Origin of the sequence: Bacillus sp. 41-22 (assembly GCF_025809295.1) — a bacterium.
In the GTDB taxonomy this organism is placed as follows: Bacteria; Bacillota; Bacilli; order Bacillales; family Bacillaceae_G; genus Bacillus_A; species Bacillus_A mycoides.
In genome coordinates this window covers 1,877,817-2,108,502 of sequence record NZ_CP084035.1, presented here as the reverse complement: position 1 = coordinate 2,108,502, position 230,686 = coordinate 1,877,817, and the positions used below count along the sequence as shown (strand labels likewise).

At 34.4% G+C, this 230,686-nt stretch carries 224 protein-coding genes, 11 pseudogenes and 6 other annotated features; of the genes and pseudogenes, 60 read left to right on the top strand and 175 right to left on the bottom strand.

Annotated elements, in window-relative coordinates; all coding sequences use genetic code 11:
- Window positions 1–182: 182 nt before the first annotated feature.
- Complete coding sequence (locus LCF45_RS10800) at window positions 183–848, bottom strand: HAD family hydrolase (protein ID WP_016126864.1); 666 nt, start codon at window positions 846–848, stop codon at window positions 183–185.
- A gap of 191 nt (window positions 849–1,039) precedes the next feature.
- Between LCF45_RS10800 and LCF45_RS10795 the strand changes: the two genes are divergently transcribed.
- Window positions 1,040–1,837, top strand: coding sequence for a lipid II flippase family protein (locus tag LCF45_RS10795; protein ID WP_078203237.1), 798 nt, complete (start codon window positions 1,040–1,042; stop codon window positions 1,835–1,837).
- Window positions 1,838–1,861: 24 nt separating this feature from the next.
- Complete coding sequence (locus LCF45_RS10790) at window positions 1,862–2,437, top strand: nucleotidyltransferase family protein (RefSeq protein WP_002127181.1); 576 nt, start codon at window positions 1,862–1,864, stop codon at window positions 2,435–2,437.
- A 39-nt stretch (window positions 2,438–2,476) separates the two neighbouring features.
- On the opposite strand, the pseudogene LCF45_RS10785 reads toward LCF45_RS10790, so the two are convergent.
- The 3 genes and pseudogenes from LCF45_RS10785 to aspS form a co-directional block, all read right to left on the bottom strand.
- A pseudogene (locus LCF45_RS10785) lies at window positions 2,477–3,391 on the bottom strand (alpha/beta fold hydrolase).
- Window positions 3,392–3,427: 36 nt separating this feature from the next.
- The gene (locus LCF45_RS10780; RefSeq protein ID WP_263894801.1) at window positions 3,428–4,768 is read right to left on the bottom strand and encodes a sodium-dependent transporter; all 1,341 of its coding nucleotides are present in this window, start codon (window positions 4,766–4,768) and stop codon (window positions 3,428–3,430) included.
- A gap of 116 nt (window positions 4,769–4,884) precedes the next feature.
- Window positions 4,885–5,133 (bottom strand) — a binding site (T-box leader).
- A gap of 168 nt (window positions 5,134–5,301) precedes the next feature.
- Window positions 5,302–6,600 carry an aspartate--tRNA(Asn) ligase gene (aspS, locus tag LCF45_RS10775; protein ID WP_263894800.1) on the bottom strand — a complete coding sequence of 433 codons (1,299 nt, stop codon included), beginning with the start codon at window positions 6,598–6,600 and terminating at the stop codon, window positions 5,302–5,304.
- A gap of 105 nt (window positions 6,601–6,705) precedes the next feature.
- Window positions 6,706–6,917, bottom strand: a binding site (T-box leader).
- A gap of 251 nt (window positions 6,918–7,168) precedes the next feature.
- Here aspS and LCF45_RS10770 point away from each other — a divergent pair.
- Complete coding sequence (locus LCF45_RS10770) at window positions 7,169–7,648, top strand: hypothetical protein (protein WP_002065155.1); 480 nt, start codon at window positions 7,169–7,171, stop codon at window positions 7,646–7,648.
- A 106-nt stretch (window positions 7,649–7,754) separates the two neighbouring features.
- On the opposite strand, the gene LCF45_RS10765 is transcribed toward LCF45_RS10770, so the two are convergent.
- Complete coding sequence (locus LCF45_RS10765; protein WP_002127175.1) at window positions 7,755–9,266, bottom strand: M36 family metallopeptidase; 1,512 nt, start codon at window positions 9,264–9,266, stop codon at window positions 7,755–7,757.
- A 327-nt stretch (window positions 9,267–9,593) separates the two neighbouring features.
- Between LCF45_RS10765 and LCF45_RS10760 the strand changes: the two genes are divergently transcribed.
- A complete protein-coding gene (locus LCF45_RS10760) occupies window positions 9,594–10,190 on the top strand; it encodes a TetR/AcrR family transcriptional regulator (protein ID WP_002127173.1) in 597 nt (198 codons plus the stop codon).
- Complete coding sequence (locus tag LCF45_RS10755; RefSeq protein ID WP_263894799.1) at window positions 10,180–11,265, top strand: DUF418 domain-containing protein; 1,086 nt, start codon at window positions 10,180–10,182, stop codon at window positions 11,263–11,265. The genes LCF45_RS10760 and LCF45_RS10755 overlap by 11 nt, the downstream gene beginning before the upstream one ends.
- A 52-nt stretch (window positions 11,266–11,317) precedes the next feature.
- On the opposite strand, the gene ileS is transcribed toward LCF45_RS10755, so the two are convergent.
- The 15 genes from ileS to LCF45_RS10675 form a co-directional block, all read right to left on the bottom strand.
- On the bottom strand, window positions 11,318–14,419 hold the full coding sequence (gene ileS / locus LCF45_RS10750) for an isoleucine--tRNA ligase (RefSeq protein WP_002127171.1): 3,102 nt from the start codon (window positions 14,417–14,419) through the stop codon (window positions 11,318–11,320).
- Between the two features lie 54 nt (window positions 14,420–14,473).
- Window positions 14,474–14,712 (bottom strand) — a binding site (T-box leader).
- Between the two features lie 98 nt (window positions 14,713–14,810).
- Complete coding sequence (locus LCF45_RS10745; RefSeq protein WP_078422326.1) at window positions 14,811–19,013, bottom strand: bacteriocin-processing peptidase family protein; 4,203 nt, start codon at window positions 19,011–19,013, stop codon at window positions 14,811–14,813.
- 367 nt (window positions 19,014–19,380) lie between these two features.
- Complete coding sequence (locus LCF45_RS10740; RefSeq protein ID WP_002127169.1) at window positions 19,381–20,175, bottom strand: endonuclease/exonuclease/phosphatase family protein; 795 nt, start codon at window positions 20,173–20,175, stop codon at window positions 19,381–19,383.
- Window positions 20,169–21,053: a class I SAM-dependent methyltransferase gene (locus LCF45_RS10735; RefSeq protein ID WP_002127168.1), complete on the bottom strand. Its 885-nt coding sequence runs from the start codon at window positions 21,051–21,053 to the stop codon at window positions 20,169–20,171. Before LCF45_RS10735 ends, LCF45_RS10740 begins: the two co-directional genes overlap by 7 nt.
- Before the next feature lie 345 nt (window positions 21,054–21,398).
- A complete protein-coding gene (locus LCF45_RS10725) occupies window positions 21,399–21,740 on the bottom strand; it encodes a DUF2085 domain-containing protein (RefSeq protein WP_002127167.1) in 342 nt (113 codons plus the stop codon).
- Between the two features lie 134 nt (window positions 21,741–21,874).
- A complete protein-coding gene (gene argS / locus LCF45_RS10720) occupies window positions 21,875–23,563 on the bottom strand; it encodes an arginine--tRNA ligase (RefSeq protein WP_003188971.1) in 1,689 nt (562 codons plus the stop codon).
- A gap of 45 nt (window positions 23,564–23,608) precedes the next feature.
- Window positions 23,609–23,823: a binding site (T-box leader), on the bottom strand.
- 40 nt (window positions 23,824–23,863) lie between these two features.
- The gene (locus LCF45_RS10715; RefSeq protein ID WP_002127165.1) at window positions 23,864–24,640 is read right to left on the bottom strand and encodes a class I SAM-dependent methyltransferase; all 777 of its coding nucleotides are present in this window, start codon (window positions 24,638–24,640) and stop codon (window positions 23,864–23,866) included.
- Between the two features lie 49 nt (window positions 24,641–24,689).
- A complete protein-coding gene (locus LCF45_RS10710; RefSeq protein WP_002012568.1) occupies window positions 24,690–25,124 on the bottom strand; it encodes a BrxA/BrxB family bacilliredoxin in 435 nt (144 codons plus the stop codon).
- Window positions 25,125–25,206: 82 nt separating this feature from the next.
- Window positions 25,207–25,590 (bottom strand): thiol-disulfide oxidoreductase DCC family protein, encoded by a 384-nt coding sequence (locus LCF45_RS10705; RefSeq protein WP_002085930.1) that lies wholly within the window; start codon window positions 25,588–25,590, stop codon window positions 25,207–25,209.
- A gap of 3 nt (window positions 25,591–25,593) precedes the next feature.
- A complete protein-coding gene (locus LCF45_RS10700; RefSeq protein WP_002012566.1) occupies window positions 25,594–26,721 on the bottom strand; it encodes a conserved virulence factor C family protein in 1,128 nt (375 codons plus the stop codon).
- 149 nt (window positions 26,722–26,870) lie between these two features.
- On the bottom strand, window positions 26,871–27,215 hold the full coding sequence (locus tag LCF45_RS10695; RefSeq protein WP_016120134.1) for a single-stranded DNA-binding protein: 345 nt from the start codon (window positions 27,213–27,215) through the stop codon (window positions 26,871–26,873).
- 161 nt (window positions 27,216–27,376) lie between these two features.
- Complete coding sequence (locus LCF45_RS10690) at window positions 27,377–27,631, bottom strand: DUF4318 domain-containing protein (protein WP_002127142.1); 255 nt, start codon at window positions 27,629–27,631, stop codon at window positions 27,377–27,379.
- Window positions 27,632–27,725: 94 nt separating this feature from the next.
- The gene (locus LCF45_RS10685) at window positions 27,726–28,457 is read right to left on the bottom strand and encodes a Bax inhibitor-1/YccA family protein (protein WP_016126856.1); all 732 of its coding nucleotides are present in this window, start codon (window positions 28,455–28,457) and stop codon (window positions 27,726–27,728) included.
- 75 nt (window positions 28,458–28,532) lie between these two features.
- Window positions 28,533–30,428 carry an ABC-F family ATP-binding cassette domain-containing protein gene (locus tag LCF45_RS10680; protein ID WP_002127139.1) on the bottom strand — a complete coding sequence of 632 codons (1,896 nt, stop codon included), beginning with the start codon at window positions 30,426–30,428 and terminating at the stop codon, window positions 28,533–28,535.
- The gene (locus LCF45_RS10675) at window positions 30,425–31,072 is read right to left on the bottom strand and encodes an HD domain-containing protein (protein ID WP_263894798.1); all 648 of its coding nucleotides are present in this window, start codon (window positions 31,070–31,072) and stop codon (window positions 30,425–30,427) included. The genes LCF45_RS10680 and LCF45_RS10675 overlap by 4 nt, the downstream gene beginning before the upstream one ends.
- Window positions 31,073–31,181: 109 nt before the next feature.
- On the opposite strand from LCF45_RS10675, the gene LCF45_RS10670 reads away from it, so the two are divergent.
- Complete coding sequence (locus LCF45_RS10670; protein ID WP_059038030.1) at window positions 31,182–31,919, top strand: hypothetical protein; 738 nt, start codon at window positions 31,182–31,184, stop codon at window positions 31,917–31,919.
- A gap of 620 nt (window positions 31,920–32,539) precedes the next feature.
- Here LCF45_RS10670 and LCF45_RS10665 read toward each other — a convergent pair.
- Complete coding sequence (locus LCF45_RS10665) at window positions 32,540–32,662, bottom strand: DUF3983 domain-containing protein (protein WP_087944756.1); 123 nt, start codon at window positions 32,660–32,662, stop codon at window positions 32,540–32,542.
- 153 nt (window positions 32,663–32,815) lie between these two features.
- On the bottom strand, window positions 32,816–33,418 hold the full coding sequence (locus LCF45_RS10660) for a DUF6944 family repetitive protein (protein WP_050000690.1): 603 nt from the start codon (window positions 33,416–33,418) through the stop codon (window positions 32,816–32,818).
- A 469-nt stretch (window positions 33,419–33,887) separates the two neighbouring features.
- On the opposite strand from LCF45_RS10660, the pseudogene LCF45_RS10655 reads away from it, so the two are divergent.
- The 4 genes and pseudogenes from LCF45_RS10655 to LCF45_RS10640 form a co-directional block, all read left to right on the top strand.
- A pseudogene (locus LCF45_RS10655) lies at window positions 33,888–34,019 on the top strand (DUF4183 domain-containing protein); the annotation flags it as partial.
- Window positions 34,020–34,326: 307 nt separating this feature from the next.
- Window positions 34,327–35,478: a BclA C-terminal domain-containing protein gene (locus tag LCF45_RS10650; RefSeq protein ID WP_263894797.1), complete on the top strand. Its 1,152-nt coding sequence runs from the start codon at window positions 34,327–34,329 to the stop codon at window positions 35,476–35,478.
- 476 nt (window positions 35,479–35,954) lie between these two features.
- A pseudogene (locus LCF45_RS10645) lies at window positions 35,955–36,326 on the top strand (exosporium leader peptide-containing protein); the annotation flags it as partial.
- Window positions 36,317–37,114, top strand: a pseudogene (locus LCF45_RS10640) (tyrosine-type recombinase/integrase); the annotation flags it as partial. The pseudogenes LCF45_RS10645 and LCF45_RS10640, both read left to right, overlap by 10 nt.
- Window positions 37,115–37,474: 360 nt before the next feature.
- Here LCF45_RS10640 and LCF45_RS10635 read toward each other — a convergent pair.
- Window positions 37,475–37,750 carry a stage V sporulation protein S gene (locus LCF45_RS10635; protein ID WP_002035358.1) on the bottom strand — a complete coding sequence of 92 codons (276 nt, stop codon included), beginning with the start codon at window positions 37,748–37,750 and terminating at the stop codon, window positions 37,475–37,477.
- 531 nt (window positions 37,751–38,281) lie between these two features.
- On the opposite strand from LCF45_RS10635, the gene LCF45_RS10630 reads away from it, so the two are divergent.
- Window positions 38,282–38,866: a hypothetical protein gene (locus LCF45_RS10630; RefSeq protein WP_002165905.1), complete on the top strand. Its 585-nt coding sequence runs from the start codon at window positions 38,282–38,284 to the stop codon at window positions 38,864–38,866.
- Window positions 38,867–39,061: 195 nt separating this feature from the next.
- Here the strand turns inward: LCF45_RS10630 and LCF45_RS10625 are convergent, their stop codons facing one another.
- The 3 genes from LCF45_RS10625 to exsG all read right to left on the bottom strand — a co-directional run bounded on the left by LCF45_RS10625 (window position 39,062) and on the right by exsG (window position 41,547).
- Window positions 39,062–40,672 carry a lipase family alpha/beta hydrolase gene (locus LCF45_RS10625; RefSeq protein ID WP_412838326.1) on the bottom strand — a complete coding sequence of 537 codons (1,611 nt, stop codon included), beginning with the start codon at window positions 40,670–40,672 and terminating at the stop codon, window positions 39,062–39,064.
- Window positions 40,673–40,935: 263 nt separating this feature from the next.
- A complete protein-coding gene (locus LCF45_RS10620) occupies window positions 40,936–41,145 on the bottom strand; it encodes a hypothetical protein (RefSeq protein ID WP_002085943.1) in 210 nt (69 codons plus the stop codon).
- A 249-nt stretch (window positions 41,146–41,394) separates the two neighbouring features.
- Window positions 41,395–41,547, bottom strand: a complete 153-nt coding sequence (gene exsG, locus LCF45_RS10615; RefSeq protein WP_263894795.1) for an exosporium protein ExsG — start codon at window positions 41,545–41,547, stop codon at window positions 41,395–41,397.
- Between the two features lie 208 nt (window positions 41,548–41,755).
- Here exsG and LCF45_RS10610 point away from each other — a divergent pair, with 208 nt between their 5' ends.
- The 7 genes from LCF45_RS10610 (at window position 41,756) to LCF45_RS10580 (ending at window position 49,370) form a co-directional block, all read left to right on the top strand.
- Complete coding sequence (locus LCF45_RS10610) at window positions 41,756–42,670, top strand: excalibur calcium-binding domain-containing protein (RefSeq protein WP_088291381.1); 915 nt, start codon at window positions 41,756–41,758, stop codon at window positions 42,668–42,670.
- A gap of 203 nt (window positions 42,671–42,873) precedes the next feature.
- Window positions 42,874–43,581: an iron-sulfur cluster repair di-iron protein gene (ric, locus tag LCF45_RS10605; protein WP_059038059.1), complete on the top strand. Its 708-nt coding sequence runs from the start codon at window positions 42,874–42,876 to the stop codon at window positions 43,579–43,581.
- Window positions 43,582–43,826: 245 nt separating this feature from the next.
- Entirely contained in the window at window positions 43,827–46,232 is a 2,406-nt protein-coding gene (gene nirB, locus LCF45_RS10600) for an NADPH-nitrite reductase large subunit (RefSeq protein WP_263894794.1), read from the top strand.
- A gap of 15 nt (window positions 46,233–46,247) precedes the next feature.
- Window positions 46,248–46,562, top strand: coding sequence for a nitrite reductase small subunit NirD (nirD, locus tag LCF45_RS10595; RefSeq protein WP_002168518.1), 315 nt, complete (start codon window positions 46,248–46,250; stop codon window positions 46,560–46,562).
- Between the two features lie 213 nt (window positions 46,563–46,775).
- Window positions 46,776–48,200, top strand: coding sequence for a uroporphyrin-III C-methyltransferase (locus LCF45_RS10590; protein WP_263894793.1), 1,425 nt, complete (start codon window positions 46,776–46,778; stop codon window positions 48,198–48,200).
- A complete protein-coding gene (locus LCF45_RS10585; RefSeq protein WP_263894792.1) occupies window positions 48,197–48,907 on the top strand; it encodes a sirohydrochlorin chelatase in 711 nt (236 codons plus the stop codon). Before LCF45_RS10590 ends, LCF45_RS10585 begins: the two co-directional genes overlap by 4 nt.
- Window positions 48,900–49,370 carry a precorrin-2 dehydrogenase gene (locus LCF45_RS10580; RefSeq protein WP_002127104.1) on the top strand — a complete coding sequence of 157 codons (471 nt, stop codon included), beginning with the start codon at window positions 48,900–48,902 and terminating at the stop codon, window positions 49,368–49,370. The genes LCF45_RS10585 and LCF45_RS10580 overlap by 8 nt, the downstream gene beginning before the upstream one ends.
- A 223-nt stretch (window positions 49,371–49,593) precedes the next feature.
- On the opposite strand, the gene LCF45_RS10575 is transcribed toward LCF45_RS10580, so the two are convergent.
- The 9 genes from LCF45_RS10575 to moaA form a co-directional block, all read right to left on the bottom strand.
- Window positions 49,594–50,511, bottom strand: coding sequence for an AEC family transporter (locus tag LCF45_RS10575; protein ID WP_088045634.1), 918 nt, complete (start codon window positions 50,509–50,511; stop codon window positions 49,594–49,596).
- 85 nt (window positions 50,512–50,596) lie between these two features.
- Window positions 50,597–51,340 (bottom strand): amidohydrolase family protein, encoded by a 744-nt coding sequence (locus LCF45_RS10570; RefSeq protein ID WP_002127101.1) that lies wholly within the window; start codon window positions 51,338–51,340, stop codon window positions 50,597–50,599.
- Between the two features lie 476 nt (window positions 51,341–51,816).
- A complete protein-coding gene (locus LCF45_RS10565) occupies window positions 51,817–52,014 on the bottom strand; it encodes a PspC domain-containing protein (protein ID WP_000737853.1) in 198 nt (65 codons plus the stop codon).
- 267 nt (window positions 52,015–52,281) lie between these two features.
- On the bottom strand, window positions 52,282–53,451 hold the full coding sequence (gene narK / locus LCF45_RS10560; protein WP_033730203.1) for a nitrate transporter NarK: 1,170 nt from the start codon (window positions 53,449–53,451) through the stop codon (window positions 52,282–52,284).
- An 80-nt stretch (window positions 53,452–53,531) separates the two neighbouring features.
- Window positions 53,532–53,765, bottom strand: a complete 234-nt coding sequence (gene moaD / locus LCF45_RS10555; protein WP_002127098.1) for a molybdopterin converting factor subunit 1 — start codon at window positions 53,763–53,765, stop codon at window positions 53,532–53,534.
- Entirely contained in the window at window positions 53,762–54,232 is a 471-nt protein-coding gene (locus tag LCF45_RS10550) for a molybdenum cofactor biosynthesis protein MoaE (RefSeq protein ID WP_002127097.1), read from the bottom strand. The genes moaD and LCF45_RS10550 overlap by 4 nt, the downstream gene beginning before the upstream one ends.
- A gap of 44 nt (window positions 54,233–54,276) precedes the next feature.
- Window positions 54,277–55,566: a molybdopterin molybdotransferase MoeA gene (gene glp / locus LCF45_RS10545; protein ID WP_002127096.1), complete on the bottom strand. Its 1,290-nt coding sequence runs from the start codon at window positions 55,564–55,566 to the stop codon at window positions 54,277–54,279.
- Between the two features lie 43 nt (window positions 55,567–55,609).
- Complete coding sequence (locus LCF45_RS10540) at window positions 55,610–56,623, bottom strand: molybdopterin-synthase adenylyltransferase MoeB (RefSeq protein WP_033730207.1); 1,014 nt, start codon at window positions 56,621–56,623, stop codon at window positions 55,610–55,612.
- Window positions 56,624–56,640: 17 nt separating this feature from the next.
- A complete protein-coding gene (moaA, locus tag LCF45_RS10535) occupies window positions 56,641–57,654 on the bottom strand; it encodes a GTP 3',8-cyclase MoaA (RefSeq protein WP_033730209.1) in 1,014 nt (337 codons plus the stop codon).
- A gap of 375 nt (window positions 57,655–58,029) precedes the next feature.
- On the opposite strand from moaA, the gene LCF45_RS10530 reads away from it, so the two are divergent.
- On the top strand, window positions 58,030–58,722 hold the full coding sequence (locus LCF45_RS10530) for a Crp/Fnr family transcriptional regulator (RefSeq protein ID WP_016120121.1): 693 nt from the start codon (window positions 58,030–58,032) through the stop codon (window positions 58,720–58,722).
- 118 nt (window positions 58,723–58,840) lie between these two features.
- Here LCF45_RS10530 and narI read toward each other — a convergent pair whose 3' ends face one another.
- From narI to LCF45_RS10510, 4 genes are read right to left on the bottom strand one after another with little or no spacing between them, the layout of a single operon-like run.
- Complete coding sequence (narI, locus tag LCF45_RS10525; protein WP_263894791.1) at window positions 58,841–59,530, bottom strand: respiratory nitrate reductase subunit gamma; 690 nt, start codon at window positions 59,528–59,530, stop codon at window positions 58,841–58,843.
- Window positions 59,531–59,547: 17 nt separating this feature from the next.
- Window positions 59,548–60,078 carry a nitrate reductase molybdenum cofactor assembly chaperone gene (narJ, locus tag LCF45_RS10520; RefSeq protein WP_002031591.1) on the bottom strand — a complete coding sequence of 177 codons (531 nt, stop codon included), beginning with the start codon at window positions 60,076–60,078 and terminating at the stop codon, window positions 59,548–59,550.
- A 19-nt stretch (window positions 60,079–60,097) separates the two neighbouring features.
- Window positions 60,098–61,573: a nitrate reductase subunit beta gene (gene narH / locus LCF45_RS10515; RefSeq protein WP_002127089.1), complete on the bottom strand. Its 1,476-nt coding sequence runs from the start codon at window positions 61,571–61,573 to the stop codon at window positions 60,098–60,100.
- A complete protein-coding gene (locus LCF45_RS10510; protein ID WP_263894790.1) occupies window positions 61,563–65,246 on the bottom strand; it encodes a nitrate reductase subunit alpha in 3,684 nt (1,227 codons plus the stop codon). The genes narH and LCF45_RS10510 overlap by 11 nt, the downstream gene beginning before the upstream one ends.
- Before the next feature lie 710 nt (window positions 65,247–65,956).
- Here LCF45_RS10510 and LCF45_RS10505 point away from each other — a divergent pair.
- Genes LCF45_RS10505 through LCF45_RS10495 form a run of 3 tightly spaced genes read left to right on the top strand, consistent with a single transcriptional unit; the run spans window position 65,957 to window position 70,358 of the window.
- The gene (locus tag LCF45_RS10505) at window positions 65,957–66,919 is read left to right on the top strand and encodes an AAA family ATPase (protein ID WP_088265730.1); all 963 of its coding nucleotides are present in this window, start codon (window positions 65,957–65,959) and stop codon (window positions 66,917–66,919) included.
- Entirely contained in the window at window positions 66,919–68,133 is a 1,215-nt protein-coding gene (locus tag LCF45_RS10500) for a DUF58 domain-containing protein (protein ID WP_263894789.1), read from the top strand. Before LCF45_RS10505 ends, LCF45_RS10500 begins: the two co-directional genes overlap by 1 nt.
- Window positions 68,130–70,358, top strand: coding sequence for a transglutaminase TgpA family protein (locus LCF45_RS10495; protein ID WP_263894788.1), 2,229 nt, complete (start codon window positions 68,130–68,132; stop codon window positions 70,356–70,358). The genes LCF45_RS10500 and LCF45_RS10495 overlap by 4 nt, the downstream gene beginning before the upstream one ends.
- A gap of 83 nt (window positions 70,359–70,441) precedes the next feature.
- On the opposite strand, the gene bsaA is transcribed toward LCF45_RS10495, so the two are convergent.
- Window positions 70,442–70,924, bottom strand: coding sequence for a glutathione peroxidase (gene bsaA, locus LCF45_RS10490; RefSeq protein ID WP_033730214.1), 483 nt, complete (start codon window positions 70,922–70,924; stop codon window positions 70,442–70,444).
- 225 nt (window positions 70,925–71,149) lie between these two features.
- On the opposite strand from bsaA, the gene LCF45_RS10485 reads away from it, so the two are divergent.
- From LCF45_RS10485 to LCF45_RS10470, 4 genes are all read left to right on the top strand, one after another.
- Window positions 71,150–71,359, top strand: a complete 210-nt coding sequence (locus LCF45_RS10485) for a DUF3925 family protein (protein ID WP_002127081.1) — start codon at window positions 71,150–71,152, stop codon at window positions 71,357–71,359.
- Window positions 71,360–71,455: 96 nt separating this feature from the next.
- The gene (locus LCF45_RS10480) at window positions 71,456–72,427 is read left to right on the top strand and encodes an MBL fold metallo-hydrolase (RefSeq protein ID WP_002127079.1); all 972 of its coding nucleotides are present in this window, start codon (window positions 71,456–71,458) and stop codon (window positions 72,425–72,427) included.
- An 86-nt stretch (window positions 72,428–72,513) separates the two neighbouring features.
- Window positions 72,514–72,948 carry a hypothetical protein gene (locus LCF45_RS10475; protein WP_002012503.1) on the top strand — a complete coding sequence of 145 codons (435 nt, stop codon included), beginning with the start codon at window positions 72,514–72,516 and terminating at the stop codon, window positions 72,946–72,948.
- Between the two features lie 311 nt (window positions 72,949–73,259).
- The gene (locus tag LCF45_RS10470; RefSeq protein ID WP_003188879.1) at window positions 73,260–73,502 is read left to right on the top strand and encodes a hypothetical protein; all 243 of its coding nucleotides are present in this window, start codon (window positions 73,260–73,262) and stop codon (window positions 73,500–73,502) included.
- A 54-nt stretch (window positions 73,503–73,556) separates the two neighbouring features.
- Here LCF45_RS10470 and LCF45_RS10465 read toward each other — a convergent pair whose 3' ends face one another.
- Both LCF45_RS10465 and LCF45_RS10460 read right to left on the bottom strand, forming a co-directional pair.
- Window positions 73,557–74,237 carry a DUF3600 domain-containing protein gene (locus tag LCF45_RS10465; protein WP_002127077.1) on the bottom strand — a complete coding sequence of 227 codons (681 nt, stop codon included), beginning with the start codon at window positions 74,235–74,237 and terminating at the stop codon, window positions 73,557–73,559.
- Window positions 74,234–74,812, bottom strand: coding sequence for a sigma-70 family RNA polymerase sigma factor (locus LCF45_RS10460; RefSeq protein WP_002165914.1), 579 nt, complete (start codon window positions 74,810–74,812; stop codon window positions 74,234–74,236). The genes LCF45_RS10465 and LCF45_RS10460 overlap by 4 nt, the downstream gene beginning before the upstream one ends.
- Before the next feature lie 206 nt (window positions 74,813–75,018).
- Between LCF45_RS10460 and LCF45_RS10455 the strand changes: the two genes are divergently transcribed.
- Entirely contained in the window at window positions 75,019–76,005 is a 987-nt protein-coding gene (locus tag LCF45_RS10455) for a quinone oxidoreductase family protein (protein WP_002127072.1), read from the top strand.
- A 29-nt stretch (window positions 76,006–76,034) separates the two neighbouring features.
- Window positions 76,035–76,673, top strand: a complete 639-nt coding sequence (locus tag LCF45_RS10450) for a zinc dependent phospholipase C family protein (RefSeq protein WP_002135913.1) — start codon at window positions 76,035–76,037, stop codon at window positions 76,671–76,673.
- Between the two features lie 44 nt (window positions 76,674–76,717).
- On the opposite strand, the pseudogene LCF45_RS10445 reads toward LCF45_RS10450, so the two are convergent.
- The 5 genes and pseudogenes from LCF45_RS10445 to LCF45_RS10425 all read right to left on the bottom strand — a co-directional run.
- Window positions 76,718–76,798: pseudogene (locus LCF45_RS10445) on the bottom strand (VOC family protein); the annotation flags it as partial.
- Window positions 76,799–76,812: 14 nt separating this feature from the next.
- On the bottom strand, window positions 76,813–77,982 hold the full coding sequence (locus LCF45_RS10440) for a DEAD/DEAH box helicase (RefSeq protein ID WP_002012513.1): 1,170 nt from the start codon (window positions 77,980–77,982) through the stop codon (window positions 76,813–76,815).
- A 19-nt stretch (window positions 77,983–78,001) separates the two neighbouring features.
- The gene (locus LCF45_RS10435) at window positions 78,002–78,529 is read right to left on the bottom strand and encodes a hypothetical protein (RefSeq protein WP_002065080.1); all 528 of its coding nucleotides are present in this window, start codon (window positions 78,527–78,529) and stop codon (window positions 78,002–78,004) included.
- 90 nt (window positions 78,530–78,619) lie between these two features.
- Window positions 78,620–80,308 carry a formate--tetrahydrofolate ligase gene (locus LCF45_RS10430; RefSeq protein ID WP_002031556.1) on the bottom strand — a complete coding sequence of 563 codons (1,689 nt, stop codon included), beginning with the start codon at window positions 80,306–80,308 and terminating at the stop codon, window positions 78,620–78,622.
- A gap of 93 nt (window positions 80,309–80,401) precedes the next feature.
- Window positions 80,402–81,082 carry a class I SAM-dependent methyltransferase gene (locus LCF45_RS10425; protein WP_002186017.1) on the bottom strand — a complete coding sequence of 227 codons (681 nt, stop codon included), beginning with the start codon at window positions 81,080–81,082 and terminating at the stop codon, window positions 80,402–80,404.
- 357 nt (window positions 81,083–81,439) lie between these two features.
- Between LCF45_RS10425 and LCF45_RS10420 the strand changes: the two genes are divergently transcribed.
- Complete coding sequence (locus LCF45_RS10420) at window positions 81,440–81,778, top strand: hypothetical protein (RefSeq protein WP_001253195.1); 339 nt, start codon at window positions 81,440–81,442, stop codon at window positions 81,776–81,778.
- Window positions 81,779–81,808: 30 nt separating this feature from the next.
- On the opposite strand, the gene LCF45_RS10415 is transcribed toward LCF45_RS10420, so the two are convergent.
- The 4 genes from LCF45_RS10415 to ytfJ all read right to left on the bottom strand — a co-directional run bounded on the left by LCF45_RS10415 (window position 81,809) and on the right by ytfJ (window position 83,825).
- Window positions 81,809–82,021 carry a hypothetical protein gene (locus LCF45_RS10415; RefSeq protein ID WP_002012518.1) on the bottom strand — a complete coding sequence of 71 codons (213 nt, stop codon included), beginning with the start codon at window positions 82,019–82,021 and terminating at the stop codon, window positions 81,809–81,811.
- A 69-nt stretch (window positions 82,022–82,090) separates the two neighbouring features.
- Complete coding sequence (locus LCF45_RS10410; RefSeq protein ID WP_002165916.1) at window positions 82,091–82,411, bottom strand: hypothetical protein; 321 nt, start codon at window positions 82,409–82,411, stop codon at window positions 82,091–82,093.
- Window positions 82,412–82,462: 51 nt separating this feature from the next.
- Window positions 82,463–83,239, bottom strand: a complete 777-nt coding sequence (locus tag LCF45_RS10405) for a hypothetical protein (protein ID WP_002085994.1) — start codon at window positions 83,237–83,239, stop codon at window positions 82,463–82,465.
- Window positions 83,240–83,399: 160 nt separating this feature from the next.
- A complete protein-coding gene (gene ytfJ / locus LCF45_RS10400; protein ID WP_002127061.1) occupies window positions 83,400–83,825 on the bottom strand; it encodes a GerW family sporulation protein in 426 nt (141 codons plus the stop codon).
- A gap of 131 nt (window positions 83,826–83,956) precedes the next feature.
- On the opposite strand from ytfJ, the gene LCF45_RS10395 reads away from it, so the two are divergent.
- Window positions 83,957–84,742 carry a GNAT family N-acetyltransferase gene (locus LCF45_RS10395; protein ID WP_078422405.1) on the top strand — a complete coding sequence of 262 codons (786 nt, stop codon included), beginning with the start codon at window positions 83,957–83,959 and terminating at the stop codon, window positions 84,740–84,742.
- Window positions 84,743–84,846: 104 nt separating this feature from the next.
- Here LCF45_RS10395 and LCF45_RS10390 read toward each other — a convergent pair whose 3' ends face one another.
- From LCF45_RS10390 to LCF45_RS10265, 26 genes and pseudogenes are all read right to left on the bottom strand, one after another.
- Window positions 84,847–85,665 (bottom strand): DUF3952 domain-containing protein, encoded by an 819-nt coding sequence (locus LCF45_RS10390; RefSeq protein ID WP_404484351.1) that lies wholly within the window; start codon window positions 85,663–85,665, stop codon window positions 84,847–84,849.
- 232 nt (window positions 85,666–85,897) lie between these two features.
- On the bottom strand, window positions 85,898–86,731 hold the full coding sequence (locus LCF45_RS10385; protein WP_263894787.1) for a DUF3952 domain-containing protein: 834 nt from the start codon (window positions 86,729–86,731) through the stop codon (window positions 85,898–85,900).
- Window positions 86,732–86,930: 199 nt separating this feature from the next.
- On the bottom strand, window positions 86,931–87,725 hold the full coding sequence (locus LCF45_RS10380) for a hypothetical protein (RefSeq protein WP_263894786.1): 795 nt from the start codon (window positions 87,723–87,725) through the stop codon (window positions 86,931–86,933).
- 100 nt (window positions 87,726–87,825) lie between these two features.
- On the bottom strand, window positions 87,826–88,650 hold the full coding sequence (locus LCF45_RS10375) for a DUF3952 domain-containing protein (protein ID WP_263894785.1): 825 nt from the start codon (window positions 88,648–88,650) through the stop codon (window positions 87,826–87,828).
- 156 nt (window positions 88,651–88,806) lie between these two features.
- A pseudogene (locus LCF45_RS10370) lies at window positions 88,807–89,644 on the bottom strand (hypothetical protein).
- Window positions 89,645–89,801: 157 nt separating this feature from the next.
- Window positions 89,802–90,047: a hypothetical protein gene (locus LCF45_RS10365; RefSeq protein ID WP_071151205.1), complete on the bottom strand. Its 246-nt coding sequence runs from the start codon at window positions 90,045–90,047 to the stop codon at window positions 89,802–89,804.
- Window positions 90,048–90,277: 230 nt separating this feature from the next.
- The gene (locus tag LCF45_RS10360; RefSeq protein ID WP_002186031.1) at window positions 90,278–90,811 is read right to left on the bottom strand and encodes a hypothetical protein; all 534 of its coding nucleotides are present in this window, start codon (window positions 90,809–90,811) and stop codon (window positions 90,278–90,280) included.
- Between the two features lie 116 nt (window positions 90,812–90,927).
- A complete protein-coding gene (locus LCF45_RS10355) occupies window positions 90,928–91,374 on the bottom strand; it encodes a DUF5085 family protein (protein ID WP_002186033.1) in 447 nt (148 codons plus the stop codon).
- Window positions 91,371–91,832, bottom strand: a complete 462-nt coding sequence (locus LCF45_RS10350; RefSeq protein WP_002186034.1) for a DUF5085 family protein — start codon at window positions 91,830–91,832, stop codon at window positions 91,371–91,373. Before LCF45_RS10350 ends, LCF45_RS10355 begins: the two co-directional genes overlap by 4 nt.
- 135 nt (window positions 91,833–91,967) lie before the next feature.
- Window positions 91,968–92,750, bottom strand: coding sequence for a hypothetical protein (locus tag LCF45_RS10345; RefSeq protein ID WP_033732157.1), 783 nt, complete (start codon window positions 92,748–92,750; stop codon window positions 91,968–91,970).
- A 29-nt stretch (window positions 92,751–92,779) separates the two neighbouring features.
- A complete protein-coding gene (locus LCF45_RS10340; protein WP_197218874.1) occupies window positions 92,780–94,282 on the bottom strand; it encodes a T7SS effector LXG polymorphic toxin in 1,503 nt (500 codons plus the stop codon).
- 20 nt (window positions 94,283–94,302) lie between these two features.
- A complete protein-coding gene (locus LCF45_RS10335) occupies window positions 94,303–94,599 on the bottom strand; it encodes a TIGR04197 family type VII secretion effector (RefSeq protein ID WP_000503886.1) in 297 nt (98 codons plus the stop codon).
- 3 nt (window positions 94,600–94,602) lie between these two features.
- Window positions 94,603–95,025, bottom strand: coding sequence for a YwqH-like family protein (locus LCF45_RS10330; protein ID WP_002127046.1), 423 nt, complete (start codon window positions 95,023–95,025; stop codon window positions 94,603–94,605).
- A 12-nt stretch (window positions 95,026–95,037) separates the two neighbouring features.
- Window positions 95,038–99,549 (bottom strand): type VII secretion protein EssC, encoded by a 4,512-nt coding sequence (essC, locus tag LCF45_RS10325; protein ID WP_215566658.1) that lies wholly within the window; start codon window positions 99,547–99,549, stop codon window positions 95,038–95,040.
- Between the two features lie 43 nt (window positions 99,550–99,592).
- Window positions 99,593–100,792, bottom strand: coding sequence for a type VII secretion protein EssB (gene essB / locus LCF45_RS10320; protein ID WP_002127042.1), 1,200 nt, complete (start codon window positions 100,790–100,792; stop codon window positions 99,593–99,595).
- Window positions 100,793–100,864: 72 nt separating this feature from the next.
- Window positions 100,865–101,116 (bottom strand): EsaB/YukD family protein, encoded by a 252-nt coding sequence (locus tag LCF45_RS10315; RefSeq protein WP_016120098.1) that lies wholly within the window; start codon window positions 101,114–101,116, stop codon window positions 100,865–100,867.
- A gap of 4 nt (window positions 101,117–101,120) precedes the next feature.
- Complete coding sequence (essA, locus tag LCF45_RS10310) at window positions 101,121–101,624, bottom strand: type VII secretion protein EssA (RefSeq protein ID WP_033730233.1); 504 nt, start codon at window positions 101,622–101,624, stop codon at window positions 101,121–101,123.
- Window positions 101,596–105,363 (bottom strand): type VII secretion protein EsaA, encoded by a 3,768-nt coding sequence (esaA, locus tag LCF45_RS10305; protein WP_263894784.1) that lies wholly within the window; start codon window positions 105,361–105,363, stop codon window positions 101,596–101,598. The genes essA and esaA overlap by 29 nt, the downstream gene beginning before the upstream one ends.
- A 125-nt stretch (window positions 105,364–105,488) precedes the next feature.
- Complete coding sequence (locus tag LCF45_RS10300) at window positions 105,489–105,785, bottom strand: WXG100 family type VII secretion target (protein ID WP_000918598.1); 297 nt, start codon at window positions 105,783–105,785, stop codon at window positions 105,489–105,491.
- A 308-nt stretch (window positions 105,786–106,093) separates the two neighbouring features.
- Window positions 106,094–106,522, bottom strand: coding sequence for a GNAT family N-acetyltransferase (locus LCF45_RS10295; RefSeq protein ID WP_002127034.1), 429 nt, complete (start codon window positions 106,520–106,522; stop codon window positions 106,094–106,096).
- Window positions 106,503–106,892, bottom strand: coding sequence for a cupin domain-containing protein (locus LCF45_RS10290; protein ID WP_002012492.1), 390 nt, complete (start codon window positions 106,890–106,892; stop codon window positions 106,503–106,505). The genes LCF45_RS10295 and LCF45_RS10290 overlap by 20 nt, the downstream gene beginning before the upstream one ends.
- Before the next feature lie 12 nt (window positions 106,893–106,904).
- Window positions 106,905–107,390, bottom strand: a complete 486-nt coding sequence (locus LCF45_RS10285; protein ID WP_002127033.1) for a GNAT family N-acetyltransferase — start codon at window positions 107,388–107,390, stop codon at window positions 106,905–106,907.
- Window positions 107,387–107,947 carry a 2'-5' RNA ligase family protein gene (locus LCF45_RS10280; protein WP_033730235.1) on the bottom strand — a complete coding sequence of 187 codons (561 nt, stop codon included), beginning with the start codon at window positions 107,945–107,947 and terminating at the stop codon, window positions 107,387–107,389. The genes LCF45_RS10285 and LCF45_RS10280 overlap by 4 nt, the downstream gene beginning before the upstream one ends.
- A gap of 6 nt (window positions 107,948–107,953) precedes the next feature.
- Entirely contained in the window at window positions 107,954–108,520 is a 567-nt protein-coding gene (locus LCF45_RS10275) for a GNAT family N-acetyltransferase (protein ID WP_002012489.1), read from the bottom strand.
- Between the two features lie 231 nt (window positions 108,521–108,751).
- On the bottom strand, window positions 108,752–109,879 hold the full coding sequence (locus LCF45_RS10270) for a metallophosphoesterase (protein ID WP_033730237.1): 1,128 nt from the start codon (window positions 109,877–109,879) through the stop codon (window positions 108,752–108,754).
- A 150-nt stretch (window positions 109,880–110,029) separates the two neighbouring features.
- Window positions 110,030–110,452, bottom strand: coding sequence for a GNAT family N-acetyltransferase (locus tag LCF45_RS10265; protein WP_215566654.1), 423 nt, complete (start codon window positions 110,450–110,452; stop codon window positions 110,030–110,032).
- A gap of 131 nt (window positions 110,453–110,583) precedes the next feature.
- Here LCF45_RS10265 and LCF45_RS10260 point away from each other — a divergent pair, with 131 nt between their 5' ends.
- Window positions 110,584–111,984, top strand: coding sequence for a MocR-like pyridoxine biosynthesis transcription factor PdxR (locus tag LCF45_RS10260; protein ID WP_263894783.1), 1,401 nt, complete (start codon window positions 110,584–110,586; stop codon window positions 111,982–111,984).
- A gap of 44 nt (window positions 111,985–112,028) precedes the next feature.
- On the opposite strand, the gene LCF45_RS10255 is transcribed toward LCF45_RS10260, so the two are convergent.
- Window positions 112,029–112,886 (bottom strand): YitT family protein, encoded by an 858-nt coding sequence (locus tag LCF45_RS10255; RefSeq protein ID WP_088291370.1) that lies wholly within the window; start codon window positions 112,884–112,886, stop codon window positions 112,029–112,031.
- A 167-nt stretch (window positions 112,887–113,053) separates the two neighbouring features.
- Window positions 113,054–114,262, bottom strand: coding sequence for a macrolide family glycosyltransferase (locus tag LCF45_RS10250; RefSeq protein WP_002141425.1), 1,209 nt, complete (start codon window positions 114,260–114,262; stop codon window positions 113,054–113,056).
- Window positions 114,263–114,644: 382 nt separating this feature from the next.
- Here LCF45_RS10250 and LCF45_RS10245 point away from each other — a divergent pair, with 382 nt between their 5' ends.
- The 3 genes and pseudogenes from LCF45_RS10245 to LCF45_RS27140 form a co-directional block, all read left to right on the top strand.
- Window positions 114,645–115,523 (top strand): phosphotransferase, encoded by an 879-nt coding sequence (locus tag LCF45_RS10245; protein WP_002127026.1) that lies wholly within the window; start codon window positions 114,645–114,647, stop codon window positions 115,521–115,523.
- Between the two features lie 23 nt (window positions 115,524–115,546).
- Window positions 115,547–116,413 (top strand): GNAT family N-acetyltransferase, encoded by an 867-nt coding sequence (locus LCF45_RS10240; protein ID WP_002168563.1) that lies wholly within the window; start codon window positions 115,547–115,549, stop codon window positions 116,411–116,413.
- A pseudogene (locus LCF45_RS27140) lies at window positions 116,406–116,540 on the top strand (class I SAM-dependent methyltransferase); the annotation flags it as partial. The gene LCF45_RS10240 and the pseudogene LCF45_RS27140, both read left to right, overlap by 8 nt.
- A gap of 31 nt (window positions 116,541–116,571) precedes the next feature.
- Here LCF45_RS27140 and alr read toward each other — a convergent pair.
- Window positions 116,572–117,747 carry an alanine racemase gene (gene alr / locus LCF45_RS10235; protein ID WP_002186049.1) on the bottom strand — a complete coding sequence of 392 codons (1,176 nt, stop codon included), beginning with the start codon at window positions 117,745–117,747 and terminating at the stop codon, window positions 116,572–116,574.
- 171 nt (window positions 117,748–117,918) lie between these two features.
- On the opposite strand from alr, the gene LCF45_RS10230 reads away from it, so the two are divergent.
- The gene (locus tag LCF45_RS10230; protein WP_016126811.1) at window positions 117,919–118,380 is read left to right on the top strand and encodes a DinB family protein; all 462 of its coding nucleotides are present in this window, start codon (window positions 117,919–117,921) and stop codon (window positions 118,378–118,380) included.
- Here the strand turns inward: LCF45_RS10230 and LCF45_RS10225 are convergent.
- From LCF45_RS10225 to LCF45_RS10195, 7 genes are all read right to left on the bottom strand, one after another.
- On the bottom strand, window positions 118,349–119,545 hold the full coding sequence (locus tag LCF45_RS10225; RefSeq protein WP_002186051.1) for an MFS transporter: 1,197 nt from the start codon (window positions 119,543–119,545) through the stop codon (window positions 118,349–118,351). The genes LCF45_RS10230 and LCF45_RS10225 overlap by 32 nt on opposite strands.
- Before the next feature lie 204 nt (window positions 119,546–119,749).
- The gene (locus LCF45_RS10220) at window positions 119,750–120,295 is read right to left on the bottom strand and encodes a MarR family winged helix-turn-helix transcriptional regulator (protein ID WP_002141418.1); all 546 of its coding nucleotides are present in this window, start codon (window positions 120,293–120,295) and stop codon (window positions 119,750–119,752) included.
- 147 nt (window positions 120,296–120,442) lie between these two features.
- The gene (locus tag LCF45_RS10215) at window positions 120,443–121,219 is read right to left on the bottom strand and encodes a Cof-type HAD-IIB family hydrolase (RefSeq protein ID WP_263894782.1); all 777 of its coding nucleotides are present in this window, start codon (window positions 121,217–121,219) and stop codon (window positions 120,443–120,445) included.
- Window positions 121,220–121,225: 6 nt separating this feature from the next.
- Window positions 121,226–121,816 carry a histidine phosphatase family protein gene (locus tag LCF45_RS10210; protein WP_050000249.1) on the bottom strand — a complete coding sequence of 197 codons (591 nt, stop codon included), beginning with the start codon at window positions 121,814–121,816 and terminating at the stop codon, window positions 121,226–121,228.
- A 92-nt stretch (window positions 121,817–121,908) separates the two neighbouring features.
- Complete coding sequence (gene spoIIP, locus LCF45_RS10205) at window positions 121,909–123,120, bottom strand: stage II sporulation protein P (protein ID WP_318670395.1); 1,212 nt, start codon at window positions 123,118–123,120, stop codon at window positions 121,909–121,911.
- 15 nt (window positions 123,121–123,135) lie between these two features.
- Window positions 123,136–124,107, bottom strand: coding sequence for an SPFH domain-containing protein (locus LCF45_RS10200; RefSeq protein ID WP_002012471.1), 972 nt, complete (start codon window positions 124,105–124,107; stop codon window positions 123,136–123,138).
- Between the two features lie 2 nt (window positions 124,108–124,109).
- Entirely contained in the window at window positions 124,110–124,538 is a 429-nt protein-coding gene (locus LCF45_RS10195; protein WP_002012470.1) for an NfeD family protein, read from the bottom strand.
- Window positions 124,539–124,812: 274 nt separating this feature from the next.
- Between LCF45_RS10195 and LCF45_RS10190 the strand changes: the two genes are divergently transcribed.
- Complete coding sequence (locus LCF45_RS10190) at window positions 124,813–126,030, top strand: MFS transporter (protein WP_002168568.1); 1,218 nt, start codon at window positions 124,813–124,815, stop codon at window positions 126,028–126,030.
- A gap of 49 nt (window positions 126,031–126,079) precedes the next feature.
- Here the strand turns inward: LCF45_RS10190 and LCF45_RS10185 are convergent, their stop codons facing one another.
- The 5 genes from LCF45_RS10185 to spoIIP (LCF45_RS10165) form a co-directional block, all read right to left on the bottom strand.
- On the bottom strand, window positions 126,080–127,555 hold the full coding sequence (locus LCF45_RS10185) for an amidase family protein (RefSeq protein ID WP_033730245.1): 1,476 nt from the start codon (window positions 127,553–127,555) through the stop codon (window positions 126,080–126,082).
- 187 nt (window positions 127,556–127,742) lie between these two features.
- Window positions 127,743–128,189 carry an NUDIX hydrolase gene (locus tag LCF45_RS10180; protein ID WP_078206902.1) on the bottom strand — a complete coding sequence of 149 codons (447 nt, stop codon included), beginning with the start codon at window positions 128,187–128,189 and terminating at the stop codon, window positions 127,743–127,745.
- 23 nt (window positions 128,190–128,212) lie between these two features.
- Complete coding sequence (locus LCF45_RS10175) at window positions 128,213–128,953, bottom strand: M15 family metallopeptidase (RefSeq protein WP_002031537.1); 741 nt, start codon at window positions 128,951–128,953, stop codon at window positions 128,213–128,215.
- Window positions 128,954–128,964: 11 nt separating this feature from the next.
- Window positions 128,965–129,462 carry a GNAT family N-acetyltransferase gene (locus LCF45_RS10170; RefSeq protein ID WP_002127012.1) on the bottom strand — a complete coding sequence of 166 codons (498 nt, stop codon included), beginning with the start codon at window positions 129,460–129,462 and terminating at the stop codon, window positions 128,965–128,967.
- 266 nt (window positions 129,463–129,728) lie between these two features.
- Window positions 129,729–130,883 carry a stage II sporulation protein SpoIIP gene (gene spoIIP, locus LCF45_RS10165; RefSeq protein ID WP_002127011.1) on the bottom strand — a complete coding sequence of 385 codons (1,155 nt, stop codon included), beginning with the start codon at window positions 130,881–130,883 and terminating at the stop codon, window positions 129,729–129,731.
- 89 nt (window positions 130,884–130,972) lie between these two features.
- Here spoIIP (LCF45_RS10165) and LCF45_RS10160 point away from each other — a divergent pair, with 89 nt between their 5' ends.
- Together LCF45_RS10160 and LCF45_RS10155 are read left to right on the top strand one after the other, a co-directional pair.
- Window positions 130,973–131,278: a hypothetical protein gene (locus LCF45_RS10160; protein WP_002127010.1), complete on the top strand. Its 306-nt coding sequence runs from the start codon at window positions 130,973–130,975 to the stop codon at window positions 131,276–131,278.
- A gap of 4 nt (window positions 131,279–131,282) precedes the next feature.
- Window positions 131,283–131,588 (top strand): permease, encoded by a 306-nt coding sequence (locus LCF45_RS10155; RefSeq protein WP_078178819.1) that lies wholly within the window; start codon window positions 131,283–131,285, stop codon window positions 131,586–131,588.
- On the opposite strand, the gene LCF45_RS10150 is transcribed toward LCF45_RS10155, so the two are convergent.
- From LCF45_RS10150 to cbpA, 4 genes are all read right to left on the bottom strand, one after another.
- The gene (locus LCF45_RS10150; RefSeq protein WP_002168571.1) at window positions 131,561–132,127 is read right to left on the bottom strand and encodes a DUF1572 domain-containing protein; all 567 of its coding nucleotides are present in this window, start codon (window positions 132,125–132,127) and stop codon (window positions 131,561–131,563) included. The genes LCF45_RS10155 and LCF45_RS10150 overlap by 28 nt on opposite strands.
- Window positions 132,108–132,437 carry a chaperone CsaA gene (csaA, locus tag LCF45_RS10145; protein WP_001263027.1) on the bottom strand — a complete coding sequence of 110 codons (330 nt, stop codon included), beginning with the start codon at window positions 132,435–132,437 and terminating at the stop codon, window positions 132,108–132,110. The genes LCF45_RS10150 and csaA overlap by 20 nt, the downstream gene beginning before the upstream one ends.
- Window positions 132,438–132,503: 66 nt before the next feature.
- A complete protein-coding gene (gene brnQ4 / locus LCF45_RS10140; RefSeq protein ID WP_400517919.1) occupies window positions 132,504–133,841 on the bottom strand; it encodes a branched-chain amino acid transport system II carrier protein BrnQ4 in 1,338 nt (445 codons plus the stop codon).
- A gap of 450 nt (window positions 133,842–134,291) precedes the next feature.
- On the bottom strand, window positions 134,292–134,939 hold the full coding sequence (gene cbpA / locus LCF45_RS10135) for a cyclic di-AMP binding protein CbpA (protein WP_002186059.1): 648 nt from the start codon (window positions 134,937–134,939) through the stop codon (window positions 134,292–134,294).
- A gap of 387 nt (window positions 134,940–135,326) precedes the next feature.
- Here cbpA and LCF45_RS10130 point away from each other — a divergent pair, with 387 nt between their 5' ends.
- The 3 genes from LCF45_RS10130 (at window position 135,327) to LCF45_RS10120 (ending at window position 138,216) form a co-directional block, all read left to right on the top strand.
- Window positions 135,327–136,214, top strand: a complete 888-nt coding sequence (locus LCF45_RS10130) for a hypothetical protein (RefSeq protein ID WP_263894780.1) — start codon at window positions 135,327–135,329, stop codon at window positions 136,212–136,214.
- Between the two features lie 210 nt (window positions 136,215–136,424).
- A complete protein-coding gene (locus LCF45_RS10125; protein ID WP_002086044.1) occupies window positions 136,425–137,732 on the top strand; it encodes a hemolysin family protein in 1,308 nt (435 codons plus the stop codon).
- A gap of 1 nt (window position 137,733) precedes the next feature.
- Complete coding sequence (locus tag LCF45_RS10120; protein WP_000217328.1) at window positions 137,734–138,216, top strand: DUF456 domain-containing protein; 483 nt, start codon at window positions 137,734–137,736, stop codon at window positions 138,214–138,216.
- A gap of 24 nt (window positions 138,217–138,240) precedes the next feature.
- Here the strand turns inward: LCF45_RS10120 and LCF45_RS10115 are convergent, their stop codons facing one another.
- The 4 genes from LCF45_RS10115 to cls form a co-directional block, all read right to left on the bottom strand.
- A complete protein-coding gene (locus LCF45_RS10115) occupies window positions 138,241–138,861 on the bottom strand; it encodes an NAD(P)-dependent oxidoreductase (protein ID WP_002168577.1) in 621 nt (206 codons plus the stop codon).
- Window positions 138,862–139,099: 238 nt separating this feature from the next.
- Window positions 139,100–139,279 carry a hypothetical protein gene (locus LCF45_RS10110; RefSeq protein ID WP_002012451.1) on the bottom strand — a complete coding sequence of 60 codons (180 nt, stop codon included), beginning with the start codon at window positions 139,277–139,279 and terminating at the stop codon, window positions 139,100–139,102.
- Between the two features lie 197 nt (window positions 139,280–139,476).
- Window positions 139,477–139,941, bottom strand: a complete 465-nt coding sequence (locus tag LCF45_RS10105) for a spore coat protein (protein WP_002012450.1) — start codon at window positions 139,939–139,941, stop codon at window positions 139,477–139,479.
- Window positions 139,942–139,973: 32 nt separating this feature from the next.
- Window positions 139,974–141,158, bottom strand: coding sequence for a cardiolipin synthase (cls, locus tag LCF45_RS10100; RefSeq protein ID WP_002127002.1), 1,185 nt, complete (start codon window positions 141,156–141,158; stop codon window positions 139,974–139,976).
- A gap of 159 nt (window positions 141,159–141,317) precedes the next feature.
- Between cls and LCF45_RS10095 the strand changes: the two genes are divergently transcribed.
- Entirely contained in the window at window positions 141,318–141,404 is an 87-nt protein-coding gene (locus LCF45_RS10095) for a YjcZ family sporulation protein (RefSeq protein WP_000505094.1), read from the top strand.
- 129 nt (window positions 141,405–141,533) lie between these two features.
- Here the strand turns inward: LCF45_RS10095 and LCF45_RS10090 are convergent, their stop codons facing one another.
- The 8 genes from LCF45_RS10090 to cotH form a co-directional block, all read right to left on the bottom strand.
- Window positions 141,534–142,040, bottom strand: a complete 507-nt coding sequence (locus LCF45_RS10090; RefSeq protein WP_002012448.1) for an acyl-CoA thioesterase — start codon at window positions 142,038–142,040, stop codon at window positions 141,534–141,536.
- Window positions 142,041–142,159: 119 nt separating this feature from the next.
- Window positions 142,160–143,029 (bottom strand): TIGR03943 family putative permease subunit, encoded by an 870-nt coding sequence (locus tag LCF45_RS10085; RefSeq protein ID WP_002012447.1) that lies wholly within the window; start codon window positions 143,027–143,029, stop codon window positions 142,160–142,162.
- Between the two features lie 3 nt (window positions 143,030–143,032).
- A complete protein-coding gene (locus tag LCF45_RS10080) occupies window positions 143,033–143,929 on the bottom strand; it encodes a permease (protein ID WP_000418719.1) in 897 nt (298 codons plus the stop codon).
- Window positions 143,930–144,128: 199 nt separating this feature from the next.
- On the bottom strand, window positions 144,129–145,070 hold the full coding sequence (locus LCF45_RS10075) for a magnesium transporter CorA family protein (protein ID WP_000932386.1): 942 nt from the start codon (window positions 145,068–145,070) through the stop codon (window positions 144,129–144,131).
- A gap of 186 nt (window positions 145,071–145,256) precedes the next feature.
- Window positions 145,257–146,636: a putative polysaccharide biosynthesis protein gene (locus LCF45_RS10070; RefSeq protein WP_002031482.1), complete on the bottom strand. Its 1,380-nt coding sequence runs from the start codon at window positions 146,634–146,636 to the stop codon at window positions 145,257–145,259.
- Between the two features lie 96 nt (window positions 146,637–146,732).
- A complete protein-coding gene (locus LCF45_RS10065; RefSeq protein ID WP_002031481.1) occupies window positions 146,733–147,335 on the bottom strand; it encodes an undecaprenyl phosphate transporter UptA in 603 nt (200 codons plus the stop codon).
- Window positions 147,336–147,439: 104 nt separating this feature from the next.
- Complete coding sequence (locus LCF45_RS10060; RefSeq protein ID WP_002031477.1) at window positions 147,440–148,057, bottom strand: NUDIX hydrolase N-terminal domain-containing protein; 618 nt, start codon at window positions 148,055–148,057, stop codon at window positions 147,440–147,442.
- 105 nt (window positions 148,058–148,162) lie between these two features.
- Window positions 148,163–149,239: a spore coat protein CotH gene (gene cotH / locus LCF45_RS10055; RefSeq protein WP_050000246.1), complete on the bottom strand. Its 1,077-nt coding sequence runs from the start codon at window positions 149,237–149,239 to the stop codon at window positions 148,163–148,165.
- A gap of 181 nt (window positions 149,240–149,420) precedes the next feature.
- Between cotH and exsB the strand changes: the two genes are divergently transcribed.
- Window positions 149,421–150,029: an exosporium protein ExsB gene (gene exsB, locus LCF45_RS10050; RefSeq protein ID WP_002031474.1), complete on the top strand. Its 609-nt coding sequence runs from the start codon at window positions 149,421–149,423 to the stop codon at window positions 150,027–150,029.
- A gap of 46 nt (window positions 150,030–150,075) precedes the next feature.
- Here exsB and LCF45_RS10045 read toward each other — a convergent pair whose 3' ends face one another.
- The 6 genes from LCF45_RS10045 to LCF45_RS10020 form a co-directional block, all read right to left on the bottom strand.
- On the bottom strand, window positions 150,076–150,687 hold the full coding sequence (locus tag LCF45_RS10045; protein WP_002012438.1) for a phosphoserine phosphatase 1: 612 nt from the start codon (window positions 150,685–150,687) through the stop codon (window positions 150,076–150,078).
- Between the two features lie 13 nt (window positions 150,688–150,700).
- Window positions 150,701–151,246: a short-chain dehydrogenase gene (locus LCF45_RS10040; protein WP_016126797.1), complete on the bottom strand. Its 546-nt coding sequence runs from the start codon at window positions 151,244–151,246 to the stop codon at window positions 150,701–150,703.
- 12 nt (window positions 151,247–151,258) lie between these two features.
- Window positions 151,259–151,675, bottom strand: coding sequence for a FosBx1 family fosfomycin resistance bacillithiol transferase (gene fosB, locus LCF45_RS10035; protein ID WP_002148565.1), 417 nt, complete (start codon window positions 151,673–151,675; stop codon window positions 151,259–151,261).
- A gap of 59 nt (window positions 151,676–151,734) precedes the next feature.
- Window positions 151,735–153,396 (bottom strand): peptide ABC transporter substrate-binding protein, encoded by a 1,662-nt coding sequence (locus LCF45_RS10030; protein ID WP_002126994.1) that lies wholly within the window; start codon window positions 153,394–153,396, stop codon window positions 151,735–151,737.
- Between the two features lie 71 nt (window positions 153,397–153,467).
- The gene (locus tag LCF45_RS10025; RefSeq protein ID WP_002126993.1) at window positions 153,468–154,466 is read right to left on the bottom strand and encodes a DUF2628 domain-containing protein; all 999 of its coding nucleotides are present in this window, start codon (window positions 154,464–154,466) and stop codon (window positions 153,468–153,470) included.
- A gap of 165 nt (window positions 154,467–154,631) precedes the next feature.
- On the bottom strand, window positions 154,632–155,090 hold the full coding sequence (locus tag LCF45_RS10020; RefSeq protein ID WP_002126991.1) for a methylated-DNA--[protein]-cysteine S-methyltransferase: 459 nt from the start codon (window positions 155,088–155,090) through the stop codon (window positions 154,632–154,634).
- A gap of 134 nt (window positions 155,091–155,224) precedes the next feature.
- Between LCF45_RS10020 and namA the strand changes: the two genes are divergently transcribed.
- Window positions 155,225–156,262, top strand: a complete 1,038-nt coding sequence (namA, locus tag LCF45_RS10015; RefSeq protein WP_078203198.1) for an NADPH dehydrogenase NamA — start codon at window positions 155,225–155,227, stop codon at window positions 156,260–156,262.
- Between the two features lie 824 nt (window positions 156,263–157,086).
- On the opposite strand, the gene LCF45_RS10010 is transcribed toward namA, so the two are convergent.
- From LCF45_RS10010 to LCF45_RS09980, 7 genes are all read right to left on the bottom strand, one after another.
- Window positions 157,087–158,109: a sensor histidine kinase gene (locus LCF45_RS10010; protein WP_078203197.1), complete on the bottom strand. Its 1,023-nt coding sequence runs from the start codon at window positions 158,107–158,109 to the stop codon at window positions 157,087–157,089.
- Entirely contained in the window at window positions 158,106–158,777 is a 672-nt protein-coding gene (locus LCF45_RS10005) for a response regulator transcription factor (RefSeq protein ID WP_000720522.1), read from the bottom strand. The genes LCF45_RS10010 and LCF45_RS10005 overlap by 4 nt, the downstream gene beginning before the upstream one ends.
- 81 nt (window positions 158,778–158,858) lie before the next feature.
- Window positions 158,859–160,847, bottom strand: a complete 1,989-nt coding sequence (locus LCF45_RS10000) for an FtsX-like permease family protein (protein ID WP_078203196.1) — start codon at window positions 160,845–160,847, stop codon at window positions 158,859–158,861.
- Window positions 160,837–161,604, bottom strand: a complete 768-nt coding sequence (locus LCF45_RS09995; RefSeq protein WP_001244390.1) for an ABC transporter ATP-binding protein — start codon at window positions 161,602–161,604, stop codon at window positions 160,837–160,839. Before LCF45_RS09995 ends, LCF45_RS10000 begins: the two co-directional genes overlap by 11 nt.
- A 552-nt stretch (window positions 161,605–162,156) precedes the next feature.
- Window positions 162,157–162,879: an MFS transporter gene (locus tag LCF45_RS09990; protein ID WP_231348501.1), complete on the bottom strand. Its 723-nt coding sequence runs from the start codon at window positions 162,877–162,879 to the stop codon at window positions 162,157–162,159.
- Window positions 162,880–163,627: 748 nt separating this feature from the next.
- Complete coding sequence (locus LCF45_RS09985; RefSeq protein WP_003188777.1) at window positions 163,628–164,287, bottom strand: oxidoreductase; 660 nt, start codon at window positions 164,285–164,287, stop codon at window positions 163,628–163,630.
- 116 nt (window positions 164,288–164,403) lie between these two features.
- Window positions 164,404–164,628 (bottom strand): hypothetical protein, encoded by a 225-nt coding sequence (locus LCF45_RS09980; protein WP_002012427.1) that lies wholly within the window; start codon window positions 164,626–164,628, stop codon window positions 164,404–164,406.
- A gap of 197 nt (window positions 164,629–164,825) precedes the next feature.
- Between LCF45_RS09980 and LCF45_RS09975 the strand changes: the two genes are divergently transcribed.
- Complete coding sequence (locus LCF45_RS09975; RefSeq protein ID WP_002031461.1) at window positions 164,826–165,776, top strand: metal ABC transporter substrate-binding protein; 951 nt, start codon at window positions 164,826–164,828, stop codon at window positions 165,774–165,776.
- Between the two features lie 138 nt (window positions 165,777–165,914).
- Entirely contained in the window at window positions 165,915–166,385 is a 471-nt protein-coding gene (locus LCF45_RS09970; RefSeq protein ID WP_078203192.1) for a GNAT family N-acetyltransferase, read from the top strand.
- Between the two features lie 136 nt (window positions 166,386–166,521).
- Here the strand turns inward: LCF45_RS09970 and LCF45_RS09965 are convergent, their stop codons facing one another.
- Entirely contained in the window at window positions 166,522–167,472 is a 951-nt protein-coding gene (locus tag LCF45_RS09965; protein WP_078203191.1) for a CobW family GTP-binding protein, read from the bottom strand.
- 166 nt (window positions 167,473–167,638) lie between these two features.
- Here LCF45_RS09965 and LCF45_RS09960 point away from each other — a divergent pair, with 166 nt between their 5' ends.
- Complete coding sequence (locus LCF45_RS09960) at window positions 167,639–168,541, top strand: aldo/keto reductase (RefSeq protein WP_002126983.1); 903 nt, start codon at window positions 167,639–167,641, stop codon at window positions 168,539–168,541.
- 24 nt (window positions 168,542–168,565) lie between these two features.
- Here LCF45_RS09960 and LCF45_RS09955 read toward each other — a convergent pair whose 3' ends face one another.
- The gene (locus LCF45_RS09955; protein WP_002126982.1) at window positions 168,566–169,150 is read right to left on the bottom strand and encodes a GNAT family N-acetyltransferase; all 585 of its coding nucleotides are present in this window, start codon (window positions 169,148–169,150) and stop codon (window positions 168,566–168,568) included.
- Window positions 169,151–169,234: 84 nt separating this feature from the next.
- Window positions 169,235–170,698 carry a flavin monoamine oxidase family protein gene (locus tag LCF45_RS09950; RefSeq protein ID WP_002126981.1) on the bottom strand — a complete coding sequence of 488 codons (1,464 nt, stop codon included), beginning with the start codon at window positions 170,696–170,698 and terminating at the stop codon, window positions 169,235–169,237.
- Window positions 170,699–170,885: 187 nt separating this feature from the next.
- Here LCF45_RS09950 and LCF45_RS09945 point away from each other — a divergent pair, with 187 nt between their 5' ends.
- Both LCF45_RS09945 and LCF45_RS09940 read left to right on the top strand, forming a co-directional pair.
- On the top strand, window positions 170,886–171,077 hold the full coding sequence (locus LCF45_RS09945; protein ID WP_002012420.1) for a DUF3896 family protein: 192 nt from the start codon (window positions 170,886–170,888) through the stop codon (window positions 171,075–171,077).
- A gap of 104 nt (window positions 171,078–171,181) precedes the next feature.
- On the top strand, window positions 171,182–172,183 hold the full coding sequence (locus LCF45_RS09940; RefSeq protein ID WP_078206768.1) for an LLM class flavin-dependent oxidoreductase: 1,002 nt from the start codon (window positions 171,182–171,184) through the stop codon (window positions 172,181–172,183).
- 52 nt (window positions 172,184–172,235) lie between these two features.
- On the opposite strand, the gene LCF45_RS09935 is transcribed toward LCF45_RS09940, so the two are convergent.
- From LCF45_RS09935 to LCF45_RS09925, 3 genes are all read right to left on the bottom strand, one after another.
- Window positions 172,236–173,177 (bottom strand): alpha/beta hydrolase, encoded by a 942-nt coding sequence (locus tag LCF45_RS09935; protein WP_002031449.1) that lies wholly within the window; start codon window positions 173,175–173,177, stop codon window positions 172,236–172,238.
- 257 nt (window positions 173,178–173,434) lie between these two features.
- A complete protein-coding gene (locus LCF45_RS09930) occupies window positions 173,435–173,899 on the bottom strand; it encodes a DUF3939 domain-containing protein (protein ID WP_002012417.1) in 465 nt (154 codons plus the stop codon).
- 108 nt (window positions 173,900–174,007) lie between these two features.
- Complete coding sequence (locus tag LCF45_RS09925; protein WP_002012416.1) at window positions 174,008–174,451, bottom strand: Dps family protein; 444 nt, start codon at window positions 174,449–174,451, stop codon at window positions 174,008–174,010.
- Window positions 174,452–174,692: 241 nt separating this feature from the next.
- Between LCF45_RS09925 and LCF45_RS09920 the strand changes: the two genes are divergently transcribed.
- Window positions 174,693–175,733 (top strand): YkvI family membrane protein, encoded by a 1,041-nt coding sequence (locus LCF45_RS09920; protein ID WP_002064968.1) that lies wholly within the window; start codon window positions 174,693–174,695, stop codon window positions 175,731–175,733.
- Between the two features lie 33 nt (window positions 175,734–175,766).
- Here LCF45_RS09920 and LCF45_RS09915 read toward each other — a convergent pair whose 3' ends face one another.
- From LCF45_RS09915 to LCF45_RS09895, 5 genes and pseudogenes are all read right to left on the bottom strand, one after another.
- Window positions 175,767–176,135: a DUF3979 family protein gene (locus LCF45_RS09915; protein ID WP_002165937.1), complete on the bottom strand. Its 369-nt coding sequence runs from the start codon at window positions 176,133–176,135 to the stop codon at window positions 175,767–175,769.
- Between the two features lie 266 nt (window positions 176,136–176,401).
- Complete coding sequence (locus tag LCF45_RS09910; protein WP_002012413.1) at window positions 176,402–176,707, bottom strand: hypothetical protein; 306 nt, start codon at window positions 176,705–176,707, stop codon at window positions 176,402–176,404.
- A 164-nt stretch (window positions 176,708–176,871) separates the two neighbouring features.
- The gene (locus LCF45_RS09905; protein WP_078203189.1) at window positions 176,872–178,854 is read right to left on the bottom strand and encodes a methyl-accepting chemotaxis protein; all 1,983 of its coding nucleotides are present in this window, start codon (window positions 178,852–178,854) and stop codon (window positions 176,872–176,874) included.
- Window positions 178,855–179,062: 208 nt separating this feature from the next.
- Window positions 179,063–180,112 carry a ribosome small subunit-dependent GTPase A gene (rsgA, locus tag LCF45_RS09900; protein ID WP_002165939.1) on the bottom strand — a complete coding sequence of 350 codons (1,050 nt, stop codon included), beginning with the start codon at window positions 180,110–180,112 and terminating at the stop codon, window positions 179,063–179,065.
- Window positions 180,113–180,294: 182 nt separating this feature from the next.
- A pseudogene (locus tag LCF45_RS09895) lies at window positions 180,295–180,806 on the bottom strand (DinB family protein).
- 196 nt (window positions 180,807–181,002) lie between these two features.
- Between LCF45_RS09895 and LCF45_RS09890 the strand changes: the two are divergent.
- Entirely contained in the window at window positions 181,003–181,350 is a 348-nt protein-coding gene (locus LCF45_RS09890) for a DUF4257 domain-containing protein (protein WP_000426320.1), read from the top strand.
- An 84-nt stretch (window positions 181,351–181,434) separates the two neighbouring features.
- Window positions 181,435–181,659: a hypothetical protein gene (locus LCF45_RS09885; protein WP_002012407.1), complete on the top strand. Its 225-nt coding sequence runs from the start codon at window positions 181,435–181,437 to the stop codon at window positions 181,657–181,659.
- 30 nt (window positions 181,660–181,689) lie between these two features.
- Here LCF45_RS09885 and LCF45_RS09880 read toward each other — a convergent pair whose 3' ends face one another.
- Both LCF45_RS09880 and LCF45_RS09875 read right to left on the bottom strand, forming a co-directional pair.
- A complete protein-coding gene (locus tag LCF45_RS09880) occupies window positions 181,690–181,893 on the bottom strand; it encodes a hypothetical protein (protein ID WP_002012406.1) in 204 nt (67 codons plus the stop codon).
- A 48-nt stretch (window positions 181,894–181,941) separates the two neighbouring features.
- Window positions 181,942–182,876 (bottom strand): annotated as a pseudogene (locus LCF45_RS09875) (aldo/keto reductase).
- 107 nt (window positions 182,877–182,983) lie between these two features.
- Between LCF45_RS09875 and LCF45_RS09870 the strand changes: the two are divergent.
- On the top strand, window positions 182,984–183,292 hold the full coding sequence (locus LCF45_RS09870) for an ArsR/SmtB family transcription factor (RefSeq protein ID WP_002012403.1): 309 nt from the start codon (window positions 182,984–182,986) through the stop codon (window positions 183,290–183,292).
- A gap of 40 nt (window positions 183,293–183,332) precedes the next feature.
- On the opposite strand, the gene LCF45_RS09865 is transcribed toward LCF45_RS09870, so the two are convergent.
- The 3 genes from LCF45_RS09865 to LCF45_RS09855 form a co-directional block, all read right to left on the bottom strand.
- Window positions 183,333–184,283, bottom strand: coding sequence for a serine protease (locus LCF45_RS09865; RefSeq protein WP_002012402.1), 951 nt, complete (start codon window positions 184,281–184,283; stop codon window positions 183,333–183,335).
- Window positions 184,284–184,617: 334 nt separating this feature from the next.
- Complete coding sequence (locus LCF45_RS09860; RefSeq protein ID WP_002012401.1) at window positions 184,618–184,905, bottom strand: AbrB/MazE/SpoVT family DNA-binding domain-containing protein; 288 nt, start codon at window positions 184,903–184,905, stop codon at window positions 184,618–184,620.
- A gap of 119 nt (window positions 184,906–185,024) precedes the next feature.
- Entirely contained in the window at window positions 185,025–186,905 is a 1,881-nt protein-coding gene (locus LCF45_RS09855) for an FtsX-like permease family protein (RefSeq protein ID WP_263894778.1), read from the bottom strand.
- A 270-nt stretch (window positions 186,906–187,175) separates the two neighbouring features.
- On the opposite strand from LCF45_RS09855, the gene nadE reads away from it, so the two are divergent.
- Window positions 187,176–187,994, top strand: a complete 819-nt coding sequence (gene nadE, locus LCF45_RS09850) for an ammonia-dependent NAD(+) synthetase (RefSeq protein ID WP_002012398.1) — start codon at window positions 187,176–187,178, stop codon at window positions 187,992–187,994.
- 44 nt (window positions 187,995–188,038) lie between these two features.
- Here the strand turns inward: nadE and LCF45_RS09845 are convergent, their stop codons facing one another.
- The 4 genes from LCF45_RS09845 to LCF45_RS09830 form a co-directional block, all read right to left on the bottom strand.
- Entirely contained in the window at window positions 188,039–188,500 is a 462-nt protein-coding gene (locus tag LCF45_RS09845; protein ID WP_002130989.1) for an NUDIX hydrolase, read from the bottom strand.
- Window positions 188,501–188,527: 27 nt separating this feature from the next.
- On the bottom strand, window positions 188,528–188,728 hold the full coding sequence (locus LCF45_RS09840; protein WP_002064945.1) for a DUF4083 domain-containing protein: 201 nt from the start codon (window positions 188,726–188,728) through the stop codon (window positions 188,528–188,530).
- 109 nt (window positions 188,729–188,837) lie between these two features.
- Complete coding sequence (locus tag LCF45_RS09835; protein ID WP_263894777.1) at window positions 188,838–189,998, bottom strand: transglutaminase domain-containing protein; 1,161 nt, start codon at window positions 189,996–189,998, stop codon at window positions 188,838–188,840.
- Window positions 189,999–190,145: 147 nt separating this feature from the next.
- Complete coding sequence (locus LCF45_RS09830; RefSeq protein ID WP_002126958.1) at window positions 190,146–190,898, bottom strand: YwqG family protein; 753 nt, start codon at window positions 190,896–190,898, stop codon at window positions 190,146–190,148.
- 224 nt (window positions 190,899–191,122) lie between these two features.
- On the opposite strand from LCF45_RS09830, the gene LCF45_RS09825 reads away from it, so the two are divergent.
- The gene (locus tag LCF45_RS09825) at window positions 191,123–191,281 is read left to right on the top strand and encodes a YjcZ family sporulation protein (RefSeq protein ID WP_263894776.1); all 159 of its coding nucleotides are present in this window, start codon (window positions 191,123–191,125) and stop codon (window positions 191,279–191,281) included.
- 82 nt (window positions 191,282–191,363) lie between these two features.
- Complete coding sequence (locus tag LCF45_RS09820; RefSeq protein WP_263894775.1) at window positions 191,364–192,329, top strand: patatin-like phospholipase family protein; 966 nt, start codon at window positions 191,364–191,366, stop codon at window positions 192,327–192,329.
- Between the two features lie 105 nt (window positions 192,330–192,434).
- On the opposite strand, the gene LCF45_RS09815 is transcribed toward LCF45_RS09820, so the two are convergent.
- Complete coding sequence (locus LCF45_RS09815; RefSeq protein WP_000816387.1) at window positions 192,435–192,602, bottom strand: DUF3933 family protein; 168 nt, start codon at window positions 192,600–192,602, stop codon at window positions 192,435–192,437.
- A gap of 12 nt (window positions 192,603–192,614) precedes the next feature.
- On the bottom strand, window positions 192,615–194,057 hold the full coding sequence (locus LCF45_RS09810; RefSeq protein ID WP_263894774.1) for an aminotransferase-like domain-containing protein: 1,443 nt from the start codon (window positions 194,055–194,057) through the stop codon (window positions 192,615–192,617).
- Between the two features lie 122 nt (window positions 194,058–194,179).
- Between LCF45_RS09810 and LCF45_RS09805 the strand changes: the two genes are divergently transcribed.
- Window positions 194,180–194,797 carry a LysE/ArgO family amino acid transporter gene (locus LCF45_RS09805; RefSeq protein ID WP_087962724.1) on the top strand — a complete coding sequence of 206 codons (618 nt, stop codon included), beginning with the start codon at window positions 194,180–194,182 and terminating at the stop codon, window positions 194,795–194,797.
- Window positions 194,798–194,845: 48 nt separating this feature from the next.
- Here LCF45_RS09805 and LCF45_RS09800 read toward each other — a convergent pair whose 3' ends face one another.
- The 22 genes and pseudogenes from LCF45_RS09800 to LCF45_RS09700 form a co-directional block, all read right to left on the bottom strand.
- Window positions 194,846–196,096: an MFS transporter gene (locus LCF45_RS09800; protein ID WP_080684102.1), complete on the bottom strand. Its 1,251-nt coding sequence runs from the start codon at window positions 196,094–196,096 to the stop codon at window positions 194,846–194,848.
- 217 nt (window positions 196,097–196,313) lie between these two features.
- Window positions 196,314–196,520: an alpha/beta-type small acid-soluble spore protein gene (locus LCF45_RS09795; protein WP_000113539.1), complete on the bottom strand. Its 207-nt coding sequence runs from the start codon at window positions 196,518–196,520 to the stop codon at window positions 196,314–196,316.
- Window positions 196,521–196,642: 122 nt separating this feature from the next.
- On the bottom strand, window positions 196,643–197,485 hold the full coding sequence (locus tag LCF45_RS09790; RefSeq protein ID WP_002126948.1) for a sugar phosphate isomerase/epimerase family protein: 843 nt from the start codon (window positions 197,483–197,485) through the stop codon (window positions 196,643–196,645).
- Between the two features lie 14 nt (window positions 197,486–197,499).
- Window positions 197,500–198,504 (bottom strand): DUF6005 family protein, encoded by a 1,005-nt coding sequence (locus tag LCF45_RS09785; RefSeq protein ID WP_002126945.1) that lies wholly within the window; start codon window positions 198,502–198,504, stop codon window positions 197,500–197,502.
- A gap of 24 nt (window positions 198,505–198,528) precedes the next feature.
- Window positions 198,529–198,804, bottom strand: coding sequence for a petrobactin biosynthesis protein AsbD (gene asbD / locus LCF45_RS09780; RefSeq protein WP_002064932.1), 276 nt, complete (start codon window positions 198,802–198,804; stop codon window positions 198,529–198,531).
- Window positions 198,801–200,039 (bottom strand): AMP-binding protein, encoded by a 1,239-nt coding sequence (locus tag LCF45_RS09775; RefSeq protein WP_002126944.1) that lies wholly within the window; start codon window positions 200,037–200,039, stop codon window positions 198,801–198,803. Before LCF45_RS09775 ends, asbD begins: the two co-directional genes overlap by 4 nt.
- On the bottom strand, window positions 200,026–201,867 hold the full coding sequence (locus tag LCF45_RS09770; protein WP_002012378.1) for an IucA/IucC family protein: 1,842 nt from the start codon (window positions 201,865–201,867) through the stop codon (window positions 200,026–200,028). The genes LCF45_RS09775 and LCF45_RS09770 overlap by 14 nt, the downstream gene beginning before the upstream one ends.
- 67 nt (window positions 201,868–201,934) lie before the next feature.
- Window positions 201,935–203,743 (bottom strand): IucA/IucC family protein, encoded by a 1,809-nt coding sequence (locus LCF45_RS09765; protein ID WP_002012377.1) that lies wholly within the window; start codon window positions 203,741–203,743, stop codon window positions 201,935–201,937.
- 251 nt (window positions 203,744–203,994) lie between these two features.
- On the bottom strand, window positions 203,995–204,531 hold the full coding sequence (locus tag LCF45_RS09760; protein WP_002012376.1) for a GNAT family N-acetyltransferase: 537 nt from the start codon (window positions 204,529–204,531) through the stop codon (window positions 203,995–203,997).
- A 77-nt stretch (window positions 204,532–204,608) separates the two neighbouring features.
- Window positions 204,609–205,289, bottom strand: coding sequence for an MgtC/SapB family protein (locus LCF45_RS09755; RefSeq protein ID WP_002012374.1), 681 nt, complete (start codon window positions 205,287–205,289; stop codon window positions 204,609–204,611).
- Between the two features lie 157 nt (window positions 205,290–205,446).
- Complete coding sequence (locus LCF45_RS09750; RefSeq protein ID WP_002126938.1) at window positions 205,447–206,604, bottom strand: RNA-guided endonuclease InsQ/TnpB family protein; 1,158 nt, start codon at window positions 206,602–206,604, stop codon at window positions 205,447–205,449.
- Window positions 206,605–206,636: 32 nt separating this feature from the next.
- A pseudogene (locus tag LCF45_RS09745) lies at window positions 206,637–206,789 on the bottom strand (MerR family transcriptional regulator); the annotation flags it as partial.
- Between the two features lie 207 nt (window positions 206,790–206,996).
- Window positions 206,997–207,653 carry a YkyA family protein gene (locus LCF45_RS09740; RefSeq protein WP_002086134.1) on the bottom strand — a complete coding sequence of 219 codons (657 nt, stop codon included), beginning with the start codon at window positions 207,651–207,653 and terminating at the stop codon, window positions 206,997–206,999.
- A 14-nt stretch (window positions 207,654–207,667) separates the two neighbouring features.
- Window positions 207,668–208,489, bottom strand: coding sequence for a peptidoglycan-N-acetylglucosamine deacetylase (locus LCF45_RS09735; RefSeq protein ID WP_002126936.1), 822 nt, complete (start codon window positions 208,487–208,489; stop codon window positions 207,668–207,670).
- Window positions 208,490–208,623: 134 nt separating this feature from the next.
- Window positions 208,624–208,890: pseudogene (locus LCF45_RS27135) on the bottom strand (sensor histidine kinase); the annotation flags it as partial.
- Window positions 208,891–208,952: 62 nt separating this feature from the next.
- On the bottom strand, window positions 208,953–209,960 hold the full coding sequence (locus LCF45_RS09730) for an LCP family protein (protein WP_170935224.1): 1,008 nt from the start codon (window positions 209,958–209,960) through the stop codon (window positions 208,953–208,955).
- Window positions 209,961–210,313: 353 nt separating this feature from the next.
- Entirely contained in the window at window positions 210,314–212,617 is a 2,304-nt protein-coding gene (locus LCF45_RS09725; protein WP_263894772.1) for a glycoside hydrolase, read from the bottom strand.
- 221 nt (window positions 212,618–212,838) lie between these two features.
- Window positions 212,839–213,051, bottom strand: coding sequence for a DUF6366 family protein (locus tag LCF45_RS09720; RefSeq protein ID WP_003188727.1), 213 nt, complete (start codon window positions 213,049–213,051; stop codon window positions 212,839–212,841).
- A gap of 92 nt (window positions 213,052–213,143) precedes the next feature.
- Window positions 213,144–214,037 (bottom strand): homoserine kinase, encoded by an 894-nt coding sequence (gene thrB / locus LCF45_RS09715; protein WP_078203183.1) that lies wholly within the window; start codon window positions 214,035–214,037, stop codon window positions 213,144–213,146.
- The gene (gene thrC / locus LCF45_RS09710; RefSeq protein WP_002126930.1) at window positions 214,034–215,092 is read right to left on the bottom strand and encodes a threonine synthase; all 1,059 of its coding nucleotides are present in this window, start codon (window positions 215,090–215,092) and stop codon (window positions 214,034–214,036) included. Before thrC ends, thrB begins: the two co-directional genes overlap by 4 nt.
- The gene (locus tag LCF45_RS09705) at window positions 215,085–216,380 is read right to left on the bottom strand and encodes a homoserine dehydrogenase (RefSeq protein WP_002126929.1); all 1,296 of its coding nucleotides are present in this window, start codon (window positions 216,378–216,380) and stop codon (window positions 215,085–215,087) included. Before LCF45_RS09705 ends, thrC begins: the two co-directional genes overlap by 8 nt.
- Window positions 216,381–216,535: 155 nt before the next feature.
- Window positions 216,536–216,767: a binding site (T-box leader), on the bottom strand.
- Window positions 216,768–216,883: 116 nt separating this feature from the next.
- Window positions 216,884–217,115: a binding site (T-box leader), on the bottom strand.
- Between the two features lie 236 nt (window positions 217,116–217,351).
- On the bottom strand, window positions 217,352–217,990 hold the full coding sequence (locus LCF45_RS09700; protein WP_002012360.1) for a pyridoxamine 5'-phosphate oxidase family protein: 639 nt from the start codon (window positions 217,988–217,990) through the stop codon (window positions 217,352–217,354).
- An 81-nt stretch (window positions 217,991–218,071) separates the two neighbouring features.
- Here LCF45_RS09700 and LCF45_RS09695 point away from each other — a divergent pair, with 81 nt between their 5' ends.
- Window positions 218,072–218,680 (top strand): NUDIX hydrolase, encoded by a 609-nt coding sequence (locus tag LCF45_RS09695; protein WP_002126927.1) that lies wholly within the window; start codon window positions 218,072–218,074, stop codon window positions 218,678–218,680.
- Window positions 218,681–218,724: 44 nt separating this feature from the next.
- Here LCF45_RS09695 and LCF45_RS09690 read toward each other — a convergent pair whose 3' ends face one another.
- The 8 genes from LCF45_RS09690 to LCF45_RS09655 all read right to left on the bottom strand — a co-directional run bounded on the left by LCF45_RS09690 (window position 218,725) and on the right by LCF45_RS09655 (window position 226,440).
- Window positions 218,725–219,063 (bottom strand): SdpI family protein, encoded by a 339-nt coding sequence (locus LCF45_RS09690; RefSeq protein WP_002012358.1) that lies wholly within the window; start codon window positions 219,061–219,063, stop codon window positions 218,725–218,727.
- A gap of 70 nt (window positions 219,064–219,133) precedes the next feature.
- A complete protein-coding gene (locus LCF45_RS09685; RefSeq protein ID WP_002031366.1) occupies window positions 219,134–219,964 on the bottom strand; it encodes a peptidoglycan-N-acetylglucosamine deacetylase in 831 nt (276 codons plus the stop codon).
- 160 nt (window positions 219,965–220,124) lie between these two features.
- Window positions 220,125–221,003, bottom strand: coding sequence for an aminoglycoside 6-adenylyltransferase (locus tag LCF45_RS09680; RefSeq protein ID WP_263894771.1), 879 nt, complete (start codon window positions 221,001–221,003; stop codon window positions 220,125–220,127).
- A gap of 133 nt (window positions 221,004–221,136) precedes the next feature.
- A complete protein-coding gene (locus tag LCF45_RS09675; RefSeq protein WP_002168605.1) occupies window positions 221,137–221,808 on the bottom strand; it encodes an O-methyltransferase in 672 nt (223 codons plus the stop codon).
- 149 nt (window positions 221,809–221,957) lie between these two features.
- Window positions 221,958–222,677 carry a 3-ketoacyl-ACP reductase gene (locus tag LCF45_RS09670; protein WP_000818985.1) on the bottom strand — a complete coding sequence of 240 codons (720 nt, stop codon included), beginning with the start codon at window positions 222,675–222,677 and terminating at the stop codon, window positions 221,958–221,960.
- Window positions 222,678–222,845: 168 nt separating this feature from the next.
- The gene (gene hitS, locus LCF45_RS09665) at window positions 222,846–223,919 is read right to left on the bottom strand and encodes an envelope stress sensor histidine kinase HitS (protein WP_263894767.1); all 1,074 of its coding nucleotides are present in this window, start codon (window positions 223,917–223,919) and stop codon (window positions 222,846–222,848) included.
- Window positions 223,916–224,593 carry an envelope stress response regulator transcription factor HitR gene (gene hitR, locus LCF45_RS09660; protein ID WP_002126920.1) on the bottom strand — a complete coding sequence of 226 codons (678 nt, stop codon included), beginning with the start codon at window positions 224,591–224,593 and terminating at the stop codon, window positions 223,916–223,918. Before hitR ends, hitS begins: the two co-directional genes overlap by 4 nt.
- A gap of 86 nt (window positions 224,594–224,679) precedes the next feature.
- Window positions 224,680–226,440: an ABC transporter ATP-binding protein gene (locus LCF45_RS09655; protein ID WP_002031356.1), complete on the bottom strand. Its 1,761-nt coding sequence runs from the start codon at window positions 226,438–226,440 to the stop codon at window positions 224,680–224,682.
- 275 nt (window positions 226,441–226,715) lie between these two features.
- Between LCF45_RS09655 and LCF45_RS09650 the strand changes: the two genes are divergently transcribed.
- Window positions 226,716–227,480 carry an alpha/beta fold hydrolase gene (locus LCF45_RS09650; protein WP_002086164.1) on the top strand — a complete coding sequence of 255 codons (765 nt, stop codon included), beginning with the start codon at window positions 226,716–226,718 and terminating at the stop codon, window positions 227,478–227,480.
- A 167-nt stretch (window positions 227,481–227,647) separates the two neighbouring features.
- Here the strand turns inward: LCF45_RS09650 and entFM are convergent, their stop codons facing one another.
- Entirely contained in the window at window positions 227,648–228,973 is a 1,326-nt protein-coding gene (gene entFM / locus LCF45_RS09645; protein ID WP_263894766.1) for an enterotoxin EntFM, read from the bottom strand.
- Window positions 228,974–229,690: 717 nt separating this feature from the next.
- Between entFM and LCF45_RS09640 the strand changes: the two genes are divergently transcribed.
- Window positions 229,691–229,861, top strand: a complete 171-nt coding sequence (locus tag LCF45_RS09640; RefSeq protein WP_002086168.1) for a hypothetical protein — start codon at window positions 229,691–229,693, stop codon at window positions 229,859–229,861.
- Window positions 229,862–229,904: 43 nt separating this feature from the next.
- On the opposite strand, the gene LCF45_RS09635 is transcribed toward LCF45_RS09640, so the two are convergent.
- Window positions 229,905–230,504 carry a nitroreductase family protein gene (locus tag LCF45_RS09635; RefSeq protein ID WP_002086169.1) on the bottom strand — a complete coding sequence of 200 codons (600 nt, stop codon included), beginning with the start codon at window positions 230,502–230,504 and terminating at the stop codon, window positions 229,905–229,907.
- Window positions 230,505–230,686: the final 182 nt, after the last annotated feature.

Genomic DNA, 230,686 nt, shown 5'->3' with positions numbered 1-230,686 from the left:
AAATTCAATCTTTTATTGATAAACTTCTACTAATCTTTCATTTCTGACATCCCTCCTCTAATTCATACAAATTTTTCATACTAAAATGTCTAATTATACATATTCGATTACATATGAAAAATCCCTTTAAACAAAAACGATTTCATCGTCATACGTTATAAAGGGATTGTTAGTCTCTATTTTTATTTTTTTATTAAACCATTTTCTATACAAAAATGGTGTAGTTCTTCTATATCCTTCGCTATATGAGTCACACTAACTTCAATCAACTCATTTTCACTACCATAGCCATATAAAACACCAATTGAAGCAATTCCATTATGATTTGCACCTATTATATCGTGCTTTCTATCTCCAATCATGACAACTTCCTCTTTATTAAGTCCTTCATTTTGTTGTAAAATATGAGCAATTATTTCTTCTTTTTTTATTCTCGTTCCATTTAAATTACTTCCAATGATATCTTCAAAATAATTCGTTAGTTGAAAATGCTCTATTACTTGTCTAGCAAAAATAGTAGGCTTTGAAGTAGCTATAAATAAACGATTTCCGGTATCTTTTAATTGTTTTAGGAGATTTGGAATACCCTCGTATACACTATTCTCCAACAACCCACGTTGCTTTAAATACTCCCTGAAATAAAAAACAGCTCGTTCAACTTCTCCTTCATTCATATTATATCTCTCTACGAATGATTGCTGAATAGGAGGACCAATAAATGAATCTAACTCACTTACATGTAATTCTTCAATTCCAACCTTTTCTAACGCGTACAAAACTGAATTTACAATCCCCTTTTTAGGATCCGTTACTGTTCCATCTAAATCAAATAAAAATGTTGTATACATATTTAATCCCCCACTCATCCTACTTTACATGTAATACTGAAGGTTTTTTACTACTCTACCTCTACTATACTATCATTATTTATTTTTCGAAAAATTACTTTTTCTATGTTACATAGTTTCAGTTACAAAATACGGATAGATATGATAAAGTAAAAAAGTTACAATTAATTCAATAGAAACTGGTGAAACAAATGTCAATTACATTAATTTTTATAATGGCTTTCACAATTGTCATCCACGCAGTCGAAACTAGTTCTTATAGTATTCGATTAGCTGGTGTTCGTTTAAAAAAGATTGTCGTTGCCTTATCTGTCGTAGGAATGGTATTACTTATTTCAAGAACGTCAAATTTACTACAAGCCTTTTTAATTGGCGGGATTGTCGATGACGCAAAACAAGATGTTTCTATTAATTTAGAGTATACTATACGACTTGTACTATTATCAGCTTCCATCGGTACATTACTTGCGATTATTCTTTATCCAACTTTGACAAAACTATTTGGATATGTCATTCAAAACTTTGAAACAGATGGTTCTTTCATTCGAATGATGAAAACAAATAACATTCAAAAATTAAAGTACACAAAAAAATATGTGCGCTTTCCAAGATTTGAAATGATTCATAGATTGCGTATCGGTGGTATCCCAAAGCGTATTATGCTTATTAACATGTTTGCTACTGCAATTTATACAGCAGGTGTTCTTTCTGCCCTTTATGCTTCTTTTCTAAATCCAGATTACGCAACAAATGCAAGTACAGCTTCTGGCCTTGTGAATGGTTTTGCTACAATTTTATTAACAGTGTTACTCGATCCACGTATAGCACTTTTGACAGAACGTGCTTTACAATCAGAAAATGGCGCTGAATCTATGAGTAAAATGTATGGTTGGCTAATGATTTCTAGACTTCTCGGCACCTTATTAGCACAACTTTTATTTGTACCAGGTGCTCACTGGATTTTATGGATTATTGAGCTGATGCATTAATCTACTAGGAAGGTGTATTTATCAATGAATATAAAAACAGAGCAAGATTTAATTCACTTAATAGAAAACGACGAATGGATGATGAATGTATTACAATTGGCAAAATCACTAGAGCTACCTGATTGGTGGATTTGCGCTGGGTTTGTCCGTTCTAAAATTTGGGATACTTTACATAACTACGAAGTAAGAACGGCTACGCCAGATGTCGATGTCATTTATTATGATCCATTACATAAAGATGAGGCGTACGAACAATCATTAAAACAGAAGCTGGCGAATATGGATGCCTCTATCCCTTGGTCAGTAAAAAATCAAACTCGCATGCATGTAGTGAATGGAATGCCACCATACTCTTCTTCTGTTGATGCTATTTCTAAATTTCCTGAAACAGCAACCGCTTTAGGAGTTACGCTTGACGAGCAAAACAATGTCATATTAACAGCTCCATGTGGAATTGAAGATGTACTTTCATTACAAGTGAAACCTACACTTCATTTTCTTGAAACGAAAGAACGAATACATATGTACAACAAAAGAGTTAATCAAAAGAAATGGCAAAGTAAATGGCCTAATATTACAATCACTTATCCAGAAATTTAAAATAGAGCGCTTCGCATTATACGAAGCGCTCTTTCTTTTTTAGTTCAAAAAATGAATGACTGTTTCAGCAAATCGATCAGCTTCCTCATAATGTGGTGTATGGCCACTCTCTTCGAATATGATATGCTTCCCATTTCGAGCATCTTTATTAAATGTTTCAATTTGTTTTTCACACGTTACTACATCATATTTTCCTACAATTAATAACATTGGATTTTCTACATCTTTTATTTTTGATAATAATGACGTATGAAATGATCTTTCTGCTTTTAATCTATCAAAATGGATTTCGGAACGCTTTGAAAATTATTCCCACTCTTCATCACTATATAAACTATAGTCAGTTTTAAACTCCTTATTTTCATAAATCTCCATTCTTTTTTCTTCTAATTCATCGCTTAATCTTATGTAGGTTTCTAGCAACTCCTCTGAACTAGTATTGCTAGATGAATAAGCGAGGCACTCTTCTGCTACTTCTTCTTTTCCATACTTTGTTAATAACGTTCCTGTCCTTTGTAATAGAGCCCTACTTGTTAATGCAAAATCGAAAGTCGGACCTTCAAATATTATTTTCTCTATTGAATTTGGATACGCCCTTGCATATAACAATGCTACATATCCACCGAAAGAGTGCCCGATTACAGACCATTTCTCAATTTGTAGTAGTTTTCTTATTTCCTCACAGTCTTCAACTAAATCATTTAATCCAAAAGATTCTTCCTCAGTAATTCCTTCTGATCGACAAACTCCTCTTTGATCTATCATAATTACATATAAGGAATCTTTTAATCGTTCCGCTTGATGAAATGAAAAATCATAACAGCTTTCACCTGGACCACCGTGTAAAAATAATACTGGTTTATTTTTAGGACTTCCATGTGTTTCAACGTATAGCTTTTTCCCTCTAATGTTCATGTATTTCCCTGTTTCCATCAAATTCGCCTTTATAATCATCACCTTCTTTTTTACTGAATATCTTAACATTTATTGTTAAATAATTCCTATTACATTTAAAAAGACAATAATTATTGCAAGTGGTGCTACAAACCGAAGTAAAAATGCCCAGCAAGTAAATACTTTCTTTCCGTAATTTCCACCTACAAAAAATTCAGCTTCTAGCACTTTCTTTTCCATCTTGAATGATACGAAAATACTAATGAATAGCGCTCCAAGCGGCATTAATATATTACTAGATAAGAAGTCTACTGCATCAAAAATATTCTTCCCAAAAATCGTAATATCACTCCATACTCCAAATGATAAGGCCGATGGTATACCTACTAGGAAAATGCAGAAACCGATGATCCATGAAAGTTTAACTCTTCTTTCTTGTTCACCATTTGCTAATGCTGAAACTACCGTCTCTAGTAGAGAAAATGCCGATGTTAATGTCGCAAATGTAAATAGCGCAAGAAATACCGTTAAGAACAATCCTCCTAATGGAATTTGACTAAATACAGATGGTAATACGATAAATAGTAAGCCTGGCCCTTCTGTCGGCTCCATGCCTAACGAAAATACTGCTGGAAAAATGGCAAGACCTGCAAATAAAGAGACGAATAAATTCAATCCAACAATTGTTATTGCTGATTTTGGTAAACTTTCTTTTTTATTTAAATACGAGCTATACGTAACCATAATCGAAATCCCTATACTAATCGCAAAGAATGATTGGCCCATTGCGAATAAAATACTTTCTGAAGTAATCTTCGAGAAATCTGGTTGTAAGAAAAACTTCACGCCTTGCATCGCATTATCCAGTGTTAATGAACGAATAATAAGAGCGACAAATAAAACGAACAATGCTGGTAGCATATATTTACTTGCTTTTTCAATTCCATTTTGTACACCTTTTGATACAACCCATATCGTAATGAACATAAAAGCGAAATGTCCAGTAATAGCCCAAAGCGGATTTCCAATTGTTTCAGTAAATAACGAACCGTAATTTTGTCCCGGAGTAATAAGTTGTCCAGTTACTCCTCTGAATAAATAAATTAGTACCCATCCACCTACAACACTATAAAATGAAAGTAATATAAAACAAGTTCCAACGCCAAGACGTCCAATCCAGTGCCATCCTGTATTTGGTGCGATACTTTTAAATGCTCCAACTGCTTGTTTCTGTGTACTGCGTCCAATCATAAATTCAGCTATAAGTAGCGGTAGTCCAATTAATACAGTAAATAATATAAAAATTAAAAAGAATGCTCCTCCCCCGCTCTTCCCAGCGATATAAGGAAATTTCCATATTGCGCCAAGTCCAATTGCTGATCCTGCTGCTGCCATTATAAAACCTAATTTCGAAGTCCATTGCTCCGTCTGTTTCATCCTATTTTCCTCCTGTTAAAATCATTTTATATTAATAAATAAATATTATTGATCAATCTGAATAAAACCTCCATTTCTTTTTCTATAAAATAAAAAAATGGCCCAACGTCTCTATATAAAGAGACGCTAAGCCATTTACTTAACGCGGTACCACCCTTATTGATTCCATTATGAATCCACCTTAGTAGTAATCGTTTGATTACAAACCTAATATCGAAGGTTAACCGTTAAGATTTACTAAGAATGTGATTCCGTTCCACCTTACTGCTCCTAGGCGAGTTCAGGATGTCATTTGACTATGTCGCACCAACCCATAGCTCTCTGCACAAATACATGACCTTACTACTCCTATTCAACACATTTTAATATTTAGAATATATTTTCTTTTGAAATTAATATGAAGTATATCGGTTATATTTATAACTGTCAAGGGATATATTATTTTTTTGTCGAAAAGGATTTTTATAAACTTTCAATGTAAAAATGAAAGAACAGTAAAAAAGCATCTTCGCGATAATCGCGAAGATGCTTTTTTATGGTATAAGACGTGTACAATCTCTCGGAAAAGCACTCGCCTCTCGGACATTTGTTAACTCTAAAAGTTTATATACAACCCTTTCTAATCCTATCCCAAAACCACCATGTGGTGGACAACCGTATCGGAATGTATTTAAATAAGATTGAAATTTCTCTGGATGTAATCCTTTTTCTTTAAAAGAAGCAAGTAACATATCATAGTTATGAATTCGCTGTGCACCTGATGTAATTTCTAATCCTCTATATAATAAATCGAATGAATCAGTAATAGTTGGATTTTCTTTATTCGGTATCGTATACATCGGTCTCGCTTCTTTCGGATAATGTGTAATGAATACAAATTCACTATTATATGTTTCTTTCACATATTTCCCTAGTAACTTTTCACCTTCTGTATCTAAATCCCCTTCAGGAGATTCTTTCCGATACTTCATTTTCAAAATTTCTTGCGCTTCTGCCAATGTGATTTTAGGAATTTCTGTAATGACAGGTACTTCTATTTGTAGTAGTTGTAATTCTTTTTCACAGTTTTTTGCTACTTGTTGAAACATATATCGTAAAACATCCGTTTCTAATTGCATTACTTCATGAAAATCATGAATAAATCCAAGTTCTACGTCTAACGATATATATTCATTTAAATGTCGTGACGAGTTATGATGTTCAGCCCGGTACACAGGAGCAATTTCAAAAACACGTTCGAGTCCTCCCGCTACCATCATTTGTTTATAAAACTGTGGTGATTGAGCTAAATACGCTTCTTTTTGGAAATATGGAAGCTTAAAAACATTCGCTCCTCCTTCTGCCCCTTGCGAGACAATTTTCGGAGTAAATATACGTGTGAAATCGTTCTCTATTAGGAATTCACTAAAACTTTGAACGAGTGTAGATTTCACTTTAAAAACCGCCGCGATTCGCTCATGCCTTAATGATAATACCCGCTCATTCAACAGTTGATCTAAGCCAACTTGTAGCTTCTTTTTATTTATCTCAAATGGAAGTGGCTCTGCACCATTTAATACTTTCACTTCACGCGCAAGTATTTCAACACCTAATTCTGTTTTCGGTGTCTCTACTATTTCTCCAATTATTTGGACCACACTTTCAACATCAACTTTGTATCCGGCTAACTCGTTTTCTAATACACATTGAATAACTCCCGTTCGGTCTCTTAATAATAAAAAACTAACATTCCCTAGATGACGAATCTTTTTTACCCATCCTTGTAGTAATACAACCTTCCCGCCATGTTCCGTACATTCTCGTGTGAGTGAACGCTTCATTATTTGATCCATTACATTTCCCTCCAATAGTTTTATTTTTATTTACATTATTGTTGTCATCGTCGTCATCCACGGTCACTCACCTCCTTTCAAAGAATACAAAAATCCGCCCCTATAAATAGGGACGGATTTTTCCGCGGTACCACCCAAATTGTCATAATGACCATCTTAGCCCTGATAACGGTAGGTACCGTTTGCTTTTACTAATTATCACGTTCAAAGCAACACTCACAGGTGTCTTTCCATCATGCGGTATCGCAATCTTCCCAGCAATCGATTGCTCTCTGTAGACCCTTGCATCATGTACTTTTCCTAATCATCACTTTTTGTATTTACAGAGTATTCTATCTTTTTATTTTATAAAACGCAAGCCTTTTTAGAAAAATATTGCGATTTCTCACTAAACAGACCCCTTCTAAAGGTATGTAATATGAACATTGAACTCTATACAATTATCATTTGACAGCTTAGAAATGTTTTATCCTTCTCAAATTCTTTCAATTGAAGTTTTCCTATTTTATTACATATTTTACGCATTTCCCACGCATATTATTATTAAAGTTTTATCGGAGGTGTACATATGAAAAAAACAATTAGTTTCTTTCTCCTATTATTATGCTTAGTTGTAGTTAATGAAGCATATGCCTATTCACCAAAATCTTTACCAATCTCTCAAAATTCTGATCAATGGCAAGTAAATATTGATGAAGTAAAAAGAACGAGTGAAAAATTGTTACAACCAAAAAAAGGTGTATTTCAAACATATCATTTCTCTGTAAAAAATCTTGGAAAAAGTGAAGTGTATAATGTACAAGTTGAAGTTTTTCGGAATGAACCAAATACGAAAACAAAATATGAACTCTTTTCCCTAAAAGAAAGTCGTCTAGCGGGCGGTAAAACTGGATTTGAACACGCTAATTTTCCAGTTTCTACAAAAGCGGATAAGGTTGACGTGATCATTACGTGGCAAGAACATCCTTTCCGCTCCATGAGAAACGGTCAAAAAGTTGAATCTAGAAAATTTAAAGAGCATTTTGTTTTTAAAGAAGCAGTAAAGTGAACTTATCGGTATATATACATTATTACCGCTACCAATAAATTTTCTAGTACCAGTTTTCTTAAGCAAATAAAAAAGTCGTGGCTTTTAAACGCCACGACTTTTTATATTAATTCGTACTAATCCCTCTCGCTGCCCAAATGCGATCAATTTCAGTCGCGTGTTGTCCGCCGTATAAAAGAGCATCCGCTTGCTTAATTGCTTTCGCTCCATCACGGAATTTCGCATTTGGCGTTAATGACCAATGTGATTGTAAAATAATTTTTGTTGCTACATCACGTCCAAAAGATTGCGCCATTTCGTATTGACCTTGAGCCCAAATTTCCCCATCATTATGCACTTCATTCGTTATATCTTTCGGGTATACTTTATTCGTATCTAATCGGCGTAAGCACGTCGGATCTGAACTAGAATAAGCAGCCGCATCCCATTCTCCAATGCATGCTTTCCCGTATCCTGTTGTCGAAACTGCATCTTCATAAGTAGCACCTAAGAAATCTCCAAATCCTTCTCCCATCGCTCCACCTTCTGGTGAACTTCCGAAGCCTGGCACTTGATTATCTTGAATAGAATGACCATATTCATGCGCAATAATGCCAGCATCTTCTGCATCATCTACTCCGCCAGTACCGAAGGTTAAAGCTTTCGTTGATGGAGAATAGAATGAATTATCGTCAGTTGTACCATTTACATTCACTTTAATCGAACGTTTATTAATATTTTGAAAGCCTAATCCTTGAATGTAACGCTGTAATGTATCAATATGATAATATGACATAACATCTTCAAAACTATCATTTGCACGTGTATAGTTAAATTGTAAGTTTGTAGATTTCGTCTTCGCTTTTGAAGAAATCGTAACATACTCACCAATTAAAAATCCTGTACCATCTAAACCTTTTAACGTAACAGTTTTCAATTGATTCGTTAATGCTGTTGAATCTGCATCATTATTATCTTTTAACCCTGCTAAACTTCCACTAGATACGACAGGGTTAGGTAAAAATACTTTTCCTGTTCCTTCTGCTTTTCGGTTTATATCAACTTTTTTAATTAACTTTCCATTTTCCGCATCAATGAATGTTTCCCATGCACCGAATGGATTATTAGAATGGACTACCACTTTATATACAGGAATAGCGACTCCCTCTTCAACAATATATCCGAATTCTTTTTCTGTAGGAGCCCATAAGTTTTGCTCACTTTCTCCTCCAACATACGCCATCGATTTTTGTTCTGCATCTTTTTCACTAATTTTTTTCGTAACTTCCTTCACACCTGTAACAGGCTGATAATCAGAAACCGCAAGTAAGCCTTTTCCCTCTCCGTTAAGAGTAACTGTAATTTGTTTTGAAAATACAGGCGCACCATTGACCACTTGTTGGAACCTAACATATGAAGCTACTGATGTTTCTGTTGTAGAAATATATTGCAAGTCTGAAAGGTCTGCCTTCAATCCATATTCCGTAGCATGTCCTTTTAAATATTCAATTGCTTTTTTCTGTGGTGAATAAGCTTCTAGCTTTACTTGCTGTTGTTTTTCCAATGCCGAAACCGTAGAAATCGTCCCCATTACTAATGGCACAGTCATTGCCATTGCCACCATTTTTTTGTTTAACATAAAACCACTCCCCCTAATAAATTGAATCCTTTACCCCATTCCTATAAAGCTATTACTGTCCACAAGTAACGAGATAAATTGAATCTACGAGTAATTCTATACGAGCAATTCTATTACCTTCACATTTATGGTGAGTGAAATTTTCTCAATAATTATGTATAAAATGAGAACAATACTTTAGAAATATATTTATTTCCCACTTCGATTAACTATATTTCACCAAAATAATGTATTGAAAAATAGGTTATTTTTTACCTAACGGTAGGTTGAAAAAGACCTTAATGAATGATACACTTTAATTAACCTTTTTTATTGGGAGGATTTATTATGAGTAAAAGTGAAGAAACACTCTCTTCCATAGTCGAAGCAAGTTATCGACTATTTGCCGGTCACGGCATTGCCAAAACGACCTATACAATGATTGCTGAAGAAGTTGGTATTGCCAAGCCATCTATTTATTATTACTTTAAATCTAAAGATGCATTAATTGAAAGTATTTTTAATGAATTATGTGCAGCGATGCAGTTCTCCTCATTCTTTCATACAGAAGAGTTTACGAAAGAGAATTTCATTGAGAAATGTGTTGAAATTGGCTTTAAAATGATAAACGAACAACAGAAAGATCCTTATTTTAATCGTGTATTACAAGAATATGTATTACTATCTTCAAGAAACGATATGTACAAAGATCGATTACTAACTGTGCAAACAGAATATTTAAACGGATTTGAATCACTCCTAACAAAAGCAAATGAACTTCAACTCATTCAAAATAAAAATCTAGTTTCAAAAGCTCATATGTTAGCATTAGTACTTGATAATATCGGAAACTTCATGATGTTTGATGTAAATATGAATTATAAACAAATATGGATTGAAGCTGTCCACAGCATATTCGAAAGAAGTGATTCGTATGAAAACTAAAAAACGAATTTTCGGCTTAGATTTTGCTAGAGCGTGGGCAATGTTTGGAATGTTACTAGTTAATTTCATGGTGATAACAGGGGCGGAAGGAAATGGGCCTCCTCTGTTAAAAACCTTTATGACGCTTTTTGAAGGTAGAGCTTCTGCCTTGTTTGTTATACTTGCTGGGATTGGCATAACTTTAATGACTAAATCATCTGTTGCTAGCCAAGAGAAAATAAAAATCAATACCAGCCGAATATTGATTTGGAAACGATCACTATTCTTATTTATTTTAGGATTATTATTGTATGTAATGGAATGGACGGGTGATATTTTACACTACTACGGCGTTTACCTTTTCATCGCTGCATTACTAATTACTGTACGAAGAACTATACTAATATGGCTTTCTATCATTATTTTACTTGCTGCACAATATCTCCAACTTACTTTCAACGCCTTCGAAGGATGGGGAGGCACAATCCCATTTATAAACTATATAGACTTTTGGACCTTAACAGGTTTTCTTCGCAACTTATTTTTTAATGGCTATCACCCTATTTTCCCATGGTTTTCTTTCTTCTTAATCGGTATGATAATTGGCAGGTTAGATCTTCATAATAGGAAAATTAGACATTGGTTGTTCTTACTGGGTTTAACAGTAACCGTAATTATAGAGCTATTATCAAAAGGGTTAACACACCTTTTTATCCCATACATTGGTGAAGCAGCCTCTACATTTTTGTTTAACACAGGACCCATTTTACCCAATATATTATACGTCGCATCCGCTACAGGATCTGCTATTGCTATATTAATAATTTGCCTCTACATTGCTGAAAAATATGAAAATAATTGGTTTGTTACTTCCATTATACAAACAGGACAATTAACATTAACGCATTATGTAAGTCATGTATTTATCGGTATTGGCGCATTGATTGTATTAAATCGTATGGAACATCAAACACTACTTTTCGTTTTATTATTTGCTACTGCATTTTTCATTTTCAGTATTTTATTTAGCGTATTATGGCGAAGGAACTTTTCTAGAGGACCTATCGAATGGATTATGCGGAAAATAACTGATTAATTTATCTTCATACAAAAAAGGAAGTTGGAATGATTCCAACTTCCTTTTTTCTTTAATTAGCCGCGTTTAATTTAATTCGGATCTTTGTCTCACCTAAAGAAAGTTCATCGTCCTCATTCGTTAAGTGACCAAATGTAAATTGCTTGACGAGTAAGTTTTCTTCCAATAAATCTTTATGATTCGTTAACGTTTGCTGTAGTTCTTCTTCTGTATCAAGTATTACATCCACTCGTAAATTAACTGGTAAATTCAACTGCTTACGATATTCTTGAACTGCACGAATAAATTCACGTGCTACTCCTTCTTGTAACAATTCTTCCGTTACATTCGTATCTAACATTACCGTATATTGACCGTTAGTCGTATTTGAAAATCCTGATTTCGCAACTTTCTCTACTAATACATCTTCAGCTGTTACAACTACTTCTTCTCCTGGTGCTACTTCGTAAACTGCTCTTTCTGTAGATACAAAGTGTTGTACTTCTTCTTTTGATAATTGTTTTAGCCAGCCATTTACTGCATTCACACTTTTACCAAACTTCGGCCCAGCCGTTTTAAAATTCAGCTTTAATTGATAGGACGTGTATTTCGTTTCATCGAGTTCAACATGGAACGCTTTTACATTTAGCTCATCCATGATGATATCACGATAAGATTCCCAATCCATATCATTTTCATTATGCGCTAGTAATACAAGTTCTGCTAACGGCTGTTTTACTTTTAATGAATGTTGATTACGATTACTTCTTCCAAGTTCAACAACTTGTAAAACAGCATCCATTTCTGCTTCTAACTCAGGCTGGATAAGTGATTCGTTTACAACCGGATAATCTGCTAAATGAACGCTGCTTCCTTCTAAATTCAGATGAATATCCTCAGCTACAAACGGTGTAAATGGTGCGATTAATTTACTAATTGTTACAAGCACTTCATGAAGCGTTTCATACGCAGCTGCTTTTTCAGGATTCATACCAGATTCCCAGAAACGATTACGTGATCGTCTTACGTACCAGTTACTCACTTCATCTACAAGCGCCGCGATTTCACGAGCTGCATTCGTAAATTGATAATCATCAAGTGCTGTTCTCACTTTTTTCGTTGTGCTATGCAATCTTGATAATACCCATTCATCTAATTTCGTACGTTTAACTTCATACTTTTCTTCCGGATTATACTCATCTAAATTTGCATATAAAACGTAGAAGCTATATACATTGACTAACGTATCTACAAATTTAGATTTTGCTTCCAGTACTGTTCTTTCAGAAAAACGCTTTGCATTCCACGGAGCACTGTCAACAAGTAGAGCCCATCTTAAAGCATCTGCACCAAACTGATTTACTAAATCAACTGGATCTAGTGCATTTCCTTTACTTTTAGACATTTTCTGTCCTTCCTCGTCTAGAACATGCCCTAGTGATAACACTCGTTTATAAGGTACTTTTCCTGTATATAGTGCTGATACTGCTAATAAACTATAAAACCAGCCGCGTGTTTGATCAATTCCCTCTGCAATTACATCTGCTGGAAACTGTTCTTCAAATAACTCTTTATTTTCAAATGGATAATGATATTGTGCAAACGGCATGGAACCACTATCAAACCAAACATCGATTACTTCTGGTGTACGATTCATTGTACTTCCGCATTTTTCGCAGCAAACTTGCACTTCATCTACATACGGCTTATGCAATTCTAAATCTTCAGGTGTTTCTTTCGTACTATGCTTTCTTAATTCGGCGATGCTTTTCGGTGAGAATTGATGATCGCAGCTTTCACATTCCCATACGTTTAACGGTGTTCCCCAATATCTATTCCGGCTAATATTCCAGTCCACCATGTTTTCTAAAAACTTACCAAACCGTCCATGCTTCATATGGTCTGGATACCACTTAACAGAATCATTATTTCGTAAAAATGTTTCTTTAATCTCAGTTGTTCGGATTAACCAGCTTTCTCCTGCATAATAAAGTAATGGTGAATCACAGCGCCAGCAATGCGGATAGCTATGTTCATATTTTTCTTTATGATATAGCAAACCTTCTTTAGCTAAATAACGAACGATATCAACGTCACATTCTTTTACAAACTTACCTTTAAGAAATGGTACTGCATCCGTATACTCACCTTTCTCATCTACAACATGTAAGAACGACAATCCTTCACTTTGAACGACTTTATAATCGTCCTCCCCATATGCTGGAGCGATATGAACGAGTCCTGTACCACTATCTGCAGTTACAAAATCTGCTGCAATTACGTGGTACCCATTTGTAACTTCCTTCATCGGAAACGGTGCTGTATAAGATGTGTTTACTAATTCTTCGCCTTTATGAACGGATAATACTTCATAGTTTTCTTTTAGTACTTCTTGTACACGCTCTTTCGCAACAATGTATACATACCCTTCTTGTTTCGCTTTAACGTATTCCATATTTGGATGTACGGCAAGTGCAACATTCGCTGGAAGTGTCCACGGCGTTGTCGTCCATCCAAGGAAATATTCATTTTCACTATCTTTTACTTTAAACTTAACCGTTGCGCTTAAATCTTTCACTGTTTTATATCCTTGTGCAACTTCATGTGAACTAAGCGATGTTTGACAGCTTGGACAGTACGGTGAAACTCTATGCCCTTTATATAACAAGCCTTTTTCATGAATCGTCCCTAAAATATTCCATACACTTTCGATATATGGATTCTCTAGAGTAACGTATGGATCATCCATATCTACCCAATATCCAATGCTCTCCGTAAATTCACGCCACTGCTTCTCATATGTGAATACACTCTCTTTACACTTTTGAATAAATGGCTCAATGCCGTACTCTTCAATCTCATGCTTACCTGAAATACCAAGTTGTTTTTCAACGCCTAATTCTACAGGTAATCCATGTGTATCCCAGCCAGCTTTTCTTAACACTTTATATCCAGCCATCGTTTTATATCTTGCTACTAAATCTTTAATTGCCCGACCAAGTGCATGGCCGACGTGTGGTAAACCGTTCGCCGTTGGTGGTCCTTCATAAAACACAAACGATTGTGCGCCTTCTCTATTCTGAATTGATTGTTCAAAAATGCCCTGTTCGTTCCACTGCTTACGAATACGTGTTTCTCTCCCTACAGCTGACTCTTTTACATCTACTTTCTTCATGTACAATCACTCCTTTGAATGTTTTAAAAGCACACAAAAAACCCGCCCCTATGAAGTAGGGACGGGTTTACCCGCGTTACCACCCTAATTCTATTAGCTTTTCACTAATAGCACTTAGCAACGTACTAATATACGCGTTCTTTGTAACGGTAGACATCCGTCCGAGCTTACTTTATTCAGCCACGGCTCCTCGGAGATGATTTTCAAATAACGTCTGCACACCGGCTTTCAGCAATACACCGGCTCTCTGGAGAACAGCTCACTATTTTACTCTTTCTCGTCTTCAGATTTGTATACTTTATTAAAAGTTATTTTATGCCATTAAACAATTAATTGTCAACTAATTCGAAATATATTTTTATTTATACCCTTTTTCTCTATTCTTATACAATCACTTTTCAAATTCTCGCAATCCTGCTAAATCTTCATCTTCCTCTGCAAGTTCAGCGAAAAATCCTGTTTCATCTTCACGAAGCACAATTTCAAGTTCATCTCTTGCCTCTTCATTTCTGTTTAATGATGTTAAATAACAAGCATGATCGTATCTTGCTAGCAAGTCAGTAGCATCAATTGCTAATATTTCACTTGTTATTTTTTCTGCCTTTGTCGTTTGCCCAGCTCTATGATACGAAGATGCTAAAGCAAGAAGAATTGCTGTTTCATTTGGATGATGTACAGAAGCGTCTTCTAATAACTGAATCGAGTCCTCAATTCTCTCTTGACTTTGATATATTTCTGCTAAAGCAAGGAATCCTCTACTTACAAATGGCGTTTTCTCAATTAATTGCAAGTGAATTTTTTCGGCTTTTCTTTCTTCGCCTAGCTTACATAATACATTCGCTTGTAGAAGAAGTGTATCATAATCATCCGGTAGCTCGCGAACCATTTGTTTCGTTAATTCAAAAGCATCTCGTAACATATCTTCTTCTTCACACTCAATGAAAAGATTTACAAGTTGCTTCGCTACATCATAATCCCACTTATTTTCTAACGATGTTTGTAAAACCTCTATAGCTTCTTTATTCATCGCCGCATTCTCATAAAATATTGCGAAACGCTGCGCTGCCATACTATTTTTCGGATTTAACTTTAAGGAGATTTCAAATAAATCGATAACAACTGTAATCATTGAAATTTCCTTCGCACGATTTTTCATGCGATAAAATGCTCTTGTAAATATAGATTTTTTCGGTTGCTCATTTTGCTGTCTTTCTACTAATCTTTCGGCAACCGCAGTAGCTGCATACATAAACGCTATACTTCTTTCTGCTTTTTTCACCTTTAGCGTATGAAGTACGTCTCGTATCTGGGATAATTTTTTATGTTGTTCCATTGCTTTTACGTACACACCAAAAATACGTTCACTTTCCAAATCTTTATGCATTACTTTCAGCGCAACTTCGATTGCTTCTGCACTCTGCTTTTTAACTAGCAATTTCGCATAATGATATAGTACTTCCACATGCGCTTCATCTATTTTCATTGCGCATTCGATATATTCTTTTTCTTTATCTATGTCATTCATCGCGCCAAACACGTATGCAATCGCATCTAAACGCCATGTTTCAGGAACTTCTTCCTCCAATTTTTCTAGTTCAACTAGCAATTCTTCCTGAAGATTCATTTCTACTGAAAGCTGCGCTAAATATTCCATATTTATATGCATTGGTTCTTCTTTCATCGCCTGGACCATATGCTTTTGTTCTTTGGAACGATTCTCTTCTTTTTCGTATATTTCAGCAAGCTGCAAATGTACACCTAAGAAGTTCTTATCCCTTTCTAAACATGTTTCATACGCATGCTTTGCTTCTTGAAATTGCCCTAACGCCATGAATGTTTCACCGATACGGAAATACGGCAATGAATCTTGTTTTTTCTTAAGTGCATCATTATACCGTTTTATCGCCTGATCATACTGTCCAATAGATTCATATAAAACACCTGCGTAACAACCGTATTCAATTACATCCTCTTTTTCTTTTTCTAACGTTCTTAAAAATGCTATGCCTCGTTGCACAAAAGCTGTGTCTTTTATTCGATTTACATACTCATCCAACACGCTCGCTATATTAGCGTATACGCTTCGTATACCGTTCTCTAATTTAGAAAGTGCAAGTTTTAACTCTTTTTCATCCTCACCTAATGCCATTTCAGCATCCCATAACACCATACCAGCATTCATAAGGAAATCTTGATTGTCTTCAAATTGCTTATTAATACTGACAATATAGTTTTTTGCATCCTTATATTGTTCCTTTGCCATATAAACTTGAATTAAACCGAAATGAGAATATACATCTTCATTATTTTCTTCTAAAGAACGCTTATATATAGTTTCCGCTTCTTCAAGTTCATCATTTTGAAAATGAAAATCTCCTAAACGAACATATAAAGACGCCTGATCTTCACAATTTTGAATTCCTTGTAATAGAATTTCCTTCGTATTTTTCTCATCATCCAAATCCGATTCATAGATTTCCGAAAGCTTCGTATATAAATAGGCTGCTGTTTTATCTAATTGAATCGCCACTTTAAGTCCTTTTACCGCCAAATACACTTTCCCTAAATACTGAGCACATCTTGCACGTTCATACCATATGTGCGCTTCATATTTATATTCTTTTAATAAACCATTAAAGAATCCATATGCTTCTTCATATCGTTCTAAATCTATTAAAATTAAACCGTGATTTACAAGTGTAAACCTTTCTGGACTACGTTCTATAGCTGTTAGAGAATACTCTAGCCCCTTTTCGGATTGATCCATATACATGTATGATAATGCTAAGAAACTCCACGCAACTGGTTGATCTGCATCCAATTGTAATGATGAACGAAAACTAGCAATCGATTCTGCATAATTATCTTGCTCAAAAGAATAACGTCCATTTATAAAATGATACAACGCTTGATTGCTTTTCTTCTCCACACTTTGAAGCATCTGTCCTGCTTTTTCCATATCCTGCAGACGAATAAAACACTGTGCACTATGCAATTTCACAAAGTCAGAGCTCGGAAACTTTTTCATTAATTTTTCTATACAAAACTGAATAAAATCTTTATCTACTTCAGCATCTAAATGTTTAATCGTATATAACCAAGTGTTTGGGTTTTCACTTGTTTCTTTTAAAAATAGTACTAACTTTTCAATTCCCTCTTTATCTTGCTCACCTAAATGATCTGTAAGAGAAAAGATTGTTTTATAATAAGTGTGTTCTTTCTCATTTAAAAATGAAAGTTGTTCCATTCTATCTTTTGGTATAAACGTAATAGCTAAACAATCTGTATAACGATATTTTTCTTGCAACTTATCATATTCCACAAGAATCGGTTCCAAGAAATTCGGATCTTGAATATAAAAAGCTTGCAGTACATCGTCATAACCAGAAAGCACTTGTACATGGGAAGCGTGCTCAATATCTATACTTAATAAAACGGGAATACCTTGATTGAGTAATCTCTTATAATTTTCCTCATTCCCTTGAAAATAACGATATTCGTAACCTTGCTCTTCTATATATGTAACTGTATCTGAAAACTTAGAACCTGTTACATCAAAAATATGTTGTGCAATTTCATCTTGCGTACGTTTTTCTCCCCATACCCCTAACATCATTTCCAAACTTGTCGGAACGCAATAGTTATCCTTTTGTACAACCGGAACTATCGGTAAACGAACCTTTTTTCCATCAGGATTTTTTTCTATATGATGATATAGAGAATTTTTTAAACTCTTTTCACTTTTCAATAGTGCTTGCAAATCGTGAATATTATTCATTTTATAAAATGCTTCTGCACGTAAATGTATAAAATAAGTTGTATATGCATGATGCGGAAGCATATGATTGATTTTATCTATTACCGCTAACATTTCTTCATAGCGCTCTAAATCTAATAAATATTTTACTTTTTCAAAATAGAAATATGGTACTTGAGGGAACTTTGCAATCGCATCATTAATGAGTTGTAACGCTCGCTGCTGTTCACCTTTATATGCATATAATTGCGCCAATAAGTACGTAGCTAACTCTTCACAATCTTTATGCTGCTGACCGGATAAAAGTTGTTCCTCTGCCTTCTCCCACTCACCAGTCTGTATATATAAGTAACCCCATTTATCAAAAACTGCACGCGTACTATGCTTTTCCGCCTTTTGCATATAGGCATAGGCCTCTTCATTTCGCTTCATATCTAGCAAACATCTAACTAACGTAAAGTATGTTTTCGTTAAAACATCCGCATCAGTTTCCTCTTCATTTACCTTTTCCAAAGAATCTTTTAACAATTGTTCAGCATCAAGGATTTTACGCTCATCAATTAATTCATCACAATATAAAGAGAGCGTTCTCATATTTGGGAATTTTTTATAAGTATAACGAATTAAAAAGGAGCTATATTGATGCATCAAACCTTCATCAGCAAGACGAATTAATGTATCAAACTCCTTAGGTGACGAGACGTTAGAAAGCCAGTTCTTCACGTATGATAACTTATTCGTTTCTTTTATATGCGCAATTTCATTATTTATCTCATGTAATCCATCTAGGAATCTCTTTTCTTTCAAACAAATCTCTAATTGCTTAAAATCTAGCATGCATTCACCTCAAATTATTATTTATACTGCCATTTGCAAGCAGTATTCTAACCTACTTGCTTAGATTTTACACATCATATAGTATGCATTCAACTAAAACCTCATATAATGAACGATATTATTTAATATTATTCAAGTTTATAACTAAATATCTTAAAAACGATACTTTTTCTCGTTATTTTGTTTAATTTGATGAAATAACATATATTATTCGAAGATGGGTTTTATCTTCTTTTTTGAGGCTTCATTCAGTGGATGAAATTATATTAACGATTTCCTGAATATCTATTGTAACTTACAATAGATCAACGATTTGATAAGATATATCGATTTACCTAAAAAAATGACAATCATCCTATCTTTTATTTCACTTATCAAATTTTAAATCTATAAAAACACCGTAATGATCACTTGGAAATACGTGTGATGAAGTTAATGCTAAATCTCCAAATACAGATACATTTTCTATATTTAGAGATTCAAACGAATCCTTCTCTTGTATCAAAATCCAATCATATCGTTCTTCTTGCTTTTCATCCCCTATTAAATTTGTATTCTTTCCATAATCTAAAGTTGGCTGAGCAAGAATGTTATCTTGATTTTCTTTAAGCTGAGCCACGTCTATCCATTGATTACTTATTAAGTATTGATGCACCCCTGAATGTGGTTCATCATTAAAATCACCACATAATAATTCGTAGCCACTACCTCTGTTTTTAATCCAATTATTCACCGTATCCAATTGCTCTTTTCTTACCTTACTAGATTTCCAATTTAAATGAACATTCGTTATCCCGAGCTTATACTCTTTATATTTTAACATAATTCGAATGGCACAATAATTCGATTCCTCTATATCTGTTTCCCAAATAGCTTCTTCAGCTAAAATAGGAACTTTACTTAAAAAAGCTAGGCCTTCATCTGGAGAATCTGGATACTCTTTAAATACACAGACCGGATATCCAGATTGATCCGCTATATACTGCGCAACATTTTTCTTCAATTCATACTTAGCACAACTTCCCACTTCCTGTAGAGCAAGAATATGCGGGGAAATATTGCGAACCTCCTCACAAATGGCTTCTAATCTCTCAAACCAAAAACTCTCGTGATTCCATATATTGAAAGTAGCAATTCGAATTACATCACTACAATTTAACATTTTATTTCACCAAATGTAATTTTCATATTCGGAGCATAAACTAAAGATGCATGTATATGAAACACTTCAAAAAATCGTAGTTCTGCTTCATATTGAGCGAGCGCTTCAGCAAATGTTAATCCCCGACTCATTAAACGTTCTATAAATTGCTGTTTATCACCCGGATTGCCTGCAATCCCCTCTTCTTTTAGAGAATTATATAATCCTTGCTTATCATTTTGATTTAAATTAGAATCTAAAAAATTCACTTTATCACTTACTCTACATTCAATATTTTTAACACCCAATTCACTTAAATACATAGGTATTTTCATACCGATATTTCCATCTTTACCGTTTCTCTGTGTATCTCTTTCAAATAATCTCTGCAAAACACCTAGCTGGATAATTTCCGATTGATTCTCTCCATCTAATACGTATGAAGACATATTTGACATCCAATGTGGTTCAAAACAGATTATTTTACCACCTTGTTTAATTGAATGTATCATCTTCTCTAGCATCGTTTTTGGGGAACTCATATGTAATAAGAAAGCATGACTGACAGCTATATCATATTTATTTTTCAATTCAATTTCTGTCGCATCCCCCTCAATAAATTCTGTTTCATATGGGAGTGCACGAAACAACTCTCTCGCTTCAGCTATTAATGTTTCTCCCCTATCAATCCCTGTATACTTTGATCCAATTGGAAGTAAAGGCAACAAAATTAAACCTAAATAACCATATCCACAACCATAATCAACAATATGTATAGGATCAGTAATCTTCCAAACTGAATTGACTAAAAAACTTAAATAATCATCGTTATAATATAAATCTCTCGTATTTCTTAAATATGCTAGCTTACTATTCCAATCATACTCTTCCAGGTCCAACACCTCCTTTTATATACAAAACTAAAGTTCTCCATTTAATAGTCACATTCCTACACTTCTAATAAAAAAAGCTAGTATACCTTAAACGATACACTAACTTTCCCACTCACATAATTTAACAATTACAATCAGTATAATCAGTACAAGCTAATGTACTGCAATCACAGTTTCTATGTTCGTCATTTCTTTTTAGGTGAAAATAGAGTAACACAATAAATATTGTACAAATAACAAAAGCAATTACTGCTTCTATATTTCTTTCATGAATGAGAAAACTAATCCCGCTTCCTCCTGAAATAAGAATTAGAACTGAGTAAATTCAAAACATGTAAAGTTCTCCTTCCATTAATATATGCTTTTAGATGTTATCCATATAATGCTAGAGGCAATAAATAGCCCCATACCATTACCGCTTAATAAACCGGTCGTTACTCTTAGTAAATTTGTGCTGCTTCTCCATTTCCATTTTTGGGTGAATCCATCAATAAGTAACGGAATTTGAGCGGAAAATGATAGTATTATTGCAAGTAGAAACGAAGGTGTCATATAAAAATAAATTGGAAACATTAAAATACCGATAAGCATGCCTGTACAACGCGCACATAAAGGTATGTATTTTTGTAGTTTAAGGAAACTTCTTTCCGATCTTCTATGACAAGGAATTTGTAAAATAAAAGTTCGAATCAATATGAATCACCCTCTCTAAATAGATTTTAATTGATTTTGCAAAAAAATTATATATCCAATAAAAAAACAAACCAGGTTCATACTAGACCCGGTTTGTCAGTTTATTACTAAGTTCATAATAATTCTTTTCATATTTACATCTCCTCAGGTGCCCCTACCCCAAGTAAACGTAATCCCTCTTTTAATACAACCGTCACAGCGTAAGCTAATGCGAGTCTACTCTCTTTCTCTTCGTTCTCTTCTAATATACGAACATTTCCATAATATTTATTGAACGCTTGTGCTACATCTAATACGTATTTTGAAATAGTAGATGGCTCATTTTTGTTGAAGGCCGCTTCAATTACTTGCGGGAATTTATTAAGTAATTTTACGACACTCCAGCTATAATCATCTTTTAATGCAAACGTACAAGTTTCAAATTCTACACTTTCTTTTCTTAAAATTGAACAAGCACGCGCATGTGTGTACTGTACATATGGTCCTGTTTCTCCTTCAAATTTCAACATATTTTCTAATGAGAATTCGATATTATGCATACGCTCATTTTTTAAATCGTGGAAGATAACCGCTCCAACACCGACTTGTTTTGCCACGTCTTCTTTTTGTTTTAAATTCGGATTTTTCTCTTCAATATTTTGTTCCGCAAGCGCAACAGCTTCTTCTAACACTTCTTCTAATAAAATAATTCTGCCCTTACGTGTCGACATTTTCTTACCATCTTTTAATATGAACCCGAACGGTACATGTTCCATTCCATCAACCCAAGTATAGCCTAGCTTTTTTAATACAGTGAAAAATTGATTAAAATGTAAACTTTGTTCTGGTCCAACTACATAAAGTGCTTTATCAAATCCATATGTGTTTTGGCGATATAAAGCCGCCGTTAAATCACGTGTTGCGTAAATAGTTGCACCATCTGATTTTCTAATTAAGCATGGCGGCATACCTTCTTTTTCTAAATTAACGACTAATGCGCCTTCTGATTCTTCAAGTAAATCGTGCTCTTCTAAAATCCCAATAAAGTCTTCCATTTTATCGTTATAGAAAGCTTCTCCTTGAAAGTTTGTAAATTCCACACCGAGAAGTTCATAAATACGAGAAAATTCTTTTAAAGACTCATAACGGAACCAATTCCAAAGTTCGACTGCTTCTTCATTTCCTTCTTCTAGTTTTTTAAACCATGATCGTCCTTCTTCTTCTAGTTCTTTGTTCTCTTTTGCTTCTTCATGAAACTGAACATATAACTTAAATAACTCACGTATCGGATCCTCTTTAACTAACTCTTCATTTCCCCATTTTTTATATGCGGTAATTAACTTTCCAAACTGCGTGCCCCAATCGCCAATATAATTGATTCCGACAACTTCATACCCACATTTTTCGGCGATATGTTTCAGCGAATTACCAATCATTGTAGAACGTAAATGCCCCATTGAAAAAGGTTTCGCGATATTAGGAGAGGAATAATCGATAACTACCGTTTTTTCACATCCAAAGTGATTTTGACCGTACTCTTCTTTCTCCGCTAAAATTATTTTTAATACTTCATCACTTACTGTTTCACGATTAAAAAATACATTTACATAAGGACCAACAGCCTCTACTTTCGTAAAGAACGGATCATTTAATTTCTCCGCCAATTCCTTCGCTATAATAGCTGGTGATTTTTTATATTGCTTCGCTAGTGAAAAGCATGGGAACGCTGCATCTCCGAATTCATCTTGTTTTGGTGTTTCGATTAAATCTAAAATTTGATTTTGTGTTAATTCATTCGTAAAAATATTCGATAAACTTTTCGCAAACTGCGTTTTATAATTCATACTATAACCTCCTTATTTTTTAAAACACAAAAAACTCGTCTCTAAAAAAGAGACGAGTTTTAACCCGTGGTACCACCCTTGTTGTTCATTTCGAACCACTTTCCCGTTTATAACGAGGACAGGGGGCCTCGGCTTACTCTACTATTCGTTCAAGAAGCATCTCCGAAGTGCGCTTCATCTTTTTCTTCTGCACTAGGCTCACACCATCCCTAGCTCGCTTTCCTTCTGAAAAAGACTACTCTCTTCATCACAGACAGTATATTTAATTAATTATTGCTTATTATACATCTTTTCAAACAATTAGCAAGGATCAATTACACCAAAGTGAAACTTAGCACTTTTTCTTTTGTATACGTGAAAATTATGTTTTTCAAATCTAGAACTACGGAAATGATCTTTCAGAACGACACGCTTTCTCGCCACACGCTTCGCTTCCGCAATTGTTTCGTCAGTAATATCATGATACAAAGCGAAGTGTTTTAATCCTTTAATTCCATCTGATTCTATGACAGTTTCTTCGAACATTGGATCAAGGTAAACGACATCATAACTATTATCTTCACATTGTTTTAAAAATGAGTAATGCTCCGTTTGCTTCACATCGATTCGTTGCATTGCCTCATCAATTTCAGAAACAGATGAAGACCATGTTTTTAAACCATTTCCCATAATATAAGCCATATATTCATTGCCTTCAAGTCCCGTTACTTTTCCGCTTTCACCAACAATATAACTAGCTACAATACTATCTGATGCCATACCGAGCGTACAATCTAATACTGTCATTCCGCTCTCTAATTTAGCAGCTTGTACAAACGGATCGTGCTCTCCGCGCATTAACCTTTTCACACGAAACATCGCTGAGTTTGGATGAAAGAAAAACGACTCTTCCGTACCTTTTGGATAAATGGCTAATCGATTTTTCCCTACGACAAGTACATCTTGTTCATACTGCTCATGCAGTTTATGTACTGGTATGTCATTACGTTTAACGAAAGAAAGATTTAATTCTGCTGCTACCTTGTTTGCATAATCTTTCATTTCTTTATTTGTTCTTCCTGCTGTTGTTACTATCATTTTTTCACCTCTATATAAAGAAAAGAGGGAGATTCACTCTCCCCCTACTTTAGCAATTCTTTTCGAAAGCTTGTTCTAAGTTTGTAATAATTTCGTCCATTGTTGCGCCTTCAATTTCATGACGGTGAATGAAGTGAACAACTTCTTTTCCTTTTAGTAATGCCATAGATGGTGAAGATGGAGGAATTTCTCCGAAGTATTCACGCATTTTTACAGTAGCATCTTTATCTTGACCTGCAAATACAGTTACAAGATGATCAGGTTGTTTTTCAGCACGTACAACCGCTTGACCTGCTGATGGACGTGCTAAACCAGCTGCACAACCACAAACAGAGTTTACAACTACTAAAGTTGTACCTGATGCATTCTCCATAAATTCTGTTACAGCTTCTTCTGTAGTTAACTCTTCAAATCCAGAACGCACTAACTCTTGGCGCATTGGAATTACCATTTGACGCATGTATTCTTCATATGCATTTGACATCTTGTATCTCTCCTTCAACTTTCATTCCAAATTTATCATATCACGCTCTATTAATAGGTGCAAAAGAAAGATAACGATGATTTCATTTTTTTGTAGGGATTTCACAAACCCCTTCACGACAGTGTCCAACTGGGACAAGTTTTCTATTGTTGGCAATATAATCGTATACTTTACTTCCAAATCCAAGTACGATAGATAGTTTTATAAAAGGTACTGCAAACCAATAAGATGGAACGGCCTTTGCTAATACGTTAATGCTATGAATTCCGTCATACCACTTATTATTTTTTAAAATATACAATCTTTGTTCCATCTTACTTTGTAATTCTTGAGAAAGTTCATACTTCTCAACTACATCTTCATCTCGAAATGAAACAAATTTCATCTTACCCTTTTTATCTAATCTTTTCGTACGTTCTGCAACCGCCGTACACATCGGGCACCAACTATCATAGAAAACAATCATAAACTATTCCCCTTTACGAGACTCCGTCATTTGCTTCCATACTGATCCTTTTGCTTCTTCGCCGCCTTCAATACGTTCTAAAGCTAAACGTGCTTGCATCGCCACTTCAAACTCCGGATCATCTTCTGCTGCTTTTAGTGCCGGAATTGCACTTTCATCACCAAGTTCAAATAAGAACATTGCTGCACGCCAGCGTACTAATTTACTTGAATCTTTCAAAGATTTAATCATAACGAACATCGCTGCTGGATCACCTACGTCTGATAAGCAATCTCCTGCTGTACGACGAACGCTTACTGAACGATCTAATAACGCTTTATATAATAACGGCAATACTCCTTCACCTTTTACCATACCTAAATAAGCTGTTGCTAAACGGCGGATAGATACTTTCTCATCATCTAATGCCATTTTCAATACCATCATATCTTCTTCCGTTGGATCCATTTGTTCTAAAGCTGCAAAACGGTTTTTCCAGTCAGAATCTTTCATCATCTCTTCTGTTACTTTATATGGCTCACGCTTTTGAATCGTTACTTCAACAGCACCTGCTTGATCTAATAATTCTTTAACCGTTTCATTTACACGTTCTTCTGAATAAGCAGCAATAATTTCTTCTACTACTTCTTTCCCGATTTCTTCAAAATTACCGTAACGTGTACTTTGCTCTACCCACTTACGCTCTTTCACAACGTTAGGTGCAGACATTTGCACTTTCATAATTGATTCTTTAAAACGATCAGGTAAACCAACACGCTCTTCTGAGGTTCCATCTGTTAACTTCACTTGCATCGGAATTGTAAAGAACATTTGAACAAACACTTTCACTTCTCCAAAATGAGAAAGTTGTTGTTCTTCGCTTTCTTCCACTATTTCTTCACCGAAAACAGCACGAACTTGTTGTAATAAAACTTTCCAGTCATACTTCGCATTTCGCTCTACTGCTAAAAAGTCTGCAACATGATACACACCTTTAATGCCTTCAATCTTCAAAATTTCTTGCACTTGCACTGGTGCTTGTTCTTTATTTTCATTTGTATAATTATTACGCGCTCCTGATGGTAATACTTCATTCAAAATAACTTTCATTGTATTTGGACTTGGCGTCGGTTCAATTGCTTTAATCTTCACGTAAAAAACTCTCCTTTATTGCGTGTTCTTAGCTGTATTGTAACATGTTACCCCTTTATACTCCTACTCGGATGCTTAATTTTATTGATTTCTTCCCATCATCATACTTTCTCTTTCCACCTAATTAATCCGAAACTATCATTAAAATTCTAATATTTTTGCGATGCACTCTCCCGCCTTCTCTCTAAAAATGTAATATTCTCAATCAGAACTTCAGTTCTATATACTCTCTTTCCTTGTTCATCATCGTAATTACTCGTATGAATACGCCCTGTAATCCCAACAAGTGAGCCTTTCGTACAATATTCTGTTACATTTTCAGCCGACCTTCTCCATACAACACAATTAATAAAATCTACTTGTTGCTCACCTAAACTATTTCGAAAACCTCTATTCACCGCAACACATATTCGTGCATAAGCGACACCTTGTTTTGTGTAGTATAATTCTGGCTCCTTTGTCAATCTACCGATTAATACAACTCGATTCATCATAAGTTATACCACCTCACATATTTTTCTTCATTGTAAAGAAAAATGTTGGAAGGGTAAAAAGTACAAAACGGCATGTTTGTAAATAAAAAGTATTACTTTATATCTTACAAAACTAAAAAAGAAACCCTACATAGTTTAAACATGTAAGGTTTCCAAAAACATTATACTTTACTGCAAGATATGTAATATCCTCCGCGGGCCATCTTTATTTCAGCGCGGTACATTACATTTTCTAAGTAGAAAGTAATCGGTTTAACTTTACTCTCAATTTTTAATTGTTCATTACATTTAGTCGCATAGCTTTCAATAGCTGAACGAATAACTTCTGCTGATGGATATGTTAAAGCGTCATCTAGTTCTATGAAAAAACTTTTAGAAAATAGTTTTTTCATAATCCCTTTTTTCTCTTTCATCATATTCCATCCCCCTTCAATTTAAGTCGCCAACATCCATATTTTCAATTTATCTTTAAAAATAAAAAAACCTGCACATTTCATGCAGGATTTTTTATTAGTCATTTTTCGTAAAGTAAGAAACGAAACGAAGAATTTCTAAGTATAACCATACTAGCGTCATCATTAGACCCATTGCACTGTACCACTCCATATATTTTGGAGCTTGGCTACGTGCACCATTTTCGATTAAATCGAAATCTAGTAATAAATTTAATGCAGCAACTACAATAATAACTGCACTAATGATCATACCAATTGTCCCACCTTGGTGAATATATGGAACAGAAACACCGAACATGTTTAGTAAGAATACGATTAAATACATAACCATAATTCCCATTGTTGCTGCCATAACACCTGTGCGGAATTTATCAGTTACCTTCACTACGCGTGTTGCATATAAAACTAACATCGCAAATAGAATTGAGATTGTTAGTAATACAGCGTTTAAAACGATAGAATCCTGAAATTTCATTGCATAAACTGCTGAAATACTTCCTAACACTACCCCTTCTACTGCCGCATAAATCGGTGCACCAATTGGTGATATGCGCGGGAAGAAGATAGATGCAAACGCAACGATTGCCGCAATAACTAAAGCACCAATTAATACTGGCATTTTCATCGTACCATTTGACATCTGTATGTATGAATAGACAGACGTTGCAAGCAGCAAGATAAGCATAATAAACGTTTTGCCTACTGTTCCGCCAATAGTCATCGCAGAAGTATTTGCTCCCTCTTTACGGAATGCCTCTTTTTTCAACATTGGATTAGATGTTCTCATTTTTTCCCTCCTAAAATAGGTTCTACCAATAGTGTAAAGTTTTTCTCTTTACTTTTCAATATATGCAGCTTGTTTTTATTTTAATCCTTCAACGATGTCGGATAGTTCACTCCATCGTTCCATCGTTTTTTCTAGCTCTTCTTCTATCTTCTGCCCTGCTTCAGATAATTCTTGGGCCTTTGTGAAGTCAGATCCAACATTCGTAAGTTCTTCTCCAATTGATTCAAGTTTCTCTTCTAGTTGTGCAATTGTATCTTCAATTGTTTCCCATTCACGCTGCTCATTGTAAGAAAGTTTACGTTTACGTTGTTGTTTCGGAGCCTCTTCTACTACTTTTTTCTCCTTTTGAACTTCTGCTTTCTCAATGAGTTCTCTCGTTTTTTCCATTTCTAAATACTCTGTATAACTACCTAGGAATTCACGCACTTCGCCTTCGCCAGTAAAGATGAACAATTCATCTACTACTTTATCTAAGAAGTAACGGTCATGCGATACAGTTAAAACGACACCTGGGAAATCTTCTAAATAATCTTCTAGCACTGTTAATGTTTGTGTGTCTAAATCATTCGTAGGCTCATCAAGTAATAGTACGTTTGGTTCTCCCATTAAAATACGCAATAAATATAACCGTCTTCTTTCGCCACCAGATAGTTTACCAAGCGTTGTTCCATGTGAATGCGGTAGGAATAAGAAACGTTCTAACATTTGAGATGCGCCAATTACTTTTCCATCTGTCGTATGAATAACTTCCGCAATTTCTTTAATGTATTCAATCATACGCTGGTTTAAATTCATCTCTTCATTTTCTTGCGTATAATAGGCAACTTTTACAGTTTGTCCTACTTCAATTTCACCACTATCAGGAGAGAATTTTCCTGCAAGCATATTTAATAGTGATGATTTTCCGCTTCCATTTGCTCCGATGATTCCGATACGATCACCAGGCTTCACAATATGATTAAAGTTATGTAATACTGTTTTATCACCAAATTTTTTCGTTACATCTTTTAATTCAAGTACTTTCTTTCCTAAACGACTTCCACTTAGTGCAATATCAACTGATTGCTTCGCTGCTGGTCCTTCTTGTCCCTTCAGCTCATCAAAACGCTGAATACGCGCCTTTTGTTTCGTAGAACGGGCTTTTGCACCACGGCGAATCCAAGCAAGTTCACGACGATATAAATTTTGGCGTTTTGATTCTTGTGCCGATTCCTGCTCTTCACGAAGTGCTTTCGCTTCTAAAAATGTACTGTAGTTTCCTTCGTAGCTATACAGTTTACCGTTATCTAATTCAAAAATACGGTTTGTCACACGATCTAAGAAATAACGATCATGGGTTACAAGTAATACCGCACCTGTATATCTTGCTAAATATTCTTCTAACCATTCAACTGTCTCATGGTCAAGGTGGTTCGTAGGCTCATCCAAAATTAATAAATCAGGTGTTTCAATAAAACATTGCGCCATTGCAATACGCTTTTTTTGTCCACCAGATAGGTTTCCAACAGTTGCTGTAAAATCAGTAATTCCTAATTTCGTTAATAACGATTTTGCATTCGCATTTGCTTCCCATGCACTCATCGCATCCATACGTTGCTGCACTGCAAATAATTGTTCCTGTACTTTTTCATTACTTGGATCTTTTTCGATATTTAATAACGATTGTTCATAATCACGAAGAAGACGAATTAAAGGTGTATCACCATGGAACACTTGCTCTAATACTGTTAGTTTTTCATCAAACTCTGGTTGCTGTGATAAATAACTAATTGTATATCCACGTGAATGCGTCATATCACCTGTATCAGGAGTTTCTAATCCTGCAATAATTTTTAATAACGTTGATTTACCAGTACCGTTTACACCGATAATTCCGACACGTTGTCCTTCTGTAATACTACATGATAATCCATCAAATAACGGTTTTTCTCCGTATGATTTCGATAAGTTCTCCACAGTTAACATTTTCATATTTGTGCATTCCACTCTTTCATAAATTGTTCAATAAACTGTTCCATATAACGATGACGAACTTCAGCCTCTTGTTTTGCTGCGTTCGTGTTCATTAAATCTTTTAGTTTTAAAAGCTTTTCATAAAAATGATTTAAAGATGGATCATTATTTTTTCTATATTCATCTTTCGTCATCACTTCTCGAGGAGGGATAGTTGGATCATACATTAATCTCCCTTTCGCTCCTCCGTATGCAAACGTTCGAGCTATTCCAATTGCACCAAGAGCATCTAAACGATCCGCATCTTGAACAATTCTACCTTCAAATGACTCAACTGTGCCACCATGACCGCCCTTATAAGACATATTGGCGATGATATGAAGAACATGCTTACTTTCATCTTCTTCAACACGTAACTCTTCTAACCAATCAGAAACTTTTTTCATTCCTGCTTCTTCACTCTCATTTAACTTCTCATCTGCTACATCGTGAAGTAATGCTGCCATTTCAATTATAAAACGATTTCCCCCTTCTTGCTCGGATAAAGAAATCGCCAATTTATGTACGCGTTCAATATGATACCAATCATGCCCACTCGCATCTTTTTCTAAAATATGCTTTACGAAAGTTATTGTTTTTTGTATTTTTTCTTGTTTTATCATTTTATCTTCACCCAGTTACTTATTGTAACACGCCCGCATTTTTTCATCACATATTTTCTTGTCCGCCCATACACTAGGTGGTAGGCATCATTATGAAGGAGGAATAAAAATGTTCTATAATAACCAACCGCCTTACCCACAACAACCATTTTCCCCTCAACATCAGGAACAAAGATATGCCGAACAATATGAGGAGCAAGAGACACAACATCAAGAGCCACAATACGAACAAAATCCATACGCAACACCGCAAACTCAAGGAGCTGAATATCAACAAAATCCATATGACACACGTCCAAATTATGAATATCCTCAAAACCCATATGCAGCATCACCAACTCAAGAACAACAATATCAGCAAAATCCATACACAACTCAGTACACTCAAGAACAACAAAATCCATATGTACCGCAGCGCACCCAAGAACAACAATATCAGCAAAATCCATATGCAAATCAGCCACAACAGCCAATGTATCAACCAAACTCCGAACAACGTGTCTCACCACCTGCACCACCAACTATCGATCCGACGCAACCACAAATTTTACCGCCTGGTCCAACATTCGATATTACACAGCCACAAATTTTACCACCAGGACCTATTACAGAACCAACACAACAACAAATTCAACAAGTTGTCGGTACACAGTTTTTACCTTTAAAGAAACCTGTACTAGATTTCGTAAAACCTTGGGTAGATTACGGTTTAAATGAAGCAAAACATACATCACATCAACACGCTTTAACTGAGGTTGCTGCAATTATGTTCTTAGTTGGTAAAGGATTCAACCCAACGATTGCTCATTATATTGTTGAATCTTGGGAGAAGAATGAGCAGTTTTAAGGTGGTTCATTTTATATTATATAAAACTAGAAAAGTGTCACAAATGCCTGTTATACAAGCATTTGTGACACTTTTTATTTGTTATATTATATTCTATTGCAAAAGGGGATTTCATATTTTTTCACGTGTTTTTATATTATTTGTGAGCAATGTTTTCCCCTACTACTCACAATACAACTATAACATGCTAATTCCAAAACAATCGGCACATATACTGCCAAAAAGCGGTCACGACTCTGCCAATTATTTTAAATTCCTCCTGTGTTGCTGATCTATCGATTTTTGGTAAGAAAGATAATTGTTTAGTCATGTAGAACCACTCCTTTGTATTTTTTTACTTTTATCTTAACGCTCCACGTCTACGTTCATAACGTGGTCCACGAACTCCCATTAACTCTTCAATTTCACAAGTACTAAATTTCTCTTTTCGTTTTTTCTTATTTTTCTTCTTTGCTTGTTTTGATTGCTTTTTCCACTCACGTAACTAATCCTTTAGCACCTTCATTTCCCCATCTCCTTTTTCAAAATAAAAAGGACACCTATTCTTAAAACAGCTTTAACTGCTACTTTAATGAATTGGTGTCCTCTAGTTTTCTAGCCGGACTGTATTCTGTTTTCATTTATTTGATAATACCAGCCTGCACAAAGATACTTCTCCAAGCTTTGTTAACTTGATATTTATCAACGGCTATCGCACGACGAGCAATAGCTCTTCTTATTTTCTTTTTCTTTGCATTTGCCATTCTCCTCATCCCTTTCATGCAAACGTCTCTCATTTTCATTTTGGAGCGTTTTGCTCCTTTTGATACCTATTACATTCAAAAATAATCTAAACGTGAATTGTACCTATTTTATAAATTCCTTTTCCCCACAAAAGGATTATTTTATTAAGTTCTCTATGAAATACTTTCTTCTATCTCTTGGCTTTCTTCTCTTATTTGACCGATTAATGAAACTACTGAACCGACCGCTTGGACCCAACTCCCCGTAATCACTATAAGCTGTCCATCCTCCTCATCGCCTTCCGAAATTCCCTCCACTTTATCCCGACTAGCTTTCAATTCATCTATTCCACCTATTGCCTGTAATGAATTGCCAGTTGCTTGTAACACATTCCCGACAATGTTATACGATTCATCTATATTGGAACTATCCTCTATTTCCCCACCTATTGATGTAACACCACCTAATGCTTGTATCCAATTTCCTGCAATCACTAATTTTTTTTGTGTTTCATCTTCAAATTCTATAATGAGTCCTGTTAGAACCGTTACATTACCAATTGATTGGATTTCGTTCCCAATCAATTCAAGGGATATTTCTCCTTGTCCATCAGCCTCCAGACCATTCCCCGTTGCCTGTAATACATTCCTCCATACGTTCAAGTCTTTTCTTAATTCGCTGTTCAATCTTTTTAAAGGTGTACTCCCAATCGCAGCAATAATTGTCCCTACTGCAACAAACCAAGCGCCAACTATCTCCTTAATCGGATCATCCATTCTCAATCTACCCCGTCATTAATTTAGTACTTACAGGATATGAATTGGCACATCTTCATGTTAATGGCCTACTCCTCTTCCTCCTGAATAAAACTCAATATTTCGTCAATACTATACATACATCTAGAGTTAAATCCCTGTTTGGAGCAGTTAGCTTTTGCTAGCTGCTCTTTGTTTTTAAAAATGCACGTAATTGACTGGACACACATAAAATATTTTGTGTTCCTTTTTATATAAAATAAGTTAGTCGTTACAAATGGATAATCTCGTCACGAGAGCACTTTATTAAGTGCTCTATTTATGTTTTAAACTACTACAAAATGAAATTTTTATAAAAAGCTTTCTCAACACCTAATTGGCGGAAATCATTTTCCTTTTATGGTAATCTATTGGTAATTACATGAAGGTTTAGTGTTTCCTTAAAAGGACCCGTCCCCTAATCGGGTCCTTTTAAATGTTCTCTACTTTTACGCATTATATTAATGGCATTATTCAAACAGGCGATACTATTACTGGTGTGACTACTACAGCTGCTACTATTGTAGGCGGAGCCGTCCTAGATGGAGATACTCCTATTGCAATTGAATTTACTATAACGTAACTTTAGTTGTCTTTTTAGAGGTTTCATTAAAAGAAACCTCTAATTTTAAAAACTAACATTAACTTTAGTAGCAACTACATAATACAGTGCATATACTAGTATAGAATGATAGGAATTTATACTCACTCTCGAAAAGAGCACTTATATATAGTGCTCTTTTTGGTATGGAATGTGAAATAAAGGCTTGCTCTTAAAACCTTTTATGTAATTATTGTAGGTTTTTTCCTTACACCCGTGTGTCTGTTTACTCATAAGTTGTTAAAGTATAAATATACATTGGTAGTTAATTTATAAGGGAGGTGTAAAAATGAGTAAATTTAAAAAGAATTGTCACATACCCTTTCCATGTTCCTTTCCTTTGCCTCAAATAGGGCCTACTGGAATAACTGGACCTACCGGAATAACTGGAATAACTGGAATAACTGGAGTAACTGGAGTAACTGGACCTTCTGGTGGACCTCCGGGGCCTACTGGACCTTCCGGCATAACCGGAGCAACTGGACCTTCTGGACCTACCGGAATAACTGGAGCAACCGGGCCTTCTGGTGGACCTCCAGGACCTACTGGACCTACCGGAGCAACCGGGCCTTCTGGTGGACCTCCGGGGCCTACTGGACCTACCGGAATAACAGGAGCAACCGGACCTTCTGGTGGACCTCCGGGGCCTACTGGTCCTACCGGCATAACCGGAGTAACTGGACCTTCTGGTGGACCTCCAGGGCCTACTGGTCCTACCGGATTGCCAGGAACTGGTGGACCTCCGGGGCCTACTGGTCCTACTGGCATAACCGGAGCAACTGGACCTTCTGGTGGACCTACTGGACCTACCGGATTGCCAGGAACTGGTGGACCTCCGGGGCCTACTGGTCCTACCGGCATAACCGGAGCAACCGGGCCTTCTGGTGGACCTCCGGGGCCTACTGGACCTACCGGAATAACAGGAGCAACCGGACCTTCTGGTGGACCTCCGGGGCCTACCGGACCTACCGGATTGCCAGGAACTGCTGGAGCTGCTGGAGCTACTGGGCCTACCGGACTTACAGTATCTGGGTTATCTCATTATGCTTATGTTTTCAATACATCAGCTCAAGTTGTTGCCTTAGAAGCACCTATTCTTTTTAATTCACATGGTAGAATGACATCTGGTTTTACTCATACGCTGGGAACTTCTCAATTAATGGTTCTTAATGCAGGAGATTATAAAATTTCTTTTTCTGTATCAGGAGTTGAGCCTAATCAATTCACACTTTTTTTAAATGGTGCTCCGGTTACCAGCGCAGTTTATGGATCAGGTGCAGGAACTCAACCAAACAACGGCCAAACAATCCTCGCTTTAGCTGCAGGTGATATTATTACCCTTAATAATCATACTTCCGCTGCTGCAGTTACTTTGCAGACTTTGGCAGGTGGAACACAAACAAATATAAATGCTTCGATTGTAATTGAAAAATTAAATTAATTTAATCATTTATTTCTTGAAACTCTGGCAGTAAATAACCTAGAGTGGATTCTTTTTTAACAAGCAGTTAGCTTTTGCTAGCTGCTCTTTTAATTAAAATAACGATTTTATTTGAACCCATTCACCAATTTCATACTTTTACATACTATAAATACTACCTTTCTATATAATGCGCGCTCGTCATTTTCATTATGATTAGGCATAAAGAGTGCTCTCAATCAGCGCTCTTTTTTATTACTTTGAATACATTATTACCAATCCATGGAATACACAGGTTTCTCTGGACCAGTTACCTTGTATTCCTTGTATTCCTTGTACACAGAACCCGCTATAACTAGCGGGTTCTGTTTATTTTTATCTATACAATAACTATTTTGTTTAATTTATAAAATACAAGCGCTTGTCCATTTCATTTTGTTCTACCCCTACATTTACTATTAGTAATAAGAACTGAACTTTCCAGAGGTGAAAATATAATGGACGAGTTTTTATCTTCTACTTCAATAAACCCTAATTTAGTTGGACCTACTTTACCACCCGTTCCACCATTCACACTACCGACTGGACCAACTGGACCCACTGGATCACTATCAGTAGCTTACGGAACTTTTTGGCAAACGGAAATCATTACAGTCCCTTTCGAATCCCCTTTTTCTTTTAATCAGGCTGACCCTATGGTGGGGGGAATTTCTCTGTTAAATCCAACCACAATTAATATCACACAAGCTGGGGATTATCGAATTTCTTTCATTTCCTCGATTAACTTGACTGTAGCCCTTTCATTTCCTTATTCGCCTACCATTTCTATACTATTAAATAACAGTCTGATTCCAAATTTCAAAGCTACTATGCTGAACTTAAGGAAAAAGGACTATCAAATGGTACAATCAGCAATATCCATCGCTGCCTAAGATGCATTTTCAAACATGCTGTAGAATGGGAAATCATACATGATAATATAATGAATAAAGTAAAAAAACCACGTGAAGAGCAAGGTGAGATGAAAACATGGTCGAGCGAAGAATGTAATCGATTCCTCCAGTATCTAAAAGAAAAAAATATTAAGTACCATATGTTCTTCTTACTTGCAATCTATACAGGTATGAGACGTGGAGAATTACTTGCACTAACATGGAAAGATATTGACTTTGATAATAAACGTATCCTGGTTAATAAATCACTTGTAAAAACAGAAAAAGGACTATTTAAAGCTGCTACAAAAACTAAATCTTCAAATAGAAGCATTAGTATCTCTTCTTTTGTTATAGGGAAGTTACAATCCTACTACTCTTATAAAAAGAAAGAATTTTTCCGCTGGGGTATACACTTGAATGAAGAAGCCTTTATTTTCACCGGCAATACGATACATTCACCCTTACATATAGATGCTCCTCATCGCTTTTTGAATGATCACTATAAAAAAGCTGGTGTTCCTCGAATTCGTATACACGACTTACGACATACTCACGCTACACTCATGCTTCAGGCTGGAGAACACCCTAAAATCGTACAAGATCGCTTAGGGCATTCCTCTATTCAAATGACTTTAGACAAGTATAGTCACATCACACAGAACATGCAGCAACAAGCAGCAGAAAACTTCGAGAGTATAATAAAATCTAATGAAAACACCTGATAAAAAATGAAAATATTTAATGTGAGCAAAATGTGAGCATCCAGGAAAATCACCACTTAGAAACCCTGATATAATAAGGTTTTCCATACTATCTCGTTGAATCTTGGGAGAAGAATGAGCAGTTTTAGAATTGTTGATTTTAAAAAACATAAAAACCTCAAAAATGCCAAATCCCTTATGTCACAAAGGATTTGGCATTTTTAAGTTTCTAGAAAAACCCGCTAAATATAAAGAGGAATTAAAAGTCATAAATCCGGTACAATACTGTATCCACGCCCAAGGAACTGTCAAATGAAATGACGTGTCTAACTTTTTGGAGTCTATTGACCTTTTCAAATCCCCTTATATTAATGCTCGCTATTAAGACCTTCTCCTTCTAGGACCTACAATTAATTTGATTGCTGTTCTTTCTTGATTATCGATAGTAACCTCTTGAAAAGCTGGAACAAGAACCAAGTCAATGCCACTTGGAGCTACAAAACCTCTTGCAATCGCAATTGCTTTAATCGCTTGATTTAAAGAACCAGCTCCAATCACTTGGATTTCTACTTTTCCACTTGCTCTTAGTACGCCCGCTATTGCACCTGCCACTGAATTCGGACTTGATTTTGAGGATACCTTTAATATATTTTCCATGTAAGTTGCTCCCTCTATTATTTAATCTCTCTTTTCTTACTGTTTGAAATATAACTAACGTATCTTTAACTACTATTCGAAATAAATACAAACAATTCTGTATAATTACATTCATTCGATATTTTTTGCCTTCTTCCTGCACAACTACATAAATAAAAAGCGACGACTAAGTTAAAAACTTAATCATCGCTTTATCCATTTCTCTGTTTCACTAAAATGCTGTCCTTTAAATACTTCTCTTCTTTACTTTGGCGATATACTATCTTAAAGTTTAAATACTTCAACATTTTAAAACCTTGGATAGAGTTATCTGCTAAATATTCATCCTTTTTCTTCTCCAAAATTCATTACATAGAATATTCTAACTCCATTTTTTTGAAAACTATATTTCCTCATTAGAGCACTTTATATTATGCCAGCTTTTTATCCCAAATCTATTACCTTATATATGGACAAGTATACACGCCAATTGCTTTTCGATTTCATAAACTACTATGTGTTATACATTTATTAATAATAGGAGGTAATATATTGGGTTCATACTATCATTCTTCAAGTTCATATAAAAGATCTTCATGCCACTCTTCTTCTAGTTCATATAAAAAATGTTCGTGCCATCAATCTTCCAGTTCGTATAAAAAATGTTCATGCGACCATTCACATAAATCATCTAAGCCTGCTTACGGCACTTTTTGGCAAACTGAGTTTATAACTGTTCCTTTTGGCGGTTCTTTTCCGTTTAATCACGTTGGCCCTTTCGCAGGAGGAGTTTCCTTATTAAATCCGACTACTATACAATTTAGTAAAGCTGGTGATTATAGAATTTCTTTCATTTCAAGTATTAACACTACGTTAAATCCTGTATTTCCCCATATTCCAGTCATAACTATATTTTTAAATAATAATCCACTTGCTAATAGTCAAGGTGATTTCGCTTTTCAAATGAATACTTCATCAAATAACGAATGCCTTCAACTAGTTGGCGAAACTATTGTTACGGTGCCTGCTAATTCAACTCTTCAACTTAGAAATAATAGTGGTTTCAATCATCAAAGTATTGTAACTTGTGATAATGGTATAAATTCAGTTGAATTAACAGTTACAAAACTAAGTTAATACTATTCCCTCACATTCAGATACTAATTTAGTATCTTTTTTTATTGCATAACGTTTTTTTGATTCCTATCGTCCTCTTATAGAACATAAACTCCCATTTCACTTTTCTATTCATCTAATAAACATGAAAAAGTGCCGAAATCCTTCTGCCACAAGAATTCGGCACTTTTTTTATTAAAACCGATTCATTCTTTCCTACTTCTCCACATAAACCGATTTAACTATCGTACGATTATAAGGTCGTCCTTCCTTATTCATTCCTTTCATATCAATTGTAACGTTATATACACCTGGCTGTTCTATATTTTTCAAAGCACCTGTAAATGTAGTTGTATTAATGTTTTTCGATTCATTTGATTCAGAAACTAATTTTCCATCTTTATTAATTACTCGTACTGTTACTGAAAGATCGCCTTTCATTTCTGGAGCTACAGGTGATTTTTTGAGTTTATACTCTGCTTTATTTACTTTAACCTTTGCCGGCATTTGAAGGACGAACGGAGCATCTTTTTTGTAATCGGTCACGATTAAATATGCATCTTTCGGCTGCTTCGCCATCATTTTAACTTGCCATTCTCCTGCTTCCATTTTATCAAATTTAAATGTTCTTATAGTGGCTCCTTTAAAGAGAGATTCACCTTCACCAGTAGATACAGCACTATCTTTATTTGTATAAACTTTTCCTTTTGGAGATATTAGTTGTATTTCTACATCTGAAGAAGCTGTTAAAATAGAAACTACCCCTTCTGCTTTTTTATCAACTGCGACAGTTTGTCCTACCCACTCATTTTGTGACAACTCTCCTCCTAAAATAGCTTGATTAGAAGTTGTGTTTAATTGTTCTACCTTATCCTCTGAACTATTACTCGGGGCTAATAAAGCTGGTACTGGCACATTTACTGTCCGTAAATATGGTTCAATTCGTGCGAAAACGGCTGAACCTTTTCGTATATTATCATGATCAAATCGTGAATCTGTAAATAAATGTGTTCCATATGGTAACTTAGCACTCCATTCGTTCACCAATCCATCATTAGAACCGTATGATGACAAATACAACCCGCCCATAGATAGTGCTGAAAAAACAGGTCCCCAGCTTGTCCCAGTAGCCGTATAGTAACGGTTTAATTTAGCTGCAGGATTATTATCTATTGTAGAACGAAACTTTGCCATTTCACCTATTTGCAATGAATATGTCCCATCATCTTTTTGACCTAATATAGAGGCAAGCCATCCTGCCCACCAACTATATGATAAATCCGCTAAATTGGATCCGTAATGCGGAGTGGCAAGAGTAATAACATTTCCAACAAATCGATTCGCTCCATATCCAACTAACGCAGCTTGTGTATCAATACCACCTTTACTGTGAGCTACAATATTTACTTTTTTGCCAAAATGATTATAAATCTCTTCAAGCTTTTGTGCTAACAATTTTCCATTGTCCCATTGGCTAGCTGATCCTTTGCCCGCGGCATCATATAATTGAATAAATACAGTTTGATAGCCTGCTTTCAAAGCATAATCGTACATATCATTCATCTCATGATATACTGTCTTTCCATACCAACTATCCGCATTACCATTTCTTCCTTGTACAAAGAGAATTGGTGTTTTATTCTCATCATAATTAGCAGGTTTCTGACCTAAAAACCATTCTCCAGGAGTAAATACTTCTTGATCTGGAAAGCCAGTCTTAAGCTCTGTTACAACCTCCGCGTGTACATTTGCACTAAAAACCAGCGGACTCATAAAACAAAGTACAATAAATAATGCGATACTCCTTTTCATAATTCCCATTAACATCCCCCTTTTTCTCCTGAAAGAAAACGCTGCCATTCCGTTGAACACCAATTGTTTTAAATTCCATTTAATCAATTACTTTTACGTTACAATATAATAAGAAATTAATAGCCGCATTCCTTTCTTATCAAACGTTATTCTCTCAACATTTCTTCATTCCTTTTTACAATAAGCGTTTTGAATATTTCTCAATAAAGCTTTCTCTTTACAAAAAAAACTGCGTATAAAAGGTCTCTTTAATAACCTTTTATACGCAGCTTCTTTGTTTAAAACTCGATGATGTACTCATCATCATATTTATCGTATTGCAAACCCGCTCCTATTTTGAATTCTGTAACTTGATCTCTTAGAAATGGTGCATCTTCTATTTTACTAGTTGCTATTTCAATCCCATATTTTTTTGTTAAATGCGCTAATTCTATTAAAAACCATTCTCTTCGTAATACGACTGGAATATCATACGTTCGTCTTTTCATATATACTAGCACCTCTTCTATTTTCATTATTGAAAAGAATATCAATTCTACTTTCGATACACTTTTTAAAACTATCGTTCATCATCAAAGGCCAATGAAACATTATAGTATATGCATGTCCGTTTTAAACGTGCTATGGCAAAAATAATATTAAAAAACTTAAAAAGTCTTATTTAGTTTACATAAAAAAATTATGTAATAGTAAAAGGGGAAGGCTTGTCCCTCATCCTTTTACTATCAAAAGCTAAATTAAGAACATCTTGGTACACCTAAAGCTAAGAATACACCTGCTACTCCTGCTGTAATTGGCACTTTCAACGTAATAACATCGTCTACTTTTGTTACTAAAAAGTAAGCATTCCCTTCTTGTAACACGCAATTCACTAATAATTGAAATTCCATTCAAATCTCCTCCTTTCAATCGATATACTATAATCTATGAAATCTCTTTTAAAATGTAATAGTAAATATATTTATTTTTCCTTATATACGAAATAAACGTTTATACATCTATTAAAAATATTAATTTTCTAAATTAATATAAAACGTGTAATATCCAATAAGTCCCTATATAATCAATAGAGAAAATCTTACAAATGGAGGTATGAAAATGGCAGTTTTGAGTAATATTGGTGTAGCTTTATTTTTTATAGCTTTTATTCTTTTAATCTTATGTATCATTTCATTCTTTAAGAAAAATGGAAAAGCAAAACAATATGGTCGTCCTACTGTTATTCTTTTTATGATTTCAATTATATTAATAATGACTGGCTCAACAAAATCTGAACACCCAGTCGTAGAATTTTTTTCTACTTTAAGTTTCATTCTATTTATATTTTTCCTTGTTCTAGCAATCTTATCTGTAATTAAGAAAACCGGTGTAGCAAAAAAGCAATTTATAATTACAGCTGTTTTATTTGTCATTTTTGTTGCGCTATCAGGTATTTCAAGTCCTTCTTCTGAAAAAACGACAGTAACGAATAAACAAGTCGCTTCTAATAGTGAAGAGAAAAAAGATGACAAAAAGAAAAAGGAAGTAGAAAAGAAAGAAGCGGACGAAAAAACTCGTAAACAACAAGAAGATGAAAAACGCCAAGCCGAAGAGCAAGCTCTTAAGCAAGAAGATGAAAAGCGTCTAGCTGATGAACAAGCTCGTAAACAACAAGAAGAGCAAAAACGTCTAGCTGATGAACAGGCTCGTAAACAACAAGAAGAGCAAAAACGCCAGGCTGATGAACAAGCTCGTAAACAACAAGAAGAGCAAAAACGCCAGGCTGATGAACAAGCTCGCAAACAACAAGAAGAGCAAAAACGCCAGGCTGATGAACAAGCTCGCAAACAACAAGAGGATCAGCAAAAAGTACAGCAAGCTCAAACACAACCAGCTGCAAGTAACAATAGTAATGTAACTTACAAAAATTGTACTGAAGTTAAAAACGCTGGAAAAGCTCCATTATATAGAGATCAACCAGGTTATAGCTCTAAACTTGATCGTGATGGCGATGGAGTTGCATGTGAAAAATAGTAGTAAAAAAGAAGCTTCTAGTAAGCTTCTTTTTTTATTATCAGAAACTATTGCGACGAATTACCCTCCCTCTCCCTTTTATAAAACTCATTTTATTATTCTCAAAAATGACACATAATAAGTGATTTAAATCACCACATTGATTTTAATTTAACGCTATTCTTAATTTAGATATTACATTTAAACTTTATGGAGGCATTCATATGAAACATACATTTACTGAAACTTCAATTATCGGTAAGATTGTTACACAATTTCCGAAAGCTAGTGATCTTTTTAAATCATATAGAATAGATTTTTGTTGTGGTGGTAGTAGACCACTTATTGATGCAATTAATGAAAGAAATTTATCGGCAACAGAGGTAATTACAGAGTTAAATACGCTTTATCATAAAACAAAACTATTAAACGAATCTGAAATTGATTGGAAAAATGCTTCTTATCAAGAATTGATTGATTATGTTGTAAATAAGCATCATCGCTATTTAAATGAAGAGTTGCCACAGTTAAGTCCATATGTGACGAAAGTATTACGCGTTCATGGGGTAAGTCAGCCTCATTTAGCTCAAATTCATAAACTATTTCATGAACTTAAAATGGAATTAGAACAACATTTAATTAAAGAAGAAACGGAAGATTTCCCATTAATTTTAGAATTCGAACAAAATCCAACTGATGAAAACTATGCAAAGTTACGTAAAGTAGTAGATGCGCTCGAAAATGAACATAACCACGCTGGCAATATTATTAAAGAACTTCGTAAGGTGACAAATGACTTTACTCCACCAGAAGGAGCTTGCGGCACTTATCGCCTTGTTTACCAGCGCCTTGAAGCCATTGAATCTGATTTATTTGAGCATATTCATTTAGAAAATAATATTTTATTTCCGCGTGCAATTTCAAGAGCATAAATAAAGTGCAGGACATGAGTATAAATGCTCCTGTCCTGCTTTTTCATTGTGTAAAAAATATTTACACTTCCCCTCTACCCATATAACCATATTCCCTTTCGCTTCTCCCTTCACATAAATCCGAATTTTAACAATTTGTGAATCATTATAAAAATGTGATAAATATCACATCTCCCCCTTTTTTAATTTTCTATAATGGAAATATAATTCTTTGTTCAACTTTTCACATAGAAAGGGAAATGAATATGAAAAAACGTTTAGTTATGATCGGGAATGGTATGGCTGGCATACGCTGTATGGAAGAAATATTAAAACATGATAGTGATTCATATGAGATTACTATTTTTGGAGATGAACCACATCCAAACTACAATCGCATTATGCTCTCTCATGTTCTACAAGGCAAAACAAATATGCAAGATATCATTATGAATAAATATAGTTGGTACGAAGAAAACGAAATAACTTTATATACAAACGAGAGAGTTCAAAGTATTAACCGAGAAGAAAAAATCATTATTACAGAAAAGAATCGTACTCTTACATACGACAAACTCATTATCGCAACAGGTTCTAGTGCTTTTATTTTACCAGTTGAAGGTTCCACCCTTCCTGGTGTAACAGGATTTCGAACAATTGAAGATACACAATTTATGATGGATACCGCTAAAGAAAAGAAAAAGGCCGTTGTCATTGGTGGTGGATTACTCGGTTTAGAAGCCGCAAGAGGTCTTATTGACTTAGGAATGGACGTACATGTTGTTCATTTAATGCCTAGCTTAATGGAGCAACAACTAGATACGAAAGCAGCTTCCCTATTGCGTGAAGATTTAGAAGCGCAAGGCATGAAGTTTCTAATGGAAAAGAAAACTGTAAAGATTCTTGGTACAGACCATGTTGAGGGCATTCAATTTGAAGATGGTGAAGTTGTAGATTGTAATTTAATCGTAATGGCTGTCGGAATACGCCCAAATACTCAAATAGCAAAAGATGCTAGTTTACTTGTAAATCGCGGCATTGTAGTCAATGACTATATGCTAACAAATGATGAATCCATTTATGCAGTTGGAGAATGTGCAGAACATGACGGTATCGCATATGGACTTGTTGCCCCTCTTTATGAACAAGGCGCAATATTAGCAAAACATATAACGAATTTACAAACTAATGGATATACGGGCAGCATCGTCGGTACACAGTTAAAAGTTGCAGGTTGTGATTTATTCTCTGCTGGTCAAATTTATGAAGATGATCAAACGAAAGCAATTTCAATCTTTGATGAATGTAAACGTTCCTATAAAAAAGTATTAATTCGTGACAATAAAGTCGTCGGTATCGTTTTATATGGTGATGCAACTGATGGTACACGCCTCTTTAGCATGTTAAAGAAAGAAGAAGATATACAAGAATATACAGCCGCTTCCCTTCTTCACAAAGCTGGTGAAGAAAGTGAACTTGACGTTGCTACAATGAGTGCGGATGACACAATTTGTGGATGTAATGGCGTTACGAAAGGTACAATCGTTCATGCCATTTTAGAACAAGAGTTAACTACTTTTGAAGAAGTTAAAGGATGCACGAAAGCCGCAGGGTCTTGTGGTAAATGTCGTCCGCTTGTGGAACAAGTTCTAGCTCATACACTCGGAGATGCTTTTGATGCTTCTGCGCAGTCTGCTGGTATGTGCGGATGTACAACTTTATCACGTGACGAAGTCGTCGCCGCCATTCACGAGAAAGGTTTAAAATCGCCAAAAGAAGTACGAAATGTACTCGGTTTTGCACATGAAGACGGCTGTTCGAAATGTCGTCCTGCTTTAAATTACTATTTACGTATGGCGATTCCGGAAGAATATGTAGATGATAAATCATCCCGTTACGTTAATGAAAGAATGAATGGTAACATCCAGCATGATGGTACATTCTCTGTTATTCCACGTATGTACGGAGGCGTTACAACCGCAGATGATTTAATGAAAATTGCTGAAGTCGCAAAAAAATATGACGTTCCTCTTGTGAAAATTACAGGTGCGAGCCGAATCGGCTTATATGGTGTTAAGAAACAAGATTTACCTAACGTATGGGCTGACTTAAATATGACTTCTGGATATGCGTACTCAAAATCGCTTCGTAATGTAAAATCATGTGTTGGTTCTCGCTTCTGTCGTTTCGGTACGAAAGATTCTTTAGGACTTGGTATGTTCCTTGAACAGTCATTAGAAATGGTAGATACACCTCATAAAATGAAAATGGGTGTAACAGGTTGTCCACGTAACTGTGCGGAAGTACTTACGAAAGATTTCGGCGTTGTGTGTGTTGAAAATGGATTCCAACTGTATATCGGTGGAAATGGTGGTACGGAAGTACGCGAGGCTGATTTTGTAATGATCGTCCCTACTGAAGACGATGTCCTTCGCATCGCTACAGCTTACATGCAATATTATCGTGAAACTGGTATTTACGGAGAGCGTACTGCCTACTGGACAGAACGTTTAGGCTTCGATCACATAAAAGAAATACTACAAGATGCAAGTATGGTTACTACGCTAAATGATCGTTTCCAAACAGCTCGTAGCACATATACGGAAGCTTGGGGACAAGCACTAGAAACGAAGTCTTTAAAAGCGATGTATGAAGTAGAAACTGTGAAATAAGGAGCTGTGATCTATATGATACAAACGAAAGAAAAAATAAAAGTTATGCGTGCGGAAGACCTTCCTATTCAAATCGGTAAAGAGGTGCAAATAAAAGGTATGTCTATCGCCCTATTCCGCCTTTCAAATGGTGATATTCGAGCTGTAGAAAATCGGTGCCCTCATAAAAATGGACCGTTAGCGGAAGGAATTGTATCTGGGGAATTCGTCTTTTGCCCACTACATGATTGGAAAATTTCATTACTAACAGGTGAAGTCCAAAAACCTGATGACGGCTGTATTCAAACGTACGAAGTAGAAGTTATTGATGGTGACATTTATATAAAGTGAAACTTTAATCAGCGGGGATTGGTTCATCCCCCGCTGATTATTAGCCCTCACCAATCGGGCTTTTACGGGCAGTTGATCCCCACCTAACTACTTTGCTTTCGCTGAATTTTGAGGTGGGGGTCTTACTGCCCGGCAAATAGCGGGAGAAACATGTAATTTACGAAAGGAAGCCTCCCTGGCTTCCTTTTAAATAAAAATAAACGAGGTGCGAATATGAACGGATATGTATATTTAGTTGGTGCAGGACCAGGTGATGAAGGGCTTATTACAAAAAAAGCGATAGATTGCTTAAAGCGTGCCGATATTGTCTTATATGACCGCTTATTGAACCCTAACTTTCTTAGCTATACAAAGCCAACTTGTGAACTTATTTATTGCGGTAAAATGCCAAAGAATCATACTATGCGTCAAGAAATGATTAACGCCCACCTCCTTCAATTTGCGAAAGAAGGAAAAATCGTTGTCCGCTTAAAGGGCGGAGATCCATCTATTTTTGGCCGTGTTGGTGAAGAAGCAGAAACTTTAGCAGCAGCGGACATTCCATATGAAATTGTACCAGGTATTACAGCTAGCATCGCCGCTAGTAGTTATGCAGGTATCCCCCTCACCCACCGTGACTATAGTAATAGTGTAACTTTACTAACTGGGCATGCAAAAGGTCCTTTAACCGATCATGGAAAATACAATTCATCCCACAATAGCGACACGATCGCCTACTACATGGGTATAAAAAACTTACCTACAATTTGTGAAAGCTTACTACAAGCAGGAAAGAAAACAGATACGCCAGTAGCAGTCATTGAGTGGGGTACAACTGGAAAGCAGCGCGTTGTCACAGGAACTCTTTCAACCATTGTTCCTATCATCAAAAACGAAAATATTTCTAATCCATCAATGACAATTGTTGGTGATGTCGTTTCCTTACGGGATCAAATCGCTTGGAAAGAACGTAAACCACTGCATGGTAAAAAAGTTTTATTTGCATCCGCAACAAATAAAACAAGTTTCATAAAGCAAAAGTTACAAGAATGCGGTGCAGAAATACATCAAATTCCAACTTTCAAAAGGGAAGAATACACATTAACATCTAAACAAATCAATGAAATTTTTAACGTTGATCGCCTTGTATTTTGTTCAGCTGAAAGTGTAGAAATCTTGATGCGATCATGCAGTAAGCATCATAAAGATATTCGTTCCTTACAGGCGAAACTGCAGTATATTAACGTTGCCACTAAAGAAAAACTGATGCAATATGGGCTACTAAGTAAACAAGCAGAGTTCTCTTCGGATACTACTGTTTATTTAGGCAGAAATATTAATCGAATTGGTTTTATTCAAGAAAAAATTGGTGCTGGGTCTTATATGATGACTCATGAGTATACAATTGATCATCGCTTCGATGAAATTCATTCTCGTATGCTTTCTGAATTCTCATGGGATAGCATTGTATTTGAAGGACGTGCTTCTATTGATACGTTTCTAGCAGAAATAAAACGCCTTAACTTTATCAATATTCTTACTCTACCATTCTCGTATACCGATATTCCAACTTTACACTATGCAAATAAAGTCGGATTTCATAACGTAGATCATCCATTACAAGACATTATTATGAAGAAAGACATGGTGGCACAATGAAAGGAATCGTATATGTTGGACACGGTAGCCGACTGCAAGAAGGTAACGAACAATTCATTCACTTTATTCAATCAGTTATGAAAGAACGTAACGAAAGAATTCAAAAAATAGCTTTTCTTGAACTAACAACTCCTACCATTCAGGATGCAGTTACAGAAGCAATAATACAGGGAGCAACTGAAATAATGATTGTACCTGTTTTATTATTTGCAGCAGCTCACTATAAACGTGATATTCCTTTTGAAATAGAGCAACTACAAAAGAAATATCCTCAAATAACATTTTCAATTGTACCACCTTTTAGTACGCATCCACATATGGTTGAACTTGTAGTGAAAAGAATACGTGAAACTATGCCAAAGCAAGATAGTAGCGTTTTACTCGTAGGACGAGGCAGTAGTGATCCACAGCCAATACATGAGTTACAACAAATCGGAGCAGCGGTCGAACGAAAACTCGGTATGCCAGTATCGTGCTCCTTTTTAACGAAAGGAGCGCCCTCTTTTACTGCTGAGCTCAAGACGATAACATCGACTGCGTCCCATGTATATGTCATGCCCTACCTTCTCTTTACCGGTTTGTTGCTTCAAAAAATTAAGTTGCATACAAAAAAATATGATCACATCACGACTTGCAACTGTCTTCAGTTTGATACATATATGAAGTTAACATTATTAGAACGAATGGAGGAATGTGTGTATGTATAACATGTGCCCTCTTATGTTTAATTTAGATAAAAAAGTAGTTGTTATAGTTGGTGGTGGTAAAATCGCATATCGGAAAGCGTCTGGATTAAAAGATACAGGCGCTTTTGTCACCGTTATCAGCCCAGAGATTTGCGAGGAAATGAAGGAACTTCCTTATATTACTTGGAAGCAAAAAACTTTTAGTAATGATGATATTAAAGATGCTCACCTTATTTATGCAGCTACAAATCAACATGATGTCAATATGATGGTCAAACAAGCCGCACATGATTTCCAATGGGTTAACGTTGTAAGTGATGGCACAGCATCATCCTTTCACACACCTGGTGTCATCCGAAATAATGAATATATTGTAACGATTTCAACTTCCGGTAAGGATCCATCGTTTACAAAGCGTTTGAAGCAGGAACTAACATCTATATTTCCTAAACTTATAAAAAAGCTTTCTCGTACTCACAAATAATAATCTATTTCCTAGCTAAAATAGTAATTACCTTTGGACAAACGTTTTTTAGAAGCGTTTGTTCTTTTTGTTTTGGTTCCTTTTTTGAATTAAGCCGCTTGATTATCAGACATGGTACAATTGTAAACGACACCCAATATATCAAAGACTGTTTTCTTCTCATATCGATGGGATTTCCGTCCATCATTTACCGCCTCAAGTCTATCCGTTTTTGCACGTATATTCAAAACAAAATATATGACAAATAAATAACGACAGTTACTGTAATAATGCTGAAAAGTGTTGAAAATAAAACGATTTGTGCATGTAGTTCAGGCTCTATTTGATACTCCATAGCAATAGTTGCTGTATTTCTTGAAGTAGGAAAAGAACTTGCAATAAATAATGATTGTGCAACAATACCATCAATGTTTAGTAGGTATATCATGGCAAGTGCTAATAATGGTCCCATCAATAATCTTCCAATTAAAGCCCATGTTATGACTCGATGGAAAAAATTAAGCTTAATGTTGGATAATTGCGCTCCTAGCAATATGAGTGCTATTGCAACAAAACTATTCGCAAGCTGATTAAGAGGTAGAAAGATAGAATTAGGTATTTGAATTGTAAAAGATTGAAAGAGAACCCCTAATATGAGTGCATGAAATACAGGCAGTCTTAGAAATGATTGAATAATACTTCCGATTGTTTTTGTTGCTGATAGTAAGTTATATATCCCGTATGAATAAGTTAAAAGATTCTGGAAAATCACAATGAAAATCTGAATGGAAACCCCCACTGGATTGTGACTGAAAATCAATTGACTTACTGGTAATCCATAATTACCGGAATTCATTAACGAAATGCTATTTTTTAGAGCTACACTTTCTCCTTTTTCTAACTTTAATGTTTTTGAAATGAAATGACTTACTATCATCACACTCAGACTGTAAAGTATTAAATAGTATATTATCTGGAGCAACAAACCTGTTTCTATACTAATATCATATATATTCACAAATACAGCCGCTGGCATCAAGCAATAAGTAATAAGTGTAGATAGCTGCTTTAAGTTAAATTGGAACTTTCTTTGTAAGATTGCACCAATTAGAATCAATATTAATATTGGTAATATCACGTCTAATATAATAAAAACAAACATTTAATACCCCATTCTAAATACATTATAGTTGGATTAAACTCTTTACTAAATATGGATACAGTTAATTCAAATGTAGCCCCTGACGCTACCCAAAATACCATTTGAAAGCATTTGTATACAGGATTTTATCGGTAGCTTGTTCATCAAATAGCTGTTGAATCAATTTGATATCTCCATACTCAAAAGGTCTTTTTGCTCTTGTAGATGGTAAATCTGTTCCAAACATAAGTGCATCTGGGTTAACTTCATAAATCGACTTTAAGGCATTCTCAACATCTAATTCGACACGACCAAAACCAGTAGCTTTCACATGTACCCCTTTATCAACTAGTTTTAATAAATGTGGTAAACCTTCTTCTGATAACCCTAAATGGTCAATTGATATAGCTGGTAACTTTTCTATAGTGGATGCAATTTCGGGCAACTCTATTGCATCCATATAAAGCTCACTATGCCATCCTACTAAATCATGAACTCTTCTAGCAAAGTAATCCAGCTTCGATAAATCTTCTGAACCACCTCTTTTAATATTAAAGCGTAATGCTTTTACCCCATTTTCATTTAAATTTAGTATTTCTTCATCCGTCACTGTAAAAGGTAATTGTGTTACGCCACAAAATGTTGAACCCAACTGTTTTAGTGCCTTTAATAAATATTCTTGATCAAACCCTTGGAAAGAACCAGATACGATCGCTCCACCAATTACATTCAAATTAGGAGTTTCATTCTGATAATCTTCTACAACAAAGTTGGGTGGAAAATACCCTTGGTTCTCAATAATCGGAAAATTAAAATCAACAATATGAAAATGTGCATCAAAAATTCTCATTTCATTTCCCTCCCCTCTCTTTTCTTTAACATATCAAATATGACTCATAAAGAAAATTATGGATTATTTATACAAATTCATAATTTTATCTTATCGACCTAAACTTTATTCTTTATTTTAAGTGGACTTTTTCACAATATCCATTAGCCTTACCAAAAAATCTGGCCCTAAAAAATATGAAGTTTTTTCTTGTTATAAATACCTTCATATATTTTTAAAATTTCTGTATATTTCTATATATTTATATATAGTTTCTTAGAAAATGGCGACTATTTATCGATTCGTTAGCGATCAATAGTCATCGTTTAATTCAAAAGTTATTATTTTCGTTCTCGATATATTCCGAATGTTTTATGAGGATTTTTCGTTTGTTCATTTCAGTCTTATAACAATCGTACTGTTGCTTTTACTTTGGAAACTTTCAATAGACAAAAAACAGAGTTCTCGATTGTGGAATTAGATTTAAGTTCATACATTTATCTCTTAATATCTTTATCTGTAGGCAAAACAATTGCAGCTATTATATAAAGTAACACCGTAAATCCACTAGTAAAAAAGGCTGATAATGCAGTTACTATTCGAAGGATACTTACATCAATTCCATACTTATCGCTTAAGCCACCTAATACACCTGATACTTGTTTATCTTGAGTGGACTTATATAATTTTTTCATCTAAACACCCCGATCCAATTAAATATTTGTATGCTAAAAATTAGTTCTATCTTCGGAAGAGATTTAAACTTTCTTTAACTAACCCTTTAATTGAATAACATCTGATATCTATATTTTAACATAAAATTCCATAAAACTTCTGTTTTTCATTTTTAAACCACATTATTTTAGAATACAAGTGTTTGTTAAGTTAGCAATAAAAAACATATCGAAGCCTATTACTAAAAGAACCCTCCTAGATTACTTTAGGAGGGTTCTTTTTCTTTATTAATGATTCTTTAACATCACTAACAGCTTCTCTTGGCTATACATCCATACTGTAATGATTAAACAAGCAAGAGCGACTTCTGATAACGCCATAAATCCAATTGCATAATGACCTGTTAGTTGGAATAGTAACGTTAAAATTAATGGTGGGAAGAACCCTCCTAATCCACCTAAAGCTGACACAACCCCATTTACAATCCCTGCTTGCTCAGAGAAGTACATTGGAACAAGCTTAAAAATTGTACCATTTCCAATACCTGCACAGAATGCGACTAGTAAGCAACCAAATGTATACACGTTCATACTAGGCATGAATGATAAAACAATACCAGATAGTGTTAAGCCGATAAATACGAAGATTAATATTTTAAATGGATTAAATTTATCACCGAGCCAACCACCAATCGGGCGCATCATTGTTGCTAATACGATGAATCCAGCTGTCCGCATGCCTGCATCTACTTTCTCTAATCCGAAGTGAGATACTAAAAAGTTTGGTAAATATACTGTAAATGCAACAAATGATCCAAATGTTAAAAAGTAAAAGATACATAGAAACCAAAGTTTTTCATTTTTATATACACCTTTTATTTGTTCCATTAATGGTGTATTCACCTTTTTTTCCTTACGATCGCCTAATAAAAAGTTCATAAGTGCAAATGCTGCAAGTAAAACTAAATAACACTGTACTGTTGTTCTCCAGCCAACTGATGTCGCAATTACAGGTGCTAAAAATGAAGTAATTGCTGTTCCAGCGTTACCCACACCGTAAATACCATTTACAAAACCGTGACTCTCTTTCGGGAAGTATTTCGGTAGAGAAGTTACTCCTACAGAGAATACAGCACCACCAATCCCTACAAATAATCCACCAATAATTAAATCCCTCATAGAATTGGCAACACTAATGTAAAAGACAGGGAATAATAAAAGTATAAAACTAATAAAGAACAATTTTCTTGCTCCGTAACGATTTGTCCAATAACCAATTGGAATGCGAAGAATAGAACCTAAAATAACCGGTACTGCTGTGACCATAGAAATTTGTCCCGCAGTTAATGGAATATCCGCTTTAATATATGGCATTAATGATGATAAGATAACCCATACCATAAAACCGATAACTAGATTAGAAGTTTGTAAACTTAATTGAAAATTAGGACTTTTCATCCTGTTCCCTCCTATGTATGCATAGTTATATTCATTCTCTCCAGCCTAATCACGTCCTAACATGATTAGGCTGAAAAGAATCAACCACCACTTACTGGCGGAATCATTGCTACTACATCGCCAGTTTGAATAATGTCATCCTCATTTGCATACTCTTCATTTACGGCGACCATTATCTCGTTTGAAATCGCTACGCTGTATTTCTTAATGAGAACTTCCTTTAGTTCAGCAACCGTAATATTTTCACAATCTATGTACAAGGCCGGCTTACTTGCTTCTTCTTGCAAATGTGCAAATAATAGTACTTCAATCATGTTCTCATCTCCCTTTCAGGCTCACCATTTGCATATGCTATTTTCTCTAACTGATCACCTATCCATGACTCACCATCTTCCCAAAACTCTTTCTTCCAAATCGGAACAATTTGTTTTATACGCTCCATAATATATTCGTTCGCCTCATAGGCTGCTTTCCGGTGTGGTGTTGAAACGGCGACAACAACAGCAAAATCAGAAATTTCCAATGTACCAATGCGATGTGTAATTGCTACATATGTCCCAGGCCACTTCTCTTCTACTTCATTACCAATTTTCTCAAGCTGTTTTTCCGCCATTGTTTTATATGCTACATACTCTAAATATAGCGTACGACGTCCTTTCGTAAATTCTCTGACGGTACCAATGAAAGTAGTAACCGCACCACACTCACACCGAATTACTTTGTTTGTAACTTCTTCAATTGAAATAGGTGTATCAATTACTTCATAATACGTATGTGTCATTTTGCACCTCTTACCTTCGTATAAGTTAGCAATCTATTTTTCTATTACTTATATGATCGAAGTGGTTCTTTCCACGGCCACTCACTTCCTATGTTCGATTCCAATAATAATACCGAAACAATTATTCCTGCTTCAAATCCTTTCGTTCCTCCCGGCAGGACGATAAATGCATTCGCCTCTGCAAGTGAAGAAATTGCACTAGATTTATCTAAACCAACTGGTGTAGCTTGCAATTTTCCATCTACACTTTCCACTTTCCCTCGTACAAAACGAGTAAATGGGTTTGCTTTTGGAAAGTCTTTCTGTAAAATTGCTTCTGCTCGATATACGTGCGGATCTTTTCTATGCAAATATGTTCCAATGACTGGCCGAACATATAATTCACATCCGACATAACAAGCTGAAGGATTACCAGATAGACCGAATAATAGTTTTCCTTCTAGCTCAGCTACAGTTGTCACACTTCCTGGTCGCATCGCTATTTTGTTGAAAAGTACATTAGCTCGTAATCTCTCATAAATAGCAGGTAAATAGTCATAGTCTCCTACTGAAACGCCACCAGTTGTAATTAAAATATCGACTTCTTTTATTGCTCTTTTTACGGTCTCATAACACGTCTCTAAATCGTCAGCAAATTGTCCATAATAGCGTACAATTCCACCTGCTCGCTCAATTTGAGCAGCAATCATATAGGAATTACTATTTCGAATCCTCCCCGATTTAAGCTGTTCATGTACTTCTAAAAGTTCACTTCCTGTCGCTAAAATTCCAATAACCGGCTGTTTTACAACATGTACGGAACTATAACCAAACGTAGCAAGAAGCGCTGCTACTCCAGGGTTAATAGAAGTCCCTTTTTTCACAAGTATGGCATTTTGTTTTACATCTTCTCCTTTAAAAGAAATGTTATCACCAGCAGCGAAAGAGCGTTTTAATTTCATATAAGTCTTTTCTTTTTCTTCAAATCCTTCCGTTAGCTCTAACATAACAACCGCATTACATCCTGCTGGAATTGCAGCTCCTGTCATAATACGTACAGCTTGAAATGCTTTCACCTCTTCTCTAAAAACAGAACCTGCCCCGATCTCACCAATCACTTCAAACTGAATCGGGTTACTGCTATTTGCTTCTTTTGTATCTTCCGCGCGAATCGCAAACCCGTCGTACGGAGAGCGATCGAAATGCGGGACATCATGATCTACAATAACATCTTCTCCAAGCATTCTACCGTAGCTGTCTATAAGAGAAACCTTTTCTATTTCACCTTGATGAGCATACTCCATTATGCGTGCAACTGCTTCTGCTACTGGAATTGGTTTACGTTTTTCTAGCATTCTTTTTTCACCTCGTTTTGATAAGGATAAACTCTCTTTCAGTTCATCCTATATATTTTGCGTATAATCGTTTTGCCATTTTCATATCATTAGTCCCATGAATAAACGCTCTGCCGTCTGTAAATAAAACAAAACGATATTCATCTACTAGAAACGATAGTAAATATGGAGTTTTTTTGACACTCACGCTTTTTTGTAAGCGCTTTTGAATTTCTTCTAAATTAAGAATTCTCTTTATTCCTGGACGGATTTGAACTGTATTCCGCCCGCATAGCACTTCAGTTTTCATCTGTGATCCAAATGTTAAACTTGGGTACGTGCGTACATTCCCACAAGATGGACATGTACTTTTTTTCTGCCTATTTACTTTTAATGAGATACATTGATTGTTCCAAATATCAAATGATAACATCGTTCCCCTTAGCGCCTTATAATCGTCCACCAATATTTTCATCGCTTCTGTTACTTGGTGAGCAACTACCATTTGTACAGCTGGCTGAATAATTCCTGCTGTATCGCATGTTGCACCGCCCATAGGATGATCCATTAGGCAGCGAAAACATGGTGTTTCCCCCGGAAGAGTTGTATACGTTACACCGTAACTCCCAATACATCCACCATATATCCAAGGTATATTTTCTTTTTGTGACATGTCATTTATAAGTAGGCGCGTATCGAAATTATCAGTCGCATCTAAAATGAGATCCACTTCTTTTACTAACTCTTCCATTTCTTGCATTGTAACATCCGTTACAACTGGTACAATTTCCACTTCAGAATTAATCTTTCTTAAATGTTCTGCCGCTGCAATTGCTTTTGGTTTACACTGCTGTGCATCTTCTTCTGTATATAACTGTTGCCGCTGTAAATTACTCCATTCGACGTAGTCACGGTCAGCAATTGTCAATTTCCCAATCCCCATCCTAACGAGCGCTTCCGCATTTGCAGCTCCTAGTGCACCCGCACCGATTAGGAGCACATGTTTTTTTCTTATTTTTCTTTGTCCCATTTCACCAATTCCAGAAAACAATACTTGCCTTGAATATCGCTCTTGCATAGGGAATCCTCCTTTCGCTATCCACCAATATAAGACATTTCAACTTTTGGACGTTTATTTGTACTTTCAGCCGTTCTTTCATCCGAATACCGATCTGTTCTGCACTCCCATGTATGTTGGAGAATTTTTAATAATGAAGCATCAGAAATATTTTCTCGAAGAAGCGTTCGCAAATCCGTTCCTTTCGTTCCAAATAAGCACGTAAAAAACTTACCGTCTGCCGAAATACGAGCTCTCGTACAAGAGGAACAAAAAGATTCAGAAACAGAAGTAATAAATCCAACTTCTGCATCGCTCCCTACATATCGATACAATTTCGCAACTTCTCCAAAGTAACGAGGTTTAACAGGCTCAATCGGATATACACGATTAATTTTCTCTATTAATTGTTCCTTCGTAATGACTTGTTCAAAGTTCCATCCGTTCGTACTGCCCACATCCATAAATTCGATAAAACGAAGCTGAATTTCTTGTTCTTTAAAATAACGAGCCATAAGAAGAATTTGACTATCATTCATCCCTTTTTTTACGACCATATTTACTTTTACTTCTAATCCAGCTGCTTTTGCTGCTTCAATTCCTTTTAATACAGGTTTTGTACTTACATTTCTTCCATTAATATTTTGGAAGACGTGATCCTCTATCGCATCTAAACTAATATTTACACGTTTTAATCCTGCGTCTTTTAACGCCTTAGCTTGTTTTGCTAAATGAATACCGTTTGTTGTGAGCCCAATGTCTTTTAAACCTTCTAACTTAGCAAGCCTTGCGATTAACTTCGGTAAGTCTTTACGCAATAACGGTTCGCCGCCAGTAAGCCTAATTTTATTGACTCCCATACTTATAAATAATCTCGCTAATCTTTCAATTTCATCGAACGTTAATAAAAACTCTTCCTGTAAAAAAGCATAATCAGGTCCGAACACTTCAGCTGGCATACAGTATGTGCACCTAAAATTACAACGATCAATAACTGAAATACGTAAATCTTGAAGTGGCCGCTTTAACGAATCCCTCATCTTCTCGTGCATCTATATCCCTTCTTTTCTACTGCAATCCTTAGTAGGTTTCATATTTTTTATTTGCCTTTATTATAAAAAAGAAGCTACACATTCAATGTGACTTTTCTCACATTACTTTCCCCATTCAAAAATTCTTCACAAATCCGTTCGAATTTTGTTCACATCTCTAGTCCCATTCTCTTTACATACTAAAATTTCTTAAACTAAAAAACTTATATTCGCATAATATAAACCCTTACTATAAGTAGCTTTTTAGACATTTAGGGTCGTTTTTCCTTACGGTCATTGAAATTTTACTTTATTTTCAAAAATATCTCTTGCAATTTCATCATGATTACATCCAGAATAAGAAATATACTGCTTATAAGAAGAAAGGTGATTGCTGTGGCAAACAGTACGGCATTATCCAAAGATTTAAAGGAGTTACTTTCATCTGTTGAATATAAAATGCAAATCAATAAGGGGAGTTTTATTTTTCAAGAAGGTATGGAAGCAACAGAAATTTATATCATTCACTCTGGAAAAGTGCAAATCAGTAAACTTAGTGCTGACGGACAAGAATTAACACTTCGCATTTGTTCACAAAATGATATTATTGGGGAATTAACATTGTTCACGGAAAATGCAAGGTATTTATTAAATTCAAAATGCCTTGAAGATGTTGAAGTAGGCGTTATAAAGCGTGAAGCCTTAGAAAAAGCATTACTCCAAAAACCCGCTCTTGTATTTGAATTTATGAAATGGATTAGTGAACATTTAAGAAGAATGCAAACGAAGTTCCGAGATCTAGTATTACACGGCAAAAAAGGTGCCCTATATTCTACTCTCATTCGAATGACAAATAGTTATGGTGTGTTAAAAGAAAATGGGATTCTCATCGATTTACCATTAACGAATCAAGAACTTGCAAACTTCTGTGCAACTTCGCGTGAAAGCGTAAATCGAATGTTAAATGATTTGAAAAAAAAAGGTACGATTTCTATTCATAAAGGAAAGATTACAATCCATGATTTACAATTTTTAAAATGTGAAATTGCTTGTGAAGATTGCTCTGCCTCTGTTTGTAGCATAGAGTAGCATCTTATTTAGATGCTACTCTTTTTTTCTTTCATACAGTTATTTCCTAAAAAAGACGAGGCCTTCCATTAGACCTCGTTTCATGTTAGTTGCTAACTTCTATTCGTTTACTGTGGCATTATTTTTTCAATTCATTAGGAATACGTCTTCTGTAAATTACATAACTACGGCTTAAGTATTTAATTGGGGCACTAAATACATGGACAAGTCTAGTAAATGGCCATACTGCGAATAGACCCATACCTGCAATTATATGAATTTTAAACCATACTGGTACTTCCATCATATATTCAACTTTCGGTTGGAAAATAAAGAGACTTCGGAACCACGGACCGATTGTTGTACGATAATCAAACCCTTTTGAGTCGATATTTAAAAAGGTTGAAGAAAGTCCCGCTAGCATTACGATTAGTAATAAAATAAGCGCAATATAATCTCCCCTTGTACTCGTTGCAATGATGCGTTTTACTGTTACACGGCGGTACGTTAATATAATTAAACCGATGATAGAAGCAACACCTGCCGGAAGCCCGAAACTAATTGCTACTACATGATACATATGCTCAGAAATACCTATTGAACGGTATACAGAATCTGGAATTAAAATCCCCATAACATGACCACCAATGACGAACATGATCCCAAAGTGGAATAATAGACTTCCGATTCGGAGCATTTTCTTTTCTAATAGTTCACTAGATTTTGACGTCCATCCAAATTGATCATAGTTGTATCTGAAAATATGTCCACCGATAAAGATTGCAAAAATGATATAGGGAAACAATACCCATAGAAATTGATCCATCATTTTGACAACTCTCCTTTCTAATTTGCCTGTACACCCCATGTATTGATAGCGAGTAGAACAGCGGCGAGAATTGGTTCATACATACAGTTTGCTTCTTTTAATTGCCCGTGCAACGCTTGTATATTTTCCGTGTATTTACTCATAATTGGCTCGCTATCTTTTTCATTCGCGTTTGCAAGAAACTCAAGTAGAAGCGGTAAATAATCAGGTAGTTCTTTATCTGTTACGTTAAAACCAGATTTTTGATAATGCTGTTTTAACTCTAATAATTCAATTCCACGCTCTCTTTGTTCACCTGTTTTCATGTAGGTAAGATACATATTTGTCTTCTTTCCAAAGTCGAATGTATAGACGTAAGAATCAATAAGTTGATTGTCTGTTTTATTTAGCGCTTCTTTTATAAATGTTGTAAGTGATGCTCTGATTTCTTCCTGTTCAATTTCTTGAATCTCTTCCTGTAATTCTAGTAACGCTTCCCTCCAACCTAGTTCAGGATAGGAGAGAAGAAAAGAAGAACAAGAAAAAGCTGTTTGTAAACTTTGTTTCATAGTTTTCTGCCCCCTTTTTTTAAGAAATTGTCGTACAAGAGCCTGGCCCACCTGCGAAAGATAAACCACAACTTCCTTGCTCGCTATATAAATCTGCAACTTGTTCGCGGTGAGACGTCGGGATAACAAAGCGATCTTTATATTTCGCAATAGCAAGAAGACGATACATATCTTCTACATCTTCTTTCGTTAAACCGAGTTCTTTTAATACAGCTTCATTTGGTTCTTTATTAATTTGCAATGCTCTCATATGTGTTCGCATGACAGCCAATTTTTTCAATGTAAGACGAATATGTGATTCATCTCCTGCAGTGAGTAAATTCGCTAAATATTGAATTGGAATACGCATATTATCAATAGCAGGGAAAATCTCTTCTGCTTGCCAGTTACTACCTTTCCCCTCCACCATGTTCATAATTGGGCTAAGCGGCGGGATATACCAAACCATTGGCATTGTACGATACTCTGGATGAAGAGGTAGAGCGATTTTCCAATCGATAATCATTTTATAGATTGGTGACTGTTGTGCTGCTTTAATCCACTCTTCAGGAATGCCTTGTTTTTTCGCTTCAGCTGCTACTTCTGGATCATTTGGATCTAGGAAAACAGTAAGCTGAGATTCATATAAATCTTTTTCATTTTCAACAGAAGCCGCTTCTTTTACTTTGTCAGCGTCATATAGCATTACCCCAATATATCGAATACGTCCTACACATGTTTCAGAACAAATTGTTGGCATACCAGCTTCAATACGAGGGAAACACATTGTACATTTTTCAGCTTTATTTGTTTGCCAGTTAAAATATACTTTTTTATACGGACAAGACGATACACAAAATCTCCATGCACGACATGCATTTTGATCCACAAGAACAATCCCATCTTCTTCACGTTTATACATCGCACCCGATGGACAAGAAGAAACGCAAGATGGATTCATACAATGTTCGCAAATACGTGGTAAATACATCATAAAGACATTTTCAAAATCCGTTTTAATTCCTTCTTCCATTTTCTTGACGTTCGGATCTTGTAACCCTGTTATATGTCCGCCTGCTAAATCATCTTCCCAGTTTGGACCCCATTCAATTTTGTCGATAAATTCACCCGTAATTGCTGATTTCGGACGAGCAACTGGTTGATGCTTACGCTGCGGGCTATTTGTTAATGTTTCATAATCATAATTCCAAGGTTCAAAGTAATCATCAATTGTTGGTTGATCTGGATTGTGAAAAATATTCATAAGACGCTTTATTTTCGAACCGGATTTCAGCTGAATTTCACCATTTTTCAATTCCCAGCCGCCTTTGTATTTCTCCTGATTTTCCCATTGTTTCGGATAACCAATTCCAGGTTTCGTTTCTACGTTATTGAAGTACATATATTCAGCACCTGGACGATTCGTCCAGGTGTTTTTGCATGTTACGCTACAAGTATGGCAGCCGATGCATTTATCTAAGTTCATTACCATTCCGACTTGCGCTTTAATCTTCAAGCCAATCTACCTCCTTCAGTTTACGGATTACAACGTTTAAGTCACGCTGGTTCCCAGTCGGACCATAATAGTTAAATCCATAGCTTAATTGGCCATATCCACCAATCATATGTGTTGGTTTAACGTGAATACGGGTTGGACTATTATGTGTTCCCCCGCGGGTGCTTGTTAATTTCGTACCAGGCACGTTAATGTGACGATCTTGCGCATGATGCATAAATGCCATCCCCCTCGGTATACGGTGCGTTACAACAGCACGTGCTACGACTACGCCGTTACGGTTAAAGCATTCAATCCAATCATTATCAGCAACACCAGCTTCATTCGCATCATCTTTATTCATCCAAACAGTTGGACCACCTCTAAACAGCGTTAACATTGGTAATGAATCGAAGTACATACTATGAATCGACCACTTATTATGCGGTGTTAAATAGTTTAGTGTAATTTCTTTCCCTTCTACTTCAGGGCGTGATTTACGGAATGGTTTATGTTGCAGTATTGGTTTAAATGTTGCCATCGTTTCGCCAAATTCTTTCATCATGTCGTGATCTAAGTAGAAAGATTGTCGACCAGTTATCGTTCTCCAAGGGATGAGACGTTCAACATTTGTTGTAAATGGTGAGTAACGGCGTCCACCTTTTTCAGAACCCGTAAAGGCCGGAGAAGTAATTACTGTTTTAGGCTGCGCTGTAATTTGTTCAAATGTGAAGCATTCTTCTTCACGTTCTTCTGCTAAGTCACGTAGTTTTAAATCGGTTTGTTTTTCAAGCGCTTCCCATGCTTTTACCGCCATATGACCGTTTGTTGTAGAAGAAAGTGTTAATACCGCCTCAGCAGCATTAATTGCTTCTTTTATGTCTGGGCACCCCTTCGCAATAGAATCCGTTCGAACAACTCCTAATCGACTCTTTAATTGCTCATATTCTTTTTCTGCCGACCAAGAAATCCCTTTCGTACCAATCGGTTGTTTTCCGGTATTTGGTCCAAGCGCTGTCATCTTGTCATAAATCGTTTTATAATCCCTTTCGACAACATGAATTTGCGGCATTGTTTTACCTGGGATCGGTTCACACTCACCTTTGCTCCAGTCTTTAATCTTGCCAAGTGGTTGCGCTAATTCTTGCGGTGTATCGTGAAGAAGTGGTGTTGCAACGACTTCTTTCATTGGTTCAAGATCGATTTTCTTCGCTAAATCTGACACAGCTTTAGAAAGAGAGGTGAAAATATCCCAGTCAGAGCGTGCTTCCCACGGTGAACCGATTGCTGGATTAAATGGATGCACAAATGGATGCATATCCGTACTGCTTAAATCATGCTTTTCATACCAAGTTGAAGCAGGTAAGACGATATCAGAATAAAGCGCCGTTCCAGCCATACGGAAATCTAAATTAATGAGTAAATCTAACTTCCCTTCAGGTGCATCTTCATGCCACTTAATTTCTTCTGGTCTTAATGAGTCACTATCGTCATTCATTAATCCGTTTGTTGTACCTAATAAATGTTTTAAGAAATATTCGTGTCCTTTACCGGAACTTGAAATTAAGTTTGCACGCCATACGAATAAGTTACGCGGGAAGTTGTTTTTATTATCTGGGTCTTCAATCGCAAATTTCAGTTCTTTTTCTTTTAGTTTTTGTGCAACGTATTTTCCGATTTCTTCTTGTGTTGTTGCACCAGCAGCAACAGCTTCTTTATATAATTCAATTCCATTCTTCTCGAATGTTGGATAAGAAGGTAACCAGCCAAGTCGTGCTGCTAATACGTTGTAATCACCGTGATGTTGATAACGAGAGTTGCCCTCAACTGGTGATGCTAAATGTCCAACAGGTGTATCTTCATAACGCCATTGATCTGTTACGAAATAGAAGAAAGATGTACCGTTTTGTAATTTCGGTGGCCCTTGCCAATCTTTCGCCATCGCGATTGTTTGCCATCCTTCTGCTGGTCGTAATTTTTCTTGACCAACATAATGTGCCCAACCGCCGCCGTTTACACCTTGTGCTCCAACAAGAAGAACAAGATTTAAAACTGCGCGATAAATCGTATCAGAGTTAAACCAATGGTTAATACCAGCTCCCATAATAATCATCGAGCGGCCATTCGTATCAACTGCATTTTGCGCGAACTCACGAGCAATTTGAATAATAAGCGCTCGCTTTACTCCGGTCATTTTCTCTTGCCATGCAGGTGTAAACGGTACATCATCATTGAAATCTTTCGGTTCTTGCCCGCCGAGCCCTCGGTTCACACCGTAATTTGCTAACGTTAAGTCATATACAGTTGTAACGCACACTTCGCCTTCTTCTGTCATAACTTTTTTCACTGGAATTGTACGTTCTAATATTGTATTTCCATCATCAGAGAAGTACGGAATTTGCACTGTTTCAACACTATCTTCCATTCCAAGTAAAGAAAGACGTGGATCAATCGTTGCACCTGTCTGTTCATCTTCTAAACGTAAGTTCCATTTCTTTTCGTTATCCCAACGTGATCCCATTGTGCCGTGAGGTGTTGCAAAATCATTCGTATTCTCGTTCCAAATTACAGGTTTCCATTCCCCTAACTTCGTTTCACGTCCAATATCAGAAGCATTTAAGAAACGATCAGCAACGAATTGATCTCCTTTTTCTTTCAATGTGACAAAGAAAGGAAAATCAGTATATTGCTTCGCATACTTTGTGAAGTATTCCACTTGATTATCTACGTAAAATTCTTGTAAGATCACATGCCCCATTGCCATCGCAAGTGCACCATCTGTACCTTGTTTCACACTAATCCAATCATCAGCAAACTTTGTAGACTCGGCAAAGTCAGGACTTACAGAAACGACTTTCGTTCCTTTATATCGAACCTCTGCTAAAAAGTGAGCATCTGGTGTTCTCGTCATCGGTACATTTGAACCCCATGTCATAATGTAACCAGAGTTATACCAGTCACTACTTTCTGGTACATCAGTTTGATCACCCCAAATTTGCGGAGAAGCTGGTGGTAAATCTGCGTACCAATCATAGAAACTAAGCATTGGTCCACCCATAAGTTGCATAAAGCGGCTACCTGCTGCATGACTTAACATCGACATTGCTGGAATTGGTGAAAAACCAACATTTCGGTCTGGACCGTATTTAATTACTGTGTATAGTAATGAAGCAGAAACGAGTTGTAATACTTCATCCCAATTCGCACGAATGAATCCCCCTTTACCACGCGCCTGCTTATACGTACGTGCCTTTTCAGGGTTTTCCACAATGCTTTTCCAAGCATCTAATGGTGACTCGTTATTTTGTAGTTCTTCTTGCCACATTTCCCAAAGCACACCACGTACATATGGATATTTCACACGAAGCGGACTATAAATGTACCAAGAAAAGCTCGCTCCACGCGGACATCCTCGTGGTTCAAAATCAGGCATATCAGGACCTGTTGTTGGATAGTTAAGCTCTTGACCCTCCCATGTTACAATTCCATCTTTCACATAAATGTTCCAGCTACAAGAACCAGTACAGTTCACACCGTGTGTAGAACGGATTACTTTATCATGCTGCCAACGCTTTCTGTACACATTTTCCCATTCACGATCTTCATATGTTTCTTGTGTATGATTATCGTTATAACGATCTATTGGTGAAAAATATTTTAAACGTCTCATTAGTGCTGAAGGTTTCTTCTTCATACTGTTCACTCCTTTAGTACGTCTCTCTTACATACCCTTACTATAAAAGAGGTTGTAAAATACAGATGTGACATTTCGCACAGTTCAAGAGATTGTCATAAATTCATTTGGAAATCGGTTTAAGGGGAAACATTTATAAGTAAAGATTACTTTGTTTTGTTGTGAAGATTTCGGTCAGCGGTGGGCTTATTAGGAGAATAGTATTTGGAGGATTCACCTTTTTTTGCATAAGAAAAAACGCAGGAGAAATTCCTACGTTTTTATATAAATATATTAAAAAGAGTTTTGATACTACTTCAATAATGCTATAAGGAATTTACTTTTCTGCAACGATACTATTATCAAGACATATTTTATATAAAGTGAAACTTTAATCAGCCCGCAAATAGAGAGATAAAACTACAAATCATTATTTACTGTATTGCCCTTAATTACGGAAACAATTATACTAGATGTTATCTGCATATATAATCTGAATATTCATAAAATTAAGAGTAGGATTTCCTTTGGGGACATAGAAATTATAAAGTATATCACCATGATTTTTTAACATTTAAGTTTTTCCTATTTATATAAGTTCTCAATATGAACTTATATAAACCATTCCTACTTACCTCTTAGATTACTATTATACTGCATTAAAATGAAGGAACTCCTTTTCTTTAACATAAAAATGAATTAGAAACGATAATAAAATTAGGAGGATTACGATGCCCCAGCTTGATTCATTACATCCCATAGTAGAAAAAATAATCACCAATATTGAAAAATTAATGGTCGGAAAACGAAAAGAAACGATCTTAGCTTTGACAGCTCTCTTAGCTGAAGGTCACGTACTATTAGAAGATGTTCCTGGCGTTGGGAAAACAATGCTAGTACGTGCTCTTTCTAAATCAATTGATGCTGATTACAAGCGTATTCAATTCACACCTGATTTACTGCCGTCAGATGTAACAGGTGTTTCTATTTATAATCCAAAAGAACTCCAATTTGAGTTCAAGCCTGGACCGATTATGGGGAATTTTGTACTTGCTGATGAAATTAATCGTACATCTCCAAAGACACAATCTGCCTTACTTGAAAGTATGGAAGAAGGCACTATCACAATAGATGGCATTACAAGATCGTTACCAAAACCTTTCTTTGTAATGGCTACACAAAATCCGGTCGAATATGAGGGAACATATCCTTTACCAGAAGCTCAGCTCGATCGTTTCTTGTTGAAGCTAAAAATGGGATATCCTACACCAGAAGAAGAATTTGAAATTTTAAACCGGATGGAAAAAACAAATCCACTCTCTCATTTACAAGCTATTACTACAATAAAAGAATTACTTTATTTACAACAAAGCGTACGGGAAGTAAGCATGGACAAAGCAATCAAGCATTACATTGTAAAGCTTGTTACTCAGACGCGTTCTTATAGTTCTATACAGCTAGGTGCAAGTCCACGCGGCTCAATCGCTTTAATGAAAGCTTCACAAGCTTATGCATTCATCCATGGCAGAAATTATGTTATTCCAGACGATGTTAAATTTTTAGCTCCTTACGTTTTAGCTCACAGACTGATTCTAAAAATGGAAGCAAGATTTGAAGGAATAACAGGAGAACAAGTTATCGCCAAAATCGTTGCACGAACTACTGTGCCGACTCAAAGGACGAAAAAACTTTGATGAAACGACTACTACGAGCACTATATCACGTTACGAAGTTATTGCTAATCCCTTTATGCCTAGTCTTAACATTTGTGTACGCTATGCTTCAAGGAGGATTTGTAAGTTGGTTTTTGTTTTACAGTACGATTCCTATTGGTCTTTATTCACTACTACTTCCCTTCTACGCTTTACGAGACGCTGAAGTAAAACGAATAACAAACCAAAATGAATATGCAGCAGGAGAACAATTTTTAAGCACTATTACAATAAAAAGAAAATTTCCTTTTCCCTTACTTTATTTAGTTATAGAAGATGAACTACCTTCACAATTTACAAGTTGTATACAAACGAAGGTGAATAAGGTAATACTCTTTCCAGGATTCAAACGGAATATTTCGTTTCAATATGTTATTGACACAATCCCTAGAGGAGAGCACACTTTTTCAAGCGTATGTGTCAAAACTGGTGATCTATTCGGAATGATGGAGAAAGAAGTAACTTTTTCAGTTCCAGATACATTTTTAATCTATCCCCAGTACGTAGATATAACGTATCGACAATTGGAAAATCATTTCGAACAAGGAGCGCTTTCAGCAAATATAAATTTAGCAAAAGACTCTACAATCTCTGTCGGTGTCAGAGACTATAAACCTGGTGACCGCTTTTCATGGATTGATTGGAAAGCAACTGCACGAACAAACAACATTATGACGAAAGAGTTTGAACAACAGCGCAGCCATAATATTATGATATTTATGGACAGAACTGAGTCCCCTCTATTCGAATCAGTCGTAACGTTTACTGCCTCTATTGTGAGGGCTGTCTTGAAGCAAAATTCACCAGCGTCATTCGTGTCTGTCGGAAAAGAACGAACTTTTTTCCCTTTAGACAATGGAGATAGTCAGTTACAACAAATCTTTTGTCATTTAGCGAAAGTACAAGCAGACAGTGTATTCCCGCTCTCTCGAAGTGTAGAAATGGAATTAAGAAAAATTTATGAGCCCGTAACGATTATACTCGTGACAAGCGATCTTTCTCCCGATATTCAAAAGGCGGCTGACTATGCCGCTATAAAAAACAGAAAATTAATGGTGTTTGTCGTGAAAGAAAAAGCAAATCAACTCTCACATCGAGAACTAAGTATTCTAGAAACTCTACAAAAACGAAAAATATTTGTAAATGTGGTTTATGGGAACCGGTATACAAACGTGTTTTTTGAGGTGAGCAAATGATAACATTACAAACAAAATACAAATGGGATATGAGCAGATTCTTCATGCATGCATGCGCATTTTTACTTTTACTAGAATGGCTAAGACCCCTTATAGGTATTACAAACGTAGGTAGATTAGATATTTTTGTAATATTTATAGGAATTTGCTTCACTCTCTCTTTTTTTCAAACAAGGTGGCAGATTCCAATAAAGATCGTCACGATCTTATTCATCATTCATTTCCTGTATTATAAAAATGCTTTTATAAATCCATCTTGGCTAACAAAATTTTTTGCTGATATTTCTCGAAATTCCTCTCTGTTTTTCCAGGGGGATTTGCTAGATATTTCTCCAGTTTTTCCAACATTATTATTTTTTCTATCATTTTGGTTTTTGAGTTCTTTCAGCTCTTTTTGGGTTATTCATAAAAAACGTGGGTTGTTATTTCTTGCATTGACTATTATTTATATCACAACTTTTCATAACTTACATTTATACAATGCAAACTACGCTATTATTCGTACTGTTGTCATCGGCTTTTTTATACTTAGTCTTCTTCAAATAGAACGAATAAAAAAGATGGAACACTTACAAAATTATGCTAGAGCAATCTCAAAATTACTTAGACCTCTTACAATATTTATTGTATTGTCAGCAACCATCGCATACTTTGCTCCAAAATTTGACCCTCAATGGCCAAACCCAATGGATTTTTTGAAATTCAACACATCTGAAGCAAGTAAAGAACAAGAAGTTTCTAAAATTGGATATGGTCTAGATGACTCGCAATTAGGCGGTCCTTTTAAGCCGGATAATACAATTATTTTTACAGCACAAACGCAAAACAAACAATATTGGAGAGTAGAAACAAAAGATTTTTATACAGGAAAAGGTTGGGATGTTTCTGAAAATCGAAAAAAAGTTTCTTTTAAAAATAAAAACGACGTCGTGAGCTGGTACGAACCAAATACAAAAACGGAGATAACTGAGGCAACAATCACCATGCAAAAAAGTTATCCTCACCTTACCTATCCAGCAGGATTAGTATCAGTTGAGGCTTCTTCTGATGTATCATACAGCGTTGACCCATTTTCAGAAAAAATCTATACGATGCACGGAGACTCTTCTACTACTTTAAATTCGTATAAAGTAACATATGAGGTTCCGGAGTTTTCCATAGAAAATTTGAAATCTGTAAAAACGAATGAAGGTCATGAAACAAGTCCTTATTTCATGACAAAGTACACACAACTTCCCGAATCATTACCGCAGCGAGTAAAAGACTTGGCTGTCAATCTTACAAATGATAAAGACAACCGATATGATAAAGTATTAGCTATTGAAAATTACTTTACAGACAATTCTTTTGTATACGAAACAATGAATGTCTTATACCCTGCCAAAAACCAAGACTATGTAGATCAATTCCTTTTCGATACAAAAAGCGGTTACTGCAATAATTTTTCGACATCTATGAGCGTGTTACTTCGTTCTGCTGGGATTCCTGCTCGCTGGGTAAAAGGATTTACAGAAGGAACTCTGGAGAATACACTTGCCTCTGCAGAAGGTGAGAATGTTTATACAATCGCGAACAATAACGCACACTCTTGGGTCGAAGTATATTTCCCAGGATACGGATGGATTCCATTCGAACCAACAAAAGGATTTACCAATCCCTATAATTTTACAAATAATACTCCTGCTTCTACTTCACAAAATAACGAAGTAAATAATTCTAATAACGAGCCAATACACCAACGGAACAATGAAGCAAAGCTCAAAAGTTTAATAGAAAATACAGAAGAAGCCTCTACTAAAAAGATTACAAATTCCAAAAATGATTTTTCTTGGTGGTACGTATTCCTCTCTACGATACCGATTAGTATCATCGGATACATTCTCTTCACCACTAGAATGAAATGGATTACATTTTTTATTATTCTTTTCTATAAATACCGAAAAGATGATGCTGTTTATCAAAAAGCTTACGGTGCACTTTTAAAACAATTTGCGAGAATCGGCATACCACGGGGTGAAAGTCAAACATTCCGAGAATACGCTCTCCACATCGATACACTTTACAATTCGGCCGATATGCAACAACTTACTTTCAGTTATGAGAACGCTATGTTTCAAAAGGAACAGGCCGCAGCCGAATGGAAGACATCCGTACACTTATGGGAAGTGCTTATGAAAAAAGCAGCTTCTCTGCCTAAATCAAACGACTACGATAGAGTGATTTAATCTTGATAATGTGAGTTTAAAGAAAACACCTCAAAGAACTACATTGTTCTTTGAGGCGTTTTTTAATAAAGTGAAACTCCTAATTATTCCCCAAGCACCTTCTCAATCTCAACCTCTAAATCCATCGGCTTCGTCTGTGGTGCAAAACGTCCTACTACTTTCCCGTCTTTTCCAATTAGAAACTTAGTAAAGTTCCATTTCACTGCTTTCATACCGAGTAAACCTGGCGCTTGTTCTGTCATGTATGTATAAAGAGGATGAGCCTTATCACCTTTCACATCAATCTTCGCAAACATCGGGAAGTTCACACCGTAGTTCAATTCACAAAAACTAGTAATATCAGCTTCCGTTCCCGGTTCTTGTCCTCCAAATTGATTACAAGGGAAACCGAGTATTTCTAGTCCTTGGTCTTTATATTTATCATATACTTCCTGTAACCCTTTATATTGTGGTGTAAATCCACATTTACTAGCTACATTTACAATAAGCAGTACTTTTCCTTCGTAATCTTTTAACGATTTATCTTCTCCTGTTATTGTTTTAGCTGAAAAATCATAAACTGTCATTGTTCATACCCCTCTCTTCACTATCATTCTATGTTTATACTATACTACATTCGTGAATATACAGCTCTTATTACGTACTCACATACCGGAATGATAGCGCTTTATTTCCGTTCGAAAATTCGACACAATATACTAGACTTTTATGATGGAAAGTTTTACAATTAATTTGTGAACAAAATGTGACAGTTTATATTTCCATTATAATAGAAAAGGATGGTGTTCATTATGAAAACTGCACAACATGAAACGATTTCAAATCGCGAGTTTTATTTCGTACTATATATGATGTTATTGTATGTTATTGGCTGGGTAATCGATGTAAATGGTTTATTTTTAAGCTCCTACTTTAATTTAGCAGGAGAAATTATGCTTCCGATCGTTGGCGGCATTGTTGGACTGTTCGTTATGTCTATCAATAAAGAACAAACGAAATAACTACATTACAAAAGGGCAGAAGACGAGCTTTCGTTTTCTGTCTTTTTGTATTTTTAGCGTATAATAGATACATACCGTATATAAGGAGTGGTAAGTATGAAAAAAGTAGAACAACTATCTTCTCATCTATATCTTATTGATGATTATGACTTACAACATGATGAACGCACCGGTACATACGTTTTATTAGGTGACGATATTACTTTAATTGAAACTTGTGCGGCCCCTTCTCTTCCCTATATTTTAGACGGCTTACAGCAATTACATATTAATTTAAATGATGTAAAAAACATTATCGTTACACATGTTCATTTAGATCACGCAGGCGCAGCAGGGTTAATGATGGAAAAGTGCCCAAATGCTACTCTATTTGTGCATCCGCGCGGGGCTCGTCATATGATTGATCCAACAAAACTAATTCTTGGCGCAAAAGCTGTGTACAAAGAAGATTTTGATAAACTTTTTGATCCAATTCTTCCAATTGAAGAAGAACGTGTTCATATTGTACAAAATGGTGATACATTAAAAATTGCAGAAGACCGTACACTTTCATTTTATAATACACCGGGACATGCGAAGCACCATATTAGCATTCACGATTCATTAACAAACGGCATTTTTACTGGCGATACAATAGGAATTTATTATAGAGAACTCGCAGACCTTGATGTAGAACTATATCTACCATCAACGTCTCCTTCACAATTCCAGCCAGATGCGATGATTGCTTCTAAAAATCATATTCAAAGTATGAATGTAGATACTATTTATTTCGGTCATTACGGCGCATCATCCAATGTTACAGAAGTATATAACCAACTTGAACATTGGTTACCTATTTTCGTTGGTACTGGTAAAGAAGTCTTTGAAAAGTATAATGATTTCGATGAAGCGACTAAAGCTTTACAAACTTTATTAATGGATAAAATCTCTTCTCATCTTACAAAGTTAAACGTTCCATCAAATCATTCCGTTTATAACATTTTACATCTAGATATAGAAATTAGTGCAATGGGCATTATTGATTATTTCACGAAGCAAGAGAAATCCAAATCCACTATCAACTAACAGTAAAAGAAGAGATATATAACAGTAGTTATTGTATATCTCTTCTTTTTTTGAATATATTTTTTAATAAAGGATGGTGGAATGGAATGCAAAAATTGATACTTTACCTCTGCTTTACATTATTTATCATCTTATTATTATTTGTAGGAGTAAAAATTCAATTTTATTTAGAAACAGACGCGCAAGTGAACTTTAACTTTTATCCAAGGTTATTCTACTTTACACTCTTCCCTCTTTTGTTCGGCATTTTATTACGATTCCTACAATCCATTAATCGCGAAACGAGCAAACAAAACTGGAGCTTTCAGCCGGATAAATTTATCGCTATTACGTTGCCAACACTATTCATTTCCTTTTCTCCAGCCCTACTCTTTTCACCAGTTGGCAAATACCTACCTTATTTAACTAATATTATTCTTGTGAATACAACTTTCGTTACCATTATTAGTTTAATAGCTGGTTACTCACTTTTAGATTGTTTGATACAAAAAGACAAGGAGAATAGTAAGGAATATAACTAAGTGATTTCCCACTTTCACTTTATTAAGCAAATCAAGATAATTCTGCCCCTAACTTGTATGCAAAAGAACCTAATGTTCAATTTTTAAGTTTCGTTGGTTATGGTGGTTTATTTATAAGTGCAATACTCCTTGTAAGAGTTGCTATACATGCGGTAAGGAAATTTAAGTAATAACAAAACGAGTATGAAATCGCATAGATTTTATACTCGTTTTTTATTGTTCATATATTTAATTGGTAATAGGAAATTTATGTTAAACTAAAGAAAGTCGCGCACTAAATCAAAATACATTTCAAACAAGGGAGACTTATTATGAAATTAGGGACTTTCTCGTTTCTAACGTTTATCACAAGTATATGTTCTTTCTTTATTTTAAGAGGACCTAATGCAAATTTAACATTAATTATTGTGCTTCTAAGTATTCTTTCATTACTCGGTATTATTTTTGCGATCGCATCAAAGAATTGGCTATTTAAAATAGTTGGTACGACATTAAATGGAGTCATACTAATATTTGTATATTTCTTATTGCTAGCAAAAGGAATAGGTGGTTAATATATTTACGTTTCAATAAGAAAAGCTCACAGCTTAAGCTATGAGCTTTTTTACTTATCTCACCTTTTCATCTACATACTCCATAAACTGTTCTGCTTTAATAAATCTTTCTTTATACGCTTCAGGTACTTCTTCTACTGTTATCCCACCACTCGATTTCGCTTTTACTAATACAGTTTGATATGACATTAACGCTTCCATATATTGTTCATACTCTTCTGAAGTTAATACTTCTTTACTAGATTTATGGCCATTTAATTTATCAAAATACGGCTGAAGTTCCATTTCTACCTTTTTCATTTCCTCTTTTTTGGCTGGTGATAATTGATCATAATCAATATTACCGTTCGAATCCCCGTACTCAAGCTTTGCATTCGTTAATTTCTTTAGTTCTTTTGTAAACTCTTCATATTCCTTCGCACCCATTTCGTCTTTCGCTTGTGATAACTTTGCATTAAAACGCATGTATCCTTCTAATGTTATAGCTCCGGCATGTTTTTTTAAGTTCTCAAAAGATCCGTATATACCATCCGCCATAATAGATTGGTAAGCAAAACCAGTCGTTGGGATTAAAAATGCGGCTGCAAGCACTCCTGCGATAAGGCGCTTCTTCCTTTTACTTCCCCCGCTCTTCATTTTTATTTGAACAATTACTTTTTCTTTTAACTCCGGCGGGGCAATAATCCCCTTCGCTTCTTCTTGTATAGATTCTCTAACTCTACAATCTAAGCTCATTTCACATTCCCTACCTCTCCTAAAAAGATTTCTTCTACTTGCTCTTTTTGACGTAGTTTCTTTAATGCCGCATGAATTCTAGACTTCACTGTACCGATTGGAATATGTAATATTTGTGCTACTTCTTCTTGAGAGTAATCGTGTAAGTATCTTAAGATAATAACTTGTTTCAATTTATACGGTAACTTATGAATGAGTTCGATTAATTTTTGATTTGATATTTTACTTACAACATCGCTAGAAAAATCAATTTGTACTGGTTTTCTTTGCTCTTCTGCTTTTTTTACAATTCGTAGTCGCATCCACCTCTTTCTTCTATAAGAATGAATTTGTTTAATCGCAAGTCCAATTAGCCAAGGTCTAAATGGCTTCTCGCTATCATATTTACGAAGCGATTCATATAGCTGTATGTATATTTCTTGAACGACATCATCTACATCTGCTTTGTCTTCTATTAAAAAATGTGCTGTCTTATATATTTCTTGAATCGTTTTATCATACAATTCGCTATATGCTTCTTTATTGCCTGATAAAGTTAATTGGATTAAATCTGAATACACTGTTTCACCCTTCATGTACCATCCCTCCTTTGTCCTACACTATATATTGGCAAGAAAACGATATTTCGTTCGATTTCTTTCAAAGTTTTTTCAAATAAATTAATATAATGATGCAATGACTTCATAAGCTTCACTTATAACCCTGCATAACAATTATATAATTTTCCAATTTCTAATAAAGATTTAAAATAATATATATATTCAAATTTAGGAGGATGTATATGAAAGCTATCGTTGTAACTTCGTTCGGTGGTCCTGAAGTGATGAAATATACAGATGTGGAGATGCCGGCTATTTCAGACAATCAAGTTTTAATTCGTGTTGTTGCTACTAGTGTTAATTTCGCCGATATTAAATCACGCTATGGCAAAAAAGGAAACAAAGCATTACCTTTTATTCCAGGTATAGATGTAGCTGGTATTGTAGAACACGTAGGTTCTCAAGTGAAAAATATTCATTCTGGACAACGTGTCATCGCTTTCCCTCAAAACGGATCTTACGCAGAATACGTTGTCGCAAACGAAAATCTTACTTTCGTTTTACCTGATGAAGTCGATTTTCAAGCTGCAGCTGCCTGCCCTATCGTATCTTTTACAAGCTACAATTTACTTGCAAATGTTGCAAGACTACAAAAAGATGAAACAGTTCTAATCCATGCAGCTGCTGGTGGAATTGGTACTACAGCGATTCAACTTGCAAAACTATTAGGGGCTAAAAAAGTTATCGGTACTGTTGGAAATGAAGCAAAAAGAAAAATTGCTTTAGATGCTGGCGCTGATTATGTTATTTGTCATCAAGATGAAGATTTTGTAGAGAGGATAAATCAACTTACAAACGGAGAAGGCGTTAATATTATTTTAGATTCTATTTCTGGTACTGTGTCCGAAAGAAGTTTAGAATGCCTTGCTTATTACGGTCGTCTCGTCCATTTCGGCAATGCTAGCGGAGAAGTTGGTAGTTTTCAAACGAAAGATTTACACGCAAGTTGCCGTTCTATACTCGGTTTCAGCTTTGGCACTACACGGAAAAAACGTCCTGAATTGCTTCAAGAAACTGCGAATCAAGTTTTCCGTTATTTACGCGATGGAAGTTTACAAATTAAAGCTACGAAATCTTTTCCTCTTCAAGATGCAGGGAAAGCACATGAATGGGTCGAAAGTAGACAAAGTACAGGGAAAGTAATACTCCACGTTCAGACAGCTCCCTAAAATGAATACATGAAATAGAGGTGTTATTCATGGGATCACGAATTATGCATATCATTATCGCGAGCGGTATTGCAGAGAAACTATCTATTCAAGATAAAACTTCTTTCTTACTTGGTGGTGTAGCTCCTGATGCTGTTCATTCAAAAAAAGAAAAAGGAACTTCACATTTTTACGCTGGTACAACGAAGAACTATACGAGAAGAATAGATTATGATTCATTTATTCATAAATACGAAGATCATCTGGATTCCCCTTATATTTTAGGTTATTATACCCACCTCATTGCCGATGATAATTGGCTAAGCGGCTTTTTTCTACCTTGGCTTAAAAACAGAATAGAAAACGACGAAACTATCGCACCTATGTACTATAACGATTTTAAATTATTGAACGCACAATTGTTGCATCATTACGATAAAGAACAGCAGCTCTTCGCCCTACTTAATCAAGAGGCTAACATTGTGAATATAGAGGAGATTTCTAGAAAGAATGTTTTAGCTTTTCGGCAATATATTTTTGAAGATATGCTATATCCTGAGCAACACTTGCACGAAAACTTACAAGTGTTTTCATTTGATCAAATCGTTGGTTATATTGAGACTGCAATTGAAAAAGGAACATTTTTTATAGAACAACTCGTTAATAAAAAATTGACTTCAAATATTTAATCCCCCTCATTATTTACGAGGGGGATTTTCACATAACTATATAATTATTTATTTTTTCCCATTACTGCAAAGTAATTCCCTTCACTATCAGCAAAGTTAAACAATTTACCAGTAGGCATAGTTACGTCTTTCTCATTATTTATCTAGGCTTTTTCTTACCAGTAAAAGCTGGTTTCTTTTTCTTTGGTGCTGGTGGTTTCGATTCTACAAATGTTCCTTTGAACATTTCTTGTTTCGTAAACACGATACCTAATTTTTTCGCAAATTGAAGTAATTTACGCTCTTCTTGTTCTGTTACAAGAGAAACAACTGTTCCTTCTTTGCCCATACGTCCAGTACGTCCTGAGCGGTGAATATATTGGTCTACTGTGTCTGGTAACTCTAAGTGGATTACGTGTGTTAAATCATCGATATCTAATCCACGTGCTGCAATATCAGTAGCAAGTAATATTTCTAATTTCCCGCTACGGAACGCGCGCATCGTTACTTCACGCTCTTGTTTGCTTGCCTCTGCATGAAGTGCTGCTGCTTTCATTTTACGGAACTTCAGTTTTTGAGTAATTTCATCTAAACGGAATGGATCATTTAAGAAGGCAACTGCTTTTACATTTCCCATATGCATAACTCTTCTAATATAATCATTTTTTTCACGACGCTCACAAACGATATACGTATGTTCAACTAGGCTCTGTGCCTCTGAACGTGTTACACGTACTAATTGTGGTTCAACTGTCAAATCACGTGCCGCATCTTCTGCAGCTTTTGTTATTGTCGCCGAGCAGAATACTAATTGACGATCGCGCATCGTTGATTTAATTACATCAAGTACAGCACCCATCATCTTTTGTTTTACAATTTGATCAAACTCATCAAATACAATCGTTTTCACTTCATGCATCTTTAATTTTTTCATGCGAATCAACTCTAAAATACGTCCTGGTGAACCGACAATAACTCTCGGATGTTTCTTTAATTTTTCAACTTGGCGCTTAATATCCGCACCACCAATTAAAGACGCACCTGAAATGTCCGTTCCTGCTGTAAACTTTTGAACCTCTTCATGAATTTGCATAACAAGTTCACGAGTTGGCGCTAAAATTACAACTTGAGGTTGTTTAACTTCAGGATTAATTTTATGTAAAAGTGGTAATAAGTACGCTAATGTTTTTCCTGTTCCAGTTGGAGATTCAGCAATAACGTCTTGTCCTTCTAAAATAGTTGGAATCGCTTGTTTTTGAATTTCAGTAAATTCTTTAAAACCAGCCTTTTCCCAAGCTTGTTGTAAAAATGGTTGCATATCTTTTATCATTTGTTTTTCTCCTTTATCTCTATTTTTGAAGAAAATGTTGTATTGTTCGCACCGTTTCTATCATGTGTGAAATAACAGCTATTAAATCATCAACATGGTCTTCTGTAATCGATTTTTGAAATAGAACCTCTACCTTATTATGATATGAAATCGCTTGCTTATTATATTCGTATGAAATTTTTTGCGTAATCATTCGCTCTTTTCCCCATATAGAATGCAATAAAGTTTCAATTTCTTCGCATCCTATCTCTGGTTGCTCCATTTCGAACGAGAATTCCAGCTTCATTTCACAACCTGGTATAAACTGAGGTACTTCTAATATTTCACCTGATAAATTCTTTGCATCAACAGATAGTGAAAATGTCGCCTCTACCATCGTTTTAAATGTTTCTGTTAGTTGAAATGAAATACTATACATACGACTTAATGAAGCAAGGTCCATCACATCTTTTCGATCCGTTACGAGAATATCACCGTGTAAATCGAAATCATAGACAGCTCCTTCCACAATTACCTTTAAATTTTCAAAAGCAGTTGGATCAAACATAATTTCCTCCAAAAAACAGGCGCCTTTCGATGGAAAGGCGCCACTTGATGTATATATAGTTTACAGATAAACGAGATGAATTACAACCTTTTAGAATAAACCTACTGCTTTTCCATCTTCATTTACATCCATTTGTAGTGCTGCTGGTTGTTTAGGAAGGCCTGGCATTGTTAACATTGTTCCTGTTAACGCAACGATAAACCCTGCACCGATAGATGGTTTTAATTCACGAATTGTAACGATAAAGTCAGATGGGCGACCTAATTTTGTTGCATCATCTGAAAGAGAGTATTGTGTTTTCGCCATACAAATCGGTAGGTTACTCCAACCTTCTCCCTCATATTGAGCTAATTGCTTACGTGCTTTCGGAGCAAATTCAATATCTTTTGCGCCGTAAACTTTTTGAGCAATTGTACGAATTTTTTCTTCTAATGGTAATTCTAATTCATAAAGTGGTGCGTAGTTGTTTTCACCTTTTTCAATTTCTTTTAACACTTTCTCAGCAAGGTCAACTCCGCCTTGGCCACCTTTCTCCCAAACTTCTGTTAAGGATACTGCATAGCCACGCTCATTGCACCATTCTTGTAAGTATGCAACTTCTGCATCTGTATCAGTAATGAATTTGTTAATGGCAATTACGAAAGGAACACCGAAGCTTTGAATTGTTTCAACATGCTTCTGTAAGTTCTCCATACCTTTTGCTAACGCATCTACATTTTCTTCTTTTAATTGATCTCTCGCCACACCACCGTGCATTTTAAGCGCACGAATAGTCGCAACAATAACTACCGCTTCTGGTTTAATACCAGCTGCACGTGCTTTAATATCTAAAAACTTCTCGGCACCTAAATCTGCACCGAATCCAGCTTCTGTAATAACATAATCACCTAATTTTGCTGCCATTGTCGTAGCGATAACACTGTTACAACCGTGAGCGATATTCGCAAATGGTCCGCCATGAATGATAGCTGGTGTATTTTCTAATGTTTGTACTAAGTTCGGTTTTAATGCATCTTTTAATAGAAGTGTTAACGCTCCTTCTACTCCTAAATCTTTAACTGTTACAGGTTGATTTGAAAAATTATAAGCGACAACAATGCGAGATAGACGTGATTTTAAATCTTGAATATCTGTTGCAAGGCAGAATACGGCCATAATTTCAGATGCTACTGTAATATCAAAACCGTCTTCACGTGGTACACCTTGAACCGGTCCACCAAGGCCAATTACTACGTTACGAAGGGCACGATCATTTAAGTCAACACAGCGTTTCCAAACGATTTTACGCGTATCAATTCCAAGTGTGTTTCCTTGTTGGATATGATTATCAATAAACGCCGCTAATGCGTTATTGGCAGTTGTAATCGCATGAATATCTCCAGTAAAGTGAAGGTTAATGTCTTCCATTGGTACTACTTGAGAATAACCGCCACCTGCTGCTCCGCCTTTTAATCCCATTGTTGGTCCAAGAGATGGTTCGCGAAGTGCAATTACTGTTTTCTTACCAATTTTATTAAAAGCTTGGCCTAAACCAACTGTTACTGTTGATTTACCTTCTCCTGCTGGAGTTGGGTTAATCGCTGTTACTAAAACAACTTTACCGTCTTTCTCATCTTGTAAACGCTTAAAAATATCAAGAGATAACTTGCCTTTATAATGTCCGTATGGCTCTAGTTCTTCTTCTAAAATATTTAAATTAGCTGCAATTTCTTGAATCTTCTTCATACTTGCTTCTTGTGCGATTTCAATATCAGATTTAACTGTTGTAGTAGTTGTCATATACCCTAGTCCCCCTTTAATTGATTCTGATGATATTGTATCAGTTTTTTGTATTTTCTGCACTTATTTACCTCCTAAAACCCTTCAATTTTGTTATACGTTTTTTAACATAAATACCCATAAAAATGTTAACGCTTGTTGTAACTCTGTAGGTAGCTGACCTAACATCTTCTCATTTACTCCGCGCTTATATACGCCGGTACCATCTACAACTTCAAATCCTTGTTCTTTTGCTAACTGTTCAAATTCCCAAGGCATCATCGTATTGCAAACAACGTCTTTGCCATATAGGCGCGGATAACTGTTCTCTCTCGGTTTTGCTGTCGGTCCTAAAATTGCAATACATGCGTATCCATCTTTCTTTAAAACACGCTTTATTTCATTTAATGCTCGCAACGGCTCCTCGGTCCATTCTAAAGAATTAATTGCCATAATTGCTTCAAATTTCTCATTTTCAAATGGTAATGAAGAAAGATCACCTTTTATAAAAGATAAGTTTGGGTCTTCTCCGCGCTCCTTACCCTTTTGAATCATAACTTCCGATAAGTCCACCCCAACCGCTTTGTAGCCAGTAAGACTTAATTTATATGTACCATACCCATCACCACAGCCAACATCTAACACTTGTACTTCCTTTTCCACGTACTGCTCAAAAAATGGAATGATTGTACTCCTGCTCCCGCTATCCCACATTTCTTGACTATTTTGATTCCAAAACTCTGCATCGTTATCCCATTTTTTCTCTGCCGATTCATGCCAATTAAACTTCGCCATACATTCCCCTACCTTCACGTATTATCATTCATTTCATTCTACATCATGTTCCAAAATCCCTGTTTATCTTCATAAGGAGATAAAGTGAAACTTTAATCAGTGGGGTGTTTGTTCGCCCCCACTGATTATTATTTGAACCAATCGGGCTTTTACTGGCAGCCCGACTCCCATCTAACTTCTTTGCTCCAGCCGAATTTTGAGGTGGGGGTCTTACTGCACGGCAAATAGCGGGATAAACAGGATAACAACGGAATCTATTTTCTCCAATTTTTGCTTTACTTGGGTTTAACTCATACTCATGTTCTGCTCCTTATGAAAGATACTATAGATACACCCAATTGAAAGAGAGGGATGTACATGCGAAGAAAGAGAAATCATCATTTTAAAAGTGGTGAAAAAAACGAAGAGTATGCAGCTGAAATATCTCCGGCTGGTATTCCGATTAGACATGAGCGCAAAGAAATTGCAAATGAAATAGAAGGTACAAATACCGGTGCAATGATTGGCTATGTCGCATTATTTCTTTCGTTATTCTCCATTGCTTTTTATCCTGTTACACTCGGCTCCCTTGCTATTTTAGTTGGCTTATTAGCTGTCAATTTTGGAGCGAGAACACTTGGATATACCGCAATTGGTTTTGGTAGTTTTTCTGTTTTATTTACTTTACTCTATCCGCTTGCTTTGTCAGCGTTTTAAAAAAAACACACCAAGTTATACTTGGTGTGTTCATTCATGATACAACATGATATGACCGCATCCACAACAATGCTTCGCTGTAATTTCTTGAAAAACTGGATAATTTTCTTCATCTCTATGCTCAATAAACACCTTTTCAAATCGGTACATGTTTGGCGCATATGCCCAATCTTGTTTCGTACGTGCATATAATGTTGAAGAAAAAAACTCCTCACCACCACAAACGATACATCCCTTCTTCATCCATACCCCTCCTATGCTTGTCTTACTTCATCTATATGAACATAAACATAAAAAAAAGACCTTCTATTACTAGAAAGTCTTCTCTGAAACAAAAAGAAATGTACCGAATATACCTACTCCGCTATATTCTTTCATAACACCAGCTTCTGTTTTATACGTTTGCTTTACAGTCATAAAGAAAACACCATTTCGTGCATCAATACTTTCAAACTGTAATTTCTCTTTTTTTTCATCTACATTTTGCGTGCATTCAAAGCTACTCTCGTCACATTTCAATGCATACTTATCCTCTAAATACAATTTAAAATCTGATTCTTTCGGACAAGTTATAAGTAATATTGCCACGAGAATAATACTTACAATACCCACAATTGTATAATATTTCTTCATTTGTTCTCCTTTCAAAAGACAAGAAAACTTGACTTCATGCGCCAAGTTTTCTTAGTCTACAACCCATTGCCACTCTTGTTCTTTCTTATCAAAAATGAGCCAACCCGTTTCTGTTGCTTCCGCTTTCAATTCATCGATATTATCTAGTACCTCATCCGTACTTTCGAATGATCCTACTACATATACCGGAATTTCAAGACCTCTTCTCGACTCAATTTTCCCCGCTAAATCAATGTATAACCCATCTTCCATTAACGGCATAAGCCCAAGGATAACTTCCTTTGAAATTGCTGGGAAAATTTTTGATTTTTGGAAGAAAGTAAAACGTTTCTTTCCAAACGAACCGAGTTTATATGGAATCACTTTACTCAGCATTCCTACAAAATCACCGATTCTACGGTAATACACTTTGTTGTACCAACCGTCATCATGTGAAAAATAAACGAATCTATTCTTCAACAATGGGAAGAACGTTCTTCCAAGTGGTTCTTTTTTGTGAGCCAAATATAATAATTCTGCAATTTCTTTTGGCTCTAACTCATCTAAATCGCTTGCATCATCGAAATCTACCCAACAAAATTCATCAAATTCATCAATCTCTGCTTGAATGAGTTTATGTATGTTTTCTTCCTCAACATATTCAAATAAAGTATGATAATGAAAATCTGTCCACTCAAAATTATGCTTTAAAAGCAATACTTGATGAAGCGGTGAAGGGATGTTACTTGCAAACTCTTTAAACGTAATTCCAGATGTAATAAAACAATGACCCCGACGATTACCATTAATATATATCATATTGTTTACTTGGTCAGATCCTCCAGACAAAGCACCTAGCCACCTTCGTTTTATATGTTTCAATTCTATAGCATATTTTAACATGAAAAATTTTAGAAACATAGAAAAAACTTCAAAAACTATTTACAATTTCATGTGTTTTATTACATACTGATTACAAGAAAAAACGCCTGCTTATGAGCAGGCGTTTTTAAAGGATTTCATCTGGGTTTTGAGGGTGATGATTTCCCTCTTTCTTTTCATCTGTTTGGAACATCGATTGAATTTTATCAATTGTTTGTGGAGCTAATTCAATTATTTTTTCTGCTAAATGTGTCGCATTTTGTAAATGAAGAATATTTACCCCGTCTTTATTCACGACTAGAAATGCTACTGGTGTAATAGAAACACCACCCGCGCTACCGCCACCAAATGCAGGGTTACCGTTCGCTCTTTGTCCATCATTCGTTTGGAAATCAGAACCTCCTGCTCCAAAACCGAACGCTACTTTAGAAACCGTTAACACTACACCACCGTCAGCCGTTTGAACAGGCTCTCCAACAATCGTATTTACATCGACCATTTCTTTTAAATTTTCCATTGCTGCTTTCATTAATCCTTGAATTGGATGATCCACCGTTCATAACCTCCTTTGTCATATCTTTCCTAGTTTTTCCGAAAGTTGGTGAACTAAACATAAAATTTTATATTGATTTCAAAAAACTTAAGTTGTAATATTTAGAAAAATAAAAAAGAGGTCGATTTTTTATGATGAGAAAATTAACAAAGAAAGATCATGAACAAGTATTCGGTTACCTAAAAGAAGAAGCAGCCCTTAACTTGTTTATTATTGGGGATTTAGAAGCTTTCGGTTATGAAACAGACTTTCAAGAATTATGGGGCGTATATAAAGAGAATGGAACATTAAAATCCATTTTACTTCGCTTTCACGATACATTTATACCGTATAGTAAAGAAGAGTTTATGGTTACTGACTATGAGGCACTTCTTTCCGCATATAAGCCGCTTAAACTCTCTGGCAAGTCAACTATTGTAGAAAGATTTGAAACTGCTCCAAGTGTACAACTAGGCGCCAAAAATGAAATGTATTTTTGCGAATGTCTAAATGACAGCAACTTACCTAGCACACCAATTCATGAAACAATTAAACTTGCCTCACTCGATGATATAGAACGAATTATGAAATTACGAAGTGACATCGCTGAGTTCCCGACTGCTCATGAATCTGAAAAAATGTTAAGGCAAGCTATCGAAACAAATACAGGACGTACATATTATATTGAAAAAGACGGTGCAATCATCGCATCCGCCTCAACTTCCGCTGAAAATTCATTATCCACTATGGTAGTTGGTGTATGTACACACCCGAATTATCGCGGAAACGGATATGCTTCACTCATATTACAGAAAATGATTCAGGACTTTACGAAAGAAGGCCGAACACTTTGCCTATTTTATAACAATCCAACTGCTGGACGAATTTATAAACGACTAGGGTTTAAAGATATTGGAATGTGGACGATGTATCGATAAGCTTTTTCTCAACAAAATTAAAAGGAGTCGCACCGTTTTATATTAACTAAACGAGTGCGACTTCTTTTTGCTAAGTTGATGCTTTCTTTTGTACCTATATCTCATCATTTCTTCTTATTCCCTATGCTACTAAATTCTTTTTTGTACTCTTTATATTTATCTTTGGCAGTTTCAGTGTTATCTTTTTTACTACTAAAATACACATATATTTGCTGACTATGTGTTAACATTTTACCTTCATCATTTTTCTTCTCATAGTCAATTGAAATTGTTAATTCTGTTATTTGCATTGGGTGTTTTTCATTATCTATTGAATCATTAAAGTTAAGTACAATTGATGTATTTCCAAATTTATCATATTGCAATTTTAATTTATCATTAATTATTTCTTGAAATTGTGCTTCTGTTAAAGTGAATCCAACTGAATTTGGTTCATTTAATTTTTTTCTATTACCACCTGTTTTCAGTTGTAATTTCCCTACACCGTGTAATCTATTAAATATCAATTTCACAGGAGAAACATCCAAATTTGAAGCCGAACCTTGAACTTTTCCGTTTTGATACATAAAGTTTGTATTATATTTTTCTTCCTCTTTATAATTAATATCCTTATGTCTATCCTTTTCATCTATTGTTTTACTTGTTATTCTTTGAGACGTTTTTCCATATAACAATTTTTCTTTCAAATTATATATACCTTCAGTAGTTTGATATAACGTATTATAATGGTTTTCATCACCACTTGTTTCTATAGTAAAATCAACAATCCGCTCTTTCACATAAGCATACCCATCATCACTAGCAGACATAACGTTTCCCATGTCACCTTCATCCAATGCCTTAACAAATGACTCATACTCTATCTTTTTTTCAAAAAAGCTACATGCTTGTAGTAGGCTGATTGCTACTATTATAGTAATCATTTTAGAAGCCCTTTTTTTGTTCATTTCATCATCACACTACTCTCTCTCTATTCAATCAGATAAGCTTTATCTTACTTAGTTGAAGAAGAATCATTTTTTCACTTCTATATTCATTGCAACTATTTTTCAATATACTTATTCCACTATATTTTATACTTAGCAACGAATTACTCTTTAATAATGAATAAGGTTCCACCATGACTTTATCCCTTCAATTCACACACTCACTTAATCACTTATCATTTTTATATTGTTTTTCATAATTCACATAATCTTTTTTAGCTTCCTGATCATTATCCTTTTTATCACTAAAATTCACAGATATTTGCTGAGTATGTGTTAATAATTTCCCCTCACTATTTTTCTTTTCATATACAATTAAAATTGTTAATTGTATTATTTGCATTGGATGCTGTTTCGTATCTTTAGAATCGTTAAAATTAAATGCAATTGATGCTTTTTCAAAACTATCATATTGTAAATTCAATTTATCGTTAATTATTTCTTGAAATTGTGATTCCGTTAACATAAAACCAACTGTATTTGGTTCATTAACTTTCCTTTTATCTCCCTCTACTTTCAGTTGTAAATTCCCAACACCTTGCAATCTATTAAAAATTAGTTTTACATGTGAAACATCCAAGCTCGAATCAGAACCGTAAGCCTTTCTATCTTTATACATGAACCTAGTGCTATATTTTTCTTCTTCTTTATATTTATTATCCTTATGTCTATCTTTTATGTTCGTAATATCACTTGTTATTTTTTGATTGGTTTCTCCATATAATAAATTTTCTTTCAAATTAAATATACCTTCAGAAGTTTGATATAGCGTATTATGAATTCTGTCATCACCATTTTTTTCTGTGGTAAAGTCAATAACCCGTTCTTTCACATACGCATATCCATCATCACTCGCAGACATAACCGTCTTCATATCACCTTCATCCAATGCCTTTACTAATCTCTCATACTCTATCTTCGTCTCCCCAAAACCACATCCACTTAATAAACTTGATACTATTGACAGAACTATCATCATCTTAGCTTTCTTCTTTAACTTCATACTGACACCCCGTTGATTTCTCTAGGCATTTTTAAGTTCATTATGTTCTTTTTTGGAAAGTAATACATTTCACCTTTACTTACTGGTATTTTTTCACTTATATGAATTATATTAAAGATACTTTAATTTTTAATACCATCGATATATATACAATCCTTAATTGTTTATATAATCTGTTCGAATTTTCAGAAATCAAAACTTATTTTATTTCTTTCGCTTTCTTTTCCTCTCTCTCTTTATAACGCTTTAAGAATTCCTGGCGTTCCCTTTCATGTTCCTCCCACGAAATATAAAATGATGGAAATTTAAATCTACAATAGGCTAATAATTGGAACTCTGCTGCACCTATGGCTACCGCGTACATGATGAACGTAAATATAAAGTAACCAAACATTATGCTCAATGAGTAATTATTTTGTATATAAATTAAAACAAGAAGAATTAGTACATAAATTGCCACACCAAACATTACATTTTTCTTTACCTTATTAAAAAATGAAGTAAATCTTTCTCCCATACTAAATGCACCTTTACTTGCTTGTTTAAAAGTATCAACTGTTGTTACACCATGAACAAGTATTGCTCCTAATACTAGTAAACCTACATAAATAAGCGTAGTAAAATTAATAGAATAATTACTCATCCCTGGAAGAACAAATGCCGTAAGACCTATAGTACCTAACTGAAACGCATATAATAATATCACCAATGTCTGGAGCTTTTGAAATTTAAAACGTACCTTAGGGATCAGATATATAATAAAAAAGATTACTTGTAGGCTATGTAACAACAATTCCATTCTGACTATTACTGTGTCAAAAAGAGTCGGATAGTAATCCCAGCCAAATCTAATTAATGCTCCAAAAATAAAAAGCATCAATAACGAACTATAAAGCATTCCACCAAACATAAACAACATAGCTCCTTCAGGGCTTAAACGATGTCTACATGTTATTTTAAATTCATCTAAATCTTCTTCTTTTATGTTCCACATTTGTTAACTCCACCTTTCCCCGAACTATAGTATATTACCAAAATAAAGATGCAATTTTCTTAGTCACTAATTTCACACCTTTTTATTTTCATCGCCACTCTTAACCATCTCTTTTGTTGTACTGCGCCTTATATTTTAAATATTCCTGTCTCGCATCTTGGTTATTATCCTGTTTTCTATTAAAATACGTTATTATTTGGAACATATTTTCTACTAATTTTCCATCCTCATTCTTTTCTTTAAAGTCTATATCTATCCTCATTTGCAAAATTTGTTTTGGATTTTTTGGGGCATCCAGGTGCAATACGATTGTTGCTCCATCAAATTCATCGTATTGTATCTTTAATTTATTATTAATAATATTTTTAAATTCAGATTCAGTTAGTCGATATCCCACTGAATTAGGCTGATCAAACTTTTTTATATCATCCTCGGGCTTCATCTTTAGTTTCCCTATCCCATTTAAACGGTCTACAATTAAGTTCACGTATGAAACATCTAGATTTGAATCCGGACTTTTCACCTGTCCATTTTCATACTTAACATGAGTACTATAAATAGTTTCTTTTTTATAATTTTCATTTGTCCTTTTTCCCTTGTCTTTTTCTATATCAGTCGCAACTGTTTGTATCGCCTCTCCATATAAACTTTTATCTTTTGTATTATATACACCTTCCGTAGTTTGACGAATTGTTTTACTGTGCTCTCCATCTTCTTTTTGCTCAAACGTACTATAAATACCTCTTTGGGTCACATAAGCATACCCATCATCACTCGCAGACATTACCGTACTCATGTCCTCATCTTCTAATGCCTTAACAAATCTCTCATACTCTATCTTTGTCTCCCCAAAACTACATCCACTTAATATACTTGCTACTACTGACAGAACTATCATCATCTTAGCTTTCTTCTTTAAGTTCATACTGACACCCCGTTGATTTCTCTAGGCATTTTTAGGTTCATTACATTCCCATTTTGATAGTAATACAGTTCACCTTTACTTACCGGTATTTATTTACTCATACAGATTATATTGAAGATACTTTAATTTTTATTAGCATCGATTTATATACAATCCTTAATTGCTTATATATTCTATTCGAATTTTCAAAATCCAAAACTTATTTAATTGCTTTGGCTTGCTTTTTTCCCTCTCTTCATAAAGCTTTACTCTTTTCTGACGTTCTCTTTCATGTTCCTCCCACGTAATATTAAATGATGGAAATTTAAAGCGACAATACATCAATAGGACGAATTCTGCTGAACCAACGGCTACTGTATACAGTAAAACAGTACCTATTACATATCCAATCAAAGTATCAATCGCATAATCATTATGAAAATAAATCAAAATAAGTAGAATTAATACGTATATTAAAGCCCCTTTCATCATAGTTTCTTTTGTTTTACTAAAAAAGGAAGCGGATCCTTTCATTCATACTAAATGCACCTTCACTTGCCTGTTTAAACGTATCAATCGTTGTCACAATATGAACAATCACTGCTCCTATAAATAAGAAGCCTACATATACTAATGTAATTCCGTCGATTGTATAATCAGACATTCCAGGAAGAATTAACGCCGTGAATAATATCGTACCTAATTGAAATGCATATAATAACACGACAATCGTTTGAAACTTTTGAAATTTAAATCGAGCTTTTGGAAATGAATATAGAATTAAAAAAATTATTTGCAAGCTATATAGCACAAGTTCAATTTTAACAATTGTTTTTTCGAATAAAGTAGTATAGTAGCCCCAACCAAACGTTACTAAAGTACCAATAAGAAAAAACATCATAACTGAAACGTACACTATTGTTCCTATCATAAAACCTAAAGCACCCTCAGGGCTTAATCGACGTTTACATGTCACCCTAAATTGATCTAAATCTTCTTCTTTTATTTTCCACATTCATTTAAATCATGTAGATTAAATATAAAAACCTTCTCATTTTAACGAAAAGAGAAGGTTTTCTTGCTGTTATACATTCATGCCATATTCAAAACTTTCCCTCTTCAAATAACGTATTATAGTTGTTAATCTTTGGCATTTTATTTTCGCTATTAATTTAGGCATTTTTACTTTTCTTAAAAAATACCAAATATGCAAATAATGACGAGATTAAGAGGAATACACCCGCCCCTATCCCCTCATATATTTTAAAATAAACAGCAGCAATTATCACAAATATTGACATTATTATTATTAGAATCATTGTATATTTCATTATAAATTCTAACGCTTTATAGATAGATACTATTGTCTTTTCAAAAAAACTTTTCTCTGTTTCCGAAACATTCCGATCCTTATTCAAAATAACACCTTCCCCTCTTTACAAATTGACTTTCGAATAAATTTTCCCTTTCAAAATAAGAACAAAGCGAACCGCAGAACGTAACTACTACCCATACAGATTGATCCAACTGAAAAATCTCATGTCGAACTATTCAATCAATTACATATAGATTTTAGAATAAAAAACCTCCTCATTCTAACGAGAAGAGAAGGTTTTATTTATGTCACATCCCCATATACTATACAAAACTATCTCTTTTGCAACGCTTCATTATGTTCCTTTATCTTATCGCTCAATGCTTTAAACTCTAACATCCACTCTGATATTTTTTCAATTTCCTGATCAGTGGATTTTTTCCTATATATAAAACCAATCACTTTAATATCGGAAAACGTTGAATCTCTTACCTCTTCATCTACTGATTCAAATTGAATAATTGCTTTCGTCGTGTTTGATACTTCGACAAGAATCTCATATACGTCAAAGTAAAAAATCATGCGAAATAAACTTACATTACTTACGGATAAAACTTTTGAAATTTCTCTCAAAAGTTTAGGGTATCGGGAATCTTCCATTCCTTCTTTCACAGATCCAGAACGTAAAGTATCATTAATCATTTCAACAGTACTTTCAGCAGATATTATTTCATCAAGCATTTCACCAGTTATTATACATTCAGATGCTGAAGCTTTACTCAATATTTTTTGTTTAACTATCTCGGCATTTCTCTCTTTACAATCTTGCTGAAAGTACACTTTTCTTTCTCTAGAAAATAAACCCATACATCCCCCTCACTTTTCAAAGCAAAAATAACACTCGGATTTTATAGAATAAAACCATCCACATATTATTATTTCTATGAAACTTTCTTTTCCCTATAGATCACAAGCTTAAAATATTATTCTTCATTAAATACAGCAATCTTCACTTCAACATACTGTAAAGACTCATCACCGCTAAACACATGATAAATTGGCGAGGCTAAATTCAGATTATTATCCTCCATATACTGAAGCATTTCACCATATACTTGCTCTGTTAATTTTTCATAATCTCCCGTATATCGTTTCATGAGCATCTCATCAACATAATAATAGCTCCTAAATTGAAGTGTTTCTGATGCTGGAATTTTATCTTCATTTACCGGCATAAATAATTCAACGTACATATTTTCATCAGATGGTATATTTTTCAAAGCATAAAACATCGGACCTTTTATTGTTAAATTCGCTGTTGCAATTTCTGACATAAAATGTTCAATTGCTTCTTCCATATCTTCGTAATGAAAATAGTACTCTTTCGAAACAACATTTGTATATGCAATACTTTGTCCTTCAATTATCATTTTATTGTTTCACCTACTTCTATAATAGGAGCATAAATATCTAGCCACATGTCACCGTATACGTCTAAACATACGTGATAAAAACCATTATCTAACTTGATATGATGCTGTTCTGCAAACTCATGTATTAAATTATAAGCATCCTCAATATCACCATCTTCATCAGTAAATCGAACACTTAATGCCTCTTCAATAATTAATCCATCAACGTATTCATATGCAGAATTCTCCCCTAATTTAACACGTTCATTTACTGGAACAGAATACGTATATTCGCCGTACTCTGGTTCATTGTCCAATGGCTGATATTTAAAAAGAACAGGACCTACAGCATATATTCCATTATGAACAACTTGATTTCTCAGTGCGATAGCAGGTAATAACCAATCTTCTTTTTTTACAATTTGAGTAATACTAATTAAATTTAACAGTGATAACGCTTTATATTGAATTTTCATAATACTTACCCCTTTTACTATTCTTTCTCTTGGCTATATTTTTTATGTTTCTTCAAATGTCACTTACGCTCTCCTTCACATACCTTCCACATTATGGTAAGTGACGAACATTTAAACCTACTAGACTCATTTCCTTTACGCCTTACGTTTCGATTTCCCTTTTTTATTTTTCTTTTGATATCTTGGAGTCTCTCTTTTATGTTGCTCCCATGATATGTTAAATGACGGAAATTTAAATCTACAATAAGCTAATAATTGAAATTCCGCTGCACCAATAGCCACTGCATACATTAAAATATTCCCTACTACACCCCCCATTATAAAATCGTCTAAGGCAAAATCATTACGAAAATAACTCAAAATAAGTAGAATTAGTACGTATATTGTGGCCACCTTCATCATAGTTCCTTTTGTATTACTAAAAAATGAAGTGGATCTCTCATCCGTACTAAATGCACCTTTACTCGCTTGTTTAAATGTATCGATTGTTGCCATAATATGGACAATAACTGCTCCTATAAATAATAACCCTGCATATATTAATGCAATCTGGTCAATTGAAGAATTAGCTATTTCAAAAACAATAAAAACAGTGAACCCTATAGTCCCTAATTGAAATGCATATAATAATACGACAAATGTTTGTAACTTTTGAAATTTAAATTGAGCTTTTGGAAATAAATATAGAATAAAAAAGATTATTTGCAGAGCATATAACAACACTTCTAGCTTAACAATTTCAATATCATTGAAAAGAGCTATGCAGTAATCCCAACCAGCTGATAAAACAATAGAAAAAATAGCTATTGAACTATACAGTATTCCTCCAAACATAAACACCGTTGCACCCTCAGGACTTAAACGATCTTTACATGTCATCCTAAACTTATCTAAATCTTCTTCTTTTATATTCCACATCATCTATAAGCACCTTTCGTGTAGTCTAATTACCAAAATACAGATTTTAGTTTTTCTCCTATTTTTAATTTTTCATTTATCTTTTCAGTTACATTTTTCACTCCTTTTTTAACATAATCTATCGCATTATCTTCCCCATTCCATTTTTTATTTAATAGCCATGTACCAACTACCGCCGTACCAGCTCCTACCACAGTACCCAGCGGTGGAAGGAAAAACGACCCCGCTACAGCACCAGCTGCCATCGCTCCAGCATTTGCTCCAATATCTACAGCTGAATCTGTTGCTACATCAACTACATCTTTTAACTGCCAACCACCTTCTTTAGCATCAACAACATTACCTCCAACTGACACAACCGCTCCAAAAATACCTGCTCCTTTCAATATTCCTCCTGCTTTACCTAGGCCTTTAAACGCTTCTTTCCATTTCATAGGATTAATATCCTTTAAGCCGTCTGCCCAAGCAGCTTTAAATGAACTCAGTCCTTTTTTCCCAATCGCGGTAGGCACTCCTTTGTTCTCCCGATCCATCCGAAAATCTGCGTAATTTTGAAACTCTGGTAATTTATAAATATTTCTGCGTGCCTTTTTTATTTGTTCCTTTGTTGTTTTCAAACCCTCGAATTTAAATTCTAATTTATCCTGTAAATATTTGAATAAAACGTCATCTTTATTATCCATTTTAAGTATTCTTTCTGCTAAAACCATATCTTCTTTCTTAGAAGTCGATAATGTATATGCCCCTTTACCTTTTCGGCCTTTAGGATCAAAAAGGGCATCAAAACCCAATTTCTTTGTAACATAATGCATGCGTATGTAGGCATTTAAAGTAGCCTTAGCTCCCTTATTCCCAATATCAAACTTAGTCATGGCATCTGCCAATCCCTTAATGATATTTCCAATTGATGTGTCAGCTAATAGCTTCCCAATTGAAGCGCTAGACAAATTCCCATTATTCACTTTTATTTGTTGCATTCCCTCATCTATCTTACGCATTAATTCATCAAATTCTTGCAGGTCACTTTGCTTACTATTATAAGTCTCTAATTTTTCTAATGTATCACTGATTTCTTTTTGGCTTTTTACAGCGCCTTCAGTGATGCTTGATGATGATGGATATTGAATTGCGACGATGTCACTAATCGTACCTACTGTTTTTTTTGCCTCTTCATTAGAGTGGCTGAATCCCTCACTATATCCATTAACTTTTTTCTTTACATCATCCAAATAACTTCCATGAATTTTCGCATCTGCATCACTGTCAACCTCACTGTTAAATTCCTCTATTGCTTTTTGAAATTGACTTTTTAACATTTCCGTTGTAACTGTAAATCCAGTGATAACAGCTCCATGAACTGTAGATAAATGATTCTTAATAGTATCAGCAGCTTTCCCTTGAAAAGAGTTAATTTGTGTAAAGTCCTCTATTTTTTGCTGCAATGTTTCCAAATGTTGATTTAACTCTTCAGCACTTGAATTAAAGCGGTCTTGCAGTTCTTTTACTTCTTGTAACTCTATGATTTTGCTCATATTTTCTCCCTCCTATCCCTTTACATAGCACGGTGAGCTGAACTGTCTTTCAAATCTTTTCCAAGCTTTTCATCTTGCTGAACCATTTCTTGTCCTGTTTGCTGAATTCTACTAATATCCTTTTGTAGTATTTGTTCATATTGCTGCACTTTTTTCGATAACTTTTCAATCGCTTCACAATATTTTTTCAGTTTACTTAAATTCGTACGATGTAACTGCATACCATTAAATTTAGTCTTACCTAAATCACTAGCACCACTTTTCAAATCACTTACTTTCGCATCAAATACCCCTTTATTTAATTTAATTTCCCCCATTTATCATTTCCCCGCCTTCTGTACTTCTACTTGAATACTAGCGTCAACCATTGAAACACTTCTACTTAGAGAAAGAATACTAGACTCACATGCAGCGATTTCTCTTTCAAGCCGTCGTATGGCTTGATCGATGTCTTCTTGCACTCTCCCTAGTTCTCCAATAAACCTCCCCAAATTAGAAATAACTTGTTGTTCATACGTTTCTTTAAAAGTAGTTGCTCTTTGCCCTTTCCAACTACTCTCGTTTATTTCTAAAGACTTAAACTGCTCTTGATTTTGTTTAATTGCTTCAAGATTATTTACAAATTTCCCTTTAGCAGTTATTAGCCTTCGTAGTTTCATTTGTAATTCAGCCAATTGCCCTTGTTGATGACTTATACTACTTAATAAACCAGATTTTTGACTATTTAATTCCTCTATCCCCATGCAAATCCCCCCTTAAATAGTTGGCACTTTAATTCTAGTAGCAAAACGATTTTCAACAAAATACCCTTCAAATGGATTTAATTTTGTACTACTTAAATCTTTATTAGATACATCAAAGACCATTTGGCCTGATGATTTTCTAAGTAAAATAACATGAGATTGCGTTTTTATTGTTTTTGAAACTAAGTCGTATCGACTGTCAATTGAATCAACATCACAGCCAATTACGAAGTGGATGCCCATAAATGCACCATTTGTGATTAATTCCGCTAAACTATATATATCGCTATCTTCTAAATTACTTAAAATATCATTTACATCTGCAATTACGATTACAATCGGCTTAAATTTCTTAATAAATTCAGCTGGGTTCACTGTTTCACTTGATGCTTCCTGCTCTTCTTTAAACGCCGCTTCTCTCGATTTATAAGCATTTGTAACTTGTTTAATCGTTTTCTCAATTCCTGTTTTTTCAGCTACATATAAAGCAGCACTCTCTCTATAGTTTGAGAAATTACGTGTTCTTGTATCAATTAAACCTAGGTCAAAGTGTCCACTACCAGCTAATTGTTGAAGGAATTGATGAACTACATTTTCAACTTCATCTTTCTTGATTCCCCCTACAACAATATTAGACGCTTCTGTTAAATCTAATTCGAGAGGCGTAACGCTTTCTGTCTCTACACCAAATGTTAGTTTGCCTGCTTCAATAATTTTTCTTGTTTCTGGCCATGCAATAAATTCCTTGTATTCCAGAACTTCAGGTACCATAGGAATTGCTTTCGGTCTTTCTCCATCCCAGAAGGAATCCATCTCTTTTCCTTCAGCTTGTATGTTTTCAATTCGAGTAAGTACATCTTCTCCATCAGTTGGTAAAGCTGTTTGGAAAATTGTTGGTTCTTCAATTTTAACTAAACCACGTCCTGCTAATTCTTCAATTTTTAAGTCTGTTCTTCCTACAATAGCTCTAGATTCTGCCTCATCTATCATATATAGAGCAATTTGTAGTTTAATATTTGTATTTACTTGTACTCTCAATGCATTTTGACGTGTAGCCGTAAGCATTAAATGAATTCCTACCGCTGCCCCTTCACGTACAATTTGTGCAACAATGCGTTCAAAGTCTTCGACAAATCCAGCCTCTCTAACAGCATCATAGTTATCTAACGTAATTAATACTGTTGGTAATACTTCTTTACTAGCTCTCTCATACATTTCAAGACTTGCAACGCCATATTTACTTAGCAATTGCTTTCTATCTTTTAATAGGTCTTCTATACGACGAAGAAACTTCTCACATTTTTCAACTTGGTCTAGTGTAATGATGTCTGCCACATGCGGTAAAGATTTTAATGGCATTAAACCATTTGTTCCGAAGTCTAATAAATACACATGCAAATGCTCCGGACTATGCTGACGAGCTACATCCATAATGACTGATTGTAAGAATGTTGATTTTCCGTAGCCTGGACTTGAGAAGACCGCTACGTGTCCGTCTTTACTAATATCTAGTGTTAATGGTGTTTGTGATTGTAATTCAGGCTGATCTAGTAGACCAACTGTTGCTTTTAATGGTTTCTTTTCTTTCGTCCATGCTTCTTTGAACTGAATAGCGTGTAAGTCTTGTAAATATACGCTTTCTGGAAGTGGTGGTAACCACGGTCTAGCTAACGCTTCAATTTCATTTATTTCTGCGTAATCGTGAATGTAGTCAATAACAGCATCCAATTCAGATGGTACGCTTATTACTTCTTTACTACTACCAAGTCCACTTAAGTCTTCACTTAATATTTCATATTGTCCTAGATCATTTATTGCATAGATTGTTGCGTCTAAATGTTCTTTATCCTCTTTATTTTCTACATAGTCTGCTCCGCTCCAAGCTGATTGGAATAGTTCATAAATTTCATTGTTCCCAACTTGTAAGTACGCACGTCCTGGTAATGTAATTTCAGCAGCATCTGGTGTTTTTAAAATTTCATTACTATCTGACGTATTTTGAACTTTTAATGCTAGTTTGAATTTCGAGTTACTCCAAATTTGATCATCTACAACACCACTCGGTTTTTGCGTAGCTAATATTAAATGGATTCCGAGTGAACGACCGATACGCGCTGTTGAAACTAACTCTTTCATAAATTCTGGTTGTTCTGACTTCAGTTCCGCGAATTCATCACTAATTAAAAATAGATGTGGCATCGGTTCACTTACTAAGCCTTCTTTATACAATTTTTGATACTGGTTTATATGATTTACCTCATTTCCCCCAAATAATCGTTGCCTTTTTTGTAATTCGGCTTTAATTGATGCGAGCGCTCTCATACTTTGTGCTCCATCTAAGTTCGTAATTGTTCCTAATAAATGCGGTAAGTTTTTGAATAAATTCGCCATACCGCCGCCTTTATAGTCAATTAGTAGAAAGGCTACTTCGTAAGGATGGAAATTGACTGCTAGAGATAAAATATACGATTGTATAATTTCCGACTTACCTGAACCTGTTGTACCTGCTATTAGCCCGTGTGGTCCGTGTGCTTTTTCGTGTAAGTTTAAGTTTACGATATCTTCTTTACCACGTAATCCAAGTGGTACAGCTAAAGATTTATGCGCTGCATTTTTCTGCCAGCGACTTGTAATGTTTAACTCTTTTATTTTTTCAACACCGTACATTTCTAGGAATGTTACGCTTTCTGGAATACTATTTTTTAAGTTTTGCAAATGGTTTAACGGTGCCAATGCACGTGAGACATCTTCTAAATTGAACCCTTTCGGTACATGATTCAATTTAAATTGACGGTTAACAAGCTCTCCTTGCTCTAAGATGATGTTCCCTTGTTTTGCATCTCTTATATCAATTACCGTTTTCACGTGCTCCGGTAAACTTTGCATAACATCTTGTACAAATACAAGTGATACACCTAATTGACTCGGATCATCATTAAAGAATTCCATAACAACATGGTCTAGTATTAGTTTTTCATCTGTAATGAGAACGACATAGTGCGGTGCAAAGTACATTTTTTCATTAGTTGAACTTTTTTCATCTAGTTTTAATTTTCGTTCTTTCAATATTTGATACAAACTATTTAACACTTGATCACGACTACGATCATGGTATACAAATCCACGTACATTTATATCTCGAACACTTCCATGAGGTAGCCAGCGCATCCAATCCCATTTTTCTTTTTCTTCTTCAGGAAAAATAGTAATAAACTGCAAGTCATAATAACTATGGAATAACGCGGTTTGCACAACTAATAATTGTAATTGTTCTAACACTAAAGAGCGTTGTCCAATATAGCCAACCGGTCCATTTATCAAATCTGTTACAACAGGTACATCTTCCAAAGAAAGATAACGCTGTCTTAGTTCACGTGCTATATCAATTAATTCATCTTTCGTTTGACTAAATTCTTCTTCATTAAATTGGATTTCAAAACTCGTATTAGCTTGTCCTGTCCCAACGCTAAATGTTAAGAAATCATGATGTAGCATTGTTTTTTCATATATACGTGGATTTACTTGCACAGCCATATTACGTATTACTTCAACATTTGGATTATGAAATTGTAATGCATGACGCTGCTTTTCACTTTCTGCATGTAAATCTTTCGTTTTTTGTTTTATATACGCTCTATAACTTTTATCACGTTCAACAATGTCAATTTTATATTGCTTTAAATTTTTTATATAAGATGTGACAGAAACAATAATCGTTACTAATGTCATCGCTATCGATGCAATAATAAACATTCCATATTTCATAAAGATAGCGAGTAATACCGTTACGACAATCATGACAAGAGATGGTGCAATAATTCTCGCCAAATGCTCAGTCGGTTTTGACGGCATACTTGAAGGTTTTGCAATTGTCATTTTCTCTTCTGGTTCACGGTAAATAATACGTGGTGAACGATGATAGTCTGGATAACCACTTTGATAATTCGTTTCGGATTCTACTAAAATAGGTAACGTAGATTTAACGTTCTCTTCTGAAGACAATACTTGAATATCTTCACTGCCTATCTCTACTAAAACACCATCAAAATATAATTGATCTCCTGCTTCTAACATAGCGCTATCTTTTAGCTTCGTATAATTATGAAATACATCCCCTTCATATACGTTTACTCTAAAAGAATCGTACAACGTTTCACGAGATAGCATTAAATCCACATTTGTCCCGATAATAGAAATATCATCATAACTGTTTTGACTAATTGTAAGAGAATGTTTCGTTCCGATATCAAACACTTTAGTTGTACCAATAATAGATATAAAGATTTTCAAGCTCACATCTTTAGTTTTTCCAATCTCAAATTCCTTATTGAACTCTATTAATTGATTTTGTACCATCCAAGCGTTCACTTCATTATTCCACTTTAATTCTACTTCTTGTTCTAAACTTGGATTCGTAATATCATTTGTCCACTCTTTTCCAATCGACACTATTGATTGCTCATTTGGATGTAATGTACACTTATATATTTTGTCTCCATAAGTCAATACTAATAGTTGCTCCATCCGTGTTCACTGCTCCTTTTCAACTGTCTCATCAAGTCCTTGCTTACTCTTTTTTCTCTGTGGCCGACAAGTCTTTATCGCTTGATGAATTACCATATTTCTTTTTATACTCATCTAATTGTTGCTCATATGTTTTTAACTTTTGATCACGCTCTTCTCCTGACAAGTCCGGATTATTTTTCAGCGATTCAATTTGTTTAACAAGGCCGTACATAATAAGCTGCGGATCATCAAGTGTCTTAGCTAAATCTAATGATTTATCAAAATCACCTTTTCCGTTATACATCCAATAAAGTAAATACTTTTCATCACTTTTCAAACTAATATTTTTCATAATTGCTTTCTTTTGATTTTCACCTAGTTTTTCAGCTGTAATGTATGCAAATGCTAACTCATATTTAGACGCAACCGGTAATGATTCAAATTCCTCTTCATTTAATTGAGTAATTACTTTGTCATAATCAGTTGCTATGAAACTCGCATTTGCTTCTAATAATTTATTTTGATAAGGAAATTTTATAAAAGTGAAATATATTAAAGGAGCAGCTAAAATCACAGTCGCCGCTATGAAGGAAAAAGCTAAGTATTTAAACGATTTATAGCTTTTTTTAGGTACTAACTGCATATTTTTTTCTGTTTTTGTTTGTTCCTTCTCAAAGCTGTCATCAAGAAATTGCAGTAATGCATCTAAGCTTTCCATTTGAGCAACCGTCTGTTCAAATGTTGTTTCTTTTGCATCTTTTAGTAACCCAGCATACAAATCATCAAAATTGTGCTTTTGGGAGAATAAAGCGATAATTAGACACTTATATTGTGTTAAAAATTGCTCTTCTAACAACGGGGTTGGTGGAACAATATCTCGAATTCCTCTATGTATAATACTTGGCATTAAATTAGCATTAAAAACTATATTGTCCGGATGTAAAAAGAACGTGATTCGTTTATTTAAATATTTACGAAACTGCGCAACATTTCGAAGCAGTCTTAATTTCTCATTTCTTCCAAAACGGCTAAGATCATCCCACTTATATAATTTTTTATCCACTTGAAATATAAAGGTAAACATATCATCCGTTTCCTCTATCGTTAATGGTACAAATTCAGATGATGCGCCCGTAATTACATCAAATTGACGGAAGTCTTTTATACGTGTTTGAGATTTTGTCATCTCCAATTTCCAATTTTCCTTTTCTATTTGAAATTGATAGTTCATTGCATCAATTTGAATTGTTTTTTCCGTCATTTTTATCCTCTTCTCCTTTTCTTTATAACCCGTAATAACTTATTTTCAAATAACTAAAAGTAAACATATTCTTTATAAAACTTGTAAAATATCTCCATCTGTTATTTGGTGATCGATTAAACGATCATTATCTGTTAAAACAATTGACTTATTCTTTACTTTAATTACAAAATGTGAACCTTCATGATTATCAATCTTTAGCGTATCTAATAAATTTTTCAACAAATATTTAATAGATTGATGATTCGGAATACGTAAATCATATGTATTTTCATTCCATTTACTAAAATCTACCGTTACATTAATATGTGTTTGTATTGCCATTACTTTACCTCCAACTTTTGCGAAGAACTGTATAAATACCGATGCAAATAAGTACAATGCCACCGCCAAATAATAATATTATTGTTGTACTAATTGGCTTTTCATTCATTGTTTCATTATTCGCTACTTCATCTGCACTTTTTCTGACAACGTATTCACTGCTAAACAAACTATTTTTCGTATCTTTAACACCATTTATTTCTTTTTGTTTTATAAAAAGAGAATCTCGTAAAGCTTCCATATCTTTTTGTTCTTTCTTTTTCTTTTTCTGAATTTCTTCTTCTATTTCTTTATTAAATAACTCAATCGATGCTTTATCTAATTCCGTTTCCTTATGTTCCTTTTTATTTTTTTCTTGGTCGCTTTCTTCAACACGGTCTACTTTAAACTTAATCTTCCCATCATCACCAAGATAACTGTCAGCCGCGCTCCTTATCGGTAGCGCGACAAACAGTAAAAGGATAGAGAGAAATGATAACTTAGCCACTATGCTCCATTGTTTGATCATTTACTTCTTTTTCCTCCCATTTCTTATGCCATACAAATAGATTACTAACTAATCCGATAATGGCAATTACAAACAACACGATGAAAATAACTTTTCCAGTATCTTTACCGCTAATAAAATCATTTAGAAAACTTTCTATATACTGAAGTGGTGAGAACTGACGTACCTTTCCAACAGACGACATTTGATCTACTTTACTTCCAACTGCTTCAGTTAAAAATAGGTACATACTTAAAAATACTAATAGAATAAACATCCCTACCATTTTTATTTGTCGTAATAAGTATGTTGAGACCAATACAAACGCCATCATAATGATTGTGATAAACGCAATCCATAATAAACTTTGATCTTGACCGAACTGTAAAAGACGTCCAGAAATGATACCTATACTAATTCCTTCCACAATTGATATACCGAATGCCACTACTGTAGTTGGTACATTCATATCAATTAATGAGAACTTCTCTTCAAAATGATCTGATTGCGTTCGTTTCTTTTCTTGATTCGCAATTGCGTATGCTGTAAATAACGCAACAATAAAACAAGTTAATACAATTAAATATGGTGTAAAAGCATTACCAGCTACAATGACTCCATCATTTTGTTTCTGAACTGGACTAGATAAAAATTGATATAACATTTCATTTTGGCGATCACCAATTCGGCTATTAGCCAAAATTTTAGTAAAGTTTTTGGAGAATGATTTATCATCGTCCATTTTCTTTGTAAAGTCATTTAATAATGAATCAGCCTTTGAAACAATTGTCGTTCCGCTTTCTTGAATTTCTTTTGCTTGTCCATTAATTTGATCAAATGTTTTATATACATCGTCTGATGTTGTTAAACTATGCTTCGAACTCTCGACCAATGACTGACTTTGCATCATTAATGATTTAATACCAGAATCTAACGATAAAACAGCTGTTTGCTCACCAGTATTATTTGTTGTTAGCACTTGCTGTTCTTCAACTAGCTTTAAGCTACTCTCACGCCATTTCGCTAAACCTTTTAAATACTCTCCTAAATTTTCATTCATACTAGTTGCTTGCTGCGTCGTTACATTTAATTTCTCCGCTAGTAGCATTGAATTTTGATCCGCACTAGTAATGAATTGTTGATAAGAGTCTATTTTTTGTTTTAAACCTGTCATATCTTGCTTTACTTCTGTCGTAATACTTGATGAAACAAGATTTGAAATTAAATCAATTAAGCTTTGTTTATTTAATACGTAGTACAAAGATTGTTCAGTTGCAATTGCATCTAAACTTCCCTCTTCTAGCTTAGGACCTACATCTTTCGTTCTTAAATCAATCCCATAATACATTTCGTACAGACTAATTAAACCTTGATAACTTTCAACTGTATCTACTGCTTCTTTTATTAATACACTAGATATATTTTTTGTTAATTCTTCTGATTTTTGATGTACAACTTGATTCGTCGTACTTTCAATAGTCGTTGAGTTACCACCTTGATTTTGGTTTCCTCCGTTACCTGTTCCAGGGTCTGGGTTTCCTCCATTACCTGTTCCAGGATCTGGATTTCCTCCATTACCTGTTCCGGGGTCTGGATTTCCTTCATTACCTGTTCCAGGATCTGGATTTCCTTCATTACCTGTTCCAGGATCTGGATTTCCTTCATTACCTGTTCCAGGATCTGGATTTCCTTCATTACCTGTTCCGGGGTTTGGGTTTCCTCCATTACCTGTTCCAGGGTCTGGGTTTCCTCCATTACCTGTTCCAGGGTCTGGGTTTCCTCCATTACCTGTTCCAGGGTCTGGGTTTCCTCCATTACCTGTTCCAGGGTTTGGGTTTCCTCCATTACCTGTTCCAGGGTTTGGGTTTCCTCCATTACCTGTTCCAGGGTTTGGGTTTCCTCCGTTACCTGTCCCAGTTCCACCTTCTTGGTTTCCTCCGTTACCTATTCCAGATCCACCTTCTTGGCTTCCTCCGTTATTCCCTGTTGTATTTTCCATTTTTTTGATAATAGGTTTTTTAGCATTGTGTACTAACGGCATTATGCCATACTGTGATTTATGAACCACATTTTCCACCTTGCTGTTTTCAGTTTGTGTTCCTTTATCTTCTTTATTAGGTTCTTCTTTTTCAGAACTAGTTTCTTTTTTATGATTCCCACTCAATTTCCAGTCCCACATTACAGGAGAGAAAACATCTATATTGATGTTTGTATTTTTTAACTTCACATGCAGATTAATCTTTATATCCCCTTCATTACGAGGAGGTATTGTAATTTCTCCTGCTTCGCTTTGAAGAAAGTCACTTGTACGATCCACATCATCAATATGTAAAGCCCCTGTATTTCCATATAGTTCAAATTCTTCTGGAATATTTATCTTCAAGGTTTGTGAAGATTCCATTTTAATTACGTTCGCCGTATCACTAAATGTAATTCCCTCTTTATAAAGTCTATCCTTTACTTCTTTAATGGCATTTCCTAAAGATATTTTATTTACAGGGTCATAATAAAAATTATTTTCTTTATTATATTTATTTGTAAATTGGATTACATTTTGCAGTTGTAATTTCGTTGCATCTGGCAATTCACTTTGAACGATTTCTTCCATGTTTAAACTAGGTAATTTTGCAATTAAACTTTCGATTTGTTTCTTTATTCGAACATCTGGTTGTTTCATTAATGTATTTATAAAGATCTCTTGCTTTCCATCGTTCGACATAGATTGCTTTAACTTTTTAATTATCGTCCCTTGAATATCACTTTCTAACTTTTCTGCAAGTTCTGTATCATATTCTGACACTTGTTTTTTTACATCTGTTAAATTTTTTTGAATTGCTGAAGCATCAGCTAAAATATTTGGTTCTTTCTCTGAAAGCGTAAATTGATTTGTAATAACTTTATTAGCAGATTCTAATGCGCTTAACTGCTTTAAAACATCGCCTGTATTCATATCACTCATGTATTGATTAAATTGATTCGTGAAATTATTCGCTAACAGATTATTATCAGTTTGCATTTTTTGAAAGTTATTAAAACCATCTAAATACGTATTGTTAGATTTATTCCCTTCATCTAACGCTAAACCGAAACCTTTTAAAACATCCTGAAATCCTTTGAAACTAGTAACAGAAACCCCAGTATAATCTTGCACTGTTTTAAATTGATTTGTATAATTTGCCAAAGGACTATGTACATCTTTTTTGTACATAGTTGTTTGAACGTTTCCTTTTTCAATTATTTTGCCTATATTATCTTGTGCACCTTGCAACTTACCGATAATACTTGCAAAATAAACGTCGATGATTTGCTTATTGAAATCCTCTAAAATTGTAGACGCCGTATTTTCAGCCTCAGCTTTCAAATCTTTATTCCCAGTTGCATTTACTTTGTAGTTTAACGTTAATTTCTCTGGTAGTTCTGAATCAATCGCAACAGCTTTCCTAGAAAAATCATTAGGTATTACAATCATCATATTGTAATTATTATTTTTCAAACCATTTTCTGCTACTCCGCGACTAACTACGTACCATTCTTGTTTCGTATTTTTATTTACATTTTTAACAAATTGATCTCCAAACGCTATTTTATTCCCTTCAAATACAGTTCCTTGATCTTCATTTACTAATGCAACTGTCATTTTTGGCGTGCTATTCTCATTAGCTTTCTTAACATTTTGATTTAATGCTAAATAGGAGACTCCTGTTGATAGCACAAGAGCTAAAATAATAAACAACAAGATGCTCCACTTAAACTTTTTCACTACTTATCACTCCTGCGGCTGCGAGTCTATTAAGTTAAGGACTCCTTATCTTACTCTAGTTTTAAAGCAATTTAGCCATACAACAAAAGTTGCATGGCTAAATTATATATTTCTTTTGCCCGTTTTTATTGTAGACCGAAATTACGAGAAAGATCTTCGTCGTGTCTAGCAACAGCCTCTGCAGTTTTATTAAGCTGCATATTAATTTCTTGTAATAGCTCTGCGAAGTTTTGTACTTTTGGTTTTAATTGATTGAACTGTTGATCAAAACCTTCGAAAGCACGACCTTCCCATTCTCCTCTTAATTCATTTTGTAAGTTTTGTAACTGACGTAAAATGTCCTCAATTTGATTTGCACCTTGTCCATATCGAGTCGCTTTTGATTTAAGTTCCTCTGGTGACATACGAATTTGTCCTGCCATTATTAAATCCCCCTTAAAATTTTAAAATAGTAAAATTAACCCAAAATCAATTCTACAAATTGATTATATCAATAATTTAAAAATTTCTAAACAAAAAAATGATATTTTTCCAAAATTTCTCTTTTAACATAATAACATTATATTATATAATATAAATTTATCGTTTTTTTTAAAGGACTGCTAAGCGTTTCTACCTCTATTTAATAATAAAAAGAAAACTTTTTTTACCCAAAATTCAGAATATAAATTTTACAAATTACATACTCATTTTCTTTTTCTTGTTTCTTCGCCCACTTAAAATCGTTTTCTCACTTCAACGTCATGATTACTTGTCTTTCAACGAAGCCAAAATCTTCGTACATTTCTTTTGCAAAGTTCCCTGTAAATACATTCAAGCGAATTTCTGAATACTTTTCTTGTAGTTCCTTGATCCCAGCTTTCATTAGTTTTCGTGATAATCCTCTCCCGCGATACTCTGAAAAAACATACAATTCATAAATAAAACCGAGTTTTTCACGAGAGAAATAGTCCACATTTTCTCCTATTAGTATCCATCCCACTACTTTATTTTCTTCCTTTGTAACTATATAATATGCCCCTTTTTCTACTAAAGGTTTTGTAATTTCAATCGCTTTTTCCGTACTTAGTTGACAATTCCCTCTCGTTCCTTCGAAAAGTGATTGAGCTGCATAATGTAATATTTGTTTCGTTTCTTCCTCATCTGCTTTTGTAATCATTCCTTTCTCCCTCCTGCCCTCTAATCATCATTGAAATACCATTTTCAAGACCGTCTGACTCAATTACAATTGCCATCAATCCTTTTTCCGTACTCGTTTCATGTAACTCTCCCTTCGCCCAAAACGCAGCTTGTCCAGCTCCTATCTTTACTTTTTCTTTATCTGATCCGCAAACAAATCCTTCTCCTTGTACAACTAGAAGCAGTTGAGATACAACTGCTTCATGATATCCAATAACTCCATTCGGTTGTAGATGCATAGAACCGATATGTATATTCCCTTGATGTTTTAATATTTTTGACATTATAAAGTTAGATTGAAATGCTGATATATGCTCTCCCACTTTTTCACTGAAATCAAAAATTTTCATTTCTGATCCTCCTTATATGTATAAAACCATTCTCACTGTTTGCAGCATATGCCCTTCGAAATCTTCTTCAAATTGCTCTAAAGCCGCAAAACCTTTTGCTTCATAAAATCGTTTTCCTTTTTCATTTTCCGCTTCTACATGAATGTACATTTTTCGAATCCCTTTTAACGTCGTGATCCCTTTTTGTAACAAAGCTGTCCCTATCCCTTTCCCTTGCTGATCTGGCAACAAATAAATCGCACCTAATTCTGCTTCGTTTTGCAGTCTAATTGGTGAAAAATTTGCAAAGCCAATTACTTCTCCCTCTTCTTCCGCAACAAATAAATGTGTATTTTCAAGGCGATATTTCATTTTTTCATCGGAATACGCTTCATTTAAAAAGTTGTCTTGAATCTCTCCCGGAATAATTCCTTCGTAAGTATCATGCCAAGCTATTTTCGCTACGTTTTGTACAGCATGAATATCTTCTTGCTTCATTTCTCTAATTACATATGTCATCTCGATGTCTCCATTCTCTTTAAATTACACTCTGCTAAAATACTAGAAGAAATGGCAAAACCATCTTCATAATTTACCTTAATTAATTTTAACTTCTCAATCGAAGCTAGTGTAACATCAAACTTTTCATATATATATTCCATTACACTTAAAAATTGATTTGAATTCAACCCATTAGCAATCGTGCAATGCGGAACCCATTTTCCTGGTACGTAATATGACTGTAGATTATCATGAAAAACTTTGAAATAATCATGATAAGAATGATGAAGTCTTAATAACTCATCAGTAATGGTTGGTGCTAGAAAGATCGTTCTATTAGTAGGAAAAGTTCCAACAGAAGGAAAAGTTACAGCAGCAATGTTCTCTTGAAAAACTACAAACTCCTCTAACTTCTCAGTATATAAATTAACATCTAACTCATTATAATCAGCCAATGTAATATGTGGTTCTACTCCGGCTAGTAGATTTGTTCCAATTATATTTGTTAATTCATTTTGCAATTCTCTAATTTTATTAGTGAACACACAATCAAATGTAGCAATGATAGCGTACATGCTTCCTCACCCCTTCGTTACACATAGCACTTCCCATTCTTCACGAATCATTCCCATTCGAATAGAATCATAGTATGTCCCGTTATAATATCGGCATTTTCGCATTCTTCCTTCTAAGCTCATTCCTATTTTCTCTGCTACTTTCATCATTCTTTCATTGCCAGACCAAGTTGTAAGCCCTACTCTACCAATCTCCATATTTTCAAATAGTAAGTCCCTATATAATGTTAATGCTTCTGTACCATATCCACCATTCCAGTATGCTGGGTCATAAATTACGATTCCCATTTCTAACCAACGCGTCGGTTTATGCTCCCAATAAAATCCGACTGTCCCTATAATTTGACCGTCATTTTCGACAATTAAATTCGATAGCGGCTCTTCTATTAAACGTTTTTGTGAGTTTTCTTTATATCGCGTATATTCTTGCATTGTTATTGGAAAGTATGGTGCATCCCATTTTTTCCACTCTGGATTTTCTTCTTTATATATGAAGCTCCATAATGTTTTGATATCTGATTCTTCTATTGTACGAATTGTAACTTTGTTCCCCTTTAATATAACGTTTTGCATAATTTCCTCCTACATTCCTCTTTATTTCATATACAATTATAATATTTTTTCAGAAAAATCAAAACAAAACTCCACTCTATTTTATATATTTTTGTTATATGATACGAATTATTTATATAAATTAGCCAATTTTTTCGAGTTTAATTTAGAAACTGAACTTCGGAAAAAATTGGATGAAGTACGAGCTCGTAGCATAGTTAATAAAAAATAGGAGGTTATATCCCTCCCATTTTAGCTAAATATTGCATTTCCCTTCTTTTCTACCTCAAGTAGAATTCCTTTCTCTATCCAGCCTTCTACACCATCTTTTTTAATTAAATCATATCCCATGCAGCTACCATCAATTAAAGAAACTGTATCCCCTTTTCTAATACTGATTTGCGCACAAGAAATATCCGTTTTCACTGTATACTCACCTGATTCAAGTTGCTTTATATACTCGTTTTTCACATGAAGTAATTCATTTGTTCCTAGTTGTTTACATACGGTAAAACCTTTCATTCTCTCCACAGGTTCTATGTAATAATGTGGATATGTAACCCCACCCTGCATTACTGAATTCGCATTAAAATCGGCCAATACTTCATACTGCGGAAAATGATCTACATATGTATAAGAAAACGTATCACCTGAAGTTGTCCTCTGAATAATAAATGCGTTTAATTGCCCTGCTTCTTTAATCGCATTACCACCATCAATCGCAATAATTTTTTTCTCCTTATCAATAACTGGATTGTTAGACGGCGCCTCTTCGGAATAGTTCACAACAGGCCAATGTCCAACAATTACGTACTTATCTGCTCTATGTGATTTATTAAAAAACTCTGGCATTGCAATTGCATTTTTCCTGTCTGTTTGTCTCCAATTCTCTCTATCTTCAAGGCCAGCATGTACAAAAATATAATCATCAGTTTCAATAGCAGTTGGCAGTTCTGTTAGCCACTTTATTTCTTTTGAAAAACGGCCCATCAATATGTTTTTCACTTCACAAATATCACTTTCTTCATTAACGGTAACGTTCAATTTCGCTAGCCATTCATTAAAAATTGTATTCTTTCTCGTACATAAATAATTTATTAGCGCAGGATTTTCATTTACAAGCGCTTCAACTACAGCTTCACAATTCCCTTCAATTACATAAACATTTTGCTTGCTAACTACTAGATCCATCACATAGTTTACGACGCCAATGCTATTTCTTCCTTTCTCACAAAGATCACCATTAATAATTAAATAATCTTCATCTTTAAAATTAACTTTATGTAATAATTCCTTTAAAAGATTTAATTCGCCATGAATATCAGATATTACGATAACTCTTACACCTTTTGGGATTAATAGTTTCTGAATTTTTTCCAAGTATGAACTCCCCTAACCTTCTTTACATTCAATATTATCGTCTCAATTATAAAGAAACTATTCGACAAAATAAGCAATTAACCCTCTTCATCTTAAACTTCTAAATAAAAGTAGGTTCTATATGTTACCTCACATAGAACCTACTTAATATTATAACTCTTTATAAAAAGAATAACTTACCTTATCATAGCCTTCTCTTTCATAAAAACGATGGGCATCAACTCTTGGAAACGCTGATGTAAGAACGATAGAATTGCACCCTTTTTCTCTCCCCCATTTTTCTACATATGACAGAAGAACTTTACCATATCCTTTCGATCTGTGAGCTTCCGCAGTTACAAGGTCATATACGAAAACATGTTTCTCATTATAAAAGTTCGTACAAATTGCTACACCAGCAAGACAAACAACTTCATCATCTTCATTCTGTAACGAAAGTAGTTTATAATTTTCTTTTTTCATTTTTTGAAATAAAGAACTTGCTTCTTCTCTTGAAATTTTTGTTCGTAATTGCTGTAATACGGGGAATACATCATGTAAATCAGCTTCTGTTACTACTTCTCTAATATTCATTATGATTCTCTCCTTACTATTTATAAAATTTTCTAAATGTTATATCATTATTATAAAAAGTAACTGCCCCTAACTTAAGTGACAGTTCGATTATTTTTTATATGGCCAGTTTTTAAAGGAGAATTCATAAAATGGATCTTACTATCCCATTGCAATTAGAAAGTAAAACACCAATTTTTTTACAAATTTACGAATATATGAAACGAGAAATCTCTCAGGGATCACTGCCTGCCGGTACACGCCTTCCTTCTCACAGAAATTTAGCGGTACAACTTAATGTTAGCCGTATTACTGTTGAATCTGCTTATCAACAATTACTAGCTGAAGGTTATGTAGAAAGTAAACCGAAACGTGGGATTTTTGTTGCAGAAGTTGATATTGATGTCATTCAAAATAAACAACAAGTTGTGTCAAACAGCGCTAACAATATAAAAAAAGAACAATATGACTATGATTGTAGCCAAGGACTGATTGATCAAAAAGCTTTTCCAATTACAAACTGGAAAAGAGCGTTACAAGAAACTTTATTCCAGTATGAGAATGAATTATTTGCTAGAGAAGATCCTCAAGGTGAGTTCGTTCTACGAGCGCATATTTCAAAATATTTATACCATGCCCGCGGGGTACATTCTTCACCTGATCAAATTATTATCGGAGCCGGTACGCAGCCTCTTCTTTGGCTACTACTTCAACTGCTTGGTTCAAAAAAAGAATACGGAATCGAAAACCCTGGATTTCACCGTATAACTGCCATGATTCAAAGTTCTGGTCTCCCTGTTCACCCTATTTCATTAGACGATAAAGGGATTCGTATTTCAGCTTTACGTGAATCACGTTCCAATGTAGCATACGTCACTCCATCACACCAATTTCCTCTTGGAATGATTATGCCATTATCTAGAAGGCTCGAATTATTAAGATGGGCCAATGATTGCGGAGGATATATTATTGAAGATGATTATGACGGAGAATTTCGTTATGTAGGAAAACCTATTCCCTCTTTACAAGGACTAGATTCAAATGAACGCGTTATTTATATGGGAACTTTCTCGAAATCCTTCTTACCTTCTTTGCGAATGGGGTATATCGTGTTACCAACTCATCTATTAAAAATCTATACAGAGCTTGAAGGTATGTTTAAACAAACTGTTTCCACAATACAGCAACTCGCTTTTGCAACCTTTATTCACAATGGTGATTGGGAGCGCCATTTGAACCGTAGTCGTACGTTATATAAAAGAAAGCACACATTACTAGTTAAATCTATCAAAAATAAAATGGGATCTCGTGTTCAAATGCTTGGCGAACAGTCTGGACTGCATATCGTACTTCATGTTCATAATGGTATGAACGAACAAGAACTGATTCATACTGCTGCAAACCAACAAATCAAATTATACCCACTCTCTACATATGATTCTGTACATAATTTAAGCGAGGCGTCATATGTACTCCTCGGTTTCGGCAGCATTCCCGAAGATAGTATCGAAATTGTAGTCAAATTACTAAAGGAAGCCTGGTTCCCTAAGTAAAATAACTCCACATAAGTTATACTTATGTGGAGTTATTTTACACACTATTTTTCTGATACGTCTCCTGATCGAGCAGTCCTTCCTGGACGCTTAACACCAGTTGTTTCTGTTGAATAGGAAGCTTCAATTATAGCGGTTGGATCTACAGAGAGAACGAGATCTTTCATTTTTGGATAAATGAAACGGTTTGTAATACAATAAATGATTTTCTTGTGCTCTCCTAAAAAACCACCTTCTCCATGTAGATACGTAACGGATAATTGCAATTCTTTCATAAGCAAATCGCCTATTTTTTTATTTTTCCCAGAAATAATCATAACGCTCTTTCCTTGATTAATACCATCTAATATGAAATCAATCATTTTCGTAACAATATAGAAAATTGCTAATGAGAACATCGCTTGCTCAATTGAAAATAAAATAGCAACAAATACAAAAATAACCGCATTTACAGCAAGTAAAAATGTACTAATTGGTACTTTAAAATGCTTGTTCATCCAAACAGCTAACATTTCTGACCCATCAATTGCTCCACCCATTTTTACAACAATCCCAACACCAACACCAAATAGAACTCCTCCATAAAGTACAATTAATAATTCCGAAGTTGTAATTGCTGGAAATGGCTTTAAATAAATCAATCCAAGTGTTGTAACAACATTTGCATAAGACGTACGGATAAAGAACTTCTTACCCATTACTTTTGCAGTAAATAGTAAAATTGGGATATTAAGTCCTAAAAATACTCCATAAAGCGGTAATCCAGCAACTTTATTTGCCATAATAGCAATGGCCGTTACCCCGCCATCTACTAATCCATTAGGTGCTAAAATAAGCTCTAATGAACCCGCTACAATAATCGATCCAATTGTTAATAATACGTATTCAAATACTCTTTTCATTCATTACCCCCAAAACATATATTTTCTTAGTATTATTTTAACGTAATTTTACTACTAATTCAAAGATATCAGTTTATATACACAAAAGTTTCACCTTTATAGTGATTTTTTATGTGATTTATTTATAAAAACACACTTACGTATTTCAGTAAGTGTGCTCCAAACATTTATTTAAGTTTTAAGTATGAATTCACTTTCATTTTAAATATTTCATCAACTGCTCTATTATACCCACCAGCATTTCGAAGTGACTCTCCAACTTTACGACTATTTTCCTTAAACGTTACATCATACATTACTTTCTTTACAGTCTCACGTAACAATTCAGAAGTTAATTCTTTACGATTAAGCCTTATTCCAGCTCCTACTTCACTCACTCGTTTCGCAACTAAAGGCTGATCTCCTGTTACCGGAATTACAACTAACGGGACACCGTAATATAGTGCTTCACTCGAACTATTCATACCACCGTGTGTCACGAATACATCAGCGTACTGTAATACTTCTAATTGCGGCACATAATTATACAACTTAAAGTTATTCGGAATGTTTTCAAATTGACTTATATTTATCTTCTTACCAACAACTAATACGACTGTCGCTTCTACATCTTTAAACGCTTCAAAACATTTTTCATATAACTCAGGTTGTTCATTAAAAACTGTTCCCATAGAAATGAAAATCAATTGTTTATCTTTTAAATCTTCCATAGGAAAGCTATCTACTTCTTTTCGAGTAGCAATTGATGGACCGACAAACTTATACGATTCATCGAATACATCTGAACGCGGCTGATATTCCTTTGAAGTATATACAATAGTAATATCACCAGGATGATTCATAATATCATACATATTAATACATTTCATTCCATACTGCCTATTCCATTTTTCCATTCCCGCTAAACAAGATTGATATAATGGATTAGTTTCATCTACTTGTCTCGATTCTTGTTCATCATTAAAAGTAATGTACTGATTAAAAGCAAACGTTGTACAAGAAGAAACGCTAGGTAATTTTAAAACATTCGCTATAATACGTCCTACTGGAAAATGATTATCGTATATCAAGTAATCGTACTTTTCCCCTTTTGTTTCTTCTACAATTTGAGTAACAATACGCTCTGATGCTTCAATCATATGAGATAGCATCGTCAAAGGACTCCCACCTTCATTTACTCGTTCCATAATATTAATTTGAGAGAGGAAATTCTCAAACACTCGGAATTCTGCACCTGTTGCTTCAATCTTCTTTCTATAATCTTCAATACAATACGAAACAACTGTTTCCCCTCGCCGAATTAACTCACTTACAATAGCTAAAGTCGGATTTATATGACCTTCTCCAGGGAAATTTATTACGAGTACATTTGCCATAATATTCTCTCCTATCTAATATAATCAATAGTTAATCATATTAATTAATTTAAAACTATTAAGTAATCTATTCTACTTCTTCATATTTTTCTCTTCATTTTATTATTGAGAAATATTTTTCATAACCTACATTATAACTCTTATAAAAGTAGACTTAACCTTTCATTTATTGAAAAATACGGGATTTACATTCAGGCATTTTTCAGATTTATCATCAGAAACATTATTTTGATAATTCATACAAAACTAGAAAAATATAATTTTCACACTGATTTCTCACCATAAATTTATTTAAGTTCTATGTTGTCCCCATCATTATCCACTTGGTACATATTCTGTTATATAATGAATTTATAGAATTTACAGAATAAGGAGTCCTTTCATGCTACAACAACTATTCATTTCACCTATTATATCTGTTCAAGCACTACATCCGGGCTATGAAGACCATGCAAGCGACGTGTTTCTTGTTAAAACAGAAACTGAAGAAGTTATTGTTCGTTCCTCAAAAATGACTGAAGAGCCCAACAATGATTTTTGGTGGGGATGTAAAAACCTTTTTGGAATTGATCCAAGGCATGTACATCATTTAGAAACAATACACGCATTATTGAAAAAGCATACTACCTTGCCCATCCCGACTATTTTGCAAAAACATGTTTTAAATGAGCGAGAGTATGTAATCGTCGAAAAACTAACCGGAAATACGCTGCAATCATTTTTCGGACAACCTGATTCTATTTTATTCAGCCTTGGAAAAGGACTAGCAGAAATTCATTCGTTTCAAGCAGAGTTTATAGGAAACCCATCAAATACTTTCCACATTCCACTAGAAGAATTTAAATCTCACATATTAAAAGTCAGTAAAGATCTTGTAAATAGGTTCTATTCCGATAACGCGAGCATCCAAAACGCATTTCATACTTTTGAGTCACAGCTATCTTCCTTGCCGTCACCGAAGGAATCTACACTCGTTTTAATTGATATGGATCCTACCCAGTTTTTATCAGATGATCAATCTATTACTGGTTTAGTAGATACAGAAGCTTATGCAATTGCTCCACGAGAGTTTGATTTTATTGGATTAGAATATGTACTTACAGAAAAAGAGGCTCATGCTTTTAAACAAGGTTACGAAACCATTATGCCCATTCCTCGTCTTGAAGAATGTAGACATCCCTATCGATATTTGTACCGGTTATTATCTGTTCAGGGCAGTGTGGAGTTAGACAAGTGGTTGCGTCATCCATCCTATTTTTAAATACGAATGAGAGGGATTATGAAATGAATATTGAACAAAAGAAATCTTTAACAGCAAACGAAATTCAGCAAATGAAAGATTTATCTCATATTTGCGGACAACACGATCAAATTGATTACTCGTCAGATTTACATATAAACTTTTTAACTGCCCGTAATATAGAAGTGGTAAATGATTTTCTATTTTATGATGATACTCAATTAATCGGCGCATTAAGTATGTATGACTTTGAGAGACCAACAAAACTGGAGTTAATAGGGTTTGTTCATCCGAACTATAGGAAACAACATATAGGCACTACTCTTTTACAAACCGCAATGAAAGAAATACAAAAAAGAGAGGCAGATGAAGCCCTTCTTATAATTAATGGTGACTCTATTTCAGGGAAATCATTTGCAAAACAAATGAACTTTCCTTATTTATACAGTGAATACGGTATGGAGTTCAAAACAAACGAAGCACAAAAAACAATGAAAAATAATATTAATCTTACCGTTGCATCTTCTGAATTACTTCCTGATCTTATAGAAATCGCTAGTGAAGCTTTTGGAGATTCGGCAGCAAATACATCCACATGGTTACAAAAGATGATGAATTCATCTTCCCATCAAGTTTACAGTGCTCTTATCGATGAAAAAGTGATAGGAACGATTACAGTTACTGAGCAAGAGCAATCTACTACACTATCAGGATTTGCAGTTCATCCTTCTTATCAAGGTAAAGGATATGGTAAAGATATTCTTAGTTATATGGTACATACACTTATTACAGAAGGTGTTTCAACAATTGAACTAGACGTCGAAACGAAAAATAACAATGCTTTAAAACTATATACACAATGTGGTTTTGAAATTATGACAAAGTATGATTATTATAGATTGTTGGAATAGGAGTGACTTTTCTACCGAGGAATCATGTTATTTTAGAGACGAAATTATTACCTCTTTAAAATCTGTAGGATGTAACAATATACAACTACACGGTATAAATAGAACATTTTTCATTTGTCAAAAATAAAAAAACTGAATCATATCGATTCAGTTTTTTCTTATTTTTTTCTTAGTATATTTACAACCGCAGTCGTTTCATCATTTTTTTTATAAACACGTGGAATTCTTCTATCCAACATGCATGTAACTTCATAATTAATTGTACCTAACATATCTGCTATTTCTTCCACCGCAATCTCTTCTTCACCTTGTTTGCCGTAGAATACAACTTCGTCTCCTACTTGTACTGGCATTGCATTTGTAACATCTAGCATAAGCTGATCCATACAAACACGGCCAATTACAGGTACTCGTACTCCGTTTATTAGTGCATTCCCTTTATTAGATAGCTGACGATTATAACCATCAGCATAACCAATCGGTACAGTTGCAATCCATTCTTCGCCCGTTGTTACATAAGTATTCCCATAGCTAACACCACGATTTTTCTTCGCATGTTTAACATGAGCTACTTTTGATTTTAAAGACAACGCTGGCTGTAAGGAAGCAACTGTATGATCCACTTCTCTTGAAGGATACATACCGTAAATTCCAATACCGACACGAACCATATTTTGAAATGTGTTACTAAGTTCCATTGATCCTGCACTGTTTGAACTATGAATATATGGAAAATGAATTCCTAATTCTTCCGCTGTATTTACAGCTTTCTCAAACAAACTTGTTTGCATATTTGTATAAGTTTTATCTATTTCATCAGCGGTAGAGTAATGTGTAAACATCCCTACTACTTCTACATATCGCATACGTTTTAACTCTTCAAAAAACGGTTTAACTTCTTCTTCCTGTAAACCAATACGGCTCATTCCTGTATCAATTTTCACATGAATTCGCACTTTCTTTTGAAGATGGTTTGCAACTTCATCTATACCTTGTAAATCTTCTACTCTATAAACAGTCATCATAACGTCATATTGAATTACATCTTCTACAGCTGCTACTGGTGTATATCCTAAAATTAAAATAGGTACAGTGATTCCAGCTTCTCTTAATTCAATTGCTTCATCTACAAATGCAACTGCAAGTTGGTTTATTCCTGCTTCAATAGCCGATTTCGCAACTTCAACTGCCCCATGACCATACCCATTCGCTTTTACAGCAGCCATCATTGCAATATTTTCATCATTCACACGTTTTTTAAATTCTTTTACATTATGTTTTACCGCATTTAAGTCAACTTCAACAATTGTATCTCTTCCATATTTCAAGCTCATTGGTCTAACTCCTAACTCAATAATTACATTCCATTCTATTTCACGTTTCATATGACCTTTTACAATATAATACTTTTCACTATGCTAGTCAAACTACTAGAATTTTCGGAATTTTGAGTATGATATAATACCCTTAAGAAACTATTATATACGGAGGTGAGAATAATTACAATGTTTGTTCCATCTGCATTGAATCAAGTTAAAATTGCTATCGATACTTCCATTCAAATACTGAACCAATATACTGAAAGTGATTTGAAAATAAAGCCGATTGAATCAAAGCGGTCATTATTTGAAATGTGCACACATCTTTCCCTTATTTTCCATGCTGATTTACTCATATTAAATGGTATTACGGAAAAAGACTTACATACCTTTTATATAGAACAAACACCAGAAACAATTACTCAAATACAGCAAACGATGATACAAGGGTACGATTTACTTTCTAAAACTTTTTTATCCTATTCCAATGAAGAATTAGCGGAAATTATGACTGCTTATTGGGGTATTTCTTACTCTCGATTCGAATGGTTGCTTGAAATCGTTGCTCATTTTTATCATCATCGCGGGCAAATTCATATTTTATTATGTGAGCATATTAAAGATCCTTGCATTCCTTTATTCGAATAAAAAGAGCGAAAACAAAACCAATAAAGAGTATCAATCCCAATAAAACAAACGTCTGAGCATAGTCTCCTATTTTCATAAGATAAATAGAAATAATAGGTCCTATACTAGTTCCTAAAAATAAAATAAATGTATAAATAGAAACTGCTATTCCCCTTGCTTCCCCTCCTAATTGGCCAACAAGAGAAACTAACGATGGAACGGATATAGCAATACCTATTACAAAACAGATGCTCATCATTACAAGTAGCGGCAGGTTCGAAATAAAGCCCATTGAACTTAAACTAAAAATAGCGACCAACAATCCGCCCTGAAGAACTTGCCTTACTCCGAACCTCTTTGTTAAACGACCCGCAAGTGGTGACAGCAACATACCAAATAGCCCCGCTAAGCGAAAATAAAGAATTTGTTCTGGAGTTAAATTGTAAGTAGGACTGCTCAAATAATTCCCTAAAACAGTATACATGTTAACAAAAGCCATTAATAAAACAAATGCAATCATATAGCTCAATACTAAGCTTTTATGTGTAAAAGCTTTACCCATCTGTTTAATTGGTCCCAAAATATCAGTATTGGATTGAGACGTTTCCCCTTTCGGAAGAGAATAATGAACCAATACAGCAGTAATGATATAGACAATACTAAGAAGAAAGAACACCATATGCCATCCAAAATGCTGACTAACAGCTGTACTTATTACTTGCCCTGCAATTCCAGCTACTAAAAAACCGGTACTAACAAACCCTATTGTTGTAACCTTTTTTTCTAATGGAAACATTTCTACAACGTAAGCTAACGCTACTGGAGAAAATGTAGCTGCTGCTATCCCCTGTAACCCTCGAAGAATAACAAGCCAAAATAAACTATCCACAATCCCCAAGAAAAAAGAAACAATCGACAGTGCAAGCAGTCCAATAAAGATCACTTTTTTTCTCCCATATTTATCAGAGATTGCCCCAAATAACAAACAACCTATAGCAAAGCCAACAGAAAATATACTGCCTGTAGCCGCAGATTGTGCTAATGAAACCTTAAAAAGGTCTGAAAATAGAGCGGTTAAAGGAATCGTCACATATAGGCTGGACATAACTACCATGCCCGCCCAACATAACACCGCTGTCATTATTGTGTAATTCCTTTCACTATTTACTTCTTTTGATATTTCCATCATAAAATCTCCCCCTTACAATGATTTTCCCCATCGGTTTAAAACATCTAAAGTAAACTACTCAAAACGACATTCCTTTAACACTTACTTAATTTGTTTACGTTAAAAGACATATCACCACCCTTTATCAAATTAGCTAGACATATAATAAGGCAGCCTAATTATATGTCTAAATAAAAAAGTTGACTCACACAATCAACTTCTTTATCTGCCTTCTCCTAATTTCTTCTGCATAGTTACTTGCATTTTATTTAATAGCTTCTCTAAAGTTTGACGCTCTTCTTGACTAAAGTCATCAACTAACGACGCGCAAGATAACCAAAAAGTCGGTAAAGAATGCGCAACTAGTTCTTTTCCTTTCGGAGTAATTTTCACCTTTAATCTTCTTCGATCTTCAGAATGATTGAATCTTACGATTAACTCTCGTTTCTCCATCCAATCTAATAAGCCAGTGACAGAAGCACGTGTAATCCCTAATCGGCTCGCAATATCCGAAGGGCTCATGTTCACTTCTCCCCCATTCGATTCCATTTCACGCAAAATAAACAACAGTAAAAAATCTAATTTACTTTCTGAAATACCAAGCGGAGCTAAATCTACGTCAACTGCATCTAGAACATTATCAGACGTCCATAACATTAACAAACCAAGTTTTGCTGCGATTGGATCCGTATCCGCTGATGCTGTCTTTTTTATTAACTCTGCATAAGGCTCAATCCCTAAAGGAAGAGCATCTTTTTTTGAATCCATTCATTTTCACTCTCCTTTCTTTTATTTAATTAGCTTACCTAACTACTTTTTATTATACTCATTTTCTTCCTTCTATTGCAAGAATATTGTTAGACAAAAAAATCCTGTTTTTAAAACAGGATTTTTCACACTGACTAACTAATATTTCTAAATAATCCCAAACTCTTTTAAAGCAAAAGAAATGCCACCTTCACTTGATTTCTTTGTAACGAAATCTGCTCTTGTTTTTAACTCTTCTCCACCATTCCCCATCGCAATTCCTAGTCCTACATACTGTAACATCTCAACATCATTTCCACCGTCACCAAAAGCAATTGCTTCTGATTTACAAATTTTCAGATGTTCCAATACCTTTTGAATTGCAGTTGGCTTCGATACTTTACTATCTTCCAACACATTCATAACGTAACCATGAAAACGTTCAAACGTAAGTGCTGGATATCTTTCAAAGAATTTTTGAGCTTCTGTTTCATCAGCATACAGACATACACAATAAATCTCTTCTGATAAGTTTCTAACTTTGTCAGGATACCGCTCTAAATTTAACGTTTCATTTAATGCTCGTATTACACGTTCGTCTTTTGAGGCAATACCATTCATTACAAATTCCTCTGTAAAATAAGAAACACTGTGACCATGTAATTCAGCGAAATTTGAAATATCATGAACAATTCCACTTGAAAGTACCGATTTATGTATAACTTCATCAGCACATTTTATATGTGCACCATTTGCAGAAATAAACGTATTTATGCCCAGCTCTTTAAATTGTGAGCATAAACTATATGGTCTCCCTGTTGTAACAACTACGTGAATTTCTTTATCTATTAACCTTTGTATCGCTTCTTTTGTGCTTTCATGCATACTTCTATCAATCTCACTTAAAAGAGTACCATCCACATCAAAAAATACAACTTTGTACATATCCTCTTACATTCCCTCTAAATGATTTGTATCATTTATAAAATGAATAGTTTTCTGTTTATCCGTAAGTTCAATCAAACTAATTCCCGTATCTCCCATTTTAAAATAATAGTCCATGCTAATTGGCATTTGGAAAAACGATCGTAAAAGACTATTTATTACACCACCGTGTGCAACAATTGCAATTCGGTCATATGTATTCTCTGTCACGATTTTAGAAAAAATCCCTTCTATTCTCATTCTAAATTCAATAAATGATTCCCCGTTTTCAAAACGATCATGAAGAAATTTTGGCTCTGGATATTTTTTCGCTTCTTCAAATGATAACCCTGCTTGTACCCCATTATTAAACTCCATTAATTCTTCTTCTAGTTGAATTGGGCACCCAATTCCTTCTGCTAATGTTTCACCAGTTTCGCGAGCACGTTTTAATGTGCTTGCCCAAATGAAATCTGGCGGGAAATCTGCTTTCACTTTCTGTACAAGTCTTTGTACTTGCTGTCTTCCCTTTTCTGTTAATTCAAAGTCAGCTCGACCTTCATGTACATTTAAAATATCTGCTTCTGATTCACCGTGGCGTATTAGTAGTATTTGCATGTTTCTTCCGCTCCCTTGTTTAATATTCACAAAATTCCATTATATCATATTCTTAACTTTATATAACAAAAAAAGGAACGGTTTCCCGCCCCTCATCCATTCACTTTCTCTGCATCATTCCAATAATACTTACTAAACGCTTCCGTCAACACATCAATTGTGTTATATAATTCATCTAATGTATTATCAACACCACCAATTTCAATTAACATCGCATTTTTAGATAAATCTTGATTATAAACGCCATTTCCATCTTTTTTATACTTTGGAAAGATTCCTCTGCTTAATCCGTAATAGTTTTCATCTAAATAACTATTGATTGCTCTTGCAATTTTTTCATTTTCAGCACGCCCTTCATTTTCCATCCCAATTATAAAATATAATCTTGCATACGATTTCCCGTTAATTACTTTTGTTGTTACCTTCTTCCGCTGATCATCACGGTGTATATCAATCGGAAACGCAATTTTATTATTTTGTGCTAATGTTTCTTTTACATATTCATGAGACGCTTTATATGATTGCGGCCATTTCCATTTTTTACTCGCTAATAAATCCCCCATATTCGTTTTATCATGAACTACCGGAATTCCTTGTCCTTCAAGTTGTTCTTTCATACGTTTCCCTAGTAAGGACACATTTACATCTGGACTTGATGGATCGGTAGCCCCTGGTAATAACGGAAAGAAAGATTCCCAGCTATGTGTATGATAAATATATACTGCACTTTCACCTTTTTTCGCTCCGTTCTTTTTCTGAACCGGATTATTCTTTTCAGCTTCTGTAACTTTATCTTTTGCTACTTCTCGCTCTTTCGTTACTTCTTCAATCGGTACACTAGATTCATTTGGGATATTCGTAAAGTTTGTCCCTTCCCCAGCTACGATAATGTTAGAGTAATACTTTGACATACCAGGCACTTCTTTACCGACAAACGTTCTTAAATCTTTAATTTTCAAATCCGTCGCAATCGAGAACATTAAATTTCCAAATGACTCCCTTTTATTCTGCTTAAAATAATCAAATCCGTAATAGCGATTCTCACTTTCTAGCATTTGAACAAAACCTTGCATCGATACTTTTCCAAACCATTGATTCGCGTAATTCGATTTCATTGTATGTAAAAGCGACGTCAAAATCGACGCAATAATAATTATGACTAGTGCATATAGAAAGAGTAACGAGATTAGTTTCTTCCCATGTATACGGGTTGCATACTTCTTCACTGTATCACCTTCTTTATACATGGATATGTACAAGCCTTTCGTAATATACGCAAAAAAAAAAGAGAAATGGCATCCCATTTCTCTTCCTCACTCTTATTGTTCTTTTTCTGTATCTGACGAAGGTAATTTCTTCGTTTGTTTCTCTTTAAAGATTTCCCCAATTGCCCCAAGAGTACCAAGTGTTTCAATTGCATTAGACGGAATAAAGACTTTATTCGCTGGTCCTTTTGCAACCTCAATCAATGATTCAAATGATTTATAAGCAAGTACGCGCTCATCTAAATCTGCTGCACGAAGTAACTCAATTCGATTTTGTTCTGCTTTTGCAATTTCCTCAATCGCTCTTGCTTCCCCTTGCGCTTCTAATTCTTTCGCTTCTCGTATACCTTCCGCTTCACGAATACGTGCTTCTTTATCCCCTTCAGCCATTAAAATTTTACTTTGTTTTTCCCCTTCAGCACGAAGGACTTTATCTTGTTTCGCTGCTTCAGCTTCTAAAATGATCGCACGTTTATTACGTTCTGCTTTCATTTGTTTTTCCATTGATACTTGCACATCTTTTGGGGGATTAATATCGACTATTTCGACACGCTCAATACGAACGCCCCATTTTTCTGTCGCTTCATCAAGTGCTAAACGAATTTCTGTTGAAATTTTTTCACGACCTGATAATGTTTCATCAAGCTCCATTTTACCAATAATTTGACGCATTGTTGCAGATGTAATATTACGAACACCATATTCATAGTTTGAAATACCATATGTCGCAAGCTCTGGTTCAACAATTTGATAGAAAATAATTGTATCAATTTCTACTTGTACATTATCTTTCGTTATTACCTTTTGTGGTGGTACATTCGTTTGTTGAATACGTAAATCGTGATATACACGAACGCGGTCTACAATTGGGATTAGAATATTTAATCCTGGGTGCATAATCCGTTGAAATTTACCAAACCTTTCAACGACCCCAACTTTTTGCTGAGAAATAATTTTAATTGTCAATGCAATAAATACAACGACAATCAATGCGAAAATAATCGTTAACGTTAATGCTACTGCCATATTTATTCACTCTCCTTTTTCACTTGTAAAATAGTACTATGCCTCTGTATAACAACGACTTTTTCTCCAGCATCAATAGGAGTATCCGAAATAGCTGTCCAAGTATCTCCATCCACTTTCACAATACCGTTCACTTCGCTTGTAATCGTTTGCATAACAATTCCCTTTTTACCAACAAGTTTATCTACTGTATCAGTAAAACCTTTTGCTTCTCGAAAGTTTTTAGAAATTCTTTTCGTAAAGAAAGTCAATGTTAAACTTACAATCGCCCCAACAACAACTTGTAAAAATAGTGCATCAGGAGCAAACAAAGCAATAAGACCTCCGACAACAGCTCCAATTCCAAGCCAAAGCATGTAAAACGTAATCGACAACATTTCTGCAATAAATAAAATACCCGCTATTATAAACCAAATCACCCATCCAGCCATATGCAACCCTCACTTTCTTTCTCATTTTCTATATGTATATGAAGAAAAGAATGGTTTATCCGCCCTTTCTCATAGAGGGGGCGTTTGCTACAAGCTATTATATGTATTCGCTGTTACAACAAGCATTAATAAAATGCTATATTAATATATTCTTCATTATACACGAAAATCCCTTTCAAAAAATGACAAAAAATTTAATTCTTTCAAAAATATAACTTACAGATTATAATAATTAAAATTAAAAGAAGTATTGATTTGAAAGGTGGTATTCTTATTGCCTAAACGTTCACTAACTTACTATTTGGGCTCCAAAATATGCATTACTCTCGCTGACATTGTATACATAATGATTATTACAACTCACATCTATATCACAACTAGATCAGCTACAATTACTGCTCTTTTTCCATTATTACAGGTTATCACAAATCTTATCGCGAACACCTCTGCACCACTTATAATGAATCGGTTTCCATCTTATTCATTGCTATATACTCTACAATGGATTAAAACAGCTCTTTTAATATTGTTAATGATATTATTTCCTATACTATCAACAAACATTTCTGCTCTTTTAACTTTTGTTATTTTCATTTCATTATGTAGTGGCTGGAGCGCTCCTCTACTATACGCCGTTATCCCGCGCTTAACACCACAAGAAAAATTAGTAAAAGTAAATAGTGTCTTTTCCTTTTCAACACAAATTATACAAGCCGCTGCATACTCATTTACAAGCATAATTGTTCTTCTCATTGGCGTTACTTCGACACTCATGATTAATAACATATTGATGATTTTCGGATGTATTACATTACACCTTTCATTACAATCTATACAAGCTGAACGAGTAGCAGAACCCACTTCTTCGAAAACTACTGCATTATTAGAAGGATGGAAACTGTTATTTCAACACCCGTCTCTGCGCATCGTTACAATTATGGACTTAATTGAAACTTTCGCAGGGACGATATGGATCGGTGCTATTACGATGGCATATGTAACGACTGTTCTTCATAAAGGCGAAGATTGGTGGGGATATATTAACACAAGTTATTACGTCGGCACATTAATTGGTGGGATATTAGCGTGGAAAATGAGTACATATATTCAAAAAAATTTAATACGCTCCATGGCGATAGGCTCTCTTATGTTTAGTATTCTTACATTTTTATATGGTATGACAAGTAGCGGATTTATTGCTCTATTTCTTTGTGTTCTAATGGGGCCATGTTATCAAATTAGAGATATTTCTCAAACGACGGTTTTACAATCAAGCGTCACTCCTTCTTTATTATCGAAGATGTATACAGCTCATGGTGCACTTCTCTCGACAGCTTCTGGTCTTTCTATGCTTAGCGTTGGAATTATTACTGATATGTTCGGCGTTCGTACTATTTATATTATCGCCGCTTTTCTTATTTTATGTTCTGCTTGTTTATCCTTTAACTTATTAAAATATCAGAAGACGGAGCAGAAAGATATTTCACTTTAATCATTAAAACAAAAAGGACAGGAATTCCTGTCCTCTTTGTTTATTCTATTCATGACAAGTTGGGAATCTTCCTATGTTTTGTCGCTTGTTCAAAAGCATATGCTAGTTTAATTAATGCCCCTTCACTAAAAGCAGCACTTGCAAGAGTAATTCCAAAAGGCCTCCCATTATCCATATATCCCGCAGGCATTGCTATAGACGGATAACCTGCTTTCGCACATATAGTAGATCCTATATAAGAAGGGAACAGTATCGCATCCAGGTTATATTTTTCCAACGCAAAATCAATACCTTGTTTTTGCGAAAAAAATATATCTTCTAATCTTGCGTTTAAATATTCTGGATTTCTTAACGTATTAGGAAAATCTTTTCTTCTTTCTAACTTAGTTTGTCCATATTTCAAAGCTCTTTCTGCTATGTTTTTATTAAACTCCATTAACTCCGAAATAGAATGTACTGGAATAGTAGAAGGTAATTTAGAAAGATAGTTATCCAAGCTGTGCTTCAGCTCATAAAGTGGAACTCCCCAACTCCATTCCCTATGAAAAGACGGAATATCAATATCTTCTACTACTGTCGCTCCCTCACTACGTAATACTTGGATCGTTTCCTCAAACAATTTTTCATCGTACTCACCATTTTCGTAATAGTCTTTTGGAGCATTGTTAAATACGCCAATCTTTGCTCCCTTTAATCCATTTACATCGAGATAAGGTGTATAATCTTGATATGCCATTCCTTCACTTTTATGAGTGGCTACATCCAGCTCATCCACTCCCGTTAAGTTCCCTAATAGAATTGCAGCATCCGTTACCGTTCTAGCAAATGGCCCAGCTGTATCTTGTGAATAAGTGAAAGGAATAATTCCACTACGACTAATTAACCCAACAGTCGGCTTAATACCTACAACCGAGTTTTGAACAGCTGGACTTAAAATAGAAGCATCTGTCTCTGTTCCAACGGATAATACAGTAAAGTTAGCAGCAACTGCTATAGCAGACCCTGTACTTGAGCCGCCAACAATCATATCATCCTCACCTGTACCGTAAGGGTTTATTGTTTGCCCACCTCTTGCACTATATCCAGCCCACATTTCAAATGACATTGCATTTGCTAATTCTGTCATATTGGTCTTTCCTATTATTACTGCTCCTGCTTCTCTCAGTTTCGTAACGAGAAATGCATCTTCACTACTTATATTTTGTTCCAGGGCAATCGTACCAGCACTTGTATGCATCGAGTCATTCGTTTCAATATTATCCTTAAGTAAAACAGGTATACCATGTAATGGACCTCTTACACCTTTTGTCTTTCTTTCATAATCTAACGCTTCTGCAATAAAGATAGCATCTGGATTGATTTCTAAAATAGAATTGATTTTCGGTCCATCTTGGTCATACTTTGCGATTCTATGAAGATAATACATGACTAGTTCTTTTGAAGTTAACTTCCCAGCTTCCATTTCCTTTTGAATATCATGAATTGTTAATTCTTTTTGCAATAATGTATTAAACTGAATTTCCATTTTCATTCTCCTTTTATAAGCCCTTATATATATGACATGTATCTATTACTTTTTCATTTTCTCCGCCCCTCGCATAAACAGCTACAATCCCTTTAAAGAAATTCAACTCACCAGTTTAAAAACCTTTAATTTCCAGAGAAATAAAAAGAGTCTGAAACGAATACAATATCGCCTCAGACTCTTTTTATTATTTTACATATACCTCTTCTAACAAATGTAAAAACTCGCCTTGTTTACCTGCTAATTCAGGGCATTTGTTAATATCAACCCATTCATAACAAAATACTAAACCTTTGTCTTCCTCACCAGCACTTACTATATGTTCCCACGTATCTTTCACATCTGTTAATAATGAAATGTGGAAAAAATGACGTTTTTGATATTCCTTTTTTTCTTTCATATAAATAATGTAATCAGAAAGGAAGCGCTCGATACAAAAATGGCGTAGTCCTGACTCTTCTTGTACTTCACGTAAAATTGCTGCCTCTAACGTTTCGCCTTCATCTACCGTCCCGCCTGGCACTTGGATACCAACCTCTCGTATATCACGATGTTTAAAAACGAGTAGTTGCATAGCCCCTTCTTTTTCTCTCGTAATATATGCATGTACCTTTTTCTTATATAACATCGTCATCTTAGCCCTCTCCCCTCAATTCATTACTGCGTTACTTCTTCAATCGTCAGTTGGTTTTCATATAAATATGTAGCTTGCGGATTCCCAACATAACGTACATGCCACGGTTCATAACGATAACCGGTAATCCCTTCTTTCTCTTTCGTATATCGAATAACAAAACCAAACTTATGGGCATTTTCAGAAAGCCACTTTCCTTCTTTCGTCTCCCCAAAAACAGTTTCTAGCTGAAATTTAGCAGATTGAGATGTAATATCCATAGCTAGTCCTGTTTGATGTTCACTCGTACCAGGGACTGCACTAGACATCGCTGTCTTTGCTTCTCCATCTTGTCTTTTATACATTGTATTTAATGCTTTTTGTCGATCAAAAGATCTAAATCCAGAGACTGCAAAAAGGAAAATCCGCTCATTATTGGCTTGCTGAAACATTTCCTCAAGTGCCACCGCTGCCTCTTTCCTCATCTTTTTCTTCTCTTGATCACCTTCACTAGAGTAACGTACTTTCGGAACAACTAAATCTGGCGGTCTATACCCATCTGGTAAACGCCTATTTTTATTCACAAGTACAAGCATCGAACTTGGATTACTAATGACTGCGATATCCCCATCCATATTAGCAATCGTTTCTTTAGCTTTCGGAAATATATTGTTTACATTTACTTCCTTCGCCTCTTGCTCCTTGTACATCTTATAATTTATTCCTGCTACTCCAATGATCAGTATCATTGCTACGATACCAAGTAGTGCCCATCTTTTTTTCATATAACGACCTCTTATTTTAATAATTTGGCCATTTCATACTCATCGATACCTTTTCCATCGATGATAAGAGCAGATTTTTTGACACCTTCTTGTTCAAATCCAATTTTGCTATATAGTGCCTGAGCTCTTGTATTGTGGGCCATTACCGTTAATTCTAAACGCCATACATCATGTAATCTTGCCCACTTCTCTACTTCTTTAAACAAACTCGTTCCAATACCTCGGCCACTATACTCTTGCAAAATGCCAATTACAATGCCTGCCACATGTCTCTTTCTTTGAATATTATTTCCATCAACTAAAATAAACCCTACTATTCTCTCTTCTTCAACTGCTACAAATATTGTCGCATATTCATTTTCTATAAAACGGTGGACCATCTTTTCTTGTTGCTCTACTGTAGTTTTTCGTTCTCCTGGTTCGTATAACATAAATTTCGTTTCTTCATCTAATTGCTTACTTAATTGTAAAAATGATGCTGCATCTTCTACTCTAATCTCACGTATCACCTTAATCCCCTACCCATTCTGTTAGTTAAAAATTTTCCTTGTGAAAAGATTTTCTATATTTTTGCGAAAATCCCTTTCTAATTCTCCTATTATAAATAGACAAATTTCGATATTACTATAGCAATTACAAATTATGTCTATAATGTGACATCTTTTCATCCTCATTTCATGACAAACAAAAAACGTAAGCTGTACACTTACGTTTTCCCCCAATTGATGTAGGCTGATAACCATCGGCAATGCCTACCACTAATTCAAATTTCACTTTATCCATTCACTTTTTCTGCTTGCCAAAAATATTCACCAAATGCCTTAGCAAGTGCATCAATTGATCGATTTAATTCTTCCTCTGTATTATCTACCCCGCCAACTTCAATTAATATCGCTTGTCCTGATAGGTCTTGATTGTAGACTCCATTTCCTGTTTGGAATCCTTTTTGAATTACACCACGGCTCATTCCCGGATATTTCTTACTAATCGTCTCATGTAACGCAGTTGCTAATTGTAAGTTTTTTTCATAGTTTTTGTTACCTTTCCCAATTACAAAAGCAAGCTTTGCATATGATTTATCTCCAATTGTTTTTGTCGTGACATTTTTCCGTGCACTATCACGGTGCAAATCGAAAAAATATTGGAGTTCTTTATTACCAGCCATCGCTTCTTGTACAATTTCTCGTGACAGTTTATAAGAACTATTACTATTTAATCCTTTACTTATTAATTTTTGACCAACATCAGTTTTATCGTTAGTAGCACCGATCCCTTCACTTTCTAACTGTTCTCGCAATCGATCGCCAACTATTGAAATATTCGTTACAGAACTCGTTGCTTTATTTGGATTTGGATCATTCGTTAAGTTAAGTAACGGCAAATAAGATTCCCAGCTATGTGAATGATAAATCAATGCAACTTGTCTTTTTCCAGTCGTTTGAGCTGGTTGTTTCTTCTCTTTATTCGGATCAGGCTTAGGAACTTGTCCAGCTTCTCCAGTCCGTTCCTTCACTACTTCTTCAAGAGGAACACTCGATTCTATCGGTAAGTTGGAATAATTTGTTCCTTCACCTGCTATAACGATTTCTGTATCATATTTCCCAAATCCCGGAAGTTCTTTCCCGACAAAACTACGTACATCATCAAAACGAATATTCGTAGCCATCGAAAAGAGGAATGAAGAAATAGAAAAGTCTTGATTCAAATTCCGGTACTCCTGTGTAAAATAATGATTCTCTTTCCCAATAACGTACATGTAACCATTCATTGATAACTCATTTAACCAATTATATAAATACGTTGACTTTGTCTCTTTCATGGAAGTTACCATTACACTAATAAGAAAGAAAGTCGCTAATACCGTAGTAATAATAAATATAATTAACTTGCGTACACTTGTTAATTTCACGTAAAAAAAGCCTCGATTCATACTATCACCCTCTCTATTTCAAGTTATGTACAAGCTCTAGAGAATAGACCGCTTAAATTCCGGCTATATTGTTAATGAGGTGAAATGAATTGAAGCTACTAATAGGAACATTACCAATCGTCTTATCATTTATTTTTTATTTGTTTGCTTTACATCCTAAAATTCGTATTGTGCTACATATTTCCGCATACTTAGCATTGTATGTACTCGGGACAATTATTTCTATTAATATATATGATGTTTTAATACAAAATTTAGTTTTCATGACAAGCATTCATGGAATTTTACTAAATCCACTTTTTCTACTTGCAGGAGCGTATATAGGGATATACACTTTGTACTTAATTTTGTCTCAAATTATTACGAAACTAATGAATTCCAAAAATGGAGTGTAACGAAATGCAGCCACCATTCATCTGTCATAAATGTAAAAAAAGAATAACGAGAAGGAAAGATCTTATTACCTCTACATGGCATTTCCGCTTTTATTTGTTTCATAACACTTGTTTCAAAAATCAGCAATTATTTGTCTCACGTTTTATTCCTATAAATACACTCTTTGGTTTCTTTCTTATTACATATGGGCTTATTGCTGGCAGCATTCTAATGTTCACGGAGCCCTCTATCAATTGGCTTATTTTTTTGCTTCCTATTTTATATCGGTTTCTTTCATATTATTACGTTGAACGTTTTTTCTGTAAATAACTAGTAGATTGACCTCTGGGAATGCTTAAACACTCCCATTCATTTTCTTTTAACATTTTACCAATGTAAATGATTTGTCCAATATGTAAAGCATAATGAGAAATTTGCCTTTCGATCGCTTGCATGACAGTGTGTTCTTCTCCACGAATGTATACTTTCTGCAAAATCTGCTCTGCTGTTAAAGTATCCATCGTTTTAAAAACATACTCCCACCCTTCTTGCCACGCAGCAAGCGCTTCTTGTTTTGAATTGTAGCCACCTTCAAATTCACCATCTCGGTTACGATCTATTTTTTCGCCATCAGACGTTAAAAATTCTGTCCATCTTGAACGCATATTACCATGCAAATGTTTCATTATAATCGCTATGCTATTTGTTTCTTCATGAGAAGACCATTGTATTTGTTCGTATGATAATTGAGAAAGTACCCGTTCTCCTTGTTGCTTTGTTGTTTTGAAATTAGAAATGGCACATTGTAAATATTCTCGTCCGATATCCATATTAGCCCCTACCTTCACACTAACTAATTTTTGTTCCATTTGGCAGTTCCATATTAGGCTGAAGCAACACAACATCACCAGCTTCAGGAACTCCACCTAATACAAGCACTTCCGATTTAAATCCAGCTACACGCTTTGGCGGAAAATTTACAACAGCAACAATTTGCTGACCGATTAAGTCTTCTGGATTATATCTCTTCGTAATTTGAGCACTTGACTGCTTGACCCCAAGCTCCCCAAAATCAATTTCTAGTTTAATCGCTGGCACTCTCGCTTCTTTAAATTCCTCTGCCTGTGTTACTGTTCCAATTCTTACATCAAAAGTTAAAAAATCTTCAAAATTAGCCATTTTATCATTCCTCCCAATTATTACTTAGACAAAATACAAAAATCCCCTTTAAAAAAAGAAAGGCGCCTAAGCACCTTTCTTTTGTAATTCACTTGATTCATTTGATTTATAGAAGAAGAAACCGAGAATCCCGCCAATACATGATGGGATTAGCCATCCTATTCCTTCTTTATATAATGGTAACATTTGTAGCACATTAGAAATCGCATCAATTTTAATGTTCGCACTTTCTAAACCGTTAAAGAAACTAATTAACAACGCACCTAAAATAGCTCCGATATATATTGTATTACGCTTCCCTATCCATTTATGGAAATATGAAAGAACGATTAATACAATTGCAACTGGATAAATGATCATTAACACTGGTAATGTTACTGTGATTAATTGTGTTAACCCTAGGTTAGATACAATTAAACTAAATACACATACCATAGTTACAATCGTTTTATGCGAAAGTTTTGGGAATAAGTTTGTAAAGAAGCCAGCACACGCAGATGTTAATCCAACAGAAGTTGTTAAACAAGCGAGTATAATTACAAGTCCTAATAAAATTTTGCCACTTGTTCCATATAACTCATTTACAACATTCGTTAAAATAAGACCACCGTTCTCCGACACACCAAGTGATGTACTTGTAGATCCGAGATATGCAAGTGATAAATATATTAACGTTAAGCCTAATACAGCAATAATCCCTGATACAACTGTTATTTTTGCGATTTGTCCGCTCTCTTTTATCCCTTTTGAGCGAATAACTTGTACAACAACAATCCCAAACACAAGTGCACTAATCGCATCCATCGTTAAATATCCTTGAATAAATCCACCAAAGAAAGCATTCTCTTTATAAGCAGCTAAAGGTGCAGCCGGTTCTCCAATTGGATCAATAATTGCTTTTCCGACAATAACAGCAACAATCAATACTAACAATGGTGTAAGAAATTTCCCGAACCAATCCACTAATTTAGATGGATTTAATGATAAATACCACGTTATTCCGAAGAAAACTATAGTGAAAAGAAATAGCATGTACCACTCAGAAACCATTGTCTCTGATAGAAATGGCTTCATACCCATTTCAAATGAAACAGCTCCAGTACGCGGAATCGCGAAAAATGGTCCAATCGCTAAATAACTAATCAATGGGAAAATAAACGCAAATATAGGGTGAACTCTAGAAGATAGCGCTTTCAAGTCCCCCTCTACAAACGCGACAGCTGTTACAGCTAATAGGGGTAATCCGACTCCCGTTACAAGGAATCCAATTGTAGCAATCCAAACATTTTCTCCTGCTTGTTGACCTAAAACTGGCGGGAAAATTAAATTTCCTGCCCCTAAAAATAGTGCAAATAACATTAAACCAATCGCTACCGTATCACCTGGCCTTAAACGTCCCTTCATGCTTTTCATTTGCATAGCACTTTTTCATTGTTTATATCTCTTTTCACAATATGCTATGCATCCTCCTCTCTGCTCAAGATGGTAAAATATGCCCCTTACAAAGCAATGTCTTTCTCCATAATTTCTCCATTCCCCTTATTCTTACTCTAATTATTAATTTTTGATTTTTGATTTTTTTGAATATTCGAGTCATTAGAGTGTTATAACGTGGAGTTTAGTTGTCAGACCTCTTTGTTTTTATCACACATATAGTAACATATTTGGCTGAAAAATAAAAACATATTTTTAAATAGAATTTTTTGAAAATCAAAATTATCCACACATACCTCCTTTATTTATTCTATTACACAAATTTTTTTAGAAATTTACGATTTTTACATTTTATTATATTTGAATATCTTTATACAAAAGAAAGTAAAAGCCATCAAAAAATAAGATGGCTTTTACTTGTTAGTCTATCGTTTCAACTTCACGTGGATTATTCATCTCTTCAACATACACAACTCTAAATCCATGATCTTCTAAATCCTTTAGCAATGTTTCTAATTCACTATCTTCAAACTCTTCTCCCAATGTAAACATTATTCTACGTACTAATAAAGCATCATTATCAAAAGTCATTAAGCTTTGAATACCAGTGTATTTCTTTAGCACTGTCGATAATTTTTGAATGGCCCCATTATAATCTTGTGTTCCAATCATGACAGAATATTTACTAGAATGGACTCCCCATGCATCTTCTAATAGTTCAAAAACTTTTTTATGAGTTAAAATACCAAGGAAGACCCCTTTTTCATCAACTACTGATAAATACGGTAGTTTTTTAATTGTAAAAAATACTTTAAAGAAGGAAGAGTCTTCTCTCACGTACCCATTTTTATCGTTCAATAATTGTAATACATTATCTTCAAGTGAACCTTTATATTCTAAAATATCTACTTTGTATACATTCCCTAAAAACTTCTCTTTTTTTTCATCTAAAACTGGTACACAACGATACCCCGTTTTATTTAAATGTTCCAGCGTTTCCCCTATCGTAATTGAACTTGAGCAAAACAAAACTTCCCTTTTTGGCACATAATTCCCTTTAATCCTCATAAAAAAGCCTCCTTATGCTAAAATACTTTCTGTGCCATAACTATATTATATTTTCAGAAAAAAATAAATATATTATTTTATTTTTCTGAAAATTATTCATTTTTCCGTCATAATTTATTCATTAATCATACACTTATTTAAATTGAAACTTTAATAAGTGGGGATTTCCCCCCACTTATTATTAGCCTTCACCAATCGGGCTTTTACTGCAGTCGATATACCCACCTAACTTCTACGCATTCGCCGCATTTTGAGGTAGAGTCTTACTGCCCGTTAAAGCGGGATAATCTCTCTAACTTACTTCGAGAAAAATATGTTGTAACTTTATCCGAAAAAAGCTAAAATAAGAATAAGAATTTTCTGAATATTCAAAGAGTAGGTGATTGTATGTCCTTATTGCGCTCACATATATGTAAATTTATAGTTGGTATTTTTATTATTTTTGTCATAAGTCCTATTCCAGCATTATTCATTACACATAATTACTCTTACACAACTGGATTTATTAGCATTTTTCATAACTTTGCACAACTTTTTTCTATTTCAATTCCAAGAATCGATTGGATGCATGAACCTATCCTTTTCTCAGCAAATCAGATTATAAATACACAAAATATGATACATACTTCTAGCCATTCGTCACCACTATTCCCCTACATATGGGAAATATATTTTTTATCAATCGTTCGTTTCACATTCACTCTTGTAATCGGTTTCTTTATTAGTTTAGGGATCGGTCATCTATTTTTAAAAGCACCGAGATCAGTAAGAAAGTGCACTTCCTTATTGCGCTGGATACCATATTCTTTTGGTACTGTGATATTACAATGTTCAGTACTATTACTACTACTCTACATCGCGGAATTCATGAAGGTTCCTTTCTTCTCCTCTTTTATCATCGTATGTAGTACTTCCATGATAATCGTTCTGCAAGCAATAAAAAAATGGCTTCCTTTCTTAAATAATACAAATGAATACGAAATAAAAAATTCAGCCTTCCTTATTGATACGTTATTTATGGCGCTTACTTCCAATCATAAATCTATTCTAAGTTCCATTATTCTTTCATTTGTTTTTATGGAATGTGTTTTTCACGTAAACGGACTCTTACAATTTATCGTTCAATTTGGTGGAAATGCACCTATAGTTGTCGCAATTGGTTTATTACTTCTTTACATCCCATACAGCGTATTATCTTTTCTCCAAACACTATGGACAACAAACTACAATAAACAGCAAACATACACTTTAACAAGAAGTATTTCAAAACCATAACGTAGAATAACCGTCTACTTTAAATTAAAAGTAGACGGTTATTCCTATTATATAGAGGACAAAATAACAGCAAATTAAAAAACTACTATAGAAACCTACCATTATTTACCCATTTTCTTTGACTAATCTTTTCATTTGGATTTATTATAAAAGTATAACATAATTACAGGAGGTGACATCTTTATTCCAAATTAGGAATAAAGAACACACTTGGACATATTAAATATTTTTCTCATCTTTATACTTATCCTTATTTCTGGTTTTTTCGTTGCTTCAGAATTCGCTGTCGTAAAAGTACGAAAAAGTCGAATTGACCAGCTTGCTAATGAAGGTAATAAACAAGCATTAGCTGCAAGAAGCGTTTTATCTAACTTAGACGTTTATTTATCCGCTTGTCAGCTTGGCATTACTATCACCTCTTTAGGACTTGGTTGGCTTGGTGAACCAACTGTGGAACATTTACTGCGACCACTATTTGAAAAAATCAATATTACTGGAACAATGGCTAACACGTTATCCTTTATTATTGCTTTTAGTGTGATTACTTTTTTCCATGTTGTATTAGGCGAGTTAGTTCCTAAGTCTTTCGCAATCCAAAAAGCTGAAGCAATCACATTAAAATTTGCAAAACCGCTTATTTTATTTGATAAAATTATGTATCCGTTCATTTGGCTTCTCAATAGTGCAGCTATATTTTTCACAAAATTACTCGGTTTAGAGCCTGCGAAAGAAAATGAACTTGCCCATTCCGAAGAAGAACTACGACTCATTTTAGGTGAAAGCTATAAAAGCGGCGAAATTAATCAAACCGAATATAAATATGTAAATAATATTTTTGAATTTGATGATCGTGTTGCTAAAGAAATTATGGTACCTAGAACTGAAATGGTTTGTTTATCTACTGAAAATACGTTAGAAGAAAATATGAAAATCGTTGCAACTGAAAAGTATACACGTTATCCTATTATTGAAAAGGATAAAGATGATATTATTGGAATGATAAATACGAAAGAGATTTTTCATAATCAAACAAAAGGCATTTACAAACCACTTGATGCCTACATACATCCTGTTTTAACTGTATTTGAAACAGTTCCCATTCGTAAAACGTTAATACACCTCCAAAAGAACCGCGTACAAATGGCGATTGTTATGGATGAATACGGCGGAACTGCTGGCCTTTTAACGATGGAGGATATTCTTGAAGAAATTATCGGAGAAATTCAAGATGAATTTGACGCAGACGAATCACCAATGATTGAAAAGCGTACTCCTAGGCTTACTGTTTTAGATGGGAAAGTACTCATTTCTGAAGTAAATGATATGTTTGGCCTACATATCGATGAAAGTGATTTAGATACAATTGGTGGTTGGCTTCTCTCTCAATCAATTGATTTAAATATTGAGGCTGGCTATTCAGTTGAATATGATGGTTTTCAATTTAAAGCATTAGAACTTGATGGGCATCAAATTAAAAAGATTGCTGTACATAAATTAGATACTACAAAGGAGTTATAAAGTGACTGTTTTACTAACAATTTGTATCATTGCTTGTTTCATTGTTTCATTTCTTGCCTTTATATACCCCATTATCCCTGGCATCCTTGCCGTATGGGCTGGCTATTTCATTTATCATTTTGGAATAAACGGCGGAGAGTTAACGACATCTTTTTGGATTATTCAAGTCATTTTTACACTCTTCATTTTCGTTGCTGACTTTATTGCAAATGGATACTTCCTAAAAAAATACGGAAGTACAAAATCGGGCGAACGTGTTGGTATGGTTTCTATCATTGTCGGATCGTTCTTCTTCCCACCATTCGGGCTTATTATCATACCGTTCTTATCTGTATTTATTACGGAACTAATGCATAAAAAGGCGCCAAAAGACGCCCTTTTAGTCGGAATTGCAACTGTTGTCGGTTTTTTAAGTAGTACAGTAGCGAAAGCAATTCTCCAAATCATTATGATTATCATCTTTGTATGCTATATCATTTTTTAGCCATCCCTATTTTGGGATGGTTTTTTAATATGAAATACCTACTCGGCTTTTCTCGTATAAGCTTTTATTACGTAAACTCCATGTAAACTGAGCTGTATCACCAACTGTGATTTTCGATCCATCTGTTGGCAACATATCTTGTTCAGTTCGATATACACCGGTTACATCACCATCTATTAAATGCGTCGGACAAACAACAGTCCAACATAGTTTACTATTATTCAGCGCTTCATAAGCAGCTAAATGATCTTCCGCAGCTGTTGTCATTTTTCTTTTCGATTCTTTTGATTGGAAACGATATATACTTGGGTTTGTTCGTGCTTGTAAAATACCAGCAGTTCCTATTGTAACAATTTTCTTTATGCCCTCTTCTTCCATTTGCTTTATAATAATCGGTAAACTCTTCTCTAACGTCCCATTCCGATCAGTTCCAAGAGCACTAATTACAATATCACATCCTTTAATCGCTTCCTTTATATCATTTCCGTTTAACACATTTCCCTCTATAATATGTAACCTTTCATGCTCTGTTTCCACTCTACTCAAATCACGAACTAATACCGTCACTTCATATGAATCATGTAATGCCAATTTCATAATGTGTGATCCTACTCTACCTGTCGCTCCTAATATACATACTTTCATATATTATCCCCTCTTCCATTCTTTCTCTCTATTTTTCCGCAAAACTTACAAATACGCAACAAAAAAGCTCCCTCATATATGTGAGGAAGCTCTATTATCCATTTATCCCGCATTAACGGGCAGTAAATTCGGCGAATGCGAGGAAATTAGGCGGGAGATAACTGCCCGTTAATGCCCGATTGGTGTGGGCTAATAATCAGTGGGGATGGACAAAATCCCCACTGATTAAAGTTTCACTTTATTTCTTTTCTTTCGAATCAGAAGATTTTTCTGTTCCACTTGTTTCTTTATCTTTCTTTTCATCTTGCTGCGAAGTTGTGTCATCCTCTTTCTTTTTATCCTCATCTTTACTACAACCTACCATTAATAAAGAACTTGCAAGTGCCATAGCAGCTAATGACTTAACCCATTTGTTCATTTGCGTTTCCTCCCTTTGATAGAATATGTACAACCCCATATTACTCTTTATTTTTAAAGGAAAGATTTAAAAACAGTAAAGATATTGTAAACTTTTGTAAATACTCTGATAACACAACTGGTTTGTCTCAATTCTTCTAATTGAGCCTTTCATTAGACATAAAAAAACTAAGACGCCTTTCATTCCGTCTTAGTTTTTCACGCAAACTTCTCACTTTCATTTTCATATAAATGTTTAATTTTATATTCCTTCTTCACAACATATTGCCAAACACTATAAGCATAACGATTCATTTTCACAAAACAATTTTCCAAGAAAGAACGAAACTCTGGGTTCGCAACTTCCACTGCAACTTGAGCAAACTTTAATGCTAATCGCTTCAAATGTGAAATATAACAAATAGCAATCCCAATATCCCCTGTATACTCATTATCTGTTTCCCTATCCATTTCAGTAAATTCCGGCCACATTTGTTTACAAGTTATATGTTGTATATTTTCTCCTTCTTGAAAATTCACTTGTTCATTATATGCTTGTAACATATACGGTAAATGATGCTGCAAAATATCTTTTAATTCTTCATCTCGAACCTTGCTCGTGTATTCTCCAACTTTATATATAAGTGTGTAACTATATGTCATCAATTCTTTCATACAATCCATTAAAGCGCCTCCCTTCCTATTTCATCTCTATACTATAAATATGATGCGATAACATTTGATATTCTTGCTAGAAACCAATCCCATCTACTAATTTTCTCAAAATCTTCTTCAGAAAATCGTTTTGATTTATGAAAGTCTTCTTTTAATCGACTCCATACGTCAGCAACGACTGTCTTATCATATATGAAACAGTTAGATTCGTTATTTAAGTAAAAACTTCTATTATCAAAATTTGCTGTACCAATATCAACCATTTCCTCATCGATGATTGTTACTTTCCCATGAAAAAATCCATTTCGATATTGATAAATCTCCGCTCCAGCATCTAACATGTCTTTCAAATAAGGATAGGCAGCCTGTTTTAGCAATACTGCATCACTTTTAAATGGGACGAGGATTTTTACATGGACACCACGATTTAATGCATCTTTCAGCCCCTTCACCATTTCTTTACTCGGTACAAAATATGGTGTAGCGATAATTAAAGAATGTTTTGCCTTCTTTAAAAACGCTCCATACTCCTTCCATAAACCTTTTCCATTCGAAAATACGTATTGATATTTTACATTTCCTTGTACAGGTAACTCTTGGTGTATAGGAAACTTTTCTCCCGTATCTTCTTGCCAGTCTTCCGCAAACTTCCGTTCCATATCAGTAGCTCCATTCCCTTCGATGCGTACATGATAATCACGCCACGGACCAAATTTAGGATCCTGTCCAAGATATTCCTTTCCGATATTGAAGCCACCAATGTACGAAACTTTCCCATCTATAGTAACAATGCGTCTATGATTACGTTGATGCAAAGAATAAAATAAGTTTTTTAATTTAGGTTTTTTACTAAATGTAAACTTCACGCCTTTTTCTTTTAATTGATCAATTATCTTTTTCTTAAGCTTATATCCGCCAATGCGGTCTACTGACAATTTCACATCTACTCCGCTAGATGCTTTTTTCTCTAATAACTGTAAGAACTTTTGGCTTATTTCATCTTTTCCTACAATATAAAAATGAATATACACATTCTTTTCTGCACGATTTATATCCTCAAATAAACTTTTATATAACTCATCACCGTTCGTATATACTTGAAAATCCCCTGATCGGATTTTTTCTAATTCATATCCACTAGCCATTTTCTTCCCCATTTCCACATCAACGTTCATCCATATGAATACACCTATAAAACAAATTATTACAATTAAAAAGCGCTTCATGGATACGTTCCTTTCTCTAACTACTGTTATTCCTATATCTTTCCTTTTTTAAAACATTATCATACAAAAAATATGTCATTGCATGATATACGTCCATATCAAACAGGAGCTCATCTGCATATTGTATGTTGTATCTTAAAATAAAAGGAGGAAATAACAATGGGCTTCGCACATGGTAATGGATTTGCGCTACTAGTCGTATTATTTATCCTCTTAATTATCGTCGGTGCTGCTTGCTTCTGCTAAGCAGTTATTGTAGTACGATATGGGGATGAAAAAAATATAAAAGCGGACACCTATTTTTAGGTGTCCGCTTTTCATTTCAAAAATTTCCTAACCTATTACAAAATAGTACCACTAGGAAAGTATTTTATATCAAAAAGTTAGCAGTGTAGCTACCTTCTTACTCTCTGCCTTACGAATATGGCGCTGTTCTGCACGTAACACAGCAATTCGATGCAATTCTTTCTCCTCTTCTGTCTCAGGGATAACACGCGGTACAGGAACTGGATTATTCTCCTTACTAAGCGCAACAAAAGTAACGAATGAAGTTGCTGCTACACGTTTTTTACCTGAAATTAAATCTTCTGCTACTACTTTCACAAATATCTCCATAGAAGTTCTTCCCGTCCAAATTACGAAAGATTCATAACTAACACAATCTGAAGAACGTACTGGATGTAAGAAATCTACCCAATCCATAGACGCTGTGACACATTCCATTCTCGAGTGTCTCGTTGCTGAAATTGAAGCAACCATATCCATCTCCGCCAATATCTTTCCACCAAATAGCGTGTTATGATCATTTAAATCCGTTGGAAATACTCGACTCGTTTTAAACACCCTTGATTCATTAGCTGTTTTACCCTTTACTTCAGTCATTGTTATCACCCCTTTAATTATTTATCCCTAATATCCCAATATACACTACACCTCATGAACTACACGTTTAATATTAACAATTTTTAGAACTTTTAGTCCACAAAAAAGAACCGATTTTATCAATCGGCTCCTCTAAACACATATTGTTCTTTCGGCTGTTCAACTTTATTCCATTTCGTTACCTCTAACACTGGAATATTCGCATGAAACGGCTGATAAAATTCAGTTGAAATTTCTCCCTCTATCTGAATCCAATCATCATTTTTCCACTCTACCCCTTCTGGTTTTTTAACTAACATACCATATACACCCGAGTCCGCAACACAATGTATAATGCCGAAACGGAATAAGAAATATTGTTCCTTTTTAGAAGAATCATCTCGGAAAACAAATCCTTTATAAGACAGGGTTTTACCAGTAAATTCACCAGGATAATTATAAATTGTCTCCATACCCTTTAAGAAATCTTCATCTTTTAAAGTGATATTATCTTTCGTAACAAACTCTTTCTTCCCTTTTTCCATTACACCACGATATCCTTCTTTCCCGTAATAAATACTCGTGTCAGGTCTTAGAAATTGTCTTGTCATAAATGGATCTTTACTTTCTGCTTGCGCTACTGGAAAATGGAATCCCTTCGCCTTAACAATATCGGAATCTAATGTTGCAATTGGGAAAAACAATCCTGTAATGATTGGAAAACAGAATAACGTGTAAGAAAACACTTTTTTCCACCATGTATTCTCATCTTTCGAATGATCATGCCCACAATGACTATGATCACAACTACAATCATGTTTCTCTTTTTCCTTTTGGTGCTCTTTTTGGAAAACGATAATAATTTGTACAATCGTTAAGAAACCTAAAATAATAGCAGCAGTTTTTGATAAATAGGCGTACTTCATATTTATATACTTCGTAATGTTACCGGAAATATGAAGCTGTCCAATTAAAATTGTAAAGCCTAATAATATATATGCTCGAAACATAACCTACCACCCCATCGCATAAATGAGTAGTGAGCTTGCATAAACAACAAGGGTAACTGTAACCGTCACAACAATTACAAATTTTGTTTTAAATGTCGCAAGCATCATAAACATATTTTTAATATCCACCATCGGTCCATATACGAGAAACGCGACAAGTGACGCTGTTGAAAATGTACTTTGGAACGAAGAAGCAATAAATGCATCCGCCTCTGAACAAAGTGATAAAATGAAAGCAAGTCCCATCATTACAGCTGATGAAGAAAACGGACCTTGTCCAATAGCAAGCAATGTTGAAGTTTGTACAAACGTTTGAACTGCAGCAGCAATTAACGCTCCTAACACTAAATATTTCCCCATTGAGAAAAATTCCTCAACAGCATGTGTACATACATCCCACATTTTTGTACGTAACGGACGCTTATGGTTCACTTCTGGGAAGTGATCATCTCTTAATTGATGTTCTTTAAACATAAATGATAATATAATTCCAACGATAATTGCTACGATAATCGCTACAATAGAACGATACCATACCATGTGCATACTACTTCCAAAAGCAACATATGTTGCAAATAATACAACTGGATTAATAATCGGTCCAGTTAACATAAATGCAATTCCTGCATAGGGTGGAACCCCTTTTCCGATTAATCGTCTTACAATCGGAACAATTCCACATTCACATCCAGGAAACATCATACCTAAAAAAGTAGCTAATAAAACAGACAGAAATCGGTTTTTAGGCATCCATTTTGCCACCATATCTTCTGTCACAAACATTTGAATGAATCCTGAAATAAATACACCAATTAGCACAAAAGGAAGTGCTTCGATTAATATTGAGATAAAGATTGTATTCATTTGCAGGAATGCTTTCGGTAATTGAAACAATTCCATGATGTATTTCCTCCAACTTTTCATTAACAATATGTAATTTTAACCCCATTTCATTATTTGAACAAGAGTTATATGGAATTCATAACCTTCATACACATTACATTTCACAAGTTATATTCTGTTCCAAAATTGAGATTTCCTAGCAAAAAAAGCTGCGCTAGCACAGTTTTATAACTATGCTAGCGCAGCTTTCCTATCATTAAAAGTAACGTTTCTTCCAAAAAACAAATGCTAAAGTGAAAGATAATGTTACACATATTATAAGTACAATTACAAAACCATGTGCTTCCCCTTCAAACGGAACCTTTACATTCATTCCAAAGAAACTAGAAACCATCGTTGGTAATGATAAAATGATTGTAATAGAAGTCAACAGTTTCATAACACTATTTAAATTGTTAGAAATAACCGAACTAAATGTATTCATCATTCCACTTAAAATGTGACTATATATTTCCGCCATTTCAATAGCCTGCTTATTTTCAATTAATACATCTTCTAGTAAATCTTGATCATCTTCATACATTTTCAAAAATGTACTGTTTCGCATTAATTTTTGAATTACAATTTTATTTGCCTTTAATGATGTTGTAAAATAAACTAAACTTTTTTCAAGGCCGAGCAATGTGAAAATTTCTTTATTTTTCATCGACTTATTTAATTGGTGCTCTAAATCGATTGTTTTTCGATTAATTTGCTTTAAGTATCTTAAATAATAAGTAGAAATTGTATATAAGAGCTGAAGTGCGAAGCGCGTCTTTTTAAACGTATAAAATTCTTTAATACGTTGATTAATAAAGCGTTCAAAAATTGGATTTTCTTCTAAGCAAATAGTAACAAAACAATCTGGCATTACAATCATACCTATTGGAATCGTGTCATAAATTGAATTTCCTTCTTCATCATGTCTGACTGTCGGAATATCCACGATAATTAAAGTATTATTGTCTTCCTTTTCAATACGAGAGCGTTCTTCATCATCCAAAGGGTCTTTAATGAAATCTAAGTCTACATTTAAAGTTTGTACTAGATACTGAATTTCTTCTTCTGTTGGATGAAGTACATTAATCCAGCAGCCCTTTTGCATTTCCTCAATCTCTTGTAGTTTTCCGTTTCGGTCTGTTAAATAAATATTTAACATACTATCACCCCGATTCTTTTTACATGTGGGAATCTACCTCACTTAAACAACAGTTTTTGAACCGCTATTTTCAGCATATGAAACAAACGATTAAATTTCAATAGAAAAATTATTTTGAAAACGTTTTTTTAAGAAAAATCTTGTAAACATAGAAAAAGACAGAGTGTTCTCTGCCTTTAAAAAAGCTTATGTTGCCTTTATAACATATTTAGAAAGCATCCACAAGTTAAAGCCGACTGAAATCGTATAGCCAGCGTATGTTGAAATGATAAAACTTACATAATCAAAATACGGTAGCAATACAATATTTAAAACGATCTTCACAGTTATTCCGATTACTAATCCTAGCACTGTTTTCTGTTGTTGATTAATTCCTTGTAACATGGCAGCGGTTACTGTAAATAGTGAGAATAGTATACAAGCAGGAGCATAGTACTGCAAAATAATACTGCCCATCTCCGGATCATTTCCAGCACCAAATAAAAGAGTATACACTGGTTTTGCTAAGATCATCATTCCAATCGCCGCCGGTACGGTAATTCCTACCACTAATAAATTTGTCCTTGTAAAGTGTTTATACAGTAGCTTCTCATTTCCCGCTGTATAAGCTTTCGTCATCTCAGGTACAAGGGACATACTAAAAGCTGTTGCAACAGAAACCGGGATAAGTACAACCATCTGAACAAGGCCAATAATCGCATTAATCTTTTCTGCTTCTCCTTGCATATATCCTACTTGTATAAGTAGCTTATTAATTGTAAATGTATCAATCGTCTGATATAACGGAATCGCTAATCCAACTACAACGAAAGGAATAGAATATGTAAACAGTTCTCTATACAACGAAAAAAAAGTTTTCGTCGTTTGTGGTATACTGGCAATCTCTTTTTTCTTTAAATGTTTTCTCCTTCTTATATAATACGCACTTAAAACACTTAATCCACCTAGTGCTCCCATAAATGCTCCAAACGTTGAAATACCAACTGCCAACGAAACAGAAGCTTTTATAACATATAAAACGACAAAGCTTCCTATCAAAATAGTTAAGACCCGAAAAAATTGCTCTACAACTACACTGAGTGCAGAAGGTCCCATAGATTGAAAACCTTGAAAGAAACCACGTAACAAGCTCATTACAGGAACGAGTATTAACGCAAAACTTACAATTTGAATATTGTGTGTGACAGCTACCACACTATTACCCGACTGATCATTTCCATCAATCACAAGTTTAGCTAAATGTGGTGCTAACATATATAATGCTAAACAAGAAATAACGCCCATAATGACCATAAAAACGATACCACTCTTTAGCACTCTCTTAACAGTGTGATAATCATTGAGTTGATCATATTTTGAAACCATTTTTGAAACGGCAAGTGGCAATCCCATCGTTGCAATACTAAGCATAATTGTATAAGGACGGTATGCATACGTATATAATACGTACCCACTCGTACCCACCATTGCTGTAAATGGTATAACATATATAAACCCTAACATTTTAGATATCATCGTTGCCATCGTTAAAAATATCGTTCCACGTAAAAACGGTGATCCTTTCATCACATTCCCCCGCTACGCTTTATTATTACACATTATGGACAACTCCTTTTTTTTAGAACTGAAACAATAAAAAAAGCCAATGAAAAATCATTGACTTTAACGCGCTGCTTTTTTCTTTTTTAAATACTTTAAACCGAAGTATAGAGCAACAAAGAGAACAGCCCCTATAATTATGTAATGTGTGTAATCAGATGCATACTCTTTAATATGTCGCCAATTTCCACCAAGCTTTTCACCTAAGTATATAAATAGTATTGACCATGGAATAATCGCTACAACTGTATACAGTGTGAAAAGTTTTAATGGCATCTTAGCTAGTCCTGCCGGAATAGAGATTGCATGACGTACAATTGGGATAAAACGTGCCGAAAATATTACTCCAGCTCCGTAACGCTTAAACCAATTTTCTGCTATGTCTAAATGGTGTTTATTAATAAGTAGATATTTTCCATATTTCTCTACAACTGGACGTCCTCCATAGTATCCAAGCCAATATAAAAAGATTTGCGCTAAAGTACCACCGATTGTTCCAGCAATAACTGCACCGACAAAGCTAATTTTACCATCTGCGACTAAAAAGCCAGCATACGAAAGTACAATTTCACTCGGGATAATTTCAATCATTAAAGCTAGTGCTACTCCAAAGTAACCTAGACTTGCAAAGAATTGCAATAACTGATCTATTATGTTTGCTAACATTTTCTTTTCTATCTCCTTTTTTCTTCACATACCATCCCATTATTACATAAAGGTTGCATTCTGCCAATATCTTCATTTCAACAATATCATCGGCATAAGCATTATTAATCTATTAATATTTCTTTTTGAGGTTCTTTCATGTAGGCAAACATTTCTTTAATTTGCTCTTCTGTATTTCTAGCAATCGATAAATTAGGCAATTCATTCTCATCAAAAAACTCCACATCTTCTGTTTCAATACTAGTTTTCTTTTCGCCACCAATAATCTTACAGCCAATAAAAATTTTATATACATGTGTTGCTGAAGGCGATGGTTGATGTTTTTCTTTATCAAATATAGCGAGTAGCTTAAAATCATCTACTTCATAGCCCGTCTCCTCTAAAACTTCTTTTGCTGCTACTTCTGTTGGCGTATAACCAACATCAGCCCATCCACCTGGCAATGCCCATTTCCTATCACTTTTTTCTTTCACAAATAATAGTTTTTCATTTTGAAAAATAACTGCCCGTATATCAACTTTAGGTGTTTGATAGCCTGTCTCACTTGCAAATAAATTCTCTACTACTTCCCAATCTGTCTTTGTATAATGTGACATCATTGAAACTGAAATGTCCCGTAATTGTTGGAAACGCTCTATATCATATACATCCTTAGAATACGTTAAACCCGCTTGAGCTATAGATTGTATTTGTTTTACCCAATCAATCCACTTGACCGTCATGTTTCCACATCTCCATTCTTTATTAAGTAAATATTACGTCAATTCAATCGATACATCTTTATTATACAAAAAAAGAGATTGATAATGTTCCAATCTCTTTCAAAATTAATCCAATTCATGTAAGTGGTCTTGTATATACTTCCTTCTTTTATTTATATATTCATCAATCATATCAGCTTCTTGATCAAATGTTTCTAATTTTCCTTTCATATATGGATCTTGTAGTAAATATGGACGAATCGATTCACACAAACCTTCTACTTTCGGCATCATAAACGAAACGGTAAATTGTTCTTCTAATATTTCTTCCAAAATACTTCGATATTGTTTTCTAAAAACAGGTATATCTAACAATCTTGCACTTAACGTATTATACCCTTGAATCCGAATGTACTCATGATTAAGCGGTCTCCCTTGTACATCCCGCCCCCAAGTCGCATCGTAATCCCACGGTATCACTTCAAATAAATTTGTTTCATCATTATGATACAGTGCATAGTTATGAACAAAACCATCAAAGTTTTGAGTCAAAATAACTCCCGCTAACCAACGTAAATATTTATCAACATTAAGGTATTTTCCGATCCCTTTTTCATACTCATCCCTCGATAGTGTATTTGCTTGAAAAACGAATTCACTAAGTTGCTCTTCACTATTTTCATTCGAACATTTAAATTCATACCCTGCAAAAAGCTCAGTTTTAACATCTTTATCTCTCTCGCTCATTAGAGAAAAATTTGCGTCATCATCTATCGCATAATAAATAGAACCACTCGGCAACCCTCTACTTTTTAAAAAGTTTTCATCAACCGATTCTAACTGTAAATATACACCTTGGGTTTGACCATTTATTTTTATAAACACATGCTGTGACTTCGGTGAAAGTACCCCAATATCATTAAAAAAGTCTAATGATAATTTGTTACGAATAAGGGATGGATCCATAAATTCAGAGTTTAAATGAAATTCCTTCACACCTAGAAATTTTTTCGGTTTATAAAACTGAACATGATATGACTTTTTCTCAAACTCACGAATATGAGCACCCCGATAAACGATATCAATATCATACTTCTTTTTTCCATATGTTAACTTTGCTGGCACTGGACTATCTGACCAAATGTCTTTTTTCATTTCCACTAAGTACATTGGATGAATAAAAAATTCATATGAAGGTAGCATATATTCTCATCCCTTCTCTATTCTCTTCATTCAATGTATGCGCCTTGTCTTGTCCATACATCCGCTATCATCTATTTATATAAAATTACACTCTTGTCTTGTTCAGAAAGAAACCTAATCTCATATCATGTTAAGGAAAAAGAATACTTGTTCAATTTAATACACGATAAGGAGGATTTCTATGAAACGTGACATTAGAAAAGCTGTTGAAGAAATCAAAAGTGCTGGGATGGAGGATTTCTTACACCAAGATCCAAGTACTTTTGATTGCGATGATGATCATCATAAATGTACAACAGGGTGTAAATGTACAACAGGGCGTAAATGTACAACAGGGCGTAAATGTACAACAGGGCGTAAATGTCCAAGAACAAGATGTACTCGCGTGAAACATTGTACTTTCGTTACAAAATGTACTCATGTAAAAAAATGGACTTTTGTTACAAAATGTACTCGTGTACGCGTTCAAAAATGGACTTTCGTTACAAAGGTTACTCGCAGAAAAGAATGCGTTATAGTTACAAAACGTACTCGCGTGAAAAAATGTACTTTCGTTACAAAATGCGTTCGCTTTGAAAAGAAATGTTTCTGGACAAAACGATGTTTCTGTAAAAAATGTGTATTTTTCCCTCATAGCCATCATGGTTCTTGTGATGATTCGTGGGATCATGGTAAGGACTGTCATGATGATGGGCACAAATGGGACGATTGCAAAGATAGCAGACACAAGTCTTCTTCTTGCAAGAATAAGAAATTCGATCACTTCTGGTATAAAAAACGTAATTGCTAGTTTTTTATGTCCACCAAAAAAGGCCGCATTGCGGCCTTTTTTACGTTTACTGAAAATGACTTATATCTGCAAATTGTTTTACTTTACCACGGTTTTCATCAAATTCAATCACACTAAGACTCGCGCTATGCATAAATGGCTCTTCCCATACATGTTCAATTTCAAAACCTGCAAAATGCCCTACGAGTAATTTCGCTGCTGCAGCATGAGTAACTATTAAAATATTTTCTCCTTTATGCTTTTCTAAAAGAAAGTGTATCCCTTCAATTACTCTTTTATGAACGGCCGCAAAGTTTTCCCCTGATGTTGACTGAAAAAGATGTGGTTCATTCCAAAATAAATGTACTTCTTCTGGATATTGCATTTCCAAGTCAGCAATTGTTTGCCCTTCCCATATCCCCATGTTTATTTCATAGAAACGTTCATCTTCTATAATTGGAAGATCGCGTTCCCCTTTAATCAATTCAGCAGTATGAAGCGTTCTTTCGCTTGGACTACTATATATGGCATGGAGTGGTAAATCCTTCATACGCTCCCCTAATTGTTTCGCTTGTATCATACCATTCTCTGTTAATGCTGAATTTTTCCGTCCTTGCATCCGCCCTGCTACATTCCATTCTGTTTCACCGTGCCTTGTTACATATACCGTTGTCTTCATTTCACATGCCCCCTTACCATTTTGGCCGCGATTCCCACGGCTCTACTCTCCCTACAATCCATTCTGTGCATTTACTTTCAATTCCTTTTATAACTCCGTCAGCAATCTCTTCATGAGTAAGCCATCTTGCATATGTATCTTCTAAAATAAACCCTAATATAATTCTATAATAACTACATAATGTCCCACCTATTTTTTGTGACTTCGTACGCGATGCACTACTACCTAATATATGAAATAAACTATACTTTTCCGATGACAATTCAACTTCATTACAAATGAGTCGTAATGCATGCTTAGCACTCGAATGTACCCATGCAACTACTAATATAATTGGACCATTCTGTTCAATTGTATTTGTAATAGATCGCTTTAGACCATCGTCATTTTGATAATCTAAAGGAAGACATGTAATATTTTCTGGTGCCGAACTAGCTTGCTTAACATTTTCTAATTTCACTTCATCTCGTCCAATAACAGACACACGAAATCCTTGATCACAAAGCCACATAGAAACTTTCTTTAACATTCCTGTTCCACCAATTACAAGTGCATGCAACTTCTTCCCCCCTTAGTAAAATGTCATATGAGGTTTTTCTTCCCTATAATAATTTAGACGGTCTTGTAACGTCCCTGAATGAAACTCAAATTTATGACCATCAGGATCAACAAAATATATAGACTCACAATCTCTCACATCACGCTCTCTTCCTTGTAAAATATGAACTTTATTTTCTTCTAATCGCTGCAGTAAGCGTTCAAAGTCTTCTTGTTCAACAGAAAATGCGAGGTGCGTATAAGATTGATGAATCTCCTTTCTTGGAATATGTGCCTCTTCGTTCAGTGCTATCCATACTCCACATATATTGAAATATGCAAGTTTTCTCCCTTTAACTAATAGTTCTCCTTCTAGCACTCTTTCATAAAACATAATAGCGTTTTCTAAATTTGATACTGAAAAACAAAGATGATTGATTCCTTTCAACACTCCACGTTCCTCCCTAAACAAATAAAAGATGAGCGAAAATTCACTCATCTTTTATTATACTATTTCTTTGTAATATATGCCCATTTATAACTAAAGTCGCCACCGAACGTATGGTTAGCAATACCATTTACATACGTCTTCTCTAAGTAAGCTGTACTTTGTTGGTACGTAGGAGAGATTGCAGCATCTTGACCAATTAAGATTTTTTCAGCTTCTGCAAGTGCTTTCCAGCGTGCTGCGTCATCTTTTAGTAGTTCTCCTTTTGATTTTGCTACTAAATCATCGTACTTCGGATTTGAATAATCCATTTCATTAAATGAGCTTCCAGTAACGAACATATCAATATATGTCATTGGGTCTGGATAATCTGGACTCCATGCAGATAATGAGAATTCATATTCAAATTTCTTTTCTAAATCTAACTTCTGCTTATATGGTTGTTGCTTCAAATTCACTTTAATACCAGGTAAGTTTTTCTCTAATTCTTCTTTAATAAAGTCGCCCACTTTTTTACGACTACCGTTATCATCATTTAGTAATTCTACTGTAATTGTATCTTGACCAAGTTCTTTCTTCGCTTCTTCCCACAGTTTTTTTGCTTTCGCAGCATTATCTTTACTGTCACGGAAATTTTTATTTACAGTACGGAAGTCTTTTCCATCTGGTCCTGTCGTAAACTTTTCAGGTACTAAGAAATACGCTGGCAATGATCCATCATTCAAAATTACATCCGCAATTCCTTTTTTATCGTACGCTAAATCAATCGCCTCACGAACCTTTTGATTTTTAAACGTTGCATTTTTTTGATTAAAACGTAGGAAATACATACGTGGGTCTAGCTTCGTTTTAAATTCATCTGGTTTATTCTTTTTATATTTGTCTACAAACTCAGAACTTAAAATGACACGGTCTGCTTGATCACTATCATATAAATTTACCCCAGTACTTGTCTCTTTTACTATACCCACATTAATTTCTTGTAATTTTACAGCATCTTTATCCCAATAATTTGGGTTTTTCTTTAACTGGTAACTTTGTTCATGTTTCCATTCACTCATTGTAAATGGTCCATTGTACAATAATTTATCTGCTTCTAATCCGTATTTATCCCCTTGTCCTTTTACATACTTTTCATTTAATGGGAAGAATGTAGGGAACGAAGTAAGCTCAAGGAAATAAGGTGCTGGTTGCTCTAATTCTACTACCAACGTTTTATCATCCTTCGCTTTAACACCTAATTGATCCGACGGTACTTCTCCTTTATTTACTTTCTGTGCATTTTTCACATCAAATAAAATAAATGCATATTCTGCTGCTATTGCTTTATCTAATGTACGTTGCCATGCATATACAAAATCTTGTGCTCGAACTGGATCACCATTTGACCATTTTGCATCACGTAATTCAAATGTATATGTCTTTTTATCTTCACTAATCTTCACGTCTTTGGCCATACCTGGAGTTGGTTTATTATCTTTATCTAGACGATATAATCCTTCCATTGCATTTACAAATACACGGAAAGATACAGAATCTGTTGATTTAGATGTATCCATTGAAGGAATTTCAGCTGTTTCTAGCAAATTTAAAACTTGTTTATCTGCCATTCCCTTACTTGATTCTTTCTTCGTTGTCGAAGCCTTCTCCCCATTCCCACATCCCGCAACCAGTACACTAGCCGATAATGCAACTGCAGCAATCGTTGTTACCTTTCTCTTCATTCTTCCTTCCCCCAATCTATATGTATAAGTTAAAACTTGTATAATATATTTTATTATACAAAAAATTCTGATTATTTTAAATATTTATTTTCATAAAAAGAAAAAAAGCGGTCAGAAATTGCTTTCCCTCCGCTTTGTTGAATAGCATTTACTTGTAAGCCATCCTCTATATCAAATGGATTTTGAACTTTAAATATTTCCTCCATTATCTTCAAAAACTCTTCTTCATTTTTAGATTCACCGTTAATCGTAAGTGAATATGGTTCCACTTCTCCCAATTTATAATCAACAATAAATTGAATTGTCACCTTTTTCCTTGGCATCTCAGGACTCTCCCCCTGAAATTCTACTAATTCTAATCCTTCCGTTCCCCGATAGTATATCCATCCTGAATTTTGAAAATAATTTTCGAACGATTCACCAATTGAAAAGACTGGATATTCATAAAGCGAGCTTGTACGAACTTTTTGAATAATATCCCGATCAGTTGGGAAAAAGAAATGACTAAACAAAATACTAGCAACTGCTAAAATAGTAACGATTGTTGCTCCCATTTTACTCGTTCCACCACTATCACGGATGAGATAATTTTCAACCGATTCATCTTTAATTCCCCGTGCTTTTATTCGATATATACGCCTTTCTGCAAATTGATAAAATAATCCATTTGCAAAAATCCCCATCCCAAATAGAATGAAAACGAGTAATAAAAACGTGAGAGGCACCATATTAATGATTGGCAATGCTACGTTGAACCCCATATAATAAGAAAATGCATCACATGCTACTAATAACAGTATAAATAAAGCAGCAGGTACGTAATACTTACGATATCCAAGCCAACCTACATTAAAAATAGCAGCCAGACCATTCCAGCTCCACCTAGCAATTCGCTTATTCTCAAGCTCCCATTTTCTTTTGTAATATGGATATTGTCTCCCTACATATACTTCTAATTCTTTGTCTATTAGCGAGCTTTCTTCACCTTGTTCATTATGCAAGTTTCGTTGACAATTTGCACAATTCAGCTGATCATTAATACAAGGTCGCCCACAATTTATACATTTCAAAACAATCCCTCTTTCCATCCATACTTCATTGTGAACTACCCACCACTTAGTATCTCTTACGAGCTTACCCCGAAGTGGGGGCTTCTCGGTTCATCGTTACTTTTGATAGCTAACGCATTTGTCTTAGGACAGCCGAGCTAACTCCCTCGTTCCAAAGGTTGTTTCTTACGATTTATTTAAAATACCTTCATGTTTCAATAACCACTCTTTCCTCCATAAACCACCCGCATACCCAACAAGTTTTCCACTCTTTCCTATTACACGATGGCATGGAACGATAATTGAAATTGGATTCCGGCTATTTGCCCCTCCTATCGCTCGTACAGCTTTCGTATTCCCAACCTTCTCTGCAATATCTAAATATGAAGCACTTACGCCATATGGTACGGTGTAAAGTGCTTCCCATACATTCTTTTGGAATGGTGTTCCTTCAGCAGACAATGGAACTGTAAACTCTTTTCTTTTTCCTTCAAAGTATTCATCTAATTCATTTATACATTGTTCAACAAGTTCATTTTTATGTTCTTCTTTTCTTTCTTCAACAAATATAACAGACGTAATTCCTTCTTCGTTCGCTGTAATTTCTAACAAACCTAATTCACTATCATAATAAGCCTGGTACATATGTCATCCTCCAATTCATTACATATTATTTATTGTAACACGAATAGACGAAATTTTTCGTATAAGCGTTTTATTAGGGAAACAAAAAAGAGGATGATACAATGTAAGAAAATTCAATCAAGGGGGGATATTTGATGGAGTTTCAACTCTTTTCACCTTATACAATTAAGGACGTTACGCTAAAAAACCGGATCATTATGTCACCTATGTGCATGTATTCATCAGAAAATGAGGATGGCCAAGTAACTAATTTTCATCTCGTCCATTATGGAACCAGGGCTGCTGGCCAAGTAGGTTTAGTTATGATTGAAGCAACAGCTGTGTTACCTGAAGGACGAATTTCTAACAAAGACTTAGGCATTTGGGATGATAATCTAATTGAAGGCTTACATAAAACGACAACATTTATACATAATAACGGTGCAAAAGCAGCCATTCAACTCGCTCACGCCGGAAGAAAGGCTGAATTAGAAACAGATGCTTTCGCTCCCTCAGCAATTCCGTTTAACGATAGAATGAAAATACCAGTAGAAATGAATAAACAGCAGATTAAAGAAACTGTTTCTGCTTTTCAAAAAGCAGCTTTACGCTCTAAACGAGCGGGGGTTGACGTTATTGAATTACATGGTGCTCACGGTTATCTTATTAATGAATTTCTTTCTCCGCTTTCCAATAAGCGGACTGATGAATACGGGGGCTCACCTGAAAATCGCTATCGTTTCTTACGCGAAATCATCGATGCTGTAAATGAAGTTTGGAACGGACCGTTATTTGTTCGTATTTCAGCAAATGATTATCATCCTGACGGGTTAACAGTTCAAGATTATGTGCAGTATACAGGATGGATGAAAGAACAAGGGGTAGATTTAATCGATTGTAGCTCTGGTGCAGTTGTCCCAGCTCATATTGATGTATATCCAGGTTATCAAGTGCAATATGCCAAACACATTAAAGAGAATGCTAACATTGCAACAGGTGCAGTTGGATTAATTACGACTGGATTACAAGCAGAGCAAATTTTAAATAATAACGAAGCAGATTTAATTTTTATCGGACGCGAGTTACTTCGTAATCCATACTTCCCAAGAATAGCCGCCAATGAACTTGGCTTTGAATTAAAAGAACCATATCAATACGGGCGAGCACCCGGAAAAATTAAAACTAATAAATAAAACCGAGAAGAATATGTAATACTGAATCTAAAATAATTAAAGATATATAAGATATATAAGATATACTACACGACAACACATGTTGTTTAACAATGTAGTTTTAAGGTGTATCAACACTTTGCTTGATACACCTATTTTTTATGTTTTTATCACTCATTTATCACTACATTCATTAAGTCAACAAATATGTTATATCCTTTCTTTTAAAGCTGCCCTCTTTACTTTAAGTACAATACTTCACAATTTTTTTCACCTAAATAAATTCAATCTCTTAAAAGTGTTATCCATGTAAAAGATGCCACCTTATTAAAGAAAAGCGCTTTATAGTGGAATAATAAAATAGAGAAATAGAAACAACTTAGGTTATTTCCCTTCAAGTAACGCAACCGTTGTAGCTTAAAAATAAAGTTTGATTAAATTAGACCTTAAAAAATTGAAATTAATACATAATAAAACAACACTTGAAATTATTCATACTTGCTTTAATTGTAATATACGTTTGGACACAATTTAGACACAAAATATCCAATTCCTTGTACGCTAAGGGATCGGATATTTATTTTACTGTTTTATATAGTGTACAATTTCTCGCTTACGAGGTCTGTGTAGCAACCGAACCAAATCTTACGTTAAGTATTAGTGGACATCATAAATAGTAATGACTAATCCAGATTAACACCCATCCGATTCACAATTAAATATACCAATATGTTAAATGGCTAAATAATACAAACGGTATGAAGATAATTTCTACTCTTTTCATACCGTTTTAAATTTGTTTATAAGTTTCATACTAAATTCGTGGAAAGATGGCAGCATCTCTTTTATAAACAAGGCTCAAAAGTTACCATACCTGACAACGGAAATATTAATGTAACTCTAGTTCCTTTATTCACTTCAGATTCAATGCCAATTTTCATTCCTAATTTTGAGCACAGTTTTTCGCATAGGTACAAACCCATTCCTGTACTTTTGCTAAATCTCCTTCCATTCTCTCCAGTAAATCCTTTTTCAAAAACTCTATTTATATCTTTAGTTATTATCCCTACTCCATTATCCTCTATAGTTAGTATTACTGAGTTAGCTTTCTTAATTGAGTATATACGTATCATTTGTTCCTTGTTATTTGAGTACTTTATGGAATTTCCTAATATTTGATTAACAATAAATTCAACCCATTTTTTATCACTATATACGATTTCATTAATATTTTTCATATCTAATTTTATTCTCTTATGAATAAAATCTCTATAATTTCTTTTAATTACAGTTCTTACTACATCATCAAGGTTGATTGGTTTTATAATATAGTCCTTACCGACATTATTGCTTCGAGAATAATACAGCACCTGTTCTACAAACCCTTCGATTCGATCCAATTGTGAGTCTATTTTATTAGTTACTTCATTTTGATTATTTTCAATTATTAGCTTTGTAGAAGCTATCGGCGTCTTAATTTCATGTACCCATGTTTCTATATATTCCCTATAATCCGTTTGCATATCGCTATAATATTTTACATTTTCATGCATATCTCTACTTACTTCTTTCAGTATAGCGTTAAGCTTTTCCCCATGTATAAAGTTTGCTTCCTTTACTACCTCTGGAAGTAAGTATTTTTTCTCCAAGTTTTCTAATATGCTGTTAATCTCATTATAATAATTTTTACATCTTATAATTTCTATAGCCATATATGAAATTAATGGAAAAAACCAAATACAAAAGACAAAAAATATGATAATGAACGGAATGTGCGCAGTCAGCAATATACCTGCTAGTATGATATATACCAGTACATTTGATAGTATTACTACTATTTTATCTTTAATAAATTCACCTATATTCATGGCATTATATACCCTAAGCTTCTTCTTGTTGCAATTGGATTTTCTATACCTATCTCTTCAAGCTTTTTTCTTAATCTATTTATATTAACAGTTAAGGTGCTATCATCCACAAAATAATCAGATTTCCATAAAGTTTCTATGAGTGAATCTCTTTTTACAATATTTCCGCGATTATTTATTAAGCATGAGAGTATTTTAACTTCATTTTTAGTTAATTCTACAGACTTGTCTTGATAAGTAACTGTTGCATTTGAAAGATTTAAATTAAAGTCTCTATAAACTAAGATATGATTCGTCTTGAAATCTCCAGTTGTTCTTCTTAAAATGTTTGTTACTCTTGCTAATAGTATTTCTGTATTATACGGCTTTGTTATAAAATCGTCTGCTCCTAAATTCATACTTATTAGTTCATCTACATCACTATCTCTGCTTGTAACCATGAAGATTGGAACATCTGAAGTTTTACGTATTTCTCTGCATATATAATAGCCATCAAACACAGGAAGATTTATGTCTAGTAATATAAGGTCTGCATTCTCACTTTCTATATATTCGATAATATGATTAAAATCTGTGGGAGCCTTTACTTCATATCCATACTTTATAAAAAAATGTTGTAATTCTTCTCTGATGATTTCATCATCTTCAATCAGAATGATTTTTTTCATGACTTTTCCCTCCCTATACAGAATATAAGACTATTACATCTTAAGAAACAAGGTGTAATAGCCTTAATGAGCATTATAAAATCAAGTATTACTTTTTACAATATTTTTATAACCGACATATGTCGTGTAGAAATATATTACATAAACTACAAGAAATACTAAGCCAGTCATCAATGCTGGTAAAGTAATGTCTACTTGTTGAAATGCGTTAATAAAATCATTAACTACATAAATTCCAACTGCAGAATGAATTAAAGCAAGAAAAACTGGAAGACTGAAGTATACGAAAGTTTGAATGAAAATCGCTTTGTCGATCATTGTTCCGTTTGAACCAATTCTCTTCAAAGATTTATATCGATCTATGCTATCACTGGCTTCTGATAATTGTTGAAGAGCTAATACAGCCATACTCGTTATTAAAAATACAATACCTATATATATCCCAATAAACAGTACGATAGTTTTCATTCCCTTAATTTCTGCACAAACTTCATCCTTTGATTTGCCTGCTATACGATTAATATTTAATTTCGGGCCATTTTCGTCATGAAAGCTCCGTGCAACGTTATCATATTTTTTATTATACTCTTCTCTATTTCCATCTAAATAATTTACATTAAGTACGGATTCAATAATTTTGTAGTCTGATAAAAAATCATCATTTATAACGATTTTGAAGAAATAAGGTTGCGTATCAGAAGTGTAAAGACTCTCTTGTATAACTTTATCGTATTTTACCAGATATTCTTTTTCTTTAATATTCACCTTATTGCTATTTTTTAATCTTTCATTTATCGAATTAAGCAACCGCTTATCATTTGATAAAAGTAAAACTTCATTGTTATTTAAAGTGATTTCCTTTTCACCTTTAAGATTTAAAATTTTATTATAATCAGATAATTTAATGAAATCCATACCGCTTTTCTTATAATCTTTACGTACTTCCGGTACTAAGTCCCCCACTTCCATTCCTGTTGGATATACATTATAAGATACATATTTTTCGTTATTACTTATTTTAAAATTAGCTTTATTTAATACGTCTTCTATAGTGTAACTTTCATCCTTATTCTCCAACGTAATACTGGCATCAAATGGTGTTACTTCTTTCGTTGTTGCGTCCATCATTCTGTTAAAGCTGATTCCTGTAGATAGAGCCACCATTGTAAGAAATAACATTAAACAGATTACAGACATGGATATAAAATTTGTATTAACCTTACTATTTATTTGTTTGATGATAAATATATTTAAACCTTTAAAATAGATTTTTTTATTCTTCTTTACAACATATAATATAAATCCAGATAAACTAAAGAAAAACAGCAATGTACCTAATATGCCAAGTATGATTGATACCATGAGCATAGGATTATTATAATTCAATCCGATTTTTAGTACAGTCACATATGCATATCCAAGTGATGCTACACACATAATAAATATGATTACATAGATAAGAGGATTTCTAAATTTTACATCTTCGTTTTTTTTACCTGCTGTTAACAAATCAATTATTTTGTATTTAGAAACAACATATACATTAAATAACATAACAAGTAAAAACATGATTCCAAAGTATAATACACTTTTACCTATAGCACCTGTTGAAATTGCAAATTTATATTTATTGATGGGCAAGTCAAATAGCTTTAATGCAAATGTAGATAACCCCTGCGATACTCCAATACCTATTATAAGTCCACTCACTAAAGATATAACGCCAACTAGAAATGTCTCTATTACTAATATTCTGGATATGTTTCTTCTTCCCATACCCAAAGTCATGTATATTCCTAATTCTTTTTTACGTTTTTTAATTAAAAAATTATTTGCATACAATATTAAACCACCTAATATTACAGATACAAATACTGACACATTTGAGATAGCGTTCATTACTGTAGGCACATACTTTCTATCTGAAGCGTTAATTTCCATAAGTGCCTTTTGTGATTCTATTGAGTTAAAGCTATAAAATATACAAACAGCCAGTGTTAGTGTTAAGAAATATATTGCATAATCTTTAAAACTTTTCTTTACATTCCCAATAGCAATCTTAGAGTACATTATTATCGTCACCTCCAAGAAGGGTTATAACTTCGATAATTTTAGTAAAGAATTCTTTTCTGGAATCATTCCCTCTTACCAACTCGATAAATATTTTTCCATCTTTAATAAAAAGAATTCTACGAGCATAGCTTGCTGTAAATGCATCATGAGTAACCATAAGTATTGTAGCTTTTAAATCCTTATTTAGACTTTCAAATCTTTCGAGTAATAATCTAGCTGATTTAGAATCTAACGATCCTGTTGGTTCATCTGCAAGTACTAAAGATGGATCTGTTACGATAGCTCTTGCCGAACCAACCCTTTGTTTTTGTCCGCCTGACATTTGATAAGGGTATTTGCTTAATACTTGTTCAATGTCTAAATATTTTGCAACTGCTTGTATTTTCCCATCAATTTTTGAACTTTTCTCACCTTTTATTGTTAACGCTAGGGCAATATTTTCATAAGCAGTAAGGGTATCTAATAAATTAAAGTCCTGAAATATAAACCCTAATTCATTTTTTCTAAACTTATCTAGTGACTTTGATTTTAACCGAGTAATGTCACTATTATTTATCATTATTTTTCCCGTAGTAACATTATCAATAGTTGATATACAGTTAAGTAATGTAGTTTTGCCACTTCCTGAAGGCCCCATTATCCCAACAAATTCTCCCTCATCTACCTTAAAACTAATATTATCTATAGCCTTTGTTACATTATCTTTATTACCATAATATTTTTCAATTTTTTCTACATTTAATATATTTCGCATTAATACTTCTCCTTTTTCATTATAAAAATTCTCTAACTCTCATTCATTTATGTAATTCATTTTATATAATTTCATTTATAGTATCGATGGAATTACATTTCATTAACATTACATTTTTGTTATATTGAGTGATACCTCTACATGTAAGTTATCAGAAATCGCGATGGTATAAGTAAGGATTATTCGATGCCTTACCAAAGAGGCAGATAAATGTAGGGGTATCGGTTCTGGTGCAAAAACGATAAGACTTATGTAATTATAGGTAATAAAAAGCTCTAAATTTTCTATGTTACATAGAAAATCTAGAGTTTTCATTCCAAATATTGATTAAACATACTTTATCTACGTTTTACAACCATATTAGAGAAAGAACTTTACTAATAATAAAATATCATTAATTTTCTCCCAAAAAAACATTTTAGATCAAAGGACCAATTATCCATTTCTAATCTAACCTAATCTTAAAGTTCAAATTTTATTTAGAAACCCCCATCTTTTTTTGCTTTTTAAGCATAATCCCAATCCTAAACCAATTACCGCAACCACAATTGATTATAAGAAAGTGTCATTGTTCCCAGCAATAAAGGCATCTATTGAAATTGTTTTTTTCAGCTTTTGAATCGCATCAGCTGACATTCCGATCATCTCAGATTTATGTTCTTTTAACATTTCTGTACCATGAAACTGTGTACGATTCGATATCAACGTGACAATAAGACTTGAAGTTATTGCTCCAACTGTTTGCCCTAACGTACTGTTCATCGCAGTACCATGTGATACTTCTTCTTGCTTTAATGCATTGAGTGCATTTGTTTGAAGAGACATTTGAACCATCCCCACGCCAATTAAACGAATAGCATACGTTAAACAAATAACCCACGAAGCGGTTTCTAGTCCTAGATTCCCTAAAATTACAGATGCCACAATCATTAAAGGAAAACCGATTAGGATAAGTGGACGAATTCCAAAACAATCAAATAACTTACCGTTAATTGGTGCTAATAATCCCATAATCATCGCACCTGGAAGCATAATTAATCCTGATTTTAATGCTGTCATGCCTTGAATGTTCTGCAAAAATAACGGTACAGAAATCATCACCGAATACATTGCAAAGATAGTTGTAATTAGCACGAAAATAGATAATGTATATTTAGGGTTTAGGAAGATCTTAAAGTTTAAAATTGGTTTTTCTAAGAAGTTTTGACGAATGACAAAAGCTGCAATTCCTAAAACCCCTGCAATTAAACTAACAATAACTACTGTGGAATCCAAGCCTTCTTTACCCGTAGCACTAAAATACCCGAACCAGAACAAAAGCATGAATTACTAAACTATCTAGAATGGGCAGAAAAAACGAAGGGATTTTACGGGGAAAAAGGTTTTAATTTGGAAGTAATGAAAATAAAAAAAACCATAAAAATGGTTTAGAGTGTGATTACGAAAAACGAAGGATTACCTCCTTCGAACTAGGTAAAAAAGCAATAGACGCCCTTCTTGCGGAGGGCAAAGAAGTTACCTTGCACAATGTATCTAAAAAGACAAAAGAACTCGATGAACAAGGCCAAGGGATTCATTTTAATACTATAAGAAATCATGAAAAAATCTATGCGTATTATAAAGAAAAGAGTAAGAGTTATAAGAAAAAACAAAAAGAGATCAAAAAGCACCTTCCCTATCGACAAAATGAAAAACATGCTTTTCACGAGTTTGAACAATTAAAGTCTGACAGGAATTTAAAGAATGTTTACAGACAGTATATGCGTCTAACGAAGTCCGAATTAGCAACGCGTTTAATAGAAACTGAGCAGTATATCACGAAAGGAAATCAGGCGTATTTGAAAAGGTTATTTGAGACGTATGAGGGATAAAAGTGGAATAAAATTGTCGTGATAAAAGGAGTGGATTCCCCACTCCTCTTTCATTTTAGTATAAGTGTTAAACAACGTGTATTTACTGTTAATCCAAGCCTAAAACTCTATTTCCTTTGTCTTTCAGTAAAAGTCATTCTTCTCGGTTTTATTTATTCTATCGTTGTAATTTCATTTGAATTATAAATATGAATACCCGATTCTTCACGTAGCGCTGTTATATACATTCCTTTCGCCACATCTTTAGCTGAAATTGGTTTATACTTTTTAAAAGCCCCTTTAAATATAAACGGAAGAATACGAGATAATTTCTCAGCCATTCTTTCCCCAAAACGATATTCTTGTCGATTTCCAACTAATAATGACGGCCTGAAAATATGTATGCCACCAATAACTAGCTTTTTCAGCTCCTCTTCCATTTTCCCCTTCACTTGCGAGTAAAAGAAAAATGATTTAGGTTTTGCTCCCATTGATGAAATAACAAGAAAATTTTGCACGCCTTGTTTTTCAGCTAAGCAGGCAGCTCGTAATGTATATTCATAATCTACTTTTTTAAAATTCGACTTCGACTTCGCTTTTTTTATCGTTGTTCCTAAGCAACTAAAAACATCATCTACTGCAAAAAATTCTTTGTATTCCTCTAATACTGAAAAATCCACCTGTTTCTGTTGCAATTTCTCATGCTGTAATTGTAATGGTTCCCTTACAAAAATAGTAACCGAATCGTAGTAATCTGAGTCAAGTAATAGTCGCGTTATTTCTTGTCCAACTAACCCACTTGCGCCAAGTACTAACGCTGTTCGCTTATTCATATATGTGTATACCTCTTTATTTACTATTCTCTCCTATAGCTAATCGTCGCTAACAGGAGTTTCCGTTCTCCCATTTTACCATAAGTAAAGCACTATGCGTATGCATAGTGCTTTACTTACTCTTTTTTCTCTTCTTTTTCTTCTGCTGGCAATTTTGTAATTGTTGTAGCATCCCCTAAATTACTTATTAGTCTTCTTAAAAAAATTAAAACAAAAGATAATGGCAAAACAACCGCAAGTATTAATAAGATAGCTTCCATGAAGTAACCCAAGCGCTCATCCCCTTTTTTCTGCTCCCTCCCAATATATGAAAGTAACATTGTCACATATGCACCAATCATAAAAATTAATACCTTTCTTTTTGACAGATTTATTACAAAATCAAATCGTAATGATTATTATTTATTGCAACTTTCATAAAGATGTATTATACTAGGTTCGCAAACTAAAACGTAATTATTCCGTTTTGTATTAAAACGATATTTTCTTCTTATATTTGGAGAAAATATAATTGTAAAAAAGAAAAGAGGAGAATTATATGCCTAAAAAATTAGCTCTATTTTCATTTATACTTATTTTCACACTCATCTTTGCTGGATGTTCTAACAACAAAGATAGTGCAGCGAAAAAAGATGGGAAACTTTCTGTTTATACAACCATTTTCCCACTCGCTGACTTTGCAAAAAAAATCGGTGGTGATTATGTAAATGTAGAAACAATTTACCCACCTGGTGCGGATTCTCATACATTTGAACCAAGTCAAAAGCAGACTGTACAAGTGGCGAAAGCCGATTTATTTGTTTATAACGGCGCAGAATTAGAACCATTTGCCGAAAAAATGGAAAAATCATTAAAAAAAGAAAACGTAAAAATTGTAAATGCATCTAAAGATATCGAACTTCGTGCTTCATCTGAAGAAGAGCAGCACGATCATGGAGACGGTCATAAAGAAGATGAACATCATCACGATAAAGACCCACACGTTTGGATAGATCCTACTCTTGCGATGAAACAAGCAGAAAAAATTAAAAATGCACTTGTAGAATTACAGCCTGAACATAAAAAAGAGTTCGAAAAAAACTTTGCAGCACTACAAACAAAATTCACTGATTTAGATGATCAATTTAAAGCAGTTGTTGCAAATGCAAAAACGAAAGAAATATTAGTTTCACACGCAGCTTACGGCTACTGGGAACAACGATACGGTTTGAAACAAATTCCAATCGCTGGAATTTCAGCATCTGATGAACCATCTCAAAAACAGCTTGCTGACATTACAAAAACAGTAAAAGAGCACGGTCTACAATATATTTTATTTGAAACATTCTCTACTCCAAAAGTAGCATCAGTTATTCAAAAAGAAACAGGTACAAAAATTTTACGCTTAAATCACCTTGCTACTATTTCTGAGGATGATGCAAAGAACAATAAAGATTACTTCACATTAATGGAAGAAAACGTAAATACTTTAAAAGAAGCAACAAACTAATCAACTATATTTTCTAGGCAGCTGAATATGTCATTCAGCTGCCTTTTTATGTATTTATCCTTGACTTGACCAAAATAACAAGTAAAATTATCCATATTAGCTTTTAAGCTATATTAATCTAGAAGGTGAGTTGGAATTATGACTCTTCACATTAGTGAAGTAACAGCAAATAATTGGCGTTCAGTTGCTGCTTTAGACGTAGCAAAAGACCAGCAGCAGTTTATTGAAAGCAATGCGTTTTCTTTAGCGGAATCATTATATGAAGAAAACGGAACGTCAGTAGGCTTATATGACAAAGAAACACTCGTTGGATACGCAATGTACGGTTGGTATTCCCAAAAACATGAAAGTGTATGGTTAGATCGTTTTATGATTGACCAACAATTTCAAGGAAAAGGATACGCAAAACGTTTCCTTCGCTTACTAATTCAATTCTTGCAACAAAAATTCGAATGTAAAATAATTTATTTAAGTTTACATCCTGACAACAAACACGCAATGGGACTATATGAGTCATTTGGCTTCCGTTTAAATGGGGATATTGATGACGAAGGTCCAGTTGTAGGTGTTGTAATGGAATTACTTATAGATGAAAATACAAGTCTGTGAAAACAGGCTTTTTATTATGCATTTATCAATGTTATGTTTTCTATTTTTAGTTTCGTTCCCTTATTACTTCATTTTTGTAATCTAGTATTATCTCATTAAAATGCTCATAAAAAATAAGCCTGCGATTTACGCAGACTTATTTCACACATTCTTCAAAATGTTCTTGGAACCATTCTTTATTAATATCTCTTCCGATGAAAACTACTTCACTTACTCGCTCTTCGCCCTCTTGCCACTCTCTATCGTACGAAGCAGCAAATAACGTATGCACACCTTGGAAAACAATACGTTTATCTACTCCATCAATAGATAAAATTCCTTTGTAGCGATATAAATGCTCCCCTAGTTCTTGAACGACAGCTGACATCCACTCATTCAATTTTTGTAAATCTAACGGACGTTCTTCACGTAGTACAAACGATTTTACACCTTCTAGATGGTTATGTTCTGTATGAGGGTAAATTTGCAGCGTATCTTTCGTTTTAAACGTTTGAATTTGTAATAACGATGGAATATCTACCTCACAGTTAGTCGCCTCGATTAACTTTGCAGTCGGGTTAACTCCTTGAAGTTCATGCAAGAGATTTTCTTTCTCATTTTCTTCAATTAAATCTAATTTATTAACTAACACAACATCAGCAAAGGCAATTTGTTCTTTTGCTTCTAGTCCCTTTTCAAAATGTTTATGTATATGATAGCTATCTACAACTGTTACAACACCGTTAATTTGGTATGCAGATTGAATAACTGGATCTAAAAAGAAAGTTTGAATAATCGGACCTGGATTTGCAAGACCTGTTGTTTCAATTACTAATCCATCAAAGTCCATTTTCCCTTCTGCTTTCACATCCAGTAATTGTTTTAAAGCAACAAGTAAATCTTCACGCACAGTACAGCATAAACAACCGTTTGTCATTTCCATAATTTCTTCTTCAACGTTCATAATTAATTGATTATCGATACCAATTTGCCCTATTTCATTTACAATCACTGCTAATTTCTTGCCGTGATCCTCTGATAAAATTCGATTTAATAATGTCGTTTTCCCTGATCCAAGAAAACCAGTTAGTATTGTTACTGGAATCATTCCTTACATCTCCTTATAGCTATATGTTTCTACATTATAGCATATAGAGAAAAACGTTTTTGTAGCAAAACATATTTATTGTATGTCCAACCGGGTAACTATATAATAATATGTAGCAAGAAAGCCTTTTCAAAAATATTATCATTCATCAAGGGGGGTACTTATAATGGAACGAGTTCAAATGGCCGAAACACTAGAATTTTCTCGTATTATTCAAGGGTTCTGGCGTTTAGCAGAATGGAATATGACAAAGCAAGAGTTACTTTCTTTTATTGAAGACTGTATGGATTTGGGGATTACTACTTTCGATCACGCTGATATTTATGGCGGATATACATGTGAAGGATTGTTTGGAGAAGCGTTACAACTCAAGCCTTCCTTACGCGAAAATATGCAAATCATCACTAAATGTGGAATCGCTCCCCCATCCCCTAAATTTCCAGAGCGATATGTTGCTCACTACAATACGAGTGCTGAACATATAATAAAAAGCGCGGAGGATTCATTACAAAACTTACATACAGATTATATTGATGTATTGCTCATCCATCGTCCAGATCCATTTATGGATCCAACTGAAGTGGCAGAAGCGTTCTCACGCTTAAAGCAAGAAGGCAAAGTTCGCCACTTCGGTGTATCTAACTTTTTACCTTCACAATTTAATATGTTAAGTTCGTATTTAGATTTCCCGCTCATTACAAATCAAATTGAAGTATCTGCGATGCAAATCGAGCATTTTGAAAAAGGTACGATTGATTTATGCCAAGAAAAACGAATCAATCCAATGATTTGGTCACCTCTTGCTGGTGGTGAAATCTTTACTGGTCAATCAGAACGTGCCATACGTGTACGTGAAACTTTACAAAAAGTTGCTACTGAACTAGGTGTTACTAGCATCGATACTGTTATGTATGCATGGTTACTCGCTCATCCAGCTAACATGATGCCAATCGTTGGATCTGGTAAATTAGATCGTGTGAAAACAGCCGCGCTTGCTACAAAAGTTAACTTAGACCGCCAACAATGGTTTACAATTTTCGAAAGCTCTAATGGACATCCTGTACCATAATAAACAAAAAGAAGAGCTGTTTCTTTACAGCTCTTCTTTTTCATATGTATTTCTCGTCATTGCAAATACACACATATCCCTTAATCCATTTCCATCCACCGCAACACTCGCGCTTTCTAAAGTACCCTCTAATTTAAAGCCTAATTTCTCTGGTATCGCTCTACTCTTCTTATTTAGAGAATCACAACGAATTTCTACGCGGTTTGCTTTCAATTCAGTGAAAGCATAATCTGTTATACCCTTTGCAGCCTCTACCATATAGCCCTTTCCACTAAACCTTGAATCAATCCAATACCCGATTTCAAATTGAGGTATATCCCAATTAATACGATGTAATCCGGCAGATGCAATAAATTCACCTGTTTCGTTCGAAAAAACTAGTAATCTCAAATCCTCACGCTGCAAAAATTGAATATGCGATTTTCTAATACTCTCTTCTATTTCTTCCTCTGTTTGCTCTTTTTGTGCAAAGACCATCCAAGGTTTTAATTCTTGTATTGAAGCTTGAATTGCGTCATATACAACTTTACCATCACCTGGTTTTGGCATTCGAATAAAAAGCCTGTCAGTATAAAATTCAGAAGGAAAATCGAATAATAACGGATTCACTGTAAACACTCCCTATAATTCTTTTATATATAATAATATCCATCTCAAGTTATACAGTAAAGAAATTTCTGAATTTTAAACTTTTTAATCATTCACTTCCATTGCTACACGAACTCCAGATTCAATCGCACCTTGAATCCATCCGTGATACAGCGTTGTATGATCTCCGGCAAAGTATATTCTCCCCTCAGGTTTTACAATGACTGGCTGTAATTCTGATTCTTGGCCAGCTTGAAATAGCGCAAACCCTCCAAGCGCATATGGATCTAATGTCCAACTCTTTGATATTCCAGACATGAACTCATCATATACTTGACCACCTAATATTGTTGCTAAATTTTGTAGTGTATAATAGATACGATCCCCCTTTGATAACCCATCCCATAACAACGCATCATAAGACCATGTATAGCTTCCTAACATCATAGCAGGCCCTTTCTCTCCGATTCCATGGCTTGGATAATACGCATAACGTATAGGAAGATCTGTTATAATTCTCCCACCTAATTGCCCTTGTTCCTCCCAAAAACGACTTTTAAATTGAATTCCTATTTTTGTAGCTGGCATATAATGCAATTCGCGAATTGTTTTCCACTTCGCATGAGATATCGAATCAAATGGATCTACTTCTACAAATCGCATTGTTGAAAAAGGAATTGTAACAATAACTAAATCCCCTGTAATACTACTATATTCAAAAGTTTCCTCGTTCCGGTAATAGGCTGTTACACTATTGGCTTGTTGATGAAGCTTCATTAATTTTTGATTATATATAATATTTCCTTCTAATTGTGGTAAAAAAGACTTTGGTAATCTATCATTCCCACCTATTATTTCGCAAAATCCGCTCTCCTCTTGCATAATATATAAAAAACGTAACGTCTCAACGAATGACCTTTCTAAAAAACCTTCTAAATCTAATAGAACACCTATCATCTCAATCGTTACTGGCGAAAAATACGTATTATATTGATAAGGATGATATTTTAAAAATTGACCTGTAGAATATTTCCCAAAATCCTTTACTACAATATCCCAATTTTTCTCTGGGTTCTTTTTTATAAAATTTATAATGGGCTGTACCGCTAACATTAATAGTTCCTCAGACGTTTTCCCAACTTCATTCATTTCCACAGGATATCTTAAAATACTTGGATCTTTTTCGTATTGTTTTAATGTCGTTTTCCGACCATTTACGTATATAATATCTGTCTCATTCCTATTAATAAAAGGGCTCACCTGTAGCCCAAACTTTCTTATATATGCCATCGTTAATGTATGCGAATACGGAATTCTCATCGCTCCAACATCTAAATATAATCCAGTATCTTCCATTCTAACTGTCTCTATGCGGCCACCTACACGGTTGTTCGCTTCAAAAACCTTCACTTCATGCCCTGCTGCTTTTAATAAAGATGCCGAAACTAATCCAGCCATACCAGCCCCTACTACAATGATTTGTTTCGGACGTGTCGTCTTCTTCAATCCCTTATTTATAACTTTTAACGTTTCATCCATCTCATTGTTAAACATTATATCTTTCTGCACAATCCCACCCCTTACTTCATGAAATACAAATTAGTGGTTTAGTGCATTTTATTCATAAATTCACTTAAACATAACACCACCACAATTTGAAAATTCACTAAAAATACATAAGGTGCAGCTCTCCCCCTTCCACATGCTTCATATGATAAACATACAGATAGTAACTGTATGGAAAGGGTGGATACACATGAAACGTACTTACGATTATCAGGCTACAAAAAAACATTTAGAATTAAAGAAACAACAGTTATGTAAAAAACTCACTAGCGTTAAACTAACTGAAGAAGAACGCAAGCAAATACATTTAGAAATTGATAACTACGAATATATATTAAACTTAGTCGAAATGAATCATTATGAACGAGGGTTTTCTCATTAAAAGCGGATAAAAAATTATTCACTTTTCCTTTTGAGCATTTCATTACGCATTTTTCGTAAGTAAATATATAATAGGATGTACATTAAGATTGAGAGGTATATTCTATGATCAAATTAAGTGTATTAGACCAATCACCTATTTCAGATGGTAGCACAGCAGCCCAAGCTATTTCGCATACAGTTACGCTTGCACAAGAAGTTGAGAAACTCGGATTCACACGTTTTTGGGTATCCGAGCACCATAATTCAGTTAGCTTAGCTGGTTCAAGTCCAGAAATACTCATTTCACATATTGCCGCGAAAACTGACCGTATTAGAGTTGGTTCTGGTGGTGTTATGCTGCCACATTATAGTCCATATAAAGTTGCCGAGAATTTCCGCGTTTTAGAAGCACTTTATAAGGGCCGCATCGACCTTGGTGTCGGGAGAGCGCCTGGTGGTATGCCGATAGCAACTCGCGCACTTCAAGAAGGTAAAATGGTCTCACTTGATCAATATCCAGAACAAATTGCAGATGTTGCTATGTACTTACATGATCAAGTACCAGAAAACCATCATTATGCAAACTTAAAGGCTACTCCAGTTATCCCAACATCTCCTGAAATGTGGATGCTCGGTTCTAGCGGAGAAAGTGCAATGATTGCGGCAAAGCAAGGCGCTTCTTTTGCATTTGCACAGTTCATTAACGGATACGGTGGCCCTGAAGTAATGAAGGCTTACCAAGAACAATTCCAACCTTCCTATTTAGGTGATAAATCAAAATCAATCGTATCTATTTTTGTTATTTGCGGAGAAACAAATGAAGAAGCGGAGAAGATTGCATCAAGCCTTGATTTATCGATTTTACTATTAGAACAAGGAAAACGGACTACTGGTACTCCTTCTATTGAAACTGCTCAAAATTATTCGTATAGTGCTTATGATCTATTCCGCATAAAAGAAAATCGTCAACGTATGATTGTCGGTGATCCGTCTTCTGTGAAAGAAAAAATATTAAACTTAAGCAAAGCGTATAATACTGACGAATTTATGATTGTCACGATTACTCATCAATTTGAACATAAATTAAACTCTTATCGCCTATTGGCAGATGCTTTTAATTTATAATAACGAAAAGGAGATGCATCACATATGATGCATCTCCTTTTCTTACTACCAATCAATTGTTTTTGCTTCCTATATATTCAATAGCTTCTTTTAATAACTCATCAAAATTATGAGGATAATCATGATTTAAGTTAGGCACAACTTTATACTTATGTTCTATATTTTTATCCTTTAATAACGTTACAAATTGCTGTGTACCTTCAAAACAATCTTCATCTTGATCCCCACATATTATATATCCTTTTATGCTTTTATCATGCAATATTCCAATCATCTCTTCCCATTCTTCCATTTCCGGAAGCCACGGTGCCACAAAAATAAAACCGTTCACTTCTATTTCACCTTGTAACATGGAATGTAACGCTACTCTTGCCCCAGCAGAAAAGCCACCAATAATAATATTCCCAAATGTTTTATTCACTTTAATCTTATTGTAATGTCCTTTTAACTCATCTCTTCCTCTTTCGATATTATCCCACACATATCCATCTGAAAATTGAATTTGGGAAGATTGAGGCAATGCTAGCATAAAACCTTGTTCCATTACAGAGTTCCAATATGGTTCTATTATTTGTATATTTTCTTGATCCCCATGCAGTGTTATTAGTAGATTTTCAGTTTGTTTGCTGTATTTATATTTCACGTCTGCTTGTTCCGATTTCTTTGCTAATTCTTCTCTTTCTTTACATAATTGAACCATTCTATGAAACTCTTCAAATTTATGTAGTGGTTTTAAATCATCATCGGAAATTAAATACTCACTTCCGTACCAAAATCCATTTTCTATAATTGCTTTCTTCATTAAATGCAACGCTTCTTCTTCAAGTCCTGCTGCACTTGCTAATGCATATTTAAAATTATATATTTGTGCTTCATTACCCATTACATCTTTAGCATTATTCATTATATAAGAATACGCTTCAAAACTTCCTTTATTTGCATAACAATGTAACGTTTCATTTAATAACTTAATATAAGTCATATTATTTTCCATATAGGAATTCCCCCGTAACCTTTTATAATAATTGCTTCTCCAATCTTCCTATCATTCTAGGGTCACGGTATAAGTAGTTAAATTCTACAATTCAACTTAATAATACCTGATTCTCAGAATGATATTTAATAGTTAATGTATGTATACGCATAATACACCACTCCTTCCTATCCACTAGTTGTAGTATAAAGTTAAATAAACTGAAAAATCAATATTTTAATAAAAAAAAGACAACAATAATATTATTGTTGTTGTTCTCATAACATCTGCCCACTATTCTTTTTTTTCTTATCTGGTTTACTTGAAACTAAATAATGCTTTTCTGAAATATATAAGTTTCTTTTTAATATACGATTTAAATATGGTCCTAGCTTCACTCTGCATATGAGGCGATCTTCGCTATCTTCAACAATTGGGAACATTTCTTTTTCTGTTACATATTGATCTACGGCCTTTTGTACGATATCAATTTCTTTAACTAGGTTTAAATTTTCTTCTGTATGTTCAAATACTTCAAGCGTTTCCTTCGTTATCAGAAAAAAATTTGTTGGAAATGCAGGTAAATAGGGCTTTAACAAATCATAATTTACTGTGTAATCATCATTTACTAAAACTGTATAAACGATATTAGCATTCGTTTCTAGAAACTTCGCCATCGCTTGTTCTAATTCATCTTTCGTAATTTCCCTATCTTCTTTTCCAGTTCTGAAAAAGCGAAACATTGTATCGCCTCCTTTTTACTATATTATAGCATAAAAGAAAACTGAAAAATTATAAAAAACTCTATTGAAAGAATTTTTCAATAGAGTTTTTCTTTAATCCATTTATGTTTATTTTAAGAATGCACTTAACATCCATACGTGTTGTTCTAATGTCGTATGAATTGCTAATAGCATATCAGCCGATGTTTCATCATCAGCTTCATCAGCTACTTCCATACCTTCTTTTAATTCTTGAATAAGTGCAGAAAAATCGTTTACTAAAATTTGCACCATTTCTTCTGCAGACTCTTTGCTTGTCCCTTCGATTACAGTTGAAGTTGCTAAATACTCTTTCATTGTCGCTAACGGTTTTCCTTCTAACGCTAAAATACGCTCTGCTAACTCATCAATGTATGTTCCTGCTTCATTATAAAACTCTTCAAATTTCTCATGTAATGTAAAGAAGTGCGGTCCTGTCACATACCAATGATAATTATGCAGTTTGACATATAATACATTCCAGTTTGCTACCTGCTTGTTTAATACTTCAACAACATTCGTTTTCGTACTCATACAATCCACTCCTCTTATCATTTTATAATTATTATCTTTTAATAACTTAATTACATTTTACCATACATTTCCTACTCTTCCGAATGAACAGCTTATATGTAACAAAGTTTTAACAACCTTAATATTTCCCTAATATCATATAATTCATGTATTCTTTCAACTACTTCACATGTCTAATTGTCCAAGCTCACACATATGCATAATAGTAAGTCAAGCTCATCATAGAAGAAAGAGGGATAACATGGACAATCAACAATGGCAAGTAGCAAAGAAAGTCGCTGCTACTTATATCGGAACTGTCGTTGGAGCTGGATTTGCTACTGGGCGCGAAATTGTTGAATTTTTTACAGTTAACGGATTTTACGGAACCATTGGCATATGTATAAGTGGATTTTTTTTTATTTGGCTCGGCACAAAGATGATGTTACTTTCATCACAAATAGGGGCATTCTCAGCTCAAGAATTCAACAAATATTTATTTGGGGATGTATTTGGAAATGTCGTAAACACATTACTATTACTCGTATTATTTGGTGTAACGAGCGTTATGTTATCAGGAGCCGGTGCAGTATTTGAAGAACAACTTCGTCTCCCGAGACAACTTGGTATTTTCATCACAGTCATCGCCTGCCTCATTATTGGGAGCCGGGGATTACAAGGTGTTTTTGAAGTGAATACACTTGTCGTACCTATTATGATGATCTTTATTATCGGACTCGCTATTACAACCTTTTTCCATAGTACAACACCTATTAGTAATACTATTCCTGCAGAGAGCTGGAATATGAAGTGGATTACTAGCCCTATTACATATGTCGCTTTAAATCTTTCGCTCGCCCAAAGCGTTCTCGTCCCGTTAGCCAGTGAAGTAAAAGATCGAAAAGCCATTTTGTGGGGTGGAATTTTAGGTGGTGCAGGACTTTCTTTAATTTTATTATGCAGCCATTTAGCTATCTTATCAGTCGACCAATTTTATCAATACAATATCCCAATGGCTGAAGTCATAAGAAGATTTAATGCAACTTTTCACTTTTTCTTTGTTCTTATTATTTTCGGTGAAGTGTTCACAACTTTAGTTGGTAATGTGTTCGGGATGACAAAACAAATGCAATCCATTACCGGATGGAAAAGTAATAACATTATTTACTTCATATTACTAATTAGTTATTGCTTTAGTTTCATTGGATATAGTGAATTACTTCATATTCTATACCCTATTATCGGTTGGGTGAGCATCATTTTACTACCGATTATTGCCTTTAAACAACTTCAAAAAACATAAAAAAACATCCGTGTATACGGATGTTTTTCATCTTCATTCACAGTCTTCACATACTTCCCAGTACGGCCCCATTTCTACTGCAAGATATGGCTTTAATTGCAAACGAATCATTCGACTTGGCATGCGTTCCAATACGAATTGAATGCCTTCTTCCTCTTCATCCAACTCAACTTTTGAAATAGCAATTCTTTGCATAGTAGTAATAGGGCTTCCATCTTTATATAAAGTGATTTTCACCTCATCATACTCATTAAAATACAATTCAACATTCATTTGCTTTTTTAACATTTCATCAACAATTTCATAATTATCATTTTGTTCCTGGATTATATATTTCCAGCCGCCTCTATCTAATTTTATCGGAGCAGCTTGGAATAATGTCATCAAATCCTCGTATAGCATAAGATAACCCCTCTCTTACTAAAAAACGATGAGTATTTTATATACCCTTTATCTCTATCACTATCCATGTTTATTGTACCATATATCACGAATCTTACTGCATTCATTTGCTTTATAAACACATACAAAACATATAGTATTTTCAGTTCACCCTCTATTCACTAATACGTCCTCTTACTGATAACTTATCACTTTCCTTATTTCCTACACACTACTTATAACTCTTAAAAAACCACAAAAAAGAAGAGTAATTTATATCACTCTCCTCATAAGACTTTTCCTGTAGCTGCTAATGCTAACACTATAATTAAACTTGCAAATAATAGTGATACAATTAAACTAAAAATCGGTAATATTTTCTTTTCATTCTTCTTAAATAATAACCTTAAACTAAGAATGATATTTAATGGAACAAATATAAAATAAAAGTATTTAACGATTTGTAATGAGCTATTTGAAAGTGTTTTAAATACAAACACTTCAATTAAAAAAGCAACAAAGAATAAAATGCTTAACCAAAACGAGACATAGCTAAGCCAAGAATGTCTTTTCGTTCCCCAATACACTCCCATACTGATCTCCTTTAAACGTAGTCTATATTATATTAATTATACACCCGCTTAACAAATTCCTCTATTTTTCGACAAACATTAAATACATTGAACCTCTAATCCGTTTATCAGCTAAAAGACTGTCTCTAATAGCACTAATGCTATTTTGAGACAGCCTCCCCTTTTTATACTTTAAATCTTTCAATTAATACTTGTAACTCTTCAGCCATTTGAGATAGTGTACCAGCCGCAGAACCAATTTCTTCCATAGAAGCTAACTGCTCCTCAGCTGACGCTGCAACACTTTGTGTACTCGTCGCATTATTTTGTGCCGTCATAGCAATTTGACCAACCGAAATAGATACTTCATTTGCACCTTTTGACATCCCATTAGCTGTTTCAACCATCGTTTTAATTTGGTCAGCAATTTCATTTGTAGATTGTAAAATTTCAGTGAAATTTTGTTTTGTTTCATTTGCGATAACAAGTCCAGATTGCACTTCTTCATTTACATTATTCATAGATTTTACTGTCTTACTCATATCATCTTGTATTTCACAAATTAATTTACTAATTTCACTTGATGATACACTAGATTGTTCTGCTAATTTTCGTACTTCATCAGCAACAATTGCAAAGCCTCTTCCATGCTCACCAGCTCTTGCAGCCTCAATTGCAGCATTTAAAGCTAGAAGATTTGTCTGATCTGCAATATTTTGAATAACTTCTAAAATATCACCAATTTGCTTTGATTTGTTATTCAACAACTGAATAACAGCATCTGACTGTGAAACAGATTCCGCAATAGATTGCATTTGATTTACTGTTTTTCCAACTAGCTTTCCACCATCTTCTGCTTTTTCGCGAGTGTGAGCAGAAGCAGTATTAATAGATGATGAGCTATTTGCTACATGTTGAATCCCTTCTGTTACATCAAACAGTAACATAGCACCATTTTCTACGCTTGCTGTTTGCGTCGTTGCACCACTTGATATTTCATCCATTGCTGATGTAATTTGTTCAGTCGCTTCACTCGCTTGTCTCACACTTGCTGTTAACTCTTCAGATGCAGCTGCAACATGCCCTGCTGAAGTATTAATTCTTCCAATTAACGTTCTTAGTGAATCTGTCATTTCATTAAAACCTTTTGCAAGTTGACCGATTTCATCGTTTGAATGAATTTCAATTGTTTGCGTTAAATCTCCTTCACTTATTTCTTTAGAAGTGGCAACTAATCTCTTTAAAGGTTTTGTAATAGAAAGAGTTACGAAATAAATAAGTGCCCCTCCTACAACTAATGAAATAAGCATAACAATTAACATATTATAAAATACAGGCTGAGCAGCTTCAATTACTTCATTTGAGTACATCGTTCCACCGATTTTCCAACCTGTTTTTAAGTTTGTAGCAAATACCATTTTCTTTTCACTACCATCATACGTGTATGAAAAAGTGCCTTGATTATCTTCGTAAATTCTCTTTGCCCAAGAATCAGCTGCTTTATCTCCTGGTTTTTCTTGAGGATGCGCAATTATTTTTTGTTTTCCATCTAAAATGAAAGTATATCCTTTTTTACCAATATTGATTAACTTTGTTGTTTTCAATAAATTCTCTAAACTTAAATCTACCGCAACAACACCATTTTTATCTTCTGTTTGTTTCGCAATCGTTACGACAATATGTCCATTTCCTTTCGCCTTATACGGTTCAGTGACCACGATTCCACCTTGTTTACTCACTGCATCTTTATACCAAGAACGAGTTGTTGGATCATACTCTGCTGCCATTTGTATATTTGGTTCTTGCACAAACTTCTTATCATTGCCGGCAACATATACTTGTTCAATATCTTTATTTAAATTAATATATTGAGATAATACCTTTCTTAATTCATCTTGATTATCTCCTTGATACATATCACTATGAATCACTCGTGCAAAGTTATTTACTTCGTTAAATTTCGCCTCAATCATTTGATTGATTAAATTATCTAATATTTTTATATTATCGTGAGCACTACTCGTAATTTGTGATTCAAAATTCTTTTTAGCCGTTTGATAAGACATTCCTCCAATAATAGAGACAGCCGCAATTAAAATTATCAAAAATGAAATTAATAGCTTTTTTGCTACTTTTATATCTCGAAACCACCTTAACAGTTTACTCATTACAAACCTCCTACATTTAAATATTAAATTTTAAAGATAAGTAACCAATTATGAATATATCCCATTCCCTATCCTCTATTTTTACAATTCGTTTTTGATAAACACCTTGTAAAGTTTAAACAAATATTCTCCCTTTGTCTATATATATGAATAATATTATTATAAAATTTACAAATACAAAAAACCAAAGGAATAGTCCTTTGGTTTTTTACATTTTTTTATGTTGTTTAGAAATCTTCTTCCACTTATCACGCTCAGCTCTTGCGAGAATAGCATCTTGTTTTCTCATAACATATGCCAATTCTCTTTGCAGCTTTTTATAGCTTAGTAAGCGCTCTACGGGTATAGTTCCGTTATCTATAGCATTTCGCACTGCACATCCTGGTTCACCTTCATGTTTACAATCTCGAAAGCGGCAAGTATTTGCAAGATCTTCAATATCGGAAAATGTAGTTTGAATTGCCGTGCTTCCTTCCCAAAGCTGAAGTTCCCTCATACCAGGCGTATCAATTACTAAACCGCCACTCGGTAATTGGAACAATTCACGGTGAGTTGTCGTATGCCTTCCTTTACTATCTTCTTCACGTATATCTCCGGTTTTTGCTACATCTGTTCCTATTAATGCATTTAATAAAGTAGATTTCCCTGCACCTGAAGATCCAACTAAAGCAATTGTTTTTCCTGGTGAAACAAATTGTTGCAATAATTCTATTCCGACGTACACTAAGCTATCAACAACAAATATAGGAACACCGATTGCTACCGCTTCAGTTTCTGCAATTTTCTGTTCCACATCTTCACATAAACTACTCTTCGTTAAAACAATAACAGGCATTGCACCGCTCTCATAAGCCACCAGCAAATAACGTTCCATCCTTCTTACGTTGAAATCATGGTTAAGTGCATTCACTAAAAATAGATAATCTACATTTGTTGCGATAATTTGTTCTTCAGTTCTGTTACCAGCTTCTTGTCTTGAAAAAGAACTTCTTCTCGGAAAAATACGGTGAATAATTGCCTTTTTCTCATTTTCTATTTTCTTTATATATACCCAATCCCCAACTGCCGGATAATCTCCCTTCGTTAACGCTTCATGACGAAACTTCCCAGACAGTTCCGCTACATATTCACCATCATTACAAATAATCCGATATATATGCTTATGCTCAAGTAAAATACGCCCTACTTCATAGTTCTCTACAGCTTGTTCTTCAAAAAAAGAATCCCATCCGAAAGATTCTAAAATATTTTGATCCAAATTGATATCCTCCCTAGTTTGAACTTAGTGGAAGGATTGTGCGCTCACTTATAGAGTATCGCCCTTTCCGTCCACCTTTGTATTTGGTTTATTATTCACATAAGCTAATTTCGCCATAATACATCACCCCGTTCTAATTTTAATTACTCTCATTATATGGAATATCCCATTAAAAAGCTACCTTATTTAACGTAATTTTCAAATAACTTATTTTTTAGCATTTTAATTTGTCCGCGATGACTAATTTCATCTTCTAGCACATGAAACCAAAGGTAGTGCTGATTATACGCTACGCCATTAGGCCACTTTCTTTCTGACATTAGCCATTCGTCATCCTGTTCACTCAAACACTTTAGTGTTTCTTCTCTCACTTTTTGCAAAAGTTGTACATAATACGGTATGTCATAGCCACGAATAGATTTCCCTGCTTCCCCTAAATACAGTGCATCTTCCCATATTTCTAATTCTTCTTTTGTAAAGTCACGCTTTTGAAATGAAATAAGCTGATGTGCTTTTTCAATAGCTGCTATATGCTTTAGTAACGCTCCGATGGAATTCCCTCCACTCGGCATAATTAAATCTAATTGCTCAACTGATAGCTCGTTTATTTCCTGTAATGTTACAGCATGCTTACTAATTCCCCTATATTTTTTGTATAACCATCTACACTTCTTATTCGATAATCTATATTCATATCACGCACCCCTTTCTACATTCATATTAAGGAATAACCGCTTCATATAATAGACTGAAATATATCAGATTTTTCTGTTATAATTAAATTGAATACGTAATAAACCTAAACAAACTTTCTCAATATGCTTATATGAAATATTAAAAGGAATCAATATAAAATTATCGAATCTTATTCACTAAAAGGAGTGGATTCGATGGAAATGTATCAATGGCTAACCGCAGTTCTCGTTGGTGGCATTACTGGCTTCGTTTCCCATCTAATCAATAACCAAGGCAAGTTATTGCTTCCACGCCGTTTAAAAACTTTTTTTCATTTTGGATTTTTAACTGATATTTTTACAGGTAGCCTCGCCGCACTTCTTGGACTCGTTTTATTCGATGTCACCTTAATAAAAGAAATTATAAAAGTCTCCATTGTGACCGCTATTTCCGGTCAAACGTTTTTACTTCACCAAGCTCTTGGTGGTGAACAGGCTAAAAATACGCAAATTGGGAAAGCTGATGAGAAAATCCAAGAAATTGACAAACTATTACGACGTTAGTCTATACTTTCTCTAAAAATTATTGTTATAATAAAAAATAAATATTTTCTATTGCGTCGTTTGTCAGAAGAAAGGGTGTTTCGTATGACAAAAAAGAAAATAGAAGATTTCTTAACAAACACCGAAAAAGAGGAACTGCTAGAAAACTATAAATGTTTACGAGAAGCCCGCACAAAAAGCGAAGCTAACTATTTTGGTGAGGCAGTAGACCATCTATTAAATAAAGTAAAAAAACGAATTATTGAAGAAGCAGGAATACATGATGAAAATGCGGCAACAGTTCAATCTAAACGAAAAGCACTGTTTTAGCTAAAACAGTGCTTTTTATTACGGCATTTTTCACATTACTTTCACATCTATTTCACAAATATAAGTATTCCTATATGTTAAACTAAGTATATCCTTTTCCAAGGAACTATATGCCGATATATAAATCCCTATCTCTTTAGGGATTTTTATTTTTGGATTCCCCATAATTTTATTACAATACATTTCTATTATTTGTCTACTTTTTTTACCCCCTGCACTCAAAAGCTCCTTCATGTATTTCTTCTCTTTTTATATAAAAAGGGGATAGTTCCCTCTTTTTAACTAATCTTCTAAAATAGATTCAATCTCTTTCATAACTTTTTCATTCAATGAAACATCCACTGCTCTTACACTTTCTCTTATTTGCTCCGCTCGTTTCCCACCAGGAATAACAGTATCAATTCCTTTTTTATTTAATAGCCACGCTAAAGCTAAATGTGATACTTCAAGATTCATTTCTTTAGCTAAATCTTTTAACATCTCAACTTTTTTAAAGTTATTTTTATATGTATTTTCTTCAAATAGATTTACACTTTGACGCCAATCGCCTTCGTTTAATTTAAAATCTTCTGTATATTTCCCGCCTAGTATCCCAAAAGCAAGAGGCCCGTACGGTATAAATGAAATACCTGATTCTATACAATATGGCAAAAGTTCTTCCCCAGCAGCACGATCCAACATATTATACGGTGATTGTACAACATCTATATGTCCGTGCTGATTCGCTTCTTTTAATTGCTCTACATTTACGTTAGATATTCCAATTGAACGAATTTCCCCTCTTCTTTTAGGCGAGTAAGTTCTCCAATTGAATCTATGTAACTTGTTTCAGGATTTGTAAAATGTAAATAATATAAATCAATATAATCAGTTTGTAATCTTCTTAAGCTATTTTCCACAGCATTTCTTAAATAGCTTCGTTCATTATTAATATGAACCTCTCCATTTAATAATGGCTGAATTCCACCTTTTGTAGCAAGTACAAACTCGTGGCGTTTTCCTTTTAATACTTCTCCTACCAATTCCTCTGATCGACCGAAACCGTATGAATCTGCTGTATCAAAAAATGTAATCCCTTGCTGAATTGCTTCTTCTATTAATCTTTTTCCTTCTTCCTCATTCACATCAGCATATAAATTATGTCCCCCAACAGCGTTTGTTCCTAACCCCAACTTCGAAATATTTAGTCCTGCCTTTTGCAATTTTGTATACTTCATTTTTTACCCCCCTATATTTCTATTGTTCGATTATATTCGAACAATAGAAATATACCACTTTATATGTTATAGTGCAAATATATTAACTTATACAAGCAGGTGAAAAAATGCGTACTCTCTATCATCCAAATCGAGAAGAAATTCAATTCTCTTCTGTCTTATATGCACTTAGCGATCAAATTCGTTTACAAATTGTAACTATGCTACTAGAGAAAAATGAACAATCTTGTGGTGCGTTAAACATTCCAATTGCGAAATCAACTTTATCTCATCATTTCAAAGTGTTACGTGAATCTGGTGTTATGTTTACACGACTTGAGGGAACGCAACGTTTCATTTCAATTCGTGAAGAAGATTTAAATACTAGATTCCCTGGTTTATTAGATGTTGTAGTACATGCAACAGAACCATACTAAAAAACATCTCATATAAATATGAGATGTTTTTTAGTAATTACTATTCTTTTAATAAATCTATTAATCCATTCCCTTCAGATGTACGTTCATACCCTAAAGGTACAGTCCTTTTTATAAGTTGCGCATATATTTCCGGCTCTGATAATTTTCTACCATACTCTCTCTCACACTGCTTTATGAGAAGTGCTAGCGCCCCAGCGACATGCGGCGTCGCCATTGAAGTGCCACTTAATACCGCATATTTCCCCTCTGGATACGTAGACAGTATTTCATCACCCGGCGCTACTAAATCAATTTCTTGATTTGAATTACTAAAGCATGAAATTTTCCGCTCTAAATTAACAGCACCTACTTCAATTACTTCAGAATAAGCACCTGGAAAATCTAATTCTTCAGTATCATCGTTACAATCTCCATCATTTCCTGCAGCGCACACGACAAGTACGTCTTGTTTTACCGCATTTTGAATAGCTTCATGTAACTCTGGTACATCTTGCGGACCACCAAGTGACATTGAAATAATTCTCACTTTCTCTTTATTCGGTCCTCTCCAATTTACAGCATAATGAATGGCCTCAATAATTTGCTCATAACTTCCAGAACCATCTCCAGCTAATACTTTTAAAACTAACATTTTAGAAAGTGGTGCGACTCCTAGTACACCCACTCCATTTTCAGTCGCTGCAATTGTCCCCGCTACATGAGTACCATGCCCATTATTATCAAGATAAATATTGGGATTTCCTTCATAATCTTTTGTGAAATTTCTCCCACCAATAATACGATCTTTTAAATCAACATGATTTACATCACAACCTGTATCTAAAACAGCAACGACAATGTCTTTTCCTTTCGCGCTCTTTTCCCATACTTGCGGAGCATGAATCAATTGTACACCTGGTGGAATTTCATTTACTTGTTCAACCACTTTATTTACAGTAAACGGAATTAATTTAATGCCTTTTTGTTTATTCGCTGTACTACTATTCATCGTAATCCCTCCTGAAAATATATTATTTTCATTTCAGACCACTATTGAATGCGTTTAGATTTAACATTCGTTTTATTCGTTCCATTTCCCTTCCTCTCAAATGTTTCTCAATAAACAAAAGAAAAGGATCATTAATGGTCCTTTTCTTTTTCAGTTTTTCAATAGAATAATATAAAGTGAAACTATAATCAGTGGGTGGTGTTCATCCCCCACTGATTATTAGCCCTCACCAATCGGGCGTTTACGGGCAATTGATCTCCCACCTAACTTCTTTGCTTCAGCCGAGTTTTGAGGTGGGAGTTTTACTGCCCACAAATAGCGGGATAAATTAAGACTAAATCTTACTCTTGTTCAAAAACTGCTCAATTTCTTTTATTACATGTTTTGCGCCTTCTATACTAACAGTAATGTTTCCATTTGCTAATGAAATATTTTGATCTGAAACATCACCTGTTATTTGACAAGCATTGTATGGTTGATATTTTTGTAAAATGACTTTGTCTTCTTCTACAAAAATTTCAAGTGGTGATTTGATTTGTATTCCTAATACATCCCGTAATTCTTTAGGAATAACTATACGTCCCAATTCATCTACTTTTCGAATAATTCCTGTTGCTTTCATGTTACTCCCCCCTTACTCTCTATTATTTTTTTCACCTCGCTATTTTCATTTTATCACTATATATTTGGTAATGCCTTACTCTTTTTAGAAAATATAGTACAAAAGTTAAAAAAACACATTTAACGAATATTCAATCTTTCTTTCAATTGTTTTAAATAACGCGATCGTATAATTAAGAAGTATACAACTTGAATACCTACGAAAATACTTAATACAATTGTATTTTCTTTAAACAGTGAGTACTCAAACATTTGTCCTAACGCAGTTAATGCTACTGCCCCGTGTAATGTTGCAACTCCAACTGGAACGAAGAATAAAAGCGCTAAGCGGATTGTGACTACTTTCGATAATTCCCCTCTCGTCAATCCAACTTTTCGAATCATTTCAAATAAACGAGTATCGTCCTCCAAATCTGAAAATAAACGGAAGTAAAGGAAGCTTCCTGCACAAACGAAAAATACAATACCAATAAAGAAACCTACAAATAAAATGGGTCCTGCGATTTGTAGACTTTGATTTTGATCGTACTCTTCTGCACTAAACGTTGAATGTTCTTGATAAGGCTTAATCTGATTCGTAAGCTCTTTACCAACCTCAATTTCATCTTTAGCGGATTGTGTTTTATACATATAATCTTTTTCTTCTTTAAATCCATCTTGTAATGAATCATATTGATTTTTAGAGATTACATACACATTACCTCTTAGTATTTTACTTAATGAAGAAGTATTAACTTTTTTCACATTTAAAGGTTCATTCATATTTGGTAAAGTAATTTCTTTTCTTTCTTTCATCGGTGGTCCGGGTATTTCGACTGACAAAAATAAAGCCTCTTTATTTGATACAGTATTAAATGGTTCTCCTGTTAACTTTGCATATTCTTTATAATCTGATTCTTTTATAAAAATGGCGCTTATTAACGACTGCTCCTCCGTTTTCTTCGATGAAATATTTATTTTTGAAGCTGCTATATTATGTTTCTTTAATCCTTCGTCAATGATTTTCAGATGCTGTGGCTCATTGCTATTACCTTGCTTAGACTGATAGTGAAACGCAATTGGTCTGTCCATAATTTCTTTCGTCATCGAAGCAAACCCAACCAATGTACCTATTGCTGAAAATGCTACTGTTGAAATAATCGTTACAATAAAGAACATTCTTGCGTTATCTCTCATACGGTATGCTAAATCTGACAAAGTAATAATATTTGTCTGTGTCCAATAGAAACGTTTACTTTTTTTACATAGTCTAATAATAAAGACGCTCAACTGCTTGTACAGCAAATACGTACCAATAATGACTACCGTTGTAACAGGAATCATCATTATAAATACCATTGCACCATGTGACATAAGAGCTCCTGCATAACCAGCACTAAGCAATACTACTGCTAATATAGAAGAAATTATAGATGCCTTCGGTTCTGGCTTCGCCTCTGCTGATCCTCTAAACAATTTCATAATTTTATTTTTACGAACCATTCCTGCACTAAACAATGAAATGATCATAAATAATACGAAAAACATAATACTCGTTACAACAATCGCTTTCATCGGTATGTAATAGGATAAAGAGATATCTAGTTTTAATATCATCGGAGCTACAAATATTAATATTCCTGAAAACAACATACCTGAAAGAATCCCAAAAATTATTGCCCCTATTCCAATCATTATATTTTCAAAGAAGATAAGACGCTTTAATTGATATTTCGTCATACCTAGCATCATTAAAATTCCTAGTTCACGCTTTCTCGTTTTTAAAAACATTCCCATTGAATATAAAATAAAGAAGAATGTAAATAAGTAAATAATAGACTGCGCAAAAGACATACTTACGAATACGTACTGTCCTAATTCTCCAGCACTTAATGCCGGATGAAACGCAAAAAATGAATACACAAAAAAGGCCATAATTGCAAATGCACTACTCAAAAAATAAGCTGAGTATGTTCGTCTATTTCGCGTTACATTTCGAAATGCGAGTTCTCTAATGTTCATACTACTTCTCCGCCCTTCTACTAACTATACTTTTATATTAGTAAAGTTCGGAAATACCTTCCATCGATTCAAATGACAAAAACCTTACATTATTGAAAGGTTTTAAACAATTGCTTATATAAAACAGTTTCATTATAATGACTACATTCATATTCATACACGCATCCTATTGTATATTCGTTAGTTTTGCGAAATAATAAAGGATAGAAGTATGTACCAATATACATATAAACTTATTTACCGCTTTAATATGAATAGGAGGAAAACATAATGACATTACAAGAACAAATTATGAAAGCATTACATGTTCAGCCTGTAATTGATCCGAAAGTAGAAATTCGTAAACGAATTGATTTCTTAAAAGCTTATTTAAAAACTACAGGTGCAAAAGGATTTGTACTTGGAATTAGCGGCGGACAAGACTCTACACTGGCAGGACGTTTAGCACAGCTTGCAGTCGAAGAAGTTCGTAATGAAGGTGGTAACGCAACGTTTATCTCCGTACGTCTTCCATACAAAGTACAAAAAGATGAAGATGATGCACAATTAGCATTACAATTTATTCAAGCTGATCAGTCTGTTGCTTTTGATATCGCTTCAACTGTTGATTCCTTCTCAAATCAATACGAAAACTTATTAGGTGAATCATTAACAGATTTCAATAAAGGAAACGTAAAAGCACGCATTCGCATGGTTACACAATACGCAATCGGCGGACAACAAGGGCTACTCGTTATCGGAACTGATCATGCTGCTGAAGCTGTAACAGGTTTCTTCACAAAATTCGGAGATGGCGGTGCAGATTTATTACCATTAACGGGATTAACGAAACGCCAAGGACGTGATTTATTACAAGAATTAGGTGCAGACGAGCGACTTTACTTAAAAATGCCAACAGCTGATTTATTAGATGAAAAACCAGGTCAAGCTGATGAAACAGAGCTAGGCATTACTTACGATCAATTAGATGACTATTTAGAAGGTAAATCCGTTCCAGCTGACGTTGCTGAAAAGATCGAGAAGCGTTACAAAGTGAGTGAACATAAAAGACAAGTACCAGCGTCAATGTTTGATGATTGGTGGAAATAGAACATAAAAAAGAAGCTAATCTCATTTAGCTTCTTTTTTATACGTTAACGATATACCCCTACTCTTTTCTCTAATAAATCCTGCAAGCAATCTTCATGTTGTTTATTAAACAATGGTGGCATTTTGTCTAAAGGGAAAAACTGCAAATCTAACGTTTCATCACCGTCTATTTTTGTATTCCCTCCAACGATTGAAAACTTAAAGAATATTACAATTGCCTGTGCCTGATCTCCATTCGGATATGCTTGAAAATATTTCGTATACACACCAATGAGCTCATCAATTTCCACATCATATCCTGTTTCTTCTTTTATTTCTCGAATCGCAGTTTCTGCCGCAGATTCCCCGATCTCCATTGCACCGCCTGGAAATCCCCAAGCATTAAAGTCTCCTCTTTTTTGCAGAAGCACTTCACCAAATTCATTAAATACACAACCTCCTGCAAAATTCAAAATAACATAATCATGCCCTATTTTTTCACGTAATTCCTTTATATAATTCGCCATCTGCTTCTCCTTTTTATCCATCTTCCATTATTCTTTTTTATCTTTTTCAAGCAATTCAATAATCCGATCTAACTTCTGATTCATATTAATCACATGTTGTTTTTTCATAGTGTTTTTTTGCAATAATCTTTTAATGAACAGAGTAAATGATACAAAAAACAAAACGATAAGCCCGATTACTAGACAAAAATATATCAATGCAAATATATTATTTTCGAACAAATTCATTCAGCTATCACATCCTCTATTTTCAATTATTTTATCACGCAATTCTAAATAGTCAACGATATTATAAATCAAACACAAAAAGAGCACCTTTTAAAGATGCTCTTTTTCATTAATACGTAAATGTAATTGTCGCTAATGAATAACCTGCCATTGCACTATATGGCGCAACTTGATAAGATACACGCTTTGCACCTTTTGGCCAAGCTATTTCATCTAGTACTTTCTTTATATCTTGCATCGTTCCATCCATTGACTGCTTATATCGTACTTCTACTTTTTCTGGCTTGGAAGCAAATTGTTGCTGTAATTTTTTCTTAAACTCATTGTAATTTTCCGCTCCGCATTGTGCAGATAGATACTTTAAATTTGTTTCTTTTAACATTTGTTCATATACAGCAGTTTTTGAACTACCGGCTTTTATTTTGCTTGTTAATTCGTTGAAGTAGCTTGTAGTTGCCGCTGGATATTCACTACGATCCCATTCATGGTCTTTGCTTAATTGTTCATCAGACATATTAAAATATGAATATGTTACGCGCCCAGCTTTATCAGGAACTGGATCATCGAATGTAGTATCAAGGTGGTACCACTTGTTATCAATGTTCACTAAATTCCATGCGTGAGCTTGTCCATTCCCTGTACCTGTTACAATATGATTTTGAATACCTGCTTCTTTTAGTAATTGATATGTTAACAATGTATATCCTTGGCAAACGGCAGAACGATTCGCTAACGCTTCATACGCTGTATATGCTTGATAAGAAGTATCATATGATACTTCTTTCACAACATAATCATGAATAGCTTTCACTTTTTCATGTTCATCCATGCCTTGTTTAATGATAGAATTTACAATTGCTTTCGCCTGAGACTTTACATACTGTGTTTGCTCTTTTGATTCACGATACTTCACTTGTAATGTAAATGTATAATTCCCTGGCATCCCTTTTATAGAATATTTAGTAGACGCTACATTATATTTTACATACTCATCAGCATCTACAATTTTATTAAACTCGCCATACAATTGGTCCATAATATTTCTAGCATTTCTATCTTTTGTTTTATATGTGATTGTAATATTTTCTTCTCTATTATCAATCTGTTTTTTTAATTCTTTTCTGAAATCATTTAACAACTTTGCATCTGATTGTGTTGTCACTGTAGTCGGATTCGTAGCCGCATAAGATACAGCTGACGCCTGTAAGCCTCCCATTACTATAGTTGAACAAAGTGCGGCAGCTGTCACATACTTACTTGTCTTTCTCATCTTGTCACTCCTTACATTCTATAACTATACAAAAAAGTATCGTATAGTTTCAGAGTATACAATATTTTTTAAAATAGGTCATATGAGATTATGCATATTTAACATTTTTAAAAGGGTTGTTCTTTTAGAAAAAGAACAACCCTTTTTTTAGCAAGTTTGCAACACACAGCATGTATTTTCAAAATGGCGATTTTTCAAGTCTTCATTTCCAATACAGAAATAAAGCATCCCTAAATCTCCCCACATCATATTACAATTTTTAGTATCTGAATCAATTTGGAATAAGAGCGTCATATGCTGTGGATCTATCCCCATATATTGTCCAGTCTCGTACAATACCTCATCTTGTACAGAGAATGGTTCTCCAAACATTTGATGATTATCATAGTTGTCTGGGATTAGCTCTTCAAGTAATTGCAAGAAACGATCTGAATCCGCCTCATCTTCAATGAAAAGCTCTGGCAATTTATATGTCAGTTCAAAATTAATTGCACACTGGTTATATTTCGCTTGTATTTCATCTGCTCTACGTAATTGCTCTACAGGGATATTATAATAAAGTACACGTCCAGCTTCGGTTGGATCCACATCTTCTTCAAAGTAATTTTCAATACTAAAGAAATATAACATCCCTGTCTTAGGAAGATTGTGATCCATACCAACGTTTTGTAAATCACTTAAATTAAATTGTGCGATAAAACGTAACGGATTCTCTTTGTATGTTGGATATTCAAATGTATTTGGCAAATCAGGAACTCCGCCCATTTTCGAACTGCCTATCGTAATTATTTCCTGTTGTTTTGGCACAACTTTTACACAAGGAAATACAGTATTAATAAGTTCCTGTTTCAAATGTGTTAGTTCATATTTATCAATTAATATTTCAATTTTCTTTTCCATAAATTCTCCTTACATTTACATACTTATTTGTATCATAGCACAAAGATTATACTCCATTCATTGTAAAATCAACAAGCCCTCCAAAAAACGGGCTTATCCCTCGTACGCGAACAAGTTTAAAAAAGCATAGTATACATTGTTCCTACAAACACGATAGTTCTTTATTTCTTCCAGTACATTTTCCCCTCGTTCATTTTTATTTTTAATTTAAGGAGGAATTCCACATGGGTTACGGATATAGTTGCGGCGGCTACGGCGGTGGTAACGGTTACGGCGGTAGTTGTGGTGGATGTGGTTATGGAGGTTTCGCTTTATTAATCGTTTTATTTATCCTTCTAATCATCATCGGCGCTAGCTGTTGGGGCGGCTTTGTAGGCTGCTAGTAAACTTAAAAACTATTGTAAAAAAGCACGTACAATACGTGCTTTTTTTCCATTTTCATTTTTTAGAAAGGAAGTATGTTCAATGAAAATTGATGGTGTTTTTGAAGGAGGCGGTGTACGCGGAATTGCGCATGTGGGGGCAATTTGCGCGTTAGCCGAAAAAGGATATGAATGGGAGCGCGTAGCTGGAACATCAGCCGGCGCTATTATTGCGGCTCTTCTAGCAGCAGGATATTCTTGTTCCGAATTAAAAACGATTGTAACAGACATTGATTATGAAAAATTCACTAAAAAAACTTTTCTTGATAGAATCCCCTTTATTCGTAAAGGATTAAGCGCTTGGTCTACTCTAGGTATTTATTCAAATGTATTTCTCGAAGAATGGCTAGAAGACCTGCTTAGAAAAAAAGGAATTCATTTGTTTACAGACTTACCCGATTTGAATAAACTCAAAATTATTGCTTCAGATATAAGCAATGGTAAAATGGTTATTTTTCCCGATGACTTACCAAACTACGGATTTTTAAATTATCGCTTCTCTATCGCTAAAGCAGTAAGAATGAGTAGTACAATCCCTTTCTTCTTTGAGCCAGTAAAATGGAGAACACCAAAATGGAAGCAGCCTTGTTATATGGTTGACGGCGGTATTTTAAGTAATTACCCAATTTGGATTTTCGATTCACCGACTTCTCCTCGCTGGCCTACCTTTGGATTTCATTTTGTAAAAGATGAGATTCAAGCTGATCCCGCCCACTATGACGAACCTATTTCCATGTTCAAAGGATTATTTAAAACGATGATGCAAGCTCATGATTTACGGCATTTAGATAAAGAATCAAAGGCTAGAACTATTACAATTCCAACAGGGACGATTACAAGTACAAATTTTGAGTTAACGAAAGAAGAAAAAGAATGGCTGTACAATTCTGGTTATAACTCCGCAAATAAATTTTTACAATCTTGGAACTTCAGACAATATGTTGATGAATATAGAAATGGAAATCAAGATCGCAAAACCAATCGATTTTTCCGTCAACTTGACTCATAATACTTTTATTTTCATACGAGAAGACTTGACGCTTTAATAGTAAATAAGCCTAGTAATTTCATATATTACTAGGCTTATTTATCTCCTACGTACCACACACATTACTTAAGGATAAGTTAACCCTTCAGCTTCTTCCGCGGTAATTACTATGTAACGGTTTCCGGTTCTTAATCCTAACAGTTCTGCTTTTTCAATTGCATCCTGTTTTGTTTCCGCATAAGCAGCTAAATACTTATCTCCATCAATCATTTGGCAAATCACATATTGTTTCATGTTTTTCTCCTTTTACCCTTTAATTAATTGCGCGATCTTTTTTATTCCAACTTCAATTTCTTCTACAGTTGCATAGGAATAAGAAAGACGTAAAAATTGGTTAGCACTTCTATCATACAAAGTGCCTGGGTTTAATAAAATCTTTTCTTGTAAAGCTTTGTCAAATAAACTACGATTCGAGATTGGTAGATTTATATGTAGCCAAATGTAAAAGCTTCCTACTGGCTCATGCCAAGTTGCAATGCCACTACAATACTTTTCTAACATACTTATCATAAAATCTCTACGTTTTTTCAATTCACTTCTTACAAACTGTAAATGTTCATCATACAATCCATTTTCGAACCACTCCGCTGCAATCTGCTGGGATATAGAACTTGAACCATAATCAGTTTGCATTTTTATATCTGCTAATCTTTGAATAACGGATTCTGATCCAACAACCCACCCAATTCTTAAACCAGGACTAATGACTTTGGACATACTTCCAATATGTAGCACGATCCCATTTTTATCATATGCCTTTAAAGGTTTTGAAACTGGTGCATCGAACCCTAAATCTTGATATACCGCGTCCTCAATAATAGGTAATCCAATTTCATTACATATCTCCATCACTTCTTCCCTCTTCTTAGCGTTCATACTAAAATTGGTCGGATTATGAAAAGATGGGATTGTATATAAAATAGATGCGTTAAATTGTTTCTTATATCTTGTAATGTATGAAGTATTTATACCATTCTCATTCATTGGTATTCCAATCAAGCGCATTCCTGCTGATTGAAATACATTAAGCGAATATAAATATGATGGTTTTTCTAATAAAATTGACGCTCCTTTCGGAAGAAGCCCCATAGAAATAAGCTGCAATGCTTGAATTGCCCCTGAAACAATTAAAATAGAGTCAGGAGATACATATACCCCATGCCCTTTTAAATATTCCGCAATTTTTTCTCTTAAATGGAGATTCCCTTTCGGTTCCTCATACCCAAGTGGAACATTTGATTGTAAAATTTTATTAATAATACCCTTCATCTTTTTCTCAGGCAAGAGACTCGGTGAAAGTTCACCTGTTCCTAATCGAATTACATTGGGAGTAAATTCAGCTTGATTAATCTCTTGTACAGCAGGAAGATTCGGATAATGAAGTCCTGTTTCTACGTAAGACTGCCAGTTTGGAGGCGGGGCATATGTTGAAGTATTCTCACTATTTTTTATAACAATTGTTCCCTTCCGTCCATTCCCCTCAATATACCCTTTTGCTATTAACTCATCGAAAGCCATTACAATTGTACTTCGGTTCACTTCAAACGCATGCGCCAAAGCTCTTTGTGAAGGTAATTTAGTTCCAATTGTCCATTCCCCATTAACAATTCTCTCTTTTATATAAGATTCTATTTGTTTATACAAAGGAATAGATGAAGACATATTAGGTTTCCAAACGAGCCTTTCCATTATATCACCTCACATATTTTATGGTTGGTAACCTATCCAACCATATGGATGGGTACAAATTTTCATTTCTTCTATACAATATAGACTATCATAATTAATCAAATTAAGTAGGAGGTAATCTGATGAGTGAAGCAATTATTCACGGTATCATCCTTGCATTTGGTCTTATCATTCCATTAGGTGTCCAAAATGTTTTCGTCTTTAACCAAGGCGCTAGTCAACCAAATATTTGGCGAGCTTCTCCTGTAGTCTTGACTGCATCTATATGTGATACATTATTAATATTAATTGCTGTACAAGGTGTTTCCCTTGTACTCCTTACTTTTTCTTGGTTAACAACTACTCTGTATATGATTGGATTTTTCTTTCTTATGTATATGGGGTGGGTTATTTGGAAAAGTAATCCTTCAAATGATGTAAATCAAGAAAAAAGAATGCCTTTAAAAAATCAAATTATTTTCGCCGCATCGGTTTCATTACTAAATCCACACGCAATTTTAGATACAATAGGTGTAATCGGAACAAACTCTATACAGTACATAGGAAGTGAGAAATGGGCTTTCACTTTTGCAACAATTATAGTTTCTTGGATTTGGTTTATTAGTTTAGCTTTTGCCGGGAAATTTCTAAAAGGATTAGACTCAACAGGGAAAACGATCACAATATTAAATAAATTTTCAGGGCTAATCATATGGGGAGTCGCACTTTATATGTTAAAACAAGTTATTTTCCCTAACTAAATTAAGAAGATTGCATGCTAATTACACATCATGCAATCCTCTTTCAAATTATGCAGTCGGTTCAGGCTTCTGCTTTATTTCCATTTCATCTTTTGCCGGCTTAATCCAAATTATCGCTATGACAGCACCAATAGCAGCGAAGATGCTTGTTAAATAAAACACTTCATGGTCTGCCCCTTTCATAAAAAAAGAATACAGGGGTGGTCCAGCTGCTACACCGATAAATCGCATTGAACTATAAAATGACGTAACTGTCCCCCTCTGCTCTTTTTCAATCCCTTGTGTAATAAGAGCATCTAGACATGGTAACGCCATACCAATTCCTCCCCCCATAATAACGAGACAAAGAAGTAGCAAATAGATTCCTTTTAGAAATAAAGGTAAGAAGACAGATGCAGCAGCCAGTAAAAATCCAATATAGATACACTTTTTCATAATATCTTGTTTATCTCCAATTTTTTTACCAGCCATATATGAGCTAAGTGATAGTACAAGTAAAGGAATAGCGAGTACACACCCTTTCCATATACCATGAATATCGTACTTCGACTCCAGTATAGTTGACAGATAAAAAAGTATTCCGAATAAAATAAGCATAATAATTGCACCTAGTATAAAAATGGCAATTAACCATCTTCCCTTTTCTCGAAACGTAGAGATAATAGATTGAATAAATTCTTTAAGTGGTAGGACTTCTTCTTCTTGTTTCTTCGCCTTTACTAGTACCAGTAGTAAAACAATCGATATTACACATAAAACTGGAATCGCCCAAAATGGTAAGAACCATACAATAGCTGCAAGAGCTGATCCTAATATGGGACTCAATACTTTTCCAAATGTATTTGACGTCTCAATGATTCCTAAACCTGCACTAACCTGTTTTTCATCTTTGTATAAATCACCGACACATGGTATGACAACTGGCATAGCACCAGCAGCACCTATCCCTTGAATTGCTCTTCCGATAAGAATCCAAACATAAGGGTTATCAACTTTCCATGATACCCATCCCGTTATCGCTCCTCCAATAGCTGCAATTAATAAACTTGGAACCATTACCATCTTTCGTCCCCATCTATCTGATAAATAACCAGCAATCGGTATAAGTATAATTGCAATGATAGAATAAATTGTAATTATCATGGATACTTGGAAAGATGAAATATGTAATTTCTTTTCAATGGTTGGCAGGATTGGAATAAGCATTGAATTACCTAGCGTCATAACAAGTGGAACTGATGCAAGTGCAATTAAACAACAGTTTTCTTTTTTTAACATGTTGATTTCGGAACCTTTCATCATATATTTCTTACCATATAATAGCCCTGCTGGAAATTATGTTTACATTCCACCAGGGCTATTTCATCTTTACTACTTTCCATTTACAACAAAAGAAATTGGATAAAATATAGCATTACTCCTATTCTTTGAATCCTGTTCACAATATATCCATACCAATTAATTGAAAATAAAAAAGAAAGGAAGAATCCTTCCTTTCTCCTATAACCTTCTACATTTAGCGAGTATATCCGCCACCAAGCTGTTGTTCTGCCATTGCTACAAGGCGTTTTGTAATTTCACCGCCTACAGAACCGTTTGCACGTGAAGAAGTATCAGCTCCAAGCTGTACACCAAACTCTTGTGCAATTTCATATTTCATTTGATCTAGAGCTGCTTGTGCTCCATGTGATGCTAATTGATTAGCGTTACGATTTCTAGCCATTACCGATCACCTCCTTATATATATTAAACTGTATCAAATCCGAAATTAAATACATGGTAATTTTTGGTTATTGATAAAATAAAAAAAGAGTCTCCTAAACGAGACTCTTTCATCATTTCACCTTATGAACTTACTACTTCTAATTTTCTATTCGTTAATGCTTTCATTTCTTCTTTCAATATATCTTTCGCATTATGCCCAAACCATTCAAGCGAAGCAAAATGATCAGTATCTCTCACTTCCCGGATGATTTCATCATAGTTTACAATACCTTCAAATAATGGAACCATTCCTATACGACTTCCAGCAGCGGCATATACATTATTTGGTTCAAACACGTGTAAATACTCCGCTGATGATATATTCTTAAAATGGTAATGTTGTATCCACGGCTTTAATCGATGAAAACTATCTACAGGGTCTGCACCAGACTCCCATATATGAAGAAAATCAAGGTTTATTTTTAAATATGGATGATTTACTTCTTCTAACAATTTCAAAGTAGACGGCAAAGTATCCGTTAACGTATTTGGATGTGTTTCTAATAGTATATACATATTATGCGGAGCAAATAGATCACAAATCATGCGAATTCGCTCCACATACTCTTTTCTCTCTTGTTCCGAGAAATCCTCACTACCTTTTTGCCCGGCAAACGTACGAATTTTATTTGTATTAAACCAATTAGCTAGTGTTACCAGCTGTTCACATTTTTCCATCGTTTTTTGAAAATCCGCTAATAATGATATGTCCAAGTAATCACTTATCATCGTAACTTCTAAATTTTTATCCTTTAAATAATCTATTTCTCGTTCTGTCGTTTCACGCTCTTGCATATATAAATTTTGTGCATGGGTCCCCCACAACTCAATTCCTTCAAAACCGTTTTCGTATGCAAATTGAACAATATCAGTAAATGAAATTAGTTGATGGCGAAATGAAATTGTACATAGCGAATATTTCATTGGTTTGAACTCCCTTATCTTAAATTCAATGAACTTGTATTAGTTAAGAAAGACTGATTTGTTATCATTTCTTTCCATAACAGAAACTGTTTCTCTAGTTCATCCTTAATTTGCAGTTCAATTGTATTCATTTCATCAAGTTTCTCAACAATTGGTAATAACATATCTTTATTATTTGTCATTGCCATTTTAATAGCACGGTACTGTACATTTGTAAATCCTTGTACAATGTCTTCCACTCGATCACACCAATAATCAAATTCTTGCTCCGAATATTGTAAAGTTTCACGGAAGTATGCAAAGGCATGTTCATAGCTATATTTACGTATTGCCAATACGGGTATTTGCTTTACTGCCGTTACGAGCCCGGAAAGTGAATACCCATCCTCTTCATTTACCATTTTTATTATTAATTTTTTTAATTCCATTGTTAGTTCATTATCATCTTTTTTGAATGTTTCCATGAAATAACTTTCTACCATCTCTTGTGTTGGCTCCTGAATTCCTTCTATATCAATGAAATAGCCTCCACCAAATGGGTTGTCTTTAACAGAATGGAGCACTTTTTCTCTTTCCATATTCCCTTCCCAGCGAAAATCAGGATCAAGCATGAACCATTCATCTTCTTTCTCTGTCTTCGATATCATTAAGTAATGCGGAAACGGTTTTTGATGAAACTTATTTTCTCTCTCAGGCAATAAAGACATATCAACCATTACAATTACGTAACGATTTTCTGGCTTATTTTCTACTAATTCTAAAAATGTTTCTACATTGCTACTTTTATCTTTTGAATGATCGTACCATTCGTTCACTTTAATGCCATACAATTTTTCATACCAAAGTAAGTAGTTATCATGATTAATGTTTTCGGAATGATAAGAAATAATCCCGCCTTCTGTTATATCAAAATCTCCATCCCATAATCCGAAATAAAATGGACGGAAATCTATATCGCTACGCCTTTTTATAATTTCACAAAAACAACTCACTAAACAGTGAACTTTAATTGAAGTCATACTCTCATCCACTTTCCTAAAAGGTTAGTTATTCACATTTATTTCGTGTAACGGCTGTAACTCTTCCATAAAGTCAAGCAAAGATCCTACAGTAAGAAACGCCTTTGGGTCTATCTCATCCTCTGGAACGCATAGCTTTAAATCCATTTCTATGTATACTATAAGCTGTAACATCATTACCGAATCTATATATAAATCTTGATTTAAACGCATCGTTTCTTCTAAATGCGTTACATTTTTCAGTTCCATTTTTTCTCTCATAATACTTAAAACTGCTTCTTTTAACATTTCACGACTCATGTTGTTATCTCTCCCATCTCTAATAACTTCCGACTTACTTTCCCTGTTTTATTTTTCGGAATCTCTGCTACATTTTCAATTTCATGTGGCACTTTATAAGACGGTAAATGCTGTATGCACCATTCTCGTATTTGTACTGGTTCAATACGAGAGACTACTTTCGCTTTTACTATTTCTCCCATCACAGGATGCTTGCCCCGGTATACAATCGCCTCCTGAATACCTTCTAATCGAAGCATCGTTTCTTCCACTTCTATAGGAAATACCTTTAGACCGGACACATTAATAACATCATCTATTCGCCCCATGAAATGAATGCCTTGCTCAGATCTATAACCTAAATCTTTTGTATAAATCTCCTTTTCAGCAATTTTCACTACGATTTCTTCAGGTTCATCTTCATTTGAACCTATGTTAATACTTACATGAGGAAGTGGTTTTCCTAAATCCAAATGTGTTTCCATAGCATGACATATACTAATGCAACCAGCTTCAGAACAGCCGTACTGCTGCATCATGTATTTCGTCATGCCCTTTAACTTATAAAATAGCGTTTCTGGCAAAGGTGATCCTGATGTCATAATTTTATGAAACTGAAAAGTCCCTTGTGGAAAACTCCCCATAATATGTAACATAAGTGGTACTGCGTATATGATATGTTTTTCGGTATTACGAACTATATTTAACGCGAATTTAGGGTTTTTATTTGTAATGATTATAGGCTTACTACCTCTCGTAATTGCTGATAACGTGCCACAAATTAATCCGTATGAATGTGAAACTGGAGCCATTACAATTGGCACTTCGTCTTCTTCACATTTTAAAGCTTCATTGTAAGCAGCAATTTCTGTTTCAATTTCCGTCCATGCTCTACGAATCAGTTTTGGCTCTCCTGTTGTACCTGAACTATACTGCAATAAAGACGATTCTTCTTGTAATAGATTTGGAACTTCTAATTTTGTAAAGTCGTTACTTTCTCCGTATAAAAGTGCAGTACACTTTGCGCGCTTTGCCATTTCAATTGCTGTATCCTTTGGCGTATCTTCATGAATAAGTAGTACAGATGCTCTTTTTTCTTTTAGGAAAAACACAAGCGTAATAATATCGAATGGATCTTTCAGACAAAGTGCAAATCTATTTCCTTCTGCTTCTTGAAATTGTTCCACTCTCTCGTAACCTTGTAATCTCAATTCAAAATCATATTTGCTAAATTCTTGTTTATTAACGATTAGCATGATTTCCCCCTGTAACAACTGATTTTTGTATTGTAAGTTGCTTTGCTCTATACAATGGATTTGGAACTTCATGAACAAGCGATTCCACATCCATATATAAACGACGCTTCGTTAATTGCTCTGCATGAAATGTAGGTGCATATAATTGTAATGCTTCAAAACGTTCTTTCAAATGCGAAAATCTTTCAAAATGATCTTCTATTTCTTCAACAAGAATGATCCAAAATTGTTCCTCTTTCAACTGATACTCATCTGCCAGCACGAAAGCTAGTTCACCTAGATTGAATAGGAAAAGCGCATCTAAAACCATTTCTTGTAAACATTCAATACGGTCCATTTCAAAGAAATCATTCATTTGACCATTCGCATATGTTTTATGCATTTTAGTAAAGTCAGGACATTTTTCGAGTTCTTTCAAAAATGGACGATAAAACTCCAGTCCTTCATGAAAATCTTTTAGTGCAATACGGACTGGTATTCCCTCTTCATGAACTAAAATCATGTTTTGCCCATGTGATTCTAATGCGACTCCATGCTCTACAACGAGGTGTACAACTGGGATAATTGCTTTTTGAATAAGCAATTGTAACCAGCTTTCTACTCCATATCTCTTTAACCACAAATCAATAGTTGGTGTCCCATTTTTTCCCTTGGCATATAAACCGTTAAATGGGATTGCCTCTTCTTTCTTATCTAAATATTTGTGAACGCTTTCGCGCCAAATACATCCTAATGAGCCATACGTAGCTTTTTTATTCGCATCGTACGTAACACTCGAAAATTCATTTAACAAAATTAAACGCGATTCATCCCTTAAATAAGGGTCATGATTTACTATATCTTTTAACCAATTCGATATAGCAGGTGCACTCACAACCGAATGTGGTTTTAATGTACGGATAGTTGAAGTATTGAGTAAATTCATTGATAACTTTACATATGGTTTCTCTCGATTCGTAACATTTCTTAATGTCCGCATCGACTGCTGCGCGCAATAATCATCTTCTGATTTCCCTAAATAAATAATATATTTATCCTGTATATGGTCAGTATAATTCGGAATAATAAAGTTCTCCCACTGCCAAGGATGAACAGGTATAAACATGTACTTCTTCGAATCACAGTCCATTGTTCGAATACGATCCATATACTCTTCGATTTTCTTTTCACCAATTTCTTCTTTAAAGGTACAGTTATAACTCTCTTCACTTTCATATCCTACAGTCGTATATTTCTCATGAACTGCAATCCATATAATTTTCATTGATTGCATAAATTCAAATCCATATTGAAAATTATCACGATATTGAAACCCGATGCGTGCTTTATAACTAGGATGATACGGGTGTCCATCTATTAAATGACTTTCAAGCTCATCATAAGATTTCGCAAGATAGTCTTCTTCACAACTTCTCTCATATTGTGCAATCGTATCTTTGAAGATTGTTTGTTCTAATTCTTGAATAAAAGAATCCAATTTCGTTCGATCCACTTGAACAATCCGAAAAATCTCCTGTAAAAATTGTGAAACTGACTGTATTTCTTCTTCCTCATCTTGAACTCTCATTATTAATGAGTCATGTAAACAAATACGCCCAAATGTCATACGTTCTTGCCCATAGCATTGGTACATTACATTTTGATCCTTTTCATCAAGACCTTGTATAATAAAAAGTATTTGCTCTCCCTTTTGTATACGAATCGGCGTAATGATTTCTTCATAAATTAACGATTCTACTAATTGCCGGAATACTCTTCTTCTTACTGAAATGTACTCTTTTGATTGGAGTGCCTTCAATATTTTCATGTGATAAACTTCTTCTTTCATAAATCCCTCCGCTATAATACGGAATATCAAATTCCATTATTTGTATTACGTGAAATTTTAGCACTACTTATGAACGAACAGCCACTTCTCTAACGAGTGGATTATCTACTTGTACATAAATTGCTTGCTCTAAAGGATTTGTCAGTTCATCAACATCGAAAAATCTCGTTAGCAAATTTGCTTTACATGCCAATTTATTTTCTTCCAACAATTCACTTAAAAATGTAGAAGGTTCGCGGTTATATGGAAGGAACGCTTCAAGTACAGACCTTAATTCCGAAAGAAGAATTTCCTCCTTTATTAATCCTGCTGTACCAAAACCGTTAATTAGTCCAAACATATGATTAAAAATTAAATAGTAACGAAATCTTTCATCTACAATGTAATCGTCATATAAATTCCCAGTACGTTCGCCAATACCCGCTAGTTCATTATCTAGCACTGACTTCATTGAATTGCAGAAATAAAAACCTTGATTATCACGGAAGTAAAACTTAACTGGATAACCATCTTTCAATTGAACAACACTATTTTGTTGATGCGCTTCTAATGCAACGCCATAACGTAAATACATCCATACCATCGGCTTTAAAGAGATATTCATATATCGTCTAAACCACTCTAAACTTACTTCTTCACAGCTTCTACCTTCTAAATCCGCTAAGCGATGGATAATATTTGCTAAACGAGTTCTTTCACCCGGAATTGCATCTTGTACTAATCCAGCGATAAGCGTTGCATCATTTTCATTTTCACTATAAAATGTGTTTTCTCGAATAATCACTTCAAATCCAGACTCTTGTGCCCCGTATTTTAAAGTAATAAAGGCCGGATCACATATAAAATCAAATCCTGGAAACTTTTCTAGCACCTCTCCAATTTTAGTATTCAATATTTCCTTACCTTCAAGTCCACTCTCAAGTTCCTTCAATTTATTAATACGCATTGAATTCGTGACCTTTACAGGGAATGAAAACTTGAACATATACTTCGAATGAGGATGATATAGCGTTCTAAGTGATGATGTCGCCATATAACACTTACCTACTGGACCGATATATTCAAGTACACCTTGATTCATCCAATTTTGCACATAAGATTGATGTAATAGCCATTCTGCTTGTAGCGGATGGATTGGAATTAATGAATATTCATCTTCTTGACAGTACTCTTCAATAAATTCTTGACCTACCTTTTCATCGTTCTTTAATTCCTTTTTTATCATCGCCGTTGTAGAATCTTGTAACAATGACTTTTCACTTACTATACTTTTATGTGCCCTAAAATAGTGAAGTTGGCACTCCCCTTTTAATTCAGGAGAATACATTGAACTTTTCCAATCCAATATACCTTGTCTACTCTTTGGTGTAGGATGAGTTAAATGTCCAAATAATAAAGATTGCTCCGCCTCTATAAAAGTCGTATGGAAACCATATAATTCAGCTGTATCCTGCTCCCTTCCTTGTATAAACTTCTCAATATTTTGACAACTACAGATAACTCGAAGCATAAGTTCATCAGGATTCGTACCTTCTCCATAGTTAATAGACATTTCCTTTATTAAAAACATAATAACCGTAATATAATCTGCTTTAATAACATTTTTATTTTCGCCAATTTGGTAATAAAATTGTTCTCCAAATAGATGACGGTCCGTTGACGATTTATATATAACTTCCCCATACAAAGTAACGTTTTGTGCCGATAACCGACAGCATAAATAAGTGGGGATAGCGTCTCTTTGAAATGAATGGCAGAAAATATTTTCTATCCTTTTATCCTCCGTAATCCATTCTCCACTTCCTGTTTCTCTTAAATAACAATTTAAAAAGCTTTGTATTGTTGCATGTTCCGCGATTTGTTTCGCATGCTGCATACTGCTCCTCCTCTTTTAGACGAACACTATCATTTTTTCGTGAAACTTCTGACAGTTGAATTTTATTATCAACTATGATTTTAATTGATAATGATAATCATTTCAAGATATATTTCAGAATTTTTTTATCTAACTAAACTTTTTACCTTTTCAAAACATTTAATCCGTCAACAAAAAAATACACCAATATAATTATTTGATGTATTTTTTCATTCTTGTAGATTAAGTTTACATAATAATATTATCGCATTCTAAATTAATAGTGATTTGTATAAACAATCCATATCTCGCCAAGCATATGCTATTTCTTCTACATTTAGTCTTTCTAAAAGTTTCGTGTCAATTTTTTCCGGATTATATTTTTCATAAAACTTTTTAGAAGGATTATTAGAAACTACCCAAACTAAAAGAGATTCCATATTATCTTTTTTACAATCAAATAGTAAAGCTTGAAATAATCTTTGTCCTATCTTCATTCCTTGATACTCTTGTAAAATGTATATTGCATATAATTCCCCATCACAATTATATGTACCTGTTCTTTCAACTCCCCCATCGATAAATCCAATTATTTTACCATTTAACGTTTCTGCTACAAACCTAAATTGATGCCCATCTTCTTTTTGAAATATACTTTCCCATAGCTTTTCTCGTTGGTCATACGTTATATTGTCTAAAATTTCATTAGAGAATATCCCCTTATACGTTGTTTTCCAACTATCCACATGCACTTTTGCAATTGCCGAAATATCATCTTTTATTGCCCTTCTAATATGTATCTCCACCATACTCATCCCCCTTAGAAAATAATTATAGCAAAATGTTTTGTATGCATTAAAAAAAGAGTGAATTTTCATCACTCTTTTTATCTACTTTCAACTTCTACTGAAACAACATGATCGATTTCTTTTAAAGAACTATATAATTCAGTTGTATATAAATCTTCTGGAGCTAAAATGACCATTTCCAATTGCTGAGATGCCCCATTATCAATATCTTTAATTTTCACTCGTTTTACTTGCATATTTAAATTTTTAATTTGCTTAAAAATCCCGTCTAACTCTCGATGTTTGTTTACGGTAATTTTTATGGATAAGTCCTTTTGTCTTAATGAATAAGGGCCTGCAATTTTCACAATTTGCGGAAGTACGTTAATCGCTAATATAATTAAAATCATAGCAACCGTCGCTTGTATATAAAACCCTGCACCAATCGCAATACCTAGTGCTGAAGCGGCCCATACCATAGAAGCTGTCGTTAATCCTGAAATAACGTCATTATTTCTTCGTAAAATTACCCCTGCTCCAAGAAAACCAATCCCACTAACAATTTGAGCGGCGAGACGCATTGGATCCATGTTTGTATGACCCGGTACAGAATAAACATTCACTGATTCAATTGAAACCATTGTAATTAAACAACTCGCTACGGAAATAACCATACTTGTTTTCACACCAAGCGGTTTATTCTTTAGCTGCCTATCTATTCCGATGAATAATCCTAAAAAGAGTGCTAAACCTAATTTGAATAAAAATTCATATGACATAATTCCTTCTGCTACTAAGAATATAGACAAATGTACATTCTTAGAGTATTCCTGCTTCTGCGTGTCCTGTCTCGCCACTAACTCGCTACTACAGTTTGCTGTAACACTCCACAGGCATAAATTCCGATGTAGCCCACCGTACATATATACAATCTATTTACGTTAGTATTGTATATTTTTTTGCTTGTAAAAGGTTGATTGACGCGTTCAAATCTCTACCTATTACATTTCCACAGTCACATTCATATACTCGTTCGGATAGTTTTAAGTCTACTTTCTTTTGACCACAACATGAGCATAACTTCGACGAGGGATAGAACCTGTCTACTTGACGTAGTTCAATTCCATATTCCTCACATTTCGCCAATAACCATGTTTGAAATGTATAAAAGCATTGCTTCGCAACTGCTTTAGATAGATGTTTGTTCTTCATCATACCTTTCACATTCAAATCTTCTACTGTAATAAATGTTGGCTTGGTTTTCACCACATCATTTACAATAGACTTTACATACGCTAATCGAATATTTGTTAACCTGGCATGTAGTTTTTGCACTCTAAGAATATTTTTATCTATATTCGCTCTTTTGTTAGTAACAGATTTTTCACCTCTCTTTTTTATATTTTCAAATTTACGCGATAAAAAACGTTGCTCACGTCTTAACCGTTTTTCTATCTTTTTTACTCTTATTGTTTTGTTGATGTTTTCATGAACGATACCGTCGCTACGTATAGCGAAATCCTTCACCCCTAAATCAATACCTAAACCTGTTTGGTTGAAAGTTGGCTTCGTTTCTGTTTCTTCCAATTCGCAAAGCACGGATACAAAATATCGTCCTGCTCTTTTACCTATCGTTCCACTTTTTACAATCGCATTTTTGGGAATATACCCATATTCTTTTAACCTTACCCAACCAATTGTGGGGATTTTTACTCTATGCCTTTCTACTGTCCAATCTGTTTTGTTGTTTTTAGGAAAATAGCACTTCACATCTTGCTTCTTCTTTTTCTTATATCGTGGAAATTTAGATAAACCCTTAAAAAATCGCTTAAAAGCTTTATCCCCGTTCATAATCGCTTGTTTTACAGCTTTACTTGATACTTCTTTTATCCACTGGTCACATTCTTTTGTATAGACATTGTTCAACCATTTTGAAAAGTCATACCCACTTAAAAACTTTCCTTCGGCTTCATACAACTCTTTATTTTTAGAGATATACAGGTTGTAAACATATCTGCACACACCAATAGTCTGATTTATTCGAGGTATTTGTTCTTTTGTCGGATGGATTTCTATTAGATATGCTCTTTTCATAAATCTTTATCCTCCGGTATTTTCTTCTTGAATCCCCATATAGTCTTTATACTGTTTATCTGTATAAAATCTTCTTCCTTTAGGGTTTCGGTAAGCAGTCAATACACCCTCGTTATCCTTCTCTGTAAAGTTCTTACAGACACATTGATTATTTCAGCGAATTCTTTTGATTTATATTGTTTCATAGGTAGAATGTAACATATTTATCTGCATTTGCGTATGTTTTATACAACTGTATTGATCTCCTTACTTCCTAATATTTCCCTTCGAATATTTCACTATAACTCTTTTATGATATCAATTCCAGTCTTTTCTATTCATTTAAAGTAAAAAACCGAAAAAACATTTTTGACAATGTTTCCCCGGCTTTTTATTATAATTAAGATCTTTCTTTATTTTTGTTCTTTAATTTTAATTTGTGCATCTTTATAAAATGCTAACTTATTATCATTATACTCTTTTGTATGTTTATTAAATTGTTCTTTCGCCTTTTGCGCTTCCACATTTAACTCATTAACAGTTTTAACTTTTTCACCAATTTCTTTTAACTTCGTTTCTTTTACTTTTAATTTTTCATACAGTTCTTTTTCAGTCGCTAACGCCTTCGTGTAATTCTCATTCATCTTTTGGAAGGCATCATAACGATTTTTATACGATTCTTCTACTGTTTTTGCTTGTTTTTGTAATTTCTTATCTTCGAGTTTTTCAATATTATTTTGAACGGATGTCGTTTCTTTCTGCGCTTTTTCTAACTGTTCCTTCTCGTTTTTCAATACTTTTTCACGCTCGTCTACATTTGCAGTAGCTTGCTCTATTTTCTTTGAAACTGCTTCATTATGCTCTTTACCTTCTTGTAAAATTTGAGAATAAAGTTCTTGTCCTTGCTTTTCTAACTTCTCTAATTTTTTTGTGTCATCTGCTAAAGATTTTTCCTGTGTAGATGCTGCTTCAAAAGCCGTAAATAAATTTTCTTCTGGCTTTTCACCGAAACAACCTGATAATAATCCTACTGATAATGCTCCAACTACTGCTACTTTTCCATATTTCAACTTCAATTCCTCCATTACATACGGTTATCATGCCAGAGGTTCACGGGGAAGTGATTCTCTTCATGATATGCTTCAAACTCATAACCCTTTTCTTTTAGACCCTTTAATATTGCTGGCACAGCTGCGACTGATTGCGGATGAATATCATGCATTAAAATGACTTCTTGAGGATTTGTTGCACCAGCTAATACATTTTGAGCGATTTGTGCTGCCGCTGCATCGACTGGTACTTTATTGTATTTCCAGTCTAAAGAATCAATTGTCCAGTCCCATACTTTAAGACCACCCTCTACTACTTTGTTTCGAAGGCCTTCATTTAAACCAGGCTTCGACCCGTATGGTGGACGTGTTAATTGAGGTGATTTTCCAATAATATTTGCGATTAAGCTTTGATCTTCTTTCATTTCATTAACATATTCGCCATTTTTATATAACTTCGCAAAATTGTGTGTCATACTATGCATTCCAACATAATGACCCTCTGCATTTTGACGTTTTACTAAATCAGGAAACGCTTTTACATTCGCTCCGATTAAAAAGAATGTCGCCTTCGCATCATGCTGTTTTAACATATTTAATAATTCAGCCGTATATTTTCCTGGCCCATCATCAAATGTAAGATAAGCAACTTTTCTTTCCATTCCGTTAAAACGACTTGGCGCCGTTTTATTCATTTCAACTTTCGATTGTTCACTTGCAAGCTGCACTATATTTTCTTGCTTAGCAACAGCTTTTGCTGGTGAAGTAATAGATTGAAACATGAAATACCCAATAGCTACTATTGCAATCGCTACTGAAACAACTGCAACTCGTTTAATTTTAAAAGCCTTTTCCATTCTATCGAATTCCTCTCCCTATTAATCTTATATATAAATCACCCAATATAATTATACATCTATTTATTTTATTACACTATATAAACAATCTAAAATATGAATTATAATGGGAGTTTTATCAAAATTGTTGTTCCTGCCTCAACAAACTCTTTATTCTTTTCATACCAATTCTTGATTGCACTATGTACAACTTTCAAGAAGATTTGTTTTAACCTGTTTGATCTTCATCTTCTATCAATTCAATTCGCTTTCAACTTGCAATGAGATGAATTTATTTTCTCTATTTTAGGAGTTAATTACCAAATTCTTTCCTCTAGTATATCGTACAATTGCACCTTTTGTTTATATAAATTAAAATGATTTGACTGTAAACGTGAAAAAACTAGTAGCCCTTCTACTAAAAATAAATGAAGCAATCCATTTCCATAAAAAAAGATTGGCTGAGGCCAACCTTTTTTTATACTTATTCATTTCGAGTTGGTTTTGGTGTAACACCTAAATGCTCATTTAACTTAGTCGAAATATCTTTCACATTTTTTTCGTTTGGAATGTAATAATAAATACCACCAATACGCTTATCCGTTCCTTCTATTTGCATCTTTTCCATTTGCAAATCTGATCCTGCCATATTTTTCGTAATAGCAAGCATATCATCAAACGTTAAGTTTGTTTTCATATTTTTATCAACTGCATCAAGTAAAGAGCCCATTTTACTAATTGATTGAACAGACATTGCTTTTTTCGCAATTGCTTCAATTACAAGTTGTTGCCTTTGACCACGCATTGCGTCACTGTCAATTTTACGCGTTCTAGCAAGTGCAAGGGCTTGTTCACCATTTAAATGTTGGTAACCTTTTTCTAAATGGATCATACCTGCTTGGTCTTTACTATCTTGTTCTGTGAAAGTAACAGGTACATCAATATCAATACCACCAATTGAATCTACAATTTGTACAAATGACTCAAAGTTAAACTTCACATAATAATCAACTGGTACATTTAAAAATCTTTCCACTGTATCTCTTGTACTTTCAACACCACCAAATACGTGTGCGTGTGTAATTTTATCTAATTTCTTTCTAGATGGAATATAAACACGTGAATCACGAGGAATGCTTACTAATTTAACGGATTTATCATCTTTATTAATTGTCGCTAATAAAAGTGCATCTGTTCGAACCGCTTCACCATATTGGCTTTTTCTCATTTCGCTTCCATCGACACCCATGATTAAAATCGAAATATTATCCTTTAAAGGTTCCACTTCTTTGTCCCTTTTTGATGACTTATCAATTTGTGCATATGCATCACTTACAACAGCTTTTGCTTTGTTATATATAAACGATCCATATCCTACTCCTCCAAAAACAAGTAGGAAAAATGGAATTAAAATGAACCATTTTATTGATTTTCTTTTAGAACGTTTTTTACTGCTTCTCGTATCTTGTTCTAATTCAGAGCTCATGTTCATTCTCCTCTCTTTCTCTTTTCCTAGTATAATGTATGTCTAGTAATCTTCATATTGAATTTCCTTTCAATCACCTTACATTTTTGTAAGGTTACATCATGAATCCAATATGTATTCCATTTCACATTATACTCTCGTGCTTATTTTTGGCAAGTCACTATTTATCAACTTCAAAAATTTAACACTTCAAAACGTTCAAATTTACAGATTTATCATTCTGTTATTTGCAGGTAGTAAGACTTTCACCTCATAATTTATCAGGAATAAAAGAGTCAAGTTTGGGCCGTGAAATTTTGATTGGTGATGACTAATAATCAGTGAGGGATAAATCCCCCACTGATTAAAATTTCACTTTATTATTTCTCATTTGGTGTGTATATCATTTGCTTCCCATTATTATAAATTAAAGCTGATTTTGCTTTTATTTTCTTTTTTTCTATTTCCACATCATCATTAGAGAAATTCACAATAATTTTAATATCTTTTCCATATGAAGCAGATTGGACTAATTTATCTTCTGACAAATATGCAAAGTTCGTCATTTCTTCTTTTACTGCCTTTTCATGAACTTCATTCCAAACTTTCAGATGCTGCGTAATTTCTTGTTTATGCTTATTCCACTCTACTTCATCTAAATGGTACAACGGAGGCACATTATACAATAACTCATATAACATTCGGTTTCCTACCTCATCTTTTACTTTCAAACTTCCCCATTCCCAGTGGTGCGTTGTAATTACAGAATCATTGTATACTAATTTATATAACGGTACCGAATATACTGGATTTAAATATACTTGTTTATATTCTTCTTTTAACGGTACTTGTTTTGCATATTTTTCTGGAACATTTTGATTCGGTGACCAATATCCGCCCACATAATACGGACTTGTTTTATTTTTCCTCATATCTTCATCGTCCCATTTAATAACAGGCGTTTCAATGCCGTGAGCAAATGCAATCGTGCTACTTGCAAAGTCATTTCCGCCTTCTGAGCCAACTACCATACCCTTTTCTTGCGCAATATAATCCATTCGTTGCAACCTTGCTTGTAAATCTTGTTCTTGTGTCGTTAAATGTTTTGTTGAATAATCATCATAAATTTCGCCCGTCGCGTCACAATCAATAAACCATGAATTATATTTAGGGCCATTTTGTAATATATCGTTCATTCGTTCTTTTACACTAGGAAGTGATAATGTCGGATTTAATTTTCGGCCTCTCCCTAAAAACCCTTGCACTTTCTCACCATTTTTCTTCGTTACAGTGGCTTCTTCATATAACGATGGGTCATTAAAGGAAGCTGTGTTCCAATTTTTATCACCTTTTTCGTGAATAGAATGGTAAGAATCATACGGACCAACTAAATATCCCATTTCCTTAGCTTCTGTAACGAAATTAGGCTGCATAAATCCTTGTTCCCAGTTCGGTAGACCAATCCACGCTTTGTCTATCCCTACTTTTTTCATTTCCTTTATTATATCCGTTCCATCTGCCTTACCCCATTTACTTACTTCTTCAACTGCATCACCGAGTACTGACTTTAATAAATGTTTATTTAAGCTATACAGCTCTGTCTTCGATAAGTGATCTACACCTTTCTTTAATAACACACTAGCTTCCTGATTAACTTTCGGGAAAATATCCTCTTTATACAATTCCTTCATAGATAATACTTCGTTTGTATAGCGTAAAATAACATTTTTTTGGTACTTATCAATGAAATCTTGTTTACTTACTTGCTCAAACACACTCAGTTCTCCAGGCTCCGAACTATTCTTTTGAATAAGCCCTTTTATATGACTAAACACCGGGCTATTTATTTGCTCTCTTAGCTTCGGCCAATTCACGTTACTTTCTGATAAACCATTTTGATTCCAAAAGTAAAAATGAGCTGCCCCGTAAAGTTTTTCGATTTCTTTATTTTTTCTTGCCTTTTCTTGTAATGTTTTAAATTCACCTTTTCGAGCAATATTATCCTTATACAGTTTAGCGATACTTACTGCATCATTATTTGTCACATATAATTGAAATCCATATGTTTTATTTTTATTTATACTCGGGAATTCATGTGTAAAATCAAACCCTATTTTCGGATCTGAATGAAATTTCAATTCATTATTAAACATATTGTTCGCAATATATACGATCGAATATTTAGAACCATTTAATGCAAAAAACTTCATAGAAAATGATTCAGCAAATGAATATGCATCATCCTTTAAAAACTTCTTCCAATTCTCATCATTACTCGGAATTTGCTTACCTTCCCATAACGGAAGTGTATAATTTTCAGCTTGCACTTTTGGCCATGTAAAACTTTCTGCACCAGTCGATTCCACTTCAATATTTAAGTGGTCTTTTTTCTTTTCTAAATTTACTTTTACTTTTTGATCCGGATATTCCCATGATGTATGATCCTTGTTTTTTTTCAAATTCGATACCTTCATTTTTGGTAACGGTTGTGATGCCTGTTCTTTTACACCATCATGTTCTACAGTTAACGTAAAAGTCTCAGGATTTACATCGTAAGTAAAATCTTTATACGTCGCTTTCTTTATTTTAGACTCTTGTAAAGCATCATTACCTTTTACATCACACCCGACTAAAGTCGAAAGTGACAATGTTGTAAGAAGACATATCGCTATCATTTTTTTCATCTTCTGCACCTCCACCAATGAATATACAGGTGGTTTGTTACAGGAATATGGCAAAAAAATAATAGAGCTAGCATTATGCTAGCTCTATTATGAGCAAAAAAAATTTACGTATTACTATAATCTGTTTAAAGAAAATATGTAATACAGTGGAACTTTAATCCTTGTTTTTTTATTCTCACTAATAATTAGATCAAGCAAATCTAAATTCCATCAAGCTTCCCTTAACTGAAAAAGTAACTATATATAATATATCCTAAAACTAGCACTAAAATTAATATCCCTGTACCTTTCCAATTCATACCACCTGTCATATCAACAGGGCTACCTGATTCCACCCTGTTGAGTCCATCATTCAAAGAACCGGTAGGATTATTTTTCAATTCACTTTGTCTCATGCGTTCTCTTTTTTCTTCTGGTGACTCTTTTGAACTCATATAATCACCTCTAAATTTAATGTTCATTCCGAAAAATCCCCTTTAAAATAGATTCTCCATAACGTAAAGAAAGCTAGCTATGCTAGCTTTCTTTATAATCCAATATGTTCTTCCTTATTTACAGTAATCCCTTTATGATCAATTTCAAGCTCACATACTTTCATAGCTGCAAATACTCTCGCTAATTGGTCAGCTATTTCTTTACGCTTCTCGTACGGAGTTAAAATAAAAATGGATGGTCCCGCACCACTAAGCGCTGTGCCATATGCTCCGAATTCTTTTGCACATTTACGAATTGATGGTAATAACGGTACAAGTTCTAAACGATATGGCTCGTGGAAATGATCTCGTTCCATCATTTCACCTACAACTTCCCACTTCTTTTGACATAATGCAGCTACTAATACGTTACTTATCGCACTAGCCTTAACCGCTTCATGAAACGGAAACATCTCTGGTAATACAGATCGACTTTCCTCCGTATTTAGCTCTTCATTTGGAATAAGAGAAATTACGCCTAATTCCTTACTTTCAATCCTTACAACCGAAACATTCTTTCCATCCAGCGCTCCGATTACAGTTCCACCTAAAATAGAAGCAGCAACATTATCTGGATGTCCTTCCAAATTTGTAGCAATTTGAACTTTCTGATCAATTGTTAAGTTCAAGTTTCCAAGCTGATTCGCAAGCTCTATTCCTGCTACAATTGCTGATGCACTACTTCCTAGACCTCTTGTCAGCGGAATATTACTAGTAACTTCTATTATATAGGGTGATAAAGAAGGAAACACTTTACATGCCGTGCTAACAATTAAATTTTTATCGTCTGTTGGAATTGAATCTTCAAAGGAATGGATTACTTGCCATTTATCTGCTTCCGCCTTTACCACCACATCTAAATATAATGACAATGCTATTCCTACTGAATCAAATCCAGGTCCGACATTCGCTGTACTAGCAGGGACACGTACTCTCAATGGTATCACGACATAATCACCCCTTTAATATGATCTTTAATTTGATCTATATCATTTGACACACTTGCAATATCAAATTTATTAGAAGAAATTGCGATATCAGGATCTTTCAAACCGTTTCCAGTTAAAACTGCAACAACCGTTTCTCCCTTTTTGATTTTTCCAGATTGCACATGTTTAATGACGCCCGCTAATGAAGCATTTGATCCTGGCTCTGCAAAAACTCCTTCAGTTTTTGCTAACAATCTATACGCATGTAATATTTCTTCATCTGACACCATATCTATTTCACCATGAGACTGCTCGGCAGCCTCTACTGCATACGACCAACTCGCTGGGTTACCAATACGAATCGCTGTTGCAATCGTTTCAGGTTCTTCAATTACATGCCCTTTTACAATTGCAGCTGCTCCTTCGGCTTCAAAGCCGTGAATTCTTGGTTTTTTATAACCCTTTTCTTTTTCATATTCACAGAATCCTTTCCAGTATGCTGTTATGTTCCCTGCGTTCCCAACCGGAATAGCTAGAACATCTGGTGCATTTTCCAACTGGTCGCAAATTTCAAATGCTGCTGTTTTTTGTCCTTCAATTCGGTAAGGATTTACTGAGTTTACTAATGTAATCGGCTCTTCTGCAGCAATATTTCTTACAGCCTTAAGTGCATCATCGAAATTCCCTTCTATTGAAATGATCTCCGCTCCATAAGCAACTGCTTGCGCTAATTTCCCATGCGCAATCTTTCCTTCTGGTATTACGATAATACATTTCATTCCGAGGCGTGCCGCGTATGCGGCAGCTGATGCTGATGTATTACCTGTAGATGCACAAATGATAGCCTCTGAACCTTCTTCTTTCGCCTTTGCAACTGCCATTACCATACCACGGTCTTTAAAAGAACCCGTTGGATTCGCTCCTTCATATTTTCCGTATAACTGAATCCCTAATTGTTTTGATATATTTAATAATGGAATCAGGGGTGTATTCCCTTCCATTAAGCTGACATCAGGTGTGTTTTCATTCACCGGTAAATAAGAAGCGTACTGTTTTAATAGTCCTTTATACATATTGTTTTTCCTCCTCAATAATGTAGTAACTGTTTATTTCACTTGCGACATCTTCTATCGCTCCTAAAACTTGCTCGAATTGATATTTTGAAGTTTGATGCGTCACAACAACGACTTCTGCAAGCTCACGATTCAAAGGTAATTGAATTACCTCTTTTAAACTCACAGAATAATCGACGAAACATTCTGTTATTTTTTTAAACATTCCAGGCTCATCTCGTAATGAAATGCGCAAAAAGTATTTTGAAACTACTTCTTCATCTCCTTGTAATTCATACGGCTCCGGTTCTTTTAATACACTTTTATTTTTCGGAACTTGATTCATATTTTTAACGATTGAAATAATGTCACTTACTACAGCAGAACCAGTTGGTAACTTCCCAGCTCCAGGTCCGTAAAACATCACTTCTCCTACTGCTTGACCGTGAACATACACCGCATTAAATTCATTATTCACATTCGATAGCGGATGATGACGTGGTAATAAAGTCGGTTCTACACTTAAGTGAATGGATGATCCTTGTTTTTCAGCTTTACCAATTAATTTCATTGTAAATCCTAATTTTTCGGCCATCTCTAAATCTTCTTTTTCAACCTTTCGAATACCTCTAACTTGAACATCATCTAAAGAAACATTCATCGAAAAACCTAAGTTTGCAAGAATTGCTACCTTTCTCGCAGCGTCTAGTCCATCTACATCCGCTGTCGGATCTGATTCTGCAAACCCTAATTTTTGCGCTTCTTGTAAAGCCTCTTCATACGACCATCCATTTTGACTCATCTTTGTTAACATATAATTTGTTGTTCCATTTACGATTCCCATTATTTTTTCAATTTGATCTGAAGCTAGCCCGTCTGATAATCCTCTTAATATTGGAATCCCACCGGCTACACTCGCTTCGTAACATAGGTCACATTCATTTTTATTTGCCAGTTGCAGAAGCTCCGCACCATATACAGCCATTAAATCTTTATTTGCTGTTACGACATGTTTCTTACTTTGCAAAGCCTTCACAATATGCTCTTTCGCTTCTTCAATTCCGCCCATTACCTCTACTACAATATCAATATTTGAATCATTTAGAACTTCATCGACATTACTTGTTACTACGATTCCATCAATGCAAACATCACGTTCCTTTTCCAAATCACGTACAACGACTGTCTTTACCTTTACTTCATATCCTGTATCAAGAGTGATTTTTTTATAATGTTCTTTCAAAATATGGACAACACCACTTCCGACAGTACCTAATCCTAATACCCCAACATTAATAACGTTATTCATCTTCTAATCTCCTCCTAAATAGTTTAATTGTTACACCTGTGAATCACCTTACTCTGCTTTTTAATCATGCAGGTGGTGGTTATTTCCGTACGTACTAATCGTTTCATGTTACCGCACCTCCTTTCAAAGTAATAAAAAAACACACTCATCCCTAGGAAAGGGACGAATGTGTTTTCGTGGTTCCACCCTTGTTCCAACCTAGACTTACTTTCTTCTAGATTGCTCAAGTTCAGATAACGGCTGATACCGTCAATAATTACTAGATTGCTCGTTCACTATTGAAGTTCAAAGGTGGTAAGATCATTTCTCGTGTTAGGAAGCTCACAGCCTTGGCCTCCCTCTCTGTAAACCGTAAAAATGTTCTCATGTCCTTATCGTTACTTTTTCGCTCATGTTTATTTGTTAACTCATTATACTCGCATAAAAAACAAAATCAATACTATTTTTTAATTATTTTAAATTTTCAATCTTAAAAACTATAAAAAAAACACACTCATCCCTAGGAAAGGGACGAATGTGTTTTCGTGGTTCCACCCTTGTTCCAACCTAGACTTACTTTCTTCTAGATTGCTCAAGTTCAGATAACGGCTGATACCGTCAATAATTACTAGATTACTCGTTCACTATTGAAGTTCAAAGGTGGTAAGATCATTTTTCGTGTTAGGAAGCTCACAGCCTTGTCTTCCCTCTCTGTAAACCGTAAAAATCATCTCATGTCCTTATCGTTACTTTTTCGTTCATGTCTATTTGTTAACTTATTATAGTTATCAACTTTTCAAAAAGCAAGCCTATTTTTCTTCACAATTTTTAAGAATATGAATAATTATATTTTAAAATAACAAATCATCTAATACAGATTTATTCTCTTGCACATATATTCATCACATACAAATTAGCAATATTCATAGTTAAAGTCTCACTCTAAAACGTTTAGAGTTTCATACTTCAACACTATATTTAAAAAATAATTTTTAATACAATCTTTCCCTATAACTTTCTTCTAAAGAACGTGCAACTTCCTCTTCTGAAGCATTCACTTTCGCATGCTCCATTAACATTTTCGGTGCTGAAGGTAGCTCTGTTTTATTTAACCATGACTCTGGATCCCACATTTTTGAACGAATAAAAGCTTTTGCACAATGAATATAGCATTCTTCTATTTCAACAACAATTCCAAGTAATGGATTGCGTCCATTCGCCTGCATTTCTTTCAAAATTTCTTCATCGTTCGTAATATATGCTTTACCGTTTATTCGGAGTGTTTCCCCAAGACCCGGAATAAAAAAGATTAACCCTACGTGCGAATTTGAAATTATATTTAAAATAGAGTCTATACGACGATTACCCGGTCTTTCTGGGATGATAATTTTATTTTCATTTAATACATATACAAATCCAGGTGCGTCTCCCCTCGGCGAAGCATCACACTCTCCGAATTTATTTGCAGTAGATAATACTAGAAAAGGCGATTTAGACAGGAAATCTACACAATGGTGATCAAGTGATGAAATAACTTTTTTCAAAGCCCGTTCACTTGGTTGCCCCAATATTTGTCGTAATTCTTCCTCAGTTGAAATTATTGATTTTATTTCCTTATTCTCTATCTTCACTAATAATCACTCCTTTTTCTTTATTTTCCCAAAATTCAATACAAATATTGTATAATAAAATTTGCAGAAAGGGGAATTAAAATGACAGAGTGGTTAACAATATTTGATCCTGAAAGAAATACACTTGGAAAGAAATTACGTGATGACGTGCATCGTGACGGTGATTGGCACGAAACATTTCATTGCTGGTTTGTAGAAAAAGATGCTGAGGATATGTTCTTATATTTCCAATTACGCTCTAAAAATAAAAAAGAAGCTCCGAATATATGGGATATTACATCAGCTGGACACATTATGCATGATGAAGATGTACAAATTGGCGGTCTTCGTGAAATTGAAGAAGAATTAGGACTTTTCTTTCAAACTACTGATCTAACATACAAAGGAATCTATAAAATAGATTATGAAATTTCAAATCTTACTGATCGTGAATTTTGTCATATGTATTTTCACAATGTAATAAAGCCACTTCCATTTGCACCAGGTGAAGAAGTAGACGATGTGATGAAAGTACATGCAACTTCTTTTCTACAACTATTAAGAAGAGAGATTTCATCTTTAACGACTAATTCTGTTTTAAACAGTAATCCGATAACGATAACATTTGAAGATATTTATCCTTATGCTCTTGAATACTATGAATTTGTTATAGTGCAAGGACAAGAATTGCTAAACAAAAATAGTTTATAAAAAAATAGGACTCCCAGCTTACTTTATTCGGGAGTCTTATTTTTTTATTGCTCAAGTATCTTTAATTTTTTCTCTACTCGTATAAATAATCGTATAATTAACAACAGCATAACAATCATAATCGCTATCATTGTATGTGGATATCTAAACAGTATACTAATAACACTTCCAATTAACATCATAATGAATCCATTTTGTTTCATCACTTCTGCACTATACTTGTTACCTGCATCCCATAATTCCTTATTTTTCATAGACCGTTTCGTACGGTAACCATATGCTGCGTTAATATCCGTCGGTGGATTTTTTTGAAGAATAAGTGCCGCAAGTATAAATATAATGCCAATCAATATGCTCATTCCTATGTTTACTAGTGCATCCATCAATTATATCCCCCCTAACTTACACCTTCATTATACTATACAACTCTTAAAATCCTAATTATTAACATTTTTATTTTCTCTCTTTAGATGTCTGGAACATACTTGGAAGTGTTACAAAACGTGCCCCTTTCGTTTTTAACTGCGGAATGATTTTGTCTAGTGCATCGACAGATCCTTGCAAATGTCCACCTGGAGTCGAATGTTGAAGTATGACACTTCCTGGAAATGAATTCCCTAACACATTATTTGTAATTGTATCAGCACTTACCCCTTTCCAATCAACTGTATCAACACTCCACTGTACAATCATAAAATTTTGCTCTGTCGCCCACTTCAATTGATTTTCAAGTATTTCACCGTATGGTGGACGTATAAACTTCGGTGCATAACCAGCTAAATGATTTAATATTTCTTCCGTTTTTATAATTTGATTACGGTATTCAGCCTCATTTACTTTCGCTAAATTCGGATGATTATACGTATGGTTACCAATTACATGCCCTTCATTCGCGATACGCTTTACTACATTCGGAAACTTTTCTGCATTTTCACCAAGTAAGAAAAAAGTAGCTTTTACATTATATTGTTTTAACTTATCTAAAATTTTTGGCGTAAATACTAAATCTGGTCCATCATCAAATGTAAGAGCTACTTCCGCTTTATTGTATGGTCCTGAAAATGCATACGCATATTTTTCAACCCATGAAAAAGGTGTCCATGACCCCCGATTCTCTTCCTTCACTTTGACTTGATCATTTTGCGGAACATTTAATACATACGGCACTGCGTCTATATAGTTTCCATAATAAAATGAATGATATGGCATATAAGCATACGAAACATTTCGTTCTAGTCCCCAATGAAATGGAACGAACATTTCTGGTGCGTAAAAATAATACATGATAAAAACCTCCCTAAAATTTCATATGTGATTCATCTGTACTTTGTTAGAGAAATTCTTATTCATGAACAAAAATAAGACTGTCCGTAATTAGGACAGTCTTACTGCTTTATACAATTAATAAAGTGAAACTTTAATCAGTGGGGGTTTTACTGCCCGTTTATGCGGGATAAATCGATGTACTATCTTTCGGCAAAACTTTCACATGTTTTAAATAGCTTGTCACTTTGTCATCATCATCTTGCGGGTATTGATATCCATATGTGTTAGCAATTTCGTTCGCAACTTCCCTAAATAAATCACCCATTACAAAGAATGACTCCCATATATTTTCATATTCTGCATTTGAAAATGTCTTTCTAAATTGCTCCCACGTATCTTTTTCAACATATTGCTCGAAATGCTTACCAAACTTTCCGGTATTCACTGTAAAATTTGTTTTCATACCAATATGCCATTCTAGCATTACGATTAACATATCACGCATTGAGCCTTCAAGCATTCCTTTCGCATAAGAAAGTTCCTCGCGCCACAATCCTTTTCCTACATTTGTACTGCACCACCAAAATTCATTACAGCAATCCAAAAACTCTTTTTCTGTAGGATTTTTTATAACGTAATCTTTATCACTTGCTGGCGGAAATTCTCCAATACATTTGTCTTTATCCAGTAGTAATTTTCTTAAACTATCCTGTCCAATAAATTTATTTATTAAATCAACTGGAACTAGCATTAAATCAATTCGATTCCCATCCATGAACTGCATTAAATACGGAAATTTCCCGTCTTTATCAGCTGGAAGTAAAGACATTTCTTCCGGCATTTGCACAATCATTATTTCTCCAAATCTATTAATCCAACTATGATTACACGTAAAAGATTGTATATCTTTTACAACATAAATAATATCATAGTCTTGAAAACAATCTTTTTTCACATTTGGATTCACACGTGACCCATTCATGATGACAGCTCGAATTCTTTCATCCTCTTTTGCTGTATTTATAATTAAGTCTAACATTTCTTTTTCAGTTCTCATCTTCTTATAGCCTCCAAGTTTTTAATATATAATATAAAGCTATGTAAATTGGAGGTCCACGAGCTAAATTCGTTGTACAAGATACACGTTATAATTTTTGAAACTTCTTTTTCATCCCTTTTTCCTCCTTAGATTACTCTGTTACGACTGCCATTACAAACCCATCGTACCCTTTACTTCCTACAGTTTGAAGCGCAGTAGCACTTACACGCGGCTCAGCAGCTATTAGCTCATAGAAATGGCGTATCCCTTGTACACGAGGATCGCTACTAGTATTATCAATAACTTCACCTTCACGTACTACGTTATCCCCAATAATTACAGTACCAGGGCGTGATAGTTTCAGTGCCCATTCAAAATAAGCAGGGTTATTTTGTTTATCCGCATCTATGAAAATAAAATCAAATGGTTCATACTTCTCATTTTCTATTTGTTTTAAAGAATCTAACGCTAATCCTAATCGTATTTCAATTTTATCATTCAAATTGGCACGCTCAATATTGCTCCGTGCAATTTCAGCATGCTTTTCACTTGCTTCTAATGTAACAATTCGCCCTCCAGATGGCAATGCTCTTGCAAGCCATATTGTACTATATCCGCCTAGAGTGCCAATCTCTAAAATTTTACGCGCTCCTTGAATTTGTACTAATAGTTGTAAAAACTTCCCTTGAGTTGGCGATACATCATGTGCCGGTAAATTAGCTGCAGCGTTTGCTTGAAGAACTTCTTCTAATGTAGAGTCTTTCGGTATTAATACATCACTCATATATTGATCAACAGCCGTCCATTTCTCAATCGTACTCATGGAAATACCATCCCCTTCAAGTTTTTAATACTTATCTACCATTCAAATTTAATTATACCGAAAATTCCGTTTCATACACAAAAAATAAAGAAGGGACACCCACTCTATTACAGAATAGATGTCCCTTCTTTGTATTTTATATTTATCCCTTACGGATTAGTAGACCAAAGTCCTGCTGATTTAATAAATGTACGTTTATTTAATTTCAGCTGCGCTACGATAAACTCTGCAATATCTTCCGCTTGCATTACTTTATCAGGATTTCCATCAGTTAATCCTAAGTCTACAGCCATGTCAGTTGCTACTGTACTTGGTGTTAAAGCTGTTACACGGATATTATGTTTACGAACTTCCATCGCTAACGATTCTGTTAAACCAAGAACACCAAATTTAGAAGCACTATATGCACTTGTTACAGGTGCACCTTTTTGTCCTGCTGTAGATGAAATATTAATAATATCACCAGATTGTTGTTCAATCATACTTGGTAAAGCTGCACGAGTTGCATAGTATACACCCATTAAGTTTACTTGAATGATTTTTTCCCAATCAGCAACGTCTAATTCTAAAAACTTACCGAATTTAGAAATACCAGCGTTATTAATTAAAATATCGATAGATCCTAAACCATTTTTTAATGTTTCAATTGCAGTCGTTACTTCTTCATATGAAGATACGTCAGCAGTCGCAATAACAGCTTTTACACCTTCTGCTTCCACTTCTTTCGCTACAGCTTTTAAGTTTTCTTCTGAACGAGCTAAAAGACCTACATTTACGCCTTCTTTCGCTAACGCAATCGCTACAGCACGACCAATCCCTCTACCTGCTCCTGTAATTAAAGCATTTTTTCCTTGTAATAATTCTGCCAAGTATAACACTCCTTAATCATCTCAGTTGTTTATTATATTAAAAGTGTATCTATGTTTATGCAAAAAGGCAATGATGCACTTTTATGTGCGTAGGTTACTTATAGGTAACTATAGTAATGGTAAATGCATTTTTAAAGAAAAATAGTGTTAGAAGGCCTCCTTCTAACACTATTTTTCTTCATGATTTGGAATACGCACAATAAATTCTGTACCATTTCCTTCTACACTCTCAACTTTTATTTTTCCTTGATGAAGGTCGAGTACTTTTTTTACAATTGCTAGACCTAATCCACTTCCTCCATAAGCACGGTTTCGTGAAGAATCCGCTTTATAAAAACGTTCAAAAATATGTTGTTTCTGTTCTTCGGATATACCAATTCCCGTATCATGAATACTTACTTCCAGGAATTCCTTATGTTCTTTTAAATGAATTGTAATCGTGCCACCATTTGGTGTGAATTTAATACTGTTATGAATTAAATTTATCCATACTTGGCTCATACTTTCTTTGTCTGCAGTAACACACACTTTATCCATATCAAGATCTAGCTCAAGTCCTTTTTCATCCCAAAGAGGCTCACTATTTAACACAATTTGTTTCAACTGTTGATCTAATCGATAAGTAGCTCTTTCTGGTGAATACTCCTCTGACTCTAAAATTGTTAGCTTCAATAAATTTTGACTCAATTTAGATAATCGCGTTGTTTCAGTTTCAATAATAGTAAGATAATGTTTTCTTTTTTCAACTGGTAGATTATCATCTTGTAGCGCTCGAGCAAATCCCTTAATAGATGTTAATGGCGACTGTATTTCATGAGAAACATTCGATACAAATTCTTGTCTCATTTTCTCCATTGCATTAAGTTCATCCGTCATATCGTTAATACTTTTTACAAGCACACCAATTTCGCCATCATACTTTTCTTCATTCCGTATTTTTACAGAGAAGTCCCCTTTTGCAATTTTTTGTATCGGTTCAATGATCGTCCAAATCATCGCCTCTCGCTTCGGTCTCATTAAAATTCCGATTAATGTCCAAATAAGAACGATAAAAACAAAGCCGACCATATCACTAATTAGAAAATTAATAAAAGGCGATACGTTTATTTCAAAAGCTTTCATTACACTAGACGATACAAAAAAGGCTATTGACCAAATTATAGTAAGAAAAGTAAAGAGCGCTACTATCGCCCCCATTACTTTTAACATCTTCATCTTACTCATTCTTTCTCTTTTTCTCATTTACTTACCTCTAAGCGATACCCTAAGCCCCTTATCGTCCTTATACTAAACTTCGATAACTCTTCTTGAAACTTTTCACGCAACCGATTAATATGAACGTCTAGCGTGCGTTCATTCCCTTCAAAATCATATCCCCATACGTCTTCTATTAATTGCTCTCTTGAACAAGTTCTCCCCGCTTTAGATCCTAATGTAAAGAGCAACTCAAATTCTTTTAGCGGCAGCGTCACCGTTTGTTCTCCAACGTTAACTTCAAATGTTTTACGATTTAACAGTACATTCCCAACTTGAATAGATTGCGATACTGTAATTTGGTAACGTTTCAATAATGCCTTCACTCTCACAACTAATTCTAAAGGATCAAATGGTTTTACAAGATAATCATCTGTTCCGAGGTGAAATCCTTTTACTTTTTGAGATGTTTCACCTTTAGCAGTCAGCATAAGAATTGGGATATCATAGTATTTTCTTAATTCATAACATAAATCAAACCCATCCATATTTGGCATCATAATATCAATAATCGCCATTTCGACTCTCACTTCTTCTATTTTTCGAAGAGCATCTAATCCATCAACGGCCTCATATGTTTGAAAACCTTCTCGTTCCAAAAATACAGAAACAAGTTCTCTAATGTGCGGATCATCATCTACAATTAAAATTTTGGGTATCAAGGAATCATATCCTTTCTGCTTAACATACTTTTTAGCACTCTAAAATCAACAATCAGTGAAGTGCCCCTTCACTGATTGTTTTCATTCTATAATGCTCCTTCTTTAATTTTCAATTGTTGCATTGCAAATTCACGGTACATGTCATGTGTCCGTAATAACTCATCATGTGAGCCACTTCCTGTAAGATTCCCTTTTTCAATAAAGATAATTTTATCTGCATCTACAACAGTAGAAAGTCTATGCGCAATAACTAAAGTTGTTCTACCTTTCATTAAGTTATTTAACGCCTTCTGAACAACCGATTCCGATTTACTATCAAGACTTGACGTCGCTTCATCTAACATAAGGATTTGTGGGTTTCGTAGTAACGCTCGAGCAATCGCAATTCGTTGTCTTTGCCCTCCAGAAAGCTTCACACCACGCTCTCCAACTTCTGTTGCGTATCCACTTGGTAAATCATGAATAAACGCATCAACATACGCCATCGCTGCTACTTTTTCAATTTCTTCATCCGTCACTTCACCCTCAACACCATAGCAAATATTATCGCGAATCGTTCCATCAATTAACGGACTATCTTGTGAAACGTAACCAATTTGACGTCGCCATGATTGTAATGAATATGCTGTAATTGGTTCTTTCCCTAATTTTATGAAACCACTAGTTGGCTCATAAAAACGTTCTAACAGCGAGAATAAAGTTGTTTTTCCACTACCACTTGGTCCTACAATCGCCGTTACTTTTCCAGATTCAATCGTGAAGTCGATATTTTTCAAGATTTTCTCTTCTTCGTTATACTCAAAATGTACATTTTCAATAACGATCGGCTGCTTCGCATTTGTAACATTCATACCTGTTTCATGATCTTCTACTTCATATTCTAAAATCGTATTAATTCTTTCGGTTGCACCAATTGCTTTTTGGAACTGAGTAAAGAACATTGATAACTGACTCATTGGCATAATAATTTGAACCAAATACAAAATAAATGCTACAAGTTCACCTGTTGTTAATGCACCACTAGAAACTCGCATTCCACCATACCCTACGATAATAACAAGCAATGCCATTAAAACAAACGACATAACAGGTGAAATTAATGCTTGCACTTTTCCTTCTTTCAAACCAAATTGCAATAGTTTTTGGATACCTGTATTACCTGTTTCATATTCTTTTTTTTCCGTATTTGAAGATTTTACTAAACGAATTTCTGATAGTACTTGTGTTAATACACTAGTAAAAGAAGCCGTTTCATCTTGAAGTGCTTTTGAAATCTTATACATTTTCCGTCCAAGTGGAACTAAAATTAGTACCGATAATGGAATAACCGTTAAAAGTAAAATTGTCATTTTCCAGTCTAAAACAAATAATACAATTAATGACCCAATAATTGAGATACCTCCTGTTAATAAGTTTGACAAATGCTCAGAAATTAATGTTTTAACAACACCTGTATCATTTGTCATACGACTAATTGTATCTCCCGTTCTGTTTTGATCATAATAAGACACTGGTAAAATAAGTACCTTTTTCCACAATCGTTCTCTAAGTCCAGCTACAATTTTTTGTCCAATATAATTCAGTAAATAAATTGACAATCCTGCAGCAATTGTTTGAATAATAAAGAATGCAATTAATCCAACAATTTGTCCCGTACTAATTGAAGAAAGTGAAAAATTATCAACTAAACCTTTTGTCAGCATTGGAATAAACAAACTCGCTCCAGTAGAAAGTAAGCTCATTATTAATGCAAAAATAAGAATGCCTTTCGGTGGATTTGTATCTTGAATGAGACGTAAAAACTGCCTCCAATTCCCTTTTTTCTTTTCTGTATTCCTAACTTCCATTGTCGTTCATCTCCTCGTTATAAACAAAACTATTCTTTCTAAAACTAGAATACGCTATAAATGTAAACTGAATGTAAACACACTTTTTTCTAATTTTACAAAATATACATATAAACTCATCTTTACAACAAGTATAAATATCTGATATTATTACCTGGTACTTATTATTATTCTATGTAAATTATAGACTACGCATAGAAAATATATAACTAATTTTATCAATTAGCTAATTTAAAACACTATATAAATCTCCAGCATTGAAAGGAGTATCCTTTTTGCAAACAAATAAACATTCCGAAAAGGAAACAATCATTTTTATTCATGGATTAGTTGGAAATCGCCGCGCCTTCAAAAAAGAGCATAAACGATTTTCTGCCTCCTACAACATTATAACTTATGATTTATTAGGTCACGGCGACGATAAAGGAGAAGCTATCGACTTTTCAATACAGCGCCTCGTAGATCAATTATTGAACTTGTATGAAAAAGAGGGAATTAAAAAGGCTCATATTTGTGCTCTAAGCTATGGCTGTTATATCTCTACGACATTTGCACAAATGCATCCAGAAAAAGTATTGAGTATTTGTCATATTGGTGGACATTATAATAACCCTTCCCGTTTATATAATGTTTTTCAGAAATTTTGGGAAAAACGTGGTGATGAATATTCATCTTGGCTTTCTCAGTATGCTAGTACTATTTTTCCAAGTGGAATACTAAGGGCAAATCCGTTCGCTGTTATTTCACGAAATATTTATTACCGTTTCGGATTACAATTACACTCGTCCATTATTGCTGAGTCATTACGACACCGCTTAGAATTCGACTTAAAATCTAAATTAAAAGCACTTCCCCATCCTATATTATGGGTGATGGGAGAACATGATCATCTCTATAAATCTTGTCTCTTTGATTTGAAGTCCATTCTTCCGAACGTTTTATATAAAGAAATTCCATTAGCAGGTCATGCAGCAAACTTATTCCGTCCAAACTATTTTCATGATTTATATGCTAAGTTTTTGCATGGAAAATTGACATAAAGTGAAACTTTAATCAGCGGGGATTTGTCCATCCCCCGCTGATTATTATCCCGCAAATAGCAGGATAAATACTACTATACTGTTAGTTTATCCAACTATGAAAAAGGCTTCCCAAGTTTCCCTGGAAAGCCTTTTCTCTATACGAAAAGTATATAAAATACTTTTTCTTAGTATGCTTTTGTGTAACCTAATAGGTGCTTACTCCAGTAAGAGTTGCTTACAGAGCTAATGCGTACACCAGTTGCGTCAGTTTCTGCACTGATGAACTGTCCATTACCTAAGTAAACGCCCATGTGAGAAGGACCTGATTTATAAGTATTTTGGAAGTATACTAAATCACCTGGTTGTGGATTGCTAGTTTTTGTTTTAGAGCTCCAGTATCCAGCAACTGTTTGACGAGCGCCTTTATGACCAGTTTGATTTAATACGTAGTGAATGAATCCACTGCAGTCAAAACCAGCAGGTGTTGTACCAGCAGTTCTGTATGGTGAACCATTTAAAGATCTAGCGAATCCAGCGATTGAAGATGTATCTCCACCTGTTGGTGCTGTTGGTTTTTGTACTTGGTTCGTACCTTGGTTCGTACCTTGGTTCGTACCTTGGTTCGTACCTTGGTTACCACCAGTAACTACATTGTTCACTCCGCCTTTTACAAACTTAACAAAGTCTGCACTTACGTAACCAGTGCGGCCATTATGGTTAATTTTATACCAACCATTTTCAGCGCCAGTAACGTTTAATACTGTACCGTTTGTTACCCCACCAATTACAGGGTTATATGTAGCTGGACCTGTACGTACTTTTAAAGCACCTGTGTTAACAACATATGATCCACCAGTTTGAACTGTAGTAGTATTGTTGTTGTTTGTAGTTGGTTGCTGAGTTTCGTTAGATACAGCTGAACCACCTTTTGTTACGTAGTCTTTGCTTACGTATCCAGTTCCACCATTGAAGTTAATTTTAAACCAATCTTGAACTTCACCTACAACTTGAACTGTTTTTCCTTTATTTACAGAACCTAAAACAGTATGAGATGCACTTGGGCCTGTACGTACGTTTAATGAAGAAACGTTTACTGTGTAAGTACCTGTTCCTTGCTGAACAGTAGTAGTAGTTCCTTTATTGCCACCAGTTGTTACGAAGTCCCCACTTACATAACCTGTTTGACCATTTACACTAACTTTGAACCAACCGTTTTCTTGTCCAATTACTTGAAGTACTTGACCTGATTTCACTTTAGAAATAACGTTATGTCCTGTACCAGCACCTGAACGTACATTTAATACATCAGCTGTTACTGTGTATTTTAATTCAGAAGTTGTTTCTACCGTTTTTGTTTCAGTTACAGTCGTTTGAGTTTGAGTTTGAGTTTGAGTTTGTCCATTAATTTCTTTTAGCGCATCATTTGAAACTTGTGCATGAGCAGAATCCATTCCAGGAACTGCTACACCTACTACAGATGCTGCTGCTAAACCTGCGATTACTTTTTTCATAAGTTGTCTTTACTTCCTTTCCCTACTATCCTCTTGAGAAAACTATAAACTTAGTACTTTACAATATTATCAAAGTAAAATATTCATCCAGTTCCATTTTTTAGCAAGAGTTTTATTTTTCACACATCGTTTATTTTAAACGATTGAAGTGAATTTAGTGTGAACTTCATGTGAACTTTATCATTAAACAGTGTGTTTTTGCAATGCTTTTTTCAAATTTCTTATGTATTTCATTGAAAATTCGACATTCCATTCATTATCTTAATATATATTTTTCTTTTGCTATCCACTTTAAAAAACTCTATTAATCTAATACAATGCAAAGAATGTATTTTCTAGTAAAGTCCCTTCCATGAAGCATACTCTTATCATGACAAAAAATGCTTTTTTTATCAATAGTATAATATTTTTAGAAAACTATTTTTGATATTATCCATCGTTTTTAAAAGGTTTGACGATTTGTAAGATTTAACTCCAAAAATTCTGTTCTAATTTGACGAAAATGCACATTCCACTATCTATTTTTCACTATCCATGGAATTTTCAGGATATTTATATTATCATATATAAAGTAGGATTTTAATCCATACAAATTTTATTCACCCCACACTGAAACCAATCGAACTTTTACAGGTCGGTATTCTATACGTATCATTGAATTTTGATATGGAAGCCTTACTGCCCGCAAATAGTGAGATAAAAAAAGGAGATATATTTATGAAAAACATAATAGATGATCCTATAAATAAAAATATAGAACTGTACTATGCTTTTTTTCAATTCGTTTCAATTATAACATTACAAAAAGTATCAACTATTGAAACACGTAAAAACAAATTAAAAAATCAGATGAAAAATTCCTACAAAAAAAATCCTTACTACTTATAAAAGGTGAACAGATTATATCTCTGTTCACCTTTTATTTTTTATTTTATTTGTAAATTTTCACACGAGTTTCTAATGGCTGATATTCTTTATCTCCTGCCGAAACTACCGGTTTACCAAATGGCATTTGCGCAGTTAACTTCCAGTTTTCAGGTACATCCCATTCTTTCCTTACTTCTTCATCAATCAACGGATTATAATGCTGCAATGTAGCACCAAAACCTTCAATCTCTAATGCTGTCCAAATCGAAAATTGCAACATTCCAGAAGATTGCTGAGACCATGTAGGAAAATTATCTTTGTATAGTGCAAAGTTCTCTTGCAAACTTTCTACTACTTTACTATCTTCAAAATACAAAACTGTCCCATAGCCACTTTTAAATGCATTCATTTTCTCTTCCGTAGGTGCAAAATTATTTTCAGGTACAATTTTTCGTAACGTTTCTTTCGTAACATTCCATAATTTGTCGTGTTGTTCACCTAGTAATACAACAACTCTTGCACTTTGAGAATTAAAAGCCGAAGGTGTATGTTTCACAGCATGATAAATCACTTCTTGAATTCTTTCATCAGAAACTACTTGCTCTTTACTAATCGCGTAAATAGATCTTCTGTCTTCAATTGCTGAGTAAAAATCTTTTGCCATTACAATTCCCTCCAATTTTCATTTGAGGCAGTATCATATGTACGAAGCATATAATGCCTCTCGAACTTATTATTAATAAGTTCTTAACTTAATAATATCAACAAACAAAAACAAACTCAAATGATATCACTTGAGTTTTCACTTCCTATACGTCAAAAAATAAAAAACAGTTTATTGTCACC

What these genes read in the sequence shown, in the direction of transcription:
- LCF45_RS10800 (WP_016126864.1), bottom strand. Translation starts at nt 848, where the DNA reads ATGTATACAACATTTTTATTTGATTTAGATGGAACAGTAACGGATCCT.
- LCF45_RS10795 (WP_078203237.1), top strand. Translation starts at nt 1,040, where the DNA reads ATGTCAATTACATTAATTTTTATAATGGCTTTCACAATTGTCATCCAC.
- LCF45_RS10790 (WP_002127181.1), top strand. Translation starts at nt 1,862, where the DNA reads ATGAATATAAAAACAGAGCAAGATTTAATTCACTTAATAGAAAACGAC.
- LCF45_RS10780 (WP_263894801.1), bottom strand. Translation starts at nt 4,768, where the DNA reads ATGAAACAGACGGAGCAATGGACTTCGAAATTAGGTTTTATAATGGCA.
- aspS (WP_263894800.1), bottom strand. Translation starts at nt 6,600, where the DNA reads ATGGATCAAATAATGAAGCGTTCACTCACACGAGAATGTACGGAACAT.
- LCF45_RS10770 (WP_002065155.1), top strand. Translation starts at nt 7,169, where the DNA reads ATGAAAAAAACAATTAGTTTCTTTCTCCTATTATTATGCTTAGTTGTA.
- LCF45_RS10765 (WP_002127175.1), bottom strand. Translation starts at nt 9,266, where the DNA reads ATGTTAAACAAAAAAATGGTGGCAATGGCAATGACTGTGCCATTAGTA.
- LCF45_RS10760 (WP_002127173.1), top strand. Translation starts at nt 9,594, where the DNA reads ATGAGTAAAAGTGAAGAAACACTCTCTTCCATAGTCGAAGCAAGTTAT.
- LCF45_RS10755 (WP_263894799.1), top strand. Translation starts at nt 10,180, where the DNA reads ATGAAAACTAAAAAACGAATTTTCGGCTTAGATTTTGCTAGAGCGTGG.
- ileS (WP_002127171.1), bottom strand. Translation starts at nt 14,419, where the DNA reads ATGAAGAAAGTAGATGTAAAAGAGTCAGCTGTAGGGAGAGAAACACGT.
- LCF45_RS10745 (WP_078422326.1), bottom strand. Translation starts at nt 19,013, where the DNA reads ATGCTAGATTTTAAGCAATTAGAGATTTGTTTGAAAGAAAAGAGATTC.
- LCF45_RS10740 (WP_002127169.1), bottom strand. Translation starts at nt 20,175, where the DNA reads ATGTTAAATTGTAGTGATGTAATTCGAATTGCTACTTTCAATATATGG.
- argS (WP_003188971.1), bottom strand. Translation starts at nt 23,563, where the DNA reads ATGAATTATAAAACGCAGTTTGCGAAAAGTTTATCGAATATTTTTACG.
- LCF45_RS10715 (WP_002127165.1), bottom strand. Translation starts at nt 24,640, where the DNA reads ATGATAGTAACAACAGCAGGAAGAACAAATAAAGAAATGAAAGATTAT.
- LCF45_RS10710 (WP_002012568.1), bottom strand. Translation starts at nt 25,124, where the DNA reads ATGTCAAATGCATATGAAGAATACATGCGTCAAATGGTAATTCCAATG.
- LCF45_RS10705 (WP_002085930.1), bottom strand. Translation starts at nt 25,590, where the DNA reads ATGATTGTTTTCTATGATAGTTGGTGCCCGATGTGTACGGCGGTTGCA.
- LCF45_RS10695 (WP_016120134.1), bottom strand. Translation starts at nt 27,215, where the DNA reads ATGATGAATCGAGTTGTATTAATCGGTAGATTGACAAAGGAGCCAGAA.
- LCF45_RS10690 (WP_002127142.1), bottom strand. Translation starts at nt 27,631, where the DNA reads ATGATGAAAGAGAAAAAAGGGATTATGAAAAAACTATTTTCTAAAAGT.
- LCF45_RS10685 (WP_016126856.1), bottom strand. Translation starts at nt 28,457, where the DNA reads ATGAGAACATCTAATCCAATGTTGAAAAAAGAGGCATTCCGTAAAGAG.
- LCF45_RS10680 (WP_002127139.1), bottom strand. Translation starts at nt 30,428, where the DNA reads ATGAAAATGTTAACTGTGGAGAACTTATCGAAATCATACGGAGAAAAA.
- LCF45_RS10675 (WP_263894798.1), bottom strand. Translation starts at nt 31,072, where the DNA reads ATGATAAAACAAGAAAAAATACAAAAAACAATAACTTTCGTAAAGCAT.
- LCF45_RS10670 (WP_059038030.1), top strand. Translation starts at nt 31,182, where the DNA reads ATGTTCTATAATAACCAACCGCCTTACCCACAACAACCATTTTCCCCT.
- LCF45_RS10665 (WP_087944756.1), bottom strand. Translation starts at nt 32,662, where the DNA reads ATGGCAAATGCAAAGAAAAAGAAAATAAGAAGAGCTATTGCTCGTCGT.
- LCF45_RS10660 (WP_050000690.1), bottom strand. Translation starts at nt 33,418, where the DNA reads ATGGATGATCCGATTAAGGAGATAGTTGGCGCTTGGTTTGTTGCAGTA.
- LCF45_RS10650 (WP_263894797.1), top strand. Translation starts at nt 34,327, where the DNA reads ATGAGTAAATTTAAAAAGAATTGTCACATACCCTTTCCATGTTCCTTT.
- LCF45_RS10635 (WP_002035358.1), bottom strand. Translation starts at nt 37,750, where the DNA reads ATGGAAAATATATTAAAGGTATCCTCAAAATCAAGTCCGAATTCAGTG.
- LCF45_RS10625 (WP_412838326.1), bottom strand. Translation starts at nt 40,672, where the DNA reads ATGTTAATGGGAATTATGAAAAGGAGTATCGCATTATTTATTGTACTT.
- LCF45_RS10620 (WP_002085943.1), bottom strand. Translation starts at nt 41,145, where the DNA reads ATGAAAAGACGAACGTATGATATTCCAGTCGTATTACGAAGAGAATGG.
- exsG (WP_263894795.1), bottom strand. Translation starts at nt 41,547, where the DNA reads ATGGAATTTCAATTATTAGTGAATTGCGTGTTACAAGAAGGGAATGCT.
- LCF45_RS10610 (WP_088291381.1), top strand. Translation starts at nt 41,756, where the DNA reads ATGGCAGTTTTGAGTAATATTGGTGTAGCTTTATTTTTTATAGCTTTT.
- ric (WP_059038059.1), top strand. Translation starts at nt 42,874, where the DNA reads ATGAAACATACATTTACTGAAACTTCAATTATCGGTAAGATTGTTACA.
- nirB (WP_263894794.1), top strand. Translation starts at nt 43,827, where the DNA reads ATGAAAAAACGTTTAGTTATGATCGGGAATGGTATGGCTGGCATACGC.
- nirD (WP_002168518.1), top strand. Translation starts at nt 46,248, where the DNA reads ATGATACAAACGAAAGAAAAAATAAAAGTTATGCGTGCGGAAGACCTT.
- LCF45_RS10590 (WP_263894793.1), top strand. Translation starts at nt 46,776, where the DNA reads ATGAACGGATATGTATATTTAGTTGGTGCAGGACCAGGTGATGAAGGG.
- LCF45_RS10585 (WP_263894792.1), top strand. Translation starts at nt 48,197, where the DNA reads ATGAAAGGAATCGTATATGTTGGACACGGTAGCCGACTGCAAGAAGGT.
- LCF45_RS10580 (WP_002127104.1), top strand. Translation starts at nt 48,900, where the DNA reads ATGTATAACATGTGCCCTCTTATGTTTAATTTAGATAAAAAAGTAGTT.
- LCF45_RS10575 (WP_088045634.1), bottom strand. Translation starts at nt 50,511, where the DNA reads ATGTTTGTTTTTATTATATTAGACGTGATATTACCAATATTAATATTG.
- LCF45_RS10570 (WP_002127101.1), bottom strand. Translation starts at nt 51,340, where the DNA reads ATGAGAATTTTTGATGCACATTTTCATATTGTTGATTTTAATTTTCCG.
- LCF45_RS10565 (WP_000737853.1), bottom strand. Translation starts at nt 52,014, where the DNA reads ATGAAAAAATTATATAAGTCCACTCAAGATAAACAAGTATCAGGTGTA.
- narK (WP_033730203.1), bottom strand. Translation starts at nt 53,451, where the DNA reads ATGAAAAGTCCTAATTTTCAATTAAGTTTACAAACTTCTAATCTAGTT.
- moaD (WP_002127098.1), bottom strand. Translation starts at nt 53,765, where the DNA reads ATGATTGAAGTACTATTATTTGCACATTTGCAAGAAGAAGCAAGTAAG.
- LCF45_RS10550 (WP_002127097.1), bottom strand. Translation starts at nt 54,232, where the DNA reads ATGACACATACGTATTATGAAGTAATTGATACACCTATTTCAATTGAA.
- glp (WP_002127096.1), bottom strand. Translation starts at nt 55,566, where the DNA reads ATGCTAGAAAAACGTAAACCAATTCCAGTAGCAGAAGCAGTTGCACGC.
- LCF45_RS10540 (WP_033730207.1), bottom strand. Translation starts at nt 56,623, where the DNA reads ATGCAAGAGCGATATTCAAGGCAAGTATTGTTTTCTGGAATTGGTGAA.
- moaA (WP_033730209.1), bottom strand. Translation starts at nt 57,654, where the DNA reads ATGCACGAGAAGATGAGGGATTCGTTAAAGCGGCCACTTCAAGATTTA.
- narI (WP_263894791.1), bottom strand. Translation starts at nt 59,530, where the DNA reads ATGATGGATCAATTTCTATGGGTATTGTTTCCCTATATCATTTTTGCA.
- narJ (WP_002031591.1), bottom strand. Translation starts at nt 60,078, where the DNA reads ATGAAACAAAGTTTACAAACAGCTTTTTCTTGTTCTTCTTTTCTTCTC.
- LCF45_RS10510 (WP_263894790.1), bottom strand. Translation starts at nt 65,246, where the DNA reads ATGAAGAAGAAACCTTCAGCACTAATGAGACGTTTAAAATATTTTTCA.
- LCF45_RS10505 (WP_088265730.1), top strand. Translation starts at nt 65,957, where the DNA reads ATGCCCCAGCTTGATTCATTACATCCCATAGTAGAAAAAATAATCACC.
- LCF45_RS10500 (WP_263894789.1), top strand. Translation starts at nt 66,919, where the DNA reads ATGAAACGACTACTACGAGCACTATATCACGTTACGAAGTTATTGCTA.
- LCF45_RS10495 (WP_263894788.1), top strand. Translation starts at nt 68,130, where the DNA reads ATGATAACATTACAAACAAAATACAAATGGGATATGAGCAGATTCTTC.
- bsaA (WP_033730214.1), bottom strand. Translation starts at nt 70,924, where the DNA reads ATGACAGTTTATGATTTTTCAGCTAAAACAATAACAGGAGAAGATAAA.
- LCF45_RS10485 (WP_002127081.1), top strand. Translation starts at nt 71,150, where the DNA reads ATGAAAACTGCACAACATGAAACGATTTCAAATCGCGAGTTTTATTTC.
- LCF45_RS10480 (WP_002127079.1), top strand. Translation starts at nt 71,456, where the DNA reads ATGAAAAAAGTAGAACAACTATCTTCTCATCTATATCTTATTGATGAT.
- LCF45_RS10475 (WP_002012503.1), top strand. Translation starts at nt 72,514, where the DNA reads ATGCAAAAATTGATACTTTACCTCTGCTTTACATTATTTATCATCTTA.
- LCF45_RS10470 (WP_003188879.1), top strand. Translation starts at nt 73,260, where the DNA reads ATGAAATTAGGGACTTTCTCGTTTCTAACGTTTATCACAAGTATATGT.
- LCF45_RS10465 (WP_002127077.1), bottom strand. Translation starts at nt 74,237, where the DNA reads ATGAGCTTAGATTGTAGAGTTAGAGAATCTATACAAGAAGAAGCGAAG.
- LCF45_RS10460 (WP_002165914.1), bottom strand. Translation starts at nt 74,812, where the DNA reads ATGAAGGGTGAAACAGTGTATTCAGATTTAATCCAATTAACTTTATCA.
- LCF45_RS10455 (WP_002127072.1), top strand. Translation starts at nt 75,019, where the DNA reads ATGAAAGCTATCGTTGTAACTTCGTTCGGTGGTCCTGAAGTGATGAAA.
- LCF45_RS10450 (WP_002135913.1), top strand. Translation starts at nt 76,035, where the DNA reads ATGGGATCACGAATTATGCATATCATTATCGCGAGCGGTATTGCAGAG.
- LCF45_RS10440 (WP_002012513.1), bottom strand. Translation starts at nt 77,982, where the DNA reads ATGATAAAAGATATGCAACCATTTTTACAACAAGCTTGGGAAAAGGCT.
- LCF45_RS10435 (WP_002065080.1), bottom strand. Translation starts at nt 78,529, where the DNA reads ATGTTTGATCCAACTGCTTTTGAAAATTTAAAGGTAATTGTGGAAGGA.
- LCF45_RS10430 (WP_002031556.1), bottom strand. Translation starts at nt 80,308, where the DNA reads ATGACAACTACTACAACAGTTAAATCTGATATTGAAATCGCACAAGAA.
- LCF45_RS10425 (WP_002186017.1), bottom strand. Translation starts at nt 81,082, where the DNA reads ATGGCGAAGTTTAATTGGCATGAATCGGCAGAGAAAAAATGGGATAAC.
- LCF45_RS10420 (WP_001253195.1), top strand. Translation starts at nt 81,440, where the DNA reads ATGCGAAGAAAGAGAAATCATCATTTTAAAAGTGGTGAAAAAAACGAA.
- LCF45_RS10415 (WP_002012518.1), bottom strand. Translation starts at nt 82,021, where the DNA reads ATGAAGAAGGGATGTATCGTTTGTGGTGGTGAGGAGTTTTTTTCTTCA.
- LCF45_RS10410 (WP_002165916.1), bottom strand. Translation starts at nt 82,411, where the DNA reads ATGAAGAAATATTATACAATTGTGGGTATTGTAAGTATTATTCTCGTG.
- LCF45_RS10395 (WP_078422405.1), top strand. Translation starts at nt 83,957, where the DNA reads ATGATGAGAAAATTAACAAAGAAAGATCATGAACAAGTATTCGGTTAC.
- LCF45_RS10390 (WP_404484351.1), bottom strand. Translation starts at nt 85,665, where the DNA reads ATGATTACTATAATAGTAGCAATCAGCCTACTACAAGCATGTAGCTTT.
- LCF45_RS10385 (WP_263894787.1), bottom strand. Translation starts at nt 86,731, where the DNA reads ATGAAGTTAAAGAAGAAAGCTAAGATGATGATAGTTCTGTCAATAGTA.
- LCF45_RS10380 (WP_263894786.1), bottom strand. Translation starts at nt 87,725, where the DNA reads ATGTGGAACATAAAAGAAGAAGATTTAGATGAATTTAAAATAACATGT.
- LCF45_RS10375 (WP_263894785.1), bottom strand. Translation starts at nt 88,650, where the DNA reads ATGAACTTAAAGAAGAAAGCTAAGATGATGATAGTTCTGTCAGTAGTA.
- LCF45_RS10360 (WP_002186031.1), bottom strand. Translation starts at nt 90,811, where the DNA reads ATGGGTTTATTTTCTAGAGAAAGAAAAGTGTACTTTCAGCAAGATTGT.
- LCF45_RS10355 (WP_002186033.1), bottom strand. Translation starts at nt 91,374, where the DNA reads ATGATAATTGAAGGACAAAGTATTGCATATACAAATGTTGTTTCGAAA.
- LCF45_RS10350 (WP_002186034.1), bottom strand. Translation starts at nt 91,832, where the DNA reads ATGAAAATTCAATATAAAGCGTTATCACTGTTAAATTTAATTAGTATT.
- LCF45_RS10345 (WP_033732157.1), bottom strand. Translation starts at nt 92,750, where the DNA reads ATGTGGAATATAAAAGAAGAAGATTTAGATAAGTTTAGGATGACATGT.
- LCF45_RS10340 (WP_197218874.1), bottom strand. Translation starts at nt 94,282, where the DNA reads ATGAGCAAAATCATAGAGTTACAAGAAGTAAAAGAACTGCAAGACCGC.
- LCF45_RS10335 (WP_000503886.1), bottom strand. Translation starts at nt 94,599, where the DNA reads ATGGGGGAAATTAAATTAAATAAAGGGGTATTTGATGCGAAAGTAAGT.
- LCF45_RS10330 (WP_002127046.1), bottom strand. Translation starts at nt 95,025, where the DNA reads ATGGGGATAGAGGAATTAAATAGTCAAAAATCTGGTTTATTAAGTAGT.
- essC (WP_215566658.1), bottom strand. Translation starts at nt 99,549, where the DNA reads ATGGAGCAACTATTAGTATTGACTTATGGAGACAAAATATATAAGTGT.
- essB (WP_002127042.1), bottom strand. Translation starts at nt 100,792, where the DNA reads ATGACGGAAAAAACAATTCAAATTGATGCAATGAACTATCAATTTCAA.
- LCF45_RS10315 (WP_016120098.1), bottom strand. Translation starts at nt 101,116, where the DNA reads ATGGCAATACAAACACATATTAATGTAACGGTAGATTTTAGTAAATGG.
- essA (WP_033730233.1), bottom strand. Translation starts at nt 101,624, where the DNA reads ATGATCAAACAATGGAGCATAGTGGCTAAGTTATCATTTCTCTCTATC.
- LCF45_RS10300 (WP_000918598.1), bottom strand. Translation starts at nt 105,785, where the DNA reads ATGGCAGGACAAATTCGTATGTCACCAGAGGAACTTAAATCAAAAGCG.
- LCF45_RS10295 (WP_002127034.1), bottom strand. Translation starts at nt 106,522, where the DNA reads ATGATTACAAAAGCAGATGAGGAAGAAACGAAACAAATATTACATTAT.
- LCF45_RS10290 (WP_002012492.1), bottom strand. Translation starts at nt 106,892, where the DNA reads ATGAAAATTTTTGATTTCAGTGAAAAAGTGGGAGAGCATATATCAGCA.
- LCF45_RS10285 (WP_002127033.1), bottom strand. Translation starts at nt 107,390, where the DNA reads ATGACATATGTAATTAGAGAAATGAAGCAAGAAGATATTCATGCTGTA.
- LCF45_RS10280 (WP_033730235.1), bottom strand. Translation starts at nt 107,947, where the DNA reads ATGTACGCTATCATTGCTACATTTGATTGTGTGTTCACTAATAAAATT.
- LCF45_RS10275 (WP_002012489.1), bottom strand. Translation starts at nt 108,520, where the DNA reads ATGCAAAACGTTATATTAAAGGGGAACAAAGTTACAATTCGTACAATA.
- LCF45_RS10265 (WP_215566654.1), bottom strand. Translation starts at nt 110,452, where the DNA reads ATGAATATTAGAGAAGTAGTAACAGAAGCTGATTTACATGATGTATTC.
- LCF45_RS10260 (WP_263894783.1), top strand. Translation starts at nt 110,584, where the DNA reads ATGGATCTTACTATCCCATTGCAATTAGAAAGTAAAACACCAATTTTT.
- LCF45_RS10255 (WP_088291370.1), bottom strand. Translation starts at nt 112,886, where the DNA reads ATGAAAAGAGTATTTGAATACGTATTATTAACAATTGGATCGATTATT.
- LCF45_RS10250 (WP_002141425.1), bottom strand. Translation starts at nt 114,262, where the DNA reads ATGGCAAATGTACTCGTAATAAATTTCCCTGGAGAAGGTCATATAAAT.
- LCF45_RS10245 (WP_002127026.1), top strand. Translation starts at nt 114,645, where the DNA reads ATGCTACAACAACTATTCATTTCACCTATTATATCTGTTCAAGCACTA.
- LCF45_RS10240 (WP_002168563.1), top strand. Translation starts at nt 115,547, where the DNA reads ATGAATATTGAACAAAAGAAATCTTTAACAGCAAACGAAATTCAGCAA.
- alr (WP_002186049.1), bottom strand. Translation starts at nt 117,747, where the DNA reads ATGAGCTTGAAATATGGAAGAGATACAATTGTTGAAGTTGACTTAAAT.
- LCF45_RS10230 (WP_016126811.1), top strand. Translation starts at nt 117,919, where the DNA reads ATGTTTGTTCCATCTGCATTGAATCAAGTTAAAATTGCTATCGATACT.
- LCF45_RS10225 (WP_002186051.1), bottom strand. Translation starts at nt 119,545, where the DNA reads ATGGAAATATCAAAAGAAGTAAATAGTGAAAGGAATTACACAATAATG.
- LCF45_RS10220 (WP_002141418.1), bottom strand. Translation starts at nt 120,295, where the DNA reads ATGGATTCAAAAAAAGATGCTCTTCCTTTAGGGATTGAGCCTTATGCA.
- LCF45_RS10215 (WP_263894782.1), bottom strand. Translation starts at nt 121,219, where the DNA reads ATGTACAAAGTTGTATTTTTTGATGTGGATGGTACTCTTTTAAGTGAG.
- LCF45_RS10210 (WP_050000249.1), bottom strand. Translation starts at nt 121,816, where the DNA reads ATGCAAATACTACTAATACGCCACGGTGAATCAGAAGCAGATATTTTA.
- spoIIP (WP_318670395.1), bottom strand. Translation starts at nt 123,120, where the DNA reads ATGGGATGCCATTTCTCTTTTTTTTTTGCGTATATTACGAAAGGCTTG.
- LCF45_RS10200 (WP_002012471.1), bottom strand. Translation starts at nt 124,107, where the DNA reads ATGGCAGTAGCATTAACGTTAACGATTATTTTCGCATTGATTGTCGTT.
- LCF45_RS10195 (WP_002012470.1), bottom strand. Translation starts at nt 124,538, where the DNA reads ATGGCTGGATGGGTGATTTGGTTTATAATAGCGGGTATTTTATTTATT.
- LCF45_RS10185 (WP_033730245.1), bottom strand. Translation starts at nt 127,555, where the DNA reads ATGGAAATTCAGTTTAATACATTATTGCAAAAAGAATTAACAATTCAT.
- LCF45_RS10180 (WP_078206902.1), bottom strand. Translation starts at nt 128,189, where the DNA reads ATGACGATGTTATATAAGAAAAAGGTACATGCATATATTACGAGAGAA.
- LCF45_RS10175 (WP_002031537.1), bottom strand. Translation starts at nt 128,953, where the DNA reads ATGAAAAAAAGATGGGCACTACTTGGTATCGTAGCAATGATACTGATC.
- spoIIP (WP_002127011.1), bottom strand. Translation starts at nt 130,883, where the DNA reads ATGAATCGAGGCTTTTTTTACGTGAAATTAACAAGTGTACGCAAGTTA.
- LCF45_RS10155 (WP_078178819.1), top strand. Translation starts at nt 131,283, where the DNA reads ATGCAGCCACCATTCATCTGTCATAAATGTAAAAAAAGAATAACGAGA.
- LCF45_RS10150 (WP_002168571.1), bottom strand. Translation starts at nt 132,127, where the DNA reads ATGGAACAAAAATTAGTTAGTGTGAAGGTAGGGGCTAATATGGATATC.
- csaA (WP_001263027.1), bottom strand. Translation starts at nt 132,437, where the DNA reads ATGGCTAATTTTGAAGATTTTTTAACTTTTGATGTAAGAATTGGAACA.
- brnQ4 (WP_400517919.1), bottom strand. Translation starts at nt 133,841, where the DNA reads ATGAAGGGACGTTTAAGGCCAGGTGATACGGTAGCGATTGGTTTAATG.
- cbpA (WP_002186059.1), bottom strand. Translation starts at nt 134,939, where the DNA reads ATGAGGATTAAAGGGAATTATGTGCCAAAAAGGGAAGTTTTGTTTTGC.
- LCF45_RS10130 (WP_263894780.1), top strand. Translation starts at nt 135,327, where the DNA reads ATGTCCTTATTGCGCTCACATATATGTAAATTTATAGTTGGTATTTTT.
- LCF45_RS10115 (WP_002168577.1), bottom strand. Translation starts at nt 138,861, where the DNA reads ATGAAAGTATGTATATTAGGAGCGACAGGTAGAGTAGGATCACACATT.
- LCF45_RS10110 (WP_002012451.1), bottom strand. Translation starts at nt 139,279, where the DNA reads ATGAACAAATGGGTTAAGTCATTAGCTGCTATGGCACTTGCAAGTTCT.
- LCF45_RS10105 (WP_002012450.1), bottom strand. Translation starts at nt 139,941, where the DNA reads ATGGATTGTATGAAAGAATTGATGACATATAGTTACACACTTATATAT.
- cls (WP_002127002.1), bottom strand. Translation starts at nt 141,158, where the DNA reads ATGAAGCGCTTTTTAATTGTAATAATTTGTTTTATAGGTGTATTCATA.
- LCF45_RS10095 (WP_000505094.1), top strand. Translation starts at nt 141,318, where the DNA reads ATGGGCTTCGCACATGGTAATGGATTTGCGCTACTAGTCGTATTATTT.
- LCF45_RS10090 (WP_002012448.1), bottom strand. Translation starts at nt 142,040, where the DNA reads ATGACTGAAGTAAAGGGTAAAACAGCTAATGAATCAAGGGTGTTTAAA.
- LCF45_RS10085 (WP_002012447.1), bottom strand. Translation starts at nt 143,029, where the DNA reads ATGTTTCGAGCATATATATTATTAGGCTTTACAATTTTAATTGGACAG.
- LCF45_RS10080 (WP_000418719.1), bottom strand. Translation starts at nt 143,929, where the DNA reads ATGGAATTGTTTCAATTACCGAAAGCATTCCTGCAAATGAATACAATC.
- LCF45_RS10075 (WP_000932386.1), bottom strand. Translation starts at nt 145,070, where the DNA reads ATGTTAAATATTTATTTAACAGACCGAAACGGAAAACTACAAGAGATT.
- LCF45_RS10070 (WP_002031482.1), bottom strand. Translation starts at nt 146,636, where the DNA reads ATGAAAGGATCACCGTTTTTACGTGGAACGATATTTTTAACGATGGCA.
- LCF45_RS10065 (WP_002031481.1), bottom strand. Translation starts at nt 147,335, where the DNA reads ATGTTAGCAAACATAATAGATCAGTTATTGCAATTCTTTGCAAGTCTA.
- LCF45_RS10060 (WP_002031477.1), bottom strand. Translation starts at nt 148,057, where the DNA reads ATGACGGTCAAGTGGATTGATTGGGTAAAACAAATACAATCTATAGCT.
- cotH (WP_050000246.1), bottom strand. Translation starts at nt 149,239, where the DNA reads ATGCTACCTTCATATGAATTTTTTATTCATCCAATGTACTTAGTGGAA.
- exsB (WP_002031474.1), top strand. Translation starts at nt 149,421, where the DNA reads ATGAAACGTGACATTAGAAAAGCTGTTGAAGAAATCAAAAGTGCTGGG.
- LCF45_RS10045 (WP_002012438.1), bottom strand. Translation starts at nt 150,687, where the DNA reads ATGAAGACAACGGTATATGTAACAAGGCACGGTGAAACAGAATGGAAT.
- LCF45_RS10030 (WP_002126994.1), bottom strand. Translation starts at nt 153,396, where the DNA reads ATGAAGAGAAAGGTAACAACGATTGCTGCAGTTGCATTATCGGCTAGT.
- LCF45_RS10020 (WP_002126991.1), bottom strand. Translation starts at nt 155,090, where the DNA reads ATGTACCAGGCTTATTATGATAGTGAATTAGGTTTGTTAGAAATTACA.
- namA (WP_078203198.1), top strand. Translation starts at nt 155,225, where the DNA reads ATGGAGTTTCAACTCTTTTCACCTTATACAATTAAGGACGTTACGCTA.
- LCF45_RS10010 (WP_078203197.1), bottom strand. Translation starts at nt 158,109, where the DNA reads ATGAATATAGGTGAATTTATTAAAGATAAAATAGTAGTAATACTATCA.
- LCF45_RS10005 (WP_000720522.1), bottom strand. Translation starts at nt 158,777, where the DNA reads ATGAAAAAAATCATTCTGATTGAAGATGATGAAATCATCAGAGAAGAA.
- LCF45_RS10000 (WP_078203196.1), bottom strand. Translation starts at nt 160,847, where the DNA reads ATGTACTCTAAGATTGCTATTGGGAATGTAAAGAAAAGTTTTAAAGAT.
- LCF45_RS09995 (WP_001244390.1), bottom strand. Translation starts at nt 161,604, where the DNA reads ATGCGAAATATATTAAATGTAGAAAAAATTGAAAAATATTATGGTAAT.
- LCF45_RS09985 (WP_003188777.1), bottom strand. Translation starts at nt 164,287, where the DNA reads ATGAATAAGCGAACAGCGTTAGTACTTGGCGCAAGTGGGTTAGTTGGA.
- LCF45_RS09980 (WP_002012427.1), bottom strand. Translation starts at nt 164,628, where the DNA reads ATGATTGGTGCATATGTGACAATGTTACTTTCATATATTGGGAGGGAG.
- LCF45_RS09975 (WP_002031461.1), top strand. Translation starts at nt 164,826, where the DNA reads ATGCCTAAAAAATTAGCTCTATTTTCATTTATACTTATTTTCACACTC.
- LCF45_RS09970 (WP_078203192.1), top strand. Translation starts at nt 165,915, where the DNA reads ATGACTCTTCACATTAGTGAAGTAACAGCAAATAATTGGCGTTCAGTT.
- LCF45_RS09965 (WP_078203191.1), bottom strand. Translation starts at nt 167,472, where the DNA reads ATGATTCCAGTAACAATACTAACTGGTTTTCTTGGATCAGGGAAAACG.
- LCF45_RS09960 (WP_002126983.1), top strand. Translation starts at nt 167,639, where the DNA reads ATGGAACGAGTTCAAATGGCCGAAACACTAGAATTTTCTCGTATTATT.
- LCF45_RS09945 (WP_002012420.1), top strand. Translation starts at nt 170,886, where the DNA reads ATGAAACGTACTTACGATTATCAGGCTACAAAAAAACATTTAGAATTA.
- LCF45_RS09940 (WP_078206768.1), top strand. Translation starts at nt 171,182, where the DNA reads ATGATCAAATTAAGTGTATTAGACCAATCACCTATTTCAGATGGTAGC.
- LCF45_RS09935 (WP_002031449.1), bottom strand. Translation starts at nt 173,177, where the DNA reads ATGGAAAATAATATGACTTATATTAAGTTATTAAATGAAACGTTACAT.
- LCF45_RS09930 (WP_002012417.1), bottom strand. Translation starts at nt 173,899, where the DNA reads ATGTTTCGCTTTTTCAGAACTGGAAAAGAAGATAGGGAAATTACGAAA.
- LCF45_RS09925 (WP_002012416.1), bottom strand. Translation starts at nt 174,451, where the DNA reads ATGAGTACGAAAACGAATGTTGTTGAAGTATTAAACAAGCAGGTAGCA.
- LCF45_RS09920 (WP_002064968.1), top strand. Translation starts at nt 174,693, where the DNA reads ATGGACAATCAACAATGGCAAGTAGCAAAGAAAGTCGCTGCTACTTAT.
- LCF45_RS09915 (WP_002165937.1), bottom strand. Translation starts at nt 176,135, where the DNA reads ATGCTATACGAGGATTTGATGACATTATTCCAAGCTGCTCCGATAAAA.
- LCF45_RS09910 (WP_002012413.1), bottom strand. Translation starts at nt 176,707, where the DNA reads ATGGGAGTGTATTGGGGAACGAAAAGACATTCTTGGCTTAGCTATGTC.
- LCF45_RS09905 (WP_078203189.1), bottom strand. Translation starts at nt 178,854, where the DNA reads ATGAGTAAACTGTTAAGGTGGTTTCGAGATATAAAAGTAGCAAAAAAG.
- LCF45_RS09890 (WP_000426320.1), top strand. Translation starts at nt 181,003, where the DNA reads ATGGAAATGTATCAATGGCTAACCGCAGTTCTCGTTGGTGGCATTACT.
- LCF45_RS09885 (WP_002012407.1), top strand. Translation starts at nt 181,435, where the DNA reads ATGACAAAAAAGAAAATAGAAGATTTCTTAACAAACACCGAAAAAGAG.
- LCF45_RS09880 (WP_002012406.1), bottom strand. Translation starts at nt 181,893, where the DNA reads ATGAAGGAGCTTTTGAGTGCAGGGGGTAAAAAAAGTAGACAAATAATA.
- LCF45_RS09870 (WP_002012403.1), top strand. Translation starts at nt 182,984, where the DNA reads ATGCGTACTCTCTATCATCCAAATCGAGAAGAAATTCAATTCTCTTCT.
- LCF45_RS09865 (WP_002012402.1), bottom strand. Translation starts at nt 184,283, where the DNA reads ATGAATAGTAGTACAGCGAATAAACAAAAAGGCATTAAATTAATTCCG.
- LCF45_RS09860 (WP_002012401.1), bottom strand. Translation starts at nt 184,905, where the DNA reads ATGAAAGCAACAGGAATTATTCGAAAAGTAGATGAATTGGGACGTATA.
- LCF45_RS09855 (WP_263894778.1), bottom strand. Translation starts at nt 186,905, where the DNA reads ATGAACATTAGAGAACTCGCATTTCGAAATGTAACGCGAAATAGACGA.
- nadE (WP_002012398.1), top strand. Translation starts at nt 187,176, where the DNA reads ATGACATTACAAGAACAAATTATGAAAGCATTACATGTTCAGCCTGTA.
- LCF45_RS09845 (WP_002130989.1), bottom strand. Translation starts at nt 188,500, where the DNA reads ATGGCGAATTATATAAAGGAATTACGTGAAAAAATAGGGCATGATTAT.
- LCF45_RS09840 (WP_002064945.1), bottom strand. Translation starts at nt 188,728, where the DNA reads ATGAATTTGTTCGAAAATAATATATTTGCATTGATATATTTTTGTCTA.
- LCF45_RS09835 (WP_263894777.1), bottom strand. Translation starts at nt 189,998, where the DNA reads ATGAGAAAGACAAGTAAGTATGTGACAGCTGCCGCACTTTGTTCAACT.
- LCF45_RS09830 (WP_002126958.1), bottom strand. Translation starts at nt 190,898, where the DNA reads ATGGAAAAGAAAATTGAAATATTAATTGATAAATATGAACTAACACAT.
- LCF45_RS09825 (WP_263894776.1), top strand. Translation starts at nt 191,123, where the DNA reads ATGGGTTACGGATATAGTTGCGGCGGCTACGGCGGTGGTAACGGTTAC.
- LCF45_RS09820 (WP_263894775.1), top strand. Translation starts at nt 191,364, where the DNA reads ATGAAAATTGATGGTGTTTTTGAAGGAGGCGGTGTACGCGGAATTGCG.
- LCF45_RS09815 (WP_000816387.1), bottom strand. Translation starts at nt 192,602, where the DNA reads ATGAAACAATATGTGATTTGCCAAATGATTGATGGAGATAAGTATTTA.
- LCF45_RS09810 (WP_263894774.1), bottom strand. Translation starts at nt 194,057, where the DNA reads ATGGAAAGGCTCGTTTGGAAACCTAATATGTCTTCATCTATTCCTTTG.
- LCF45_RS09805 (WP_087962724.1), top strand. Translation starts at nt 194,180, where the DNA reads ATGAGTGAAGCAATTATTCACGGTATCATCCTTGCATTTGGTCTTATC.
- LCF45_RS09800 (WP_080684102.1), bottom strand. Translation starts at nt 196,096, where the DNA reads ATGAAAGGTTCCGAAATCAACATGTTAAAAAAAGAAAACTGTTGTTTA.
- LCF45_RS09795 (WP_000113539.1), bottom strand. Translation starts at nt 196,520, where the DNA reads ATGGCTAGAAATCGTAACGCTAATCAATTAGCATCACATGGAGCACAA.
- LCF45_RS09790 (WP_002126948.1), bottom strand. Translation starts at nt 197,485, where the DNA reads ATGAAATATTCGCTATGTACAATTTCATTTCGCCATCAACTAATTTCA.
- LCF45_RS09785 (WP_002126945.1), bottom strand. Translation starts at nt 198,504, where the DNA reads ATGACTTCAATTAAAGTTCACTGTTTAGTGAGTTGTTTTTGTGAAATT.
- asbD (WP_002064932.1), bottom strand. Translation starts at nt 198,804, where the DNA reads ATGAGTCGTGAAATGTTAAAAGAAGCAGTTTTAAGTATTATGAGAGAA.
- LCF45_RS09775 (WP_002126944.1), bottom strand. Translation starts at nt 200,039, where the DNA reads ATGCTAATCGTTAATAAACAAGAATTTAGCAAATATGATTTTGAATTG.
- LCF45_RS09770 (WP_002012378.1), bottom strand. Translation starts at nt 201,867, where the DNA reads ATGAAAGAAGAAGTTTATCACATGAAAATATTGAAGGCACTCCAATCA.
- LCF45_RS09765 (WP_002012377.1), bottom strand. Translation starts at nt 203,743, where the DNA reads ATGCAGCATGCGAAACAAATCGCGGAACATGCAACAATACAAAGCTTT.
- LCF45_RS09760 (WP_002012376.1), bottom strand. Translation starts at nt 204,531, where the DNA reads ATGGTGGAGATACATATTAGAAGGGCAATAAAAGATGATATTTCGGCA.
- LCF45_RS09755 (WP_002012374.1), bottom strand. Translation starts at nt 205,289, where the DNA reads ATGTCATATGAATTTTTATTCAAATTAGGTTTAGCACTCTTTTTAGGA.
- LCF45_RS09750 (WP_002126938.1), bottom strand. Translation starts at nt 206,604, where the DNA reads ATGAAAAGAGCATATCTAATAGAAATCCATCCGACAAAAGAACAAATA.
- LCF45_RS09735 (WP_002126936.1), bottom strand. Translation starts at nt 208,489, where the DNA reads ATGGAAAAGGCTTTTAAAATTAAACGAGTTGCAGTTGTTTCAGTAGCG.
- LCF45_RS09730 (WP_170935224.1), bottom strand. Translation starts at nt 209,960, where the DNA reads ATGAACATGAGCTCTGAATTAGAACAAGATACGAGAAGCAGTAAAAAA.
- LCF45_RS09725 (WP_263894772.1), bottom strand. Translation starts at nt 212,617, where the DNA reads ATGAAAAAAATGATAGCGATATGTCTTCTTACAACATTGTCACTTTCG.
- LCF45_RS09720 (WP_003188727.1), bottom strand. Translation starts at nt 213,051, where the DNA reads ATGAGTTCAAAAGAGTCACCAGAAGAAAAAAGAGAACGCATGAGACAA.
- thrC (WP_002126930.1), bottom strand. Translation starts at nt 215,092, where the DNA reads ATGTATAAAGGACTATTAAAACAGTACGCTTCTTATTTACCGGTGAAT.
- LCF45_RS09705 (WP_002126929.1), bottom strand. Translation starts at nt 216,380, where the DNA reads ATGAATAACGTTATTAATGTTGGGGTATTAGGATTAGGTACTGTCGGA.
- LCF45_RS09695 (WP_002126927.1), top strand. Translation starts at nt 218,072, where the DNA reads ATGACAGAGTGGTTAACAATATTTGATCCTGAAAGAAATACACTTGGA.
- LCF45_RS09690 (WP_002012358.1), bottom strand. Translation starts at nt 219,063, where the DNA reads ATGGATGCACTAGTAAACATAGGAATGAGCATATTGATTGGCATTATA.
- LCF45_RS09685 (WP_002031366.1), bottom strand. Translation starts at nt 219,964, where the DNA reads ATGTATTATTTTTACGCACCAGAAATGTTCGTTCCATTTCATTGGGGA.
- LCF45_RS09680 (WP_263894771.1), bottom strand. Translation starts at nt 221,003, where the DNA reads ATGAGAACTGAAAAAGAAATGTTAGACTTAATTATAAATACAGCAAAA.
- LCF45_RS09675 (WP_002168605.1), bottom strand. Translation starts at nt 221,808, where the DNA reads ATGAGTACGATTGAGAAATGGACGGCTGTTGATCAATATATGAGTGAT.
- hitS (WP_263894767.1), bottom strand. Translation starts at nt 223,919, where the DNA reads ATGAGAAAAAGAGAAAGAATGAGTAAGATGAAGATGTTAAAAGTAATG.
- LCF45_RS09655 (WP_002031356.1), bottom strand. Translation starts at nt 226,440, where the DNA reads ATGGAAGTTAGGAATACAGAAAAGAAAAAAGGGAATTGGAGGCAGTTT.
- entFM (WP_263894766.1), bottom strand. Translation starts at nt 228,973, where the DNA reads ATGAAAAAAGTAATCGCAGGTTTAGCAGCAGCATCTGTAGTAGGTGTA.
- LCF45_RS09640 (WP_002086168.1), top strand. Translation starts at nt 229,691, where the DNA reads ATGAAAAACATAATAGATGATCCTATAAATAAAAATATAGAACTGTAC.
- LCF45_RS09635 (WP_002086169.1), bottom strand. Translation starts at nt 230,504, where the DNA reads ATGGCAAAAGATTTTTACTCAGCAATTGAAGACAGAAGATCTATTTAC.